Annotated in this window: 178 protein-coding genes, 2 tRNA genes and 3 pseudogenes (2 of these 183 running past the window's edge); 102 read left to right on the top strand and 81 right to left on the bottom strand. The window is 43.9% G+C overall.

The features are described 5' to 3' along the window. A protein-coding gene (locus tag KG118_RS01615) for a hybrid sensor histidine kinase/response regulator transcription factor (RefSeq protein WP_117711229.1) crosses the window boundary here: on the top strand, positions 1–1108 show its end. Its footprint begins 2984 nt before the window's first position; 1108 of the gene's 4092 nt are visible here — the last part of the coding sequence; the start codon falls outside the window, past its left edge; the stop codon is at positions 1106–1108. 78 nt (positions 1109–1186) lie between these two features. Here KG118_RS01615 and KG118_RS01620 read toward each other — a convergent pair whose 3' ends face one another. From KG118_RS01620 to KG118_RS01640, 5 genes are read right to left on the bottom strand one after another with little or no spacing between them, the layout of a single operon-like run. Next, the gene (locus KG118_RS01620; protein WP_117711228.1) at positions 1187–3766 is read right to left on the bottom strand and encodes a glycosyl hydrolase 115 family protein; all 2580 of its coding nucleotides are present in this window, start codon (positions 3764–3766) and stop codon (positions 1187–1189) included. A gap of 12 nt (positions 3767–3778) precedes the next feature. Further along, positions 3779–5368: a glycoside hydrolase family 43 protein gene (locus KG118_RS01625; RefSeq protein ID WP_118322921.1), complete on the bottom strand. Its 1590-nt coding sequence runs from the start codon at positions 5366–5368 to the stop codon at positions 3779–3781. A gap of 26 nt (positions 5369–5394) precedes the next feature. Next, on the bottom strand, positions 5395–8646 hold the full coding sequence (locus tag KG118_RS01630; RefSeq protein WP_187119987.1) for a glycosyl hydrolase family 95 catalytic domain-containing protein: 3252 nt from the start codon (positions 8644–8646) through the stop codon (positions 5395–5397). A gap of 24 nt (positions 8647–8670) precedes the next feature. Beyond that, positions 8671–11115, bottom strand: coding sequence for a glycosyl hydrolase family 8 (locus tag KG118_RS01635; protein WP_117711227.1), 2445 nt, complete (start codon positions 11113–11115; stop codon positions 8671–8673). Positions 11116–11157: 42 nt separating this feature from the next. Next, positions 11158–13107, bottom strand: coding sequence for a glycoside hydrolase family 97 protein (locus KG118_RS01640; protein WP_117711226.1), 1950 nt, complete (start codon positions 13105–13107; stop codon positions 11158–11160). 242 nt (positions 13108–13349) lie between these two features. Between KG118_RS01640 and KG118_RS01645 the strand changes: the two genes are divergently transcribed. The 3 genes from KG118_RS01645 to KG118_RS01655 all read left to right on the top strand — a co-directional run bounded on the left by KG118_RS01645 (position 13350) and on the right by KG118_RS01655 (position 20420). Beyond that, on the top strand, positions 13350–16460 hold the full coding sequence (locus KG118_RS01645) for a two-component regulator propeller domain-containing protein (RefSeq protein ID WP_117711225.1): 3111 nt from the start codon (positions 13350–13352) through the stop codon (positions 16458–16460). Between the two features lie 109 nt (positions 16461–16569). Beyond that, entirely contained in the window at positions 16570–17940 is a 1371-nt protein-coding gene (locus KG118_RS01650) for a glycoside hydrolase family 43 protein (RefSeq protein WP_117711224.1), read from the top strand. A gap of 26 nt (positions 17941–17966) precedes the next feature. Continuing rightward, positions 17967–20420: a glycoside hydrolase family 31 protein gene (locus KG118_RS01655; protein ID WP_187119988.1), complete on the top strand. Its 2454-nt coding sequence runs from the start codon at positions 17967–17969 to the stop codon at positions 20418–20420. A gap of 105 nt (positions 20421–20525) precedes the next feature. On the opposite strand, the gene KG118_RS01660 is transcribed toward KG118_RS01655, so the two are convergent. From KG118_RS01660 to KG118_RS01710, 11 genes are all read right to left on the bottom strand, one after another. Beyond that, complete coding sequence (locus KG118_RS01660) at positions 20526–23126, bottom strand: glycoside hydrolase family 2 protein (protein ID WP_117711250.1); 2601 nt, start codon at positions 23124–23126, stop codon at positions 20526–20528. A gap of 25 nt (positions 23127–23151) precedes the next feature. Beyond that, positions 23152–25542, bottom strand: coding sequence for a beta-xylosidase family glycoside hydrolase (locus tag KG118_RS01665; protein WP_117711223.1), 2391 nt, complete (start codon positions 25540–25542; stop codon positions 23152–23154). A 44-nt stretch (positions 25543–25586) separates the two neighbouring features. Beyond that, entirely contained in the window at positions 25587–26735 is a 1149-nt protein-coding gene (locus KG118_RS01670; protein WP_117711222.1) for an alpha/beta hydrolase-fold protein, read from the bottom strand. An 856-nt stretch (positions 26736–27591) separates the two neighbouring features. Continuing rightward, positions 27592–29235, bottom strand: coding sequence for a glycoside hydrolase (locus KG118_RS01675; RefSeq protein WP_117711221.1), 1644 nt, complete (start codon positions 29233–29235; stop codon positions 27592–27594). Positions 29236–29238: 3 nt separating this feature from the next. Continuing rightward, complete coding sequence (locus KG118_RS01680) at positions 29239–31455, bottom strand: endo-1,4-beta-xylanase (RefSeq protein WP_117711220.1); 2217 nt, start codon at positions 31453–31455, stop codon at positions 29239–29241. A gap of 30 nt (positions 31456–31485) precedes the next feature. Beyond that, positions 31486–32520 (bottom strand): DUF5627 domain-containing protein, encoded by a 1035-nt coding sequence (locus KG118_RS01685; protein WP_117711249.1) that lies wholly within the window; start codon positions 32518–32520, stop codon positions 31486–31488. A 38-nt stretch (positions 32521–32558) separates the two neighbouring features. Next, entirely contained in the window at positions 32559–34307 is a 1749-nt protein-coding gene (locus KG118_RS01690; protein ID WP_117711248.1) for a RagB/SusD family nutrient uptake outer membrane protein, read from the bottom strand. Between the two features lie 26 nt (positions 34308–34333). Then, on the bottom strand, positions 34334–37153 hold the full coding sequence (locus KG118_RS01695; RefSeq protein ID WP_117711219.1) for a SusC/RagA family TonB-linked outer membrane protein: 2820 nt from the start codon (positions 37151–37153) through the stop codon (positions 34334–34336). Positions 37154–37182: 29 nt separating this feature from the next. After that, positions 37183–39054, bottom strand: a complete 1872-nt coding sequence (locus KG118_RS01700; protein WP_117711247.1) for a RagB/SusD family nutrient uptake outer membrane protein — start codon at positions 39052–39054, stop codon at positions 37183–37185. Between the two features lie 11 nt (positions 39055–39065). Then, positions 39066–42215, bottom strand: a complete 3150-nt coding sequence (locus KG118_RS01705) for a SusC/RagA family TonB-linked outer membrane protein (RefSeq protein ID WP_117711218.1) — start codon at positions 42213–42215, stop codon at positions 39066–39068. A gap of 267 nt (positions 42216–42482) precedes the next feature. Beyond that, positions 42483–44216 carry a glycoside hydrolase family 43 protein gene (locus KG118_RS01710; protein ID WP_117711217.1) on the bottom strand — a complete coding sequence of 578 codons (1734 nt, stop codon included), beginning with the start codon at positions 44214–44216 and terminating at the stop codon, positions 42483–42485. A 529-nt stretch (positions 44217–44745) separates the two neighbouring features. On the opposite strand from KG118_RS01710, the gene miaA (KG118_RS01715) reads away from it, so the two are divergent. From miaA (KG118_RS01715) to KG118_RS01775, 13 genes and pseudogenes are all read left to right on the top strand, one after another. Then, a complete protein-coding gene (gene miaA, locus KG118_RS01715) occupies positions 44746–45666 on the top strand; it encodes a tRNA (adenosine(37)-N6)-dimethylallyltransferase MiaA (protein ID WP_117711216.1) in 921 nt (306 codons plus the stop codon). 118 nt (positions 45667–45784) lie between these two features. Next, positions 45785–46711, top strand: coding sequence for a diacylglycerol/lipid kinase family protein (locus KG118_RS01720; protein WP_117711215.1), 927 nt, complete (start codon positions 45785–45787; stop codon positions 46709–46711). A 29-nt stretch (positions 46712–46740) separates the two neighbouring features. Further along, positions 46741–47541 carry a 3-deoxy-8-phosphooctulonate synthase gene (kdsA, locus tag KG118_RS01725; protein ID WP_213388337.1) on the top strand — a complete coding sequence of 267 codons (801 nt, stop codon included), beginning with the start codon at positions 46741–46743 and terminating at the stop codon, positions 47539–47541. 76 nt (positions 47542–47617) lie between these two features. Then, positions 47618–50437 (top strand): M16 family metallopeptidase, encoded by a 2820-nt coding sequence (locus KG118_RS01730; protein ID WP_199598750.1) that lies wholly within the window; start codon positions 47618–47620, stop codon positions 50435–50437. Positions 50438–50636: 199 nt separating this feature from the next. Then, positions 50637–52124, top strand: a complete 1488-nt coding sequence (locus KG118_RS01735; RefSeq protein ID WP_117711212.1) for a DUF5687 family protein — start codon at positions 50637–50639, stop codon at positions 52122–52124. 31 nt (positions 52125–52155) lie between these two features. Further along, positions 52156–52917, top strand: a complete 762-nt coding sequence (locus KG118_RS01740) for an ABC transporter ATP-binding protein (RefSeq protein WP_117711246.1) — start codon at positions 52156–52158, stop codon at positions 52915–52917. Positions 52918–52919: 2 nt separating this feature from the next. Further along, positions 52920–53432, top strand: a complete 513-nt coding sequence (locus tag KG118_RS01745) for a C40 family peptidase (protein ID WP_117711211.1) — start codon at positions 52920–52922, stop codon at positions 53430–53432. Positions 53433–53520: 88 nt separating this feature from the next. Beyond that, positions 53521–54153 (top strand): annotated as a pseudogene (locus tag KG118_RS01750) (HAD family hydrolase); the annotation flags it as partial. A gap of 455 nt (positions 54154–54608) precedes the next feature. Continuing rightward, on the top strand, positions 54609–54926 hold the full coding sequence (rplU, locus tag KG118_RS01755) for a 50S ribosomal protein L21 (RefSeq protein WP_117711209.1): 318 nt from the start codon (positions 54609–54611) through the stop codon (positions 54924–54926). A gap of 22 nt (positions 54927–54948) precedes the next feature. Beyond that, positions 54949–55218 carry a 50S ribosomal protein L27 gene (rpmA, locus tag KG118_RS01760; RefSeq protein WP_117711208.1) on the top strand — a complete coding sequence of 90 codons (270 nt, stop codon included), beginning with the start codon at positions 54949–54951 and terminating at the stop codon, positions 55216–55218. Positions 55219–55376: 158 nt separating this feature from the next. Then, complete coding sequence (gene serS, locus KG118_RS01765; protein ID WP_117711207.1) at positions 55377–56651, top strand: serine--tRNA ligase; 1275 nt, start codon at positions 55377–55379, stop codon at positions 56649–56651. 348 nt (positions 56652–56999) lie between these two features. After that, on the top strand, positions 57000–57452 hold the full coding sequence (gene tnpA, locus KG118_RS01770; RefSeq protein WP_117711206.1) for an IS200/IS605 family transposase: 453 nt from the start codon (positions 57000–57002) through the stop codon (positions 57450–57452). Positions 57453–57687: 235 nt separating this feature from the next. Next, complete coding sequence (locus KG118_RS01775) at positions 57688–59994, top strand: bifunctional dihydroorotate dehydrogenase B NAD binding subunit/NADPH-dependent glutamate synthase (RefSeq protein WP_117711205.1); 2307 nt, start codon at positions 57688–57690, stop codon at positions 59992–59994. A gap of 76 nt (positions 59995–60070) precedes the next feature. Here the strand turns inward: KG118_RS01775 and panD are convergent, their stop codons facing one another. Continuing rightward, positions 60071–60424, bottom strand: a complete 354-nt coding sequence (gene panD, locus KG118_RS01780; RefSeq protein ID WP_004289575.1) for an aspartate 1-decarboxylase — start codon at positions 60422–60424, stop codon at positions 60071–60073. 22 nt (positions 60425–60446) lie between these two features. Further along, a complete protein-coding gene (gene panC, locus KG118_RS01785; protein WP_117711204.1) occupies positions 60447–61292 on the bottom strand; it encodes a pantoate--beta-alanine ligase in 846 nt (281 codons plus the stop codon). 245 nt (positions 61293–61537) lie between these two features. Between panC and KG118_RS01790 the strand changes: the two genes are divergently transcribed. Both KG118_RS01790 and KG118_RS01795 read left to right on the top strand, forming a co-directional pair. Continuing rightward, positions 61538–62362 (top strand): glycogen/starch synthase, encoded by an 825-nt coding sequence (locus KG118_RS01790; protein ID WP_117711203.1) that lies wholly within the window; start codon positions 61538–61540, stop codon positions 62360–62362. Positions 62363–62385: 23 nt separating this feature from the next. Beyond that, a complete protein-coding gene (locus tag KG118_RS01795) occupies positions 62386–63993 on the top strand; it encodes a DUF4270 domain-containing protein (RefSeq protein ID WP_117711202.1) in 1608 nt (535 codons plus the stop codon). 86 nt (positions 63994–64079) lie between these two features. Here the strand turns inward: KG118_RS01795 and KG118_RS01800 are convergent, their stop codons facing one another. From KG118_RS01800 to KG118_RS01810, 3 genes are read right to left on the bottom strand one after another with little or no spacing between them, the layout of a single operon-like run. Then, positions 64080–65483, bottom strand: a complete 1404-nt coding sequence (locus KG118_RS01800) for a glycoside hydrolase family 57 protein (protein WP_117711201.1) — start codon at positions 65481–65483, stop codon at positions 64080–64082. A gap of 17 nt (positions 65484–65500) precedes the next feature. Beyond that, positions 65501–66766: a glycosyltransferase family 4 protein gene (locus KG118_RS01805; protein ID WP_117711200.1), complete on the bottom strand. Its 1266-nt coding sequence runs from the start codon at positions 66764–66766 to the stop codon at positions 65501–65503. 14 nt (positions 66767–66780) lie between these two features. Continuing rightward, positions 66781–68721, bottom strand: a complete 1941-nt coding sequence (locus KG118_RS01810) for a glycogen debranching enzyme N-terminal domain-containing protein (RefSeq protein WP_117711199.1) — start codon at positions 68719–68721, stop codon at positions 66781–66783. A 172-nt stretch (positions 68722–68893) separates the two neighbouring features. On the opposite strand from KG118_RS01810, the gene KG118_RS01815 reads away from it, so the two are divergent. Continuing rightward, positions 68894–69505: a rhomboid family intramembrane serine protease gene (locus tag KG118_RS01815; protein ID WP_117711198.1), complete on the top strand. Its 612-nt coding sequence runs from the start codon at positions 68894–68896 to the stop codon at positions 69503–69505. Here the strand turns inward: KG118_RS01815 and KG118_RS01820 are convergent. Then, positions 69502–70098: a MarC family protein gene (locus KG118_RS01820; RefSeq protein ID WP_117711197.1), complete on the bottom strand. Its 597-nt coding sequence runs from the start codon at positions 70096–70098 to the stop codon at positions 69502–69504. The genes KG118_RS01815 and KG118_RS01820 overlap by 4 nt on opposite strands. A 178-nt stretch (positions 70099–70276) precedes the next feature. Between KG118_RS01820 and KG118_RS01825 the strand changes: the two genes are divergently transcribed. Next, positions 70277–70960: a Crp/Fnr family transcriptional regulator gene (locus KG118_RS01825; RefSeq protein ID WP_117711196.1), complete on the top strand. Its 684-nt coding sequence runs from the start codon at positions 70277–70279 to the stop codon at positions 70958–70960. Positions 70961–70995: 35 nt separating this feature from the next. Here the strand turns inward: KG118_RS01825 and guaA are convergent, their stop codons facing one another. After that, complete coding sequence (guaA, locus tag KG118_RS01830; RefSeq protein ID WP_117711195.1) at positions 70996–72549, bottom strand: glutamine-hydrolyzing GMP synthase; 1554 nt, start codon at positions 72547–72549, stop codon at positions 70996–70998. 193 nt (positions 72550–72742) lie between these two features. Here guaA and KG118_RS01835 point away from each other — a divergent pair, with 193 nt between their 5' ends. Then, complete coding sequence (locus tag KG118_RS01835; RefSeq protein WP_117711194.1) at positions 72743–73453, top strand: DUF5039 family protein; 711 nt, start codon at positions 72743–72745, stop codon at positions 73451–73453. A 109-nt stretch (positions 73454–73562) separates the two neighbouring features. Here the strand turns inward: KG118_RS01835 and KG118_RS01840 are convergent, their stop codons facing one another. The 13 genes and pseudogenes from KG118_RS01840 to KG118_RS01900 all read right to left on the bottom strand — a co-directional run bounded on the left by KG118_RS01840 (position 73563) and on the right by KG118_RS01900 (position 84736). Then, on the bottom strand, positions 73563–73802 hold the full coding sequence (locus KG118_RS01840) for a hypothetical protein (RefSeq protein WP_117711193.1): 240 nt from the start codon (positions 73800–73802) through the stop codon (positions 73563–73565). A gap of 13 nt (positions 73803–73815) precedes the next feature. Continuing rightward, positions 73816–74628, bottom strand: coding sequence for a glycosyltransferase (locus tag KG118_RS01845; protein WP_117711192.1), 813 nt, complete (start codon positions 74626–74628; stop codon positions 73816–73818). 38 nt (positions 74629–74666) lie between these two features. Beyond that, positions 74667–75608 carry a LicD family protein gene (locus KG118_RS01850; protein WP_117711191.1) on the bottom strand — a complete coding sequence of 314 codons (942 nt, stop codon included), beginning with the start codon at positions 75606–75608 and terminating at the stop codon, positions 74667–74669. 12 nt (positions 75609–75620) lie between these two features. Continuing rightward, positions 75621–77428, bottom strand: a pseudogene (locus KG118_RS01855) (aminotransferase class I/II-fold pyridoxal phosphate-dependent enzyme). Positions 77429–77475: 47 nt separating this feature from the next. Then, entirely contained in the window at positions 77476–78579 is a 1104-nt protein-coding gene (locus KG118_RS01860) for a glycosyltransferase family 4 protein (protein WP_117711190.1), read from the bottom strand. After that, positions 78576–79664: a glycosyltransferase gene (locus KG118_RS01865; RefSeq protein WP_117711189.1), complete on the bottom strand. Its 1089-nt coding sequence runs from the start codon at positions 79662–79664 to the stop codon at positions 78576–78578. Before KG118_RS01865 ends, KG118_RS01860 begins: the two co-directional genes overlap by 4 nt. A gap of 30 nt (positions 79665–79694) precedes the next feature. Continuing rightward, positions 79695–80849 carry an EpsG family protein gene (locus KG118_RS01870; protein WP_117711188.1) on the bottom strand — a complete coding sequence of 385 codons (1155 nt, stop codon included), beginning with the start codon at positions 80847–80849 and terminating at the stop codon, positions 79695–79697. 44 nt (positions 80850–80893) lie between these two features. After that, entirely contained in the window at positions 80894–81613 is a 720-nt protein-coding gene (locus KG118_RS17605; RefSeq protein ID WP_117711187.1) for an acyltransferase, read from the bottom strand. Positions 81614–81640: 27 nt separating this feature from the next. After that, complete coding sequence (locus KG118_RS01880) at positions 81641–82432, bottom strand: glycosyltransferase family 2 protein (RefSeq protein ID WP_117711186.1); 792 nt, start codon at positions 82430–82432, stop codon at positions 81641–81643. A gap of 107 nt (positions 82433–82539) precedes the next feature. After that, positions 82540–83136 carry a DUF4435 domain-containing protein gene (locus KG118_RS01885; RefSeq protein ID WP_158560993.1) on the bottom strand — a complete coding sequence of 199 codons (597 nt, stop codon included), beginning with the start codon at positions 83134–83136 and terminating at the stop codon, positions 82540–82542. After that, positions 83133–83420 carry a hypothetical protein gene (locus KG118_RS01890; protein WP_158560992.1) on the bottom strand — a complete coding sequence of 96 codons (288 nt, stop codon included), beginning with the start codon at positions 83418–83420 and terminating at the stop codon, positions 83133–83135. Before KG118_RS01890 ends, KG118_RS01885 begins: the two co-directional genes overlap by 4 nt. Positions 83421–83423: 3 nt before the next feature. Next, a complete protein-coding gene (locus tag KG118_RS01895; protein ID WP_117711184.1) occupies positions 83424–84206 on the bottom strand; it encodes an AAA family ATPase in 783 nt (260 codons plus the stop codon). Positions 84207–84550: 344 nt separating this feature from the next. After that, on the bottom strand, positions 84551–84736 hold the full coding sequence (locus tag KG118_RS01900; protein WP_117711183.1) for a hypothetical protein: 186 nt from the start codon (positions 84734–84736) through the stop codon (positions 84551–84553). A 182-nt stretch (positions 84737–84918) separates the two neighbouring features. On the opposite strand from KG118_RS01900, the gene KG118_RS01905 reads away from it, so the two are divergent. Beyond that, complete coding sequence (locus tag KG118_RS01905) at positions 84919–87024, top strand: BT4734/BF3469 family protein (protein ID WP_117711182.1); 2106 nt, start codon at positions 84919–84921, stop codon at positions 87022–87024. A 55-nt stretch (positions 87025–87079) separates the two neighbouring features. Here KG118_RS01905 and KG118_RS01910 read toward each other — a convergent pair whose 3' ends face one another. After that, on the bottom strand, positions 87080–87322 hold the full coding sequence (locus KG118_RS01910) for a DUF4248 domain-containing protein (protein WP_117711181.1): 243 nt from the start codon (positions 87320–87322) through the stop codon (positions 87080–87082). Between the two features lie 190 nt (positions 87323–87512). Here KG118_RS01910 and KG118_RS01915 point away from each other — a divergent pair, with 190 nt between their 5' ends. The 3 genes from KG118_RS01915 to KG118_RS01925 are packed head-to-tail and all read left to right on the top strand — an operon-like array spanning position 87513 to position 88542. After that, positions 87513–87989: an HU family DNA-binding protein gene (locus KG118_RS01915; RefSeq protein WP_117711180.1), complete on the top strand. Its 477-nt coding sequence runs from the start codon at positions 87513–87515 to the stop codon at positions 87987–87989. A gap of 35 nt (positions 87990–88024) precedes the next feature. Next, positions 88025–88132, top strand: coding sequence for a smalltalk protein (locus KG118_RS01920; protein WP_158560991.1), 108 nt, complete (start codon positions 88025–88027; stop codon positions 88130–88132). After that, positions 88129–88542, top strand: coding sequence for an N-acetylmuramoyl-L-alanine amidase (locus KG118_RS01925; protein WP_117711179.1), 414 nt, complete (start codon positions 88129–88131; stop codon positions 88540–88542). The genes KG118_RS01920 and KG118_RS01925 overlap by 4 nt, the downstream gene beginning before the upstream one ends. A 136-nt stretch (positions 88543–88678) precedes the next feature. On the opposite strand, the gene gmd is transcribed toward KG118_RS01925, so the two are convergent. The 5 genes from gmd to KG118_RS01950 are packed head-to-tail and all read right to left on the bottom strand — an operon-like array spanning position 88679 to position 92845. Next, positions 88679–89770, bottom strand: coding sequence for a GDP-mannose 4,6-dehydratase (gene gmd, locus KG118_RS01930; RefSeq protein WP_117711178.1), 1092 nt, complete (start codon positions 89768–89770; stop codon positions 88679–88681). A 7-nt stretch (positions 89771–89777) separates the two neighbouring features. After that, on the bottom strand, positions 89778–91103 hold the full coding sequence (locus KG118_RS01935) for a lipopolysaccharide biosynthesis protein (RefSeq protein WP_117711177.1): 1326 nt from the start codon (positions 91101–91103) through the stop codon (positions 89778–89780). A 36-nt stretch (positions 91104–91139) separates the two neighbouring features. Continuing rightward, entirely contained in the window at positions 91140–91775 is a 636-nt protein-coding gene (locus KG118_RS01940; RefSeq protein ID WP_117711176.1) for a sugar transferase, read from the bottom strand. A gap of 37 nt (positions 91776–91812) precedes the next feature. Continuing rightward, positions 91813–92295, bottom strand: coding sequence for a UpxZ family transcription anti-terminator antagonist (locus KG118_RS01945; RefSeq protein ID WP_117711175.1), 483 nt, complete (start codon positions 92293–92295; stop codon positions 91813–91815). A gap of 16 nt (positions 92296–92311) precedes the next feature. After that, positions 92312–92845 (bottom strand): UpxY family transcription antiterminator, encoded by a 534-nt coding sequence (locus KG118_RS01950; protein WP_117711174.1) that lies wholly within the window; start codon positions 92843–92845, stop codon positions 92312–92314. A gap of 661 nt (positions 92846–93506) precedes the next feature. On the opposite strand from KG118_RS01950, the gene KG118_RS01955 reads away from it, so the two are divergent. Beyond that, positions 93507–94682 carry a TlpA disulfide reductase family protein gene (locus KG118_RS01955; protein ID WP_117711173.1) on the top strand — a complete coding sequence of 392 codons (1176 nt, stop codon included), beginning with the start codon at positions 93507–93509 and terminating at the stop codon, positions 94680–94682. A 129-nt stretch (positions 94683–94811) separates the two neighbouring features. On the opposite strand, the gene mscL is transcribed toward KG118_RS01955, so the two are convergent. Next, positions 94812–95246, bottom strand: a complete 435-nt coding sequence (mscL, locus tag KG118_RS01960) for a large-conductance mechanosensitive channel protein MscL (RefSeq protein ID WP_117711172.1) — start codon at positions 95244–95246, stop codon at positions 94812–94814. A gap of 141 nt (positions 95247–95387) precedes the next feature. Between mscL and gap the strand changes: the two genes are divergently transcribed. The 6 genes from gap to KG118_RS01990 all read left to right on the top strand — a co-directional run bounded on the left by gap (position 95388) and on the right by KG118_RS01990 (position 101836). After that, positions 95388–96398, top strand: coding sequence for a type I glyceraldehyde-3-phosphate dehydrogenase (gap, locus tag KG118_RS01965; RefSeq protein WP_009122556.1), 1011 nt, complete (start codon positions 95388–95390; stop codon positions 96396–96398). Between the two features lie 140 nt (positions 96399–96538). Further along, on the top strand, positions 96539–98596 hold the full coding sequence (locus KG118_RS01970) for a M3 family metallopeptidase (protein WP_117711171.1): 2058 nt from the start codon (positions 96539–96541) through the stop codon (positions 98594–98596). Beyond that, positions 98593–99111, top strand: coding sequence for a DUF4847 family protein (locus tag KG118_RS01975; protein WP_117711170.1), 519 nt, complete (start codon positions 98593–98595; stop codon positions 99109–99111). Before KG118_RS01970 ends, KG118_RS01975 begins: the two co-directional genes overlap by 4 nt. Positions 99112–99125: 14 nt before the next feature. Further along, positions 99126–99563 carry a dCMP deaminase family protein gene (locus tag KG118_RS01980; protein WP_117711169.1) on the top strand — a complete coding sequence of 146 codons (438 nt, stop codon included), beginning with the start codon at positions 99126–99128 and terminating at the stop codon, positions 99561–99563. A gap of 76 nt (positions 99564–99639) precedes the next feature. Then, a complete protein-coding gene (locus KG118_RS01985) occupies positions 99640–101385 on the top strand; it encodes a S41 family peptidase (protein ID WP_117711168.1) in 1746 nt (581 codons plus the stop codon). Then, entirely contained in the window at positions 101327–101836 is a 510-nt protein-coding gene (locus tag KG118_RS01990) for a 5-formyltetrahydrofolate cyclo-ligase (protein WP_233514873.1), read from the top strand. Before KG118_RS01985 ends, KG118_RS01990 begins: the two co-directional genes overlap by 59 nt. A gap of 72 nt (positions 101837–101908) precedes the next feature. Here KG118_RS01990 and KG118_RS01995 read toward each other — a convergent pair whose 3' ends face one another. Continuing rightward, entirely contained in the window at positions 101909–102199 is a 291-nt protein-coding gene (locus KG118_RS01995; RefSeq protein WP_009122563.1) for a DciA family protein, read from the bottom strand. After that, positions 102196–103335 (bottom strand): DNA replication/repair protein RecF, encoded by a 1140-nt coding sequence (gene recF / locus KG118_RS02000; RefSeq protein WP_117711245.1) that lies wholly within the window; start codon positions 103333–103335, stop codon positions 102196–102198. Before recF ends, KG118_RS01995 begins: the two co-directional genes overlap by 4 nt. 176 nt (positions 103336–103511) lie before the next feature. Between recF and KG118_RS02005 the strand changes: the two genes are divergently transcribed. From KG118_RS02005 to KG118_RS02035, 7 genes are all read left to right on the top strand, one after another. Then, positions 103512–104195 carry a tetratricopeptide repeat protein gene (locus tag KG118_RS02005; protein WP_117711166.1) on the top strand — a complete coding sequence of 228 codons (684 nt, stop codon included), beginning with the start codon at positions 103512–103514 and terminating at the stop codon, positions 104193–104195. A gap of 148 nt (positions 104196–104343) precedes the next feature. Beyond that, positions 104344–104838 (top strand): 6,7-dimethyl-8-ribityllumazine synthase, encoded by a 495-nt coding sequence (gene ribH, locus KG118_RS02010; protein WP_009122566.1) that lies wholly within the window; start codon positions 104344–104346, stop codon positions 104836–104838. 72 nt (positions 104839–104910) lie between these two features. After that, a tRNA-Tyr gene (locus KG118_RS02015) sits at positions 104911–104993 on the top strand. Positions 104994–105001: 8 nt separating this feature from the next. Continuing rightward, a tRNA-Gly gene (locus KG118_RS02020) sits at positions 105002–105074 on the top strand. Positions 105075–105432: 358 nt separating this feature from the next. Then, a complete protein-coding gene (locus KG118_RS02025) occupies positions 105433–106656 on the top strand; it encodes an LruC domain-containing protein (RefSeq protein WP_117711165.1) in 1224 nt (407 codons plus the stop codon). Positions 106657–107024: 368 nt separating this feature from the next. After that, positions 107025–107195: a hypothetical protein gene (locus KG118_RS02030; protein WP_158560990.1), complete on the top strand. Its 171-nt coding sequence runs from the start codon at positions 107025–107027 to the stop codon at positions 107193–107195. Positions 107196–107454: 259 nt separating this feature from the next. Next, on the top strand, positions 107455–108339 hold the full coding sequence (locus KG118_RS02035; protein WP_117711164.1) for a YitT family protein: 885 nt from the start codon (positions 107455–107457) through the stop codon (positions 108337–108339). A 2-nt stretch (positions 108340–108341) separates the two neighbouring features. On the opposite strand, the gene KG118_RS02040 is transcribed toward KG118_RS02035, so the two are convergent. The 3 genes from KG118_RS02040 to truA all read right to left on the bottom strand — a co-directional run bounded on the left by KG118_RS02040 (position 108342) and on the right by truA (position 110815). After that, positions 108342–108992, bottom strand: coding sequence for a DUF3256 family protein (locus KG118_RS02040; protein WP_117711163.1), 651 nt, complete (start codon positions 108990–108992; stop codon positions 108342–108344). A 96-nt stretch (positions 108993–109088) separates the two neighbouring features. Next, complete coding sequence (locus KG118_RS02045; RefSeq protein WP_117711162.1) at positions 109089–109988, bottom strand: DMT family transporter; 900 nt, start codon at positions 109986–109988, stop codon at positions 109089–109091. A gap of 68 nt (positions 109989–110056) precedes the next feature. Next, positions 110057–110815, bottom strand: a complete 759-nt coding sequence (gene truA, locus KG118_RS02050) for a tRNA pseudouridine(38-40) synthase TruA (RefSeq protein WP_117711161.1) — start codon at positions 110813–110815, stop codon at positions 110057–110059. A 148-nt stretch (positions 110816–110963) separates the two neighbouring features. On the opposite strand from truA, the gene KG118_RS02055 reads away from it, so the two are divergent. Beyond that, on the top strand, positions 110964–111644 hold the full coding sequence (locus KG118_RS02055) for a DUF5715 family protein (RefSeq protein ID WP_117711160.1): 681 nt from the start codon (positions 110964–110966) through the stop codon (positions 111642–111644). Between the two features lie 598 nt (positions 111645–112242). Here the strand turns inward: KG118_RS02055 and KG118_RS02060 are convergent. Beyond that, positions 112243–113757: an NAD(P)H-hydrate dehydratase gene (locus KG118_RS02060; RefSeq protein WP_199598756.1), complete on the bottom strand. Its 1515-nt coding sequence runs from the start codon at positions 113755–113757 to the stop codon at positions 112243–112245. Between the two features lie 182 nt (positions 113758–113939). Here KG118_RS02060 and hpt point away from each other — a divergent pair, with 182 nt between their 5' ends. Together hpt and KG118_RS02070 are read left to right on the top strand one after the other, a co-directional pair. Further along, complete coding sequence (gene hpt / locus KG118_RS02065; protein ID WP_117711158.1) at positions 113940–114476, top strand: hypoxanthine phosphoribosyltransferase; 537 nt, start codon at positions 113940–113942, stop codon at positions 114474–114476. A 62-nt stretch (positions 114477–114538) separates the two neighbouring features. Further along, positions 114539–115111: an adenylate kinase gene (locus KG118_RS02070; protein ID WP_117711157.1), complete on the top strand. Its 573-nt coding sequence runs from the start codon at positions 114539–114541 to the stop codon at positions 115109–115111. A gap of 96 nt (positions 115112–115207) precedes the next feature. Here the strand turns inward: KG118_RS02070 and KG118_RS02075 are convergent, their stop codons facing one another. Beyond that, on the bottom strand, positions 115208–116050 hold the full coding sequence (locus KG118_RS02075) for a helix-turn-helix domain-containing protein (protein ID WP_117711156.1): 843 nt from the start codon (positions 116048–116050) through the stop codon (positions 115208–115210). 90 nt (positions 116051–116140) lie between these two features. On the opposite strand from KG118_RS02075, the gene KG118_RS02080 reads away from it, so the two are divergent. The 21 genes from KG118_RS02080 (at position 116141) to miaA (KG118_RS02180) (ending at position 137831) form a co-directional block, all read left to right on the top strand. Further along, a complete protein-coding gene (locus tag KG118_RS02080; RefSeq protein WP_117711155.1) occupies positions 116141–117475 on the top strand; it encodes a nucleoside hydrolase-like domain-containing protein in 1335 nt (444 codons plus the stop codon). 123 nt (positions 117476–117598) lie between these two features. Continuing rightward, positions 117599–118780 carry a GTPase ObgE gene (obgE, locus tag KG118_RS02085; protein ID WP_117711154.1) on the top strand — a complete coding sequence of 394 codons (1182 nt, stop codon included), beginning with the start codon at positions 117599–117601 and terminating at the stop codon, positions 118778–118780. Further along, entirely contained in the window at positions 118777–119589 is an 813-nt protein-coding gene (pgeF, locus tag KG118_RS02090) for a peptidoglycan editing factor PgeF (RefSeq protein WP_117711153.1), read from the top strand. The genes obgE and pgeF overlap by 4 nt, the downstream gene beginning before the upstream one ends. Positions 119590–119598: 9 nt before the next feature. Further along, the gene (locus KG118_RS02095) at positions 119599–120264 is read left to right on the top strand and encodes a B3/B4 domain-containing protein (RefSeq protein WP_117711152.1); all 666 of its coding nucleotides are present in this window, start codon (positions 119599–119601) and stop codon (positions 120262–120264) included. 138 nt (positions 120265–120402) lie between these two features. Continuing rightward, the gene (locus tag KG118_RS02100) at positions 120403–121398 is read left to right on the top strand and encodes a PhoH family protein (RefSeq protein ID WP_117711151.1); all 996 of its coding nucleotides are present in this window, start codon (positions 120403–120405) and stop codon (positions 121396–121398) included. Between the two features lie 33 nt (positions 121399–121431). Next, positions 121432–122376 (top strand): phosphoribosylaminoimidazolesuccinocarboxamide synthase, encoded by a 945-nt coding sequence (locus tag KG118_RS02105; protein WP_117711150.1) that lies wholly within the window; start codon positions 121432–121434, stop codon positions 122374–122376. Positions 122377–122379: 3 nt separating this feature from the next. Further along, positions 122380–123117 (top strand): bifunctional demethylmenaquinone methyltransferase/2-methoxy-6-polyprenyl-1,4-benzoquinol methylase UbiE, encoded by a 738-nt coding sequence (ubiE, locus tag KG118_RS02110; protein WP_117711149.1) that lies wholly within the window; start codon positions 122380–122382, stop codon positions 123115–123117. Between the two features lie 37 nt (positions 123118–123154). Continuing rightward, a complete protein-coding gene (locus KG118_RS02115) occupies positions 123155–123901 on the top strand; it encodes a shikimate dehydrogenase family protein (protein WP_117711148.1) in 747 nt (248 codons plus the stop codon). Between the two features lies 1 nt (position 123902). Next, a complete protein-coding gene (locus KG118_RS02120; RefSeq protein WP_117711147.1) occupies positions 123903–124853 on the top strand; it encodes an alpha/beta hydrolase in 951 nt (316 codons plus the stop codon). 39 nt (positions 124854–124892) lie between these two features. Next, positions 124893–125804: a TPM domain-containing protein gene (locus KG118_RS02125; protein ID WP_117711146.1), complete on the top strand. Its 912-nt coding sequence runs from the start codon at positions 124893–124895 to the stop codon at positions 125802–125804. 87 nt (positions 125805–125891) lie between these two features. Next, the gene (locus tag KG118_RS02130; protein WP_117711145.1) at positions 125892–126473 is read left to right on the top strand and encodes a LemA family protein; all 582 of its coding nucleotides are present in this window, start codon (positions 125892–125894) and stop codon (positions 126471–126473) included. Positions 126474–126725: 252 nt separating this feature from the next. Further along, on the top strand, positions 126726–127895 hold the full coding sequence (locus KG118_RS02135) for an AIR synthase-related protein (protein WP_117711144.1): 1170 nt from the start codon (positions 126726–126728) through the stop codon (positions 127893–127895). Between the two features lie 42 nt (positions 127896–127937). After that, complete coding sequence (prfA, locus tag KG118_RS02140) at positions 127938–129050, top strand: peptide chain release factor 1 (RefSeq protein WP_117711143.1); 1113 nt, start codon at positions 127938–127940, stop codon at positions 129048–129050. A gap of 2 nt (positions 129051–129052) precedes the next feature. Then, positions 129053–130825: a DUF4153 domain-containing protein gene (locus KG118_RS02145; RefSeq protein WP_117711142.1), complete on the top strand. Its 1773-nt coding sequence runs from the start codon at positions 129053–129055 to the stop codon at positions 130823–130825. A gap of 26 nt (positions 130826–130851) precedes the next feature. Beyond that, on the top strand, positions 130852–131682 hold the full coding sequence (gene pyrF, locus KG118_RS02150; RefSeq protein WP_117711141.1) for an orotidine-5'-phosphate decarboxylase: 831 nt from the start codon (positions 130852–130854) through the stop codon (positions 131680–131682). A 20-nt stretch (positions 131683–131702) separates the two neighbouring features. Then, positions 131703–132929, top strand: coding sequence for an HD domain-containing protein (locus KG118_RS02155; RefSeq protein WP_117711140.1), 1227 nt, complete (start codon positions 131703–131705; stop codon positions 132927–132929). An 84-nt stretch (positions 132930–133013) separates the two neighbouring features. Continuing rightward, a complete protein-coding gene (gene lpxD / locus KG118_RS02160) occupies positions 133014–134054 on the top strand; it encodes a UDP-3-O-(3-hydroxymyristoyl)glucosamine N-acyltransferase (protein ID WP_117711139.1) in 1041 nt (346 codons plus the stop codon). A 3-nt stretch (positions 134055–134057) separates the two neighbouring features. After that, on the top strand, positions 134058–135443 hold the full coding sequence (locus tag KG118_RS02165; RefSeq protein WP_213388340.1) for a bifunctional UDP-3-O-[3-hydroxymyristoyl] N-acetylglucosamine deacetylase/3-hydroxyacyl-ACP dehydratase: 1386 nt from the start codon (positions 134058–134060) through the stop codon (positions 135441–135443). 7 nt (positions 135444–135450) lie between these two features. Next, positions 135451–136227 (top strand): acyl-ACP--UDP-N-acetylglucosamine O-acyltransferase, encoded by a 777-nt coding sequence (lpxA, locus tag KG118_RS02170; RefSeq protein WP_117711137.1) that lies wholly within the window; start codon positions 135451–135453, stop codon positions 136225–136227. Positions 136228–136240: 13 nt separating this feature from the next. Continuing rightward, positions 136241–136801 carry an IS1096 element passenger TnpR family protein gene (locus tag KG118_RS02175; RefSeq protein WP_117711136.1) on the top strand — a complete coding sequence of 187 codons (561 nt, stop codon included), beginning with the start codon at positions 136241–136243 and terminating at the stop codon, positions 136799–136801. 115 nt (positions 136802–136916) lie between these two features. Then, positions 136917–137831, top strand: coding sequence for a tRNA (adenosine(37)-N6)-dimethylallyltransferase MiaA (miaA, locus tag KG118_RS02180; RefSeq protein ID WP_117711135.1), 915 nt, complete (start codon positions 136917–136919; stop codon positions 137829–137831). 40 nt (positions 137832–137871) lie between these two features. Here miaA (KG118_RS02180) and KG118_RS02185 read toward each other — a convergent pair whose 3' ends face one another. After that, positions 137872–139110: a carcinine hydrolase/isopenicillin-N N-acyltransferase family protein gene (locus KG118_RS02185; RefSeq protein WP_117711134.1), complete on the bottom strand. Its 1239-nt coding sequence runs from the start codon at positions 139108–139110 to the stop codon at positions 137872–137874. Between the two features lie 156 nt (positions 139111–139266). Here KG118_RS02185 and KG118_RS02190 point away from each other — a divergent pair, with 156 nt between their 5' ends. Both KG118_RS02190 and KG118_RS02195 read left to right on the top strand, forming a co-directional pair. Beyond that, positions 139267–139971, top strand: coding sequence for a hemerythrin domain-containing protein (locus KG118_RS02190; RefSeq protein WP_118322838.1), 705 nt, complete (start codon positions 139267–139269; stop codon positions 139969–139971). Continuing rightward, entirely contained in the window at positions 139961–140575 is a 615-nt protein-coding gene (locus KG118_RS02195; protein ID WP_117711132.1) for a response regulator transcription factor, read from the top strand. The genes KG118_RS02190 and KG118_RS02195 overlap by 11 nt, the downstream gene beginning before the upstream one ends. On the opposite strand, the gene KG118_RS02200 is transcribed toward KG118_RS02195, so the two are convergent. From KG118_RS02200 to KG118_RS02250, 11 genes are all read right to left on the bottom strand, one after another. Next, on the bottom strand, positions 140559–140873 hold the full coding sequence (locus tag KG118_RS02200) for a hypothetical protein (RefSeq protein WP_117711131.1): 315 nt from the start codon (positions 140871–140873) through the stop codon (positions 140559–140561). The genes KG118_RS02195 and KG118_RS02200 overlap by 17 nt on opposite strands. A gap of 212 nt (positions 140874–141085) precedes the next feature. Next, positions 141086–143149: a cytochrome c biogenesis protein CcsA gene (ccsA, locus tag KG118_RS02205; RefSeq protein ID WP_117711130.1), complete on the bottom strand. Its 2064-nt coding sequence runs from the start codon at positions 143147–143149 to the stop codon at positions 141086–141088. A gap of 11 nt (positions 143150–143160) precedes the next feature. Then, positions 143161–144309 (bottom strand): Rid family hydrolase, encoded by a 1149-nt coding sequence (locus KG118_RS02210; protein ID WP_117711129.1) that lies wholly within the window; start codon positions 144307–144309, stop codon positions 143161–143163. A gap of 33 nt (positions 144310–144342) precedes the next feature. Beyond that, entirely contained in the window at positions 144343–145047 is a 705-nt protein-coding gene (locus KG118_RS02215; protein WP_117711128.1) for a hypothetical protein, read from the bottom strand. Between the two features lie 23 nt (positions 145048–145070). After that, the gene (locus KG118_RS02220; RefSeq protein ID WP_117711127.1) at positions 145071–146282 is read right to left on the bottom strand and encodes a porin; all 1212 of its coding nucleotides are present in this window, start codon (positions 146280–146282) and stop codon (positions 145071–145073) included. 43 nt (positions 146283–146325) lie between these two features. Further along, a complete protein-coding gene (locus KG118_RS02225) occupies positions 146326–147759 on the bottom strand; it encodes a di-heme oxidoredictase family protein (protein ID WP_117711126.1) in 1434 nt (477 codons plus the stop codon). A gap of 19 nt (positions 147760–147778) precedes the next feature. Next, positions 147779–149014: an imelysin family protein gene (locus KG118_RS02230; RefSeq protein ID WP_117711125.1), complete on the bottom strand. Its 1236-nt coding sequence runs from the start codon at positions 149012–149014 to the stop codon at positions 147779–147781. Between the two features lie 23 nt (positions 149015–149037). Further along, positions 149038–150414 carry a hypothetical protein gene (locus KG118_RS02235; protein WP_117711124.1) on the bottom strand — a complete coding sequence of 459 codons (1377 nt, stop codon included), beginning with the start codon at positions 150412–150414 and terminating at the stop codon, positions 149038–149040. A 177-nt stretch (positions 150415–150591) separates the two neighbouring features. Then, complete coding sequence (locus tag KG118_RS02240) at positions 150592–151773, bottom strand: MalY/PatB family protein (RefSeq protein WP_117711123.1); 1182 nt, start codon at positions 151771–151773, stop codon at positions 150592–150594. A gap of 15 nt (positions 151774–151788) precedes the next feature. Continuing rightward, positions 151789–152406: a CPBP family intramembrane glutamic endopeptidase gene (locus KG118_RS02245; RefSeq protein WP_117711122.1), complete on the bottom strand. Its 618-nt coding sequence runs from the start codon at positions 152404–152406 to the stop codon at positions 151789–151791. Further along, positions 152403–153296, bottom strand: coding sequence for a prenyltransferase (locus KG118_RS02250; RefSeq protein ID WP_117711121.1), 894 nt, complete (start codon positions 153294–153296; stop codon positions 152403–152405). The genes KG118_RS02245 and KG118_RS02250 overlap by 4 nt, the downstream gene beginning before the upstream one ends. Positions 153297–153404: 108 nt before the next feature. Here KG118_RS02250 and KG118_RS02255 point away from each other — a divergent pair, with 108 nt between their 5' ends. The 3 genes from KG118_RS02255 to KG118_RS02265 all read left to right on the top strand — a co-directional run bounded on the left by KG118_RS02255 (position 153405) and on the right by KG118_RS02265 (position 156623). Continuing rightward, the gene (locus KG118_RS02255) at positions 153405–154199 is read left to right on the top strand and encodes a Cof-type HAD-IIB family hydrolase (protein WP_117711120.1); all 795 of its coding nucleotides are present in this window, start codon (positions 153405–153407) and stop codon (positions 154197–154199) included. Positions 154200–154202: 3 nt separating this feature from the next. After that, a complete protein-coding gene (locus KG118_RS02260; RefSeq protein ID WP_117711119.1) occupies positions 154203–155945 on the top strand; it encodes an ATP-dependent DNA helicase in 1743 nt (580 codons plus the stop codon). Positions 155946–156008: 63 nt separating this feature from the next. Further along, complete coding sequence (locus KG118_RS02265; RefSeq protein ID WP_117711118.1) at positions 156009–156623, top strand: L-threonylcarbamoyladenylate synthase; 615 nt, start codon at positions 156009–156011, stop codon at positions 156621–156623. Between the two features lie 187 nt (positions 156624–156810). On the opposite strand, the gene nagB is transcribed toward KG118_RS02265, so the two are convergent. The 3 genes from nagB to KG118_RS02280 form a co-directional block, all read right to left on the bottom strand. Beyond that, on the bottom strand, positions 156811–157623 hold the full coding sequence (gene nagB, locus KG118_RS02270) for a glucosamine-6-phosphate deaminase (protein WP_117711117.1): 813 nt from the start codon (positions 157621–157623) through the stop codon (positions 156811–156813). 40 nt (positions 157624–157663) lie between these two features. Then, the gene (locus KG118_RS02275) at positions 157664–158863 is read right to left on the bottom strand and encodes an FprA family A-type flavoprotein (RefSeq protein ID WP_117711116.1); all 1200 of its coding nucleotides are present in this window, start codon (positions 158861–158863) and stop codon (positions 157664–157666) included. 63 nt (positions 158864–158926) lie between these two features. Beyond that, complete coding sequence (locus tag KG118_RS02280; protein WP_117711244.1) at positions 158927–159853, bottom strand: TIGR01212 family radical SAM protein; 927 nt, start codon at positions 159851–159853, stop codon at positions 158927–158929. Positions 159854–160002: 149 nt separating this feature from the next. On the opposite strand from KG118_RS02280, the gene KG118_RS02285 reads away from it, so the two are divergent. From KG118_RS02285 to KG118_RS02300, 4 genes are all read left to right on the top strand, one after another. Next, complete coding sequence (locus KG118_RS02285) at positions 160003–161160, top strand: MFS transporter (protein ID WP_117711115.1); 1158 nt, start codon at positions 160003–160005, stop codon at positions 161158–161160. A 78-nt stretch (positions 161161–161238) separates the two neighbouring features. Beyond that, positions 161239–163458 carry a S9 family peptidase gene (locus KG118_RS02290; protein ID WP_117711114.1) on the top strand — a complete coding sequence of 740 codons (2220 nt, stop codon included), beginning with the start codon at positions 161239–161241 and terminating at the stop codon, positions 163456–163458. After that, positions 163455–164324, top strand: a complete 870-nt coding sequence (gene lipA, locus KG118_RS02295; protein ID WP_117711113.1) for a lipoyl synthase — start codon at positions 163455–163457, stop codon at positions 164322–164324. The genes KG118_RS02290 and lipA overlap by 4 nt, the downstream gene beginning before the upstream one ends. 54 nt (positions 164325–164378) lie before the next feature. Then, positions 164379–165497 carry a hypothetical protein gene (locus tag KG118_RS02300; RefSeq protein WP_117711112.1) on the top strand — a complete coding sequence of 373 codons (1119 nt, stop codon included), beginning with the start codon at positions 164379–164381 and terminating at the stop codon, positions 165495–165497. Here the strand turns inward: KG118_RS02300 and KG118_RS02305 are convergent. Beyond that, the gene (locus KG118_RS02305; RefSeq protein WP_117711111.1) at positions 165463–166167 is read right to left on the bottom strand and encodes an SAM-dependent methyltransferase; all 705 of its coding nucleotides are present in this window, start codon (positions 166165–166167) and stop codon (positions 165463–165465) included. The two genes, KG118_RS02300 and KG118_RS02305, sit on opposite strands and share 35 nt — an antisense overlap. Positions 166168–166281: 114 nt before the next feature. Beyond that, positions 166282–167139 (bottom strand): enoyl-ACP reductase FabI, encoded by an 858-nt coding sequence (locus tag KG118_RS02310; protein WP_022218190.1) that lies wholly within the window; start codon positions 167137–167139, stop codon positions 166282–166284. A 343-nt stretch (positions 167140–167482) separates the two neighbouring features. Here KG118_RS02310 and KG118_RS02315 point away from each other — a divergent pair, with 343 nt between their 5' ends. From KG118_RS02315 to KG118_RS02330, 4 genes are all read left to right on the top strand, one after another. Next, positions 167483–169084: a glycoside hydrolase family 28 protein gene (locus KG118_RS02315; RefSeq protein ID WP_213388341.1), complete on the top strand. Its 1602-nt coding sequence runs from the start codon at positions 167483–167485 to the stop codon at positions 169082–169084. Between the two features lie 106 nt (positions 169085–169190). Continuing rightward, positions 169191–170420: a DUF4861 domain-containing protein gene (locus KG118_RS02320; RefSeq protein WP_117711109.1), complete on the top strand. Its 1230-nt coding sequence runs from the start codon at positions 169191–169193 to the stop codon at positions 170418–170420. A 31-nt stretch (positions 170421–170451) separates the two neighbouring features. After that, positions 170452–172128 carry a glycoside hydrolase family 43 protein gene (locus tag KG118_RS02325; protein ID WP_117711108.1) on the top strand — a complete coding sequence of 559 codons (1677 nt, stop codon included), beginning with the start codon at positions 170452–170454 and terminating at the stop codon, positions 172126–172128. A gap of 54 nt (positions 172129–172182) precedes the next feature. Continuing rightward, positions 172183–172845: an HAD family hydrolase gene (locus KG118_RS02330; RefSeq protein ID WP_117711107.1), complete on the top strand. Its 663-nt coding sequence runs from the start codon at positions 172183–172185 to the stop codon at positions 172843–172845. On the opposite strand, the gene KG118_RS17400 is transcribed toward KG118_RS02330, so the two are convergent. Next, positions 172814–174484 carry a BACON domain-containing protein gene (locus KG118_RS17400; RefSeq protein WP_369834555.1) on the bottom strand — a complete coding sequence of 557 codons (1671 nt, stop codon included), beginning with the start codon at positions 174482–174484 and terminating at the stop codon, positions 172814–172816. The genes KG118_RS02330 and KG118_RS17400 overlap by 32 nt on opposite strands. A 99-nt stretch (positions 174485–174583) precedes the next feature. Beyond that, positions 174584–175201, bottom strand: a pseudogene (locus KG118_RS17405) (BACON domain-containing protein); the annotation flags it as partial. A gap of 298 nt (positions 175202–175499) precedes the next feature. On the opposite strand from KG118_RS17405, the gene KG118_RS02340 reads away from it, so the two are divergent. Genes KG118_RS02340 through KG118_RS02350 form a run of 3 tightly spaced genes read left to right on the top strand, consistent with a single transcriptional unit; the run spans position 175500 to position 182711 of the window. After that, positions 175500–178814, top strand: coding sequence for a SusC/RagA family TonB-linked outer membrane protein (locus KG118_RS02340; protein WP_117711105.1), 3315 nt, complete (start codon positions 175500–175502; stop codon positions 178812–178814). Between the two features lie 21 nt (positions 178815–178835). Further along, positions 178836–180905 (top strand): RagB/SusD family nutrient uptake outer membrane protein, encoded by a 2070-nt coding sequence (locus tag KG118_RS02345; RefSeq protein ID WP_117711104.1) that lies wholly within the window; start codon positions 178836–178838, stop codon positions 180903–180905. Positions 180906–180920: 15 nt separating this feature from the next. Beyond that, on the top strand, positions 180921–182711 hold the full coding sequence (locus KG118_RS02350; protein WP_117711103.1) for a hypothetical protein: 1791 nt from the start codon (positions 180921–180923) through the stop codon (positions 182709–182711). Between the two features lie 131 nt (positions 182712–182842). Here the strand turns inward: KG118_RS02350 and KG118_RS02355 are convergent, their stop codons facing one another. Further along, complete coding sequence (locus KG118_RS02355; protein ID WP_117711102.1) at positions 182843–183481, bottom strand: HU family DNA-binding protein; 639 nt, start codon at positions 183479–183481, stop codon at positions 182843–182845. A gap of 332 nt (positions 183482–183813) precedes the next feature. Between KG118_RS02355 and KG118_RS02360 the strand changes: the two genes are divergently transcribed. The 3 genes from KG118_RS02360 to KG118_RS02370 all read left to right on the top strand — a co-directional run bounded on the left by KG118_RS02360 (position 183814) and on the right by KG118_RS02370 (position 190308). Further along, complete coding sequence (locus tag KG118_RS02360; RefSeq protein ID WP_117711243.1) at positions 183814–185058, top strand: VapE domain-containing protein; 1245 nt, start codon at positions 183814–183816, stop codon at positions 185056–185058. A gap of 225 nt (positions 185059–185283) precedes the next feature. Continuing rightward, complete coding sequence (locus KG118_RS02365; RefSeq protein ID WP_117711101.1) at positions 185284–188511, top strand: SusC/RagA family TonB-linked outer membrane protein; 3228 nt, start codon at positions 185284–185286, stop codon at positions 188509–188511. A gap of 21 nt (positions 188512–188532) precedes the next feature. Further along, on the top strand, positions 188533–190308 hold the full coding sequence (locus tag KG118_RS02370; RefSeq protein ID WP_117711100.1) for a RagB/SusD family nutrient uptake outer membrane protein: 1776 nt from the start codon (positions 188533–188535) through the stop codon (positions 190306–190308). Between the two features lie 149 nt (positions 190309–190457). Here KG118_RS02370 and KG118_RS02375 read toward each other — a convergent pair whose 3' ends face one another. Continuing rightward, positions 190458–194930: a hybrid sensor histidine kinase/response regulator transcription factor gene (locus tag KG118_RS02375; RefSeq protein ID WP_117711099.1), complete on the bottom strand. Its 4473-nt coding sequence runs from the start codon at positions 194928–194930 to the stop codon at positions 190458–190460. Between the two features lie 78 nt (positions 194931–195008). Here KG118_RS02375 and KG118_RS02380 point away from each other — a divergent pair, with 78 nt between their 5' ends. Continuing rightward, complete coding sequence (locus KG118_RS02380) at positions 195009–196166, top strand: dienelactone hydrolase family protein (protein WP_117711098.1); 1158 nt, start codon at positions 195009–195011, stop codon at positions 196164–196166. A 16-nt stretch (positions 196167–196182) separates the two neighbouring features. Here KG118_RS02380 and KG118_RS02385 read toward each other — a convergent pair whose 3' ends face one another. Further along, positions 196183–197502 (bottom strand): acetylxylan esterase, encoded by a 1320-nt coding sequence (locus tag KG118_RS02385; RefSeq protein ID WP_117711097.1) that lies wholly within the window; start codon positions 197500–197502, stop codon positions 196183–196185. A 10-nt stretch (positions 197503–197512) separates the two neighbouring features. Beyond that, on the bottom strand, positions 197513–199279 hold the full coding sequence (locus KG118_RS02390) for a pectinesterase family protein (protein WP_117711096.1): 1767 nt from the start codon (positions 199277–199279) through the stop codon (positions 197513–197515). A gap of 61 nt (positions 199280–199340) precedes the next feature. Between KG118_RS02390 and KG118_RS02395 the strand changes: the two genes are divergently transcribed. Next, entirely contained in the window at positions 199341–199691 is a 351-nt protein-coding gene (locus KG118_RS02395; RefSeq protein WP_117711095.1) for a cupin domain-containing protein, read from the top strand. Positions 199692–199700: 9 nt separating this feature from the next. Here KG118_RS02395 and KG118_RS02400 read toward each other — a convergent pair whose 3' ends face one another. Together KG118_RS02400 and KG118_RS02405 are read right to left on the bottom strand one after the other, a co-directional pair. After that, positions 199701–200669 carry a pectinesterase family protein gene (locus tag KG118_RS02400; protein ID WP_117711094.1) on the bottom strand — a complete coding sequence of 323 codons (969 nt, stop codon included), beginning with the start codon at positions 200667–200669 and terminating at the stop codon, positions 199701–199703. Further along, positions 200669–201895 carry a glycoside hydrolase family 88/105 protein gene (locus KG118_RS02405; protein ID WP_117711093.1) on the bottom strand — a complete coding sequence of 409 codons (1227 nt, stop codon included), beginning with the start codon at positions 201893–201895 and terminating at the stop codon, positions 200669–200671. Before KG118_RS02405 ends, KG118_RS02400 begins: the two co-directional genes overlap by 1 nt. Before the next feature lie 291 nt (positions 201896–202186). Between KG118_RS02405 and KG118_RS02410 the strand changes: the two genes are divergently transcribed. The 3 genes from KG118_RS02410 (at position 202187) to KG118_RS02420 (ending at position 206149) form a co-directional block, all read left to right on the top strand. After that, positions 202187–203557, top strand: coding sequence for a PTS galactitol transporter subunit IIC (locus tag KG118_RS02410; protein WP_117711092.1), 1371 nt, complete (start codon positions 202187–202189; stop codon positions 203555–203557). A gap of 52 nt (positions 203558–203609) precedes the next feature. After that, complete coding sequence (kduI, locus tag KG118_RS02415; RefSeq protein WP_117711091.1) at positions 203610–204566, top strand: 5-dehydro-4-deoxy-D-glucuronate isomerase; 957 nt, start codon at positions 203610–203612, stop codon at positions 204564–204566. A 143-nt stretch (positions 204567–204709) separates the two neighbouring features. Next, positions 204710–206149 carry an MFS transporter gene (locus tag KG118_RS02420; RefSeq protein ID WP_117711090.1) on the top strand — a complete coding sequence of 480 codons (1440 nt, stop codon included), beginning with the start codon at positions 204710–204712 and terminating at the stop codon, positions 206147–206149. A gap of 308 nt (positions 206150–206457) precedes the next feature. Here the strand turns inward: KG118_RS02420 and KG118_RS02425 are convergent, their stop codons facing one another. The 5 genes from KG118_RS02425 to KG118_RS02445 form a co-directional block, all read right to left on the bottom strand. Further along, the gene (locus KG118_RS02425) at positions 206458–209901 is read right to left on the bottom strand and encodes an AAA domain-containing protein (protein ID WP_117711089.1); all 3444 of its coding nucleotides are present in this window, start codon (positions 209899–209901) and stop codon (positions 206458–206460) included. Beyond that, positions 209898–210722 carry a twin-arginine translocase subunit TatC gene (tatC, locus tag KG118_RS02430; RefSeq protein ID WP_117711088.1) on the bottom strand — a complete coding sequence of 275 codons (825 nt, stop codon included), beginning with the start codon at positions 210720–210722 and terminating at the stop codon, positions 209898–209900. Before tatC ends, KG118_RS02425 begins: the two co-directional genes overlap by 4 nt. Positions 210723–210755: 33 nt before the next feature. Further along, a complete protein-coding gene (locus tag KG118_RS02435) occupies positions 210756–210971 on the bottom strand; it encodes a Sec-independent protein translocase subunit TatA/TatB (protein ID WP_117711087.1) in 216 nt (71 codons plus the stop codon). 101 nt (positions 210972–211072) lie between these two features. Next, positions 211073–213559 (bottom strand): bifunctional UDP-N-acetylmuramoyl-tripeptide:D-alanyl-D-alanine ligase/alanine racemase, encoded by a 2487-nt coding sequence (locus tag KG118_RS02440; RefSeq protein ID WP_117711086.1) that lies wholly within the window; start codon positions 213557–213559, stop codon positions 211073–211075. Beyond that, entirely contained in the window at positions 213535–214524 is a 990-nt protein-coding gene (locus KG118_RS02445) for a GSCFA domain-containing protein (RefSeq protein ID WP_117711085.1), read from the bottom strand. Before KG118_RS02445 ends, KG118_RS02440 begins: the two co-directional genes overlap by 25 nt. Before the next feature lie 171 nt (positions 214525–214695). On the opposite strand from KG118_RS02445, the gene dxs reads away from it, so the two are divergent. The 14 genes from dxs (at position 214696) to KG118_RS02515 (ending at position 230038) form a co-directional block, all read left to right on the top strand. Continuing rightward, positions 214696–216603, top strand: coding sequence for a 1-deoxy-D-xylulose-5-phosphate synthase (gene dxs, locus KG118_RS02450; RefSeq protein ID WP_117711083.1), 1908 nt, complete (start codon positions 214696–214698; stop codon positions 216601–216603). An 87-nt stretch (positions 216604–216690) separates the two neighbouring features. Further along, entirely contained in the window at positions 216691–218031 is a 1341-nt protein-coding gene (gene trkA / locus KG118_RS02455; RefSeq protein ID WP_117711082.1) for a Trk system potassium transporter TrkA, read from the top strand. A 5-nt stretch (positions 218032–218036) separates the two neighbouring features. After that, positions 218037–219488 carry a TrkH family potassium uptake protein gene (locus tag KG118_RS02460; protein WP_117711081.1) on the top strand — a complete coding sequence of 484 codons (1452 nt, stop codon included), beginning with the start codon at positions 218037–218039 and terminating at the stop codon, positions 219486–219488. A gap of 101 nt (positions 219489–219589) precedes the next feature. Further along, the gene (locus KG118_RS02465; RefSeq protein WP_233514869.1) at positions 219590–219961 is read left to right on the top strand and encodes a hypothetical protein; all 372 of its coding nucleotides are present in this window, start codon (positions 219590–219592) and stop codon (positions 219959–219961) included. Positions 219962–220038: 77 nt separating this feature from the next. Continuing rightward, the gene (locus tag KG118_RS02470) at positions 220039–220389 is read left to right on the top strand and encodes an NADH-quinone oxidoreductase subunit A (protein WP_117711080.1); all 351 of its coding nucleotides are present in this window, start codon (positions 220039–220041) and stop codon (positions 220387–220389) included. Continuing rightward, positions 220380–220967 carry an NADH-quinone oxidoreductase subunit B gene (locus KG118_RS02475; RefSeq protein ID WP_022218227.1) on the top strand — a complete coding sequence of 196 codons (588 nt, stop codon included), beginning with the start codon at positions 220380–220382 and terminating at the stop codon, positions 220965–220967. Before KG118_RS02470 ends, KG118_RS02475 begins: the two co-directional genes overlap by 10 nt. Before the next feature lie 2 nt (positions 220968–220969). Beyond that, on the top strand, positions 220970–222565 hold the full coding sequence (locus KG118_RS02480) for an NADH-quinone oxidoreductase subunit D (RefSeq protein ID WP_117711241.1): 1596 nt from the start codon (positions 220970–220972) through the stop codon (positions 222563–222565). A gap of 64 nt (positions 222566–222629) precedes the next feature. Beyond that, positions 222630–223706 (top strand): NADH-quinone oxidoreductase subunit NuoH, encoded by a 1077-nt coding sequence (nuoH, locus tag KG118_RS02485; RefSeq protein ID WP_009123015.1) that lies wholly within the window; start codon positions 222630–222632, stop codon positions 223704–223706. Next, positions 223706–224209, top strand: a complete 504-nt coding sequence (locus KG118_RS02490) for a NuoI/complex I 23 kDa subunit family protein (RefSeq protein WP_117711079.1) — start codon at positions 223706–223708, stop codon at positions 224207–224209. Before nuoH ends, KG118_RS02490 begins: the two co-directional genes overlap by 1 nt. A 29-nt stretch (positions 224210–224238) precedes the next feature. Continuing rightward, the gene (locus KG118_RS02495) at positions 224239–224751 is read left to right on the top strand and encodes an NADH-quinone oxidoreductase subunit J family protein (RefSeq protein WP_117711078.1); all 513 of its coding nucleotides are present in this window, start codon (positions 224239–224241) and stop codon (positions 224749–224751) included. Positions 224752–224756: 5 nt separating this feature from the next. Then, complete coding sequence (gene nuoK, locus KG118_RS02500; RefSeq protein ID WP_004289123.1) at positions 224757–225065, top strand: NADH-quinone oxidoreductase subunit NuoK; 309 nt, start codon at positions 224757–224759, stop codon at positions 225063–225065. 5 nt (positions 225066–225070) lie between these two features. After that, positions 225071–226987, top strand: coding sequence for an NADH-quinone oxidoreductase subunit L (nuoL, locus tag KG118_RS02505; RefSeq protein ID WP_117711240.1), 1917 nt, complete (start codon positions 225071–225073; stop codon positions 226985–226987). A gap of 69 nt (positions 226988–227056) precedes the next feature. After that, entirely contained in the window at positions 227057–228544 is a 1488-nt protein-coding gene (locus KG118_RS02510) for a complex I subunit 4 family protein (protein ID WP_117711077.1), read from the top strand. A gap of 54 nt (positions 228545–228598) precedes the next feature. Next, positions 228599–230038, top strand: coding sequence for an NADH-quinone oxidoreductase subunit N (locus KG118_RS02515; RefSeq protein ID WP_117711076.1), 1440 nt, complete (start codon positions 228599–228601; stop codon positions 230036–230038). A 380-nt stretch (positions 230039–230418) separates the two neighbouring features. Here the strand turns inward: KG118_RS02515 and KG118_RS02520 are convergent, their stop codons facing one another. Continuing rightward, positions 230419–230686 carry the 3' portion of an AraC family transcriptional regulator gene (locus KG118_RS02520; RefSeq protein WP_117711075.1) on the bottom strand. 602 nt of this gene lie beyond the right edge of the window, so the window shows 268 of its 870 coding nt (coding positions 603–870); its start codon lies beyond the right edge, outside the window — the gene reads right to left on this strand; its stop codon occupies positions 230419–230421.

Below are 230686 nucleotides of genomic sequence, written 5' to 3' on the forward strand. Positions count from 1 at the left end.
AGGTATCAATGAAACTGAATTGGAGCGTATCTTCGATCGTTTTTATCAAATACGAAACAGCCAAAACAACTCAAACATCGGAACAGGAATCGGACTACACCTCACCCGCTCACTGGTAGAATTACATCATGGCAGTATTACTGTCGAAAACAATAAAGAGACCTCCGGATGCCGTTTCATTATCCGCCTGCCATTAGGAAAGGCGCATCTTACACCGGAAGAAATTGATAATTCAGTGCCCCAAAACAGCCCTGTACATATAACAACTGCCCTACCAGCGGCACCTATTACAGAAACATCTCAAAAAATACGTTCCAAATCCAAATATCGTGTCTTGGTAGTAGAAGATGATGAAGAAATTCGCCGTTATATCTGTCGAGAACTGGGCAGCAACTTCCATATGCAAGAATGCAATAATGGAAAAGAAGCCCTTACACAAATTCTCAAGAAAAGTCCGGATTTAGTTATAAGTGACATCATGATGCCTGAAATGGACGGTATAACTCTTTGCTCAAAAATAAAACAAAACATCAATATCAATCATATTCCCGTTATTCTGCTTACAGCAAAAAGCCGTGAAGAAGATAATCTGGAAGGTCTCAGCATAGGAGCAGACGCCTATATAACAAAACCTTTCAGCATTGAGATTCTCAGACAGAGTGCTTTTAATCTGATAAAGAGCCGGGAAAGGTTAAGAAATAATTTTCAAGGTAGTCAGGAACAAGAAGAACGGATGCAAAAATTAGAGATGGACTCACCGGATGATCGCCTGTTGAACCGTATTATGAAAGTCATCAATGACAATATAGCCAACCCTAAACTAAATGTTGAGTTGGTAGCTGACACTGTGGGAATTAGTCGTGTTCATCTTCACCGTAAATTAAAAGAACTAACCAATCAGTCCACCCGTGACCTGATACGCAATATCCGGCTGAAACAAGCTGCAAGCTTATTGGCAAGCAAACGTCAGAACATCAATGAGGTTGCAAGCCTGACAGGATTTACTAATGTAGCTTATTTCTCAACTGCATTTAAAGAGTTATACGGCATGACACCTACTGCCTATATGGAGCAACATTTAAACTCAACATCTTCTGATACGGAATGATACAAATAAAGCGGACTCCTACAGAAGGACATAAATAAATCTGTAAGAGTCCGCTTTATCTATCTATAAGAAAAATATCTATTTATTTCTTCTGCAAGGAGATTCATCCATAAATAAATAAGTATTCTGGTATCCGCCGCAATCTACTACTATCTTTTCAAACACGATTCCCGGATGCAATGGTTTCAGTATAAGAGTTTGAATATTATCCTGTGTCTCAGGAAGTTTCAGTTTCACTTGACTTTCAACTACCCTCCGGGCAACAGTCGGATAGAATACACTATATACATTCTCCGGCTCTTCGTTCAAGTTTGCATTGAAGTTAATTGTTTCCACATTACCACCATTAAACCCTACTTCATATTTATGTCCTTTTACATCATGAAAAGCCAACGTTGACTTCACTATGACGTGAACATTAACTTCCGTAACATCTTTAGGAATTTCCATCCTATATGCAAGAGAGGCCCCTGTAACATCCTTAGAATAAGGCATCAAAGCCACTCCACTCAACGTACGTCCCATATATGGGATAGTTGTCCATTGTGCCTCGGCAGCGTCCTTCTTCTCAAAATAGTGTTCGGCTTCCATTGCCACTACACCGTCTTGGGATTTAAAGACATATCCACCAGTCTCTTTAGGTTCTGCTATGCGATACACTTCCGGCTGCTTGTCTGCTGGGAAATTATCATTCCAAGAAGTATAACCGATATGCTTCTGTATCATCATGTTCTTCCACTTACCACCCGACATTACATTGTTATAATCGTAACACAAATCCTTGTCACGCTTAAAAGCCATTTCAACTTTATCTGCCCAATAATTAGCCTGCGGATTATTCTCTTTATAGAGTTTATGGTTCATGGCTTGTGCATAGTACATTTCATACAAATTGGCCATAGCCTGAACCGGAAAAAGAATCAATTGCTTATACGCATCTTTATATTCCGGTTTGAGTGCCATATATTGGCGCAATGCTTCCGCTTCAAGTTTTATAAACTCGTCTGACACTTGCTTCCACTCTCCGGTCTCTAAATTATAAGTTTCACAATCAAGCATCTCAGCTGTAACTCTGCCGGCATATTTACTATATAAATTCAAAATACGCATAGCTTCACCCGCTTGTTCTTCACCGAACTGTTGAGCGCAGAATTGACGTGGATGGTCTAACAAGTTATCAACAGTATAACGTTTAGGATTCCAAGCCATATCAAGAAATAAAGTAATAGGATATTCCATCGGCTTCAAATCGCCGACATTGAGTACCCATAATTTATCAACCCCGTAATCATACGTCAGTTGCAACTGTTCCCACATATTCTGAATCGGAGTCACATTAAGCCATTTAGTGTTACGAGGTGCCCCCACATAGTCTACATGATAATATATACCCCATCCTCCGGGATGTTTCCTTTCTTCAGCATTCGGTAAACGGCGTACATTTCCCCAATTATCATCACTCAGCAACATAATAACATCATCCGGCACTCTAAGCCCCATATCATAATAACGTTGCACTTCTTTATAAATAGCCCATACTTGCGGACGTTTTTCAGGAGCTTTTCCAGTCACCTCTTTGATAATACGTCTCTGGTTTTTGAAGATTTTTTCCATTAAACGCATATTCTCCTTATCACGCGGTACATATTTATCATCTTCTCCTTCCTTTCCACCCATTGGGGTATCACCATCACCTCTCATACCAATTGTTATCAAATCTTCCGTATTTAAAGCACGTTCAATACCTTCGCGAAAGAAACGGTCAATCACTTTCTGATTGGAAGTATAATCCCACACACCATACTCTTTACGTTTTCTCGCCCATTCTTGGTGATTACGTGCCATAGGTTCATGGTGAGAGGTTCCCATAATAACTCCCATCTCATTGGCTGTCCTGCTATTTTCGGGGTCATCTGCATAAAAGCTCCAACTCCACATGGCAGGCCACATAAAATTACCACGCAGGCGCAGAATTAATTCAAATACACGTGCATAGAAACGATGATCACCATAGTTTGTACCATATGTGTGTTTCACCCAACCGGTCAGACAAGGAGCTTCATCATTCAGAAAAATACCGCGATACTTCACAGCCGGTTCTCCTGCCGTATAATTTCCGCGAACGATAGATAAATTCTGCTGGGGAATAACCGGAACATCAGCCCAATCATACCAAGGAGAAACACCTATTTGTTCTGATAACTCATATATTCCGTAAATTGCTCCTCGTTTATCACTACCTACAATAACCAACGCCTCCTCCACATTCTTTAAAGGAGCGGTCACTACTGTCATCAGGTATTTTTCATTCTTACCATTCAGCGATGAAGCATCTATCTTCTTCGCTTTCACAAGTTCTTTTATAAAACGACTTTTAAGAGTACCTACTATAACCATACGCTTTGCACGTGGTTCAAATTCCAAATCAGCCGCCTTACCTGTTACTTTCTTAAAATCACTCTGAAGATTCTTCGCAGCTATCATTACACCGGCATCTTCCAACTCATCTATCAATATGGCATTAGGAGTACCGTTTTCTACAAGCGTAAATCTATCGGATGCCAACTGATTAAAGGTTATCCCCTTATTATCTATAGCCCCTGCATCCAAACACAAAGTTGAGAGTAACAATATTCCCAAACATTTTTTCATTTCCATAGTGCATTCCTTTTATTTATCATATTTAAAATAATCTATATCTACATAACCGCCTAAAGATTTCGTTGCATAATTAAAAATAGCGAACTTACTTCCCATAAAGAATCTGGTATAATCAAAAATCATCTTACAGGGCTCCCCGATTCGTATCCACTCCTTATTGTCATAGCTATAGTAAAAAGTAGCTTCATCTTTTTTATTTGCAAAGTCACCGTCAATGCGAAGGTAAACTAAATCTTTTTTACAAGCCACACGCTCCTTTTCCTCTACCTTTACATCCGTCACTCTTTTATCTTTTTTTGACAGACTAACAGACTGAGTAGACATTACCAAATGTTTTTCTCCATTTTCCTTTAAGACAGCAAGTACTCCGGATAAGCCGTTGAAAGCCGTAAAACCTGCGATGTCACCATCTTTCATCTTTGACACATCCATTGCTATTATTCCGCTACATTCGGGAGCGTTCATTCGTTGTGTCAAAGTATTAGGAGCCAAAAACAAATTGTCTACTACCCGTCCTGTTTTCAAACGCAAAAAACCCGGACGCTCAGTCAGCGACCAACAATCATCTAACGGATTATGATTCCACTGCCAGTTAAGGCTCAATTTTGTATCACTAAAATCATCACTCCCCATAATACTTCCCTTGCATTCATTCGGAAAAGTGTTCATTAGCATTGATTCAGGAACACGTCCTTCGGCGTCACCCAACATAGGCCAGCCATCTACCCAGCGACAAGGCATCAAAGTGGGCACACGTCCTATGCCTCCCCGATCCTGAAAAATAAATCCATACCAATTACCATCAGGTGAATCAACGATGCAACCTTGTCCCACGCCTCCGTATCCTTGGAACTCAGTTTCAAGGATAACTTTTTTCTCATACGGACCGGTGATTTTATCAGCCCGATAACATACTTCACGACGTAGTCTTCCCGGTATACTCCAGTCCATCGAAATCATCATCAGATAATATTTTCCATTGTATTTGAATGCCTGGCTTCCTTCCAACAGTCCCTGCTCATCTGCATCCCGTTCAAATATTTTCATGTCTATACCACCGGGTTCTACATCGCTAAGATCACTCTTTAGTTGACGCAATTGCCCTGTTCCATAAAAGAGATAAACCTTACCATCATCATCAAAAAGTAAAGACGCATCATGGTGATGAGGCGGACGAGAGACTAAAGTCCATTCACCTGCCGGGTCTTTTGTTGTATAGATATACCCCCGATGAGGTTCGTCATTAGGCGAGAACCACACATAGAACTGCCCGTTATGATAACGAATACTTGATGCCCATTGTCCGCGACCGTACACTGTACCCTCTTTCAAGTCATAACGAGGCAAATCAGTAAGTTTTTGAAATACATAACTAATAGTTTCCCAATGTACCAAATCTTTTGAACGCATTATCGGACAACCAGGCATCAAGTGCATAGTAGTACTTACCAAGTAGTAGTAATCACCCACTCTTATCATCGACGGGTCTGGTACATCAGCGTTAATTACCGGATTATTGAAAATCTCCTGCTGCTGTGCGATAATCCCCAATGAGAAAATAAGCAAAGCAATAGAAATAATTATTTTTTTTAAGTTCATATTGATACTACTTCTATAACATTTTATCAATTCAATCCAGCTCTCTCAAACAAATACTCTTTACCGGGTTCCGTCTCCACATCATATTCGTATACTTTATAAAGTATGGGTAACTGAAGTACATTCAAGTTCTTTGACTGTAAGGGTTCTGCAATCTCTGCCGGTGCGTACAACATATTCGGACAGTCACCTTTGGCAGGTTTTAGATTTTCTCCTTTTAAAGGTACATAACTACGAATGCGTAATATACCACCAATACGCGAATATACTTTAGCCTTAAGCAACTGTGCCCCATCCCATTGCATATCAACAACAAATCCACCACGGGCTACCAAACCACTGATGCTTCCTTCGTTCCATTCTTCAGGCAAAGCAGGAAGCAATTGTACTGCTCCATCATGACTTTGTAATAACATTTCGGCTACACCTGCCGTATATCCAAAATTACCATCTATTTGGAAAGGCGGATGAGCATCAAACAAATTGGGATAAGTACGACCTTCGGGAAATTCCTTTTGTTTGTCATCACCCGGAAGAATACGAAGCATATTCTTTATAATTTTATAAGCATGATTACCGTCAAGCATACGTGCCCAAAAGTTTATCTTCCAACCAATGCTCCATCCTGTCGCAGCATCACCTCTCTGTAAAAGCGTGTTTCTGGCAGCTTGAAAAAGTTCAGGATTAAGCCTCGGCGAAATTTGATTACTGGGATACAATCCGTAGAGATGCGAAATATGACGATGATTATCACGAGGATTATCAGCATCTATCAACCACTCTTGCAACTGATTGTAACGTCCTATCTGCATAGGTGGCAATTGCTTGAAAGCAGTAACTAATGAATCTTGATATGATTGAGGTTCATCCAATATACGAGCAGCAAGCATTGTGTTATAAAGTGCATCAAAAGCAATCTGGTTGTCCATCGTACATCCGGCAGTAATCGAGGAACCTGCATAACCATGTTCAGGTGATACAGAAGGAGCTGTTACTAACCAACCGTTTTTAGGATGTTTCACTAAATGGCTCAAATAGAAATCAGCTGCACCTTTCATTACAGGATAATATTGGCGTAAGAATTCTTTATCACCGGTAAATAAATAGTGTTGCCACAAATGTTGAGCCAACCAAGCTCCTCCATTAGGCCACATACCAAAATAAGCGGCATCTACCGGACCACAGGCACGCCATAAATCCGTATTATGGTGAGCCACCCAACCACGTGCTCCATAAAGAGTCTCAGCCGTCTTTTTGCCAGTTATACTCAACTCACTTATCATATCAAAAAGAGGTTGATGGTTTTCCGATAGATTTGTAACCTCAGCAGGCCAATAATTCATTTCTGTATTGATATTAATCGTATATTTACTGTCCCAAGGAGCATTTACACTACCACACCACAATCCTTGCAAATTAGCCGGCTGACCTCCCGGTTGTGAAGAAGAAATTAACAAATAGCGACCATACTGAAACATCAGTGTCATAAGATTCTGATCATCTCCATCAGCAAAAGCTGCAACCCGCTTGTCTGTTTCCTGCGCAGACATTTCGGTAGAAGGTATGGAGAACTTCACACGGTCAAACTGTTTTCTATAAGTATCTATATGATTGGCAAGAGCCTGTTCATAGGGAGTCTTTACAGCTTGTTTCAACTTAGAAGAAGCACGTTTTGAGGCATTACCGCTCACATTATGATAATTCACGAAATTTGTCGCTGCAGATATATAAAGAGTAGCTACGGTAGCCTGATTAATAATTACAGATTGATTCGATTTACCAGACTTTCCGTCATGCTTTACCAATACACGGCATTCGGCATCCAACGCGGCAGGGATTCCTTCCTGCTCAACACCCTTACATTTTACAATCAACTCATTTCCTTTCGCCGTTACCATATGTTCTAATGGCGAATTATAACTCAAATCAAAGTTCAACGCTTTCGGTTTATCAGCTTCCATACGCACAACAATTACATCATCCGTAAATGATGAAAATATGGTACGCGTATAAGTAACTCCGTCCACCACATAACGGGTTACGGCTATGGCATTTTCTATATCCAGTTCACGATAGTAACTTTCAGCTTTCTTATGTTCAGGTTGGTTAATGAATAGACTCCCCATTGTAAGAAAACGCATACCATGTTGCCCGGTAAAGAAACTCTCATCTATCTGCTTTTGTGCTTCTGTCAAGCGATTAGCAAATACAAGCTCACGCACTTTAGCCAAAGCGTCTTTTCCTTTCGGATTATCATTACTGTAAGGTCCACCGGCCCAAAAAGTTTCTTCATTAAGCTGAATTTCTTCCTTATCCGTACCACCATAGACCATAGCTCCCAGACGAGAGTTACCAACAGGCAGCGCTTCTACCCACCGATGTGCCGGTTTTGCATACCACAGTTTCATCCGGGTTGCTTCCTGCTTATTTATCAGTGCCTTGTAGCCCAATAGCTGTAACATAGCTTCAGCATAACGAGCACCAAGCATACGATACCCCCGAGCTGTAAAATGCAAATTATCACCAGCTGCCGGGCAGCCTGCAGACGGAATAACATGTGCGGTAGGAATCACCTGTGGTAGCGTATCTATAATTTCATTCATGCTCGCACAGATACCTTTCTGATTAGCATGTACCACTTCTCCTACTAACAAAGGCACTTCTGCTGCATTCAAGTTCAAATCTGCCAATAAGTTTTCATAAACGCCCTTCAGTTTTCGCGGCCACTCTTTATCACCGGTATTTGATTCTCCCTGATGTACTAAAATTCCTTTTATTACTCCATCTCTCTGTGCTTTTTTCGCGAGGTCTACCAACCAACCATAGGGATTATTATCGTATGACTTCACTATATTCTTCAGCCAATCAGGTTGAGAAGCAATATGTTCCGCATAATTTTCTTTATCAAACAACTCAATACGGCAACCACCAATAGCCACATTGATAACACCTACCTTTATATTCGACGGCAGATTATCCACCATAGTGCGTCCAAAATAGTCGCATGGGGTCAATCCTGTATGACAACGCGCTAACGGTGGTACAGCCTTATACCATTCCCCTTTTGTTCTCCCACGTTCGGGACAATCTACCGCAGACATCATCAGGAAACGTTCACTTATTCCTATGCTATCCTGTGACTCAACCCTTGCATTACCTTCCATATTCGATTGGCCGAAAGCCAAATAAATATGGAAATTCTTATCTTGCGCATACAATGCTGAGCAACCTCCTAAAAACAGGCATACCAGCAATAAATTAATCACTTTGTTTTTCATTCTCGTTTTTCAAGTTTATAGTAGTTAATATCCTTTCGGAAATATAATTTGATAATTCCCGCTCAGATGCATAAAAGCAAATAGACGAAGTAATCCATCATAATAAGCATCGAAATATCCATCATCATAAGGAATATGTTTGGCATTCCACAAACGATCGACAAATTCACGGCTCTTATCGTGCGTACACACTAACGATACCGCAGCCGTAGTAGCAACCAATCCCAATGAATGTCTCAACTTTTTATAACCTCCGGCTCCCAACAATTCTGTTACGGATGTACCATCCACGTTATATTGATCTACAAAAGTATCTATACCTTGAGTATAAAAAAAGTTTTGTACTTTATTTCCATATTCTTGTTGCCACTTTTTATCTGCACATGCCCACGAATAATCCAGTGCTATATTCATAGGTACACGCCATGAATCAAAACGAAAAGCATCTCCTATAACCCGTTTACTACCCAACAAAGTACCATCATAATTATTATAATCAGGATTAAGCCCTGTTACAGGATGAATGCTTTTATGTAGATATTCACGACTTTTCCGAGCACACTCTCGCCAAAACTCACTTCTGCCGTCTTTTGCCCACCGAGCCCATACCTCATAAAAAGCGGGGACATGGTAAGAAGGATCTGTAAACCGTCCTCCAAAACGATCCGGTGTGAATGTTATCAACTGATGTTCCAAATTAATAAAGGGTGCTACACGATCCATACCAACTTTCTGCATAGAGCAATCCAAAATATTTTGCGCCTCAGCAAGATAATTAATCCCCGTTTTATCTCCCCAACGATTAGAAGCAAAAATAAGTGATGTTACATAATAAAGTTCTCCGTCAGAAGCCGGCCCCTGAGCATTACGTGTACCATCCGTTTTGCAACTCCATGCAAAATATCCTTTCAGAGGACCTTCCTGATGCTGCATATATTTCTTCCCCCACCGCCATAAACGATCAAAAATATCTTTCCTGTCAAACTGGACTGCAATCATCAATCCATAAGACATTCCTTCTGTACGTACATCATGATTTTTTATGTCACTGATATAAGCCATCGAGTCTCCGACCTCAAAATAGACTTTATCCGGTCCATAAAAAACACTCTCAAATACAGAGTTTAGTTTCTTATCTATGTCTTTCTGCTTATAGCCTAACTCTGCAAAAAGATTACGATACTGCCTTGTTTCAAAAGCACCTCTATTATAAGGCTGCCCATTACCGCCTAATTGTTCCAAATCTGTTACAGCCCAAGGCATCCACTTTAAATAGTCTATATCTCCAAATGCCTCCGCTTTAGTAACAGATGTATCCACATTTGTTTTACCCAATAAAAATCTATCAATGAAAGATTCCACTTCCGAATACTGACTTTCAGGCAGCATACAATGCATATGCCCCCCCTGAATGGAAAATCCCATACGATCTTCTATTCCAAAAGCCTTCCATACCATTCGCGCAGCCTGACAAGACACATAATTCGATTCCTCTGCCAACCATTCATAATCAGTATTTCCAAGCACCAACAAAGCACGAGGAGCAATCAAAGCTGCCAGTTCATGATGATCAATAGGAAGACGATTTACATTATTACCGGCAAATCGCCGCATACTCTCCAAAAACCATGCATAACTCGTACGTCCCAGAGTCTCCACATTTCCCAAAGTTTCAGAGACACGCCAAGCATCAACACCTCCACCGCCAGGTTCCTGAGCGATAGTTAATGCAATCCGCTCATCAAAAGCTCCCGCAAACAAAGCCATTTTACCGGCAAATGAGCAACCGGATATAGCCAAATGAGAAAGATCAATACGAGATTTCTTTCCAAGCTTTTCCAGTCCGTCAATCAGTCGACTGACTCCCCATGACCATGCGCAATAGGCCCCCATATCTGTCTGATTAGGATATAAACGATTGATCGGTTCAGTACCACGTTTTTGCGTATGAGACATGACTTGTGCAAAATTAAACGTAATCTGCGCAATACTTTTCTTATCAAACAACTGATATGGGAGAGAACCTGTAGGTCTGCCTATTCCGATAATAGCAGGAAAAGGACCGTCACCTTTAGGATATTTAATAGGGGCAGTCAATAACAATGTTTCACCATTTTCGTGCACTACGACCCGCAATGTATCGTTATCTAAAGTTGCCTCTATACTATCTTTTGAAACAACAGGCTTCATACCTAATTCATAATGCTGCAACTGACAGGCTATTTCAAAACGGCGACGTTCCCAATCTTTAAAATCCATTGATCTCCCACTTCCGTCAGCCCATGCAAAAGGATCGGGAAGAGTGGCTATTTCGGGTAATTTGTCAATGGAAGGCATCTCAGGAATTTGGTAATTATCGTTCATACACTCTTTATCGTACACCAAAGGTATCACTGTTTGTCCAAAAGCTGTTGCCTGAGCCAATAATAAAGCTGCCAAAACTGTTTTCATTTTTTTTGTGTTTGCCATAAAATATAAGTTTTAAGATAACGTCCACATTCACGTTCTAAGTTACCGACTAACCATCACCATTCCGCCATTGCAAGGAATAGTAATTTGTATTTCCTGTTTTTTATTTAGTTTTACGATTTGCAACTCTCCTTCCAAGTTTTTATTATCACTATACATCATTAGTTCTTTTCCTGCATCAACCATAGAGAGTTTTACTTTCAGCTTCAATGGCTCTTTCTGCGCATTTACTCCGGCAATATACCAAGTTTCTGCATGACGGCGGGCAAGCACTACATACTTTCCCGGATAGCCATCAATAAACTTCACCTCATCCCAAAGCGCAGGAACTGTTTTCATAAAATCCATAGCCCAAACAGGAGCATCTGTCAAATTATTAGGAGCCAAAGCAAAATGCTGTACAGGACTCTGAAACAGAACAGCCGTAGCTAATGCAAATACATCAGAAGTTACACGACGGCTTCCTCCCGGTTCATTCTTTGCATTATAATATTTATTCAAAGCACTGCCACCAAAATCCATACTTCCTACCGTATTACGTATAAACGGATGCAAACAGGCATTGAATGCTTCTGCATTGCAACTACCTTGAGAAAAATGCAGATTCTCACTGGCAAGTACTGCTTCACACGCCACAAAATTAGGATACATCCGTTCCCATCCTCGAGGCAATGTACAACCATGGAAAATAACCATCAAGCCGTAATCATTGGCATCTGCAAGAATATCTTCATAAAGCTGCATAGTTACTTGCTTATCACTACCAATAAAATCAACTTTTATTCCACGTATACCGATACTTTGCATCCATTTCATCTCTTTCCGGCGCACAATCGTATTGTTCATAATTCCCTTGGGAGATTGAGGGGCATCATTCCAATAACCATTGGAATTATACCAAAGGTAAAGTGCTACTCCTTTAGATGCAGCATAGTTAGCCAATTCTGCAATTTTCTCCCGTCCTACCCGGACATCCCATAACGCATCAACCAATACAGAACCATACCCCATAGCTGCACTAAAATCAATATAGCGTTTTTGTTCATCATAATTCATGCTATTGTCGCCACCAATAATCCAACTCCATGTACCACAACCGTATTGAAATTCCCGAGAAGCCTCATATAATGGTTCCACTACATCAAAAGCAACGGTTGTTTCCACTATCGGTGCCAACGTGTTACCAACAGTAACAGTACGCCAAGGAGTTTCTCCCGGCAATGCTATACCCGGTGCCACAGTTCCATTTCCATTATATTCGCCTTCTTGCGGAAAACCGATTGTATATAATCCCCCCTCTTTCCCAAATAAACGGCTTCCACAATATGCACTGCTAACTCCGGTCTCAGAAATCAATATCCATCCCTTATCTTCATTCTTGAACAGGCAGGGGAATGTATAGCCATGTCCCCAGCCATTCTTCCCCAGCACATCATCTACAGTATAACCTGTTTCATAACTCGGAGATGTCCTTGCAAATCCTCCCATCGGTGCCGATTGCGGGCAAAGAAAAGTCGTACTACCTTTAGGAAGTACAAAGCCTGTAGCCTCCTGTTTTACTATACAACACAATATATTATCTTGTGGATAAACTTTATATTTAAAAGCAACATCATGATTACCAACATGAAAGACAACATCATATATAGTCTTCCCTTCTTTAGAAAATGTATAAGTCTGTACATTTGCCTGATATTGCGGACGGCTATTCTTGATTGTTAGAAGATGATATTTATCATTGACAGATGATAACGAACCAACCCTATTTAAGGTCATTTGCCGAGTATAATCACCAAGATTCGTATTAAGCCCTAATGGAGACTTCTGCAGAAACACTGTTCCATCATATACCACACTGTAAGAAGGCATCCCCCCTTCATCTGATACAGTAACACACAACTTGCCATCCGGACTATACAATTTATTTTCTCCGGCAAATACACTGGTAGTAGCCCAAACGAATACACAAAAAAATAAAATATGCTTTACCATTTCTTTTTAGATTATTTCTTTAGTTAACGATATATTGCAAAGGAAAGCATCCTTTGTCAATTTACATTCAAACCATGTTTCAGAAACTTTCGTCTATGTTACAAATTGGTTCCTTTTCCACATATCTCTCGTCTAAAATCATTAAAAGCCATCATAAAACCATATTTCGCCAAAAACTTTGTTGAAATCATCGAGTATAATAAAAGTTTCCATAATTTTGTCCTCGAAGAGAAACACGCAATATGAAATACATAATTAATTTACTATTTCTATTTCTTTCATTACCTGTCATCGCAGAAAAATACTGTGTCTTTACTCCGATTAACGGGACAGTCGGTCTGGCCGGAAACAGGGTACGTAATATAGCCCAATTAACGGATGGTCGCATAATGATAATAACTGAAGGCTTATTAAATCTGTACGATGGAACAGACTTCAGCTATTTACACTATAATGAGGAACATATTTGTCCATTATCTGCATACTCAGGCTTCCATCACGAATACATAGACTCTCATGGATATGTATGGATCAAAAACCAACATCAACTAATGGTTGTGGATATAAAGCGTGAATGTTTTGTGACACAACCGGACAGTTTACTCGCCACATTGGGTATTACTTCTCCTTTAAAAGATTTCTTTATGGATAAAACCAAGGATATATGGGTCATAAACGATAAAGATGAATTAATCCGTGTAAACAAGGAAAGAATGAAAGCTAAAACTTTTCTGCCCCATATATCCTCGACGGGTGATGGTATCGATCAACTTTATGACCTTGGTGTAGTGGAGAACCAACTATACCTTTTTTACCGTTCCGGTTTACTGGTGTGCTATAATCTTGAATCATGCACAGAAATATACAGGCAAAAATTACCTGACGAACTTCCCAAGGGAAAGTACGAAAACACTTCTTACGTAGTCCCCGGCAATAATACTTTCTTTCAGCTGCGTAATGGCAACAGGGGCGGAGTTATGCTAAATTATGATATAACAAGAAAGAAATGGGATATTGTACTTCAAACCGACTATTGGCTGAACAGTCTATCTATTGATAAAGATGGCAGCATATGGGTCAGTTGCCATATGGGATTATGGAACATTGATGCCGGATTAGTAAAGAAACAATATATACCTAACCTCAAATTGGTGGACGGGCGTACTATACATACAGAAGTAAGCACTATCTATAACGATTATCAAGGAGGAATGTGGTTAGGAACCCTGAATCAGGGAATACTCTACTATCACCCTAACCGTTTCCGTTTCCAAAACATCGGAAACAGCCTATTTCCCACCTCCACAGATGCAAACATATCCATAACCGCTTTTACTGCGGATGAGAAAGAAAATATATTAATAGGAACGAAGAAAGGTTTGTTTTACTACACACCTTCCGACGACAATGTAACCTTATACTCACAAGAGTTCTCCTCTGTTCATTGCAATACTCTATTTAAAGACAGCCAGCAACGCATCTGGTTGGGCACTAGCGGACAGGGATTATATTGCATAACACCGGAAGGAAGCACCAAACAGTATATATTGCCCGGACATTCCATCCGTTCCATCATGCAACTACCGGATAAAACATTATATATATGTATTGACAATCAAGGATTCGGAACATTTACTCCCGAAACCAAAAAATTTGAAAAAGTAACGAGAGTACCCGAAATAAGCAATTCTACCATTTACCAATTGGTTCCTTATGGAGAAGACTGCTTGGCAGGCATTGAACGGAAAGGGTGGTTCATCTATAACCATAAAAAGAAAGAATATCACTTTAACTCCACTTCTCATACATGCAATTCCATTATGGCAGACAGTCGAAAGCAATTATGGATTGGCTTGGAAGACGGATTATTACTATGGAACCCAAATACCGGACAGCAAAAGACATTCTATACAACCGACGGGCTAGTAAACAACTCCATACGCTCCATTATTCAGACCGACAACAATACAATCTGGGTATCTACTTCCAACGGAATAACGCGTATAACCTCCAGTGATTTGCAAAAGCCGGCACTTTACTCATTCGCCAATTTCAACCAATACGACGGTGTTATAACTGATGAATTTTGTGAACGTTCCACTTTTACAGCAACCGACAAAACAATTTATTGGGGTGGAATCAATGGATTCAACAAATTCATAATAGCTCCTATTACAACAAATAAAACATACTCAATTCCTTTATTTACAGGGCTGGAATTATTGGGAGAAAACATAGAAAATAATAAAAGTTACAATGGCAACCAAATACTATCTCAACCTATTACCCAAACTAAAGAAATCACACTGAACCACAATCAGAACTTTTTTTCTTTAGAATTTTCCGCTTTGAATTATATCAATCCCACACAGACATACTATCACTACCAACTGACAGGTATTGATCATTCCGAAAGAGAAATCCGTTCTTCCACCAGTAAAGGATACGCCACCTATACCAACATTCCTCCCGGAACCTACATTTTCCGAGTGCAATCTGCCGACAATAGCGAGGTATGGTCGGACCAATATGCAGAAATGAGGATTACTGTAAAAGCTCCATTTTGGAAAACAACATATGCCTATATATTCTATGTTCTACTGACAATAGGTAGCATCTTGCTCTTTACCATTATATATATACAACATAAACGCCGGAAAATGCAGCGTGACCAAAAAGAAAAGTTAGATGAGATGAAAACCACTTTTCTACAAAATGTCCATGAAGAGCTGAAAGAACCTATCAACCGAATAATTTCTCCTTTGGACAGTATACTGAAATACATGAACGAAGGAAAAGACAAGTTGCAACTTGAAAAAATCAGAACTAATGCTACTGAACTGAGAGAATTAATCAACCAGCTTTCAGAAGGTATATTATCCCCTTTGTCACCTGGTGAAAATGAATGGACACAAGAAGAGTTACTAATCAATATGCGCCAATTGCTGGAGCAGCAAGAAAAACGGAAAGAATTACTTAAAACGGCTCAAAAGCCTGCATCAGACAATTCTCTATTATCGGTTGCCGATGAAGCCTTTCTCCGAAAAGTGTTACAATTTGTAGAACAGAACCTCGACAATTCTGAGTATTCGGTAGAAGTATTGAGTCGTGATATGGGAATGGATCGAACCGGATTGTATCGCAGGCTTATTTCGGTAGTGGGAAAGACACCTACCAATTTTATTCGCTCCATACGCCTAAAACGAGCTGCCCAGCTTCTGAAAGAAGGCTACTCAGTAGCTGAAGTTGCCGACCTTGTCGGGTTCAGTACTTCCAGTTATCTCAGCAAGTGTTTTCAAGAAGAATTTGGCATGCGCCCTTCACAGTACGTAAACCAATGGAAAAATCGGTAAAGTCCCCCCCTTTTCAACGAGAGTGTTGGATTCTGCAACATTCGTAATCGATGTTCAAATGGTTTCAGGCTACTTTTGCAATATCATTCAAACATAAAAATAATATATCATGAAAAATGTAAAAGTAGGAATTGCCGGCATATCACTTCTAATATCCGGCTGGGTAACGGCACAAAACACAGAAAGCATGTTACCCAAATTGAACATGCCTGTTATCCAGACAAAGTACACAGCCGACCCGGCGCCGATAGTACACAATGACACCGTTTACCTTTATACAACCCATGACGAAGACGATGCGGAAGGTTTTAAAATGAGAGACTGGCTGTTGTACACTTCTACCGATATGGTGAATTGGCAAGACCGTGGAGCTGTGGCATCACTCAAAGATTTCGAGTGGTACAAAGGCGATAACGGAGCATGGGCCGAATGTGTAGTAGAACGTAATGGAAAGTGGTATATGTATTGTCCCATCCACGGGCATGGTATCGGCGTACTGGTTGCCGACTCCCCCTATGGTCCGTTCAAAGATCCGATAGGCAAGCCGCTTGTATGGCAAAAAGAACATTGGGATGACATCGACCCCAGCGTTTTTATTGATGATGACGGACAGGCATATATGTATTGGGGAAATCCGAATCTTTATTATGTCAAACTCAACAAAGACATGATCTCTTGCGCAAGTGACATTGTAAAGCTTCCCAAGATACAAGACTATCAGGAAGGTCCTTGGTTCTATAAACGTGGTAAGCACTACTATATGGCATTTGCCTCAACATGTTGCCCCGAAGGTATCGGTTATGCCATGAGCGACAGTCCCACCGGTCCCTGGAAATACAAAGGGCATATCATGGACCATACTCCCCGAACCCGTGGAAATCATCCCGGTATTATTGATTATAAAGGCAAGTCCTATTGCTTTGGATTGAACTATGACCTTTTCCGACTTGAGACCAGCCGTCATGCAGAGCGCCGTTCGGTTTCTGTAGCCGAAATGCAATACAATGCAGACGGAACAATCCGCGAACTCCCCTATTTCCAGGATTGTAAATTAGAGCAAATTGAAAGTTTTAATCCTTATCGCAAAGTGGAAGCTGAAACCATGGCATGGGGATATGGATTGAAGACCACACCCAAGAATATATGGAGTAGCGACCGATGCAACCAATTAGTAACCAGTATAGACGAAGGCGAATATTTGATGGTCAAAGGCGTAGACTTCCAAAAAGGAGCGAACCTATTCAAAGTAGCTGCCTCTTGTCATCTCTATGGCGGTTCCATCGAAATCCGTATAGACTCGGAAGAAGGGATGTGTATAGGAACAGTTCATATAACCAATACCAAAGACGCAATAAACGTATTTGAAACCAAGGTTAAAAATGTCAAAGGAGTACATGACCTCTATTTCGTCTTTAAAGGAAACCGATTACAGCAAAAGAATCTGTTCATGCTGGACTGGTGGGAATTCCATAAATTATAATTTTAAAAAACAGCATATAACCAATTATGAAAAGAAGTATTACAATCATGGCTTTATGCCTATTTGTGTCATGGACATGGGCACAAGAGTTTCAAAAGACTTTATCGGGCATCAAAACCACTATTTCCGGTAAACAAACCGATGTGGAAATTCAGTGGTTCGGTCCTAACAGTCTTCGCGTACTAAAAACTCCCCAAGGCAAAAATGTAGAAAAGAAAAGCCTTTCCGTCATTGCCCAACCTATCAATTCCGGTATTAAAGTTACCACTTCCGGAAATGACCATATTGTTATGAAGAGCCTATCGCTTACGGTAACCCTCAATATCCAAACAGGTATTATAACTTATAGCAAGCCTAACGGTGATACATTACTTAGCGAACAGGAAAACAACAAAGCTTTTACACCTTTCAATGATGCCGGACGCCCTACGTATACCGTTTATCAGGGCTTCACAACAGACAAAGAAGAAGGGCTTTATGGACTCGGGCAGTTACAAAACGGACAAATGATGCAACGTGGCATAACTAAACATCTTGTTCAAGGCAATGTGGAAGACGTTTCCCCTTTCTTCCAGTCCACTAAAGGTTATGGATTGTTTTGGGACAACTATTCAGGTACTACATATACAGACAATGAGAAAGAAACCTCTTTCCGTTCTGAAGTAGGAGATTGCATAGACTATTACTTCATGTACGGTGGTTCTGCCGACGGAGTTATAGCCGAAGTACGCACACTGACCGGTGATGTGCCGATGATGCCGTTATGGAGTTATGGATTCATGCAGAGCAAAGAACGATACAAAAGCCAAGAAGAGACAGTAGGAGTCGTGAAGAAATATCGTGAATTGGGGATTCCATTGGACTGTATCATCCAAGACTGGCAATATTGGGGACATAATTATCTTTGGAATGCTATGGATTTTCAGAATCCCGCCTTTAGCCGTCCCAAAGATATGATTGACGAGATACATGGCTTAAATGCCCGTATGATGATTTCCATTTGGTCATCATTCGGTCCTGCCACCAAGCCCTACAGAGCATTAGACAAAGAAGGATTACTCTTTGACATCGAAACATGGCCGCAATCCGGTGTGGACGGATGGCCACCTAACTTGGAATACCCTTCCGGAGTACGTGTATATGATGCTTACAGCCCTAAAGCCCGCGACATTTATTGGGAGCATCTCAATAAAGGAATCTTCCAACTTGGCATGGATGGATGGTGGATGGATTCTACAGAACCCGATCACTTTAACCACAAAGAAAGCGATTTCGATCGTCAAACCGGTCTTGGCTCTTACCGCAGTGTACGTAATGCCTATCCACTCGTTAGTGTAGGCGGTGTTTCCGATCATCAACGTGCATTGACGCAAGACAAACGTGTCATTATCCTGACCCGTTCCGGTTTCTTGGGACAGCAACGTTACGGTTCTAATGTTTGGTCCGGTGATGTTCAATCCTCTTGGGATATGTTTCGTAAACAGATAACGGCAGGACTCAATTTTTCACTGACCGGTATGCCACACTGGAATTCCGACCTCGGTGGTTTCTTTGCCGGTTCATACAATAAAAGTTGGGCAGACAACAGTGCCACCCGTAATCCAATGTATCAGGAACTTTATGTCCGTTGGTTACAATTTGGCGTATTCTGTCCAATGATGCGCAGTCATGGTGCCGATGTCCCCCGTGAATTCTATTGGTATGGCAAGGCGGGGGAACCTGTTTATGATGCTTTAGTTGATGCTGTTAAGCTACGTTACACTTTGCTTCCTTATATCTATTCCACTTCTTGGGATGTAACACACAATCGCTCTACTTTTATGCGTGCACTCTTCATGGACTTCTTAAATGATAAACAAACATGGAATGTAAACAACGCATATATGTTCGGTAAGGCATTTCTTGTTGCGCCGGTGCTTCATGCCCAATATACCCCGGAAGTACAACAAAAGAATCTCAAGGAAAACGAAGGTTGGAATCGTGACAATAAAAAAACAATTGAGACACCTCTGTTTGCAGACTTTACCCAGCCTAAGAGCATGAAGGTTTATCTGCCTGCCGATACCCGGTGGTATAACTTCTGGACAAATGAAGCCGTAGAAGGTGGACAGAATCTCACTGTTTCCACTACAATCAACCGTATTCCTCTCTTCGTACGTGCCGGAAGTATTGTTCCATTCGGACCGGAAGTACAGTATACAGGTGAAAAGAAGTGGGATAATCTGACTTTATGCATATACCCTGGCGATAACGGAAGTTTCACCCTTTATGAGGACGAAGGAGATAATTATAATTATGAAAACGGAGCTTATACCGAAATTCCGATGAACTGGAATAATGCCAACAAGACTCTTACAATCGGTGCACGAAAAGGAGAATACAACGGTATGTTGCAAAAGCGGCAATTCATTGTGAAAACGATAGACGGTAATAGTAAGACTGTAACTTATACAGGAAAGAAAATAAAGGTTAAGTTGTAAAACATCTTACACCCATAAATGTGCTGCCACATGATAGTTTGTATTTTACTATCATGTGGCAGTCATTTAATATCGTGCTTTGCCGGCATATTTTCCAAGAAAGTCCTATTCCGGCAGACTTCCTGTTATTCTAACTTCCGATAACTTTGGCGTTGCTGTTTTTTGCCGATCTGTAAACAAAAAACGTACAAAGCGCATTTTTATCAATTGCTCAGGAACAATCTCTACTCTCCGTACTCCATTAGAAGAACAATCATAGTTACCAATCGTTTGCCATACAATCTTATCTGCAGAAACCTCAACATTAAAACAGCAACCTACATTCTCCACAAACTCGGCCACTACGCTATAAAGCTGCAATCCGCGTTCTGTATCCAACATCCAATAAGGCGAGCTGTCATTATCCGAAGGTTGCCAATAACTGTCTTTATCTCCATCTGCAGCCAATCCTGCAGAATGTCCTTCCTGCGAACTGGAAGAGAATGTCGGATTATTAACGCCGTAAGTTTGCAAAGAATCCTTTTCAGATTTATTAACATATCGCACGTATGGACGAATTTCCACTTCACGACTTTCTCCTTTCTTATAAACAGCCGTACCGGTAAAACCCAACGTTATACAAACAGGCTGAAGCCCCGGTGAAGAAGCTTCAACCAATGTGCTACCTGCATAATACGAACGTAATGCTATAGCTGCCTTGCCATCTTGAATACGAATATCACTATCCGGAGCAAACGTTATAGACTTCCCTGTGGGAAACTCGCCCGGACCTGAGAGTATACGTAGTGTAACAATAGGACTATTACTCAACTCACGACCATCTGCATCAAGTACGAGTACCGTAAGTTGTACATCATCAGTACCATCTATTTTTATCTTATCATACTTTGAAGCTATCAGTTGCAAACGTACTGCATTTCCCGCCACCGGCCATTGGGGTGGTGCAACCTTTGCATACTCATTGCGATACCAGTACCATGAACGTTTAGGCAAACGGAAATAATCCACAATTCCCATTTTTGCCATATCATTACCAAAAATACTACCATGATCGAAACCACACCAAATAGCTTGTCCGCTCCTCCATTCACGACCTTTCCAACCTTCATCACGTGCAAGGTCGCCCCAGCCCGGTGCATATTTTCCCGGACGGTCGGCTGTTACACTTCCATACTCTGATACAACTGATGAGACACCCGGTTCCTGAAAATCATCAATATTAGCCCCGTCACCGTTATACCCGGCTACATCACCTATCAAGTCTATCCGTTCAGTACCCAACGGTCGTTGAGCTCCTCCAACAGCTGCCATACGAGTAGGGTCCAACCGATGTACCACATCCACCATGCGTCTCAACAATCGCCTTACACCGGGAAGAGACCTGCCATCTGTAAAAAAAGGCTCATTACACAAACTCCATACAAATACCGAAGGATGATTTCGATGAATACGTATCATCTCTTCCAGCTGTTGCAGTACATTAGCTTCGAATGCTGCCGTATCAGCTGCAATCACAGGGTATGCTCCTGCAGTCCATACGCCATCAACTTTTGGACCTGCCGTACCCCAAAAAGGGGTTTCTGACCACAACAACATACCTTCACGATCGCAAGCATCGGAGAAAGCAGGAGAATGAGGATAATGTGATCCGCGAATCATATCAAAGCCGGCTTCTTTCATCTGGCATACATCACGATATGCAGCGGCATCAGTTACAGCATCTCCCCATCCGGCCTGGTCCTGATGTACATTAGCTCCTCTAAAGTAGTAGTGCTGTCCGTTAAGAAAGAATCCTTCATCTGCAGTCCACTTGAACCAACGAAATCCGAATACAATTTCTTCTGCATCCAACAATCTTTTTCCGGCATAAAGCTTACTCTCCAAAGTATAAAGTGACGGACTATAGGGTGACCAAAGTTCGGGAAACTTGATTTCGGGCGTTTTCAAGTCGTAAATACAACATTTGCCCGCACTGATTTTTTCCGTTCCGGAACATTCCGCCACCACCCGACCAAGCCTATCTCTCACGACCAACATTAACGTGTAAGCACCTTGTTTACTACCCGTATTTCTCACACAAGCCTTTACCTGTACATCCGATGCTTTCCCTCCATTCATCTCCAACGAAGGAGTAGTGATTACTGTTCCGCACCAGTCCAAATGTACCGTATGCTTTTTCACCAAACGTACATTACGATAAATTCCGCCGCTGAAAACGTGTTCACCTCCTCGTGGAGCTACCGTAGGGCGCCATAAGTTGTTGACCCTTATTGCCACTACGTTATCTCCTTCCACTGCGTACGGTGTAAAATCAATACTGAAACCGGTATATCCTCCCACATGGCTTCCGGCCAAATGTCCATTGACATATATTTCTGCCTCCTGAAATACACCGTCGAACTCCAAGAACAATCTCTTATCCATATCGGCTCTATCCATCTTAAGATGCTTCCGATACCAACCATATCCCACATAAAAGTCTTTAGACAAAAAGTAAGGGATACTAAAAGAATGTGGCAAGCCTACCGGCTCCCATGACGTATCATCATATAACGGTTGTTTCGCATTCTCATAATCGCCAATCTTATACATCCATTCTCTATTCAGATTGACAGTTTCCCGTCCTGTAGCCACATCTAAAGAATTACCCTTTACGTTACATATCCCCAACGATAATATAGTAAAAAGAAATACAAACTTATTCATATTCATTTGAGTTACATATATTCCCCTACATTCCGGCTTCCTTCGCAAAGAAATCCGTCATTTTCTTAAAAGTGTTTTCATTGAAAGTGACAGGGCCATGCTGCCCGTCGGGAACAGAAATAAATTCGTCCAAGCGTCCCTGCCTCTTTAGAGCTTCGGAGAAAAACATACTCTGGCAATTGGGAACCACAGTGTCCGCTTCGCCATGAATAACAATAAACTTAGGATCATTTTTATCTATGTAGGTAACGGGATTGAGAAGAGCCAGCATATCCAAATTATCAGCAGGACTCCCCCCTATCAAAGCCGCTTCGGGAGAATCCCCACCTTTGGTAGTATTGCAGTTCTCCATACGTGTCATATCTATCGGACCAAACCAATCAACTACTGCGTCCACACTACTACTGAAAGAGGAATACGCCCCTACACTTCCTTCCAAATCCACAGTCTCAGTCCCTACCGTATAAGATTTCACACCATTCGTAGTCCCTGCCAAAGAAGCCAAATGCCCGCCTGATGAAAATCCGGTAATTCCTATAAAAGAAGTATCCAACTTATATTTGGCAGCATTGGCACGGATGAAACGGATAGCCGCTTTCACATCATTAATCTGTGCCGGAAACTTGGCATCCCCACTCGAACGGTGATTAATGGAAACCACCGCAAAGCCTTTGTCGAGCAATGGCTTACCGAGAGCTTGAAAAGCTGCCTGTTTCATATTATTGGCAAACCATGCACTACCGTAAATAAGTACTACCACTTTATAAGACGGCTTGCCCGTATCGGGTAGGTATATATCCAATTTGTGCCCCTCCAGCTTGTCGTCCGCATAACTGATATCTGCCCGGCGGCAATCGGAGATACGATCTTCTATCTTGAAATAATCAAAATCGGCATATCCGCCCGTCTCCTTAGTAGCATAGTTAAACAAAGCAAAACGATAGCCCATGAAATGCGGAAGCGTATATTCCATATTCAGAACATTACCGATTACTTTCCAATGATTTCCATCCAAACTATAATAGAAGTATCCCTTATCAACTCTATTCCTAAAATCGCATTCTGCCTTGAAGTAAACAACAGACTGGTCCAACGGCACTTTCTCCACCTCCATAGGTTTCTCATACCCTCCATTAACCATCACAATGTATTTTCTACCATCGGTAACTTTAACACCGACCTGCCCATATTTACGCTGGAAAAGGGAAAGCCCGGCAAAATCTCCTTCTTTCATACCAGAAACATCCAGACTGATTGAACCTGTACAAACCGGACCGATAGTACGCTGCGTCAGCATATTCTTGGCTTGTGTAAAAGAGGTTTCTATCCGCCCTGTTGTCAACCTCATATATCCCTTGCGGGCAGAAAGGGACCAAAGAGAGTTGTCCGGATTATGATTCCATTGCCACACCAGCGGTAAAGCGCGTTCCCCTTTCTTTCTGTTAAAATCATCAGAATTCACAATGCCCGGAATTAGTCCACGACTATCCGGCAAGTTCAATTTGGCAGGAGCACGTCCGTTTACGCCTAATACCGGCCATCCGTCTTTCCATTCCACCGGAACAAGATAAGGAATACGTCCTACCGCACCGCAATCCTCAAATAAATAAGCAAACCAGCGTCCGTCCGGCGTATCTACCAATCCTCCTTGTGCAATACCACGGTCCTGAAACACAACACGACCTTCATAAGGTCCTGTTATCTTATCGGCACGATGTACAATTACAGTACGTACTCCGCCACGTGGCCAAGTAATATTAAAAAGATAATACTTGCCATTTACTTTAAAAAGTTGTGACCCTTCAGCTCCCAGCATAATTTTATCTCCGGCCGGTGCACTGGCATTCTCTAACAACACCCGTTCAGTACCCGGTTTTACACCTGAAAGGTCCGATTCCAATTCTGTCAGAAATAGTTTTCCATTGCCATATATCATATAGATATGTCCGTCTTCATCAAAGAAGAAAGAATGATCGTGGTAGGCAGGAGAGAACTCCGTACACTTCCACGGTCCTTTTTCAAGATTTTTAGTGGTGTAAAAGTATGTTTTACCCGTAGTCTGAGCAAAAGTAGAGAGATAATACAATCCCTTGTGATAGCGAAGACAACTCGCCCACGACCCACGTCCATAGGTATTCTCACCGTTGTCCAAATTCATGGCAGGCATATCGGCAAGCGTATCGTAAGCATAATTCACCAACTCCCAATTTACCAAATCCTTAGATTTCATGATAGGAACTCCCGGAGACATATGCATTGTGGTGCTACTCATGTAATAGGTATCCCCTACACGCAACATAGACATATCCGGCGCATCAGCATAAATTACAGGGTTTGTTGCAGGCTTTTGCGCTGCCAGCGGCAATATGCAACAAAGTAAGCCGCATAAAAAGAAAAGAGTTTTTCGCATTTTCATATTCGTATTAAATTACTATTCTATTATCAGTCCCTACGATTATTTTATCGAAACAGCAGCTGTGCATACTGGTGCAAAGCCCTGCGCCAAGTCAGCCACTCATGTGCAGTTTCGGGAGATTCGTAATAAGTATACCGGATACCTTGTTTATCCAACATTTGCCTGAAAGCTTTCACCACTCCCGGAAAAGGGACGGGTTCGGAAGTGCCCAATCCCAAGAAGAAAGCTTTGAATTGCCTGTTCACCATTTTCCCGTCTTTAAATTTCCCGTCCAGAAAGGTATCTGCATCCAAAGGCTCCGTACTCGGATAATTGGAAGTACCACTGAAACCGCCATAATAAGCAAAAGACTCCGGATGATTCATGGCAATGCGCATCGTTTGGTTCGCTCCCATCGACAAACCTGCAATAGCGCGGCTCTCACGCTGAGGAAGTGTACGGAATTTAGTATCAATCATAGGTATAACCTCTTGCAACAGCACTTCTTCAAATACCGTTGTTTGAAAGAGAACCCGTTCATTCGGTCTGACCGCATAGCCGTTATCCATAACAATCAACATCGGAACTGCCTTCTTTGCGGCAATCAAGTTATCCAGTATCAAATTCGCCTTTCCCTGACTTCCCCAACCCGTTTCATCCTCAAAACTGCCGTGTTGAAGATAAAGCACCGGATAACGTTTCTCGGTATTGGTTTCATAGCCTGCCGGAGTGTAAACGAAACAACGCCTCCATTCCTGTGTGATTTTGGAATAGTAGTTCACCTCACTCAATAATCCATGAGGTACATCTTTCAGAGCATAAAAGTCAGCATCATGTGCCGGAATTTCAATACCACTGCCCAATCGTCCCGCACCATAAAAATATTTCGTGCCCGGATCGGGAACCGATGCTCCGTCCACATTTAACTGATAATAATGAAAACCTTCTTGCTGACAATCTGATTCTCCTGTCCAAAAGCCTTTCTCATTTTTTACCATATCATATTTTACACCGCCAATATCAAGCTGCACTCTTTTGGCCTCCGGTGCATAAATCCGGGCACGCACCCTTCCCTCTGAATTGACTTGGGGATATTCCTTCCCTAATTGATTTACACTCGAGGGTTTGAAATCCTCAATAACTTGTGCATAAGAGGACGAAGCAAGATTCGCCAATAACACAAAAACATTAAACCATGTGATAATCTTTTTCATGTTTGTATTATGAACTAATTTAATCGTACTGCAAAGAAAAGAATCTTTCATCAATTCTCCCTCAAAGCCTGTTGCAGATATTTTTGTCCATGTTACATCTTTGGAGAAAACTCAAGCCACAAAGGCTATCGGTTCTCGTTTTACAGTTTCATGCCACCCCCCTTCCACCCTTCTGAGACCTCCTGTTTATACGGGATAGCGGGTGGAACCCGCTTTTTACTTCCCCAATGACGCATCTCAGCTTCCCAAACCTCACACCTCAGCTCCTCAAATGCCTGTGGTTTGCAGGACAAATGCCCGTGGTTAAGAGAGTTGAGGTGTGAGGTTTGGGAAGCTGAGATGTGTCATTGGGATTACCGGGATGTGTAGTCTGTGATATGGGTTCCACCCGCTATCCCGTATAAACAGAAGGTCTCAGAAGGATGGAAGGGGTACAAATGCAAACTGAAATCCAAGAATATCCTCTATTTTATATACATGATAATTCATTTTGATATATATCAAAACGAATTATCATGTATATAAAAACAGAGTCTTTGCCGGCTGGATACTTCTTACGCTATATATAAATCTTTCTTTAAGCACCTATGCTGTATCTTTACAAAGGATATAATAAACGTAAGAGAAAAACAACGTTTTTGTTTTGTGCTCCTGCACTTTCTTCACAGAAAGCACAGGACTCTTATTATAAAATGCACAAAACAATCAGTCCCAAGATAACAAAAGGGACCGAATGTATCTTTAGTTTTTTAAACAATCAGAAGTTCTTTACTCAATTAAAACCCTTTTTACTGATAATGATAATCAAAGAAATATACTTAAAGCATTAAATATACAGCTTTATATCATCTATTTTTTACAATGCTAACTTAACGGATGCTATGCTATAACCAGATAACATAACATAACTACCATCAGTCTTTTCCAATGAATTCGCCTCAATCGCTTCCATATTCTTATACTCAGTTGTTTCAACAGCATGTATCTGCCTTATTCCCGCCAAAGGAATTTCAACTTTCTGAGTATTACCAGTCATATTCAACAATACTAATGTTATCTCATTACCTGCTTTATTAATATAAGCTGTAGCGCATAAATCCTGATTATCAGCTGTTACCTTAATGCGTATTGTATTAGTGGCATAACGTGCATAATGCGAGAGAATATAACCATTTTTAGTAATCTCCCCCTCTCCTACAGGACTCCTCTTATCATTATCACCTATCATTCCATAGAAACGTTTCAAATACCAGTATACATAAGCACTGCAATAACCTTCCATACACATATGTATTTCTTTTGCCAGATGAGAGAAACAATATTCCCATGTGCTAAATTCCCATTTTCCCGAATCTTCTTCTTTTTCTCCATCATTAAACAAATGTTCTGTCATCCACCATGTTTTTCCGCTTAAACGGGAATAAAGTCCGCAAATATAATCATGCCGATTCTTTTCATACCCCGGTTGTTCAATATTGATAAACCCTTGATAAAGATGCCCTACCAAAATATCTGTATTAAAAAACGCTTCAATATCATTCATAATCGGATCTGTATAATCGGGAGATGTTCCACAAGATTCAGGAGACATCAGTTTCACTCCTGTAGCACGTATCTTCGCTCCATACTGCTTAACAAAGGCTACAACTTCTTGAGGAGTCCAATATGTAAATTCCATATCAGGCTCATTCTGAACGGATATTGCATATAAATTAATCCCGTTCTGTCTCATAAAATTAATATACTTAATTAAATGATTAGCATAAGCCTCATAATTTTCAGTTTTCAAATGCTGAACCTCTTTTCCGGCTACTGTGACTTTATCAGAAAGAGCATCAGTACAGTCCCATGGGCACGCAAAGATTATGGCACCATTATCTTGAGCCATCTTTGCAGCTGCCACATCTGCACTCCAATCAGTTTCATCTGGATAAATCATTAAACGAAGTATAGAATAACCTAAACCGTTGGATCCATACATCTTATTCATCTGCTCCGGTGTAATAAGAAACCCTCCACACCAGATTTTAGGATTATACATACCACCAAATCCAACGACAGGCTGATACTTCTCTAAAGGATCTATTTGGAGAGTTAGTGTTTGATATGCCACGTCTTGTTTTATCAACAAATCAGACTTTTCACCCGTAGTTTTATTGATTATATAAATAAATTGGCTTCTCGATTTATGGGTATCATTACCTGTACAAGTAATCTTTAAACGGGTAGTTTGTTCAACTTGTTCTATGCTACCTCCAGACATAGGAGTAACATCTACCACAATATCACCTGTCCCCAAAGATATTTCCCATTCTGTTTGTGACCATTCAACAATAGCTATTGCTGTGCCACCAGTGTTAGATACCTCTATATTATTTTTAAGGAAGAGCGCATAAGCGCTCTTCCCTTCATTATCTGTAATTTTACCATTATCATCTGAACAACTCCATAATGATAGACCGATAAAAACGAAAAATAGGTTTAAAACAAATATTTTCATAAACTAATTTTTCAGGCCATCAACAATTCCTACATACATTCCTGTACGGTTATACTTAGCATCCCAAGGACAAATCAAAGCACTGTTTCCATTCTCTGTCAAACGGGAAATTGAGATGCCATACTGTTTGTCAGCAGGAATAAGTTCTAAATATTTTTTAATGATAAATGTATAGTACTCAGCAGCAATTGCCCTATCCTCAAGAGAAAGTTTAGAACAAGGAATTGCAGTACCCTCTTTATTTACCATTGTCATGCTGAAGTCGGATATACGTACCAATTTACCGGTAGCAGCCAATTTGGTGAATAAGCCTGTAATTGCCGTTTCATTATTCTTTTGTACTTCCACATCTTGGGAATAGCTGGCATGAAGCAAGATATTATAACCATCAATTTTAGTTATATTATCAGCTTCCCATGATTTAACCAATTCTACAAGTTGTCCGCATTTGCCTACAACATCATCAGATTGCTCAATTGTGTTACTTACAAATAGATCAAGATCTATTTTTGCCGTATCACGAGCTAATGCTACAGCCTTACGTGCATACCCTTCCTGACCTAAATATTTTGCCCAATCAAAAGTATTCTCATTAACTGTGTTATCAAGAGGTTCTCCCACAATATTCCAAGCTTTTACGGTTTCACCACCGGCATCTATCACACCACCAATCCATTTTTCCAATTCTTTAGTGAAAATTTTCGGTTTTTCTTCTTCTGGTACAGGAATAATAATGTCAGCGGCTTTCCAATGGAGTTTTATATTATCAATATAAGCATGCCATTCACCTGAGCCAGACCCTACAGCCAAATCTATTTCCGTTAAGTCTTTCATAGTATTTGGTATCACAATTTTTCCAGCTTCCGGAGTTGCACCTTCTTTCAAGAAAGTGATATGGATCAAATCTTTTCCCCATTTATCCGCCTCACAACCAAAATTGAACGGCCCTTTTCCACTATTAAATTCTTGTCCATTTATAATTACTCTCATACCGCTTCCCCAGCCACCTTTACCTCCAATCAAGTACATATCAAGAGAAATACCGGTATAATCTCCTAAAGTTCTGCCTTCTGGAAACTTAACAGTAAACTTTGGATAAGAATACGAACAAGGAGAAGCTGTAGTACCCACATGCAACACTTTACCCTCACCTTGGGGATTATTCTCTACCACAGATTGATTACCATTGGACATAGGATACTGTGTACCTACATTATCACCTTCAAAGTCAATTGTTGTAACACCACCTCCTTCTATTTCATAATTCATAACAATGTTATCAAGGTAATATTGTGCAGCACCAGACTGTGAACCTACAGCCAATGTGAACTCTGTAAGATCTTTCAAATTATCAGGCAAATTAAAACCGGGGGCTTTGCTATCATTCAACTTAATGATAGCCCCACGATTCCATTCATTAGGTTTACAACCAAAGTTGCTAGCATTCACACCCACAGCAAACTCCTGCTTGTTAATAAAAACCTTTATTCCTTGTCCCCAAATACCATCATTATTGACAATACGCATATCAAGGACTATATTTATATAATCACCTAATTTTCGACCTTCCGGTAACTTTACATTTAATACAGGAAATGAATTATTAGCTTTATTGCTTTCAGTACCTATATGTAACGTTTTACCTGTTTTCCCGTCAGGATCATTTTCTACTACAGCCTGGCTCCCATTAGTCATCTCATATGATGTACCAAGCTCGTCATTTTCAAAGTCACAAATGACGGTCTTACCTTTTTCCGGCACAATAGGAATAATTTCGGGCTGAAGCAGTTCGTCATAGTAAGCTGCACGTTGTCCTTGATCAGAACAAAGTGTCCCACCAAAAAGTATCACGCCTGCTTCTTTCGCTGCATCAGCTACTAATTGCATTCCTCCTAAATCGTAGGTATTATCATCCTTCGCAGAAGTAGCAGGCATGAATGAGCCTCCTATATCTAAGCCATCAAAGTTGTTAAGAATGGTACTATAGGCTGTTTCTTTTGCAACAAAATCTGTCGAAGCCATATTTGCTGTCAACTTAAACGGCGAGTCAGCTCCACGACTGATGTACGATTTTAACAAATCAAAACTAGCCAAATATTCATTGACAACCACATCTTCAGGCTTTTCTACCTGAAGATTGCAGTCATACTCATCGGTACATGCCATAACTGTCGCTCCAAGTATAGCAAATCCGATTAGTCTATTACTTAAATATTTCATATTCTCTTAATTTTAAGGTTCATAAAAAGGCTACTTGATTTCAATTTCAAAAGCCGCACCGCCCTGTACTCCACGAGTACTTAACACTAAGGTATCCTTAGTGGCATACTGCATATTTTTCCCCTTGAAATCAACTGTATAATCCAAATAGATAGCATCACGATCTTTACCACCAAGACTATTTTTTTCTCCATCTTTCACAAATTTACCAGTACCCGAAACTGTAAGTTCGTCAGAAACGCTACCTACTGTACAAGTACCGTCATCTGCAAAAGACAAGCTAACATCGTAATTAAAAAGAGCTCCCCCTGCGTCTTGAGTAGATAAGGAAAGAATATTGTCCTTCAAACTCTTTGTAGTTACATACACGCGTTCATCTTTCTCTACATACTGCTCGTGACGCACCAACTCTGAAGATGCACCATTTATCACTGCTTTATCCACTCCACGGCGCAAATACTCTCCATGTTGCGGATTTACATATTGCACTGCATAAAGAATAAAGTTCTTCGGTTGTACACTCCAATGTCCATTGTTTGTCAAGACCGGATCCCCAACTGCCGCCTTACCTTGCAAAATAGAGTCGGCTCCTTGTACATCCGTCATTCTCAATGGAATTACATAATTCTGCCCCAATGCTTTTTCATCAGCAAAGAATGCATCGGTAAGATGTACTTCTACTCCTCCCATAATACTTCCTGCAGGTATATTTATCTGATTAGAAGCTAATTTATAATGAGTTACCGGCATTACAGTTAAAGGAGTCTCAGTTCCTTTGAAGTAGAGATTTTCACAAAGTGATTCATCTACTACATAGTCAATAATTACATTGTTCCGGTTAGTGTATCCACCACCCCACGCTGCATTTATAGAAACTTTATGCTCATTATCCATCGAATTGTCAACAAATTCATCTTCTCCTAACTCAACAGTACGCAATGCGTACTGATTAGCAAAATATACAGTCTGATAATCAAAGTCAGGAAATTCATTGTATGAACTTTCACAAGCCGTGAAAGACAGAAGCAATGATGCCAATCCACAGTACACTAATTTATTTTTCATATTATTCCAGATTCTATTGAATGTATTTACAATCATTTTTATTTCCATCCTTTATTTTGAACAAGATTACTATATTTCAAAACCTCCGAGTTAGGAATGGGACAGTAGTACATATAATCCTCATAAGAACGTTCCTCTACCGTGATTCGTTGATAGCTGTTACCATTCCATTCCATCCCATATATCGGCTCATTCAAATCTAACTTCCAACGACGAACATCCCAAAAACGGAATCCTTCAAAACAGAGTTCAAGACGTCGTTCATTACGAATCAGTTCGCGCATTTTTTCCTGGCTAGCAGCACATTCTTCCAAATAAGGATCATTTGTGCCCCCCACTCCTGCACGCTTTCTAATAGCTTTAATGACATCATAAGCAGAATAGTTTCTTCCATTTTTCTCTTTTGGCCCCCAAGCTTCATTGGCAGCCTCGGCATAAGTTAGAAACATCTCAGTAAAACGGACGCGAGGGTTATAATGTGGCTGTTTAGAAGTTGCTGCCGGATCACAGTTCACATCCATACGTAACCGTTTCTTCATATAGTATCCTGTACGAGTAGAACTATTTTCTGTTACATTGATACCATCTTTACTTGATGAAACAATATTTATAGTTGTCTCTTTTTCACTAATTGTACTACCATTATAAAAAATATATTTACTCAAACGCGGATCACGCCCTTCGTAAGGAGCACCAACATTATATTTACTATTCCCATCATTAATAGGATATCCATTAGCCATAGGAAATGCATCCACTAAATTTTGAGACGGATTCATATAACCAGTCCCGTACAAACTCGGTGGAAAATTTTGAGACTCTTGTGTATTGTCACCACTCGTACGGCCTTCTCTCCACAGAATTTCATCCGGATTAATGCCATTTTCTACAGTATTGACTATAGCAGGAGAATAATATTCAATTCCATTATCAGCAAGTTTTCCACCTTTATAATCAAGTACATCAGCTGCAACATTAGCTGCATCAGCCCATGTAGCATTATTAGAAGCATCTTGATACAAAGGACTAGCTGCCAACAGAGCCGTACGTGCACGGAAAGCTTTAGCTATAAGTCCATTAAATAACTGACGTGCCTTAGCACCCATAACATTATTATATTTACTAGCATCCTCTGTCAGAGCTTGAAAATCAACTGGCACTGTAGAGACATCCTCATACTCCAAAGGTAATAAAGTTTCTGCCTGTGCCAAATCAGCATAAATCTGATCTATACAAGTCTGAAAGGAGGCACGTGGCAAGTTAAAATCAGATTGTGATGTCTGATATTCTGTAATAACCGGCACACCCAATAATTCACCATTCTCGCCATAACCAGCATGTGCACGCATTAAATAATAATAAAACATACCTCTAAGTCCGTAAGCCTCACCTTTCATACGGCGCGCAAATAGACTGTTCATTTCCTCATCATCTGACCAGTTCACTTCACCCACGTTCTCTAAAAACAGATTGATATACTGAATTGCATTATAAGAGTTGGTCCACTGACTCAATGGATTATATGAAGAGTTGGTCCAAGCTCCTGTAGCCATTTGCAAAAAAGTATTAGTCATCTGATTAGTCACAGCATCATCCGTTGCATATTCACTATTATCATAATATCCCGGAATCTGGCTATATACATTATGCAAGATTCCTCGTGCATATTCCGGATCATCATACATTTGTTCAGTTCCCTGTTGATTTTCAGGAGCTGGTTCAAACAAGTCGTCACAGCTAGAAAAGATCAAGGCACTCGCTATAAAAAGTAATATTTTCTTTTTCATAATCATCTATTTATTAGCCTATTAAATCAGAATGCAGCTTTGAAACCGGCGTAAAAATTACGACACTGCGGAAAGCCTGTACTCAACTCCATATGCTTACGTTCTTTTGAAATTGTAAGCAAGCTGTTACCACCACAATATACACTTAAGCCACGAACGAATGATCCCTTGAAGGTATTCTTCGGGAAATCATAGGTCAACTGCACTTGATTCAAATTGAAGTAATTACGTTTATACATCCAGAAAGTGGAGGTCTGATAATTGTTTGCACCATTAGTTGTCGTCAGACGCGGATAAGTAGCTGTTTCCTTTGTATCTTCTGTCCAACGTCCCCACACTACTTCTGAAAACTTACTTGTACCACGATTCCAATAATAAGAGCTTGTTTTGAAATCGATAGCCCCAGTTTGTCCCGATCCCATAGCAAAAAGTGAGAAATTTTTATACTTTACTGTGAGATTCAACCCAAAAGAGAAAGGAGGAGCCGACCAACCATTCTTTCCTAATTCTACTTGGTCCTTACTATCAATTACCTTGTCACCATTAATATCTTTATATTTCAAATCACCTGGCTTCACTGTACCAAAAGTCTGACGAGCATGCTCATCAATTTCAGTCTGATTCTGGAAAAAACCTTCACACACATAGCCATAAGAAACATCTAATGACCGACCTTGGCGTCTTTGATAATCCTCATTGTACATTTCGTCACGCACCAAAGCTTCAGAATTAAAGATCATACCACTGAAACCAAGTGTTACGTCAAAATCACCAATTTTTTTATTAGCTGTCAGTGAAAAATCAAAACCGCTACGTCTATCCTCATTGTAATTAATCCAAGGTAAGAAAGTATTATTTTCATTTATATGAAAATAAGAAGGATAAATTGTAGAAGAGCCTTGAGTAAGAAGTCCCTTTGTATTCTGTCTAAAATAATTAGCATTCAACCGAATTAAACGTTTGAACAGCGTTGCATCAATACCAGCACGAAATTCCTGACGGGTAACAAAGCTTAAATCATAATTGTCACCACGCTTAGAAGTCGGCGTCCAGCCACCTGCTGTTCCATCATGCCATTGAACCCAGTGCCCATCTGTTTTAGAGAAATACCCTTTATACATATAATAGTTTTCAATATCGAGATCTTGGTGCAAGTTTGCATAAGAAGCCGTCAACTTCAAATCATCCACCCAGGAAACATTCTCTTTAAAGAAATCTTCCCTACTAATTCTCCAACCCAAAGTTACTGATGGCGAGAAAGCATTACGATTGCCTTCAGGCAACTTAGCAGAATGCACAACAGCACCGCTAAAATCAGCATAATATTTATGATTATAATTATATGCAGCACGTAAACCCAAGTTTACATTACTTGTACGATGATAGTCACTACTTTCATGATTTTCATCTGCAGTACTCTGCATTTGATACCCCCATCCTAAAAGAGTGGCTGTAACATTATGGCGTTTAGCAAAAGTTCGATTATAATCGAATTGTGCACTAAACATCATAGTTTGATCGTACATAGACTTACCTACGTATTCATTAGCATCCTTTTTGTCATTATTATGCTTTTGCAAAGCAATAATCATATCCTGACCATTTACATTAGCCCATGTAGGCTCATAAACAGCATAAGTCTCATTAAAAGCTTCCGAATAATAAGAAGTATAGTCCACACTGTATGCCGTTTTAAAAGACAAACCTTTGAGAACGGAACTTAAATCAGCAGTCAAACTAACATCAAACATAAACATACGAGCTTTCTCTTTAACATAACCGGCTGCCAGTAAATCGGCAAACGGATTAGTTAAATCAGTCGATGTACCACCTAATAAATAGTTACCTCCAATTAAATGATTACTATTCGTAATATATTCTTGAATTGAAGAAGAATTAGGATCCATCATACTAATAGGTAATAATGGAGCAAACCAATTAGGACGCAAGGTTGATGCCGCCCCCCAAAAATCACCACGACCATCATATTGATTAGTATAAATAACGGCTGCATTGGTTGTAGCTTTTAACCATGAAGTAAGTTTCATATCTACATTACCACGTACATTGAAGCTCATATCATAGTTGTTCTTTGCTTCACCCCATTTCAACAAATCATTATTATAGTTCATCCCAAAGTTCAGGTAATAGTGAGTACGTTCATTACCTCCGGAAACCTCACCGGTAACATCAGCATTGTAGTACACTTTTTTCAAATACTCAGAACTATAAAAATCAATATTAGGATAGCGATAAGGATTTGTTCCCATAGCTGTATGATAAATAGTAGACGCATCATAACGCTCAGCCAATCCATCATTACGACAGGCCTCATTATAGAGAGTCATATAACAATCTGCATCCAAATATTTCGGATAAGATTTCGGTACATTAACACCAGCATTAGCTCTCACATTTATACTCATCGGTTCATTCTTACCACGCTTAGTAGTAATAAGTATAACCCCCTTAGCTGCGCGACTACCATAGAGTACAACAGCCGCCGCATCTTTCAGTACCGAAACACTTTCTACTTCAGAAGCACGTACATTACTCGCACTACGAGGTACACCATCTACTAGAACTAAAGCTCCTTGTCCCCAGATATTACCGGTATATCCACCGACCAAACTTTCTAGCCCCACCAAACTATTGGAACTATTTACTTTTTTCATCAATTCAGATGTGCTAACTGTAGATATGGCATTCGTTACATCTTCCTGCGCAATCGTACCGAAAGCTACATTTACCAAGCTGTCCTGATTCGCTTGTGCTTGTAGCCTCATCGTATTAAACAGCGACATGGCAAGCATTGTACAGCCAATATATAGATACTTTCTTTTCATTTTTAACGTCATTATTAGTTAATAAGTAATTACCAACCAGGATTCTGGTAGAATCCTTCATAAATGTTCACATCTTTTCGTGGAAGCGGATACCAATAGTGTCTGTCAGTATATTGACGTTCGAACAAAACAACCTCACGCAAGTTTTTTACAGGATTTTCTTCCGGAGCATCATAATTATAGTTATTGGGATCGGCACGGTCAAACTCTATTTTTGTCTTAAGTGTATACGGACTTTGGGTCAGTAACATCCAGCGACGAAGATCCATAAAACGGAAACCTTCAAATGCCAATTCTACTGCACGCTCACGACGAACCTCACCCAAAAAGTCAATTGTGTTATTCAAAAACTTATTTAGTACAGAAGCTACGCCCGCGCGCTGACGTACTTTATTTATTGCTTCTACCGCTGTCAATGAGTAAGTAACAGCCTTGCTTTGAGGGGTACCATAACCTACCGCTGTGGCTTCTGCATACATCAAATAAACATCAGCTAAACGCATTAAATTAAGTATCATTATATTATTTTCCTTATAGCCATCTATTGTATTCATCAATTGCGGGCAGAGTTTACTATTCATATAGCCTGTAAAGCATCCCTTATTAGGGTTCACTTCTTCACTTTCGCGACCACCAGTGAAAAGCTCTACAGACCCACCTGCACCACCAGTACTCTTAAATTTCACACCATCAAACATGATGACTTTGTAAAAACGCGGATCACGGTCTTTCCAAGGATAAGTGGGATCATAACCTGATTCCGCATCTGCCTGTGTCATGTTCTTAATGGGATAGCCATTCTTCATGCCAAAATAATTTACATAGTTAGCTGTAGGAAAGTTTTTGATACCAGAAGACTCAATAGACTGAGGGCGGAAATCATTTATCATATTCCACCTCCACCGGCTATCATAATTAAGCAGATTTTCCATGAATATGCTTTCTTTTACACCATTCAATTTTCCATTAGAATTATGTAGTAAAAAGATATCGTTATATTCTGAGAAATCCGCTAATTCATAGCGTTTGGTCTTCTCTGTCAACTGAAGTGCTTCACCTAATGCATCTGCTCCTCGTTTACATAACTCTGCATTATACTCTCTTGATCCTCCTGAAGCCCAATTCATCAACGGACTACCAGCCCAAAGAAGAGTCTTTCCTTTATAAGCCAATGCCATAATTTTATTAATGCGCATATTATTCTTTCCAAGAGTAACTTTACCAGCTGTTGTTTCATCCCAATCAACTGGCAATAAAGTTGCTGCATGTTCAAAATCGGATACACACTTTTCTGCACATTCCTGCCAAGAAAGACGAGGAAGCGTTGGATTAACATCCGGAGAAAGCACCTCATCAATATAAGGAATTCCACCCCACCATTCCATCAGCATAAAATGGAACCAAGCACGGAAGAAATAGAGTTGTCCCTCAATAAGATTACGTTCTTCTTCAGTAGCACTAACCAAATTCTCTAAATTAGCAATACCAAGATTAGCCTTACGGATGGCATACCAACCATTAGTCCATAAGTCTCCCTTATCTCTACGGTTTGAGGTACCTGCCGAGCCCCCACTTCTAGGATAGCCATAATAAGCTGTAGTCCATCCCCAAAAGTCACCATTATCTACATTACGAGTTTGTAAACGAACCTCTTGAGGTTCCCAATACACATCTTCACCATAATTAAAACAAGTATGATATTCGCTGTTTGAAACAACAGGTATACAATTATAAAGTTCCTCGGTAAATCCCTGAAAGTTCATAAAATTTTTATAGGGATCGTTTGCCTGATAATCACTTTCGGGCGACTTGTCCAAATAATCGGTACACGAAGTAGTACCCAACAAGCCTACTACAGCAAAAGCTGAAGTTACAAAGAATCTGTTGATATATTTATTCATAGTCATTACACTTATAAAGTTATGTCAATACCAATATTGAAACGACGCACAGTAGGATAAGCACCATCTGAAGAACTGAAGCCAGTATTAGACTCACGATCATCAGGCATATTGGTCCACATATAAAGATTATCACCATTCAAATACAGTCGTGCAGTGTTCACCCCTAATTTCTTTAACCAATTTCCTTTAAAAGTATAAGAAAGTTCTACGTTTTTCAAGCGAATATAAGAGCCATCATACCAATAACGTGTGCCAGAAGCGGCACCATCTACTGTTGTTCCCCAACGCGGAGTAGGTAAAGAAGCTGTACCACCAGGTGTCCAATAATCACCTTCTACGTAAGCTACATGGGCCGTACTTCGGAAAGTAGGGAAGTTTACTTCGCGTGTCACATTGTTCACACCATAAAATTGTGCAAAACAACTGAATCCTTTCCACTCAAAACCAATAGAAGCATTATATGTATTTTGCGGTGTAGTAGAATATTGATATGGCGCACTATCATCCTTATCTACTATACCATCACCATTAAAGTCAATAATATTATAGTCACCCGGCAACTTATAATTGTTTCCTGTTGTCCAAGCTGTACTACCAATTACATCATCCCAACTAGCCAAATTTCCATGATCAATATAAGAATTTACCTGATCAATGGCATGTCCGGCTCCTTTCTGATAAGCAGGTAACAAAGGAGCGTCATCTCTGAATTTAACTTCATTGACTGCATGGGTCATACTAGTATTCAGCCAAGTACGTAATCCATTATTAAAGACATAGTTCAAACGAAGTTCTAACTCATAACCATGACTATTTACCTTACCTAAATTAGCACGCGGAGGAGTAGTACCAAAATATGATGGAATAGCACGACTACCACCAGCCACTAAAATATCAGAACGAGTATCATTAAATATATCCACAGAACCAGCAATCAAACCATCTAAAAAAGCATAGTCCAAACCTATATTACGTTTTTCTACTGTTTCCCATGAAATATTAGGATTGCCTAACATTGAAGTATACCAGAAAGAATAAGGTGAATTATCTGGACTTACACTACCCATTACAGCATTACCGTTATTCTTCCATTGATCTTTGTATAAGAAACGACCAGAGGTAAATCTCTGCCAAGGTTGAACCACAGCATCATCACCCACTCTTCCCCAAGAAGCACGCAATTTCAACATATCAAGAAATTTCAATTTCTTCATAAATTTCTCTTCACTAATCATCCAACCTAAGGACAAGGAAGGGAAAAATGCAAAACGATAATCAGGACCAAACTTTTCAGAACCATTATAAGCGCCATTAGCTTCAAAGAAATAGCGCATAGCATAGTTATAAGTCACACGAAAAACCCAGTCTTCCCGATAAATAGGGAAGACACTTCCTTGTGCCTCTTTCAAACGACTAAAAAGGCCAAGTGCAGTCACTTCATGGTTTCCAAACTGACGAGCATAATCCAACTGAAATGAATAATAAAGTTTACGATAAGTACTACCAATATCAGCACTACCTGCTTGAGTAGACCAATAAATAGGATTCTCAACTTTATCAATACCAGTACCAGAATCAGGGTCAAACTTATAAGAGATTTCTCCTGTACTAGGATCTACCCACATACGCTGTGAGTCATTATATTGATCATTGATGCCACGGCTTTTTTCTACAAAATGGTAATCCATGGAGAAATTAGCCTTAAACTTCAGTCCCTTAGTCAGCATTGCCAAATCCTGTTCAAGAATAAAGTCTGTCGTTACTTTAGTAGTTGTGCGCTTTTCAGTACCTCCTGTCGCTAAAAAATAAGCAGAGTTTGGTACATCGGCATCACGAGGGGCATACCATCCCCACATTCCATTAGAATAAATTGGATGCATAGCATCAGGAGCTGATTTATAAGCTGCACTCCAATAAGTAGCATCATTGTCTGCCATGGCCCATGGTAAGGTACGCTGTGCATTCGATCCAAAAAGGTTAGTAGAAAATTTCGTAGTCTTAGTTAAACTGAAATCCAAGTTACTACGAACATTAATACGATTATAACCAAATCCTGAATTGTAGCCACGATTATTATCAAAAGTCTTAAACAAGTCACCTTCGCTCACAAAATCGGCAGCTGCAAAATACTTAACACTCTTTGTACCACCAGACACATTAACACTAGTATTATAAGACATGGCACTCTTCTTAAAAAGGAAATCTTCCCAATCTACATTAGGATAGCGATCCCATTCTTCTGCATTAGCTGGATTACGATACTTATCGATAATAGCTGCCGGCGTATAATTAGACCAACCAGCCGGATTGATACAAGCCTCACGTTCAATAGCGCGATTCATCAAATAGAAAGTATCATAAGCATCATACTTTTTAGGAAGTTTTGACACTACCTTTGCTGTCACATTAGCTTTAATCTGAACATTAGCTTTTCCTTCTTTACCACGTTTTGTAGTAATAAGAATAACTCCATTAGCTCCTTTCACACCATAAACAGCTGTTGCAGAAGCATCTTTCAATACAGAAATATTTTCTACAGAAGAAATATCTACAGAACTCATTTCACGTTCAACACCATCTACCAACACCAGTGGCTCACTATTATTCCAAGAACTTTTAGTACGGATAATAATTTGAGGGTCCTCCTCACCTGGCATTCCCGTAGAAGAAGAAGTAATGACACCCGGTAAATTGCCAGTCAACGCAGCACCAAGACTAGACACACCTCCGGCGCGTTCCAAGGTTTTTCCGCTCGTTTGTGTAATAGAACCCACAACCGATGCTTTTTTCTGCTGACCATAACCTACTACCACAACTTCTTCCAACTGCTGAGAATCGTCTTCCAAGGTCACTTTAACCAAGCCTTTAGAAGTCGCTTTCACTTCTTTAGATTTCATTCCCACAAACGACACAACAAGAGTAGAATTATCATTGGGCACAGTCAACATAAAATTACCATCTATATCTGAAATTGTACCTATTGAATTATTACCTTTTAATACCACTGAGGCACCAATGATTGTCTCTCCATTACTGTCAAAGACAGTTCCCCTTACCGTTATTCCTCTTTGCGCTGACACCGTCAAACAACTGAACAGCATAAGCAAAAACAGGTAAGGAATCTTTTGATTTTCTTTTTTTACATTTTTCATTACCATTAGTTTAAGATGTTAATTAACTACATTGTTCTCTAATCATCAGTCATTTCCCAATAGCCTTAGCTATCGTCATATATACATTTCATTTTTATTAGTATAAGATTAATAAATGCTAACAGTTATATTTATTACAAACTCAGCATTACAAATATATTTGATAATACACAAAAAATATTATAGGGATGTACCACATACCCTATATCAACGTTGCATACATTTGTTTAATGTAACATAAATTATCACTTATGTTACATTAAACAAAAATTATCATTTACAAGTAGCATACATCCCTATCATACTACCTGTAAAGCCACCTGCCGTAGCCGTAGACAAATAGTTTGCATCAACATCCTTGCATAGCAATATCCACTCTTCTTCCCCTTTTAAAGAATAATAAAAATCATAATTAGTACCTTTGGATACCACTTTCAAATAAATATCCTTTATGTTTTCAGGAATAACATCACTGGCTAAAACCCGTTCGGATTCACCTATTTGTTCCAAGAACACAGATTTCGTCTCCCCTTGTCTATTCACAGCAAGAAAATATTGATGCTTTTCATCTTTAAATAGCAACAGACCAGCTTTTTCTTTTTCATTAGAAGGATTAAACAACATACGAGTAGTTGCCTCAAATTTATGATGTTGCATACGTCGACAAACTAAAGCCGGAGTATCTTTTTCCACAGCACTGACATCTGCACACTTTAAGGTTAAAAAGCCCGGAGCACCAGATAAAGAATACAATTCGGTAGCAGGAGCACGTAATGTCATCCACTGCATTCCTAAAGAAGTACTATCAAAATCTTCAGTCTCCTCAAAATTACCAAAAGTAACATTGGCATCACGTTTTACACCTGCCCGTTTCAGAATCATAGGAACCGTTTCATCTCCTTGCGTTATATAAGGGAAGCCATCCTCACTCCATCTTACAGGCATCAAAAACGTCTCACGTCCCAAATTCTCAAACTTATTATTTATAGGACGACACGCTAAAAATACAGCCCACCAGTCCCCCTCTTTCGTTTGTACTAAGTCTGCATGACCGGCACAAGTAATCGGATTAGGACGCCCGGCATTAAGATGGCGTTGTGTCAATATGGGATTCTTGTCCCAAGGAACGAAAGTTCCCATGGGAGAATCACCACGGAAAATAACTTCAGAATGCCATGTACTCGTACCACCTTCCGCATCCATAAGGAAATACTTTCCATTAATCTTATACATATGAGGACCTTCTATCCAAATAGGTTTCTCCTCCGGATGCACACCTTTATTTACCAATATTTTACGAGGACCAATTGTTTTATCAGACTTTACGTCAAACTCTTGTATACGAATAGTACGGTGTCCGCTATATTCAGGTTTATAATTTGGAGCATCATCATTGTTCACAATATAGGCTTTCCCGTCTTCATCAAAGAAAAAAGACGGATCTATCCCACCTACTTCAGGCAACATAATAGGATCGGACCATTCACCAAATGGGTCTTGAGTTTTCACAAAGAAATTACCTGCACCTACATTGGTGGTTACCATATAATAAGTTTTATTATGAGGATTATACGAAATGGCCGGTGCAAAGATACCTCCACTCACGTGTTGTCCTTTCATATTAACCAGTTGTGAAGGACGACTGAGAACATACCCTACTTGCTTCCAGTTTACTAAATCTTTACTATGGAATATGGGCACACCCGGAAAATAAGTAAAAGTAGAAGTTACTAAAAAATAATCACCTTCCCCATTAGTACATATACTGGGGTCTGAATACCAGCCGGGTAAAATAGGATTATAAAAAGACTCATCATCAGGCAATGGATTTTCCTTATAAAAATCATCATCGCCTTTATAAGTAAAATAATCAAAAAGGGCTGTAGAATCCTTTACAACAGGTAATTTTTCATTTGCTTTAGACAAGCTGCAAGAACATAATCCCCCTAATGCGCCGGCAGAAAGCAGCAAAGCCGACAAAATTGCGAAAGAAGTTTTTTTATTCATTAAACTCGATTTTATAATTATTAAACATACTCGAGCCATATCAAAGAAATCTGTTCTTCATATCTGTGTATTCCATAATATGAGCAGTTCTTTATATCAAAACTGGCTTTTCCGCAACAAAATTACAAAACACACCTAAATGACATAAAAAATCATATTACATGTTTCTTCGATAATATTACATTTTTTCTTTCCAATGTTACATTCTTTGTCCTATATGTAACACACACCTGTATAACAGTTTAAAAATCAAACAATTAATCAAGATTAATATTTAATATCAACCAAATATCGCTATAAAGATATTAAACGGTTAAAGGAAACTGCAAAGCAAAAAAGGAGTTATGAAAAGCATCTTGTAAAAACATCTTTTATAATAGATTTTAAGATGCTATATATCATTTTTTCCAGATATACACTTCAAATGCGTAAAAGAAGTTGCACCTTTACACAATAAAATAAACCGCTTCTTTTTATTCTACACGCAAATTACACTATCTTTGTGTTCTAATTAACAAATACCCATCATATGCCTGACTATGATTTAATTGCCATATTAGGTCCCACAGCATCCGGAAAAACCCCATTTGCCGCTGCATTAGCCGCAGAACTCAATACAGAAATCATCAGCGCCGATTCCCGACAAATATACCGGAATATGGATCTTGGTACAGGTAAAGACCTTGCCGATTACATCGTAAATGGCAAACAAATACCTTACCACCTCATTGACATAGCCAATCCCGGATACAAATACAACGTCTTTGAATACCAACGCGACTTCCTGACTGCTTACGAAAGCATTAAGCAAAAAGAATGCCTACCTATTGTATGTGGCGGGACAGGGATGTACTTAGAATCAGTACTCAAAGGTTACAAATTGTTACCCGTACCCGAAAATCCCAAATTACGCGCGGATTTAGCTGATAAATCATTGGAAGAACTGACCGAAATACTAAAAGGCTATAAAAATCTGCATAATACAACAGATGTAGATACAGTGAAACGTGCTATTCGGGCTATTGAAATCGAAGAATATTATATCCATACCCCGGTAGACGAACGTTCGTTTCCACACTTAAACAGTCTCATCATAGGTATAGATATAGACAGGGAGCTGCGACGCGAAAAAATTACCCGTCGCCTGCACCAACGACTGGAAGAAGGGATGATAGACGAAGTTCGCCGATTGATAGCACAAGGTATCAATCCGGACGACTTAATCTACTATGGGTTAGAATACAAATACCTGACACTTCATATCACCGGGCAGCTGACCTATGATGAGATGTTCAGCCAATTGGAAATAGCTATTCATCAGTTTGCCAAGCGCCAGATGACTTGGTTCAGAGGAATGGAAAGACGAGGTTTTACCATTCACTGGATGGATGTCCGATGGCCTATGGAAGAAAAGATAGCCTTTGTAAAGTCAAAATTCAAAGAGATTTAGTACTTTTGAGAGATGATTGTGAAGTATCAAATAGTAAAATCATAAATAGTCAACGTACCTATGTGTTAAAGATGAAAGATATGTCATGACCGTAGGGAATAAATCGTAAAATAACCCGATGAGTGTAGAACCTGATAAGTGGGGGGTGATTTATAACCCCAAAGCCGGAACACGCAAGGTGCAGAAGCGGTGGAAAGAAATTAAGGCATATATGGATAGCAAAGGCGTGTCTTATGATTATGTGCAGTCCGAAGGGTTCGGCTCGGTAGAGCGTCTGGCAGGCATCCTTGCCAGCAACGGCTACCGTACTATTGTCGTCGTAGGCGGTGACGGTGCACTGAACGATGCCATCAACGGTATCATGCTTTCCAATGCCGAGGATAAAGAGAATATTGCGCTCGGAATTATCCCCAATGGCATAGGTAATGACTTTGCCAAATATTGGGAGATGAGCTCGGAATATAAGGAAGCGGTAGATTGCATCATCAATAATCGCCGCCGAAAAATAGACGTAGGCACATGCTACTACTATGACGGCGAAAAACATAAGACCCGCTATTTCCTGAATGCCATCAACATCGGTCTCGGAGCCAGCATCGTGAAAATCACCGACCAGTGCAAGCGCTTTTGGGGCGTGAAGTTCCTTTCTTATTTCATGGCATTCCTCTCATTGATATTCGAGAGGAAGCTATACCGTGTGCACCTTAAAATCAATGGAGAGCACATACGCGGACGTATTATGACAATATGTATAGGCAGTGCATGGGGATACGGACAAGCCCCCAGCGCAGTACCCTACAATGGCTGGCTGGACGTATCGGTCATCTATCGCCCCGAATTATTACAGCTTTTTTCGGGAATATGGATGCTGATGGAAGGGAGAATCCTAAACCACAAAGTAGTAAAGCCCTATCGTACCCAAAAGATAAAAGTATTACGTGCACAGAATGCTTCCGTAGATTTGGACGGACGCATCCTCGACCGCCATTTTCCATTGGACATCGGAGTGCTGCACGAAGCGATAACATTGATTATACCAAACTGAAAAACGAACTTTTTATAACTTATAAATATATGATTGAACTTAAAAATAATCCTGCCGGAAATTTCTTCCTATTGGCAGGTCCCTGTGTCATCGAAGGAGAAGATATGGCAATGCGTATTGCCGAGCGTGTAGTAACCATTACCGATAAATTACAAATCCCTTATGTATTTAAAGGTTCTTACCGCAAGGCAAACCGTTCACGCTTAGACTCATTTATGGGTATAGGCGACGAAAAAGCATTGAAAATCCTACAGAAAGTACACGACACGTTCGGAGTACCTACCGTAACAGATATACATGCTGCAGAGGAAGCCGTAATGGCAGCCGAATATGTGGACATCCTACAGATTCCCGCTTTTCTTTGCAGGCAAACCGACCTACTGGTAACCGCAGCCAAGACCGGCAAAATCATCAATATCAAAAAAGGCCAGTTCCTTTCTCCGCTTGCCATGCGTTTTGCGGCAGACAAGGTGGTGGAAGCCGGAAATAACAACGTCATGATAACCGAACGTGGAACGACTTTCGGCTATCAAGACCTCGTAGTAGACTATCGCGGGATACCGGAAATGCAGACTTTCGGTTTTCCCGTCATACTGGACGTAACCCATTCCCTGCAACAGCCCAACCAAACCAGCGGTGTCACAGGCGGTATGCCGCAACTGATTGAAACCGTAGCTAAAGCCGGTATAGCCGTCGGTGCAGACGGCCTGTTCATCGAAACACACGAGAATCCTGCGATAGCCAAGAGCGATGGTGCCAATATGTTGAAATTGGATTTATTGGAGGGACTTTTAACTAAATTAGTACGTATCCGGGAAGCGATTAAATAAAAAAACAAAAACGTTTTGTGATTTATTATTTACCGTTTCGACAGATAAGGCAAAAACATTTTAAAATCAAATAATGATGAAACATTTATTACGCAACTTATGGATTGTTGCATTAATCGTATGCTGTAACTTCCAGCAGGTATTTGCCCAACAAATGCCCCCTATTCCTATCGACAAGGATGTCCGCATCGGCAAACTGGATAACGGATTAACTTATTACATCCGCAAAAACAGTCTTCCCGCCAACCGGGCCGACTTCTATATTGCCCAAAAAGTAGGTTCCATACAAGAAGAAGACAACCAACGCGGTCTAGCCCATTTCCTTGAACATATGTGCTTCAATGGAACAACTCACTTTCCCGGTAACTCCCTGATACAGTATCTGGAACGTATCGGTGTGAAATTTGGTGAGAACCTCAACGCCTATACCTCTATAGACGAAACAGTCTACAACATTTCCAACGTACCGGTCGGCACTCCGGGCGCCATCGACTCCTGTCTGTTGATTCTGCACGACTGGAGTAACGATCTTATTCTGGATCCCAAAGAGATTGATAAAGAACGTGGCGTTATCAATGAAGAATGGCGTACCCGCATGAGCGCCATGCAACGTTTTCAGGAAAAAATGCTTCCAACGATGTTTGCCGGAACCAAATACGCCAACTGTTTCCCCATCGGAACAATGGATGTTGTGATGAATTTCAAGCCTCAAACACTAAGAGACTATTACGAAAAGTGGTATCGTCCCGATTTGCAAGGGATAGTAGTGGTAGGTGACATTGATGTAGATGCCATTGAAGCTCTAATCAAAAAAACATTTGCCGACATTCCCTCACAACCCAATGCCGCCAAACGTGAATATTATCCTGTAACCGACAATAAAGAACCTATCATATTGGTTGCCAAAGACAAAGAACAGCCATATGTACAAACCTTCATTTTCAACAAGCATGAAGCCACTCCCGATGAAGAAAAGAACAATGTAGGCTACCTGATGCAAAACTATGCAGCGACCCTCATCACCAATATGCTGAACGCACGTCTGAACGAGTTGCTCCAGGTTGCCAACCCACCTTACATCTACGCTACAACATACGATGATGATTTCTTCGTAGCCAAGACAAAGGATGCTCTCACCAGTGTCGTAGTTTGCAAAGAAGATGCCATTGAAAACGGTATCACAACCATTCTCCGCGAAATAGAACGCGCCCGCCAATTCGGATTCACAGAAACAGAATACAGTCGTGCCCGTGCAGAATATTTACGCCACTTGGAGTCCGCTTTCCAAGAACGCGACAAACGTAAGAACGAAAGTTATGTAAAAGAATATGTCCGCCACTTCCTCGACAACGAGCCTATTCCGGGAATTGCCGACGAATATGCCATCATCAACCAAATAGCTCCGGCTATTCCGGTAGCTGCCCTGAACCAAATGATGCAACAAATGGTGACAGACAGTAACCAAGTCGTTGCTCTGTTTGGTCCTGAAAAAGAAGGTCTGACACTTCCTACGGAAGAGGCTCTTAAGAATCTTCTGAAAGAAGTAAAATCAGAGAAACTGACTCCGTATGTAGACAAAGTTTCTAACGAGCCTTTGATGAAGGAAGCCCCGAAAGGCGGTAAAATCGTTTCTGAAAAGAAAGATGATATCTTTGGAACTACTATGCTGACACTGTCCAACGGTGTAAAAGTCATCATTAAAAAGACAGATTTCAAAGCTGACGAAATCCGCATGAAAGGTGTTAGTATGGGTGGCAGTTCACTCTTCCCCGATTCGGAAATCATCAACATCAACGGACTGGATGCGGTAGCATTAGGTGGTCTGGGTAATTTCAGCGCTATTGAACTTGAAAAGACTTTAGCCGGTAAAAAAGCTTCCGTAAACTATGGTATCGGTGATAAGACAGAGGCCGTAGTCGGCAATTGCTCTCCTAAAGACTTTGAGACAATGATGCAACTCACCTATCTTACTTTCACCGCTCCGAGACGTGACAATGACGCTTTTGCATCCTACAAGAACCGCAGCAAAGCCGAATTGCAGAATATGGACCTGAATCCCGGCTCTTCATTCAGCGATTCCATCACCTCCACTCTCTACATGAAGCATCCCAGAACCCTGCGTATGAAAGCCGACATGGTGGACAAGATGGATTATGACAAAATCCTGTCTATGTATCAAGACCGCTTCAAAGATGCCAGCGACTTCACCTTCATCTTTGTAGGAAATGTTGACGTAGAAGCCGTGAAACCCCTGATTGAATCTTACTTGGGTTCATTACCTTCCATCAACCGCAAGGAAACGTTCAAAGACAATCACATTGCAATGCGTAAGGGTGTCTACAAGAATGAATTTATCCGCCAACAGGAAACTCCGAAAGTAAACAATTTCATCTGTTATAGCGGCACTTGCCAATACAACCTTCGCAATGACATCCTTATGAGCATGACCGACCAGCTTCTGAACCTTATCTACACCGAAAAAGTACGTGAAGACGAAGGCGGTACTTACGGTGTATATCCGAGAGGACAACTCCTTAAATATCCGACGGAGAAAGCCGTCCTTCAAATCTTCTTCAATACAGCTCCCGAAAAACAAGACAAACTGATGAAGATTATCTATGCCGAGGCAGAAGCCTTTGCCAAGAACGGTCCTGACGAAGCCAGCCTGAACAAGGTGAAAGAATATATGCTGAAGAAGCATAATGAAGACCTGAAAGAAAACGGTTATTGGCTGAACAGCATAGACGAGTATCTGTATACCGGCGTAAACCCGGTGAAGGACTACGAAAAAATCATTAACAGTATCACCACCAAGGACGTTCAGCGCTTTGCCGACGAACTCTTGAAACAAAAGAATCAAATCACTGTTTCAATGATTAGTCCCGAAAAGAAATAAAGGCATTTACCTTTAGAGTTGTAAAGCTGACCTTTAGAGTTGCAGAGTAGACCTTTAGATTTGTAGAACAGAGCTTCACGAATCATATCATCAGCAAAGAGGCTTTCAGCTTTCCAACCTCAAAAACAGTTTTTAAAAAAGGCTGCGTTGTTCGTAAGGCAGCGCAGCCTTTTTCATATACACTAACCACCCATCCATTATGAGCCTCTTTATAGAATTACGTAAACAAGGAAAGTTGGCTGCCAAGCGAAACCCAATGTATGAAAAGAACAAATTCGGAAAGTTCTGGATGTACTTCATGGCTGTGTTCTGGGCCGGCTATCTGATTTTTCTCGGAACATTGTTTGCTATTGCTTTCAGTGACAGTTCAACCGAGGCATACCATGTATTGAACAGCGGACTGATATTTGTTCTTGCTTTGGACTTCCTGATGCGCTTCCCGTTTCAGAAGACGCCCACCCAAGAAGTAAAACCTTACCTCCTGCTACCGATAAGACGCAATCGCCTCATTGACTTCCTGCTGATACGTTCCGGACTAAACGGTTTCAACCTGATATGGCTCTTCTTCTTTGTTCCGTTCGCTATCATCAGCATCACTAAATTCTATGGTATAACAGGCGTGCTGACCTATAGTATCGGAATATGGTTATTGATGGTACTCAACAATTACTGGTTCCTGCTATGCCGCACATTAATGAACGAACGCATCTGGTGGATAGCCTTGCCGGTATTGGTGTACGGAGCCATAGCGGCCGGACTGTTCATACCGGAAAACAGCCTGCTATTTGATTGGTCTACCGACTTGGGAGAAGAATTTATCCTCGGGCATCTTATTGCTTTCATCGGGACATCCGCAGCTATCGCAGTGCTATGGTTCATCAACCGCAGACTAATGATTAAACTGATTTACAACGAAATAAACAAAGTAGAAGACACTAAGGTAAAGCATGTATCCGAATACAAGTTCTTGGACCGCTACGGTGAAATCGGAGAGTATATGCGACTGGAACTGAAGATGCTACTGCGCAACAAAGTCTGCAAGACGGCCCTGCGCACTGTATTCTTGGTTGTCATAGCCTTTACCTGCGCCCTGAGTTTTACCGAAGTATACGATGGCCAGGGGATGAAGAGTTTTATCATGGTCTACAACTTTGTGATTTTCGGTATTCTGTTCCTGTCGAGCCTGATGAGCTACGAAGGCAATTATATTGACGGGCTGATGAGTCGCAAAGAGTCTATCTATACATTGCTCCGCGCCAAGTATATCTTATACAGCATTGCCATACTCATACCCCTAATCCTGATGATACCCGCCATGGCAAGCGGCAAACTATCTGTACTGAGTTGCATTGCCTGGGCCATATTTGTAGCCGGTGGCGTTTACTTCTGCCTGTTCCAATTGGCAGTATACAACAACAAGACGGTGGATTTGAATGCCAAAATGACCAACCGCCAAAATATGGGAACCGGACTACAGAACCTGATTTCCGGAGCGGCATTCGGTGTGCCCCTTCTTATGAACTTTACACTGACAGCCTTTTTCGGTCCCACCGTTACAGCTTGGATATTGATTGCAATCGGTGCGGGATTTATACTGACTTCTCGTTTTTGGTTGAAGAACGTGTATCATCGTTTCATGAAACGACGCTACAAGAATATGGAAGGATTCAGAGACAGCAGACAATGAGGTTTATAATTTAGATTTATAATTTATGGCTATGATTCAGATAAATAATTTACAAAAACGCTTTGGCGAAAAGACCGCCGTAGATATCGACAACTACACCATCCATCAAGGTGATATGTTAGGTTTGGTAGGTAATAACGGAGCCGGAAAGACTACCCTTTTCCGACTGATACTGGATTTATTGCAAGCCGACCGCGGCAATGTCACCATCAATGACATAGATGTATGTAAAAACGAGGATTGGAAGAAATTTACCGGCGCCTTCATTGACGACGGTTTCCTGATAGACTATCTCACCCCGGAGGAATATTTCTATTTCATCGGCAGGATGTACGGTCTGAAAAAAGAAGAAGTAGATGAACGTATCGCTCCCTTTGAACGCTTCATGAACGGTGAAGTCATGGGACAGAAGAAGTTCATACGCAATTTCTCAGCCGGAAACAAACAAAAAATAGGTATCATCTCCGCCATGCTGCATCATCCGCAACTACTGATATTGGACGAACCCTTCAACTTCCTCGACCCCAGTTCGCAGTCCATCATCAAGCAACTGCTGAAAAAGTACAACGAAGAACACGGAGCCACCGTCATCATCTCCAGTCACAACCTTAACCACACGGTAGATGTATGCCCGCGCATCGCCTTGTTGGAACACGGAATTATCATTCGTGACATACAAAACGAGAACAATTCGGCAGAAAAGGAACTGGAAGCCTATTTCAATGTCAGCGTAGAAGAAGCCGATACAGGAGTTGCAGATAGTACAGACGAAGAAACACCCGCAGAAGAATAAGCATGAAACAATCCTTTTCTTATACAATTGCTCTCATAGGGTTAGTATTCTGTTTAAGTTCCTGCCATACTGCCGCTCCCCGCTTTGACTATAAGGCCCTGGCAAAAGCCTCTGTGCGTCTGGGTATGGATATTGAATTGACAGACAACCACAAACTCTATATCAATGCAGCCGGATGGATAGGTACTCCCTATCGGTCCGGCGGCGACAACAAGCATGGAACGGACTGTTCCGGTCTGGTATCCCAACTTTATAAGAAAACCTACCGCATACACTTATCGCGCAGCACGGACGGGCAACTAAAAGAAAGCCACAGAATAGCCCGCCGCAACCTGCGTGAAGGAGACTTGGTGTTTTTCACCAGCCGCTCATCGCGTAAAAAGGTAGCCCATGTAGGCATCTATTTGAAAGACGGCAAGTTCATTCATGCCAGCACCAGTCAGGGAGTCATCGTCAGCAGTCTCAAAGAGAAGTACTATACGCAATACTGGCTCTGCGGAGGTAGGATACAATAAAGCGCAAAGCAGCTAATATTAAGAAATCCAATAAACAAGTGTAACACAAAATTCCGATTTATTCATAACTTCGCCCACAAAAAAACTTATGAATTATACAACCTACCTCTTTGATTTCGACTATACGCTTGCCGATTCTTCGCGTGGCATTGTTACTTGCTTTCGCAACGTGCTGAACCGCCATGGCTACACTCGCCCCACAGACGACGACATTAAGCGTACCATCGGCAAGACATTGGAAGATTCTTTTTCCATTCTTTCCGGTGTAACCGATCCCCTGCAACTTGCCGAATTCAAAAAAGAATACGTAAGAGAGGCAGATACGCATATGACCGTCAACACGGTACTGTTCCTTGAAACCAAATCCGTACTGATAGCTTTAAAAGATTCCGGCGCCCGCATAGGAATCATCTCCACCAAGTTTCGCTATCGCATAAAAGAACTGCTGAGCCAGCACTTTCCTGAAGATTTTCTAGACATCATCATCGGCGGAGAAGACGTAAAAACACCCAAACCCTCCCCCGAAGGGCTCTTGCTTGCCATCAAACAGCTACACACCACTAAAGCCGAAACACTGTACATCGGCGACAGTACGGTAGATGCGGAAACAGCCCAAAAGGCAGGGGTGGACTTTGCAGGCATCACGCATGGCATGACCACCGCCGAAGAACTGCAACGCTACCCGCACAAAAAGATAATGAGCAGCTTGGAAGAGTTGTTAGAGCAAGAGCCGCTGCCCGTCGTTGCTCCGAAGAACACAAACATACGGCGCATCCTCTTGCTGCTGGCACTTTTCGCCGTATTCGTCGCACTTTTCTGTTTCCTTACTTACGCATAATTCCTGCAAGATTTAAATCGTTCCTTCATGGAGAACTTTTCGTTCCTCCACGGTGGAACGAAAAGTTCTCCATGAAGGAACGAAATGTTCCCCGTGGTGGAACGAATAGCAATTCACGCTTCTGTTGCCTGACACCGCTTCCGGAACACCGGCTTATCGCGGGAAAACCGTCTAAACATGAAAATATTAATTGTCTTAAAAAAGAGGAAGAAACATTTGCCCGTTCCAAATAAAAGAGGTACTTTTGTGCCCGATTATTCCGCACCGGGTTTAATTAAGTGCTTTCTAAGTGATTAGAGACCACCCGACGGAGCTAACTTATACATTATATATAAGAAATGTACGCAATTGTAGAAATCAACGGTCAGCAATTCAAAGCAGAAGCTGGCAAAAAGCTGTTTGTACACCATATGCAGAATGCAGAAGCCGGTGCGACAGTAGAATTCGAGAAAGTTCTTTTGGTAGACAAAGACGGTAACATCACTGTAGGTGCTCCTACTGTAGAAGGCGCAAAGGTAGTTTGCGAAGTTGTTTCCGGTTTGGTAAAAGGTGAAAAAGTTCTTGTTTTCCACAAGAAAAGAAGAAAAGGTCATCGCAAATTGAACGGTCACCGTCAACAATTCACAGAGTTAACAATTAAGGAAGTAGTAGCTTAATCAATTAAAAAAGTAAGAAGAAATGGCACATAAAAAAGGTGTCGGTAGTTCTAAGAACGGCCGCGAATCACAGAGTAAGAGATTAGGCGTTAAGATATTTGGTGGCGAAGCTTGCAAGGCAGGTAACATCATCGTTCGTCAAAGAGGTACTGAATTCCACCCGGGTGACAACATCGGTATGGGCAAAGACCACACTCTTTTCGCTTTGGTAGACGGAACTGTACAGTTCAAGGTAGGTAAGGCAGACAGAAGATCTGTTTCTATCATTCCCGCTGAAAACGCAGAAGCATAAGTTTCCGGACAAAAAATAAAGCAAAGGGATGCAATCAGTTAGACTGCATCCCTTTCTTTTTAAACGTAAAAATAAGCAAGTTTCTTTTTTGTATTACTTTTGATTTGCACTATCTTTGTCCTCGCAAATCCAGAGTATCATAAAAACAAGTATAAGATATGCTTACCATTAAACAAATTACAGACAACACCGACGCGGTAATCCGCGGACTGGAGAAAAAGCACTTCAAAAATGCCAAAGAAACCATTGAGCAAGTGCTGGAAACTAACAACAAACGACGCAATACCCAAACAATCTTAGATAAGAACCTGTCGGAAGTCAACTCCCTTTCCAAGTCTATCGGACTGTTAATGAAAGAGGGTAAGAAAGATGAAGCCGAAGCCGCGAAAAACCGCGTAGCCGAACTCAAGGAAGCCAACAAGGCATTGCAGGAAGAAATGGATCAGGCTGCAACCGAACTCCAGAACCTACTTTATACAATCCCCAATATCCCTTACGACAGTGTACCCGAAGGCGTAGGCTCCGATGACAACGTGGTGGAGAAAATGGGCGGCATGGAAACCGAACTTCCCAAAGACGCACTTCCCCACTGGGAACTGGCCAAGAAATACGACTTGATAGACTTCGACTTGGGTGTTAAGATTACAGGTGCAGGTTTTCCCGTATACAAAGGCAAAGGCGCACAACTTCAGCGTGCACTTATCAACTTCTTCTTGGACGAAGCGCGCAAATCCGGCTATACCGAGATAATGCCTCCCACGGTGGTTAACGCCGCCTCCGGCTATGGTACAGGCCAGCTGCCCGACAAAGAAGGGCAGATGTATCATTGCGAAGTAGACGACTTGTATTTGATTCCAACCGCCGAAGTTCCCGTAACGAACATCTACCGTGACGTAATCCTCGACGAAAAGCAGTTGCCCATCAAAAACTGCGCTTATACGCAATGCTTCCGTCGCGAGGCAGGCTCATACGGCAAAGACGTACGCGGCTTGAACCGCCTGCACGAATTCTCCAAAGTAGAATTGGTGCGCATCGACAAGCCGGAACATTCCAAAGAATCCCATCAGGAAATGTTGAACCACGTGGAAGGATTGCTCCAAAAACTTGAACTACCCTATCGCATCCTGCGCCTGTGTGGTGGCGACATGAGTTTCACCGCCGCCCTTTGCTTTGACTTCGAGGTATATTCTGAGGCACAGAAACGTTGGTTGGAAGTCAGTTCGGTATCCAACTTTGATACTTATCAGGCCAACCGCCTGAAATGCCGCTACCGTACAGCAGAAAAGAAGACAGAACTTTGCCACACATTGAACGGCTCTGCACTCGCCCTGCCACGTATCGTAGCAGCCTTACTGGAAAACAACCAGACTCCGGAGGGTATCCGTATTCCGAAAGCGCTGGTTCCGTATACAGGATTTGAGATGATTGACTAAGGGGTTTCATTCCTCATCCAAAATAACAAAAGGTGCGTCAGAATAATAGAAGTTTCATATTCTGACGCACTTTTCTTATTCAAAGACTGGCAGCCTAAGAAGAAAACAACGTGACTCCTTAAAACTACAAAAATAAGAGTAATGAAAGTCAGAACAAAAAGCTATGAAGTAAAAGGCTGAGGGACGGAGCTGAAGACCGAAACATAAAGCTGAAGACTGGAACATAAAACTGAAGACCGAAACATAGAATTGAAGGCTGAAAGCCTTATAGCTTACAGCCCGGGGTAACACCCCGGGTTAATTATCCCCTCATTCCTCTTACGCCCTGAAAGGGCAAAACCAAACATCATGTCACAATCCTTAAACAAAATCTACATACACATCATCTTCTCCACCAAAAATCGCGAAGACCTATTACCGGAAAAAAACCTGAATGAAATACACTCTTACATAGGTGGAATCATCAACCAAAACCTGTGCAAAAGCATCATCATAGGTGGCACCGCCAATCACATACACATTCTATGCGAATTGACAAGTACCGTTTCTACCGCCATTCTACTACAAGAAATCAAAAGAAGTTCCTCTAAATGGATAAAAGGCAAATATTCCCAATATTCCAATTTTGCATGGCAAAGCGGTTATGCCGCATTTTCAGTCAGTCAATCAAAAGTTGACGCCGTCACCAATTATATCCGAAACCAAAAAGAACATCACACAAAGAAAAATTTCAAAGAGGAATTGGTTGAATTCCTGAAAAGTTATCAGGTTGAGTATAAGGAGGAATACCTGTGGAGTTAATTCTTATGCCCTTACAGGGCGCAAAAGGAAAATACCGTTCTTACCCGGGGTGTTACCCCGGGCTATAAGATATGAGGCTTACAGCCTTCCTCCCCCTCCCTCAAAATCGTCTTATCCCTTCTTCCGCCTTCTTTTTTCCCCGCACATTCTTTGTTATTAACAAATAAGCCGTATCTTTGCAAAATCTATCATTCTGAAAGAAATTACGTAATTATACCAACAAAATTATAAGATAATGAATAAAATCATTAGCAAAGAACATTTCTCAGAAAAGGTCTTCAAGTTAGTAATCGAAGCACCGTTAATTGCTAAATCACGCAAGGCAGGACACTTTGTAATAGTACGCGTAGGCGAAAAAGGCGAGCGTATGCCGCTGACCATAGCCTCTGCCGACCCTGTAAAAGGAACTATCACTTTGGTTGTGCAAGAAGTAGGCCTCTCATCCACCCGTCTGTGCGAGCTGAATGAGGGCGATTACATAACCGATGTTGTTGGTCCGCTGGGGCAAGCCACCCATATTGAGAACTTCGGGACTGTTGTTTGCGCCGGCGGCGGTGTGGGCGTGGCTCCGATGCTTCCTATCGTGCAAGCGCTGAAAGCTGCCGGCAATCGTGTAATTACGGTATTGGCAGGTCGCACCAAAGAACTGATTATCCTTGAAAAAGAGATGCGGGAAAGTTCCGACGAAGTCATCATCATGACGGACGACGGCTCGTACGGCCGCAAAGGCTTGGTTACGGAAGGCGTGGAAAATGTTATCAAACGCGAGAAAGTAGACAAATGCTTCTGCATCGGTCCTGCCATTATGATGAAATTCGTTTGTTTGCTGACAAAGAAATACGAGATACCTACCGATGTATCCCTGAATACCATCATGGTGGACGGAACAGGAATGTGCGGTGCTTGCCGTATCACCATCGGTGGTAAAACCAAATTTGTATGCGTAGACGGGCCGGAATTTGACGGTCACCAAGTAGATTTCGACGAAATGCTGAAACGCATGGGCGCGTTCAAAAACATAGAACGTGAAGAAATGCACAAGTTGGAAGAACCGCAAACCTGCCAAGCTACCGGCGAGAATACTCGGGAAGCGGACGAAAAGAGCCGCAATGCCGCTTGGCGTCAAGAATTGCGTAAATCCATGAAAGCCAAAGAACGTACCGCCATCCCCCGCGTGGAAATGAACGAACTGGATGCGGAATACCGTTCGCACAGCCGTAAAGAAGAAGTAAACCGGGGATTGACCGAAGAACAGGCGTTGACAGAAGCAAAGCGCTGTTTGGACTGCGCCAATCCGGGCTGTATGGAGGGTTGCCCCGTAGGTATAGACATCCCCCGTTTCATCAAAAATATAGAACGCGGCGAGTTCTTGGAAGCCGCCAAGACGCTGAAAGAAACCAGCGCACTGCCCGCCGTTTGCGGTCGCGTCTGCCCGCAGGAGAAGCAGTGCGAGTCCAAATGTATCCACTTAAAAATGAACGAAAAGCCGGTTGCCATCGGCTATCTGGAACGCTTCGCTGCAGATTATGAACGCGAAAGCGGACAAATCTCCGTACCGGAAATCAAAGAAAAGAACGGTATCAAGATTGCCGTAATCGGTTCGGGTCCCGCCGGTCTGTCTTTCGCGGGAGACATGGCGAAATATGGCTACGACGTTACCGTATTCGAAGCGCTGCACGAAATCGGCGGCGTACTGAAATACGGTATTCCCGAATTCCGCTTGCCCAACAAAGTGGTGGATGTAGAAATCGAGAACCTTGCCCAAATGGGTGTAAAGTTCATTAAGGACTGCATCATCGGCAAGACATTAAGCGTGGAGCAACTGGAAGAAGAAGGCTTCAAAGGTGTATTCGTCGCTTCCGGTGCCGGATTGCCTAACTTCATGAATATCCCCGGCGAAAATTCCATCAACATCCTGTCGTCCAACGAATACCTGACGCGTGTCAACCTCATGGACGCCGCCAGTGAAGATTCCGATACGCCTGTGCCCTTCGGCAAATGCGTAGCCGTAATCGGAGGTGGCAATACGGCTATGGACTCCGTCCGCACAGCCCGTCGTCTGGGTGCCGAACGCGCCATGATTATCTATCGTCGTTCGGAAGAAGAGATGCCCGCACGTTTGGAGGAGGTGAAACACGCTAAAGAAGAAGGCGTGGAGTTCCTGACACTTCACAACCCGATAGAATACATTGCCGACGAACAAGGAAAAGTAAAGCAGGTGGTTCTTCAAAAGATGGAATTGGGTGAACCCGACGCGTCCGGACGCCGCAGCCCTGTACCCATTCCGGGAGCTACCGAAACAATTGATATAGACCTTGCTATCGTCAGCGTAGGTGTATCTCCCAACCCTATCGTTCCCAGCTCCATCAAAGGACTCGAATTAGGACGTAAAGGCACCATTGCCGTAAACGACAGTATGCAGTCGTCTATACCAACCATCTATGCCGGCGGCGACATTGTCCGTGGCGGCGCTACCGTAATCCTTGCCATGGGAGACGGACGAAAAGCGGCAGCGGCAATGAATGAGCAGTTGAAGAAATAAGAAACCTCACCATAAAAAGAAAGTTCCGTTTGCCATTCAGCAAACGGAACTTTCTTTTTATTATCTGATAAAGACCTTACTTCACCACCTTGTTTGTTGCCGGGTCGGGAAAAATCACGGTCGGCTTAAACGTCTTGGCTTCTTCAAAGTCCATCAATGCATACGACATGATAATAACAATGTCATCCGGTTGAACCTTACGGGCCGCCGCACCGTTCAAGCATATTTTACCCGAACCGCGCTCGCCTTTAATGATATAAGTTTCAAAACGTTCACCGTTATTGTTGTCGGCAATATAAACCTTTTCACCGGCAATCATGTTAGCGGCATCCATCAAATCCTCGTCAATCGTGATGCTTCCCATATAATTGAGGTTAGCTTCCGTAACACGGGCACAATGGATTTTCGACTTCAACACTTCAATCATCATAAGATTGTCTTTTTTATGTTTATTACTCCTTATACTTGATATTGTCAATCAGGCGGACTTCTCCACAGAATACCGTAATGCAACCTACGGCATATGAGGTATCTTCCCAATTGGCAATCTTCTGCAACGTATTACCGTCCACCAGCTCGAAGTACTCCAAACGCAAGCCGGGAGCGGCTGCAATGGCATCCTCCACAAATTTCTGTGTCTCGGCAACTGTATGTGAAGTTGCAAAGGTACGACTTTCAAATAAAGTCTGCGAAATTTTTAAAGCATTTTTGCGCTCTTCAACGGACAAACGGGCATTACGGCTGCTCAAGGCCAATCCGTCCTCCTCACGCACGATAGGGCAGCCCACAATCTCCAACGGATAATTCATATGGCGCACCATTTCACGAATAATGGCCAGTTGTTGAAAATCTTTCTCACCAAAATATGCGCGGTCCGGCTGTACCGCATCAAACAGCTTGCTCACAATCTGGCACACGCCGTTAAAGTGTCCCGGACGAAAAGCGCCTTCCATAACGGTATCCAAGGGTGCGTAGCTGAAGCATCGGGTATCCGGTTCCGGATACATCTCTTCCACAGCCGGAGCAAAGACAAACGCAGCCCCGCACTCTTCCAGCAGACGACAATCAGCTTCCGGCGTACGGGGATATTTGACTAAATCATTCTGGTCATTGAACTGGGTAGGATTTACAAAAACACTTACTACAGCGGCATCATTCTCTGCCACACAACGTTTTACCAATGAAGCATGACCGGCATGCAAGGCTCCCATCGTAGGCACTAAACCTACCTTTTTACCTTGGGCTCTCATAGCCGAAAGTCCGGCCTGCAAGTCCTTGATAGTATGTACTATTTCCATTTTTATTGGTTATATATAACTTAGTTGTTTGCAAAAACGGTGCAAAATAAGCTATTATTTACCACATAAAGAAGAAATATCGTAAATTAATGCAAAAGTTGTCCCAAAGCCGGAGGTGAGATTTCGCCTATTTTCTACTGATATACAAGCGGTTAACAATTCATAAGGAATTATAGACGAGCCCGGTTTGCTTTATTGCCCGATTTTTTTTATATCTTTGCAGAATAATTGAGAACATTGTTATTATGACAAAGGCGAACAAGGTTTTATTTATAACACAAGAAATTACCCCTTACGTTTCAGAATCCGAGATGTCCCTTGTAGGCAGAAACCTGCCGCAAGCAATCCAAGAAAAAGGCAGAGAAATCAGAACGTTTATGCCCAAATGGGGAAATATCAATGAGCGCAGAAATCAGTTGCACGAAGTGATACGTCTCTCCGGTATGAACCTTATTATTGACGATACCGACCATCCGCTTATCATTAAAGTAGCATCTATACAGTCTGCCCGTATGCAGGTTTATTTCATCGACAACGATGATTACTTCCAGAACCGCCTGCAAGTGATTGACGAAAACGGTGTTGAGTACGAAGACAACGACGCACGTGCTATCTTCTATGCCCGCGGCGTACTGGAGACTGTTAAGAAACTGCGCTGGTGTCCGGACATCATCCACTGTCATGGCTGGATGACTGCATTAGCACCGCTGTATATCAAGAAAGCATACAAAGACGAACCTTCATTCAGAGATGCAAAAGTAGTCTTTTCACTGTATGACGATGACTTCAAGCAGCCGTTTCACCCCGATTTCGCAAGCAAGCTCCTTCTGAAGGGTATCACCAAGAAAGATATTGCCGACTTGAAAGAGCCGATTGATTATACGGCTCTCTGCAAATTGGCGATAGACTATTCCGACGGTGTTATTCAGCAAAGCGAACACGTAAACGAAGAAGTCATGGAGTATGCCCGGCAAGCCGGTAAACCTATCTTAGGTTATCAATCTCCCGAAAACTTCGCAGATGCCTGCAACGACTTCTACGACCAAGTTTGGGGAGAAGAACAAGAATAAAGTTGATTTCAAGACGAACAATTATGAAAGTAAAATATTTAGGAATATTGCTTTTAGCACTCCTGGCTTTCTACGGATGTGATGACAACACCGGAACATTGGGCATGGATATGTTGCCCGATTCAGACGGTATCAAAGCCCAAACCGAAAAATTTAATGTTACTACCAAATCAATTCTTGCAAAGAAAGTTTATTCCAAAACCAGTACGGGATATATCGGTAAGTTTACAGATCCCGAATCCGAAGGGTTCGGAAGCTACGAAGCCAGCTTTTTAGCAGAATTGAACTGTACGGAGAATTTTACTTTCCCCGCTGTATATAAAGAAAGCGCTGACGGGAAAAGCGGTACCGGTACAATGGTTAAAGACGAGGTAGAAAAAATCCAGTTAGTGGTCTATTACTCCAGTTGGTTCGGCGACTCCCTAAATGCATGCAGAATGAGTGCATATGAGTTGGACGAAGATTGGCTGAAAGTACGTAAAAAGCCCGAAATGTATCGGTACACCAATATTGATGTCAAGGAATATTACAACAACGAAACACTCTTGGGCAGAAAAGCATATACAGCCTATGACACCTCAGTGCCCGATTCTGTAAGAAATGCAACTGACTCAAGCGGCAATTCCATTTATTATCCCAACATCACTTTCCCATTGAGCAAAGATTTGGGAAACAAGATTCTGAAGCTGAACCGTGAATATCAGGAAGGAAAGAATGATTATTTTGATAACTCGGAGAAGTTTATCGAAAACGTATTCAAGGGCGTCTATCTGCAAACTGATTACGGTGATGGGACTATCCTTTATGTAGACCGTGTAGACCTGCAGATGCAGTTCCAATTCCATTACGTAGACAGCCTGGGAGTGAAGCTTACCAAGAAAGTCACCGACAAAGACGGTGAAGCGGGTTCAGACTCTTTATACTACGCCACAGCCGTTGCTTTTGCTTCCACCAAAGAAGTAATCCAAGCCAATAAATTTGAAAACTCAGAAAAACTGGAGGAAAAAGTAAACAGCGACAGCGAAAAGGGTTGGAGTTATCTGAAATCACCGGCGGGCATCTTCACAGAAGCAACCCTGCCCTATGACGAAATAGCTGAAAAGTTGACCAATGATACGCTGAATGCAGTTAAATTGACTTTCACCAACTATAGCCAGGACAAACAATACAAATTCAGCATGAGTGCGCCGCAAACCGTTTTATTGGTACGCATGAAAGATATGGACTCTTTCTTTGTAAACAATGAATTGACAGACAATGTCACATCATTTGTGGCAACCCACAACAATGTAGAAACCAATCAATACACCTTTAAAAACATAGCCCGCTTAGTGTCAGCCTGCATCAACGAGAAAAAGGCCGCCAAGCAGAAAGCTAAAGAAACTGCCGGAAGTTCATGGGATGAAGCTTCCTGGGAAGAAAGCTGGAGTAAAACAGATGAAGGAAAAAACTGGGATAAGGTAGTATTAATCCCCGTAGTTGTGACCTACGACACGAACAGCCAGACTCCTTCCATGATTGGCATCCAGCATGACTTAAAGCCTACCTATGCCAAACTTAAAGGTGGAGATCCCGCCTTTGGCGGAAGTGATTTGGAAATAGAAGTAACCTATACTTCTTTTAATAAATAAAAGTTCCATCAATCAGATACATAAAAAGAACTCCCGTTCCGGATATTTCGGAACGGGAGTTTTTCATTACCTATCGGAAAGGTTGCTTATTCAGCTTTCTTCTTCGGTGCAGCTTTCTTTGTTGCAGGCTTTTTGGCAGCCAGTTTTGTAGCGGTTTTAGGAGCTGTCTTCGCTTCTTTTTTCTTCTCGGCAGCTTTCTCCTTCTCCAACTTATTCTGCGCTTTTTCCAGTTCTTTATGCAATTCTTCTATTTCATCTCCCTGATTCTTGATAGTAGTAAGCAAAGCATTCAACTCTTCGTTATCAATATCTATCGGGTAGAGAGAATCAACCCGTTTGATGAAATCTCCCAAAATGTTCATATAATTGGTGAATGCGTCATACGGAGACTCATAAATGCCACGATTCAAGCCCACACCGCTATCCTTAGTCGTCATGAAGCGGAAGTTATTGCTTGCCTGCAGATAATCCCAGTCTTGCTTGATACGGCGATCATCACAGATATGTACGCGTTCGGCAACACTATACAACTTATTGAAGGCTTCACGCTGCATCACGTTACCCAGCCAGCAACTCGTATCTCTTTCTTCGTCCACCCACGACATAGGATATGGAACATCCAACTGCGAAACAGACTTCAATTTAGTGACAATCTCCGTAGGAGTTGAGAAAGTAATGCCCTTTTCCTTAGCGCATGCAGGCAACGCTTTCAGGAATTCCAGAATATTGGAAGACAGCGGCTGCGACATACCCAGTGAACAAAGTTCCATAAATATATTGATGACTTGTTCTTCCTGCGGGAATGCGTCAATCCAACTGATGTACTTGTCGGCAAACAAAGGATATTCGCTCCATTCCGAATTAGAGAAGCGCAGGCTTATATCATCTGACAATTTGAAATCACGCAACAGCAACTTCAGATTCGGGTTCATGTTGCAATGATACACATAATGCGGACTCTTCCAACCGAGGACGTGCTTGGCACCTTCGGTCAACATACCCTTGAAGCCCATACTTGCCACTACAGCACCGATTTCATCATTATATATCAAACTGGAATTACGGAACACTTTCGGAGCTTTGCCAAACATTTGTTTCATCTTGGCACTCTGACGCATTACGTCTTCTTTGAAGCAATCCTCATTGGCCAGTGAAGACAGACCGTGCGAGTACGGTTCGGCAAGGAATTCACAGCATCCCGTATCATTAAGCTGATGCAACAGGTCGATTACTGCAGGCGCATGGATTTCCAATTGCTCCAATGCCACACCGGAGACAGACAAAGCCACTTTGAACGCACCTCCCGAATTCTTCACCATTTCAATGAGCGTATTCAAGGCAGGAATATACGAACGTTCGGCAACTTCATTGATGCTTGTTTCATTGGCATAGTCATCATAATAATAATGATTGGTGCCGATATCAAAGAAACGATAACGTTTCAGATGTATAATTTGATGTATCTCAAAATAAAGACAGATAGTTCTCATTTGTATTCAGTATTTTATTATTTACCATAGTTTCTTAACACATCCTCATAAAGAGCGCGGATTCTCAAGCCTACTTTTTCCCACGTAATTCCGTCCACTTCTTTCTTGCCTTCCTCCTGAAGATAGTGGAAAAGAGACGGGTTTATACAGATAGAATAGATGGCGTCGGCCATAGCGTGAATATCCCAATAATCGGTTTTAATTACCTTATCGAGAATTTCACCGCATCCGGACTGTTTGGAGATGATGGAGGGCGTTCCGCACTGCATGGCTTCCAACGGCGCAATACCGAAAGGCTCGGATACGGAAGGCATGACGAATACATCACTGTTCTTGTAGACCTCGTACACCTGTTTCCCTTTCATAAAGCCCGGGAAGTGGAACCGGTCGGCAATGCCCCTCTCGGCAGCCATATTAATCATGGCATTCAGCATATCGCCCGAACCCGCCATAACAAAGCGGATGTTGCGGGTACGCTGCAACACCAGCGCCGCAGCTTCCACAAAGTATTCCGGACCTTTCTGCATAGTGATGCGCCCAAGGAAAGTCACCACCTTCTCTTTGGAATGATCCGGACGCGGAATGTCCTGCAACTCCTGTGAGAGCGGATATACCGCATTGTGCATGGCAAACACCTTTCTCGGATCCTGATGATACTCATTGATAACCGTACGGCGGGTAAGTTCCGATACACACATTATGCAGTCCGCATAATCCATTCCATTCTTCTCCATAGAGTAAACGGTAGGATTAACCTTACCGCGCGAGCGGTCAAAGTCCGTTGCGTGCACATGGATGCAAAGCGGCTTTCCGCTTACCATTTTCGCATGTACACCTGCCGGATAAGTCAGCCAGTCGTGCGCATGGATAATGTCGAACTCCTGTTGGCGTGCAACCACTCCGGCTATAATTGAGAAATTATTGATTTCTTCGTGCAGATTTCCCGGATAACCGCCGGCAAAGTCCATACACCCCAAATCATTGACGTGCATATAGGAGAAATCCGAATAAATATGATCGCGCAATGCATAATACTGTTCCGGACTCATCGTCGACAAACGCGACTTCAAATAATCGTAATCAACGTCACGCCACACAACAGGCACTTGGTTCATGCCGATTATATTCAGGAATTTCTCTTCTTCGCCTGTGGGCTTCGGCATACAGAAAGTTGTTTCCACATCCCCCTGCAAACTCAGTCCCTTAGTTATTCCGTATGATGCAACTGCAAGACCGCCATATATTTTGGGAGGAAATTCCCAACCAAACATTAAAACTTTCATCTTCGTTCCTCCTCTTATAAATTATACTTAGACAACAATTTCAAAATACGCAGAATCTCTGCCACATTCATGGCAAACGACACTGCCCCCCTACCCTTAAATGGCGGATTTCCGTCAAACAGTTCAGGCAGCGAACCTATACAGTGGCTTGTCATTTCATCTTCAAAACCTATCAGATAACGCTCTACAAACGAAATGCCGCTCATCTTATAGATGCGTAAGTATGCCTCCATATAGAATCCCATGAGCCATGGCCACGCCGTACCCTGATGATATGCATAATCTCTTTGAATCTGAGGACCGACATAGTTCGGATTATATCCGCCGCTCTTAGGACTCAGCGTACGCAGGCCTTTCGGAGTCAGCAATTCTTTCGTCACAATATCGAGCACCTGTTTCTTCTGTGCACGGTCCAGTGGAGAGTAGTCGAAGGCAACAGCGAATATCATGTTGGGACGAACGCTCCAGTCCATCATATAACCGTCTACATAGTCGAAGAGATAGCCGTATTCGTTACGGAAAATATCCACAAAAGATTTTCCCGTAATTTCAGCCTGAGCATCCAATTCGCCTGCAAGTATATCGTTTCCGCCCTCACGCACTATATCCGCCACAAAACGCAACGCATTATACCACAAAGCGTTCACCTCAACAATATAGCCGGTGCGCGGAATTACGGGATGGCCGTTAGCCGTAGAGTTCATCCACGTTACAGCCTTCTCCGTACCATTGGCATAAAGCAAACCGTTTTCATGCAAGAAAAGGTTATCATGCTTCCTGCCACGGATATAGTTCATAATATCTTCCAGCAACTTGCCATACTTCTGACGGCACTGTTCGCGCGAGGTCTCTTTAGCATATTGCTGCAAAGTCCATACTGCCCACAGGAGTACGTCGGGATGCTCCATTTCATAAATTTTATAGCCTACCGGCTTATCTTCTATGAAATCGCGGATAGCTTTCTCCGCAGTCTTCATAACATCTTCAAATTCATCTTGTTCGTCCACCGCCAAAGTTAAACCGGGCAAAGAAATAAATAGATCGCGTGCACGACATTTGAACCAGGGATAACCGGCAAGTACATAATGCTCATCTCCTTGCTTGTTGTGGAACTGGTGAGCCGAATTTTTCAGACAGTGATAGAAACTGTCCCGCGGAGTGCGGTCCTCGGCTTCGGCCTCAAAGGTCTGTTTCAGCTTACGCGGTGAAATCTCCGAAATACCGGCAGAGAACACAACGCTTTCGCCTTTCTTTATATCTACTTCAAAATAGCCGGGTACATACAGGTCTTCGTTAAAGTCATATCCGCGTTCCTGTTCTTTCGGATATTCAATGCCACGATACCAATCCGGCTGATAATGGAATTCATTCTTTTTGTTCAGCTGCATATAAAGTTCCGGATAACCGGGATACATACAGGTTTTAATACCGTTTTCCACCAATTGGTAATCACGGTTTGCCTGGGCATTTTCGTGCGTATATTCGCGTACACTGCGGAATGCAAGGAAAGGACGGAACCGGAGTGTTGTTGCCGAGTGGGCATCGACCAAGGTATAACGAATCAGAATGCGGTTCTCGTGATGTACAAAAATTTTCTCTTTACGGAGGATTACACCTCCTACACGGTAAGTCGTTGCCGGGATATGCTCGCAGTCGAACTCACGGATATACTTATGCCCATTCGGACTAAAGTTATTCCCCTGATACTTATGCAGCCCCAGATTAAACTCAGCACCGTGTTGAATTACCGTTTCATCCAAAGAAGACAGCAGCACATGGTTTTCATCATCCAGGTTGGGGACGGGAATCACCAACAAGCCGTGATATTTGCGTGTGTTACAATCTACAATTGTTGTACAATGATAGGCCCCCGATTTGTTAGTCCGAAGTATCTCCCTTGGCAAAGATTCTTGCAGATTAACCATCAAGGTCTTGTCAAATCGTAAATAACTCATAGTTGTGCATTATTTAAAGGTTAATTATTCAGGTATATGCGCTACAAAGCTTGTAGCGATGCCCAAAAATACAAATTAAAGCCTATACGCAAAATAAAAAGTCAGTTTTTTTTCGTTTTTCAAGTAAATAATTCGTAGCATTGTACAAAAATAACCAATCCTTGTACAATATATGAAGCATGACGCCCGACGAATAGTTCTGGCAGCGGTTATACCGCTATTTTTACTGTTCATTTTATATACACTGAAATTTCTGGAGACAGGTATGGACTGGGACTTTACCCGTCTTGGGGTGTACCCGATGGAGAAGCGGGGAGTGTTCGGCATATTCGCGCATCCGCTGGTGCACAGCAGTTTCAAACATCTTTTAGCAAATACCATCCCGCTCTTTTTTCTGTCTTGGTGTCTGTTCTACTTCTATCGAGACATCGCACCGTATATATTTTTCGCGATTTGGACGGGTTGCGGACTTCTTACCTTTTTAATAGGCAAACCGGGATGGCATATCGGTGCAAGCGGCATCATCTACGGACTGGCTTTCTTTCTTTTTTTCAGCGGCCTGTTACGCAAGCACGTGCCGCTTATAGCAATCTCTTTATTAATAACTTTCCTTTACGGAGGGCTGGTATGGAATATGTTCCCGCAATTCGCCAAAGAAACGACCTCTTGGGAAGGACATCTCAGCGGAGCCATCACAGGCACACTCTGTTCGGTTGCTTTTATGAAATGCGGGCCTCAACGTCCGGACCCGTTTGCGGATGAAGATTCAGATTTTAAATCTTAATGATGAAAACTCTCCAACAGCAGTGATATGTTTGCCATGAACAGGCGTACGGAGATTGCCAACAGGATAATGCCGAAGAACTTACGAATGATATAGATTCCGCCTTTACCCAAGAAACGTTCTACTCGTCCCGTCATACTGACCACAAAATACACCCATATCATATTCAGTACCAGTGCTATGATAATATTTACACTGGCATACTCGGCACGCAAAGAGAGCAGTGTGGTAAAAGCGCCGGCCCCTGCCAGCAACGGAAATACCAACGGGACTAATGTAGCTTCTTTTATAGGCCCCTGGTTCTTAAATATCTCAACATCAAGAATCATCTCCAACGACATCAGGAAAATGACGAACGCACCGGCCACTGCAAATGATTCTATGTCTACATGAAACAGTTTCAGCATCATATCACCCGCATAAAAGAAACCTATCAACAGAGCAAACGATATTAGCGTAGCTTTTAGGGCGTTTACATCCTTTCCTTTCTCTTTCAGGTTAATGATGATAGGAATAGAGCCAATGATATCTATTACGGCAAACAGTACAATGAAAGCGCTGGTCATTTGCTGCCAATTAAACTCTGAAAACATACGTCCCTCCTTTTTTATTTGCAAAGATAATCTATTTTTATGCATTCCGCAAAAATTCTTAAAACTGAATGAGTAGCACGTTTAAGAAATAATAAAAAAAACAAAAAGAGAGGGTAAGTGTTTACGGCAGAGACCGATTATACCTACTTTTGTTCTGAAACAAGAAGATGAAAATGATATGGAAACAATGTTCGATACACTATTACAATTGCCCCTTTTCCAAGGACTTGCCCAAGAAGACTTCACCTGCATTTTGGAGAAGGTAAAATTGCATTTCACGAAACATAAGCCGGGAGAACTTCTTCTGCAAGAAGGCGCCCCTTGCCACGAGCTGGTGTTTGTACTAAAAGGAGAAATAGTCTCTTCCACATCATCCGCTGATGGCTCCTATAGCTTTACGGAATATATTCCGGCCCCCTGCCTCATCGAGCCTTACTCCATGTTCGGCATGAAGACGTCATATGCTTCGACCTACCGGGCAAAGACAGAAGTACATACCGTCAGCATTAGCAAAGCCTTCGTAATGAAAGAGCTGTTCAATTACGAGATATTCCGCCTGAACTACATGAATATAGTGAGCAACCGCGCCCAAATGCTGCACAGCCGTTTATGGAAAGTGGCGGATGATAATCTTGAGACACGCATCGCCCACTTCATCCTCAGCCACGTAGAGCGTCTGTCGGGAGAAAAAGTATTGAAAATAAAAATGGAGGACTTGGCTCTAATTGTCAATGACACCCGTGCAGGAGTATCAAAGGCACTCAACAGTATGCAAACGGAAGGATTGGTGGAGTTGCATCGCGGAGAAATCGCAATACCCGATGCAGAGAAGCTGATGTCTGTAAAAAGAATGTCAGAATGATAAATCCTTATCAATCTGACATTCCAAAATATAACTTATTCCCACTCTATTGTGGAAGGTGGTTTTGACGAAATATCATAGGTTACGCGGTTCACCCCTTTCACCTTATTGATAATATCATTGGAAATCTTGCCCAAGAACTCATAAGGCAGATGTGCCCAATCGGCGGTCATGGCATCGGTAGAAGTTACGGCACGCAAGGCAACGGCACGTTCATAAGTACGTTCATCACCCATCACACCTACAGACTGTACCGGAAGCAGAATAACCCCTGCCTGCCAAACCAGATGATAAAGCACCGTTTCATTGCCTTCGGCATCCTTCACTTTCCAGTCGCGCAAGCCTTGAATAAATATATCGTCCGCATCTTGCAGTATGCGCACCTTCTCCGGAGTTATATCACCCAAGATACGCACGGCCAGTCCCGGTCCGGGGAAAGGATGACGGGTAATCAAGTGATCCGGCATACCCAATTCGCGTCCTACACGGCGAACTTCATCCTTGAACAACAGGCGCAACGGTTCGCAGAGCTTCAAATTCATTTTTTCGGGCAGACCACCCACGTTGTGATGGCTCTTGATTACGGTTCCCGTGATAGAAAGCGACTCAATGCAGTCGGGGTAGATAGTACCCTGTGCCAGCCACTTCACATCTTTTATTTTATGGGCTTCTTCATCGAACACATCGATAAAGCCTTTTCCGATAATCTTACGTTTCTTTTCCGGCTCGGTCACGCCTGCCAGCTCTGCAAAGAACTTGGCGCTTGCATCCACACCCACCACGTTCAGCCCAAGGCATTCATAATCGTGCAACACATTCTTAAACTCATTCTTGCGCAGCATACCATGATCCACGAAAATGCAAGTCAGATTCTTGCCGATAGCACGATTCAGCAGTACGGCAGCAACGGAAGAGTCAACACCCCCGCTCAAGCCGAGCACCACTTTGTCATCGCCAAGCTGTTCCTTAAGCTGGGCCACTGTAGTTTCAATGAATGATGCGGCGCTCCAATCTTGCTTGCAACCGCACACTTCCACAACAAAATTCTTCAGCATCTGTGTGCCGTCTTCACTATGGAACACTTCCGGATGAAACTGAACACCCCACATCTTTTCACCTTCCACCTGATAAGCGGCAATCTTCACTTTGTCTGTCGAGGCTATTGTTTTAAAATTAGCAGGAATAGCGGTGATTGTGTCACCATGGCTCATCCAAACCTGAGTGTTTTCCTTCACTCCTTTGAAAAGTACATTTTCCTTGTCAAAAGAGGCCAGATGAGCACGTCCGTATTCACGGCTGCCTGCAGGTTCAACCTTTCCGCCGTTGGTGTAAGCGATGAACTGCGCACCGTAGCAAATTCCCAAAATAGGATATTTACCGCGAATCTCGTTTAAATCTATTTTAAACGCACTTCCATCATATACGGAAAACGGGCTGCCCGAAAGAATAACTCCCTTTACACTTGCATCTCCCTGAGGAAATTTGTTGTAAGGCACAATTTCGCAATATACATTCAACTCGCGAACCCGGCGCCCGATAAGCTGCGTGGTCTGTGAGCCAAAATCAAGAATAATAATCTTTTCTTGCATAGAAACAGAGGTGTTAATTATTTGGAGCACAAAGATACGAATTTGTTTAGAGTAGAAAGCAAATTATGGCAAAAATTGTTTAGGGCAGAAAACATCTCCTGCATTGATTTCTCAAAAAAGTAAAAGATTTATTGGATTTGTAAGGTAAAGAATTTATATTTGCCCGCTAACTAACCAAGAATATCTAAGTATCATGAAAAAAAGTATTTTATTATTGTCTTTTGCCTTTTGCAGCCTGTTACCGACAGTTGCACAACCCCTTTCTAAGGCAGATTCTTTACAAAATGCAATCACTCAATTGGAAAATGCACTGGCAAGCATACAGACCGATTTACAAGAGAAAACCTTACAATACAATTGGGAAATGACGGAAAAGTACATCGAATATTGCAAAAAACTCTCCAAAATTACAAACTTCAACCAAGAGCCCCGGTTGGTACAACTTGCCACCACCATAAAGCCACAGGAATTGGAACCTAAAAGGTTGGCCTACGAAGAAGCTAAAAAAGAATTCGAAGCACTGTTGAAGTCCTATCCTGAATACACCACCCTCGACTCTTTATATAAAAGAGCCGCCAATGGCGAGCAAAAGAAAGACCGTAAAGTAGCCTTAGACGGTTTCTACCAACGCATATATAATGAAGACGCAGCTTACCGTCCGCTACTCGAGAAAAGACGTAAAGCCCTCAAAGAGCATTACATCGCTTGTGCTTCCTATCTATTGAATGAATGTAAGAAGAACCGGGAGATTGTACCGGATATCTACGACTACAAGACAGGACGCATTCTTAAAGAAACCAATCCCCGGCTTCGCCAACTGTCCATAGAAATAAGCACACTTGAGAATCTTCAACGGGAAACTATTCGTAAGTACCAAAAGCTAAAATACAATTTGGAGGACTAAAAAATAATAATTGCAAATAAAAACAGCCGAAACCACTTCAAAAAAGCGATTTCGGCTGCGCCTAAAACAAAGTAACCGCTGTTACCCGTCATTTACCTGTTTTATTGTATTACATACGGTCACACTCCACTTGGAAAACATCCTTTCTCCTGCGCACTACCAACGGCGCTCCAAGTTCTTCACGCTCCACGACTTCAAGAAAGCCGCTTTGCTCCAGTTCGAAGAGGGCGGGATATACACGCAATTTGTCCGCACCGGAGTACCGAATGATGTCTTCAACCAAAATATCACCGAATTTAAGATTGATATAAGCTGTTATTTTCCGAGTGTCAGCTGCTTTGTAATCCATATCTTACTACATATTATTTAATATCAAGTTGCTTCAAACATTTTCTATTCGTTGCCGCCCTTTTCCCGTCAAATATCCATCCCCACTTATTGAAATACTTCACAACAGAACAAATATGATATTTCAGCAATTTCCTGTTTTTATAAGACCCTTTTTCATATTCATGATAAATTGACACTCCGGGATAAAACATTGTCTTTGACACTTCTCCTATCCTGCGACACAAATCCAAATCTTCAGCATACATAAAAAAACGTTCATCAAAACCACCTACTTTTTTCAGTGTCTCTACCCGCATAAACATAAAACATCCCGAAAGAGAAGGTATTTCCATCACTTTATCATATCCGGTACGGTGCAACTCAAACCAAGCATCGTGTCTTTCCTGATAAGCTTTGACGGGAATAAATCTTCTTCCAAATAAGTCCATTGGTGTAGGTAGTAGCTTGCATAGATACTGAATAGTACCATTGGGATAGAGTACCTTCGGCATTACCAAACCACAATCAAGAGTAGCATCCATGAATTCAGTCAGCTTCTCTACAACAGAACCATTCCAATAAATATCAGGATTTATCACTATATGATAGTGTGCCTTCATTTCTATTGACTTACGGATAGCAATATTATGCCCGCTGCCAAAGCCGAGGTTATCGCTATGAATATATACAATCCTGCCAGACAGAGCAGCAAACTCACGCAAGCTGTCATTCGATGAATTGTCTATAATGAAAAACACGTCAATAGGAGACTGCAAGACGCAGTCTGCCAGCCGTTTCACATCTATACATAAGGTATGAAACGTTACAACAGATGCTGTAATCATGATTTATGAATTAAAGGATGTATCTATAAATTAGTATATCACAATTTGTTGAGGATAGCTTCTAAATCATTATAAATAGCCGACATATCAACATTGTTATTCTTTGCCCAATCACCTAAAGGGGCTCGCCCTTCAGCAACTCCATGATGTTCTATACCAATATGTGGAAACTGCATATATGTTGGTCCGTACAAAGTACTCAGATAAGCATCTGTATTATGTGGAACTTTCAATTCAAAATTCTCAAAAAGCATTGATTTTATTGGAAAAACATCATTCACTGCAATCCCATAAAAGCACTTATCAAACTCCGGATTTAAACAGAAAAAAATATTTTCTCCCTGCATATAGACTGAGAAATATTTTTTGCGTAATTCCATTAGCTCATCATCTGAAAAGTCATATTTTTTTCTTTTACAGTATGAAAAATACCGATTGCATATTTTTTCGATTTCCGGTTTTATTTTATTTATGTCCTTATCGGTATATAACATATCAGCCGGAAAGACATCTATCCAAATGCCCGTTTTTTCATGTTGATAGCTTATCCCTATTCTTCCTTCCTTTTCTTCCACTTTTATACCATATTGTCTCAAACAATTCGCAGCTTTCGTTTTAAACCGATTATAATCAGTCCGCGGCATAGAAATATCCGTATCATCATCCCACGGAATAAATCCTTTATGACGCACTGCACCTAATAGAGTGCCATAATCAAGCCAATAAGTTAAACTGTATTTTTCACAAACCTTATCGAATATTTTCAGCAATAAAGCATCACACTTCTGTACATATCGCAATCCCTTATTTGTCGTAGAAGGTAAACGTTGAATATCTACATACTCATTTAAAAAATAGAATAGAGTATCAATCTCATCCCTATACGTTTTAGTTCCCAATAGTTTTTGTATACACAATTGAACAGTAGTCCACAATCCGTTTTTTCTCAATTTTATTTTTAGCAAACTTATTATTGTCATATTACTAGCTTCTTATAAATTCGACAGTATATTTAAAAGTCTATCATTATCTTCTTTAGAGCGTACGGCTATTCTTATCATACTTTTTCCGGTAAGCGCACTTTTTGTGCCACAATCTTTGATTAGGATATTGAAACGCCTTAATAATAATTCAGTCAATGAGCTCGAAGAATATTTATCAAATACTTCACACAAAAAATAATTTGCCTGGGAAGGTATTACACGTAGATATGATACTTGTTGCAAAAGCTGATAGAAGCGTTCTCGCTCTTGTCTGAATTTTTCACATGACATTTGGTATTCAGCTTCATATTTCCCGAAAATCTGCATATAAAACTCAGCAAACGAATTTATATTCCAAATGGAAACATCTTTCTTAATAGCATCAATAAAAGCCTTATCCCCACTTGCCAATACTCCCAAACGCAACCCGGGAACCCCATAAGATTTAGAAATACTTTTCATTACTACTAAATGGGGATATCGCTCAAGAATATTATCTGACAATAAAGAACAATGCAATCCACCTTCCGCAAAATCAACGAAAGATTCATCAACTACCAACCGAATAGAATGTTGTTCACTCCATTCAACCAACCGTAACAAATCTTGTTGAGAGATAAAGTTTCCGGAAGGGTTATCAGGATTGACAAGCAATAACAACTGAATATCTTTATTGGTATAATAAGACATCAAATCATCCGCTGTATATGAAAGATTTGCATTATCAGGCAAATATATCACCAGATTGTTTTTATTATATCTGTTAGGGTATTCCTCAAAAGTAGGATATACAACTCCCATTTTTCCCCTTTGGTTCTCCATCAGCGATTTTATTAGTTCCGCAGCGCCATTGCCTACTACGGAATAGTCCGCATTTATGTGAAAATATTTCGAAATCAGCAATGAGTTTACTCTCATCCCCGAAGGATACTCACTCAAGAGCACATCAAAGTTAGCTTTCAATTCATCCTTTAATTTTTGGGGTGGAAAATACGGATTACCAAATAGCAAAAGTCCAACAAATTAGGAAAACGCCAGTATCCACCGTAACGTCGGTGATATAATGGTAATTGCTTATCTTCCGGAGCAAAGAGTGTTTCAGCAATATCCAAATCTTGAATATCATCTATTTCATACCATTTCTGTCCTGTCAATGGTAATGCTTTTAACTCACAATTATCAAGCAAAGTTATTACACGAAGCACTTGCTCATAATATTCATTATTACCCAATGCTTTAGTATAAGCCTCCAAGAAAGGTACATAGTGTGTTCGAGAAAACTCTTTACTAAACTTATAGATATTGACAGTTTTATAATAACAATCTGCATCCCTGTATTTAAATGCTTTTTTAGAAACAAAGTTCACAATATTATTATCATCGTCTATCCGCACCATAGTACCATCCATCCACGGTTCATATTTTGCCACTAGAGCAAGATTAGGAGAAGAGTTTTCCACTATCATTGAAAATAGGGAATCATCGAATATTAAATCCGATTCTATCAATAAAGTGTCATCTTCTTGCAGCTCCTGCTTTGCCAATGACAGAGAATAGATATTATTAGTTTTATCATACACAGGATTGTCTATGTATTTTATTTCCAAATCATTACAACTCGTACCTAAATATTCTTGCATTTTTTTCCCTTGATAACCGGTGACAATTATCACCCGAGACAAGTCTATTGACGACAGTTGACGAAGCACCCTATCTATCAAAGGTACACCATTCACTTTTACCATACATTTGGTATTGTCTTTGGTCAATTCTCCAAGACGTTTACCCATTCCGGCAGCTAAAATTATTGCTTGCATAATAAAACAGAAGAAATATATACTGAAATTTTATCGAAATTATTATTCTACACAGTAATGTTGGAGACAGACAGTATATCCGATAATTGTTTGGCTGATTTCTCCCAACTAAAGTTCTCAGCGGTTTTCACTCCATTAACAGACAAATACTGTCTCAAAGACTCAACGCTCACCATTCTCTCAATAGCCATTATTAATTCATTCTCTGCTTTAGGTTCAAAAACTATACAGTTTTCATCAGGTTTTATAAATTCGTTTACACCACCTGAATCGCTGCATATAACAGCACACCCGCAAGCCATTGCCTCCAAAGGGGGCAAACCAAAACCTTCCCACCAAGAAGTAGAAACAAAAATATCAGAGGACTTATAAACAGCTGCTATGTCACTATCTGAAGTAGGGCTTATTATTTGCATTCCTGACGTATCATAATAACTCAAATCATCATGGCTTATCAAAGAAACTGAGCTTATCCTTGCTTTTATAGCAGGAGAAAGTCTGTGAAATGCATTGATAAATGTAATTAATCCTTTCATCGGATGTTTCCGTGCAACCAAACAAATAGAAACCCCATCCGACAATTTCACTCTATCAACAGAGTTAAAAAACGATTGATTAATCGCCGGATGTACTTTGAAAAAAGGTACATCATATCTTTTGGAGTCTACACAGAATTTATCATAAACATATTGTGAATTAAAGATATACGTAACCTGTTGCTTATATGACTTCAAACACCAAAATTTATACAACTTCAAGAGAGACCCTTTCCCCAAAAGAGCTCCATCATCATAAATCCGATAATCATCTGCTTGCACAAATCTATAAACTCTCCTTTTATTCCTAATAAAAGGTATTAAAAGACAAAAGATAGGGTCGGATATTATTAATAGAGCATCTTTTAGATGCTTATTCACATAATAAATACAATGACACAAATTCAACAATTTAGTAACTTTCGTGGAAGCCTTTTTCCCAATCACCATATATTGCCAATTGGAAACCTTAGAGAAAGTGTGGTGGTCGCCCGAATTGTAAGGATATAAAAGAGACACATCGTGTTTACTACATAATATATTTGCAAGTTCTATAAAAACTCTATTTCCTCCACCTGTTTTAATAGTTGGAGCAAGAAATACTATTTTACTCATAATACTATTTTTTTTAGACTATCAACCTGTGTATTCGTTTCATAATCAGATAGAAAGTATTCTCGAACACATGTATTATATGAGAACCCGGATAATGAGTTTATAGTCTCTACAAAGTCGCTATAAGTTTCACAAATATAGGAACAAGGTATTTTCTCATAGCCCTGAAAAGCTTCTGGCGTACCCACTATTTTCTTACCATACATCATAGCCTCTGCTATTTTTACTTTCATTCCACCTCCTGAAACAATAGGCGCAATAACAAAATCAGCATCTATATAAAAAGAAGCTATTGATTTCACCCCATCATATATCGTCACCTTGGAATTATCAATATTCAATTTCTTCATACCTTTACCTACCACTGTTAGTTGCATATCAGTATGTGGCAGTACATTATGAATAAACATCTTCAAGCCATCAACATTTCCAAAAAAATAACTTCCTACAAACAGTCCTTTCTTCGGAGAACCAATTTTTCTATTTTCTATTTTTTTATCCTTAACCGTATCTTTAAGGGATATCGGTAGTAGTAAATCCACTTTTCTTTTATAGTTTTTCTCTATAAGATTATTGTCCCGTTTATTTAATGCAATTATGTAGTCGGCATATTTACAGGTTTTTTTTTCATTTTTTATCACAGCCCACAATCTCAAAATAGATAAAGGACTCCCTGTTTTCCATTGTCCAATAACCATATTTTTTTCACAATTATGAAAAAAACAGATTACTTGCGTAGTCGTCTCAGTTTTAATTCTTTTCACTAACAAACCATTCAATGACGAATCTATAAAGACAAAATCAAAACCTTTTTCCTTTATTAATTGCACAATTTTCTTGTCCGTGTTCCATGTAGATCCATTAGAATACCCCATAAGCAGTTTAAACATAGCCTTCAGAAGGCTGAGAATTTTTACAAAGAACGATTTTCCCATAAAGGAAAAAGCATTCAATGCATATATTTCAACATTATCAAGACCTAATATTTTTTCACACAGTTCCAAGTTACGCATAGAACACACTCCCCCACCAGTCTGCGTAGAAGATATATTAGAAGAAACAAACAACATTGTCCTATTATACATCGCCCCAAGAAGTTATTTGAATTGATTAAATTACATTTGTATACGTCTTTCAGCCTCTTCAAACCTTTCGTAATGAAACAAAATATTTTTATACTGATGGTAGGGCTGTGATTTACCAGATATCATTTTTAAAGAAGAATATATTATAAGTAATACAAGCAGAAGTCTCTTATTATTAGCGATTTTCAATGTTGCATATAGTTCAGCGTAAATAATCCAATAAGAATACACAAAGAGACCTGCCATCCGTTGAGAAGCAACATCTATCTTCCAAAAAAAGTAAAATAAAATATAATATAAGACATAAGAATTCAGGAAAATAACATTACCAGGTTTTCCCGTGCACAATTTAGCATACATTACCATAACTACTATATACGTAAAACTCCGTTCTACATATCCTATTGATAAAAGATTTTTGGATGTTCCATTTTTTACATATGCCTCTGTTAATAATGTCATACGTTCATATGAAATATTATCAAAAATAAGAACCAGCACATCCGAAAAATCAATGCGTAACCAATATAGCAAATTTAAAATAACAAATACAGCTAACAGAAATACATTTGACAATTTCCTTCTTAAAAAAAAATAAGCCAACAAATAAAGAACTGACGAAATATGAAATAAACACCCAATGGCATTTATCAAGAAATATTTCTTACTATCACCTCTTTCAATATATTGTACTGAATATAAAAAAAGAGACATAGCTATGCACCCTCTCATTAAATTGGTAACAATTCCATATCCATCAAATATAAAAAACAACAAGAAACCAAAACTATAATATTTCAGATATCGTGAAAAAAGAAAATTTAATGTAATAAGAATTATTAATGTCCATACAAATATCCAAACAGAATAATTGGGTATAATTGATTTAAAGAAATACACCAATGTTATAAAGCCAGGCTCCCAATCATATTCAGAAACTATGGTTTCATAAGAAAAATTATCCCATACAGTTTTTAACCTTTCAAAAAAAGGATAATAACTTAGGCAATCCGTATTTACAAATCCCCTCAGACCAAAGAAAAAGAGAAAGCCAAACCATATCACTATTTTTATTCCCAGCAAATCTCTTCTACCTTTGCGTTTTAAAGAGAACTCCCAAAGAGTTATCACAAACAAATAAAATAAAAATAGTAAATAAGGAAAAGAATAGATGATATTATTCACTTACAAAATATATTCTATGATGAGATGATACAACCTGAATATTCCTAATAGAAAGGAAAAGGTTCATCTCCCAATTGATAAATAAGGTGTTTTGTTCTTTCACCTATTTTTTTAGCCGGAATGCCTGCCACAATACAATATGGAAGTACATCTTTTGTAACAACAGCGCCAGCTGCCACTACTGCTCCTTCCCCGATATGCACTCCATGTAAGATAATAGAATTTGGACCAATCCAAGCTCTATCATCTATCCTCACCCTAAAATCAGGTGAACTATTGCAATGGAATAATGGGTCTCTATGGTCATGCTGCTCTGTCCAAATACTTACATTTGATGACAAATTTACATTGTTTCCTATGATAATTATATTTCTTGCATCCAATATAGCCCTGTCTCCAATTATACTTCTTTTCCCTATATAGAGGTTGGCATGGGCACGGATTTCTGCTCCAAAGTAAATAATACTTTTATCTCCCATTTGTACCCCAAACACATTTTTGTATAAAAAGTTTCTAATAGAGTGAGATGGAATTAATCCTATTTGAAAATCCATATATCGCTTATAGCCATTTATATACCGCGCAATTGCACATATCAGCCAATTCTTTTTCAGAATTGGAGTAAAGGTTTTAATTGTATCTTTCATTCCTACTCTTTTCTTTGTTCGCATATTCTCATAATAAAACAGAGGAGCAAAAACAACAAAAAGTATCCATTTGAGAAATATACATATCAGAAGTAAAACAATAGCGTATTCTACCATAATAAAAAATATTTAAATGTCGATATATCAATTTTCTTTTACTAACCCTTGTCTCATTACACTTCTACATCTCAGCCAATTTACCAAACTTAATGGTATCATTTTTCTTAAAATAGCCTTGGTCTTATAAATTAAGACACGATATAGAAACATTATTTTCCATGATAATCGATTTGAAACCCCATGTATAATAGCATTTTCCTTTTGTACCAATATATAGTTATTAGCAGACATTCCAAATTCAGCCTCATAAGCTACAATCAGTATAGGAATGTATCTAAAAATAGATTTTTGTTTATACAAAACATAAAACAAATTGTAATCTGCAGATGAACGTAAATTTATGTCATAAGGATTTTTCTTATGTAATGCTGTTCTTATGAAAGCTGCCTGATGTCCAAAAGCCATATGTTTCTCTATTTCAGAAAGTGGAAAAGCTTTCTCTATGAACTTTCCAAAAGAAAAGGACTTTAAAGTATCACCATAAAGCACATCCTCATTTCCTATAGTTTGTTTTGTTACTTCACCTATAACATCCTCATTCATAAAATAATCTCCCGCATTCATAAAATTAATCCACTCCCCCGTCGCCACCTTTATCCCCTTATTCATCGCATCATAAATTCCCTTGTCCGGTTCGCTCGCCCAATACGCTATTTTATCAGCATATTTTCGGATAATATCAACAGTACCATCAGTACTGCCACCGTCAATAATAATATATTCTATGTCATGATACGTCTGATTAAGAACAGATAGCATAGTTCTTTCAATTGTGTCCGCTGCATTGTAGCAAACGGTTACTACTGATATTTTCATTATTTATTTTTGATTGGAATGTAAAAAAAGTGCATAAAAGACACACCGATTACCCAACGGCAACCGGGAACTGTATTTTCAATAAAATGCTATTATGAATATTTCGATTAAGACAACAGGCTCAAATTTTCTCCTGATTTTTTAATTTCCCAATAAGTATCAAATGCTAAATAATCCAGCAGAATATCATACTCAAAACTGACATTCGTACCACTACACAGATGCCTGCCTATGCTGCGCACCATATCATAAACATTGTGTCCCCTGAAATGCAAATACGCATTCTCCTCACTCAATCCCAATACTGCATAAAAACTCTTTTCCTGCTCTATATCAAAACCGGTTTGGATTTCAAGCGGATTCGTAAAGGATTCCAACGAAGCACGAAGCCTTTGAATTGCAGCTGCTCCATTATCCGCTAAATCTCCGGTTTGGTACTGCAACGCAGACAATCCGTTTAATGTCTTTTGAGTGAATCCCGGCAACCCTTTCCTATCCATAAACAAATACAGCAACAAGGACCTGTAGACAACCGAAGAATAAGACTTTAGAAAAATATTGAAATCAAAGAGTGAAGAACGTTCCGGTAACTTCCTGAGCAGGCTTTCTTGCAAACGTTCCGCCACACAATAATGATTCTCCCAAGAATATGTATAAGTCTGGCAAATATAATATCTGTAATCAATGCCGGATTCTTGTCTCAAATACCTATAATCGCTATCAATACATATAAAAACAAAGATGACAGATGTTCTCTGAATTGCAAGCATTGCGTGCAACCACTTGTTTGAGCTCCGGCTTCATGACGACTGTAATAAATATAATTATACGTGCCGGGACGATATTTTTGCAACATCCTGTCCCAGTACCATTCATCATCTCTGTTTTCCAAATGAATACTGGCACGGCATCTTCTCAACAGAGCCTGACCTGCATAGTCTGTCGCAAGTTGTTTGTAATAGGCCGCTATTTGAGATGCCGTACGCATATCTTAATACAAATCCTCCATATAGGTTATTTTATCTCCCCAACCTTTAGCAAAGATACTGGGAGAATGGGTCGAAAGAATTATCTGGCAATTTTCATTCAGCCGTCGAAGTGCATCAAGCAACTGTTGCTGCCAACTAATATGTAATGATACTTCCGGTTCGTCCATCAACAAAATAGCTGGCTTTTTCTCCTGAAGAAAAACTTTCAATAAAATAAGCAACAACTGTTTCTCTCCGGACGACAACTGTTCAAGACTGATGACATCACTATCCAACTGAAAAACGAGTGCACTGTTATTTCCTTTGGATATAGCAATTTTTTTTCCCGTATCGGCAAACATATCATCAATAATTTCAAACAGTTCGTCAATATTTCGCTGTATGTTTGGAGCTTCCTGCGGATAGTCCAACATTTTCATACGATAGTTGAAGAAAGAAAGCCCTTCTTTATTTTGTATAACCACATTATTCAATTCCTGCATCAACGGACTGTCCGACTTACGTTTATCCGACACCGGAACGTCATAAGAGCGAAGATAAAAAACGGGATACACCTCATCTGACAAAGGAATACCGGAAAAATCGCCTATGTATTTTTTCAGTTCCCTGACATCATTTCTATAATATGCATCAATCATATTCAGCAAAGTAGTTTTGCCACTTCCATTGATGCCTACAAGAATATTTATATCCGGGCGTATATTTTGCCACAGAACGTCTTTTCTGCCCCAAAGACCTTCTATTTTCACTTCTTTTATGTATGATTTCCCAATCTCGCTGCTCATAGTCACAAGTATCTACCACAAAGATACAGCTTATTTTGAAGCGTACAAATCTTTTTTATCATCTTTCGTTACTGTCCTTATCTCCTTCTTGTGACACCCTGTTACCACCCTTGCATAACTTTTCCTCGCGCGCGCAGGAGAGAGATTTTTTTCCGAGTCTCAAACTCTCATTCCTCATGCGCGCGCATAAGGAAAAGTTGCTCAAGGATGGTGCCAAGGTGTCAAGGCATCAAGGCGCTACCTGTTGCAGTAATCCAGTTTGAGACGTTCGTACAACTCTTTCAGTACAATATGCAGGGTATCGGCATCTTCCCGAACGATAAGTTCGTCCAGATAGAAACAGATTACCGTATAGTACGGCAAGAGGTTCGGTACGGAGCCCCCTTTAAACTCGTATAAGTTTTGCTACTCATGCCGGTGCATTGACAAATGACACGATCCGTAAGGTGCTTGCCGCACACCGGAACCATTTCCTGCAACAGAGTCAGGAAATCTCCCAATTCAGCATTGGGAGCGGGATTTTGCTTCATTGTTTATCGTTTTAGAAACATTATTGAATATTCGTGCGTAACAGCTCGAACCAGTGAAGTTAATTACAGTTAAATATAGGCCTCTTGTTTTCCCTATGTGGAAAACAAGCTATTATAAAGTTCCGGTTATTATACCCACCTTTGCAGCCATCATTTAAAAGTTATACAAACTACAACGAACAATGGAAAATACTTTAGTCAGCCTTTTTAAAGGCTACGCGGATACCTGTCCGATAGAGGTTCCCCTGAAAACAGTCATCAACCTTCTCCGCGATAATCAGACAGTGCTTGAGCATACTGAAAAACATCGCTACTACCTGAAGCAAGAACAAGTCACCGCCGCTGCCCGCGAAAAGGCATCCTGTCCTTGCTTCGCCGTAAGCGTGCGCTTTGAAGGCGGAAAACAGAAAGCAAACATCAGCGAATGGACAGGGCTCTGCCCCGTAGACATCGACCATGTACCGCCCGAACGTATGGAATGCTGTCTGAAATTACTCAGAACCGACAAACACACCCTACTCCAGCACATTACTATCAGCGGACAAGGCATCCGCCTGCTTTGCCGATACACCGGACTGACCGATGACTGCGAAAAAAATCTTCGTCTCCACACCCGTATCTTCGCTGCCATTAACGAGTACTACACACGCCTCACCGGGCTCGAATGCGACCTGAAATGCAAAAACGCCACTCGCCTGAGCGGACTTGCACATGATGAGAACCTGTTTTTCAATCCCGACGCTGCCCCCTTCAGCCTACCCGCAGAAACACACCTGCATCCCGGCCGCACAACAGCGGACAACACCAAAAACCGCCGACGCCTGCAAAGGGTGATAGACACCGCCACCCGCCTGCTGGCTGATGAAGGCGTGGAATATACAGAACATCACCACAACGAATACATCATGCGAATGGGCTATCTGCTCAATGCCTACGGAGTGGCGCAGACCACAGCCACCGAATGGGCAAAAGAGCGTTTTGCCGACTATGACGGTGACGTATCAAGTATCTTCGCCTCCTGCTATCTCAACATCAAGGAACACGGCAGCCGCCCACTCCCCTCACGCCACCAGGCACAGGCCGACAATGAGCGACAGGAATTTATGGCATCCGTGGCAGACATCGAACAGTTTCTCAGCAATCAGGGCTCTTTTCGCAAGAACACCGTAACCGGCAAGTGCGAAGTGCTGCCTGCCGAAGGCGGTGAAGACTATGAGGAGCTCACCGACCGCTATGTCAACACCTTATGGTGCCGGATGTGCAAGGAACTGAAACCGGGACAATCCGCCCACATACGGGCAGTACTTGAATCGGAATTTGTCGATACGTTCAATCCCTTTGAACAGTATTTCGAGAATCTGCCACCCTGGGACGGGAGTACCGACCATATTGCACGGCTTGCCTCCCACGTGCACGTCCGTAACAACACCATCCCCTTTGCCTTTTACTTCAAGAAGTGGCTGGTGGGTATGGTTGCCTCCCTTTTCGATAAGGAAACGGTGAACCATGAAATATTGGTGCTGATTGGCCGCCAAGGCATTTACAAAACCACTTGGCTCAACAACCTGCTCGCGCCCGAACTTCGCCGCTACTTCTACCTGAAATCCAACGCCCACCGCATTACTAAAGACGACCTCCTCACTCTTTCCGAATTTGCCCTTGTATGCTTGGAAGAGCTGGATGAAATGGAAACGCAGGAGGTAAACCAAATAAAAGCGCTCACCACCATGAAGGTAGTCAATGAGCGCGCTGCCTATGCACACTACAAGGAGCATCGCAATCACATCGCCAGTTTCTGCGGAACCAGCAACAACACCCACTTCCTTGTAGACCCCACCGGAAACCGTCGTTGGCTGCCCTTCGAGGTGGAAAACATTGACAGTCCCTACGACTTTCCCGTAGACTATGCCGGTATTTATTCACAAGCATACGCCCTGCTGAAAAATGATTTCCACTACTGGCTGGAGGACAAGGAGATTGAAGCCCTCAGCCTGCACAACAGGCATTTCGAAGTACCCTGCCTGGAACGAGAACTTATATTGACTCATTACCGCCGCCCCATGCCGGGCGAGAAATGTATGTTCATCACCAACTCACAGATACTTTGCCGCATCAACTCCGGTATCCGCCAAAAACTGAGTCCTGTAAAAATAGGCATGGTGCTCAAACAAGAAGGTTTCGAACCCATACGCACCGGTGGCAAGCGGGGATACCGCATGGTGGAACTTACGGGAGACGAAATTCAGGCTAACTCGTATGCTATGGGGCGATATACGGAGCATCTCTAAAGTGCCACTCTGCATCTCTAAAGTGCTATTCTATGAGTCTAAAGTGCCACTTTATTCAGCTTTCAACTCTCAACTCCCCTTCCGGTTCTCCCAACGCATCAACAATGAGCCGTACTTGTGCCGGTGTATATGTCCGCACCTTATCCGAAGGAACCAACGCATGAAGCTCGCTCCGCAGTGTGGGATGAAAATCTATCCATTGATTCAGTTTGCGGAAAGCGGCTTGCGGGCAAAGACCCGGGCAATAAATCTGGGCCAGTTCCGTCCGCCCGTATGTACGTATCTTAAAAATATCCATATCTCTTGAATTCGTTAGTTCTTATTGAACAAAGATACGGAAATATCTCCACATCAAAGCTACTCTTTCCGTATATAACGAACCCTAACGGACTGAAAGTGACAAGCCCGCTTGTACATGGTTGTATCTTCGCATCGTGATCACAAAGAGATAGTAAACCGAATTTTAAGAACTCAAAAAAACAAGAACAATGATTCGTTACAAAAAGTATCAGATGACGGGCGAAAAAAGCCCGCTGAAAGGGCTTTGGTATGCCCGCCCCGTAATCGAGGAAACCTTCAACGCCGAAGCGCTTGCCAAGCACATGGCAAACCATAACACACCCTATTCCGCCGGTGTCATCAAAGGGGTGCTTGCCGACATGATTTCCTGTATCAAGGAGCTCATTCTGGACGGCAAGAATGTCAAACTGGACGACCTCGCCATATTCTCCGTAGGCATCGTCAGCAAGAAAGGTGCAACTTCAGCCGCCGCCTTCACCCTTGCCGACAACGTAAAAGGACTGAAGCTCAGGGCACGTGCCACCGGAGAATTGAGCAACGCCCAAATCAACTTGGAGGGCCAACTGAAGGAGGCTTCCAAATATGCCGTGGAAAGCGGAAGCTCCAACGGTGGAAACGGAGATAATATCCCCGACGGTGGAGACGATAATAATCCGCTGGGATGAGAATAGCAACCATTAATCACCAATCACCAAATACAATGAGTACAAAATCAAAATCAGTATGGGGCATTATCCTCAAATCCATCGTAGCGATAGCCACTGCATTGGCGGGAGTATTCGGTCTTAGTTCCTGCATAGGCCGATGAGAATCATCACGCTTATCATCATTCACTGCTCGGCCACGCCTCAGGGCGTGAGCCTGAGTTTTGAAGACTGTCGTATGGATCATATCCGTCATCGCGGCTTTAGCGACATCGGTTATCACTTCTACGTGACGCGCGACGGAGAAATTCATCGCGGCCGTCCGCCGGAGAAAATCGGAGCACATTGCCGAGGGCACAATCGTCATTCCATAGGCATCTGCTACGAGGGCGGTTTGGATACCAACCGGAAGCCGGACGACACCCGCACACTACCGCAGAAAGCCTCACTGGTAGCTCTGCTGCGCGAACTGAAACGAATCTTCCCGAAAGCGTTGGTGGTGGGACATCATGATTTGAATCCCATGAAAGAGTGCCCCTGCTTTAAGGCAGTAGCGGAATATAGGGGGCTTTAAGGTAAAGGAGAAAAGGTGGAAAAAAGAACAGCCACCTTTTCCACTTCAGGAGCAAACACTACTTTCATCACTTAAATAGAGTTTGTATACGGCAAATATACAGCTATTCTTGCAATAATCTATTTGTGCCCTGCATTTATTTCACAATCCCCTTCTCCAAATACTCCGCAAGGTTCGTACGGATATGTCCTGCAACACGTTCTACAGCCACCTTTTCCATATCATGTTTCATCATGATACTTACCAGTTCTTCAAATGAAGTTTTCATCGGATTCCAACCCAGTTTCTTACGGGCTTTTGCGGGATCTCCCCAAAGGTTCACCACATCTGTAGGACGGTAAAAATCTTCCGAGACCTCTATCAGTACACGTCCCGTAGCTTTGTCGATGCCTTTTTCTTCAAGTCCTTCGCCCCGGAACTCCAACTCGATGCCTGCATAACGGAAAGCCAGTTGACAAAACTCACGGACGGAATGTTGTTCGCCTGTGGCTATCACGAAGTCCTCCGGAGTCTTGTTCTGCAGGATGAGCCACATACACTCCACATAATCCTTGGCATACCCCCAGTCTCGCAACGAGGACAAATTGCCTAAATACAACTTATCCTGCTTGCCTTGCGCAATACGTGCGGCAGCCAATGTTATCTTACGGGTAACGAAAGTTTCCCCTCTACGCTCGCTCTCATGATTGAAAAGAATACCCGAACAACAGAACATATTATAAGCCTCACGATACTCCTTCACAATCCAATAACCGTAAAGTTTTGCCACCGCGTACGGGCTATAAGGATGAAAAGGCGTATGCTCGTTTTGCGGAACTTCCTCCACCTTGCCGTAGAGTTCCGAAGTGGAAGCCTGATATACCTTACAAGTTTCCGCCAGTCCGCTCTGACGAACAGCTTCCAGTACACGCAATACACCTGTGGCATCCACATCCGCCGTAAATTCCGGTGCATCAAAGCTGACCTGCACATGACTTTGTGCCGCCAGATTATAGACTTCCGTTGGGCGTATCTTGCCGATAATCTGCATGATACTCATGGAGTCACCCAAATCGGCATAGTGCAAGTGAAAATCCGGAGTACCTTCAAGATGCGCGATGCGTTCACGGTAATCTACTGAAGAACGACGGATAGTTCCATGTACTTCATATCCTTTTTCAAGAAGAAATTCGGCAAGGAAAGAGCCGTCCTGACCGGTGATGCCGGTGATGAGTGCGATATGTTTCATTGGTTAATTATTTTAGCCAAATACCCTTAGCTGTATTTTTCAAAATTTTAGTTATCTGTATTTTTCCTATTAAGGCTTGCAATCCAAAAGTTATAGTAGGAACTATTAAAACTCCTTCCACCCCATACAACCGACAAGATAACTGCATTAGCGGAAGCGCAAATATGGCAATCAGCAAATACACAAGTAGCTGCAAACGCACCTTCCCGGTTCCATTTATCAGATACATATAAATATGACCTACCGTTTGAAATAAAATATACAAAGCCATGCAAACAGATAAAGATAGTGGAATTGAAACAGAACTACCAATCCAATATTTATACACAAAGCTCGAACCCAAAACCATTATTATCGATATCGGAATACACAATAACCACATTCGCTCCAATTTCCGAAGCATATTCTTCATCCAACAAAAATCCTTCTTGACATAAGCATCTGTAAAAGCTGACCAAAAAGGAGATAAAATTATAAGGGCAAACATGTTGAGTACATTAAAATATTTATAGACTATGTTATATTGAGTCACAGCATCAGGTCCCTCAATACGAGCTATTATAATATTAGTAAACTGAAAAATAAAAAGTATAGAAAGCATGATAAAAAAGAATTGCCCTCCAAGTCCTAATATATTTTTTATTAACGAAAAACGTATAAAACGAAAAGCAGGGGACACAGATTTATAATTCTCGCACTTGAACATAATAATCGAAACTATCACCAATAAAATACAAGGAACTCCGGAAAATGCAAAAGCTAAAAGAATAAGACTGCCCGAAAATATTTTTGTAAAAACATAGATACAAATAAAAGCTAACACCTGTCCTATTGTCTGTATCAATGAAGCCAATGCAGGCTTCTGATCCGCAGTCAACATCGTAGTAAATATGCTGGCGACAATATTAACACAAAAGAAAACGGTCAATATATTAAAAACGTCATGCAACTCGGAACGATATATAGCAGCAACATTCAAAATAGAACTCCAATCAAGGAAGTGATTAATAATAATCGCAATAAAAAAAACACCGAAAAACAGAACAGATAAAACTGCATAAGCAGTACTAACATATTCTCTTGCCAATAAAATATCTCCATTAGCTTTCGCTTCTGAAAAACGGTTGCGAAAACCATGAGCAAATCCCAAATCAAAATAAGACAACCAAGCTATGATAGAGCTTAAAGTTAGCCAAATGCCATATTTAGTAGGATTTATATAAGTAATAGTTAGAGGAACGACTTGTAAAGTTATCAATATACTAATACATTTCAAAAAAAAAGAAGTTATAATATTCTTTTTTACAACGATGCTACGGGAGTTCCCATTCATAAATATACGTATTCTAAACAAGAAAAAATATACACATCAAAATTTTTTCCCGAACGCAATATTCATAAACGTCATGAAAAGTATCTTGAAATCAAATCCCCAAGAACGATGCTCCAAATAGAACAAATCATAGCGAAGACGACGAAGCATTTTCTCCAACGTATCGGTATAGCCATTATAGAGCGTGGCATATGAAGTAACTCCCGGACGAATCTGGAATAAATAGCGATAACGGGAATCCTCCTTCATGATTTGGTCTATAAAATACTGGCGTTCGGGGCGAGGACCGATGAAGGCCATATCACCGCAAAACACATTCCAAAGCTGGGGAAGCTCATCCAGATGATGGTCACGAAGAAACTTACCGGTTTTGGTCATGCGAGAATCCCCTTCACCCGCATAAAGGGCAGGGCCATGCTTCTCCGCATCCAGCTTCATGCTACGAAACTTATAGATGTAAAAGGGACGGCCGAATCTGCCGATACGTTCCTGCTTGAATATTGCGGGACCGCCGTCCTCACGCTTCACAGCTATATAACAGATTAAAAATAAAGGAGAAAAAACAATGAGCGCGCCAAGTGCCAGAAGACAGTCACCGATACGCTTTACATTACGTTCAAAGGCGTTCATACCGTCGGGTATGAAATGATCGTCTTTTTCAATTGGATCCATAGAATTATAATAGTCTTAGTTTAGTTTCATGTTCACGCTACTCCATCACTTCGTAAGGATAAGGATTCTCCTCTATGTTCCGGAGTTCCTCGATTATCTCGGCTTGCTCCAAAGACAGGGAATTCCTATCCCAACCTGCTATTATCTTATGGGCCTCACGAAGCATAGCATCCTCATAGACCTCTCCGTAGCAATAAGTGAGCAAACGGACTTTCAGCAAGGAAGCGGGGAGTTGTTCGAGCACTTCACAGGAACGGTCTAACACCGACTGTTTTTTCTGTTCCTTATCCCCATAGTCGTAAATCGTTGCGTTGTAGCCCAACAGGAGCGCCAGACAAAGATTAGCTTCCTCCTCGGGAAGGGTACTGCGGAGAGGAAAAAGAGAATCGCACTGCACAAGGACGTCCTTATTCAGCCGGCAAAAGGTGTCTGAATAGAGCGGTTCACCGTCTACACCAAGATACATCAGCTCGTGAGCAACACGCTGAAGCTCAAGAGCACGAGAAATCAAATCATTCATGCGGGATTTATGATATTTATTGGATTATCTTCAGATAGGATTTGGGAACCTTGACGCTGGCGGTCAAGATGTCCTTGATACGGATTACGACATACGTTTTATTGGACTCGACGGCTACTTCGCCCTCAACACCGCTGAGGTCACCCTTGACAACACGCACCCGGTCACCTACCACAAGGGATGCGTTGTCGAAACTGACACCGGCCGGATTCAAGTCCATTACGAACATAAAGTCCGACATCTGCTTGTCGGGAACGATAAGCATGGAACGGGTGAAAAGGTCTTTCATATAAAAAAGGCGGACACCATAGACATTGGAAAGGTCGCAGGCTGTCTGCTTGGTAGTATGGATAAAGACCAAATTACGGATTACAGGAACTTCACTGCGCTTGCGACGGTACTTCAACTGGGAAACCACAATACGGGTGGGAAGGTAGTAATCCACATCCAAATGCTCCTCAGACTTCAATTTGGCAAGGGATTTACATACTGCAAATTCCTGTTTGTCACGCGTACGGGCAGCAAACCAATATTTCTGTGTGTCAACCACTTAAGAATAATGTAATAAAGAGAAATCCTTCGGGTTCGGGTACGCTTCGCGGTTTGAACGAGACATCTGTTCTCGGTCAAACCGTATATGTTAGTTTAGCGTCTATAAAGTATTGCAAACGAATGAATTAAAAGCAAAAAGTGTTTTTTAAACGTTCGTTTAAAAAACGTCAATATTTCAGAATAGAGAACTATTGAAATACAGAAAAACAGATAGAAACTTCAAATAATATATAAAAAAAATAATTAACTGAGGTACAAATACTTAAACCCTATATTTCAATAACAGAGATAATATTTTTATTAAACACTTTGTTCATTTCAAAAATACCTCTTATCTTTGCGAACATTAAACGAACGTTTAAAAAACACTTTCTACATCCTTCAAACTCTTCTAAAAACAAACTATTACACATTTATTTTCCAATTATACTTTAATATAATTATACATGGAATTCCAACAATCTTTAAGTTGGAAAATTCAGAAAAAATTTCAAAAACAGTCATTATCCTGATTGTTAATCAAATTTCCTACCATTTACTTGCAGATGACTAAAAAATTTACGAATATTGCATATGAGTTTGGGGTTATAGTATTTGTAAAAATCAACGTTTTAGCTTTATTATTTCGCCAACATAATGTGTAACTAAAAACCGACAAAATGAAAGGACGTATTATGACTATCTGTTTCCTGCTGACAGGAGGACTGTTGGCAGGTTGTTCCTCTACCCCCAAAGTGCCCAAAGGTGAATTTCTTATGCAAGGAGAGCTGGCGAATGTACCGGACAGTACGGTAATTCGGCTATTGAAAGAAAACGGAAATCTACTCACAACCATCCAACAAGATACAGTAATCAACGGAAAATTCTCTTTCCAAGATACTATCAGCGGTGTAACCCCTAAAAAATTACTCTTACTATCCAATGATAAAGGATTCCCCGGCATGTGGCTGAATGTATGGATACAATCCGGAAAATACGTCCACATAACAGGAAATGACCGTCTCCTTCCTTTATGGAACGTCAGCAGTGACATAGCCCAACAAAAAGCATCCAATGATTTTATGGCTTTATGCCCCTCAGAAAGAAAACGCATTATGCAATGGATGGCTCAGGAATATGACCTGTTTCGGCTTGAAAAAGAACAAGGTCTTGACTGGAAAAAGATAGATTCCTTGCGTACATTGCGCAATCCATTGGACAGCCTTGTCTACATGGCCGAACTGAACTACATGAAAACAGCTCCGGTTACGCCTGTATGGCTGGACAAATATCAACTCTTTTGCTCATTTTTGCAATACAATCAGAAATTTGGCAATCAAGACTTAATCCGTTCACTCTACACACGCATGTCCGAAGCCGACAAGCAGACCGAAACAGGACAGCTTATTACTGCTTATTTAAATCTGCCGGAAGAGGTGAACGTGGGTGATGAAATGGTAGATGGTGATTTATACGATTTGGATGGAAATGTCCGCCACTTGACCGAGTTCAAAGGCAAATATATTTTATTGGATTTCTGGAGTCAGGGATGCGGTCCATGTGTACAATCGCTTTCCGAAATGGAAGAAATCACCGAAATGTATAAAGGCAGGATGGAAGTGGTAAGCATCAGTCAAGATCCCAAAGACGCATGGAAAAAGTTTATAGCCGAAAAACAGTTGAAAGGTAACCAATGGAATGAACTCCGCAAAGGAAGCACCAAACTCGGAGCCAGCTATCAAGTAAAAGGCATCCCTCACTATGTAATGATTTCGCCTGAAGGAAAGGTGCAACAGATATGGGCAGGCTACGGTAAAGGTTCTCTGAAAGCAAAAATGAAAGAACTGATAAAGTGAGAACGCTTCAGGCTCCACCCATAAAATTATTACAAGGTCACAAATATAAATATCCTCGGAAGAAGTCTGAACATCTTCCAAGGATATTTACATTTACGAACCGCCTTTATACCAACAGGCAGTTGAGAGTTATTTCTCTTTCAAGATATCGCGAATCTCAGTCAGCAATACTTCTTCCTTGCTTGGTGCAGGGGGAGCGGGCGGAGTGGCAGGCGCTTCTGTTTTTTTCTTCTCCGTCAATTTGGTTATCAGTTTAATAAACATAAAGATAGAGAAAGCGATAATGAGGAAGTCGAAAGTAGCTTGCAGGAAATTACCGTAATTCAACGTTACGGCGGCAATTTCCTTACCGTCCACCACTTCGGCAGGCTTCATCACCCACTTTAAGTCGGTAAAATTTACGCCACCTATCAACAAGCCCAAAGGCGGCATAATCACATCGGCCACAACAGAAGATACAATCTTGCCAAACGCACCACCGATGATGACACCGACAGCCATATCTACCACGTTGCCTTTCATGGCAAAAGCCTTAAATTCCTGTAAAAATGAACTTTTTCCCATCTTTTCAATTATTTAATTATGAATTTAAGTACGAATATAAAAACATTTTCTTACTTTTGCACCGCAATTCATAAAAGAAATGCAGAAAAAGTTTGAAAGTTTAATTTTAAACATTATAAAACCCTTAAAAGTTTAAACAAAATGATTAAAGTAGGTATTAATGGATTCGGACGTATCGGACGTTTCGTATTCCGCGCTGCAATGAAGAGAAACGATATTCAAATCGTAGGTATCAACGACCTTTGCCCGGTAGATTACTTGGCTTATATGCTGAAGTATGACACAATGCACGGTCAATTCGACGGTACTATCGAAGCTGATGTTGAAAACAGCAAGCTGATTGTTAACGGTCAAGCTATCCGTATCACTGCTGAAAGAAACCCGGCTGACTTGAAATGGAACGAAGTTGGTGCTGAATACGTAGTTGAATCTACAGGTTTGTTCTTGAGCAAAGACAAAGCTCAGGCTCACATCGAAGCCGGTGCAAAATACGTTGTAATGTCTGCTCCTTCTAAGGATGACACTCCGATGTTCGTTTGCGGTGTTAACGAGAAGACTTACGTTAAGGGTACTCAATTCGTATCTAACGCTTCTTGTACCACTAACTGTTTGGCTCCTATCGCTAAAGTATTGAACGACAAATGGGGTATCACTGACGGTTTGATGACTACTGTTCACTCTACAACTGCTACTCAGAAAACAGTTGACGGTCCTTCTATGAAAGACTGGAGAGGTGGTCGTGCTGCTGCAGGTAACATCATCCCTTCTTCTACAGGTGCTGCTAAGGCCGTAGGTAAAGTTATCCCGGCTTTGAACGGTAAACTGACCGGTATGTCTATGCGTGTTCCGACTTTGGACGTTTCTGTAGTTGACTTGACTGTTAACTTGGCTAAACCGGCTACTTACGCTGAAATCTGCGCTGCCATGAAGGAAGCTGCTGAAGGCGAATTGAAGGGTGTTCTGGGTTACACTGAAGATGCAGTTGTTTCTTCTGACTTCTTGGGTGATACTCGTACTTCTATCTTCGATGCTAAGGCCGGTATCGCTTTGACTGACACTTTCGTAAAAGTTGTATCTTGGTACGACAACGAAATCGGTTATTCTAACAAGGTTCTTGACCTGATTGCTCACATGGCATCTGTTAACTGCTAATATACAGTTAGAAAATAATAAAAAATAGGCGGCTTCTTTTATGAAGTCGCCTATTTTTTTTGCACATTTGCAGTTCAATTATTTTTTCTAACAAATCAGTTATGACAAGATTCAAACTTACGCTAATATTACTTTGCTTTATGACTATGATACAAGCCTCAAACCCTTTCTTTGAAAAGTATGCCACGCCGCACGGAACTGTTCCTTTCAACCTGATAAAGACCGAACATTATGCGCCTGCCATCCACGAAGGCATCCGCCGACAAAATGCAGAGATAGACGCCATCATCAATAACCCCGATGCGCCTACATTTGAGAACACGATAGTACCCTACGAAAAATCCGGAGAGCTGCTGCATCGTGTCAACACGGTGTTCGGCAATCTGCTCAGTGCCGAAACCGGTGATGAACTGCAGGAACTGGCACGTGAAATCATGCCGCTGATGAGCGAACATGAGAACAATATCAGTCTCAACGAAAAACTATTTGCACGCATCAAAGCCGTATATGAGCTGACGGACAAATCCGGACTTACTCCCGAACAATCCAAATTGCTGGAAGATATTTATAACGGTTTTGTCCGTAACGGGGCAAATCTGCAAGGAGACTCCAAAGAGCAATATCGCAACTTAAGCAAGGAGCTAAGCCTGCTTACTTTGCAATTCAGTGAAAACGCCCTGAAAGAGACGAACGACTACCGACTGGTGCTGACAGACAAGTCGCAACTTTCCGGCCTGCCCGAAAGCGCCATTGACGCCGCCGCAGAAGCCGCACAGGAAAAAGGCGTAGAGGGCTGGGTATTTACCTTGCACGCACCAAGCTACAGCCCTTTTATGACGTATGCCGACAATCGTGACCTGCGCCGCGAACTCTACATGGCATATAATACAAAATGCACGCACGATAATGCCTGCAACAATCTGGAAATCGTAAAGAAAATCGCCAATACCCATATGGCAATAGCCCAACTGCTGGGCTACGACAACTTTGCCGAATACAACCTGAAGGAACGAATGGCGCAAAACAGCGATGCCGTGTACAAGCTGCTGAACCAACTGCTGGAAGCCTATACGCCCGCTGCACAAAAAGAGTATGCCGAAGTACAGGCATTGGCACGCAGTGAAAAAGGAAACGACTTTATCCTTATGCCATGGGACTGGAGTTATTATTCTCAAAAGCTGAAAGACCGGAAGTTCAGTATCAACGATGAGATGCTCCGCCCCTACTTTGAACTGAGCAAAGTGAAAGAAGGTGTTTTCGGACTGGCAAGCAAGCTGTATGGCATCACATTCAAAAGAAATACGGATATCCCCGTCTATCACAAAGACGTGGAAGCTTACGAGGTATTCGACAAAGACGGTACATACCTTGCCGTACTCTATACCGACTTCCACCCCAGAGCCGGAAAACGTTCGGGAGCATGGATGACGAGCTACAAAGGACAGTGGATAGACGAGAAAAGCGATGAGAACAGTCGCCCGCACGTGTCTATCGTAATGAACTTCACCAAGCCTACGCAAAACAAACCTGCCTTGCTGACTTTTGACGAATTGGAAACTTTTCTGCATGAGTTCGGCCACAGCCTGCACGGAATATTCGCCAACTCCGCCTACGAAAGTCTGAGCGGCACAAACGTTTATTGGGACTTCGTGGAACTGCCTTCCCAGTTCATGGAAAACTTCGCCATTGAGAAAGAGTTCCTGCATACCTTTGCCCGTCACTATCAGACCGGTGAGCTCATCCCCGACGAACTGGTGCAACGCATTGTGGACTCTTCGAACTTCAACGCCGCCTATGCCTGCCTGCGCCAAGTAAGTTTCGGGTTGCTGGATATGGCATGGTACACACGCAATACCCCGTTTGAAGGAGACGTCAAAGCCTATGAGAAACAGGCTTGGGAGAAAGCGCAGATTCTGCCTGTTGTGGAGGAGACTTGCATGAGTACCCAGTTCTCGCATATCTTTGCCGGCGGATATTCTGCCGGATATTACAGCTATAAATGGGCGGAAGTACTGGATGCGGATGCCTTCTCCCTGTTTAAACAACGCGGCATTTTCAACCCGGATGTAGCCGACTCTTTCCGCAAAAATATCCTGTCGAAAGGTGGTACGGAACATCCGATGACGCTCTATAAGCGTTTTCGCGGACAAGAGCCTACCATAGATGCACTATTAATCAGAAACGGAATCAAGAAATGAAAGAAAAAATAAATATAAAAGTAATCGGCTGCTGCCTGATGATAATGACCATGTTTCTTGGCTTCAGCGCTTGCAACAACGAAGACGACGTAATGGAAATCTTCAACAACAAGACCTGGAAATTAGCCCGCATAGCCACCGAAAAAGGGAAGGAACAATTTTATCAGGGCTTGTGGAACAACGAAACAGAAGAGAAAGCCAGCCGTGAACTGCTCAAAGTAGAGGGAAACTTCACCTTAAACTTCAACTGCGCCGACGTGAACGGAGAAATATCCGGTACAGTCAACGCACATGCCGTAAAATCGAACATCAGCGATGCCACGCTGAGAATAGACGGCAAAGAACATAGCATAAAGATTAGCGGGAAAGTTATCGGTACGGAAAGCGATAAACTGGCAAAGGTATTCAACAATGGTGTGCTGAACGTATTCAAGTACGAAGGGGATATACATAATCTGACCCTCTACTTTAAAGACGGAAATACAACGAAAGTAATGGGATTTACAGCCCGCTAAATACAACTAAAGATATGGACGAGACTACGAAAAACAAACAAGAAGCGCTGGACAAGCGTTATATACGTATGGCAAGTATATGGGCGGAAAACTCCTACTGCCAACGCAGACAGGTAGGTGCACTCATCGTTAAGGACAAAATGATTATTTCTGACGGATATAACGGTACGCCTTCCGGCTTTGAGAATGTATGCGAAGATGAAAACAACGTCACCAAGCCGTATGTACTCCATGCCGAAGCCAATGCCATTACCAAGATAGCACGTTCCAACAACAGTAGCAACGGCGCCACAATGTACGTCACAGCTTCTCCCTGCATAGAATGCGCCAAACTCATCATTCAGGCAGGTATCAAACGTGTTGTATACTCCGAGAAATATCGTCTGGAAGACGGCATCGAATTGCTGAAACGCGCAGGCATTGAGGTGGTATTTGTTTCAGTTGAAAGTTAAGAGTTAAAAGTTGAAAGTTGAAACTCCGTGCGCAGCCAAATAGTAAATAGTAAATTGTAAAATAGTACATATCATTATGGGTACAAAGAACTCCTCCCGATTTACACCGCTTATCATCGCAATCAGCGTAGTAGCGGGTATCCTTATCGGAACGTTTTATGCCAAACATTTCGCAGGAAACCGTTTGGGTATTATCAACGGCTCGTCCAACAAGCTGAATGCCTTGCTGCGAGTGGTAGACGACCAGTATGTGGACAGCGTCAACATGACTGATTTGGTAGAAAAAGCCATGCCGCAGATATTGGCAGAGCTCGACCCCCATTCCACCTACATTCCCGCCCAGAAACTGGAAGAAGTCAACTCCGAACTGGAAGGCAGCTTCAGCGGTATAGGTATCCAGTTTACCATACAGGAAGATACCATACACGTAAACAGCGTGATACAGGGCGGTCCTTCCGAAAAGGTAGGACTTATGGCAGGCGACCGCATCGTCATGGTGAACGACAGCCTGTTCGCAGGCAAAGGACTGACTAACGAAAAAGCCATGCGCAACCTGAAAGGGCCTAAAGGCACCCAAGTGAAGCTGGGAGTAAAGCGCGCCACCGAAAAAGAACTGCTGGACTTCACCATTACGCGTGGAGATATTCCCCAAAATACGATTGACGCCGCTTATATGCTGAACGATGATTTCGGCTACATACAAGTCAGCAAGTTCGGGCGTACTTCACACGTGGAGCTACTGAATGCCATCGCCCAGCTGAGCCACCAGAAATGCAAAGGTTTCATCATCGACCTGCGCGGCAATACCGGCGGTTACATGGAAGCCGCCACACGTATGGTAAACGAATTCCTCCCGGAAGGAAAACTCATTGTATATACACAGGGACGTAAATATCCGCGCATGGAAGAATATGCCAACGGCACGGGCAGCTGCCAAAAGATACCGCTCGTGGTATTGGTGGACGAAGGCTCCGCCTCTGCCAGCGAAATTTTTGCAGGCGCCATACAGGATAATGACCGGGGAACTATCGTAGGACGCCGCTCCTTTGGCAAGGGATTGGTACAACAACCCATTGATTTCAGTGACGGTTCCGCCATTCGTCTCACCATCGCCCGCTACTACACCCCATCAGGACGCTGCATCCAGCGCCCCTACGAAAGCGGCAAGGACTCCAAATACGAAATGGACTGGCTGACCCGCTACGAACACGGAGAGTTCTTCTCGAAAGACAGCATCAAACTCGACGAGAACCTGCGCTACTCCACCGGATTGGGACGTCCCGTTTATGGCGGAGGGGGCATCATGCCCGATGTTTTCGTACCGCAAGATACAACCGGAGTTTCCTCCTATCTGATAGAGGTCGGCAACAAGGGATTGATTATACAGTTCAGCTTCCAGTACACCGACCGTAACCGTGCCAAACTGAGCGCTTTCGACAACGAACAGGATTTACTGAAATACCTGCGCCGCCAGGGTATCGTAGAGCAATTCATACGTTTTGCCGACTCCAAAGGGGTGAAAAGACGCAATCTGCTGATACATCGCTCCTACAAGCTGATGGAGCGAAACCTTTATGGCAACATCATCTACAACACGTTAGGCAAAGAAGCCTATATCCGATACATCAATGAGAGTGACGCTACCGTAAAGAAAGCATTGGAAATACTGGAACGCGGAGAAGCCTTCCCGAAAGCCCCGCTACAAACGGACCAAGAAGAAGAAAAGAACAAGAATGGAAAAGAAAAAAGAACTGCGCAAGCGTATGGCTCTGCTGAAGACCCTTCACAAATCTACCACTACGCATCAGTCACAGTCTGCTGAGATACTTGCCGCCCTCGAAGCACACCCGGCTTTCAGGGCGGCAAACATTATATTGCTGTACCACTCATTACCGGACGAAGTAGATACGCACGAATTCATCAGGAAATGGAGTACTGAAAAACAAATACTTCTGCCCGTCGTCGCAGGTAACGATTTGGAGCTTCGTGCCTATACAGGACCTACAGACCTTGCCGTTGGCGCCTACGGCATTGAGGAACCTACCGGAGCATTGTTCACCGACTATGCCGCAATAGACTTCATCGCCGTTCCGGGTGTAGCCTTCGACCGTAGAGGAAACCGGCTGGGAAGAGGAAAAGGATATTACGACCGGCTGCTTCCCCGCATACCGTCTGCCTACAAAGCCGGCATTTGTTTTCCGTTTCAAATCGTAGAAGAAGTTCCTGCGGAGCCGTTCGACATCCGTATGGATGAAATCATAACACTACAATGAAAACTAACTACCACGCTCATACCACACGCGGATACGCTGAAGATGATGCGAGGAGAAAGCAACGGGAAAGTATCACCGAAATATAATGTTAGTAATCACCTGCGCCCCTACGTGCCGGTTCAGGTTACGCACCAGCAAATCCCGCCCCATCATCAGCTCCTGACGGAGAGCGGCGGAGGTAAGATGCACGTACAGCACTTGGTTCTTAATATAAAGTTCGCGCGTATAGGAGGCGATAGTCGGTCCCAAAACCTCAGCCCACGAACTGATAAGCCGCCGCTCGTTCAGCGGAGACTCCAAACTTTCCTGTCGCAGGAAACTTCGTATCAGCTTCCCTATCTGTTCGGCATCATTCCGTTTCATCTCTTAATTTCCTCCTCATCGGTCAATATGGTGTTTTCCTCCATTTCCGAAACTTCGCCCTGCTCCACACGAAACATCTTATAATCGCTGCCTACCTTATGCAGGATACGGTCTAAATGTTCGCGGTTAGTATCCGTAATAAAGATTTGTCCGAAACTATCTCCCGCCACAAGTTTGATAATCTGTTCTACACGCGAAGCATCCAGTTTGTCAAAAATATCATCAAGCAACAGCAAGGGAACCGTAGCCCCTGTCCGTTTCAGGAAGTCGAACTGCGCCAGCTTCAAAGCCACCAGATACGTTTTGTTCTGGCCTTGCGAACCTTCCCGCTTGATTGGGAAATCACCCAACAACATATTCAATTCGTCTTTATGCACTCCGCGGAGAGAGAAACCCATAATCCGGTCACGCATACGGCTCTCCTTCAACACTTCCAGCAAGGAAGCATCACGGGCGTGCGAATCATAAGTCAACCCTACTGCCTCCTTATCCTGCGAAATAAACGAATAAAAAGACTGAAAAATAGGAATGAACTCACTGATGAACTCTTCCCGTTTACGGAACACCACTTCACCGGCTTGCGCCATCATCTCTTCCCACACCAGAAAAAGTTCCTCTTCTACCGGCATTTCATTTTTCAGCAATGTGTTTCGCTGCGCCAATGCCTTGTTGTAGCGAATCAACGCATCCAAGTATTCCTTGTCGTACTGTGAAATCACTACATCCATAAAGCGGCGGCGCTCGTCACTGCCTCCGTTTATCAATGCCGAATCGGCGGGAGATACCATTACCAGCGGCAAGAAACCGATATGGTCGGACAAACGCGTGTATTCTTTTTTGTTCCGCTTGAACTGCTTTTTCTGCCGGCGCTTCATGCCACAGTAGATTTCTTCCGGCGTACCGTCGGCTGCCTCGTAGAAGCCCTGAATAACAAAGAAGTCCGCATCATGCCTTATATTCTGCGAGTCGATGGGATTGCCCGCACTCTTACAGAAAGACAGGAAATAAACAGCATCCAGCAAGTTTGTCTTTCCCATTCCGTTCTGTCCGAAAAATGCGTTCAGCTTCGGAGAGAAAGCAAGCTCCGCTTGCTCCAGATTCTTATAGTTGAGTATAGATATACGTTTCAGTATCATATGGCGGCACATCTTTGGCTTTTCTGCACAAAGATAATGCAAAGCAAAATAATTCTGCGGTTTTGGGATGTAAAATAAAAAAAGATGCCGCTAAATTTCGTTGATAGCTATAAAAAACTTACTTTTGCGGGTCGAATCAGCTATTAATGAATAATAACAAAAAGAATATATAAAAAATGGCAGAACAAAAGAAGACGAACGAAGCCTTAAACGTGGAAGACGCACTGACACAATCAGAGGCATTTCTCATCAAGAACAAAAAGACAATTATCGGTGCTATTTTGGCTATAATCATTATTATAGCGGGTATAGTAATGTACAAGAACCTCTATGCGGAACCTCGTGAGGAAAAAGCACAGGCAGCCCTTTTCAAAGGACAAGAATATTTTGAAGCCGACGCTTTTGCAGAAGCCTTGAACGGTGACAGCATCGGTTATGCAGGTTTCATCAAGATAGCCGACCAATATAGCGGCACAGATGCAGCCAACCTCGCCAAAGCCTATGCAGGTCTTTGCTATGCACACCTTGGCAAGTTTGAGGAGGCTGTAAAAGCATTGGACAGCTTCGACGGAGACGACCAAATGGTAGCTCCCGCCATGAAAGGCGCTATGGGTAACTGCTACGCCCAACTCGGCCAACTTGACAAGGCATCTTCCATGTTGCTGAAAGCTGCCGACGAAGCCGACAACAACACACTCAGCCCCATCTACTTGAAGCAAGCCGGAGAAATCTTGGTTAAACAAGGCAAGTACGACGATGCTATCAAAGCATACACCTCTATTAAGGAGAAATACTTCCGTTCATATCAAGCTATGGACATTGACAAATACATCGAGCAAGCCAAGCTGCTGAAGAAGTAATTTGCACCTTATTATATAAATAAGATATTTCGAGCACGGATTACACGGATATACACGGAAGTCAAAACCGTGAGTGCCGTGTAATCCGTGCTCTTCTTTTTCCCTTCCCCCTATTTTTTAATTTTAAATTCTTAAACTTTAATTCATCATGGCTACAGCTTATCACAACCTTTCGGATTATGATTTCAACTCAGTACCCAGTGCAGAGAATATGAAATTCGGCATCGTAGTGTCCGAATGGAACTACAATATCACCGGCGCTCTCCTAAAAGGAGCTGTCGACACCCTAAAGAAGCACGGAGCAAAGGACGAAAACATCATGATAAAAACCGTACCCGGTAGTTTTGAATTAACTTTCGGCGCCAATCAAATTATAGAATACAGCGAAGTTGATGCCGTAATTGCAATTGGTTGCGTAGTTCGTGGAGATACGCCGCATTTTGATTACGTCTGCATGGGTGCAACGCAAGGAATCACTCAATTAAACGCAAGTGGCGATGTTCCAGTGATTTACGGATTAATTACCACCAATACAATGGAACAAGCCGAGGATCGCGCAGGAGGAAAATTAGGAAATAAAGGTGATGAATGTGCAATTACTGCGATAAAAATGATAGATTTTGCTTGGAGTTTACAAAAATAGTCGTATCTTTGCACCGCAATTGAGAAACAAAGCTACTTAAAAAGAGATTTAAAGTAGTTCTCGATAGCAAAAGGGCAAATACCAGAGTGGCCAAATGGGGCAGACTGTAAATCTGCTGGCTTACGCCTTCGGTGGTTCGAATCCATCTTTGCCCACTAAAATTGCGGAAGTAGCTCAGTTGATAGAGCATTAGCCTTCCAAGCTGAGGGTCGCGGGTTTGAGCCCCGTCTTCCGCTCTTAATGAGAACCTTGATAGTTAAGCAATTAACTGTCGAGGTTTTCTGCTTTTAAGAGGTTACTACAAGCATAGATTTAGGCGGTTTCAGGGGGCATATGTAAACCAAGACGTAAACCGAAATCGAATGGTCTCTAAAAAGTATATTCAGAAAATCATTCCTGATAAACAAAGTTACAACAACAAATGTTAGAGTTCAACCCTGAACAAAACAAAATGTGACAACAGAGCCACCTATCAATGAGATACCTTTTCATAAGTCAGGACTATTTACTTGATATTTTGCACAATTTTGTTGCAAATTCTGTAACTTTATCGTACCTTTGTACCTTGTAATGCAACCATAACAAACATAGATTATGAGAACTTGGAATTTATTGTTATTAAGTATTTTATGTATGAGTGTCGTTAGTTGCAGCAATGACGTATATAATCCGGAAAATGACCATCTGCAGAGAACGACAGACTTGCAAGTGCCACAATCTTTTGATTGGAACAGTACACATATGGTAAAATGCGATTTTAGCGCACCTGTGGACTGTATAGTGGATATTTATGGGGATGAAGCCTGTAAAGAAGGTTTGGCGACATATTTAGTCGAGGCAGCCAAAGAGAACTTGATTACTTTAGAACTCCCTGTGAGTAGTGAAAGTTTCTATGTGCAATATGCAACAACAAGCGGATTGCAAGTTCAGAAAGTTGCGATACCCGTAACGCAGACAAGAGCCGAACAACAGATTGGAATACGTCTGCCAGAAGAAGTGGAAGAATATAGAGGTAGTTTTATTGGTGCAAATTCATATTCCTCTTCCCCTTCTGAACATGGATTTGGAACGTTGATGTTTGAGGATTTATATCCGGCATTGGGCGATTACGACTTTAATGACTTTGTCGTGCAATACAACACAACTGTAAAATATCCTTCAGGGGTTATTTCTGGAAATTTTATTGATGGCAGAATAATAATCAAACTGAAATTGCAGGCTATTGGCGGTACTTTGCCTTATCAATTAGCTTTGGAATTGAGCAAGGTACCAGCTAAGATGATAAGTGATAATATTGAAATTAACGCGGAGCAAGGTTTAGGTATGCAATTACTAAATAAAGGCTCTAACGCTCCCGCCGTATTGCTTCTTACCGGTACAGAAAATCTGAAAGACAAAGGCTATTTTAATGTCCTGCCTCAATCAGATGTACGGCCAATGCCCAGTTTGACTTGTACTATCAAATTAAAAGCTGGATTTATGGAAAGTGAGCAAGAAAAAATAATAAGAGAATGTTATAGCAACCATGCAGAGGCGTTTAATTTCTTCCTTCGTAATAGCGCTACCGGTGAAGAAATCCATTTAAAAGGATACCCAACCAGTAAGCTTTATACAGGCAGCGTAAAATGGGCTGATTATCACAATGATAAAAATTTTGTATGGGGGATTAAGATTCCTGCAAAAATTTCGCATCCTATTGAGAAAATAGATATTAAAGATGCTTATCCCCAATTTGCATCATGGGTAACCAGTGGTGGAAAAAATGCTAAAGAATGGTATAACAATAGCGTGGCAGATAAGGTTGTTCCCATAAAATAAATAGAGCGATTATAATATAGACATAAATTAAAAGACTATGGTACCAAAAGCCGCATGAGAAATGCGGCTTTTTTCGTGTAAAGCCTATAATGCCTATTAGTATGTAGCACATAACACGACTGATTTTTATACTGTCGGCAGATTTTTATCAACGGTAAAACGAACGGGGCAAACTACGAATGATATAGAAGTGAAACCTCCTGCATTCTTTTCTTGAAGCTGAACTATATATCAGCTTGATTATACCAAAAAATAATGAAAACTTTAAGATTAATCGGATAACCAAAGCATCTACCATATCAGAAGATGAACCCGATGTTAACTCCAATACAATATATATTACACTTCAGATGCAATAAAGCCCCCTTTTGAAAACAAACAAAGGATACCTGATACTTTTTGATGCAACACTCGGAATTGATATGGACGAAATGGATTTTGCATATTATGCAGATTTACCGGGAATAGCAACTAAGAATTTGCCAATTCTGAATACTTTTAAATCCGTCTTATCTGAAGATACGATAGATTTCTCATGAGAACAGACAGCATTTGAAGCAATTCATTTGCTGTCTGTTTTATAATGATAATGCAGCAAGGAACGTTTTAGTAAATCTCCGGCAAAGATTTACTAATTCTTTGCCGGAGATTTACTAAAACGCCGGAAAGGTTTCTGCAAACAGATAAAATATCTATAGCTTTATATTTTGAGATATAAGAAAGTATTATCTTTGTCCGATTTTTAGTTGTAAAACCACAATATCTATTGCAAGACAACAATTTAACTGCAAACGACAAATGAACGTGAACATTCCTTCCCGTCAGAACATATTTCGTGAGATGCGGGATTATCTAATGATTGCCTTAGGCATGATTATGTATGGCATCGGGTGGACGGTATTCCTGCTTCCCAACGACATCACCACAGGCGGTGTACCGGGTATCGCTTCACTGGTATATTTTGCAACGGGGCTACCGGTACAGTATGTTTATTTCGGCATCAACTTCCTGTTGCTACTGCTCGCCATCCGCATTTTGGGGTGGAAGTTCAGCATCAAGACAATCTTTGCCGTCTTTACCCTGACTTTCTTTCTGCCCGTCATTCAGCAACTGACAGCCGGCGTCCAACTGCTGCACGACCAGCCTTTCATGGCATGCGTCATCGGCGCGTCTTTCTGTGGCGGCGGCATCGGCATCGCTTTCTCCTCGAACGGAAGTACGGGCGGTACGGATATTATAGCCGCTATCATCAATAAATACAGAGACATCACGCTGGGACGGGTGATGCTGATTTGCGACCTTATCATTATTTCTTCCAGCTACTTTGTGCTGAAGGACTGGGAAAAAGTGGTATACGGTTATGTCACCCTCTACATTTGCAGCTTCGTACTGGACCAAGTGGTGAACAGCGCACGCCAGTCCGTACAATTCTTCATCATCAGCGAAAAATACGAAGAAATAGCCAAGCATATCAACGTATATCCGCACAGGGGCGCAACGGTAATCAATGCGTCCGGATTCTACACCGGCAAGGAGATAAAGATGCTGTTTGTCCTTGCCAAGAAGCGGGAATCGACCATTATCTTCCGGTTAATAAAAGATATAGACCCGAACGCCTTTGTATCGCAAAGTCAGGTAATCGGAGTGTACGGAGAGGGATTCGACAAGATTAAGGTGAAGTAATCTTAATCTTCACGCACGAACTTTCCTTCTTTCCACGTATAGCTTACGGGACGGCGGAGAAACGGTTTCAGTTTTTCCGCCGCTTCTTTTTCCATATAGTCGGGAGTAGTGAAAGTAAAGGTCAGTGTGGCATCCTTGCCCGAAAGGTCGGCTTTCATCAAGAGCATATCGGCTTGGAGGCGGGCATCCTGATACTGATACACATCTACTGTATCGGAAGCGGGTGTTATGAAATCGTCCATGCCGGGAAGCGACGCCAGATAGGGCGCGGACGGCAACTCTCGCCAGTCGGTTGTGTAAAATTTGACATGGCTGTCGCAAGCCGGAGCGCATACGGTGGAAACGGTGCAGATGAGACGGGTACTGTCGTTCACAGACAGAAGTTTCATCTGCCAGATGCTTTGGGGCGTTACCTGCACACGGATATAATCGGGGGTAAGCTCCGTCATTTCCGACTTGCCGCCAAAACGGTTGGTTACTTCGGCTTTCATCTTACTCTCCAGAAAGTCGATGAAGTCGGCGCGGTTCACGGCTGTAAGCAACGGACTCAAGGAATCGGGCATATTGGTGAAACAAGTCTTTGCCAGTTGCGCCGACAAAGAACCAACTCCCATACATAGTGCAAACAAAAAGACTACCAACTTCTTCACCATATCATTGCATTATTTTATCGATACTAAATTCTTCTTCTTAAATAAATCATATTGCAGATAAGAGCATAGCTCTTCCGCCATAATTCACCCGAAATCCTATTTGCTCCCCAAATATAGGAAGAACATTCCAATCAACACCAAAATGAGGTCTACCGCCTTGCTTTTTAAATTCTTTTCACGGAAGAAAAGAGCACCGAACAGGAAGGAGACAACCACACTGCCACGCCGCACCATAGATACGATGGAAATCATGGAATCTTCATAGCTCAAAGCGTAGAAGTACACGAAGTCCGCCGCACAGAGAAAGACGGATATGCCGATGATGGTCCAATCCCAGCGGAACGGCGTGCTCTCCTTTCTCTTGGGATACCACAGCAACAGGATAATGGGGCACATGATAAACACCTGATAGATATTGTACCATGACTGTACCACCATAGGCGGCAGTTGCTTCATCAGATACTTATCGTACAGTCCGCTGACGGCCCCCGTCACAGCTGCCAACACAATAAAGAGAATCCACTTGTTGTGCTTGAAGTCGATACCTTCTTTCTTGCCGGAACGGCTCAGCATGAAGAACGACAGCACCGCCAGCATCACACCTATCCATTGATAAAGATTGAGCCGCTCGCCGAATACAAGCATCGCTCCCACAAGTACCATTACCGGACGGGTGGCATTAATAGGGCCTACAATAGTAAGCGGCAGATGTTTCATTCCGAAATATCCGAATATCCACGAGGAGAGGACTATGAAAGACTTGATGATGATGAATTTATGCACATCCCACCCCACTACAGGAACATCGAACATCGTACCGCCCAATACCGCCGGAGCAAAAACCGACACCAAGATAAACGGAAGGAATATCAAACTGGAAAATACCGTATTCAGAAACAAGACCGGAAGCACGGCATTATCCTTGAGCGCCTGCTTCTTGAAGGCATCATAAAATCCCAGCAAGGCTGCTGAGAGGAAGGCTAATAATAACCACATTTTTAGTTGAAAGTTGATAATTGATAGTTAAAAATAACAGCTGACAGTTAATGAAAATTCTTCATTCTTCATTCTTCATTCAAAAAGATTTCTTCCGGATAGGCAACGTCTACCAAGAACAATGCGTTGCCGGGTACGGAGGTCCCTGCGCGGCAACGGTCTTTCTGTTCGATAACACGGCGGAAACCCTCAACGGTAAGTTTGCCCCTGCCCACCTCGAGTAACGTGCCTACCACGGCACGCACCATGTTCCGCAGAAAACGGTCGGCTTGAATGGTGAACACCCAAGTTACTTTATCCACTTGTGTCCAGGCGGCATACATTATCTTGCAATTATTGGTTTTGACATCGGTATGCAACTTGCTGAAACTGGTGAAGTCCGCATATTCAAACAAAGTCTGTGCGGCTTCGTTCATCCGTTCAAAATCAGGAGTTTGGAACAGGCGGCAACGGTATTGGCGGTCGAAAGGCATTTTGGCGGTAGTGACATAGTACTTGTATGTACGTGCCGTAGCGTCAAAACGCGCATGGGCATCGGGACGCACGGCACGTAGACGATATACGGAAATATCGGGAGGGAGCAAGCGATTCAGCTTGTCCGCCATAAACGTTACATCCAACGAAGTCTCGCTGTCAAAATGCGCCACCATCACAGAAGCATGCACACCGGCATCGGTACGCCCTGCGCCCACCACTTCCACTTCACGCCGCAACAAGGTGGAGAGCGCTTTCATTAAACACTCCTGTACACTCGCACCGTTGGGCTGAATTTGCCAGCCATGATAGGCTGTGCCGTCGTAAGCCAAATAGATAAAATATCGTTGCACGTTTCTTTTTACCTCCTTATTTTGGCTGCAAAGGTACAAAAAGACAGGAAAAAAGCCGCACACTCTTCCGATTGTTCTGACAGATTACATTATCTTTGCAGGGATTTTACCGCAAATTACACAGATTTACACAGATTCAGGATTAATTATGTATAGCAAAAGCCGTTTTATCTCCCTGTTTTTATTGGCAAGCATGGCGTTGACCTGCTGTCTGGCGGGATGCAAAAAGAAGGATATGTCACTTAAACTGAATGAACCGCGCAATATACGGGGTGTTATCAGCTACAAACGCTCTTTCGGCGATTTGAATGAAAGACATCTGAATGTGGCGCAAGCTATCGGTATCCGTCCGTTGGCATCGCGCAAGGAAGCGGAAGGAATGAAAGAGAAGCTGCAATATATCGCGACGAACGATTTATATGCGGTAGATTCATTGACGCACTCCATTCCGTATCTCATTCCGGGAGCGGCTACCCTGCTCGACACTATCGGTTACAACTTCCTTGATTCTCTGACCGCCAAAGGGCTGAACCCGAACAAGATTACAGTAACTTCCGTACTTCGCACCAAAGATGACGTGAAACGTCTGCGCCGACGCAACGGCAACGCATCCGAGAATTCCGCCCACTTCTACGGCACTACATTCGATGTCAGTTGGAAACGCTTTCAGAAGGTTGAGGATGAGGACGGACGTCCGTTACAGGATGTCAGCCCGGATACGCTGAAACTGGTGCTGTCCGAGGTTTTGCGTGATTTGAAGAAGGCAGAGAAGTGCTACGTGAAATATGAATTGAAACAAGGATGTTTCCATATTACGACGAGAATGTAAAAATACAAATCTGTTAGTATATGGCATGTTAAGACATCAGAACATCAATATTAATATGCAGTTTACAAAAAAACAATATACAAACAAGATCCTAACTTACCCCTAAGGCTGAAAGCCTTTTATCTTATAGAGGGATGCATCAAAACGAATTTAAGCTATCATTCTGTCATTCAGAGGAGCTTGCAATGAAGAATCTTTTCTATTATATGTCAGGAGAAGAGATTCTTCACTTCGTTCTGAATGACAGAATGATAGCTTAAATTCGTTTTGACACATCCGCAATATGCGAATAATAATATTACGCCCTGTAAGGGCAAAAGACCCATATACGTATCTTTTGCCCTTACAGGGCGCAAATCTTGAGACACCTGTGCCCGGGGTGTTACCCCGGGCTATAAGATAAAAGCCTTTCAGGCTTAGAAAAATCATCATAGATTGGCGCTATTGCGCTATCGGCACTATCGGCACGGCACTATTGGGACTATCAGCACCATTGGGACTATTGGGACTATCAGCACTATCGGCACTATCCACTATTGTATGCGAACAGGAAACTCCAGAATGCAAACTTTATAGAGACTATCTATAAATGAAACCATTATTTCTCCTCCAGCATCCGCCATGCCAACGGCAAGCAAGTTACAATATCGCCTGCCGTCATCCCCATAGCACCATGCTTTTTGCAGGCAATATCTCCCGCCAAGCCATGAACATAGACAGCCAGCTCTGCAGCCGTCTCCGCATCATACCCCTGCGCCAACAAAGCCAGTACAACACCGGTCAGCACATCGCCGCTGCCCCCCGTTGCCATACCGGGATTTCCGGTAGGATTAAACCGGCATTTGCCCGACGGGGCGATAACAGCGGAATAAGCCCCCTTCAATATAATATGTACTCCGGCGCTTCTTGCCAGTTCACGGGCTTTCGTCAGGCGTTCGTACGAGTTCTGGCATTTCCCGACCAATCGTTCCAGTTCTTTGGGGTGCGGAGTAAGAATACTGCCTTTGGGCAAACGGCCGATGTAACTGCGATGTTCTCCCAACAAGTTCAGTGCGTCGGCATCCACCACCATGGGCGTCTGACAAGATTCTATCTGCTCCAGCAAGGCGGCTTCGGTATCCCCCGCCTTGCCCAATCCGGGACCGATGCCCACCGCCTGATAATCGTCCGTATCGGTGGCGCATGAGAAGCGGACATCGTTTATATCTACTTCCGTCATAGCTTCCGGTACGGAAGTCTGCACGATAAAGTTATTGCAGAAAGGAACATGAACCGTCAGCAACCCCACGCCGGAACGCAGACAAGCACGTGCCGCAAGCACCGACGCCCCTGCCATACCTTGCGAACCGGCTATCAGCAAGGCGCGTCCGAAACTCCCTTTGTGGGCAAACTTACCGCGAGGCTTCAGCATCGACGGCATATCCTCATGTTCCGTCAATGCAAAGTCCGTCTCCTTTTCATCTATGGCTTTCTCGCTCAGACCGATATCCAGCAACTGCCATTCACCCACAAACGGTTCGTTCTCGGCAAAGAGAAATGCCAGCTTCGGCAGTTGCAGGCTCAGCGTCAGGTCTGCACGGATGATATTAGTTTGGATATTATAGGTATTATCCTCTCCCATCAAACCGGAAGGCACATCAATGGCAACTACCGTAGCCGAAGAGGAGTTGATGTACTTCACCACCGCAGCGAAGCCTCCGTTCAAAGATTTGTTCAGCCCGCTGCCGAACAGCCCGTCTACCACCACGTGCTCCGCAGTCAAGACCGGCGGAACGAATTGCGTGGTTATCTCATGGAAATCCACTCCGGCAACTCCTGCCAAGCGTTCCTTGTTCGTTTCACAATCCGGAGACAAAACGCCTTTTGTATTGAAAAGATACACCTCTACCCGATAGCCTTGTTCCGCCAACAAGCGTGAAACGGCCAGTGCATCTCCGCCATTGTTTCCGGGTCCGGCAAATACCGTAAAAGGTGTTTCCACACTCCAACGTTCGGCTATCGCCTGCGCCAATGCCTGAGAGGCGCGTTCCATTAGGTCTATGGACGAAACAGGCTCATTTTCTATCGTATAAGCATCCAGTTCTTTTATTTGGATGGTAGGAAATATTTTTATCATCGCAGCTTATTCATTTAAGTTACGAGCAAAGATACGAAAAATAATAACTACTTTGTTATCTGTTTCGCAGTAAAGGATATGTAGCTCATCCTCTTCCTGCTTTCAAAGAAATTGCAGAAGATGATGCATGGAGTGGAATAAAATCACTATTTTTGCGCCAACTTAAAAAACTCCCGTTTATGGATACCATACAAATAAAAGACAAAATGTTCACCGTTTCCATTAAGGAACAGGACATATTGAAAGAAGTAACCCGTGTAGCGAACGAAATCAACCGAGACCTTGCCGGTAAGAACCCGCTTTTCCTAAGCGTACTGAACGGCTCGTTCATGTTTACCGCCGACCTGATGAAACGCATCACCATTCCCTGCGAAATCTCTTTCGTGAAACTGGCTTCTTATCAGGGAGTATCTTCTACGGGAGTCATCAAAGAAGTTATCGGTATCAACGAAGATATTTCTGACCGCACGATTGTTATCGTGGAAGACATCGTAGATACAGGCCTCACCATGCAACGCCTGCTGGAAACTCTCGGCACACGTGCTCCAAAGGACATCCACATCGCCTCGCTGCTGGTGAAACCCGACAAGTTGAAAGTAGACCTGAACATCGAATACGTAGCCATGAACATCCCCAACGACTTCATCGTGGGCTACGGCCTGGACTATGACGGTTTCGGACGTAACTATCCCGACATCTATACAGTGGTAGACTGAAACGGGGAGAAGGTATTGGAAGAAAGTATTAAATTGTAAATCATAAAATAATAGCTAAACAAATGTTGAACATTGTAATTTTCGGTGCTCCCGGTTCAGGAAAGGGAACACAAAGCGAGAGAATTGTAGAGAAGTACGGCATCAACCACATTTCTACGGGAGACGTACTCCGTGCAGAAATCAAGAACGGCACAGAACTGGGCAAAACAGCCAAAGGCTACATCGACCAGGGACAACTGCTGCCGGACGAACTGATTATCGACATTCTGGCAAGTACGCTGGACAGCTTCAAGGACAGCAAAGGTGTTATCTTCGACGGTTTCCCCCGTACCATCGCACAGGCGGAAGCATTGAAAAAGATGCTGGCTGAACGCGGACAGAGCGTAAACATCATGCTGGACCTCGACGTGCCCGAAGATGAACTGATGAAACGCCTCATCAAACGTGGACAGGAATCAGGTCGTGCCGACGACAACGAGGAGACTATCAAGAAACGTCTTACCGTATATCATTCACAAACAGCTCCGCTGATTGACTGGTACAAAAACGAAAAGCTGTATGCGCACATCAAAGGCATCGGTGAACTGGAAACGATTACGGCAGATGTTTGCAAAGCGATTGACGCAGCAAAATAAAGTAATATAACCATAAAGCAAAAGCGCGGTAATACCATAAATGATATTTACCGCGCTTGTCATTTTCCCATCCACTCCTAAAAAAATAGCAATAGATTATTTCATAAGCTTCTTATATTCACGTGGAGTACATCGAATTTTCTTGAAAAACGTAGCATTGAACCTTGCTATAGTATTGAATCCACATTCATATGCAATATCTGTTATGCTCATGTCGGTAGTCAGTAGTTTACGTTGTGCATGTGCTATCCTTAGCTCAGCTATATAATCAGTTATCGTAGTGCCGAATGCTTTCTTGAATATATAATTAGCATAATCAGGATGCAAACCTACTGCTTCACCAATATCATTGGCTTTAATGTTATTACAATAATTTTTAGTGAGATATATGGTTATTTTTTCAATAAGTGTCGTTTGATATGATGCTAATGCTATGCCATCGTCTGACGACTCTAAATGATGAGCCATACGGATGATTCTGGCTTGCATCTCCAATAAGATTATAAGGCTTGATTGAATACCGGCATCGTTATCCTTCAACCAATTATTCAACAAAAACTCATCATACTGAGAGTAGTCATTTGTCTTCTCATATAGAATATCTCCCTTAAGCAAATTGTCTACAAACTGTACAGGAAGATTCCAAGACAAAAAGCGTGCTAAAGGAATGGTACATACATAATATCTGTCCACATTCTCATAACGAATAATTTGATGCGGAACGAGTCCCCAAAATATTGTAAACCGTTTATTAGGTATCGTTATCTTCTCATTATGACGCAAGTAAGTAATATTTCCCTGAGGCAAGTAATTTATTTCTATTTCATTATGCCTGTCACATCTGGGCATAATACTAGGTATCCATGTTTCGCAGGTAAGTCCATAAGGCTTAAATTCCTCACGAGATTTATCAAAGCTGTAGCATTTCTCGGAATTCATTATGTTTATATCTAAATATAGAGAGTGTTATTCATCTTTTGGCAGTAAATTTGCAAAAATAATCCTTAAATACCAAATATAATAACTACCATGAAAAAAGTACTTTTCTTCTTTTCCTTTCTAACAATATGGTGCCTCTACTCAAAAGCGCAGGTTGCCAACGAAGACAAACATCGACTGATTGTGACCACCGACTTAGGAGGCACTGACCCCGATGATGTTCAGTCAATGATACATTTATTATTATGCTCGAATATGATTGATATTGAAGGACTAATCAGTTCACAAGTCTGGATGGACGACCCGGATAAAACGGCTAAAATATCAGAAGTTGTAGAGCGATTCGGTGAAGTTCTGCCGCGGTTGAATAAACATGCGGAAGGTTATCCCGATTTAAATCAACTGCAGGCTGTCATAAAGCGGGGACAACCTGTTTCTAATATGACAGGAGTAGGCTCAGGCAAAGATTCACCGGGTTCAGAACTAATCATCTCGGTAGTTGATAAGAAAAAAGACCAACGGCCCGTATGGCTTGCGGCTTGGGGCGGAATGAATACGATAGCACAAGCTTTATGGAAAGTGAAAAATACACGGAACGAAAAAGCCTTCAAGAAGTTTATCGCAAAAATCCGTATATATGATGTCTTGGGACAAGATGACGCCGGAGCTTGGATAGCCAAGAACTTTCCTGAAATCGTGTATATCAGAAATAAGGAAGTTTATGGCTGGGGACCTTCCGACCAATGGATTAAAAAGAATATTCAAAGCTGCCTGCCATTTGGTAAGCACTACCCCAATCGAGTTTGGGCAGTGGAGGGAGACTCACCTTCTTTCTTCTATGTATATGCCAATGGTCTGAATGTGCCTGATTCACTTGAATATGGTGGTTGGGGAGGTCGCTTCTCCAAGCAAAAGACAAGCGGCATACGAGGTATGGACTTTATTGTACGTAGCGGAAAAGATGAAACGCAATACGATCCCTATTATATGTATGGAAGCTGCAAAGAGGGCAATGCCGCTATCAACAAATGGCGACAGCATATTTGGAATAATTTTGCAGCACGTATGTTGTGGACTACAACCGATGATTATAAAGCGGTCAATCATCATCCCCACGCAGCGCTCAATGGAGACCATTCTCTGAAATGTATCTTTAAAAAAGTAAAAGCCGGAAGCTCCATTGTCTTAGACGCCAACGGCTCCACAGACCCCGACGGCGATAATCTGATATATCAATGGAGCGTTTACACTGAACCCGGCAGTTATAAAGGTAACGTAAAGATAGAAGGAGGCAATGCCAAAAAATGCAAAGTACATATTCCTTCGGATGCTACCGGCAAGGACATACATATCATTTTAGAGTTAACGGACGAAGCGACTCCGGCACTTACCGTTTATAGACGAGTGGTACTAAAAATAAGTTAGAAACACCCCCTGCGATTGATTAATCAATAAAAAGGAATAAAAAGTTTGAGGTAGTCTTGGAGAATCGTTACTTTTGCATCAGAAAAAGGAATAAGTATTTTAAAATCAATCGTAAGGAAAAATATGGCTGAATCGAATTTTGTTGACTACGTAAAAATCTATTGCCGTTCCGGTAAGGGCGGTCGAGGCTCCACGCATATGCGACGTGAGAAATATATTCCCAATGGCGGCCCCGACGGAGGTGACGGAGGACGAGGCGGCCACGTGATTCTTCGCGGCAACCGCAACTACTGGACATTGCTGCACTTGCGCTACGACCGACATATCATGGCCGGGCACGGAGAATCGGGTTCAAAGAACCGTAGTTTCGGCAAGGACGGAGAAGATAAAGTTATCGAAGTGCCCTGCGGCACGGTAGTTTACAATGCCGAAACCGGTGAATACATTTGCGATGTAACCGAGCATGGACAGGAAGTCGTTCTGCTGAAAGGCGGACGCGGCGGATTGGGCAACTGGCACTTCAAGACCGCCACCCGTCAGGCTCCCCGCTTTGCACAACCGGGCGAACCGATGCAGGAAATGACGGTTATCATGGAGTTGAAGCTGCTGGCGGATGTAGGTTTGGTAGGTTTTCCCAATGCAGGGAAGTCGACACTGCTCTCGGCAGTATCTTCGGCAAAGCCGAAAATTGCCAATTATCCCTTTACTACACTGGAACCCAATCTGGGAATTGTGTCATATCGCGACGGCAAATCGTTCGTAATGGCAGATATCCCCGGTATTATCGAAGGCGCAAGCGCAGGCAAGGGTTTAGGACTTCGCTTCCTGCGCCACATCGAACGCAACTCATTGCTGCTGTTCATGGTTCCTGCCGACAGTGATGACATCCGTAAGGAATATGAAATTCTATTGAACGAACTGCGCACCTTCAATCCTGAAATGCTGGACAAGCAACGTGTGCTTGCCATTACCAAATGTGATATGCTGGATCAGGAACTGATGGACGAAATAGAACCTACGTTGCCCGAAAGCATTCCGCACGTATTCATTTCGGCTATATCCGGTCTAGGTATCTCTGTTCTGAAAGATATACTGTGGGAAGAGCTGAATAAGGAAAGCAACAAGATAGAAGGCAAGGTTGAAAGCATAGCCCATCGTGCCAAAGATATGAGTCACCTGAAAGAAGAACTGAAAGATGAAGGTGAAGACGAGGACCTCAGCTACGAATACATTGACAACGAGGACATTGAAGACCTTGAAGACTTTGAATACGAAGAAGAGGACTGGGAGGATGACAAAAAATGATTTCTCTTACAGAAGATAAAAAAATGTTGGGATATGAGGTATTTGCCCCGTATCCCGACATTTCTTGTTTTGTAACCACCCGGCATGGCGGATGCAGCACCGGCAACTATGCTTCTTTCAACTGCACCCCTTACACCGGAGACGATGTAAATTGTGTACGCCAAAATCAGGAAGCGTTATGTGCTGCATTGCCTTCATATCCGCAAGAACTCGTTATTCCTTTTCAAACTCACAGTACCAATTCTCTCATCATCGACGAAACTTATCTGAATGCAACATACAGTGAACGGCAGTCTATGCTGCAAGGTGTAGATGCGCTTATTACCGATATACCCGGTTGCTGTATTTGTATCTCTACCGCCGATTGCATTCCTATATCATTATATGACAAGCTACGCCGCGTCGTTGCCGTAGTCCATGCCGGCTGGCGGGGAACGGTAAACCGCATACTTGCATCAACGCTCCACCGGATGCAGGCAGCCTACGGCACAGAGGGCAAAGACATCATAGCCAGCATTGGTCCGGGTATCTCCCTCGCTTCTTTTGAAGTAGGCGATGAAGTATATGAAGCTTTCCGAACTGAGAATTTCCCAATGGAATACATATCCGTATGGAAACCAGAAACGCACAAATACCATATCGATTTGTGGGCAGCCAACCATCTGCAACTTTCCGACTTCGGAGTGCCGTCCCAACAGATAGAAAATGCAGGGATTTGCACTTATCAACAGTATGAGGATTTCTTTTCGGCACGCCGATTGGGTATCAAGTCAGGACGCATACTGTCGGGAATAATAATTAATGTTTAGTGATTAGCCATGTATAACATTACCGTATCAGAAGAAATTAAGAAAGCCTGCCCTATCTTCAAAGGTGCGGCCGTATATGCAGAAGTTGCCAATACCGCATTCTGCCAAGGTCTTTGGGACGAGATAAACGCCTTTACCCAAGAACTGAGAGCAACCGAAACCACAGACAGCATCAAGCTGCAACCCGCCATTGCCGCCACCCGCGAAGCCTACAAGCGTTGCGGAAAAGACCCGAGCCGCTACCGCCCCTCGGCCGAAGCATTGCGCCGCCGTCTTATGCGGGGACTGGAACTGTATCAGATTGACACGTTGGTAGACCTCATTAACCTCGTTTCCCTCCGCACCGGATACAGCATAGGCGGCTTTGATGCAGACAAGATACAGGGAAACAGCCTCGAACTCGGAGTAGGACGTGCGGAAGAACCTTTCGAGGGCATCGGGCGCGGAGTGCTGAATATTGAGGGACTTCCCGTCTACCGCGACCCGGCAGGCGGAATAGGCACCCCCACCAGCGACAACGAGCGCACCAAGATGGGAATGGAAACCCGCCACATCCTCGCCATTGTAAACGGCTACAGCGGATGTGACGGACTGGCGGAAGCTGCCGGAATGATACAGGAACTCCTGCGGAAGTATGCCGCTTCCGACGGTGGAACAGTGCTCTACTTTGAATAAACGACGACCGCGGACATAATGCCGCAGCTACACCCGATGCAAAAAAATAACAGACTGAACCGTCCAAGTATTCAAACGTTTCACTACCTTTGCAAAGCGTTTCACTCGAAAAAAAGAATTGAACTTTAAAACATATCAATGATAGAGAAACTGATTGTTCTTGAGGATATTGATCCGGTAATCTTTTACGGCGTAAACAACGCCAATATGCAATTGATAAAAGCATTGTATCCCAAACTCCGCATCGTTGCCCGCGGCAATGTCATCAAGGTTTTGGGAGACGAAGAGGAAATGTGTGCGTTTGAAGAAAACATCACCAAGCTTGAAAAGTATTGCGCCGAATATAATTCTCTGAAAGAGGAAGTCATCATCGATATAATCAAAGGGAACGTCCCGCAAGCGGAAAAGTCCGGCAACGTCATCGTGTTCAGCGTAACGGGAAAGCCCATCATACCGCGCAGCGAAAACCAGTTGAAGCTGGTTGAGGCTTTCTCCAAGAACGACATGGTGTTTGCCATCGGCCCCGCCGGTTCGGGCAAGACATACACGGCTATAGCCCTTGCCGTACGTGCGCTGAAAAACAAGGAAATCAAGAAAATAATCCTCAGCCGCCCCGCCGTAGAGGCCGGAGAGAAGCTCGGCTTCCTGCCCGGCGACATGAAGGACAAGATAGACCCCTACCTGCAACCGCTTTACGACGCATTGCAGGACATGATACCTGCCGCCAAACTGAAAGAATACATGGAACTGAACATCATTCAGATTGCCCCCCTCGCCTTCATGCGCGGGCGTACGCTGAACGATGCCGTAGTTATTCTGGATGAAGCGCAGAACACTACCACCCAACAGATTAAAATGTTCCTCACCCGCATGGGCATGAACACCAAGATGATTGTAACGGGAGACATGACACAGATAGACCTTCCCCAATCGCAAACCTCCGGACTGGTGCAAGCGCTCCGCATCCTGAAAGGCGTGAAAGGCATCAGCTTCATCGAACTGAATAAGAAAGACATTGTACGCCACAAACTGGTTACCCAGATTGTGGAAGCCTACGAGAAGTTCGACAAAGAGACGAAAGCGGAACGGGAGAAACGGAGAGAGGAAAAAGCCAGACTGCAACTCCCTGCATAAACAGTAAATATTCAACTCATAAATATCACAAAAATGAAAGCATTAACAGCAACAGAATTCAATTTTCCCGGTCAGCAAAGCGTATACCACGGAAAAGTGCGTGATGTGTACAACATCAACGGTGAAAAGTTAGTGATGGTCGCTACCGACCGTATTTCAGCCTTCGACGTAGTATTGCCCAAAGGTATTCCTTTCAAGGGTCAAATGCTGAACCAGATTGCAGCCAAGTTCCTCGATGCCACTACCGACATCTGCCCCAACTGGAAAATGGCCACCCCAGACCCTATGGTAACAGTGGGTGTAATGTGCGAAGGTTTTCCTGTTGAAATGATTGTACGCGGCTACCTCTGCGGCAGCGCATGGCGCGCCTACAAGAGCGGTGTCCGCGAAATCTGTGGCGTGAAGCTGCCCGAAGGCATGAAAGAGAACCAGAAGTTCCCCGAACCTATCATCACCCCGACTACCAAAGCCGAGATAGGCGAGCACGATGCCGACATTTCCAAAGAGGAAATCCTCGCCAAAGGTCTTGCCACTCCCGAAGAATATGCCGTTTTGGAGAAATACACCATGGCCCTCTTCAAACGCGGTACGGAAATCGCCGCAGAGCGCGGATTGATTCTCGTTGATACCAAATACGAATTCGGCAAGCACAACGGCACCATCTATCTGATGGACGAAATCCATACTCCGGACTCCAGCCGCTATTTCTACTCCGAAGGCTACGAAGAACGCTTCTCCAAAGGCGAACCGCAAAAGCAACTCTCAAAGGAATTCGTACGCGAATGGTTGATGGACAACGGCTTCCAAGGCAAAGAAGGACAACATGTTCCGGAAATGACGGACGAAATCGTAACTTCCATCAGCGAACGCTACATCGAGTTATACGAACACATCACCGGTGAGAAATTCGTGAAAGAAGATACAAGCAATATCGCCGAACGTATCGAGAAGAACGTAACGGAATACCTAAAGGAATGAAGAATGTATTACCCGCAAGAACACATCAAGCCTTACGGTAGCGACGGCAAGAAGAGCGAACAGGTCGAAGAAATGTTCGACAATATCGCACCCGCTTACGATAAGCTGAACCATACCCTGTCAATGGGTATAGACCGCAGCTGGCGTAAGAAAGCGATTAATGCGCTGCGCCCTTTCAAGCCCCGGCACATCATGGATGTAGCAACCGGAACCGGCGACTTTGCCATACTTGCCTGTCGCGAACTGCAGCCCGACACGCTGATAGGAACCGACATATCCGAAGGGATGATGAATGTGGGACGTGAAAAAGTAAAACAGGCGCACCTCTCGGACAAGATTTCCTTCGCCCGGGAGGATTGCACCTCTCTCTCATTTGCCGATGAAAGCTTTGATGCCGTGACCGTAGCGTTCGGCATCCGCAACTTCGACGGACTGGACAAAGGACTGTCTGAAATGTGCCGTGTACTCGTGCCCGGCGGACACCTCGTGATACTGGAACTTTCCACTCCGGACCGCTTCCCGATGAAGCAACTCTTTACCGTCTACTCCAAAGTCATCATTCCTCTACTCGGCAAATGTATCTCGAAAGACAACAGCGCTTACACCTATCTGCCCCAAAGCATCCGCGCCTTTCCGCAAGGTGAAATCATGCAAGGAGTAATCCGTAAGGCAGGATTCAGCGAGGTGCGCTTCAAGCGGTTGACTTTCGGAATATGTACCTTATACATCGCTAAGAAATAGTTGCTACTTATTATTACCCCCTTTAACACACTTGGATATGCAGAAATACGGTCTAATCGGTTACCCGCTGAAACATTCGTTCTCCATCGGCTACTTCAATGAGAAATTCACAGCCGAGAACATTGACGCAGAATATGTAAACTTCGAGATTCCCCGCATCGAAGACTTCATGGAAGTGATTGAGGAAAACCCCAATCTCTGTGGACTCAACGTAACCATTCCTTACAAAGAACAAGTCATCCCCTATCTGGATGAGCTGGATAAGGATACTGCCCAAATAGGCGCGGTCAACGTTATCAAGATTGTCCGTCTCCCCAAAGGCAAAGTCAAACTGATAGGCTGCAACTCGGACATTATCGGATTTACGCAATCCATCGAGCCGTTGCTGCAACCCCACCACAAGAAAGCGCTGATTCTGGGTACGGGCGGTGCGTCCAAAGCCGTATATCGCGGTCTGGAGAACTTAGGAATAGAAAGCACGTTCGTATCACGCACCAAAAAGGACGACAAATTCCTTACCTACGAGGAACTGACTCCGGAGATAATGGCCGAATATACGGTTATCGTCAACTGTACCCCCGTCGGCATGTTCCCCAAAGTAGATTTCTGCCCGAACATACCGTACGAACTACTTACACCCAACCATTTGCTCTACGATTTGTTATATAATCCAAACGAAACACTCTTCATGAAGAAAGGCAAAGCTCAAGGAGCCGTCACCAAGAACGGACTCGAAATGCTGTTGCTGCAAGCCTTTGCCGCATGGGAGATTTGGAATAGATGACATGAAAAGAAAAATTAAATACGGTCTGATAGGATTATTGGCGGTAGCATTCACCACCATCGTCAGTGGAAGCTATTATATGCTCGGTTACTCGCTGACACCTAAAGAGAACAAAGGCAAGGACATTCCTGGGTCATACAAGTATATGCACCGCACATATCCGTTTATCACGTCATGGCTGGATAGCCTGCAAACCTCAGGTGCCTTGCGCGATACCTTTATCATCAATCCGGAAGGGAGACAACTGCATGCAATTTTTGCCGCAGCCGCACAATCTACCGATAAAACGGCAGTCATCGTGCACGGCTATACCGACAATGCCATCCGTATGCTGATGATAGGCTATCTTTATAATAAAGGACTGAACTACAATATATTCCTTCCCGACTTGCAGGACAACGGTCTGAGCGGAGGTCCCGCCATACAAATGGGGTGGAAAGACAGGCTGGATGTACTGAATTGGATGAATATAGCCGACAGTATTTTCGGAAACAACACTCAAATGGTAGTACACGGCATCTCTATGGGAGCTGCCACTACCATGATGGTATCCGGAGAACCGCAACAACCTTTTGTGAAATGTTTTGTAGAAGATTGCGGCTACACAAGCGTATGGGACGAATTTTCCTTTCAATTGAAGGATATGTTCGGGTTGTCCGAATTTCCGCTAATGTACACAACCGGATGGTTATGCAACGCCAAGTACGGCTGGAACTTCCGAGAAGCTTCTTCGCTGGAGCAAGTCAAAAAATGCAGCCTTCCCATGTTATTCATACATGGAGATGCGGACACATACGTACCTACGTGGATGGTTTATCCCTTGTATGAAGCCAAGAGCGAACCGAAAGAGTTGTGGATTGTACCCGGTGCAACACACGCCATGTCCTACCGGGATTATCCGCAGGAATATACGGAGCGCGTAAGGAATTTCGTAGGGAAATACATCCATTAATGTGATTTTTCCTATCTTCGCCCCTACAAATACAATAGTATGAAACGATTTATCTCCATAGCACTCTTCTTGTGCGTGCTTGTTTCCTTGCAGGCACAAGAGATTTACACTACCAAAAACATTCCTAAAGTACATCTTCAGGACAAGACACGCTACGTCTGCAACCCCGCCGGCATCCTCTCTGCTTCGGTATGTGATGAAATGGACCGTATGCTTTATGCACTGGAACAGCAAACCGGCATTGAAACCGTAGTGGCCGTCGTACCTTCCATCGGCAACGAGGATTGCTTTGACTTCTCGCACCAATTACTCAACGAATGGGGTGTGGGCAAGAAAGGCAAGAACAACGGGCTGGTTATCCTGTTGGTAACCGACCAGCGCTGCATCCAGTTTTATACCGGATACGGATTGGAAGGAGACCTGCCCGATGCCATCTGCAAGCGTATTCAGACACGATACATGATTCCTTACCTGAAAGACGGCAATTGGGATGCGGGTATGGTGGCTGGTGTGCGTGCCGTATGCGCCCGCCTCGACGGCAGTATGGTAAACGACTCGGATGAGGATGGCGGCGCCTCCCCGATAGGATTGATTCTGGCTGTTGTCGGCTTCTTCGCCATCGCCATTGCAGCGGGAATATTGAAGACACGTGCCGCAAGCAAATGCCCGCAATGCGGACAGCACAAGCTGCAACGGAGCAACAGCGTACTTGTTTCACGCCACAACGGAGTACGGACGGAAGATGTCACTTACATATGCCGTAATTGCGGACACAAGGTAGTACGCCGTCAGCAATCCTACGATGAGAATTACCGGGGCGGCGGTGGCGGCGGTCCTGTCATTTTCGGCGGCGGCTTCGGAAGAGGCAGTTTCGGGGGCGGCGGCGGTTTTGGCGGCGGCAGCTTCGGCGGAGGTATGGGCGGTGGCGGCGGAGCCGGTTCACGGTTCTGATTGGAATAGTGTCAATCTGGAATTATTCAGTTAGGAGTCAGAGGAGTTACAAAATGTATTGTATCACTTAATAATAAAAGAAGAAGTATGAAAAAATCAACCATTATTATCATTGCTATTATAGCCCTTCTCGCCATTTGGGGTATTACCGGCTATAACGGACTTGTCACTATGGACGAAAATGTCAGCGGACAATGGTCTAACGTCGAAACACAATATCAACGTCGTGCCGACTTGATTCCGAACCTTGTAAATACAGTCAAAGGATATGCCTCTCACGAGAAAGAAACACTGGAAGGTGTGGTAGAGGCTCGCAGCAAAGCTACCCAAATGACCGTAGACTCCAACGACCTGACACCGGAGAAGCTGGCTGAATACCAAAAGGCTCAGGGTGCGGTTACTTCCGCTCTCGGCAAGCTGCTTGCCATTACCGAGAATTATCCCGACCTGAAAGCCAACCAGAACTTCCTGGAACTACAAGCCCAGCTGGAAGGTACGGAAAACCGCATCAACGTAGCACGTACCAACTTCAACAACGCAGCGAAAAGCTTTAATACAGCCATCCGCCGTTTCCCCAAAAACATCCTTGCCGGTTTTTTCGGCTTTGAGAAACGCGCTTATTTTGAAGCTGCCGAAGGCAGTGAACAAGCTCCCAAAGTAGAGTTCTAACAACAAGGAATTAAAAATCCGAACTGGGGTTGTTTTAAAATGTAAAAGTCCTATCATTCTATCATTCTGAACGCAGTGAAGAATCTCTTCTCTGCATACATAAGAGAGGAGATTCTTCGTCGCAAGCTCCTCTGAATGACAGAATGATAGGACTTTTACATTTTGAAACACTCTCATATTTTTTACGCAAAGCTAAGGCTATAAGCGAAATAATCACTACTTTTGTGCACAATTGAACAAACTTATTATCTCATGAGTAATCAACGATATATGATGAGAGGCGTCAGCGCATCCAAAGAAGATGTGCACAACGCTATCAAGAACATCGACAAAGGTATCTTCCCGCAGGCTTTCTGCAAAATTATCCCCGACATTCTGGGCGGTGATTCCGAGTACTGTAACATCATGCATGCCGACGGTGCAGGAACCAAATCCAGCCTGGCATACATGTACTGGAAAGAGACAGGCGACCTCTCCGTCTGGAAAGGCATTGCGCAGGATGCGCTGATTATGAACATCGACGACCTGCTTTGCGTAGGTGCAGTAGACAATATCCTGGTATCAAGCACTATCGGACGCAATAAGTTGCTCATTCCGGGAGAGGTGATTTCCGCTATCATCAACGGAACGGACGAACTGCTTGCCGAACTCCGCGAAATGGGTGTGGGTGTATACGCTACCGGCGGTGAGACTGCCGATGTCGGCGACTTGGTACGCACCATTATCGTAGACTCTACGGTAACTTGCCGCATGAAACGTTCGGATGTCATCGACAATGCCAATATCCGTCCGGGAGATGTGATTGTAGGTCTGTCCTCTTGTGGACAAGCCACTTATGAGAAAGAATATAACGGCGGTATGGGCAGCAACGGGCTAACCAGCGCCCGCCACGATGTATTCTCCAAATACCTGGCAGAGAAATATCCGGAAAGCTACGACAAAGCCGTACCCGACGAACTGGTATACAGCGGAAAACTGAAGCTGACAGACAACGTGGAAGGCAGTCCGTTGGATGCCGGCAAACTGGTACTCTCTCCTACCCGTACGTATGCACCGGTAGTTAAGAAATTACTCGATGCGCTCCGTCCCGAAATTCACGGTATGGTACACTGCTCCGGTGGCGCACAAACCAAAGTACTGCACTTTGCCGGTGACAATTGCCGCATTATCAAAGACAACCTTTTCCCCGTTCCACCATTGTTCAGAACCATCAAGGAGCAAAGCGATACGGACTGGAGCGAAATGTACAAGGTATTCAATATGGGACACCGCCTTGAGGTGTATCTTTCTCCCGAACACGCAGAAGAAGTGATTGCCATCAGCAAGAGCTTCAATATTGATGCACAGATTGTAGGACGTATCGAAGAGAGCGATAAGAAAGAGTTGATTATCAAGAGTGAATTCGGAGAGTTCAGATACTAATACCGACTTATCATCCCATCATAACATTACCACTTGAATTAAATGGCAGATAACAATACCATACTTGAGAAACTGGAAGGCCTCGTTGCCCGCTTCGAAGAAGTATCTACGTTGATAACCGACCCGGCAGTGATTGCCGACCAGAAGCGCTACGTCAAGCTTACCAAAGAATACAAAGAACTGGGTGACTTGATGAATGCCCGCAAAGAGTACATGCAGGTACTGAGCGGCATTGAGGAAGCGAAAGAAATCATCGCCAACGAAACCGATGCCGAAATGCGTGAAATGGCCCGTGAGGAACTTGATGCCTGCCAAATACGCCAGCCGGAGCTGGAAGAAGAAATAAAGCTGCTGCTTGTCCCTGCCGACCCGCAGGATAGCCGTAACGCAATTCTTGAAATCCGCGGCGGTGCAGGTGGAGACGAAGCCGCCATCTTTGCCGGCGACCTCTTCCGTATGTATACCAAGTATTGCGAAGCAAAAGGCTGGCGATTGGAAATATCCAGTGCCAACGAAGGCGCAGCCGGCGGTTTCAAGGAAATCATCTGCTCCGTAACGGGTGATAATGTATATGGTACACTGAAATATGAATCGGGCGTACATCGCGTACAGCGTGTGCCTGCCACCGAAACGCAAGGACGTGTGCACACATCCGCTGCATCCGTAGCCGTGCTGCCCGAGGCCGAAGAATTCGATGTAGTCATCAACGAGGGAGAAATCAAATGGGATACCTTCCGAAGCGGTGGTGCGGGCGGTCAGAACGTAAATAAGGTGGAATCCGGCGTACGCTTACGCTACAACTGGAAGAATCCGAATACCGGTGTCGTAGAGGAAATCCTCATCGAATGTACTGAAACGCGCGACCAGCCGAAGAATAAAGAACGCGCCTTGTCTCGCCTGCGTACCTTTATATACGACAAGGAGCACCAGAAATACATCGATGACATCGCTTCCAAACGAAAGACCATGGTTTCTACCGGTGACCGTTCGGCCAAGATACGCACCTACAACTATCCGCAAGGACGTATCACCGACCACCGCATCAACTATACCATCTATAACCTCGCCGCCTTTATGGACGGTGATATTCAGGACTGCATCGATCACCTGATTGTTGCGGAAAATGCGGAAAGACTGAAAGAAAGCGAATTGTAGTTATGAAAGGGCTATCAGTAGAGAAAGCGTTTCACACAGCTACCGAAGCGTTTCAGAATTGTTTGAAACGCTTTCCGGTTGCAGTAACCTTTATCTTTGCATTCACAGCCTATCTCATCTATCTGACATCGACAGGCTGGAAGGGCGAAGACCGGTTACTGTTCATCACCGGCTACTATCTGTCGGTGGGCATCCTGCTTTCGCTCACACTTCATCTATGGAGCGAGGAAGTAAAAAGCCGCCTGTGGAAGACAACCATACAACTTGCTGCGCATGCCTTACTTATAGCCGACACTTTCCTACTCTATCATTATCTCACCACGGAAAGTTCGTGGATTGAAATCGGTATCGCCCATGCGGCAGCCATTCTTGCCGTAGGGTTCTCCACTTTCTTCCTTTCGTTCCTGCGCGAGAAGAACGACATCGCCAGCTGGAACTTTGCGCTGAACACCGTTTCGGCATACATCGTTACACAGGTGATAGGCCTTATCCTATGTGCAGGCATCAGCCTACTGCTGTTCTCATTGCATCAACTGTTCGATATTCACATCAGCGGGAAGTGCTATGCCTATATCTACTATCTGTGCAATGTATTGCTCGGCTTGATGCTATTCCTCGGATTGTTGCCGCAGGGAGACGACAAGCACAACCGGAAGCCGCATTCATCGGAATTCCTGAACGGCATCCTGCACTATCTGTTCCTTCCCCTTACGGCCGGTTATCTGATAGTGCTTTATATCTACGCCACTCGCATCCTCATCAGTTGGGAATTGCCCATCGGCTGGGTGTCATGGCTTATCGTAGCATTGATGACGGTCTGTATCGCCATCCAATTCGGGCTATACCCTACACGTTTCAAAGAGAACAAGCGGTTTGACAACTGGATTGCACGCTGGATGCCTGTGCTGATATTGCCACTGTTACTGCTGATGACAATAGGCATTATACGCCGGTTCAACGATTACGGTGTTACTATCAACCGACTCTATCTCGCCACGCTCAATGGCTGGTTCTATATTGTCTGTATCGGGCTGTTCGTCATAAAAGCGCGACGTATCAACTGGATACCCATTTCGTTTGCCGTCATCTTTTTGCTGACATCCGCATTGCCCGTCAACTATGCCGGTATTACAAAGAATACTATTCTTAATGAGATAAAGGCCGAAATGCAACGCAGTTGCCAAGCGGAAGTTCCCCTCTCATTAGAGCAATATAAGGAATGGATTTACTCACTGCCGGAAAAGCAAGCTGTACAGATAAACAGTAAATTCAAATATTTGAGTAACTGGTTCGGCACGGAAAGCGTTACTCATTTGATAGAGAAGAATGTGACACACAACCTCTATTCTGTGGCAGCGGATATTGAAACAGATACGGTAGCCGTTGACACAGATAACGACAGGGTTTCCTACAGTGGCGAAATCGATATCCAAACTATCATCAATATACCCGAAGGCTATACCCGGTTTATCGCCATACCTGACGGCAGCATATCAAGCCACCGTTTCACCGTTTCCCGCCAAAGCCTCGAAAGCGGCATATTACCCGTTTCGCTCGATACCCGAACGGGCAAGCTGAACGATAGCGTGTACATCGAGCTCAACACATTGGAAATGCTGGAGAAGAACAGCAAGCACGGCCATATACCGCCTACCTCTTTCCGATGCAACTCCCCAAGAAATTTGTTCATCCTGACTGCATTCGACATTCATTATGAAAAGGACAGTGACGAAGATGCGAGAATGAGTATCAAGGGATATTTATTTAAAAAGTAAAATCATTAAACCAACAGAATTACGATATGAACAAACAACAGCTTTTTGAGAATATAAAACGTAAGAAATCATTTCTTTGCGTAGGTTTGGATACGGATATTAAGAAAATACCGGAACACCTGTTGAAAGAAGAAGATCCTATTTTCTCCTTCAATAAAGCAATTATCGATGCAACAGCCGATCTGTGTATCGCCTATAAACCTAACCTTGCTTTCTATGAGAGCATGGGAGTAAAAGGTTGGATTGCCTTTGAGAAGACCGTAAACTACATCAAACAGAATTATCCCGACCAGTTCATCATAGCTGATGCCAAGCGTGGTGACATAGGCAACACCTCTGCCATGTATGCACGCACTTTCTTTGAAGAGCTGGACATAGACTCGGTAACCGTAGCCCCCTATATGGGCGAAGACAGCGTTACCCCGTTCCTCACTTATGAAGGGAAATGGGTTATCTTGCTCGCATTGACCAGCAATAAAGGTTCTCACGACTTCCAGTTGACAGAAGACAAGGACGGTGAACGTCTTTTTGAGAAAGTCTTGCGCAAATCACAGGAATGGGCAAGTGACGAACAAATGATGTATGTAGTAGGCGCCACCCAAGGACGTGCTTTTGAAGATATCCGCAAGATTGTTCCCAATCACTTCCTCCTGGTGCCCGGCGTAGGCGCACAAGGCGGTTCATTGGAAGAAGTCTGCAAATACGGCATGAACGAAACTTGCGGGCTAATTGTTAATTCCAGCCGCGGAATCATTTACGTAGACAAGACAGAGAACTTTGCAGCCGCTTCACGCAAAGCTGCACAGGAAGTACAGGCGCAAATGGCGGAACAGCTGAAGAAAGTGATAAACGATTAGTGACTAACAACCCTCCAAAGGTGCAAGCAAGAAAAATCATCAACGACCCGGTATTCGGGTTCATCAATATACCAAAGGGGCTGCTGTACGACATTGTACGGCATCCCCTTTTGCAACGTCTCACCCGTATCAAGCAACTGGGCTTGTCTTCCGTAGTGTACCCCGGCGCGCAACATACCCGTTTCCAACATTCTCTGGGTGCGTTCTACCTCATGAGTGAGGCTATACAACAACTCACAGCCAAAGGCAATTTCATCTTCGACAGTGAAGCGGAAGCCGTACAAGCAGCCATTCTTATGCACGACATCGGGCATGGTCCGTTCTCTCATGTACTTGAAGACACTATTGTAAAAGGCGTTTCGCATGAAGATATTTCTCTGATGCTGATGGAGCGCATCAACAAGGAGATGAACGGGCAACTGACACTCGCCATCCAGATTTTCAAGGATGAGTATCCCAAACGTTTCCTTCATCAGTTGGTAAGCGGTCAACTGGATATGGACCGCCTTGATTACCTGCGTCGCGACAGCTTCTATACAGGCGTTACGGAAGGCAATATCGGTTCGGCACGAATCATCAAGATGCTCGATGTCAAAGACGACCATCTGGTGGTAGAGTCCAAAGGCATCTATTCCATTGAGAACTTCCTCACCGCACGTCGCCTGATGTACTGGCAGGTATATCTGCACAAGACATCGGTTGCTTATGAAAAGATGCTCATCAGCACATTACTGCGTGCCAAAGAGTTAGCCGGAAAGGGAATAGACCTGTTTGCTCCGCCTGCACTGAAATTTTTCCTGTATAACGACATCAATCGGGAAACATTCTATAATAACCCGGATTGCTTGGAAAACTATATCCAACTGGACGACAATGATATTTGGACTGCATTGAAAGTATGGAGCACCCATTCGGACAAAGTCCTTTCCACACTAAGTCTGGGCATGATTAACCGTAACATATTCAAAGTGGAAATCTCCGCCGAACCTTTCGGTGAGGAACGTAAAGAAGAAATAATCCGGCAAACCGGTGAGCAATTAGATATTTCCCTTTCCGAAGCCGGTTATTTTATCTCCACTCCCGGCATTGAGAAGAATATGTACGATCCGGCAGATGACAGTATTGATATCCTATACAACGACGGTTCCACTAAAAATATAGCTGAAGCATCGGATATGCTTAATATATCTCTACTGTCCAAGAAAGTAAAAAAATACTACTTATGTTATCAGCGTTTGCATAGATAAGTATAAAATATTCATCACAGAGCAAGGATATATAAAAAAAAAGTCCGTTATTTGTGTTTTGAAACCATCTAACAACAATAAGACATGGAGTTCTCTGCTAAACAAATTGCAACATTTATTCAAGGAGAAATCGTTGGAGACGAGAATGCAACCGTACACACCTTCGCAAAAATTGAAGAAGGAATTCCCGGAGCAATTTCTTTCCTATCCAACCCTAAATACATACCTTATCTGTACGAAACCCTATCGAGTATCGTTTTGGTAAACAAGGATTTCGTTCCTGAACAAGAAGTAAAGGCTACAATGATTAAGGTAGACAATGCTTACGAGAGTCTTGCTAAATTATTAAATCTTTATGAACAAAGCAAGCCAAAGCGTACCGGTATTGATTCACGAGCATACGTTGCCGAGACCGCGAAAATAGGCAAGGATGTTTACATCGCCCCCTTTGCTTGCATCGGAGAGTATGCAGAAGTGGGAGACAATACGGTGATTCATCCGCATGCCACCATTGGAAGCGGCGCTAAGGTAGGCAGTGACTGTATTATTTATGCAAATGTAACCATCTACCACGATTGCCGCGTAGGCAATCACTGCATTTTGCACGCCGGTTGCGTCATCGGTGCAGACGGATTCGGCTTCGCCCCTACTCCCGAAGGCTATGAAAAGATACCCCAAATCGGTATCACTATCTTGGAAGATAATGTGGAAATAGGAGCCAACACTTGCGTAGACCGTGCTACAATGGGAGCAACTATCGTGCACAGTGGTGTGAAACTGGATAATCTGGTACAGGTAGCCCATAATGATGAAATCGGTTCGCATACGGTAATGGCAGCTCAAGTAGGCATTGCCGGATCCACCAAAATAGGTGAATGGTGTATGTTTGGCGGTCAGGTCGGTATAGCCGGACACATCCATATCGGAAACAAAGTGAACCTTGGCGCACAGTCGGGTGTTCCGAGCAATATAAAGGAAGGCAGTGTTTTAATAGGCACCCCGCCTATGGAGGTAAAACCTTATTTCAAGTCACAATCCGTATTCCGCAAACTACCGGATATGTATTTTGAACTGAATGCGCTTCGTAAAGAACTTGATGAATTAAAAAAACAATTAAATAAGTAACCAATGTTGAAACAAAAGACTCTGAAAGACAGCTTTTCGCTCAGTGGAAAAGGTCTTCATACTGGACTTGATCTGACCGTTACTTTCAACCCGGCTGCGGACAATCACGGATATAAAATTCAGCGTATCGACCTGGAAGGTCAACCCGTCATTGACGCTGTTGCCGATAATGTGACTGAAACGACACGCGGTACTGTCCTCTCTAAAAACGGGGTTAAGATAAGTACCATAGAGCATGGTATGGCTGCACTTTATGCACTGGGCATAGACAACTGCCTGATTCAGGTGAACGGTCCGGAATTTCCGATTTTGGACGGAAGTGCTCAATATTACGTCAACGAAATAGAACGTGTAGGTACAGTAGAACAGAATGCTGTAAAAGATTTCTATATTATCAAGTCCAAGATTGAATTCCGCGATGAAACCACCGGTTCGTCCATTATCGTATTACCCGATGAGAATTTCAGTCTGAATGTGCTGGTATCTTATGACTCCACCATCATCCCCAACCAATTCGCCACATTGGAGGATATGACAAAGTTCAAGGATGAAGTAGCCGCCAGCCGTACTTTCGTATTTGTACGCGAGATAGAACCGCTGTTACAGGCCGGACTTATCAAAGGCGGTGATTTGGACAACGCCATCGTTATCTACGAACGCGAAATGCCTCAGGATGCTTACGACAAGCTTGCCGATGTAATGGGCGTACCGCATATGGATGCCAAACAGCTGGGTTACATCAATCACAAACCGCTGGTATGGCCCAACGAATGTGCCCGCCATAAATTATTGGACGTAATCGGCGATTTGGCTCTGATAGGAAAACCCATCAAAGGCCGCATCATTGCCACACGTTCGGGACATACCATCAACAATAAATTCGCCCGCCAGATGCGTAAGGAAATCCGTCTGCACGAAATACAGGCTCCCTCATACGACTGCAACCGCGAACCGATTATGGATGTAAACCGCATCCGTGAATTGCTACCGCACCGCTATCCGTTCCAACTGGTAGATAAAGTAATTGAAATTGGCGCCAACTACATTGTAGGTGTCAAGAATGTAACAGCCAACGAACCTTTCTTCCAAGGACACTTCCCGCAAGAGCCCGTAATGCCCGGTGTATTGCAAGTGGAAGCAATGGCACAGACCGGAGGTCTGCTTGTCCTGAACTCCGTAGACGAACCGGAACGTTATTCCACCTACTTTATGAAGATAGACGGTGTTAAGTTCCGCCAGAAAGTAGTGCCGGGAGATACTTTGATTTTCCGCGTTGAACTGCTGGCTCCTATCCGCCGAGGAATTTCTACTATGAAAGGCTATGTATTTGTAGGCGAAAAGGTAGTGTGCGAAGCTGAATTTATGGCTCAAATAGTAAAAAACAAGTAAGTTAATTATGATAAGTCCCTTAGCGTATATTCATCCCGAAGCAAAAATCGGGGAAAACGTAGAGATTGCTCCTTTTGTTTTCATTGACAAGAATGTGGTAATCGGCGATAACAATAAGATTATGGCGAATGTCAACATTCTGTACGGGTCACGTATCGGCAATGGAAATACAATCTTTCCCGGAGCCGTAATCGGTGCCATTCCGCAAGACCTGAAGTTCAGAGGAGAAGAGACCACCGCCGAAGTAGGCGATAACAATATTATCCGTGAAAACGTAACTATCAACCGAGGCACAGCTGCCAAAGGAAAGACCGTTGTAGGCAATAACAACCTGCTGATGGAATGTGTACATGTGGCACATGACGCCCTCATTGGAAGCGGTTGCATTATCGGCAACTCCACTAAAATGGCAGGTGAGATTGTAATAGACGACAACTCCATCATCAGTGCCAACGTACTGATGCACCAGTTCTGCCGCGTAGGCGGATTTGGTATGATACAAGGCGGATGCCGTTTCAGCAAAGACATACCGCCGTACATCATAGCCGGTCGCGAACCCATCTGTTATGCAGGTCTCAACATTGTGGGGCTGCGCCGCCGCGGTTTCTCCAACGAAACAATCGAAGCCATTCATGACGCCTACCGCATCATCTATCAAAGCGGACTGAACAATACGGAAGCTTTGAAGAAGATTGAAAATGAAATGGAAATGACACCCGAAATCAGCTATATTGTAAACTTTATACGTGAATCAACTCGCGGCATTATCCCTGCAAGTAAATAAAAAAGTTAACACTATGATATATAGATTTACTCTTATCTCCGATGAAGCGGATGACTTCGTAAGAGAAATACAGATTGACCCGGAAGCTACATTTTATGATTTTCACGAAGCTATCCTGAAATCAGCGGGTTATACCAGCGACCAGATGACCTCTTTCTTCATTTGCGATGATGATTGGGAGAAGGAAAAAGAAGTTACCCTCGAAGAGATGGATGATAATCCGGAAATAGACAGCTGGGTAATGAAAGATACCCAAATCAGCGAATTGGTAGAAGACGAAAAGCAAAAACTTCTATATGTATTCGACTACATGACGGAACGTTGTTTCTTCATCGAACTCTCCGAAATCATCACCGGCAAAAACATGACCGGAGCAAAGTGCACCAAGAAAGCCGGAGAAGCACCCAAACAAACCATTGACTTTGAAGAAATGGCGGCAGCCGGCGGTTCGCTCGACTTGGATGAAAGCTTCTATGGCGATCAAGACTTCGATATGGAAGACTTCGACAAAGAAGGTTTCGGCGGTTTAGACGAAGGCTCTGCCGATATACCCTACGAAGAAGACAAATTCTGATAGAACCGTTCGGGCGAATAACAATTTGCTCCAATGATAATGAAATATCCCATAAGGATACATTCATATCGGAGGATACAACTGTTTTTCGCCCGAACTATTTTTTTACGACCTCATGAAAACATTGATAGTACTTATAGGCCCTACGGGAGTAGGAAAGACGGAACTCAGTCTCCGATTGGCAGAGCATTTTCAAACGTGCATCGTTTCTGCCGATTCAAGACAACTTTATGCCGATTTAAAAATCGGTACGGCCGCTCCTACTCCGGAACAACTGCAACGAGTACGGCATTATTTTGTCGGTACACTGCAACTTACCGACTATTACAGCGCCGCCCAATATGAAACCGAAGTACTGCAACTCCTTGAGAAACTCTATACCCGGCATGAGGTTGTACTCCTTACCGGAGGTTCCATGATGTACGTAGATGCCGTATGTAAGGGGATTGACGACATTCCTACCGTAGATGCCGAAACTCGCCGGTTGATGTTGCACAAATACGAAACAGAAGGTCTGGAAAATCTCTGTGCCGAACTGAAACTGTTGGACTCAGAGTATTACAAAATCGTGGATTTAAAGAACCATAAACGAGTAATCCATGCCCTTGAAATCTGTTATATGACAGGAAAGACCTATACCTCTTTCCGCACGCAGAAAAAAAAGGAACGCCCCTTCCGTATCATTAAAATAGGGCTCACCCGCAATCGTGAAGAATTGTACGACCGCATAAACCAACGTGTAGAACAGATGATAACGGACGGACTGGTAGAAGAAGCCCGCAGCGTCTACCCTCACCGGGCACTCAATTCATTGAATACAGTAGGTTATAAAGAGATATTCAACTATCTCGACGGCGAATGGACACTCCCTTTTGCCATTGAGAAGATTCAACAGAACTCACGCATCTACTCCCGCAAACAAATGACGTGGTTTAAGCGGGACGAAGAGATACACTGGTTTCACCCCGAACAAGAAGCGGAAATACTGACACATATCGAGCGTTGCATAGCGGCGGACAGAGACGAATAATACCGATATACATAAAACCGATATACCTCTAACCGGATAATTACAATTCGAACAAGTCCGCGTATTGCATACTGATAAAAGTATCCAGTTCATTATAAAGCAACTGCATAGCTTTGGTGTCCGCACTTCCTTTCCTGCGCCACTCCTTCAAAAGCGGTTCTGTACGCCGAAACACCTCATTCTCCACCGGAGCCAGCAACTGCATATAGCCATTCTTATCAGCATTAAAAAGCCTTTCCCAGTTCATATAGCGGTTGCTGCCCATCCCTTGCTCATAAGAGAAAACATCACCTGCCAATGTTACCGACCAATTACCCAGAGGAGAGACCTTCTTTATTTCATCGCGAACAAGAAGTTTCGGCAAAGCCTTATCCGCCCCCTTCACCCAAACAGGCATTGCCACTCCGGTAGGCGGATACCCCAAGACGGTCCACATCGTGGTGAGTTCGGGATGCTCTCCCGCCTTCACTCCCTGCACAACAACCGAACTTGCCGTACTGCTACGCGCTATAAAGTCCTGATCTACAAACCACCCGGTTGTCTTAGGACGATTGAAATCACCGTTCTTCAAATCAATCCCCAAGAGCGGATTGGCAAAAGAACGAGAGAGTTCACTGAATATCCATTGCGGGGTAATCTGCCCCGTAGCCGAGGCCGGCATCAATAACTTATCTTCCTGCATAAAGCGAACATAGCCCGCTCCCTCATTCACCTTGCCGGAAAAGGAGAAGTTGGTACGTGCAATGTACCCGCAAGGTGCATCTTTGGGGTCATTGGCATCATACATCACATACTTATAATAATCCACCTCGAACATGGCCGCACCTCCTTCGGCATCAATCACGCCGAAGTTTGCTTCAATCAAACTGGGCTTAAAGAGTGTGTCAAGAAATTGACAAAAATCCTTTACCGTAGCACACACTTCCAATGCACGCCGCATGACCCGCCCGTTAGCCTCTCCACGCTCCTCACCGGGTTTCACCTCGACTAAATTATAGGATTGTGTGTTCATAATGGAAAAACCCGCGGCATTCGTACCTATCCATACATCCGTCGGATTATCTTCCACGCTGTTGACAACGGCTACAAACGGATAGCGCTCACCTGAGAAATATCTCACACTGTTTTGCGGAAAGTCCGTATCGCGGTTTTTCCACAGCAAGGGGCGGCCGTCGGGAGTTACCTTGCCGGAAATCACTGCAGAAGTACAGGCGGAAAGCGGTCCGGCGTTTCCCAAAGATATAATGACAGCAATCAAAGCGAGCAAAGTCCGTTTCATAGCAAAGAAGTTTTATCATTAGTTTCGACAAAGATAAAAAATCAATCCGGATTAGTACACCATACCACTCAAAATACCTACAAATAGCGATTGCAGTTCTCGAAGAAAAGCCGTTACTTTGCGCCCGAAACATAGAGTGGAAAGGAATAACTTACAATGAATGAACAACATAAATATCGGGCAACGGACAAGATGAGCGACCTCATCTGCGATAATTACTCCTTATTAATGGTGATGAGCCGCTTCGGTTTGTCGCTTGGATTTGGAGACAAGAGCGTAAAGGATGTCTGTGAAGCCCAGAATGTAGACTACCGCACTTTCCTCGCCGTGGCCAATTTCATCAGCGAAGAGCAATACTCTTACAGTGCGGATGATGACTCATTCTCTATTCCGGCGCTTATGGATTATCTGAAACGTGCGCACGCCTACTTCCTCGACTTCAACCTGCCTGCCATGCGCCGCAAGCTGATAGAGGCCATAGACTGCTCCAGAGATAATGATGTGGCCTACCTCATCCTCAAATTCTTTGATGAATACGCCAAAGAAGTGCGCCGCCATATGGAATACGAAAACGAGGCTGTCTTTACTTATGTGGAGCAATTGCTGCAAGGCAAGCTATCCGATAAATACAACATCGCCACATTTGCCAGCAAGCACAACCAGATAGATACCAAACTGAAAGAACTGAAAAATATCATCATCAAGTACTATCCGGAAAAAGAAAACAATAATCTCCTGAATGCCGTTCTGTTCGATATCTTCAACTGCGAACAAGACCTTGCATCGCATTGCCAGGTAGAAGACTATATGTTTGTTCCCGCCGTAGCACAAATAGAAAAAAGACTGAAAGATGAACAATAATATTTCTCTGAAAATAGTTGTTGCAGAAACTTCGGTCATTGTACGAAGTGGTCTTGCGGCAGTACTTAAACGCATTCCCAACCTGAACGTACACCCCATCGAGGTGTCGTCACCGGAAGCGCTGCAGAACTATATCTATCTGCACACTCCCGATATTGTAATCGTAAATCCGACTTTCGGCGGCTGGTTCAACCTGCCTTCTTTCAAGACAGACCACAACAGCAACAGCATCAAATACATCGCATTGGTATGTTCCGTCATCGACAATAACGCGCTGAAAGAGTACGATGAAAATATCGCCATCTGTGATGATATTGAAGTAATTACCTCAAAAATCAACCGCCTTCTCCATACCGAAGAGGAAGACGAGAAGGACAGCGAACAGGAAACGCTCAGCCAACGCGAAAAGGAAATCATCACTTGCGTTGTAAAAGGAATGACCAACAAGGCGATTGCCGACAAACTGTACCTGTCTATCCATACCGTCATTACCCACCGCCGCAACATTGCACGCAAACTGCAAATACACTCTCCCGCAGGCCTCACCATTTATGCCATTGTGAACAAGCTGGTAGAACTGAGCGACATTAAAGACTCCTTATAAACTCCCTGCCAAGCCTTCCTACGCACCCCCTATTAGAGAAGAGGGCTAAGTCCCTTTCCAAACCCGTCTCTCCATAGGAGAAAGACATCTTAACCTGCCGTTTGGGTTTCATCTCCAGCTTAAAGATACACATCTTTAGCGTAGAGATGTCCATCTTCAGCCTAAAGACGAACATCTTCAAGTTGGAGATAAAGATTACCCCGTACCTTAGCACCCTTTCCCAAGCAACTCTGACGGTTTCGATAAGCATCCCTGATAATCTTTTCCCTATACTCAGCCCGACAGCATCCTCCTTCATCCGCAACAAAATAAATCCCCGCTTCACGATGTCACATCGGAAAGCGGGGATCCTTTTATCTTCATAAAAGTGGTTACGTAATTATGACTAACTAATTCATTCTTTAAATCTGATGTTGCAAAGATACGGCATCCATCCCGATGCCGCAATCACCCGATATAGGTATAATAAAGAGCGGCAGTCATTATAAATAGGTAACATCATCTTTTTAATCAGGCATTTGCATAACTGTGCATTCCACCCAAGATGTAATTCACTCCGAAATAAGTCATCAATACCGTAAGAAAAGCCGCAATCATATAGATATGAAAGAACAACGGCCTGCGGAAAGCGGGCAGGCTCTTCAAGTGAAACGCCATTCCGTACACAAGGAACGTAATCAACGCCCAAACCTCCTTAGGGTCCCATGCCCAATACCGTCCCCACGACACATTTGCCCAGACAGCCCCCATAAAGATGCCCGCACCCAAGAAGAAGTTCGCCGGATAAAGCAGAAGACGACTGAGGAGCATCAGCATCTTCCCGTGCCTGCGAATGCACAAAGCAAGTATTCCGTTCAGCATCATAAAGGCGAACAGCGCATAGGACATCATTATCAGTGAAACGTGCATACTGAGCCAAGGAGACACAAGTACAGGCATCAAAGGGGTAATCTGCGGATTCATCTGCCCCAAATAGGCAACCAGCAACGAAAATCCCGAAAGCAGAAAGCCAAAAGGAACCGTAAACGGAAACCTGCAGCGAAACAAGCATGCCAACAGCAGTGTGCACAAGGCCATAAACTGCATCGTCTCATATCCATTGCTCAACGGAATACGCCCGCCCACATACCAGCGCAGACCATATCCGAGGAGCTGGAAAAGGAATGCCGCATAAAGGGCTACCACAAACAAACGGCTTATCCGGCGTGACAAAGCGCTCCGCTCCGAAGAACGGCGCAGACCGCAATATACCAAATGGAAGAATGCCAGCAAACCAACCGTCAGATTGAACATGAACAGGCATTTACTGAAAGGGATGCGGTTGTAGATTAGTTCTGCACGTACCTTCGACAATGACAACGGCTTTACACTGCCGTCCTTAGGCAGAGGGCGAATCAAGGTGCCCTTTTGAAGCATCAGAATCAATCCCACCTTTTCGTCCGTTTCTACGATTGCCTTTTCCAAAGGAGACATTTTCCGACCGGTTTCCCGCCCACCCTGCCAGAAGTCCTGCAAGCGATACCGCTGTCCGTCAAACAAGTCGGTCACAGAAGCATAAGACGTTTTCAAGTTCAACAAACGGCATAGTTCCCGGTTCTTAATGTAAATCATCGGTTCGTACCGCCACACTTCCGGACGCAGCAACCAGCCGCCGATAACCTGTTCGGGAGTTAAACCCGCATAAGACGCCCGTCCCGTCAACTTCATCACAAAATCACGGGCAAGGGTATTGAAAGGTACCACCCTGTCATGATAAATAACCTGCTCGGAAGCCAGACTGTCCGCCTGCCTGATGTTTAAGACCGGAAGCGTCCGCCCCTGTACCTGCATATTCCCCGCCAACAGCAAAAGACAGAGCACGCCCCCCTTTTTAAGTAGCGGATGATTCATCAACCTGCGAAATTCTCCCTTGCGGCTGAAAAGTATTCCAATCATAGAGATACCCAACAGGATGTATCCCACATAAGTAATTCCTATTCCCCAAGGGTCGTGATTCACTGTCAGCCAACTGCCCTGCTTGTCTTCATCAAAAGACGACTGATAGAAGCGGAAACCTTGCTCTGACAAAATGCGGTTCATGGAAACTGTGCGGCTGCAAGAGGAACTGTCCGCACCCTGCCCCGGCCGTAAAATGCGGATATGGCTGATATAGTCCGCGGGGGCTTCCGTACCGGGATAGTATTCCACCCGAAAGCTGTCCAAAAGCAATGTAAAGGGTAAATCTATCTCTCGGCGGCTCTCCTGTTCCACAAAACTGCTTACCTTGTTCCCTACAATAAGATGTACATACCCTTTCCTGCCGCCGGCAAACGTAATCATGGCTCCCGCCAAAATCACGAGGAAGGAGCCATGCAACAACAACGCAGGGAGAAACTTCCGCAGCCGCTTTCCAACTGATGCCATAATAGCCGCAACGGCCAGAATCCCCCAGACACAACAAAACCAAAAAGCATGATATATATACTTTTCTATAAAATCCGTCCCGTACGCCTGCTCCAAAAATGTAGCTATGGCAAGCAAGCATACGAGGCAGATATATATAGTTACAAACAATCGTTTCAAATTACGAAGCATCAGTCAGTTCTTTAGAAAGGGGCATACTCCTTATTCTCAAATCTCCTCACACCCATACACTCCATTTCTATCAGCCAGCCCGGACGGCATACAGGCGCATGGACAAACACTTTGGGAGTAGCGGGAAAACGTTTGTCGTACATTTCTTTCACCACAGTATAATCCGCCATATCACGCAGGTATACAATCATCTGTCCCAAGTCGGCGAATGTGCAACCGGCCTCTTTCAGAAGAGCCTCCACATTTCCCCACATACGTTCGGTCTGCTTACGGATGTTTCCCGGATGCACCACCTCGCCTTTATTATTGATACTTGCCGTACCGGAGATAAAGACCTGCCGGCGGTCGCCGTAATCCACATACGTGCCACGCTCAAAACTGACACCATACTCATAAGTAGGATTCAAATGTGCAGGCGCATACAGGAAATGAACTTGTCCGGGCTTTATCCCGTCGACGGCATACGCGTCCATCTGCACAGACACTCTCGAATCGGCATGGCGACCGCCGATACCGGTACTCGATATGTAATGCGTCTTCTCGGTCAGGTTTTGCGTAACAAACACTTCGTTGCGGGCTTTCACCACTCCAGCATAGTTCACGTCTACATTCTGCACAAAGAACCACGTACGAATACAGTTGTCCGCCAATTTGCATCCCTGTTCCATGAGCTGCATCACATAGTCATTCAGCAACAAACGGGTTTGATATTCGGAGTTGGCCGCACGATTAAAGGCATTGCCGCTCCAGAGATGACGGTAAGCGCCATGCTTCACCTCAAACAGCCCGTTGTGAAGCACTCTTGTCTGTACTCCGGACTGCAGGTATGCCCACAAGGCTATTTTAGAGCCGTCCAACGGTGGCTGTTCCACAATGGAAAGCGCGCAATCCGAACTCTCGGTAGTAAGCGCCAACAGCATATCCGATTGATTGGCGGCATCGCTCAGAAAATAACGTTTGAAAACGGCAACAGCACCATGAAGCTCCCCTTCGAGCAAAGTGAAATAGGCATTCACCACTGCATTCAATTGCTGCTCGTATGTATCTTCCGGACAACGCGCATGAATCATCACATGATATTCCGAAACGCCATTTTCCACATTATATTCAAAGATTTCAGCGGAGGTCTTTTCTGTTGGCTTTTGTTGTTTATTGTTCATAACAATATCTTTTTTCGTTGTTGTTGATAGAAGTTATTCTTTGGCGCCGGAGTCTATCCAGTCTTTAAGCATATCAAGCGTTATAGACGATTCTATATCCCGCGAATGATCGTGTCCCCACTCTTTGCTTATAGGGGAGGAAAGTATTTGATACAACATACTTTCATCGGAATTACCCGGATTAACACGCATCCATTCGGGCATTATGACAGACGGACTGTTCACAAGGTTCTTATAACTGACACCCTCTTTCAAATCCAGGTTGGCAGCGGCAGTCGTACTGGTTCCATGACAACCTACACACGACTTACCGAGAAAAATACCCTGCTGAATGGCATTGAACATACCCGCATTGATTGTTCCGGCATCCACCCGGGTGGTATCGGCATTCACTGTCGAGAAGTCCTGTGTGTAAAATGAATAGACACGTTCACGAATACGGTTCGTCACGCAAAGTTCGATGGAAGTGACGTCTTCACCTATACCCGCCATTACCATGTCCACATCACCGTTGTTCGGGATGGATTTTGCTATCAGCGAATACTCCTTACCGGCATTGAAACCCGCAAGAACCACCGTGTAGCCGTCCGGCCATGTATCCACTCCGCTCATATTCACATGCAGCTTCACCACACGCCCTTCTTCCGGCACGATAAGCCTGTCCTGATAAAGCCTGCCCTCATCGCAAGAAGCGAAAACGAACATGAACAGCGATAAGAAAAGAATATAGTTCTTCATAGATAAATCCTTTCTTCAATCTGTTAGAATGTATATTGCAGCAAAACGGTAGCGGAATGCGTAGCCAGCCCCAAGTTATCATTATCGCGGTCAAGCTGTGTGTCATGTCCCCAACGGGCTATATACTGATACATAGCCTGCAACTTCAAGTTGCAACCTTTGAAGAAATAATTCATACCCACAGCCGGCATATTCAGGAAGCCGTCGTCACCGGTACCGTTACGGTTGAAGAAGTCGTAGCGTGCGGCCGCCTGAACACGGGGAGCCACAAAATAACCTCCCTGCACGTAACCGCCCAAATAATGGTACGTCTCATCAATCTTCTGCCGCTTGGTGAACCCTACATTCATATAGTACGCCTCGGCAGCCAGATAAAGCTTGTTCTTCAACATGGCAAACTCCAAACCGACACGCGTATCGTTTGTACTCTCATTTTCACTCTCTACATTGATAGAACCGGACAAGCCGAAAAGCATCTTGTCTTCATTCAGGCGGTTCGGATTACCTTGCGTGGAAGGCATCACTCCCTTAGGCATATAAGTCAGACGGCCCGCATAAAGCAAAGAAGGTATATGCCAGTCGTCACTGATAGTTTTTGACGCTGTATTCACGGAAATTCCCGTACCATTGAACAGGCCTACCTCATAGCCAAACTTCTCGCCTACCAGTCCGTGCAGTTCCACGCCCAAGTCAAAGCCGGTAGCCATATTCGGAGTAACAGCGTTCAGCGAATAAGGCATGATGACGGAAGATGTCAGCGAGACAGGCAACTGCGGCAACAATGTTTCGCCCAACGTAGTCAGGTAGGAATGCGAGAAAGGTGTCTTGAACTTACCTACGCGCAATGCCAGCTGCTTCCTGAACTGCACATCAAACCAAGCCTGCTGCAACAAAGCGCCACCGCCGGCCGCCGCATTGATGGAAAGGTTGAAAGACACTTTTCCGAAAGCCTTACCCGTAAAACCCAGTACCGCATAAGGCACTGAGAAACCGGAGTTGGCGAAGTTATCCTGATTATAAGCCTTGTCCAAGCCTTCATCATCATACCAATTCAGATTGGCACTTGTCTGTACCAGCAAATAGGGTTTGAAAACAAAGTCGCCTCTCTTGCTGGAAATAGTAAAGCCCTCCCTTCCGGCCAATGACACCACGCCATTCTCCGTATCTTCTTCGTGCTGCGCCATTGCTATCAACGGCATAGCAGCAAGCGAAGCCAATAATATTAATTTCTTCATACGATTATATCGTTTCTCATTTTAAATACTATGTAACTTGTTGTTACAGTGAATTGATAAATGCAATCAGTGCATCACGGTCTTCTTTACTCATATTCTTAAACAGATTCTTGGAAGCCTCCGCCTCACCGCCATGCCACATAATGGCCTCAACCAGGTTGCGGGCACGCCCGTCGTGCAAGAAATAGGTATGTCCGTTCACAATCTCCTGCAAGCCGATGCCCCACAACGGAGTGGTACGCCATTCATTGCCGCGTGCCAGACCGCTGACATAATTGTCGTTCAATCCCACACCCATAATTTCCGAACCCATATCATGAAGCAAAAAATCCGAATACGGATGAATGGTTTGGCTACCCAGCCACGGGAGCTGCGTCCCCATCAACAAAGAACTGCCACGCGGTTTGGTATGCAATGTAGTGATATGGCAAAGGTGGCATTTGGCTTCATAGAACTTCCGCTCACCTTTGCTAACCTGTTCGTCATCCACATTGCGACGGGCCGGTACACCCAAGCATTGCAAATAGAGGTCTACGTCCTCCATATCCTCCGCTGATACATCCAGCTTATCATAGGACAGTCCCATCATGCTGCCCTGATCCATTTGCAATTGCCCTTCACAAATTTCCTCCGGATAACGGCTGTTGGTAACTCCCAAGTCGCTGGAAAAGCCCAATTCCACGGTCAAATCCGCATGCTGGGCCTTGTTGCCCGACAATCCCAAACTTTTCACGCCTTTCTCCGTAATGTAATTACAGCGCCCGCTAATGCCATATTCGGGATAATTGCTTTTAGCGGCAAGCGCCTCAATCTCTTTCGGGTCAAGCGCCATCATCTGTCCCATTCCCACATGCCGCAAGGGAATACGAACCGTACAGAACAAATCTTCCGGTTTTATTTCTTCCGCATACCAGTCCGTTATCGTATAAACGGGCTTGGCAAGCTGATAAGGAGTACCGTCAGGAAACTTAAAATCCTGATAAATATATTCCACTTTCAGCTTTCCTTCCGCCTTTACGCCATAAATGGACTGGTCGTGAAGTACACGCCCGTAGTTGGGAAAGAAAGCGCCGTTCTTGCGGGTAATGTATATCAGCATAGAAGAGAAACCGCTACTGCCCGACCCTCCCTCACTCCACAATGTAGGACGTGTACGACCTGCGTTATGATGGCAACTGCCGCAGGAATATCCGGCATAGACAGGGCCTAAACCGCCTCCCGTTCCGTTAGTGCTGGTACGGACATCGTCGTAAAGTCCGTCTCCGTTATTGAAACGTGAGTTATAGACTCCCGTCACCCAGTTGGCCGGAGTGTCATAAGCCTTGGAAGAACGCATAAATACAGTGGCGGTACCGGCAGATAACTCATAACCGCTCGGCACTTCTATATCCAATATATCATAAGTATCGCCCTCACAAGCACAGCAAAGCAGCGAGCCAAGCAACAACGGGAACAAACGCTTTTCTAAATATCTCATAAGCAACAGAGTTTATTTTTTACTCGGCAGGTGCTGTACGAGGATTACCATCCTTGAAAAGAAGGAATTCCAATGTATGGAAACCGCGGACATTCTGAGCGGATGCAATACTCTCTACGGGGTCGCCGTTCTCATCGGTAATGAATTCACCGTTCCATTGTAACTTGGTGAAATCTCCCGAATTCAAGATATTGACAATCGCATCCGCATCCAACGGCCAACTATCCATATTGGGGTCCAAGCCATTATCGGCAACAGGGCCAAACAGGAACGCTTCACTTGTTTCCCAAGGTTTACGGGCTATAATCCATTGGGCTGCAGCTGCCTTAAAATTCGTATCCGTCGGATTTTTCTGTAAAGCACTTACTTTTTCCAATAAGACAGCAACTTCGTCTTTCAAATCCTTGTAAGTAGGGAGTACAACATCATCCACATAAGTATTTACCACCTCATTCAGTGCCGCATCATTATATATATCCTGCTTTTGAGTAATCTCCGGAAGTAATTTATTATTCAAAAGAATAGCCAAATCCGCACAAGCATCTTGGGCTGCCAATGCTTCCGCACTGTTAATATGACTGCGGAAAGGAGCAGGAATAGCCAAAATTGCATCATAGGCTTTCTTAATAGCCTCGCGAGTAGCGTCTGCCAATCCTTCGTTATTGTTAGCTTTGACTACATTATAAATAGAGTTTGCAGCAATTTCCGAGCTTGCCAAATCCATTACATCATTGCTCACTTTCACATTTCTTGTACCGCAAATGGCACTATAAATAGAAATGATGTTATTTGAATAATCTTCACGAGAATGCCAGCTGAACCAAGACTCCACAGCATAAAGGGCATCTTGTGTTTTTCCACTTGCATACAAATCATAAGGGTCTCCGATTTTGGCGTCACCTACCTCATTGGCTATATCCCAACAACCTTCAATTATTTGCCGAACGCAGTTGTTGGCAGTACCGAAGTAAGCGGAATTATTATGACTTTTAAAAATTGAAGCATAAGAAGCTCCCCCTTTATATCCGGTATTCCAATCATCGTAAAGCGTAGTGGCATCTTCTTTCAACAGATTTGCGACATTAATCATGTAGCTATACCAATTTGCCGCATTATCCTTGGTAATGTTGATTTCTTCTACAGCACCATTACCATTTCCCTTGGTGAGGTCATCATCGTCACTACATGCGGACATCATTCCGCCCAAAGACAGCATAAAAGCTGCAACATACAAAAAATACTTTTTCATTTTCATCGTTATTATTTGAGATTAATATGCTATTTCTTAATAAACCAACCGACGTAAGCGATGCCGATAGAGAATTCATTTTCACTGTTGTATTTACCTTTACCGAATACCTTGCCCGTACCTATTTGCCGGGTCATATAATCAGCCTTCACTACCAGATTAGGCAATGCATACCAGTTCAGACCGGCAGTCCACATACTCACCTGATTTCTCTTATCCATAGGAAGCTGTCCTTTTTCTCCCTCTTCCTGAGGATTGTAATATTCGTAACGGACAAACGGATAGATTACGGGGACTTTCCTGTTATCATTGCAAATAGAACGGAGATTAATGCCGACCTCTCCGGCATAACTCACCGCTTTCTTCGCTACCTGTACCACACGGGTATAAGGAGAGGAATTGGATAAACCTTTATTCTTATTGCTAATTGCGGTAGAACCTGTCAGATTTCCAAATACAAAATTCGTACGCGCCGTGACATACTTGTTCTTATACTGACCATCGACTGTATAAATACGCAACGGCGCTTTTACTCCGGCATAAGTGGCTATTTTATCAGAATTGGATGCCGTATTGGCACAATAATAAAAAGATCCGCCTATACGCAGACCCGGTACTCCTCTATAGTCCAAACGAGCAACATAAGCGGGAGAAGTAAAATTATCGACTTCAAAGAATCCCTGTTTTCCACCTGCAACCCAATTATTACGGTCGAATCCATTAGCATTCAAACCTGCCACAATCAAAGCCTGATAATCAAACGTGGCATACCCCTTTCCGAAAGTACCGAAGAACTCAATACCAGTTTCATGCCATGTAGAGGGAAGAATACTCGTCTCACCTTCGGGACGATAAGTTCCGAAGAAGTTGACGGGCTCATGGTGCGTATTGGTAAGTCCCACAGGAACAATCATATGTCCGGCACGTACATTGAATGCCGGGTGTATCAAACGTGTTATGTGAAATTGTTCCAAAGCAACTTCACCACCTTTTTCTATTTCCGTCTCGTACTCTCCATTTTCTGAATTCTCCAACTCCACAGCCGTACCCGTACCACCGGACTCAAACTCTATCTCAGCTCCCAACACCCATTTGGAGTTAAACTTATAATCGAATGCCAACACAAAACGCGGAATGGCGATTGTGTTGCGATGATCGTCCGAATTACCCCGATTACCACCAAAGAAGCGATTGATGCCATAGTCCTTAAAACTGGCTACCATTTCTCCATATCCGCCGAAACGGAATTTCTTGTAGCTGCTATCATCCGAAGCGCTTGTCTTTTCTTTTTTCAACGTACTCCCGGTACTCTCTGTCCCGGCGCTTGCCTTATCGGGTTCACCCGCCCACAGAGCACCTGCCGACAACAAAAAACATAGTGTAAATAAGCTCGTTAATTTTCCCATCTTTTATCTTAATTTTTGTTGGGACAAAGGTAGAGGTTGTTAAAAATGGTAACAATACCTAAAACAGAGTATAAATTGAAGATAAGATAATCACAAGTAGGTATGCCTCATCAAGGCAAAAAAAATCCCCATTGCGTTTTGCAATAGGGATCAACTGTGAGGATAAGTATTTAAGCTTTATATCTTTGCCTTTCCTTCATTAACCGCTGCGGATAACTGTTGCAAAGCCTTTTGCAGAACCGAACGGGGGCAGCCGACATTCAGCCGCATGAAGCCTTCCCCCGGTTTGCCGAACATCGTCCCGTCATTCAGCGCCAAGCGGGCTTTTTCCACAAAGAGCCGTACCAACTCTTCTTGCGGCAACCCCAATCCGCGACAATCCAGAAAAATAAGGTAAGAAGCCTGCGGGCGTATCATGCCGATGCCCGGAATATGCTCTCTCAGATAATTTTCCGTAAAGTCTATATTGCCTTGTATATATTCGAGCAGTTGTTCCAACCACTCTTCTCCATGCGTATAGGCAGCCGCAGCACCGATATAAGCCAGCAAATGTCCTTCGCTGAACTCGCCCGCCTCCATAAATTCCCGGAAACGATGGCGAATATCCTCGTTCACCGCTATGGCATAAGAACTGCCCAATCCCGGCATATTAAAAGCCTTACTGGGAGCCATAAAGGTAAGAGAAATCTCCGCAGCAGTCTCGGAAACTGTGGCAAAAGGATGATGCTTGTAGGGCGGTAAAGTCAAATCCGCATGTATCTCATCGGATATGACCATGGTTCCGCTATCCTTGCAGACAGCGGCTATACGACGTAATTCCTCAACCGTCCAGACACGCCCGCCGGGATTATGAGGATTACAAAGAATGAGCGCCCTGCATCCTTGAATATCCTTAGCGAAACGGTCGAAGTCAATATGATAATGCCCGTCGTACAAATCAAGCGGCGAGTAGACGGCTTCACGCCCCAAACGTTCGGTCACCAAAAAGAAAGGATGATATACCGGAGTCATTACCATCACCTTATCTCCCGGCTTGGTAAAGCATTGCAAGGCAAAGGCTTGTCCGCGCACAATTCCGGGAACAAACGTCAGCATATCACGCGTAATATCCCATTGATGACGTCGGTGCAACCAACTGCAAACAGAGGTATACCACTCCTCACAGGCGAAAGTATATCCCAAAACCGCATGGTCTAGACGACGGCGCAAAGCATCCATTACAAAAGGCGGTGTACGGAAATCCATATCCGCCACCCACATGGGAAGCAAATCATTACGCCCCCACACACTCTCCACGCCATCCCACTTTACGGAATCCGTACCGCGGCGTTCAATCACTTCATCAAAATTATACTTCATAAGGTTCAAGTAATTTTAAATAGGGAAAAAGATAAACACAGCCACATCCCACAAAGAATGCGACAGGATAATAGCGGCAAACCTATTCGGAAAGAAACGGTAAAGCGCTCCCCACACTATGCCTGCCACCAATGCTGCCATGATAAGCATGAAATTGCAAGAGCCGGCATGCACCAACGCATACAAAGCCGTAGCCACCGCAAAGCCTGTATCGGGATTCTTCCAACGTTCGGAAAGCGTGCGTTGTACGTATCCCCGCCAAAAGATTTCTTCTGCAGGGCCTATCAACACCAGCATCAAGGCAGCCAGCAACCAGGGAGACTCGCCTTCTTTCATACCGTAAATGGAATCTACCTGCGGGCGGGCAAAGTCGAACATCCAAGCGGAAACCTTATCTCCTACCCAGAAAACCATCCATAAAGCAACGGCAATGCCAACGCCCAGCAAAACATTGGGAATACTCCATTTCACCCCCCGCCACCAGCCGGGGTTAAACAAAGTGGCAAAAACAGATAAGGTCAGTGCGGAACCGGTCATCATCCACCAAAAGTTAACGGTAGGCGCCGTCCACGGTGAAAACATGACAGTCCACAATATAGCTGCCAACACAATAGTAAAAACTAATTTCTTCATACGAATAAACCGGCTATAACAAATGATAAAGCAAATACCAAACTAAACAATAACTGGAGTTTTGCCGTCATTTCATCCAAATTGGCGATAGCGGCAACACCCTTCCCGGAAAACCGGGACATGACACGAACATTGCCGACGGCAGGAACCAATACAAGCAAAACCAACAAAGTCCATAAAGGAAAAGTTCCGGTAGCTACGCAACCGGCAACCCAACCGAAAGGAAACAATATCTCCGCGCAATAAAGAATCACAGAAGTCTTTCCTCCCAATTCCATTGCCAATGTCTTGATGCTTGCCCGGGCGTCGGTCTGCATATCGCGGGTATTATTGGCATGCAGGATTGCCACCGTAATCAATCCTACGGGAAGTGCTATCCACAGAACGTCCCACAGAAAGACTCCGGTAGAGACATAGGCAGTCCCCAAAGTAGGCAAGAAAGCGTAAGCCATGAAGATAACGACATCTCCCAACGCATTATACTTCAGCGGCGGATAGAGAAGCGCACACGCCGCACCGCCCAAGCCGATATACAACAAGGGAAAACCGGTGCGCCACAATAATCCGAGGCCTCCGGCAAGGGCCACCAAAAGCAGGGTTAACGACAAACGGTATATTTCCTTAGGAGTAAACATATTGTCCGTCAGCGTCTTTGCGCCAAACGTGTCTTTCATATCAACTCCTTGCTTATAGTCGAAATAATCACTCCAAGTATTTCCGGCGGCATGAAAGACAATGATATTCAACAAAGCCCATATACCGTTCGCCCAGTTTATATCTTCCTTCATCCAAAACAAATAGGCCAGCGTCACCACCACCGGCATGGCCGAAGCCGGGAACGACCACGGACGTACAGCTATCATCCAGTCTTTAAAAGAATGTTTCTTCATTATATATTTGAGTTTTTGATTTTAAATGCGCTGAACAAAATTGTATGCAAAAGTACGAAATATCTTCGCTTTTGAGTACATTTGCCAACCAATTTAAAAGAGACCTATATGATTAAAGCTCTGTTTTTTGACATTGACGGTACACTGGTGAGCTTCAAAACCCACCAAATTCCCGTTTCCACCATTGAAGCGCTGGAAGCCGCTAAAGCCAAAGGCATACAGATATTCATTTCTACCGGACGTCCACGCGTCATCATCAATAACCTCGCCGCCCTGCAGGAGCGAGGACTGATAGACGGCTACATCACCATGAATGGCGCCTATTGTTTTGTGGATAATACCGTTATTTACAAAAGCCCCGTTCCGACAGCCGAAGTAGATGCGCTGACAAGTTTCTGCCACGAACGCAATATCCCCTGCATACTGGTAGGCGAACAAGATATTTACGTAAACCAGCCCGGCGAAATCGTAACAGAGATATTCAATAATCAGCTCAAGACAGACCCTATTGCATCAGAACCCTATACAAGCAACCATTCAAACAAGGAGTATTACCAGCTTACACCTTTTATCACTATTGAAGAAGAGCAAACCATACTGCCTTCCATTCCCAACTGCGAGATGGGGCGCTGGCATCCCGCATTTGTCGACGTTACCGCCAAAGGAAATACCAAACAGCGGGGCATTGACGAAATAATCCGGCATTTCGGCATTCGTAAGGAAGAGACAATGGCGTTCGGTGATGGCGGAAACGACATCAGCATGTTGCGCCATGCCGGCATCGGAGTAGCCATGGGGAATGCCAAAGACGATGTAAAAGCCGTAGCCGATTATGTCACCACAAGTGTTGATGACCACGGCATAGCCAATGCGCTAAAGCGATACGGGATAATTGAAAGTTGAATCATGTCTTTCGTACCCGATACCCAAAACAAGGAGTTTCAAGACGCTTTGAACCTCATACAGTACACCCGCCAGTCTGTTTTCCTGACGGGGAAAGCGGGTACGGGCAAATCAACCTTTCTCCGGTATATCTGCGCACATACCAAGAAGAAGCACGTAGTGCTGGCGCCTACGGGAATCGCCGCCATCAATGCGGGAGGAAGCACATTGCACAGTTTCTTCAAACTGCCGTTCTATCCACTTCTGCCCGATGACCCTAATTTCAGTCTGCAGCGGGGACGCATCCACGAATTCTTTAAATATACCAAGCCGCACCGCAAGTTACTTGAAGAACTGGAATTGGTTATCATCGATGAAATTTCGATGGTGCGGGCAGACATTATCGATGCCGTCGACCGCATTTTACGTGTCTACTCACGCAATCTGCGGGAACCTTTCGGCGGAAAACAAATCTTACTGGTAGGTGACGTCTTTCAGCTGGAACCGGTGGTGAAAGGAGATGAACGGGAAATACTGAACCGTTTCTACCCCACCCCCTATTTTTTCTCTGCAAGAGTCTTCAACCAAATAGACCTTGTATCCATCGAACTGCAGACTGTCTATCGCCAGACCGATAAAGCATTTGTCAGCGTACTGGACCACATACGAAACAATACGGTGGGGGCTGCCGACTTGCAACTGCTCAACACCCGCTATGGCACACAGATAGAACAGTCCGAAGCCGATATGTACATCACTCTCGCCACCCGCCGCGACAACGTGGACTATATCAACGACAAGAAACTTACCGAACTGCCCGGAGAGCCCGTAACATTCCATGGTGAAATCATGGGCGACTTCCCCGAAAGCAGTCTCCCCACCTCGCAGGAATTGATACTCAAACCGGGTGCACAAATCATTTTTATAAAGAATGATTTCGACCGCCGGTGGGTAAACGGCACAATCGGCATCGTCAGCGGCTTCGACCCCATTGAAGAGACGCTCTATGTCATTACGGACGATGGCAAGGAATGTGACGTGAAACGGGAATCATGGCGAAACATCCGCTATAAATACAATGAGAGCAAAAAGCAGATTGAAGAAGAAGAATTAGGAACTTTCACCCAATATCCCGTACGGCTGGCATGGGCCATCACTGTCCACAAAAGTCAGGGACTGACGTTCAGCCGGGTAGTTGTCGACTTCACAGGTGGAGTGTTTGCAGGCGGACAAGCATACGTAGCGCTTAGCCGATGTACCTCTCTGGAAGGAATACAACTGAAGAAACCCGTCAGCCGCGCCGATGTATTTGTACGCCCCGAAATCATAGGATTTGCCGAACGTTTCAACAATCGCCAAGCTATTGACCGCGCCTTGAAACAGGCACAGGCAGACGTACAATACGCAGCAGCGACCAAAGCATTCGACAAAGGAGATTTTGATACTTTCCTCGGTGAGTTTTTTAAAGCCATCCATTCCCGTTACGACATTGAAAAACCTGTTGTGCAACGTCTTATCCGTAAAAAACTGAATATTATCAATCAATTGCGCGAAGAAAACCGCGCCCTGAAACAGGCAGCCGTAGAGAAAGAAAAGACACTGGTGAAATACGCCCGCGAATACATCATTATGGGTGACGAGTGCCTTAAACTGGAGATGAAAGAAGCCGCCATGAAGAATTACGAAAAGGCTGTTGCTCTCTGCCCCAAATTCAAAGAGGCATGGAAGAAGATTAAAAAATTAGAGAAAGAGATGCTAAAAAGATGATTCTCTTGCTTTTGAGAATATTAACAAGTATTTTTACACCCAACTTATTAATCCCATAGTATCATGCTTCTGAAACTTTATGAAAAGAATAACAATCCGGCAGATTTACAGCAAGTAATCGACATCCTGAATGACGGCGGCATCATCATCTACCCTACCGATACTATGTATGCCATTGGTTGCCACGGATTGAAAGAACGTGCAATAGAACGCATCTGCCAACTCAAGGACATTGACCCGAAAAAGAATAATCTTTCTATCATCTGCTACAACCTGAGCAGCATCAGCGAATATGCCAAATTCGACAACAATACGTTCAAACTGATGAAACGCAACCTGCCGGGTGCGTTCACCTTCATCCTGAACGGCACTGTCCGTCTGCCGAAGATTTTTCGCAACCGCAAGGAGGTGGGAATCCGTATGCCCGACAGTCCGATTATTCAAGAACTGGCACGCCTGTTGGATGCCCCTATCATGACTACCACCCTCCCTTACGAAGAAAGCGAAGACATTGAATATTGTACCGACCCCGAACTGATTAATGAGAAATTCGGTAACATCGTAGACTTGGTAATAGACGGCGGCATAGGCGGTATCGAAGGCTCTACAATAGTAGACTGCACCAGTGGCGAAGCAGAAATCGTACGTCAAGGAAAAGGCCGGTTGGACGAAGGATAACAATTTACTAAAACGTGACCAACAATTTAGTAAAACGTGCTCGGAGATTTAGTAAATCGCCGGTCACGTTTTACTAAACAAAATAAAAGTAGCCAAACGGCAGAAGTGTAGAGCAATAAAAATAGAGCTGCCCGTTCCTCTCACAACGAGAAAACGGGCAGCTCTTTATCTATCTACTATTTCCTTATTATTTCAGCAAAGAAGCCGGGTCAAGATGATCTGCCTCAATGTCCTTGAAATAACGGTATGTACCGACTTTCAGTTCTGCGGTAGCGGCATCGTCACAAACGATGATTCCTTTTTCATGCATTTGCAGAGCGCTGATAGTCCACATCTGCATCACAGGACCTTCCACTGCATGATAAAGAGCGCGGGCTTTGTTATGACCGTTTACAATAATCATGACTTCTCTTGCGCTGAGCACAGTACCTACACCCACTGTCAGAGATGTTTTGGGCACTTTATTCACATCATTGTCAAAGAAACGAGAGTTGGCAATGATAGTGTCGGTAGTCAGAGTCTTTTGGCGAGTACGCGATGACAAAGAAGACCCCGGTTCGTTGAAAGCAATGTGCCCGTCAGGACCAATGCCGCCCATGAAGAGGTCAATTCCGCCATAAGATTTTATTTTTTCTTCATAACGTGCACACTCCGCATCGAGGTCGGCAGCGTTGCCGTTCAGTATATTGGTATTTTCCGGCCTGATGTCGATGTGGCTGAAAAAATTGTTCCACATAAAAGAATAGTAGCTTTCGGGATGTTCCTTCGGCAAGCCTACATATTCGTCCATGTTGAAAGTCACTACATTCTGGAAAGATACAATACCCTTCTTGTTCAGGTCGATTAAGGCTTTGTACATACCCAGAGGTGAAGAACCTGTAGGGCATCCCAGTACGAACGGTTTCTCAGGTGTCGGATTAGCGGCTTTAATCTTAGCGGCTACATAATGTGCCGCCCACTGTGATACGGATTGATAATCCGGTTGAATGATTAGTCTCATTACGATTATTTTATTAGGTTAATAAATTGGAGGTTTATTGTCATTTTCTGTCTTTCTTCAAACGCTCTGCCATGGCGCGTGCCAAATTCTCGCATTGCTCATAGGTAATGTCCTTCATGGCTTGTTTCATTTCCACCGGATCGCCTACGATTTCAAACTTACTCTTTTCAGCAAATTCACCCATACGCTTCACAGCCGCACCTGCCCAGCAGAAGGAACCGAAATAACCCAGATAGCGACCTTTCACTTCGCGCACCAATATCTTGGAAAGCAGCGATTCTATTTCCGGATAAATCTGGTTGCTGTAAGTGGGGCTTCCGATTATCAGACCCCGGTACTTGAATATATCGGCTATGATGTAAGAAGGATTGCTTTTGCTGACATTGTGCATCACGATGTTCTTGATGCCTTGTACTGAAAGTTCCGCAGCGATTGCCTCTGCCATTTGTTCGGTATTGCCGTACATGGAACCGTAAGCGATGACAACACCCTCCTCGGCTGCATAGCGGCTCAGGCGGTCGTAGATGCCGATTACTTTGGCAATGTTATCCGTCCACACCGGTCCGTGAGTGGAACAGATGGTGGAGATGGGCAGCCCGCCCAGTTTTGCCAGCGCCTTCTGCACAGGAGAGCCGTACTTGCCTACGATATTGGAATAATAACGAACCATCTCGTCCCAATACTTGTCCAGATTCATGCGTGTATCAAGGAAGCCGCCGTCAAGCGTGCCGAAACAGCCGAATCCGTCACCGGAAAAGAGCACGCCGTCCGTTTCGTCAAACGTCATCATCGTTTCGGGCCAGTGCACCATGGGAGTCATGTAGAAACGAAGTTTATGGTGTCCTAAAGCAAGAAAATCTTCGTCTTTCACCATATATTGCTCACCCGTCACGCCATAAAATCCCTCTATCATTCCGAAAGTCTGTTTGTTGCCAACAATAATAATGTCGGGATAATGCTGTTTGATTAAGCGGATAGAGCCGGAATGGTCCGGTTCCATATGGTTGATGATGAGATACTGGATAGGGCGATCACCGATTATGCTCTTTATTTTCCGAAGATATACCTCAAAGTAACAAATATCTACCGTATCAACCAATGCAACTGTTTCATCGTCTATCAGGTAGGAGTTGTAAGATACTCCGTAAGGCAACGGCCACATACCTTCAAACAAATGCTTATTGCGGTCATTCACTCCCACGTAGTGGATTTTTCCTTTTATCACTGTTTTTGGGTTCATTGTTATTATCTTCTAATTTAGATTGATTCCATATTTAACTGCGGCAAAAATAAGGCTTTTTTCTCACATTTCATACTTCTTCCCCTGATATGCATCAAGTTCTTTCATTCTTTTTTGAACCCGATGGTTAAATTCATAATTTTTCAGTCCCCAGTCGGGTGCGATAAGCAAATCTTTAGGAGATTGCGAGACAAAACGCTCCAAGACAATATCCGGACGAAGATGTTCCACATAATCTACCACAAGTTCAATATATTCCTCTACGCCGAAGAGATGGAAATCTTCAGGACTCCGTTCATATTCCAAAGCCATACGGGTGCCGCGTATCAATTGTAACTGATGCATTTTCAGCGTAGTAATCGGCAAACCTGACAAATCTTGCGCCTGCGCCACGATGCTTTGGTGAGTCTCACCCGGTAGCCCCAAAATTATATGTCCGCCGGTCAATATGCCGCAAGCCGCCGTCCTTTCCACTGCATCAACAGTGGTTTGAAAAGTATGTCCGCGGTTAATGCGGCGAAGCGTTTCGTCACAAGTGCTTTCGATGCCGTATTCCACCAAAAGAAAAGTATGCTTATTGATACTTTCCAAATACCGGAGCAGGTCATCGGGCATACAATCCGGACGGGTACCGATTACCAGTCCCACTACCCCATCTACCGACAACGCTTCTTCATACTTTCGCTTCAAAGATTCCAATTCGCCATAGGTATTGGTATAGGCTTGAAAATAGGCAAGATACTTCATTTCCGGATACTTATGGGCAAAGAAATGCTTCCCCTCTTCCAATTGCCGGGTGATGGATTTTTCGGTACGGCAATAATCCGGGTTAAAAGTCTGGTTATTGCAATAGGTACAGCCGCCATACCCTTTGTTCCCGTCACGATTGGGACAGGTAAAACCGGCATTCAACGAAATTTTCTGTACCTTATATGGAAAATAACGTTTCAAAAACAGAGGAAATTCATTATAAAGGGGTGTCACATTCATCGGTTTTTTCATTTAGAAGCAAAAATAAGTTTTTTTCTTCGTAATAAGAAATATTCATTTCATTCCCTTCGAAGTAAAGGGTTCTTATTGGAAAACTAAAATAAATTCATAGCTTTGCATACAACCTTTATCAATTAACCTCTAAGAGTATGAGTAACAGTTATCACAAAAACCTTGTATTTACTGCTGCATGCATCGGGATGTGTTTCTTCGGCGTTTCAATGATTACATTAGGTTCGGTCTTACCCGCCCTCGTATCCAAATTGGGGTTGAGCGGATTGCAAGCAACATCGTTAGTAACTTTCCTGCCTTTGGGCATGCTGATAGGCTCTGTAATTTTCGGTCCCATTGTCGACCGCTTCGGACATAAAGCCTTGCTTGTGCCCGGATGCATCATTGTGCTGCTGGGCGTGGAGGGTTTGATATTCTTCAGGAGTGTTCCGCTCCTTCAGGTCTCCATAGTGGGCATAGGTTTGGGAGGCGGCATCCTCAACGGAGAAACCAATGCGCTGGTGTCCGACATCTCAGGTGAATCGGAAAAAGGTTCGCGACTCAGCTTTTTGGGAATGTTCTACGGTTTGGGAGCATTAGGCATACCAAGCCTTTTGGGTATTTTATCAGAATATTACTCTTTTGAAACTATCCTGCAAGGCATAGGCCTTATCATGCTGGCAGGAATACTGTTCTGCATCCCGGTACGCTTTCCCACTCCCAAGCAGGCGCAAGGTTTTCCGGTAAAAGAGGGATTGGGACTGTTAAAAGAAAGCGCCTTACTGCTACTCAGCCTTGTCCTTTTCTTCCAAAGCGGAATTGAAGGAGTGTGCAATAACTGGTCTACAAGCTATTTGGGGAGGATGACTGACATTCCCGCCAACAGAGCACTGATTGTATTGACCTGCATGGTTGCGGGACTTACCATAGCACGTATGCTGCAAATCGTGATTTTCAAGAAAGTACAACCTGCAAAAGTATTGCCTTACAGCCTTATACTCACGGCAATAGGCTTCGGACTGTTGACCGCATCCCCGGGATTCCTGCGGGCTGCAACAGGCATGGTTTTGATAGGAATGGGGCTGTCACCCACTTACCCCGTCATACTCAGCATACTGGGCACACGCTATCCGGCACTGTCCGGCACGGCTTTCAGCATAGCGCTTGCCATAGCACTTGTAGGGCAGACTTGCATGAACGGACTGATGGGCATGATTTCCGTATACGACAATGGCATAGCACTTTATCCTTATATGATGATAGGCTCGCTCGTAGTCATGCTTATCATCTTCCTGCGTGTTCCCCGCAAACGATAAAAGGGAAATTATCATTTATTAATTAGATTAGATTTCCGCTTTATCGTATATTTGTACCCAATAACCGAATTAAGAGATATGAAAAAGATAAGTTTTGCACTTCTTTTCTGCCTTTATACGCTGGCAAGTTTTGCCCAAAGCGGCAAACCACTCGATTTAAAAGAAATTGTATCCGGAGAGTTTACCCCTCAAAGTATTTCAGGCGTAATCCCTATTCCGGGAGATGGAGAGCACTATTCGCAAATGAATGCGGACAAGACGCAAATCATCAAATACTCTTTCAAAACAGGCAAACCGGTGGAAGTATTGTTCGATGCCGCCACCGCCCGCGAATGCCCGTTTAAGAAGTTCGACAGCTACAGCTTTGCTCCGGACGGCAGCAAGCTGCTTATCGCAACGGAAACGACTCCTATCTACCGTCATTCTTATACGGCAGTACATTATATATATAGCCTGAAACGAAATCTGGACGGTAAGATAAACAATGTAGTAGAGAAACTGTCCGACGGCGGACCGCAACAGGTGCCGGTCTTTTCGCCCGACGGATTCCAAGTGGCTTTTGTGCGCGACAATAACATCTTCCTTGTAAAACTCCTCTACGGCAACAGCGAAAGCCAAGTGACCGAAGACGGCAAACGCAATGAAGTGCTGAACGGCATCCCCGATTGGGTGTACGAAGAAGAATTCTCTTTTAACCGTGCATTGGAATTCAGCCCCGACAGCAAGATGTTGGCATTCATCCGTTTTGACGAACGGGAAGTTCCGTCTTATACTTTCCCGGTATTTGCGGGAGAAGCGCCCCATATCGCTCCTTATGAAAAATATCCGGGTGAGTATACCTATAAATATCCCAAGACGGGTGAAAAGAACTCAAAAGTATCTGTACATACGTTTGACATCAAGTCTAAAGTAACCCGTAAAATCAATCTTCCGTTGGAAGAAGGAGGATATATTCCCCGCATCCGTTTTACGCAAGACCCGAACAAGCTTGCCATCATGACGCTGAACCGCCACCAAAACAGGTTCGACCTGTACTTTGCCGATCCTCGCAGCACTGTCTGCAAGCTGGCGGTGCGTGACGAAAGCGATACGTATATCCGCGAGAATGTATTCGACAACATCATCTTTTATCCGGAAAACTTCAGCTTTGTAAGCGAAAAAAGCGGATATAACCACTTGTACTGGTACAGCATAGCCGGGAACCTCATCAAGCAAGTCACCTCCGGTTCCTATGAGATACAGGACTTCTTGGGCTATGCCCCCGAAGACGGCAGCTTCTATTACAGCAGCAATGAAGAAAGCCCGCTACGTAGCGCTATCTACAAAATAGACCGTAAGGGAAAAAAGACTAAATTATCATCACAGACCGGCACAAACAGTGCGCAGTTCAGTACAGATATGAAGTATTTCATGAACCGTTACTCCAATCTGGACACTCCGACTGTCATTACCCTGAATGACAATACCGGCAAGACACTTACCACGCTCGTAGACAATGCCGCCTTAAAACAAAAGCTAAGAGGATATGATATGCCGAAAAAAGAATTTTTCTCTTTCCAAACCTCCGACGGCGCTACCCTGAATGGCTGGATGATGAAACCGACAAACTTCTCCTCCGGCAAGAAGTATCCGGTTCTGATGTATCAATACAGCGGTCCGGGTTCACAACAGGTCCTTGACAAGTTCGGCATAAGCTGGGAAACCTATATGGCATCACAAGGTTATGTCGTGGTGTGTGTAGACGGACGCGGAACAGGCGGACGCGGTGCGGAGTTCGCCAAAGGCACTTATCTGAATCTCGGCATCAAAGAAGCCAAAGACCAAGTGGAAACCGCCCTGTATTTAGGACGCCAGCCCTACGTGGACAAAGAGCGTATCGGCATCTGGGGCTGGAGCTATGGCGGATATATGACTATTATGAGCATGAGCGAAGGAACTCCTGTGTTCAAGGCAGGTGTTGCCGTTGCCCCTGTCACCGACTGGAACTATTACGATACCGTATACGGTGAACGCTTCATGCGTACCCCGAAAGAGAATGCCGAAGGTTATAAAGCCTCATCCGCCTTTACCCGTGCCAACAATTTGCATGGCAATCTGTTATTGGTACATGGCATGGCCGATGATAATGTCCATTTCCAGAATTGTGCGGAATATGCCGAACATCTCGTACAGCTTGGCAAGCAGTTTGATATGCAGGTTTACACCAACCGCAACCATAGTATATTCGGTGGTAATACCCGCTTGCACCTGTATACCAAATTGACGAATTTCTTTAATCGGGAGTTGAAAAATAAATGAGCGAAAGAATACGCAAGCCGGAATGGCTCAAAATAAGTATCGGCGCCAACGAACGTTACACCGAGACAAAACGTATTGTAGAATCCCACTGCCTGCACACTATCTGCAGTAGCGGGCGTTGTCCTAATATGGGAGAATGTTGGGGAAGGGGTACAGCCACCTTCATGATAGGCGGAGACATCTGTACCCGTTGCTGCAAATTCTGTAATACGCAAACAGGCAAGCCTATGCCTCTCGATCCGCAAGAGCCGGTACACGTAGCCGAGTCCATCGCCTTAATGAAACTCTCGCACGCCGTGGTCACCTCTGTGGACAGGGATGATTTGCCTGACCTCGGCGCTGCCCATTGGGCGCAAACCATCCTTGAAATCAAACGCCTCAATCCGGAGACAACCGTCGAAGTATTGATACCCGACTTTCAAGGCAGAAAGGAACTGGTGAACATGGTTATTGCAGCCCGACCGGACATTATCTCCCACAATATGGAGACAGTGAAACGCATCAGCCCGTTGGTACGAAGTGCAGCCCGCTACGAAACCAGTCTCGAAGTACTGCGACAAATATCCGCAAGCGGTACTACCACCAAATCCGGTATCATGGTCGGTCTTGGAGAAACTCCGGACGAAGTGGAGGAATTAATGGACGACCTGCGCAATGCGGGCTGCCATATTCTCACTATCGGACAATACCTGCAACCTACACATAAACATTATGCGGTAGCCGAATACGTTACCCCCGCCCAATTCGCCGCTTACAAAGAACTCGGATTAAAGAAAGGATTCACTCAAGTAGAAAGTGCACCATTAGTACGCTCCTCCTATCATGCAGAAAAATCAACCCAATATTTACAAAAAAGGATGAAATAAAGAACATTTTATACAAGCCGTTTGTTAAAAAGGAAACGGCAAAATAGCGTAGTAATGGGCAAGCAAAGAGTTCTATCATCCAAGTTTAATATGTCTCTGGGATATATCCCCGTCATTATATCCATTATATTATGTGAGTTCATAATGCAAGACATAGCCATCTATATCGGTACAGGTGTAGGGGTGCTATCCAGTATCTATATGTCACAACGCAAAGGCTCGCATATCCCTCAAATCATACTATACTGCACGACAGGAATGTTACTGTTACTGACAATAACATCACTTTTCGCCACCGACTATTGTCCGAAAGCGATGTTTCCGTTCACCTTGGAAATTAGCGCCATCATTCCACCGCTTATCATCTTCTTGAACAGGAGGCGTTTCCTGAATTACCACGAAGCACAGACCCATAAGTGCTGTAAACAGTTCTTTGCACAAGGAGCCGAAGCCGCAATAGTATCCGCCCGCGTGCTGCTGCTAATCGGGTTCTTTCATTTTCTAATCATATCACTTGCCATATTGTTCGGTCACCCGCTAAGTGACACGTTGCGCCATTTTTTATTCCGCATCCTCCCACCCTGCGTATTTATACTGAGCATCTTGTTCAACCAGTTCGGCATCTACTATTTCAATAAGGTGATGAAACACACCGTATTCGTCCCCATAGTGACTAAAAAAGGAGATGTCATAGGAAAAGCAATAGCATCGGAGGCCATCAACCGAAAAAATGATTATATCAATCCTGTTATCCGCATCACCGTAGCATCACATGGCATGCTATTCTTATTACCACGTCCTCAATGCAGTATACTCGACAAAGGAAAAACGGATATATTAATGGAAAGCTACTTATTATATGGTGAGACCTTAGAGCAAGGCGTAAAACGTGTATTGCTGAAAACACTACCGACAGCTCCTCTGCAAAACCTGCATTTCAACTTTACATATCACTTTGAGAATGAAGTAACCAACCGTCTGATTTATCTATTCACTCTTGATTTGGATGATGATTCCATCTTATGCAATAAAAAGTTTAAAGGCGGAAAGCTTTGGACATTCCAACAAATAGAACATAATCTTCATCGAAACTTCTTCAGCAGTTGCTTCGAGTCTGAATACGAACATATAAAAGAGATTATTTATACAAGAGAAAAATACAAGGAATCTTAGATAAATCGGGAACTTTTCCCTGCCATTCCTTCACTGTTTTAGTTTTGATATATTCCCTTTCACACGTAATATCGGCAGCGATACAGAGTTTGGTTTGGGGACGGCAGTTATGCAAAATATCCTCTATCATCTTATTGTTGCGGTAAGGAGTTTCTATGAAAAGCTGAGTTTGATGTTCGTTGTACACACGTTGTTCCAATGCCTTCAGCTTCTTAGCACGTTCTCCGGGTTCAATCGGCAGATAGCCGTGAAAGGCAAAGCTTTGTCCGTTGAAACCTGAGCCCATGACCGACAATATAATTGAAGAAGGACCTACCAAAGGAATAACCCGCAGATTCTTACGTTGTGCCATCGCCACTACATCCGCTCCCGGGTCGGCAACAGCCGGACATCCGGCCTCAGAAATCACCCCCATCGAATTGCCGGCTTCAAGAGGCTTCAAATATCCGGAAATATCTTCCGGTGATGTATGCTTATTAAGCGTATAGAATGTAAGCGAATCGATATCTATTTCCCTATCTACCTTTTTCAGAAAACGACGTGCCGAACGTACATCCTCCACTATAAAATGCCGGATAGTCAAAATCACTTCTTTGTTATAAGAAGGTAGTACTGTTTCAACCGGAGTATCGCCCAAAGTAACAGGTAATAAATAAAGAGCTGTTTCCATGTAAAAAAAGTGATAGAATGGAAGAGTGAGAAAGTAATAGAGTGATAGGGTGTAAAATGTTGGAAATATCCTGCCATCACTTACCACCTTATCACCCTAACACCTTTGTTTCTCTTATCCGTAGATTATATTTCCGTTTTCGTCCTTATATTCATCCAGACCTTTCTCATAAGTGGCCATAGCACGCAAACTCATACCTACGCTGGAGAAACCTCCGTCGTGGAACAGATTCTGCATGGTGACTTTACGGGTCAGGTCGGAGAACATTACGATACAGTAATCTGCACATTCATCAGCCGAAGCATTGCCCAAAGGAGACATACGGTTGGCAAAATCGAACAACTTGTCCATACCCTTTACACCTGAACCGGCAGTAGTCATGGTAGGAGACTGTGAAATGGTGTTGACACGCACATTGTGTTCGCGTCCGTAGATATAACCGAAGCTGCGGGCGATAGATTCCAACAGTGCTTTTGCATCTGCCATATCGTTGTAACCGTAGAACGTACGTTGCGCAGCTACATAACTCAATGCCAAGATAGAACCATATTCGGCAATAGCATTCATCTTCTTGGCAGCCTGTATCATCTTGTGGAAAGAAACAGCTGAAATATCCAACGTCTTACCCAACATATCATAATCCAGGTCATCATATGTACGTTTTTTGCGTACATTGGGAGACATACCGATAGAATGGAGGACAAAGTCAACCTGACCGCCCAACACCTCCATGGAACGTTTGAATACATTCTCCAAATCTTCTACACTGGTAGCATCTGCAGCGATAACTTCGCAATTCAGCTTCTCAGCCAATGCAGAAACTTCACCCATACGCACTGCGACAGGTGTATTGGACAAGGTGATAGTTGCACCTTCTTCTACTGCTTTTTCTGCTACTTTCCAGGCAATGGACTGCTCATTCAGAGCACCAAAAATAATGCCTCTTTTTCCTTTCAACAAATTGTAACTCATACCTTTTTTAATAAGTTTTGAGCTGCAAAGATAGTGCAAAAACCCCGAAAGCACACAAAGAAAAGCCTAAAACCACAAAAAATACACCAAAACCAACAATTAGTACACATCTTTTCAGCTAAAGCCCGATATTTTTGCAACGTAGTAATTAAGAGGTTTTTTCATAATATTTATTTAAGGTTAGAATTAGGTTAACATGAATCATTTATTATTTCTTTCGTAGGCCACTCGCGAGGGCAGCTTACGAGAGGATAATAAAAAAGGGATGAAAGTCTTTCTGAAAATGCCGCTTAATTCATTAATCACAAATTACAATTCATAATTCATTAATATAGTATCACGAATGAACACATTATTAAAAAAACTATTTACGCTTAGCACATTTTCTCTTGCTTTACTGCCTGTACAGAATGATGTTTATGCCCAATACAAAAGTCCTATAGACGAAAGTATCTATAAAGAGCTTCCTTTTAGTATGCCAAAAGTCGAGTTGCCCTCGTTTCCGAATTATACAGTCAATATCCTGCAGTTCGGAGCGAAAAGTGACGGAACTACCCTAAACACAGAAGCGATTAATGACGCAATCAAAGCTGTCAACGCAAAAGGCGGAGGTAAAGTAGTGATTCCGGAAGGATTGTGGCTGACAGGGCCTATCGAGTTATTGAGTAATGTCAATCTGTATACGGAAAAGAATGCATTAGTTGTCTTTACAGATGACTTTAACGCTTATCCCATTCTTGAAACATCGTTTGAAGGTTTGAATACCCGCCGTTGCCAATCTCCTATTTCAGCACGCAATGCTGAAAACATAGCAATTACAGGTTATGGTGTATTCGACGGTTCGGGTGACAGCTGGCGTCCGGTAAAGAAAGGCAAACTCACAGCCGGTCAATGGGATGCCCTCGTCAAGTCGGGCGGTGTAGTGGACAAATCCATATGGTATCCCACCGCCGGTTCATTGAAGGGAGCGTTAGCCTGCAAAGAATTCAACACTCCTGAAGGTATTGAAACAGATGAAGAATGGAATGAAATACGTCCATGGCTACGCCCGGTATTACTAAATATAGTCAAGAGCAAAAAAGTTTTATTGGAAGGGGTAACATTCAAAAACTCACCGAGCTGGTGTCTTCACCCGCTGTCATGCGAGCACATCACTATCAACCAAGTAAAGGTATTCAATCCCTGGTATTCGCAGAACGGTGATGCTTTAGATTTGGAATCCTGCAAAAACGCACTGATAATCAACAACATATTTGACGCCGGTGATGATGCTATTTGCATCAAATCCGGAAAAGATGAAGACGGGCGCAAACGCGGCGAACCTTGCCAAAATGTTATTGTAAAGAACAACACCGTACTGCACGGACATGGCGGCTTCGTAGTAGGCAGCGAAATGTCCGGCGGTGTGAAGAACATCTATGTAACAGACTGTACGTTCCTCGGTACAGACGTAGGTTTGCGTTTTAAAAGCACCAGAGGACGCGGCGGTGTCGTAGAAAGCATCTACATCCACAACATTCACATGATTGACATCCCTCACGAACCCTTGTTGTTCGATTTATTCTATGGTGGTAAAGCTGCCGGTGAAGAAACAGAAGAAGATTTGAAAGGCCGTATGAAAACAGCTGTTCCCGAAGTAACTGTCGAAACGCCTTCTTTCCGCAATATTCACATCTCCAACATTATCTGTAAAGGATCGGGACGTGCTATGTTCTTCAACGGATTGCCGGAAATGCCCATCAAGAATGTAACTGTAAAAGATGTAATCATCAACGACGCCCAAGAAGGCATTGTCATCAGCCAAGCAGAAGGGGTCGCACTGGAAAACATACGTATCGATACTAAAGGGCACACATTGGACGTGAAAAACGCCAAGAATCTGAAAGTTGACGGAAAGATGTATTCCGCCATTGGTGCAGAAGGAAAAATATTGGATTTCAAATAATCCCAATAAGCAATAAGCGCAAAGCAGACAGTTTTTTTGCCAAAAGAAAAAGAACTGTCTGCTCTTTTTAGTTTAATTTTGCCACAGTTAATTAAACACATTCCTTATGAAAACGCCCTTTTTAACCGGTTTTCTATTCTTGTGCGCAAGTACTCTCGCCGCACAAGTACAGACAAGCACCAAAACTATCTCGGTAGAAGTAAGTAACTCATGGAGCAAAGATAAAATCGATGCTCCGATAGTATTAAAAATCCAAGACCTACAACCCGGTTTCCGTGTTCGCTCAGCTATTGTAATGAACGGTAATGAAGAGATACCCTCACAGCTGGATGATTTGGACGGTGATTTGAAAGTTGATGAGTTGGCATTTGTCATGAATATTCCTGCCAAAAGCAAAGAGACGCTGACAGTAACCTTATCTTCCGCCAAAACAGATAAGACCTATCCGGCACGTGTCTTTGCCGAAATGCTGATACGAGATGCCAAGAAGCAGAAGCATGCTCCTACACAGGCAGTCACCGTACCGGGTACGACCAATTTTTATAATATGCTGCATGGGCATGGGCCTATGTTTGAGTCGGAGCTGGTTGCATACCGCGTTTATTTCAATCAAAAGCAAACAATAGACCCCTATGGCAAATTCAACAAAGGGTTGGAAATACAAGAAAGCGGTTTTTATCCTAATGATGAACAGCTTGCACGTGGTTTTGGCGATGATGTGCTACTGGTGGGAAACAGTTGCGGCATCGGCGCTCTGAAAGGATGGAACGGAACAAAAGCGACTCATATAGAACCGATAGCCTTCCGCACGGAAAGTATTCTCGCTTACGGCCCTATACGCACAATTGTTGATGTTGCGGTAAAAGGCTGGGAGTATCAAGGAAAAGAACTGAATATGACTAACCGTTACATTCTTTATGCAGGCCACCGCGATCTGCTTGTAGAAACCTTTTTTGATGAGCCGCTGAAAGATGAAGTTTTTTGTACCGGTGTACAAAATATTATGGGTAACGAAACACTCTCTGAATCCGATCACAAAGGTTTAGTAGGCAGTTGGGGAAGGCACTGGCCCGTAAACGACACTGTAAAATATGCAAAAGAAACGATAGGAATCGCCACTTACATCCCGCAGAAATACGTCCGCAAAGAAGTAAAAGACAAAGATAATTTCCTTTATACGCTTTCAGCCCCCGGCAGCAAAGGCTTCCGCCACTACACCATGTTCACGTCATGCAAGGAAACTTTCGGTTATCCTACTCCCGAAACATGGTTTGCCCATATGCACGAGTGGAAAGAAGAACTGCAACATCCGGTTCTGATAAAAATTGAACATTAAAAATTTAAACATTAAAGAATCAAATCGTAACATGAAAACCAGAAGCGCACTTTTAGGACTCAGCCTGCTGCTCACATTACCCTTGACAGCACAAGAGAAGAATTATGTTTCCGAGGTATGGGTGGCCGACCAAGGTAACGGTAAATATAAGAATCCGATACTCTATGCAGACTATTCCGATCCGGACGCCTGCCGTGTGGGAGAGGATTTCTACATGACTTCCTCCAGTTTCAACTGTCTGCCGGGTTTGCAAATCCTGCACTCCAAAGACCTCGTTAACTGGAATATTATCGGCGCTGCCGTCCCCTACTCCCTCGCTCCTGTTGAAACACCGGAACGTCCGGAACATGGTAACCGTGTATGGGCGCCTGCCATTCGTCACCACAACGGTGAGTTCTACATATTTTGGGGCGATCCCGACCAAGGCGCTTTCATGGTGAAAGCGAAAGATCCCAAAGGACCGTGGACAGACCCCGTACTCGTAAAGCCGGGTAAGGGTATTATAGATACATGCCCTTTCTGGGATGAAGACGGAAAAGTATATATGGTACATGCCTACGCCGGAAGCCGTGCCGGATTGAAAAGTATCATATCCATATGCGAACTGAATGCGGATGCCACCAAAGCCATTACGCAATCACGCGTCATTTTCGACGGACATGAAGCACACCAGACTTGTGAAGGTCCCAAACTTTACAAAAGAGGAGATTATTATTACATCTTCCACCCGGCAGGAGGGGTACCCACCGGTTGGCAGGTCGTACTCCGTTCCAAGAATATATACGGTCCTTACGAATGGAAAAAGGTACTGGCTCAGGGTAATAGCCCAGTCAATGGTCCTCATCAAGGAGCATGGGTGGATACTCCTACCGGTGAGGACTGGTTCCTGCACTTTCAGGATGTCGGCGCTTATGGGCGCTTGGTACATTTGCAACCCATGAAATGGGTAAACGACTGGCCTGTTATCGGTATTGACAAAGACGGTGACGGCTGTGGCGACCCGGTACTGGTTTATAAAAAGCCGGATGTAGGTAAAACATACCCCATCCGTACTCCGCAGGAGAGTGACGAGTTTGACGGCTACACCCTTTCCCCACAGTGGCAATGGCATGCCAACATCAATGAAAAATGGGCTTACTATGCAGGAGATCAAGGCATAGTCCGCCTCTACTCCTATCCTGTTATCAAAGAGTACAAAAATCTATGGGACGTAGCCAACTTATTGTTACAGAAAACTCCTGCCAACAATTTCACCGCTACCATGAAGCTGACCTTCAAGCCTACGGAGAAGTACAAAGGAGAGCGTACCGGACTGGTCGTTATGGGCCTTGACTACGCCGGACTGATTTTAGAGAATACAGACAAAGGTTTGGTATTATCCCAAGTATCTTGTCCCAAGGCAGACAAAGGTACTCCCGAATCTGTGAACGGAACCGTCGATTTAAAAGACAACACGATTTACTTGCGTGCCAAGTTCACCTCCGATGGAAAAAAGATTTCCAAGAGCGAAGGCGGGCACGACCTTTTGGTACTATGTAATTTCAGCTACAGCCTCGACGGTAAGAAGTATCAACCGTTAGGTAAGCCGTTCCAAGTAAAAGAAGGTAAATGGATTGGCGCCAAGGTAGGAATGTTCTGTACTCGTCCGGCTATTGTCACCAACGACGGCGGTTGGACAGATGTAGACTGGTTCAGAATTACGAAATAACAGTTTTTCGATGAATTATCGTATCTTTGCGCCTGAAACAATAAGATAAGAATAATGAAGAAACTTGTTATATTCGATTTGGACGGTACTTTACTTAATACAATTGCCGATTTGGCACAAAGCACCAATCATGCCTTGAGCATGATTGGTTATCCTACCCACGAAGAGTCTGCCTATAACTTTATGGTAGGCAATGGGATTAATAAACTTTTTGAGCGTGCTCTTCCCGAAGGGGAAAAGAGTGAAGAGAACGTACTCCGTATACGCAAGGAATTCATTCCATATTATGACGTGCACAACGCAGACAAAAGCCGTCCGTATCCCGGCATTCCCGAACTACTGGAGCAACTACAGTTGCAGGGACTACAGATAGCTGTTGCATCCAACAAGTATCAGTCGGCAACACAAAAACTGATAGCCCACTATTTCCCCGGAATACGTTTCATCGCTGTTTTCGGACAACGGGAAGGAGTCAATGTAAAGCCTGACCCTACCATTGTAGAAGACATTCTGACCATTGCCAAAGTAAATAAAGAAGAAGTACTCTACGTAGGCGACTCCGGAGTGGATATGCAGACAGCTATCAATGCCGGCGTCACTTCCTGCGGAGTAACTTGGGGATTCCGCCCACGGACGGAATTGGAGGAATTCCGTCCCGATTATATTGTGGATAAGGCGGAAGATATTATAGACCTCCTTCTACCTGCTTTTTCATAATATCTTTCACAAGATAGTGCAAATACATCTCTAAGTTCGTATAATTCATGTCCGGATCAAGTGTCTTGCTGTTGCCGTCGTTCGCATCATTAGGATTCAAACCAAATTCTATTTCAAAATCATCAGGCATACCGTCACCGTCCGTATCCGTCACATCAATGGAAGTATCCGTCTTCAAAGCCGGATAGGGATTTCCGTTCAGTTCCGGTAAGGCAGAAAGTATATCTTTAGGAGTATTTATATAGCCGAGCCCGGCACTGTTATCGGTAGCCGTACAAGTAGCCAGCCCATTCTTCACATCCCCCAAAATCAGTTTATCTATGGCGTCACGGTAATTGCAGGCGCCGACATACTCCATTACCTTGACATAGGCATCCGTTGCGGAATGAGTTGTTACGCCTCCTGTCTCCACAACCAACGTTTCTTTTCTGATATCTTTCTTAACGTCGTCCGTCCAAAGATAATCGACCTTTTCATTATTGTCTTGTTGCTCATAAACACCCTTTTCCCAATTATCCGCCGTAACATCCGCATATCCTTCCACCGTGTTGCCATCAATATAGAATGTACCCCACTTGTGCAACGAAGGCTGCCAAGAGTTCCAATTACCATCTTTATCCTGACAGTACGCAGTCGTACGCACTCCAATCTTGGCAATGCGATAGCGTGTGCGTTTGCTGGTGCCGGCAGAGTTAGTGGCAGGCCCCGGCTTATAATAGTTGTTCACTATATTCATATGCTGGTTCTCACCGCCATAGCAGCCTTCACCCGACCAGTTATAATAAACATTATTGCGAATATCAACATACTCACTCTCCTGAGTTGTAGAACGAGGACCAAGACGCGGAACACGACTTTTGCAATGAGCAATCATATTATGATGATAAGAAGCACGATTACCTCCCCAGTTCCCGCCATAACCGTGCGAACCCTTACCATGAGTTGAGTTGTGCAGAGCCTGCGCTGCAAGGCACCATTGCACGGTAGAGTTCTCCATGCCATATACCGACAGGCATTCGTCCACGCTCCAACTCATAGAACAATGGTCCACTATGATATTTTTCTTGTCCATTCCCCCCAAACCATCAGGTTCGGCTCCACCGGTATCTCCCGGACGGAAACGAAGAAAACGGATTATAACATCATTAGAATTAATCCAGAACTGATAATCAGCGATACAGATACCGCCGGGGGACGTCTGTCCGGCAATCGTCAGATAATCTTTCTGAGTTTTAATATCCGATTTCAAATGAATTGTACCTGCTACGTCAAACACAATTGTCTTAGGCCCGTCTTGTCCTAACGCCCAACGTAACGTACCTTCTGTACCGTCATCCTCCAAACTGGTGACGTGATAGACCTTGCCCTCACGACCGCCTACGGTATTCTTTCCATGACCTTCAGCACCGGGGAAAGCGGCGAACTCCACCGGCTCCATTGACGGATGAGAACTGTATTGCACGATTCGTACACTATCAGAAACTCCCTTTTTACTCGTAAAGACTATTTCCGCCCTGCGGGAAGTATCTTCATCATTTGCATCAACCGTAAAGTGATGGGTATAAGTAGACATACCTTTAGTTGCCGGCTTTTCCCTAATCCAATCAACACCGGCAGGTAACTGAATGGTATATTCCACATTACTTTGCAATTCTATTGTTATATCCTGCCCCTCAGCAGGTATCTTATAGTTGGTTTCATTCAGTACAATAGTTGGGATACTTCCTGCCTGATAAACGGTTACCGTCTCCAACAAATCACCGCTCTTGAAAGTGATAGCGCCTTCACGCTTTTCATCGGACATATTCTCCGATGCTGCGAATTTTAAGACAGAAGTAGAGAGGGCACGTGTTTGGGTAACAAGACGTAACCAATCCCTGTCTTCTTCACTGACTTCACTTGTAAAACTCACATTTGCTTTTACCTTCACAGTAAACTCTTCCCCTTCTCTTTTTACCTCCACCTTGCCGGAAGTCAACAGAATTGCATCTTTCTGTTTTTGTGTGACAGTTACGTATTCTACAGCATCGCCACAAGTGATGGTCACCTTAGAGTTACGCTCATCATAGCTGCCATTCTCTCCGGCTGTAATGGTAAGAATAATGTCTCCTCCCGTTTCCCCGGAAGCAGGCGTTACTGTACACCAAGTTTTTTCAGCTTTAGCAGTCCAAGCTTTATTGGCTGTAAAGGTTACAGACACCGCCTCTTTGCCGTCAGCAGAAATTGAAGTAACCGGTTCAATAAGTTTTTCTATTTTCCCTGTTGTCACATCTGTTGAGTCTTTCCCTTCCGAATCGGAGCTACATCCCCATGTAAAGAGAAAGCACAGTAATAGTATCCACTTGCTTTTATCCATATCGCATAGTATTAAATTATTAGTATTATAATTATAGTTCGCAAATGTATATAGTCCTACCCATCCTTATGTGTACTTTTTGATTTTCAACTTGTCCTTTTCTTTGTTTCCTGCTATACAACATATTTACAAGAGGATTTAAGTGACAAAATATTACAGAGAACAAAAATTACATACCTAAAAACAAATATTCCACAAGTCATTTTTCACGTTAATCTACATTTGCATCGATGAATTAACAGTGTGCACGAACACACACAATGAAAAATCACTTTTTTAATAAACAAATATGCAAAGAATGTCTAAAATGAAAAACATGCGCACGGCGTTACTATTCCTCTTAGTAACCATGATATCGCTTAGTATATCAGCGCAAAATGTAACCGTAAAAGGTACTGTGAAAGACAAGACAGGAGAAACCGTTATCGGTGCTTCTGTAGTCCAAAAAGGGAATACCGGTAATGGTACAATCACTGACATTGACGGTAACTTTACCCTAAGTGTTCCGGGCAATGCAACTTTAGTCATCTCTTATGTGGGAATGACAACACAGGAAGTTGCCTTGAAAGGAAAAACTCAAATCAATGTTGTTTTGGAAGATGACGCACAAGCCTTGGAAGAAGTGGTAGTCATCGGTTACGGTACAGCTAAAAAGAAAGACTTAACAGGTGCGGTCAGCACAGTAAAAGGAGCCGACTTGGCTAAAGTTCCCGTAACCAATGCAGCCGAAGCATTAACCGGTAAACTGGCCGGTGTGCAAATCACAACGACTGACGGCTCTCCTGATGCAGAAATGATTATCAAAGTGCGTGGAGGCGGCTCTATTACCGGAGACAGTTCTCCTCTTTATATAGTAGACGGCTTTCCGGTATCAAGTATCAGCGACATTGCTCCAACCGATATTGAAGACATCACCGTGTTGAAAGATGCAGCTTCTACCGCCATCTACGGTTCACAAGGTGCTAACGGTGTAATATTAATCACCACTAAAGGGGCTAAAGGCGGAAAGACAACCGTCAGCTATAACGGATATGTACAAGGAAAAACAATCCGCAAGACTTTGGATGTAATGAACCCCTATCAGTTTGTCATGTACAATTACGAGCGTCAAGCTCTTAGAGGCGCTTCCGCCATCAGAGGTTTTGAAGAACGTTATGGTGCGTATGGCGACTTAGATTTATACAAATACCAACAAGGTCACAACTGGCAGGAAGAAATGTTCGACAACAGCGACCTGTCTCAGTCACATAACATCAGCATTACCGGTGGTAGCGAAAAAACCAAATTCACATTAAGCGGAACTTATGCCAACGACAACAGCTTAATGGAGAACAATGGATACAGACGTTACAATATGAATTTCAAACTGAAGCATGAACTATACAAGAATCTAAGTCTGGACTTTGGCGCACGCTTGGCCGATACCGAAACCAAAGGTGTGGGTACAGGTGGTGGCTCATACAAAATCCGTTCTTATGATGCTTTAATGAAAGCTCCTGTAAACGGTCTGTATGACCAAATTGATATTGATCCGAGCACGCTTCCGGAAGAAGAATATGAAGAATATGTTAACGCAACACGCAGCTTGAAAGATCAGGTTAACGACTACTGGAGAAGAAAGAACGAGCGTCGTTACAACTTCAATGCAGCCATCAACTGGAATATCACAAAGAACTTCACCTATCGTGCAGAAGGCGGTTACGACTATACCTTCTTCCAACAAAAAGACTGGTATGGCCCAAGAAGCAGCAAAGCTGTCCAAGACGGTCAAGGATTGCCAATGGGCGAATGGGAAAAGAAAGACTCATGGAAACTTCGTGCAGCACACACTCTGACTTGGAAACAAAAATTCAACAAGATTCATGATGTGAACATCATGGTAGGACAAGAATATGTGGCATCCAACAGCGAAAGCAATGAAATTATCGGCAAATTCTTCCAAGAAGATATCACTCCGGAAAAGATGTTCGCAAGTATGGCAGCCAATTCCGGTGCTACAGGTTCACGCACTATTTCTTCTCAATTAGGACAAGAAGACAGGACAATATCTTTCTTCGGACGTGCCAATTACAGTCTGTTAGACAAATACCTATTGACCTTCACCATCCGTGCGGACGGTTCTTCCAAATTTACCAAAGGCAACCGTTGGGGATATTTCCCTGCCGCAGCTCTCGCATGGCGTGTAATAGAAGAACCATTTATGGAACCTGCCAAAGAGTTCATGTCCAACTTGAAGCTCCGTTTATCTTATGGTACTGCCGGTAATAACCGTATCGGTAATTCTCTGTACGAAACCAGCTATAAGGCATACTCCGGCGGTAAATACTATGGAGCCGGTGAAGAGCAGAATCCTCACTATACATTGAACAACGACCAGCTTGCCAACCCCGACTTGAAATGGGAAACAACAATTACCCGTAACGTCGGTTTGGACTTCGGCTTCTTTAACGAAAGACTTACCGGTAGCATTGATTATTACTGGAACACAGTTAAAGACCTGCTCATAGAACAAAGCATCACAGCCATCGGCTACAAGACCATGCAACAGAATATCGGCCAAACCTCAAACCGAGGTGTTGAATTGAGCTTGAACGCAGCTATTCTTCAAAAGAAAGATTACTCTTTGAACTTTAATTTCAACATCGGTTTCAACAAAAACAAAGTTGACAAATTAGCAAACGGCATATCATCCATGTCGTACAACTCCGGAGCATTCTCCTCGGATATGCGTGGACGCGACGACTACCGCGTAATCGTAGGTGAGCCTTTAGGCATTGTATGGGGATTTGTGTATGACGGCATATATGGCGTAGATGACTTTGTCACTTATACAGATGACAACGGCAAGACCCAATTTCAGTTTGACAAATCCGGGAATTATATCCTGAAAGAAGGCGTTACAGACAACACCTACACAACTGCAAGCTCTTACGGAGGTCTCCGTCCGGGAGCTATGAAACTGAAAGACCAAGACGGCGACGGTAAAATTACAGAAAAAGGCGACCGTGTAATCATCGGACGTACCCAACCCAAGTTTACCGGTGGTTTCGGTTTAAGCGGTAACTACAAATGGTTCGACATATCCGCCAACTTCAACTTTGTGGTAGGCAATGATGTTTATAATATGGACAAGATGGTATCTTCTCAATCCTACCGTAACTCTTACGCCAACCTCCGTGCAGAAATGGCTCCTGTAACATTAGGCGGTAGGGCATGGACCTATCTGGATCAGTCAAACGGTACTATCATTACCGATTATGAGACTCTGAAAGCCATGAATGCCAATGCCTCTTACTGGTCTGCCACTACCATGTCCGACAATAACCCTGTACCTACCTCATGGGCAGTAGAAGACGGTTCATTCCTGCGTCTGCAGAACCTGACCGTAGGTTTTACCTTACCTAAAGACTGGACAAGAAAGTTCGCTTGCAATCAACTTCGTCTGTACTGCACGCTCAACAATCTGTTCTGCATCACCGGTTATGACGGTTACGACCCTGAGGTGAACTCAGCTATCCGTAACAGCAAGACAAGCGGTGTCACTCCGGGTGCCGATTACTCTGCATATCCCAAATCATTCTCTTGGACAGCAGGTGTCAACATTACATTCTAATTAATAAATAATTGAAGAAACATGAAGAAGAAATTTATATATATAGCAACTTTAATCTGCGGCCTGTTCCTCACATCCTCTTGTGATGATATGCTCGACACAGAGTCCTTGTCCACAGATGACTTATCGTACGTATGTTCCAATCCTACGGACGCACGCAAGATGGTCTCTCACGTTTACTCATACTTTTGCGAAGATACCTACACCTCACGTATGGGTACCAACTGGATGCAAAATACAGATATTGAAGTAGGTTTCATCAACAAAGCTCAAAGAGAAAATACCGACCGTCGTGGAGTATGGGGATTGAATATGAAATATTTCAGTGATATTCTGAACTGCTGGGACAACACCTACAAAGCTATCGACTTTGCCAATCAGTGTATCAAAGGCATAGAAGCAAGCGAACGTTATACCGAAGGGGATAAGGACATGAAGCAACTCCTCGGAGAGGCTTACTGCCTGCGCGCCTATTGGTACTGGATATTGTGCAACTTTTGGGGAGACGTACCTTTTGCCACAACACCGTCAACTAAAGATGAAATGCATAACGATCCGCGCACTGACAAGAACATTATTTATACACATTGTATCCAAGACCTTATCAACATCGAAGAAGATATGCAATGGAGCAATGAAATCGGTGTGGAATATATGAACCGTGAATTTGCATTAGGTTTTATTGCCAAGCTGGCTATGTTCCGTGCAGGCTACTCTATGCAAGCAGACGGAACAATGGCACGCTGCACAGAAAGCGGTGAAGAATATACCGTTACCTACACTGATGAAAACGGAAATGAAGCGACAGCTTCTTCAGCCGATGATTATTATAAAGTAGCAAAAGCTTATGCACTTAAACTCATCAAACTGAAAGACCGTGCTCTGAATCCAGACTTCAAAGAAATATTCGACAACCAAATCAATGGCTGCAACCCCGCTAACGGAGATGTATTGTTCGAACTCGGATACGTTACCAACTCTGGCGGTGATATAGGCTGGTGTCATGGTTTAAGTGTAGTAAACAGTTCCAAAGGTTCAGGTACTACTTATACCAACTTAACTCCGAGTTATGCTTGTTCTTTTGCCCCTACAGACCAACGCCTGTCTGCCACATGTGCCAACTATCGCTGGCTGTACGACAATAAGCAGAATGCAGTAGACGGATTCAGCGTACAACCCGCAAAATGGTGCCGTCTGGATTTGGTGACAGCCACAGAGAGCAAAGGTACAGGTATCAACTGGCCTATCTTGCGCTATGCAGACGTCCTGCTGTTGCTGGCAGAAGCTGAAAATGAGATTAATAATGCCCCTACACAAACAGCCAAAGATATGCTGAAACGAGTACGCGAGCGCGCATTTGCCAATGCTTCCGACAAAACTGCCCAAGTAGACAATTACATCAATGCTTTGACAGATCATGACGCATTTAAGCAAGCCATCATCAATGAAAGAGCTTGGGAATTCGGTGGTGAGAATATCCGCAAATTCGACCTTATCCGTTGGAACTACTACAGTGACGCTATCGTAAATACAATAGAATGGATGCGCGACATTGCCATCAACTATCAACAGTTGAAACTGGAAGGGGGCGAACTGATTTACGACAAAAACCAACCGGTAGAAGCCAAGAACATTGCATCACGTCTCTACTTCAAATATCAGGAAGGTAAAGTCGTATTCGAAGCCGGTAACAGCAACTTGTACACTACATATTACGACCGTTCCGAGAGTCCTTACAAAGAAGCAGAAAGCCTGAAAGACGATGATATCAAAGACGCAGGTGCTACATACGAAGGTCTGAAATATGTAAGTTTCGTAGACGGGTTTATCAGTGTCAGCGAGAAAGACCCTGAAACCAATCAAGCTTACGGAAAGGATGAAGCCGGAGATCCCATAAAGAAAGGTGTGGTAAACGAAAAAATCACTTCTTCTTGGTATGGTTTGACCGCAGGTGTATTGGTGACAGGAACAGAAGACATCTCAAGCTTGAGAACCAAAGTGACTCCTTATGTATTCCCTATCCCGTCAGACCGTATCATGTCATCGGGTGGTGTATTATCTAACGATGGTTATGCAATCCGTAACAAATAAAAAAACAGCAGTATTATGAAAATCAAGAAATATATATCAATCATGTTTCTTGCGTTGACAGCAAGTTACACCTTTACCGCATGTAGCGATGATGACTCCCTCGGTGAAGCTCCTCGTCTGTTTCGTCCGGTAACATCACTGGAAGTGAAAAACAATAATCTGGTAGCTACTTGGGAAAACATCAAAGGAGCTACAGACTATGTGTTGGAACTGTATCGGGTAACCGGTACAGACGACCAAGACAACAATACCTACGAACTCCTGTCGGAAGTTTCTTGTCAAACTTCCCCCTACACTTTCGAAGGGCTGAACTGGGACGAGAAATACATGGTGAAGATTAAATGTAAAGGCATAGGCAAAGAGTCCGAACAATACCAGACTCTGGATGCAAACATTGCTTACATCTCTCGCTTGTCAGGAACTAAAGCCATTGACAATGCAGTACGTATCAGTTGGAAAGAGGCCAGCGGCTCCAATGCCGATATCATCAAGGCCATTAAAGTTGTAACTGAAACTACCGCTCCCGATGCAGCAACAAGAGCCGAGGGAGAAGATGGTAGCGAAACTACCGCACGTATAGAATTGGTATCTGAAGCAGAACTTAATGCCGGATATAAAGATATCTTTAATCTGAGTCCCGAAACGAAGTACACTTTTTATGCTTACAAAGATGACGAGATACTGGATAACTCAACGTATGCAGGTAAGCTGAGCACAACAACAACAACTACACCGGATTTTGGAGAGCTGTTCCCTAATGGATATGTGGACTTACGCAATCAACCGGACGTAGATCCTGAAGTCTTATTCCAAGACAAAGAGTTCTGGGCTACTATCACAGAAGGTATGGGAGTTATACTTGCAGGTGGAACTGATTATAAAATTGAAAAAGAGTTTGAATTCTCCAATTCTATTTCATTCATGACAGGACCAACTTTAGGCAAAAATGCGCGTATTGTCTTAAGTGCAGGAATGAAAGGTAGTGGTACAATAGAAAAAATACAATTTTCCAATATTGACTTTTGCGGAAAGAAAGTTATTACCGAAGGTGAAGATTTAGGCATAGATTATATTGTTACTTATAATAACACTCCCAAAAATCTATCAGGTAACCAAATTTTTAACCCTAATGGCTCAAACTCAACAATTAAAGAACTCATTTTTAAAGGATGTAATATAAAAGGTTTTCGTGGTGTTGTACGCGGGCAAACATCAAACGACAACTTTACAAAAATAGTATTTGAGGAGTGCATGATTAATGGCGTTGGTGAACAAGGAGTTGTTACAAATGCAGATAAGGGTGCAGACTGGCAAGAAATCACATTTAAAGACTGCACAATCTATAATATTTGTATGCTCATAGATGTGCGTAAAACAAAAAATCCCCCTACCATTAATATCACTAATTGTACATTCTGCTACGCACCAGTAGAAAATGAGCAAGACCAAAAACTCCCATTGTTCCGTACTGATAAAAATGAAGTCAATATAAATATAAGCAACACATTATTCGGTCCTTCTATGTGGACTGATAATCATAAAGCAGGAAATATCAGAACTTTTACACCTGGTATTAAAGGTTCTGTCTTTGTTGACAAAGCATCCAATACAACATTTTCAGTGAAGAGTAGCTATAAAACAAACTTTACATGGACTGATTTTGCTGGAAAGACATATCCTCTTGATGGTCTTCTTCCCTTAGATTTTGATGAGAAATCTTTGTGGCAAGACCCCGAAAACGGAGACTTCAAAGTTATTGGTGTCATTGGTGAAGACGGTATCGGCGCTTCCAAATGGTTACAATAACTAAACACCTAAAACTATAAAAAGTAAGGGTTGGCTTTGAAGCCAACCCTTACTTTTTATACATCAGTCCCCCCTTCCACCTTCCACACCCCCCTATCCGTCGGGCTTTGCGGGTGGAACCCACATCAGCATCACTGCCTCACAATCCTGTCCCTGCTCACCCCGTAATATCCCGCCACAGGCACATACACAGGCTGTGTAGGTATTCCGATGTTCCGTATTTTGCCTTCCGTCCTCAGCCTTCGGATATGTTCCATCGCCTTCGACTTCATAAATCCGCATATCTGCTGGAAGTCGGCTCGCGTCATCAGCTGGTAGTCGGCGAAATACGTCCGCAAGCGCATATCTATTTCCACGTCCGACAGCTTACGGGAGTGTCCGTTATGCTTGATATTCTTAAGCTTCACAACCCCTATCTCGTTCTTCAATGCTTGGTCGGCACGAAACTTGATACCTTTCAGACGAACTTTCGTGTTTTTACGTTTCGTATCTGCCGTCACCTCCTCTACACATTTCAGCGTAGGATGGAAATAGCCTATCCCGTCCAAATGCACTTGGCGTCCGTCGCCCAACTCTTCGCCCAGTATATGCGACAAGGCATCGAGCACAGACGTTACATCCGTTTCCGTCAGTGAGCAACGTTCTTGAATCCTGCGCCTCACATAGTCCGTTCCTATCTTTCCATTGAGCGTAATGCGCGCATGGAGCTTTTTCTCGTCCGGTCGGTTCGGCGGTACCGGATTCTCGTACCATTCAAAATGAATTGCCATAGTGCAGTATTTATTTATACTGTGTAAAGTTAGTGTTTTCCCATGAGATAATCTATTATTCCTATAAGAATAAATGAATGCTGACTACTGCCAACAGACCTGTTGACAAATGTAAACAGATACGTTGACAGATATAAATAGACCTGTTTACTACTGTCAACATCCTATTTTACTACGAGGAAAAACAGGCTATCCTACGTTGAAAATAGAATAAAACAAGGGTTTGAGTTGTTCGGCGCTACAAGCGAAAATAGTACGGAAAAGGCTTGCAAAAGGAGGTTTGCCGATAGTAACTTCGTGACACAAAACAATTAATAAAAACAATTTATATGATGGAAAACAGCATTATGAAATTTATCTCTTTCTTAATAAGAGATTGGAGAAACGGACATCAAAGAAAATTCCTCGAACAAAAATCACCCGCCAAGCATCATCCGGTCAGCCTGACAGAGCAAGTGAACCGCTTTCTGCAAGTCACCTACGACTTTCGCTACAATATGCTGACAGAAGAAACCGAATACCGTCTCAGTGACAGCACACATGAAATATTCACACCGATAGGTAAGCGCGAACTGAACTCCCTGTGCCTTGAAGCCCATGCACAGGGTATCCTTTGTTGGGATAAAGACATCAGCCGCTATCTATTCTCTAAAAACGTACAAGAATATCACCCCTTCTTACTTTACTTCGACCGGCTCCCCGTTTGGGACGGCATTGACCGGATTGGCAAACTGGCACGCCGCATCTCTTCCGAGCCATTCTGGATAAACGGCTTCCACATATGGATGCTCGGACTGGCCGCACAATGGACCGGAAAAACCGGAAAGCATGCCAACAGTGTAGCTCCCCTTCTCGTCAGCACCCGGCAGGGCTGCCTGAAATCCACCTTCTGCAAAAGCCTGATGCCCGACAGCCTGTCCCGTTACTATTCGGATGAGGTAGAGCTCACCTCACGAAGCAATGTCACCCGCAAAATGTCGGAAATGGGACTGCTAAACCTCGACGAGTTCGACAAATACTCTATCGGAAAAATGCCCCTGCTCAAGAACCTGATGCAAATGGCAGACTTGAACCTATGCAAGGCATACCAAAGGAATTTTCGCAATCTGCCCCGCATCGCTTCTTTCATCGGCACAAGCAACCGCTTCGACCTGCTTTCCGATTCGACAGGCAGCCGCCGTTTTCTGTGCGTAGAGGTAAAGGAAAAAATAAATTGCAGCCACATCGAACATAAACAAATCTATGCACAGCTCAAACAGGAACTCTCGAATGGAGCCCGCTATTGGTTTACCGCCGAAGAAGAACAGGAACTGCAAGAACACAACCGTACGTTCCAACGTCGTAATATGACGGATGAAGTACTCTTTTCATGCTTTCGCCCTGCCACCGAAAAAGACACTAAGGAGATGGTTCATAATCTTTCTGCCGCCGATATATTCAAAGCATTGAAAAAACAGAATCCCGCTGCCATGCGAGGAGTAAATCCTAACAGTTTCGCGCAACTGCTATCTCCGGCTGGATTCGTACGCAAGCGCGGACGTTACGGTAACGTTTATCCGGTAGTGCAACTCGTCTGAACAATGGTTCCACCCGTAAAGTCCGATAAATAAAGGGATGCAGAAGTGTGTAAGGGGTGTCTTGCAAATCTGAGTTTCTCGTTAAAAATCAATTTTTCCACAAAGAATACCAAAAAATAATCTTCTATTTATTAACAATCTATTACGTTTGTGTTCGATAACAGAGGGAAACACCTCACAATAGATGTTAACCTTTTATATTTAATAACTATAAAAAACAAACTTATGGATTTAAAAAGACTTGCCAAAAGGGCATTAGCTACTCTGTCACTGAGTATGTTGTGTTTAGTCGCTTTTGCACAAGGTCGCCAGATTTCGGGTACTGTCATAGATGGTACGGGCGAACCTGTAATAGGTGCAAATGTATTGGAAGTAGGAACTACCAATGGTGTGATTACCGACATCGACGGTAAATTCAAACTTCAAGGCGTACAGCCCAACGCCAAAATTCAGGTATCATTTATCGGTTATATCTCGCAAACTGTTACTGTCGGCAACCAGAGTAACATCAAAGTCACGCTGAAAGAAGATGCGCAAGCATTGGACGAGGTAGTGGTTGTAGGTTACGGTACTATGAAGAAAACAGACGTAACGGGTTCTTTAGCCTCTGTTTCCTCTGATAAGTTGGCCGCTCGCGGTGCACTTCGTGTAGAAGACGCTTTGCAGGGTTCAGTTCCGGGTGTCAATATCACAGCAACCAACAGCCGTGCCAATGGTAAATTCAGTATGCAAATCCGCGGACAATCATCCATCAATAATTCAAGCGGACCTCTCTATGTAGTAGATGGCATGGTGGTTTCATCCATCGACTTCTTGAACTCCGAAGATATCGAACGTATCGACGTACTGAAAGATGCTTCTTCTACTGCTATCTACGGTTCCCGCGCTTCCGAAGGTGTAATTCTTATTACCACAAAGGGCGCAGGTGCAGGACAGAACAAGGCACAACCGGTAGAAATCACATACGATGGTTATTATGGCATCCGCAAGGTAGCCCGTATGCCGGAGTTTATGGAATCTACAGAATGGATGAACTACCGGTTCGCACGTTATACTACTACCAGTGGTCCTAACGCAGACGGTACTATCGACTATACCATTACGGACGGTGACCTGCAATCCGTATTCCAAAACGGAACAGACTGGAAAAACTCTCCCCTTCACGACAGATGGATGAGCAATGAAAGTTATGATTGGGCCGGTCAGGTTCTGCGCACTGCTTCCCAACAAAACCACTTCATTAGTGCCAGCGGCGCTTCTGAAAAAACGAACTATCGCTTAGGCGTAGGTTATCAAGGTGAAGAAAATGTATTCAAGAAAAACGACTACAACCGTTTCAACATCAAAGGTGCGTTCGACAGTAAACTGAACAAGGTGGTAGAAGCCGGTATGTCTGTCAATTTGGTTTATGACGTACAGAACGACTGGTTTACCGACGGTTCAAATACCTACTCCCCCTACAACAACGCATTCTGGTTTGCTCCCGTAGTTTCTCCTTGGGATGAAGACGGAAATTTACTCGCCATTCCGGCAAAAGTAGGAAAGATGTCTTTGACTTCCACGCCTTCGCCCCTCGTTGACTTTGAGATAGACGCATACGAAAACACGACTCGCAAATTCCATGTATTCGGTAATGCTTACTTGCGCTTCAACCTCATGGAAGGGCTGAAATTCACAACCACGTTCTCACCCAACTTCTACCACGGCCGTCAAGGTGTCTTCATGGGTACAGGTGTCTCTGAGAAATATCCACTGGGTACTGCTTGGTATCAGAAGAAGAAATACAACGAAGCCACTGTTACCAACACAGACCGTTTGGACTGGACTTGGGATAACCAGATTGACTTTACAAAAACGTTCGGAGACCACCGTATCGGCGCTATGGGATTATTCTCTCTGTATAAATCAGACAAAGAGCAATATACACAAGGCGTAACGGACATCTCGGATGACAAGCTCTCATTTTATGCTATGGGTAAAGGTTCCGGAACAAAAGATATCGCTTCTTCGTATACGGAATCATCATTGGTTTCTGTCGCTGCCCGTGTAAACTACGCCTATAAAGAACGCTATATGGCTACCGTAACCGTACGTACTGACGGTTCTTCACGCTTTGCCAAAAACAACCGTTGGGGCTGGTTCCCCTCCGCAGCTGTGGCATGGCGCGCTTCGGAAGAAGACTTCCTGAAAGACGTAGAATGGCTGGATAACTTGAAGCTACGCCTTTCTTACGGTATTACAGGTAACAACAATGTAGGTGATTATGTGACCAGCTCTTCAGCTGCCGGTCCGTCTTACGTAACCATCAACGGTAAAGAGTTACAAGGCTACTACCCCAACGGATTGGTAGACAAAAACCTTATTTGGGAGAAGATTAAAGAATTCAACTTCGGTTTGGACTTTGCCGTATTACAAAACCGCATCAACGTAACTGCTGACGCTTATCGCCGCTTATCCGACGGGCAGATTATGAAAGCCACCGTCCCCATCGAAACCGGTGAAAGCTCCATCACTACCAATATCGGTTCTGTACAAAACACCGGTATCGAATTAGGGTTGAATTTTGGCGTTATTCGCAACCAGAACTTCACTTGGGATGTAAACGTATCATTTGCACGCAACTGGAGCAAAATCAAAGAATTGCCAAACGGCGATGACATTTCCAAGAACTGGTTCATCGGCGAGCGGTTAAATGTATTGCGTGACTACACGCCTGCAGGCGTCATTACAGACCAGGGTGTAACAATGCATACCATCAATGGTGACCGCCATTACACTCTGCAAGAGGTTTACGACACATTCGGTCCCAAGAGCAAGAACAAATTGAAATGGTATGAAGGTCAAATGGCTGTAAACGATTGGAACGATGACGGAGTAATCAATGACGATGACAAACAAATCTTTGGCTGTACGGATCCCACTTGGACCGGAAGCTTAAGTTCGAGCATGGCATATAAAGGTTTTGATTTCTCTTTCATGCTTTACACCAAACAGGGACAATGGTCACGCAGCTACTTCCACGAACAATATATGGACTACAGCGACCGTGGCCGTCAAAAGATGAGTTTTGACTATTATATTCCTGCCGGTACTCCGGTACTTGATCCCGTGACCGGTGACGTGACTACACAAGCCACAACTCACTATGGCAGCTGTCCCTACCCCAATAATACAGACAAAACGGGCGGAAACTACTTCACTAAAAGCAGCACAGCCGTCAGATACCATAAGACCTCTTTCGTCAAGGTGAAAAACATTACATTGGGCTACACCTTCCCGAAACAATGGACCAGCAAACTTGCCATCAAGCACCTGCGTCTCTATGTCAATGTACTCAACCCCTTCTGCTTCACCGACTATGAAGGCTTCGACCCGGAATGGGCCAGCGCTTCATTGGTTGACGGCGGTCCGGCTTCCGTAACCTACCAAATCGGTGCAAATATCAAATTCTAAATCTATAAACATTCTAAAGATATGAAACCATATAAAAGATTACTATATGCAATGTGTATGGCAACTTCCATCACATTGACAGGATGCGACGACTTCCTGACTCCTGACAATAAAAGTTCTGTGACCGACATAGAGTACTTTGCCACAGCCGACGGTTTCCAGTCATTGGTTAATGACGCATACGGACAACTTGATGCCATATTCAACAGCAGCGATGTGACAACCTACTTCAACTCCGGCACAGATATGTATCAAGACGGACGTAAAGACAACGATGCAGCCTTGCACCGCTGGTCCAACTTCACCCCTGAAAACGGTATTGTGGAAGACTTCTATACTACTTGTTATGACGGTTTACGCTCTTGCCTTGCCATACAGTACTATGCCCCCAACGCCACAGTGAGTGACGAGATAAAGCAGAAAGCGATAGATGAAGGACGCTTTGTGGAATCATTGTTCTACTATCTGTTAGTGAACAACTATGGCGGTGTACCCCTGATTACCGAATATGCCAGTACAGCCGTCAAAGGCTATCCGAGAGCCACTGCCGAGGCTGTGTACAACCACATCATCAACACCTTGAAGGACATCATCAGTAACAACAAGTTAGTAGCCTCTTCAGCAACCAAAGGAGGCGGTGAAGCCAGTATAGAGGCAGCCAAAGCATTGCTTGCCAAGACCTATCTTTCCGCTGCATGGGATTTGAACAACAACTCTTACTTTACAGAAGCTGCCAAACTTGCCGATGAAGTGATTAACGGACGTTCATTGACAACAGAATTCGCCAAACTATGGGCGGCAGACCGTTCAGGGGACGATGACGCGGAATTCATCTTCGACGTGGAATATGACTACGAAACTGCACACGACCAGAATGTAGGTAACCGCTGGCAATCCCTCTACTCCGGCTACTACGGTGGTTCGGAAGAAGGCATGAAAAATGGAGATTCCCGATACATCCCCTATATGCACACACTGAGATACTTTGAAAAAGGTGACAAACGTTATGATGCCACGTTCATGAAGACGTTGCTCGTAAAGAAATACTGGGGCGACAATGCCACCGGATTCAAAGAAGACGGAAAGCCCATCGGCGATTACTTTGCCTTCTATAGTAACGGAAACACTGCTCAAGGTAAAATGGTAGGCGTTTACTACCCCGCTTATTGGGAATGTGATGAAGCTTCCGTAGCCGCGTGGCGTAATGAAGATCCGACAAACCGCGCCCATGCTTTCATAATCCCGCAAAATGAGCTAACAGCTGGTATGGAGCCGATGAGTAATTATACGGAAGACTTAAAAGAATACCCCAACGGAATCATCACAAAGTATGACTTTGCCACAGCACAGCAATGGAGTTGGGCCGTAATGCCTTGCCGTAAATTCGATGACTCTGCCATAGCATCCTACGATGCCGGAAAGAGTTTTCGCGACCTGCACATAATCACACTTCCTGAAATGTTTTTTGTAGCTGCCGAGGCTTACTACAAACTAAACGACCCGAAAGCCCTTGCCCGCTTGAACAGTGTCCGCAAACGTGCCGGTTTGCCTGATGCTCCCTCTGTTGATTTGGATGTTATTCTCAAAGAATCAGCTTGTGAAATGTATGGTAACGGTTATCGCAGAATGGACCTCCGCCGTATGGGCAAACTCATAGAGTACAATAATCTGTATAACCCGCATTTGAAAGGTTCTGCAGCTATCGCCATAGGTGAAAAATTATTATGGCCTATCCCGCAGGCTGCCATTGATGCCAATGAGCAGCTGACTATGGAGGACCAAAATCCCGGATATTAATTGCGATTTTCGACTCTCATAGATAATCTTGATAAAGAAAGAACACGGTCTGTAAGTAAGATCGGGAGATTTTAAAACAGACATTCTTTGCAAGAAAGAGGGACACCACGAATATGGTGTCCCTCTATTTTTAGTTACGAAACAGCAGCTTATTTCAGCACCTTATCCCGATACTCGGTCGGTGTCATTCCCATTTTCTGTTTAAAGCATTTACTGAAATAACGCGGATCGTTGATACCCACCATATAGGAGATTTGCGTCATGGAGTACTCCCCTGTTTCTATCAGCTGGACAGCACGGTTGATACGCATTTCCTTGATGAACTCGATAGGTGCCAAACCGGTCAGGGTTTTCAGCTTCTTGAAGAAGACAGAACGGCTGACAGCCAGTTCCCGCACAAAATCATCTACTATCAAATCGCCATTATCCATGTTCTTCTCCATTAAATCAACGAGTTTGTCCATAAACTTACGGTCGTTGGGAGACATTGACGGAGATTTGTCTGTCTCAGAACCAGCCGTTACATTTTCTTCCGTTTGCTCGCCGGGAACGGGCACAGCCACTCCCGCGGACATCAAATCCTGACGGTACAGCGTTTGTAACTTCTGCCGCTGGGCAAGCAAGTTCTTGACACGCGCCTTCAGGTAAGTAGCGCTGAATGGTTTCGTTATATAATCATCGGCCCCGTATTCCAACCCTTCCAGTTTGCTTTCAATGGAGGATTTCGCTGTAAGCAACACAATAGGAATATGGCTGGTAGTCATATCGGCACGCAACTCACGGGTCATGGCTATACCGTCTTTCTCCGGCATCATCACGTCACTGATGATTATATCAGGCAGGAACTTCAAGGCTTTGCTCCAACCTTCCATACCATCGGCAGCCTCTACGATGCGGTACTTGGAGGAGAATATGCTCCGCAGGAATATACGTAACTCCGAATTGTCTTCTACCAAAAGCATCAGTCCTTTGGGCGTTTCCACTTCTCCGTTGCCTTGTACTGTTTCTTCTGTTACCGATTGTGAGAAAACCGCTTCGTCCGTATCCTCCACTTGTTGCCGGTGAACTTCCAGACCGACCGTTACATCATCCTGCATAAATTCCACCGAATCATCATAATGTTCTTTACCCTTCTGAAAGTCTACCTTGAAACAACTGCCTTCGCCCAGTTTGCTGTCCACCGAAATCAGGGCCTTATGCATTTCCACTAATTCCTTCACCAATGACAAGCCGATACCCGTACTCGGATTAAACAGATTACGGTCTACCAGATTCTCAAAACGGACAAAGATGGACTTTTTCTTGTTCTCGGCAATGCCGATACCCTGATCCTGCACGCCAATGGAAACAGTATCCTCGTCTTCATGGATGAACATCTTAATCATCTTTCCATTGGGAGTATACTTGAAAGCATTGGAAAGCAGGTTGAAGATTATCTTTTCGTACTTATCGACATCCACCCACAGATAGAGTTCGGATTTCTCCGTCTCAAACAAGAAATCAATGTGATGCTCCTCGGCTACGGAATCAAAGTTTTCCATAATCTTACGAGTAAATGCCACCACCTCGATGCGTTGTACCTGCATTTTCATCTTCTTGTTCTGAATCTTCCGGAAATCCAATATCTGATTAATCAGGCGCAACATACGGTTTGTATTTCGCTCTACAACCTGCAGCTGTTCACGGGCATCCTCCGGCAACTGCGCATTGTTCAGCACATACTCCACCGGGCCGGATATCAAGGTCAAAGGAGTACGCAATTCATGCGAAATGTCCGTAAAGAAGCGCAGTTTCATGTTTGTCATTTGCTGTTCCACGGACACCTCATGCTTCAGACGATAGATTGTGAACAGAATATAGACAGCCGTCACAATAATCAGCACCACAAACAACACATACAAGAAATAGGCAAAAGGAGTTTCCCAAAAAGAAGGAAGTACCTCTATATCAAGCAGACGAGTATTTTCCGTCCACACACCCTCGGCATTGGTAGAACGAACCTTAAACACATAATGTCCTTTGGGCAGGTTGGTATAGGTAGCCATCCGTTGCTTGCCGACGTTATTCCATGACTTCTCAAAGCCTTCCAGAATATAGGCATACTGGATTTCAGCGGGCTCGGTATAGTCGAGCGCCGCAAACTGAATGGTGAAAATATTCTCTTCATGGGAGAGCTTCAACTCGCGGGTGTCATCCAGACTTTGTTGAAGCACAGAGTTTGCACCCGGAAGCACTTCTTCGTTCGATACCAATAATTTAGAAAGTACCAACGGCGGAATATAGGTACTCTTCCGGGTAATATCCGGATTGAAAAAGAAAATACCCTCACTCGTTCCATACATAAGATTCCCCCACGAAGTATAAACCGAAGCTGCTTCACTAAAGCGTATACGGAACGAACTATGCTCATCGGCGTAGTTCTCAAATCTTTCCTCTCCGGGAATGAACTTGCTGATACCGTTCTCCGTACTCATCCAAAGGTTGCCCTTATTATCCTCACAGATAGAAAGGAGGATGTCCGAGGGCAAGCCGTCATTGACACAATATGATTTGAACATCGCATTGCCGTCCGCATCTACAGACTGCAACTTGTTTAATCCGCCTCCAAAGGTGGCCAAATAGAGTTCTTTGTTACGGGTAGGCAGTATCCAATGTACATCATTGTTGCTCAAACTGTGTATATTATCCTGCACACGAAGATAATGATGGAATACGGCATCTTCGGGATTCTTGAAATCACCGTTTACCATCAGAGCCCCTATGGTGGTGGCAATCCATATATATCCCCGATGATCGCCTGTTATGAAACGCACCTTATGGCATTTGTCAATAGGGAAACCTTTCAGGTTGTTGCGATGACTGATAAATATCTCCTCACCTTCCCGATTGCGTGTCAGGTAATTGACACCGCCTCCGAAAGTAGCAACCCAGATACGCCCCTTGCTGTCCTCGTATACACAATATACATTATCGTCACTCAAACTATATATATCATCCTTCCGGTATTGATAGCGCGTCAGCTTATAGCGCATCTCGCCTTGGGGTTCCGCTTTTACAAGCCCCTCTCCCTTGGTGGCAATCCAAAGGTTGGCTTTGCTGTCTTGATATACAAAATAGACATTCCCTTTCAAAGGTGTGCCCACACGGGATATGGTTCCCGCATCGGTCAAGTATCCGCGTTCGGAATGGTTCTTGTCATAGACACGTAGTTTCCCGTTCTTCAGCCCCACCCAAAGATTGTGTCCGGTGTCTTCACAAAGTGCACGTACCTCATTGCTCAAAGATTCATAGCGGTGAGGTTCCGGAGTTATCATACGGAACTGTGACGCCCGAAAAGTAATTTTCTCCAATCCCTTGGAATGCGTACACATCCACAGGTTGCCTTGCTTGTCGGAGAAAGCCGAATGAATCTTATTGGAGAACCGCCAGTTAGAGTCATGCAATCCGTTGTAGAAAGGCAGCAAGCGATTGCTCTCTCTGTCAAAACGCGAAAAGCCCCCTCCATAAGGATGCACCCATACGGTTCCATAAATATCTTCGTGCACATGAAAAGCCGGACGTGAACGGTCTGTACTGGTTGGCTCCACCGGTACCACTTCCGTTTTCAGCACTTTTGTTTTCGTGTTGAAGTGGGCAACAGTACCCGGTACTTCCTGTTCGAACCATATTTCCGAATGCCGGTCTATATGGACAGAACGGACTGCCGCCTTTGGAAGACGTGAGGCTTTATAATGCTCCCACCCCTGTGAAGGTACGTTATAAACAAAGAAACCGTCTGTTTCCGTTACGATTAAAATATCTTGTTCATCTATCTTTTTTATCTCCACAATCCGTGAAGATGCGGGCAACTGCAACAACACGAACTGTCCGTCCTTCTTTTGATAACGCCATACCCGCCCATGGTCTGAGCCAAAGAATATCTCATTTCCAAACTCTTGAGCCGCATAAAAATACTGTCCTTTCGTTTCTTCCTTCTGCGCTGTCTCCACAAAATAAGAAACAAGCTTGGAACTTCCTGCCGAAAGCATTCCCAACCCATTATCAGTCAGTATCCACTCGTTACCGGCATGGTCCTCATAAATATCATACACGCACATTGCCGGAAACAAACCCGATGTTTCGGAGTACCACTCCGAAGAAATACGGTAAGTAGACGGATCCGTCTTTACACGAACAGCTCCTTCATTTTCCGAAAGCAGCCACACAGAGCCGCATGGCAATACTTTTATTGAAGTTATGGCAATTCTACCCCCTTTTTCTTCCGTAGCAGGAACATGTTCAAAGACTTCGGAACGAGTATCAAAGCGATAGACTTGGTTATCGTACGTCTGCAACCAAAGAAAACCATACTTATCCTCGTACATATGGTCCACACGGTTATTCGTCAAGTTTATCCGGTTATCAAATTTGGCTTTATAGGTTCTGAAAACATATCCGTTGAATTTATTGATACCGTCCCATGTAGCAAACCACATATTTCCTTTTCTGTCTTGCAGAATACTCATAACCGTATTCTGAGAAAGGCCTTCTTCGGACGAATAATGGGTAAACAGGCAGTCCGTTTGTGACTGAACCGACAATGCACACAGCAAACTTACAATCAGATATAAGATTCTCCTCATAATATATTCATTCTGTGGTGTAAAGATACATATTTTGTTGAAAAATCTTGTATCTTTGTTCTTATTTTAAATATTGGCATGAGACTATTTGTTATACTTTTTTTTACTTTTATTACTGTAAATCAGAGCATAAAAGCACAAACAGATACTATAAGTTACGAGGTAATAAAGAATATGCCCGTTTTTTACGAGTACCTGAAGCAACAACTCACTTATCCCGAAGCATGGGGTAATTCGGGTACAAAAGATTTCGAGGCATGGAGGAGCCAAGCGCGCAATATAGTCATGGAGTGTATGCAAAATATGCCTCCCGCCCCCAAAGAGTACAATATGTCTGTTGCCGAAACGGAGCAACGTGCAGGATACGAAGCACGCAAAATATGGTTCAATATTTCGGAATGGTCCCGCATACCGGCTTATTTATTGGTTCCTGAAGGAAAGGGACCCTTTCCGGCTATCGTAATGCTGCATGATCATGGAGCCCACTTTTCCATTGGTAAAGAGAAAATGGTCCGTCCCTTTGGAGTATCACCTAAAATATCGGCTGATGCCGAGGATTGGGTAACACGTTGCTATGACGGACAGTATACAGGTGATTATTTCGCACAGAATGGCTATGTGGTATTATCTATTGATGCCTTATTTTGGGGAGAACGCGGACGCAAGGAAGGTGTAAGTTATGACGGACAACAGGCATTAGCCTCCAATTTTATGCAAATGGGAGCCTCTTGGGGGGCTTTCATCAACATAGACGATGTACGAAGCGCTGAGTTTTTAGCTTCCCTCCCAATGGTGGATAAGGAAAAGGTTGGCTGCTTGGGATTCTCCATGGGAGCTTACCGTTCGTGGATGTTGTCCGCTTTGACCGACTGCATAAAGGCATCCGCTTCCATCTGCTGGATGAATACAACAGAACATTTAATGACACTGACCAACAACCAGAATAAAGGAGGGTCAGCCTACTCCATGCTCATTCCCAACCTAAGACGCTATCTGGATTACCCACATACGGCAAGCATCGCTTGTCCGAAACCGGCCCTTTTCTTTAATGGAACCAAAGACAAGTTATTCCCGATAGAGGGAGTAAAAGACGCATATCGGACTATGCGCTCGGCATGGGAAAGTCAATATGCCGGTAGCAGGCTCGTAACCAAAATTTGGGAAGAAAAGCATTTCTTTAATAAAGAGATGCAAAGGGAGACACTGGATTTTTTTAATAAAGAAATGAGAAGATAGCGGTTAATACTAACCGCTATTTCAAATGCTTCTTTATCCAAACCAAATGCCCGTACTCCGTATCTTCGGATGTCCAATGCTCGTTAACAGGAGTAATTAGAGCTTCCTTAGGACAAGTCAGCACATTATATACAATATAACTGGTGGTAGGCGGACAGGTATCATCGTTGTACCCCCAAGTCAGGTAAGTGGGAGCTTTTATCCGGCGTGCAAAGTTGACTACATCATAATACGCCATTGTACTCAGTTTATCAGTTGTATCCATCCCCGCTACTCGGAAGAAGTGCGGATAACCGCCAGCTCTACCTGCCTTATATCCTGCCATATCACTTAGAGCCGGGTGATTGGCGACGCAAGCTGTCACCCGCTCATCCAACCCGGCAGTAATTAATGCCAAAGCTCCGCCTTGACTGCCGCCTTGTACAATAACATTTTTGCCGTCCCACTGCGGCAAAGAGGTCAGAAAATCAATACTGCGAACGCATGCCAGATAAACACGCTTCATGTAATAATTATCCTTATTGTCCAATCCGTTCGACAAATAGCCGTTTTCCCTGCCGTTGAAGGCATTGCTGATTTCCTTAAAATCCGATTCGGACATCTCCGGATTGAGCCCGTGTATTTCTATCTCGAAACGGATGCAACCCTGCTCTGCATAATATTTATGGCGGAGAGGAGCTTTGATTGTTTTGATACCTGCACCCGGAGGGCAAAGCACCACCGGGCAAGCACCCTTCTGCATATTTTTGGGACAGGTCAGATAGCCATAAATACATTGCCCGCGGCTGTTAAGCTGCAATTTAACCAAATAACAGTCTATCTTATCTGTAGAATATTTTTCAACCCGCTCTTTTGTATACGCCAAAGGAAAAGATGAAGCCTCCGATTTATTCTTCTCCCAGAAATCTTCAAAATCAGCCGGCATCTTCGTATAAGGTTGAAGCTTTTCGGGTGAGAAACCCACTTTTATATGATGCTTATAAATTTTGCCGCCAATAGTGGCTTGCAAACGGCAATCACGGAACCCGGGTTGCTTCATCGTACCGATAGCCACAACAGCTTTACCATTCTTCAACGTAACAGAACCTTTCGCATCCGAAGGCATCATATCGTTGCCAAGTTCATAGTCTACCTTTACACCGTCTTGCGGAATGCCGTATTGATAGAATTGCACTTCTACGGTAGCCTTTTCTCCCGTTTGATAAAGCCAATCGGCATGATTAGGCACAGTCACCCAAAGCACATCACTTCGATAAGGATAATTCTCCGCTACAACCGGCAATACAAGTCCAAAAAGCAGGATGATAATCCCCGATATTATTTTATTCTTTACCATTTTTTATCAATCAACGTTTTATGTTAACCAATGCATTACCGTTTGCAACCGGATTCCAACCATCGTTACCGGAAAGGACAGACTCTATTTCATATCCTTTTATATCTTTCAATTGACGTGAGAAGGTTGCGCGAGCTTTAGGATTAGCTCCCGGACCATAACTGTCATACTCAGCATAGAAAACTGTTTTCTCAACATCTTTCTTGTTCCAATTATGCCAACCGGCAGGAAGAATATGCTTCCCTAAATCACAATGAATAAACACGGCTTGAGCAAAAGGACGCCACGGACGGGATAAATAAACATTTTTCACCTCTGCATCCGCAGTCAGCTTACAGTCGTAGAATACATAACCGTATTTCTGACCTTCATCCGTAGAAGGAGCTGTCACATACCCATCGCGCTTACTGTGGATATGGCAACGGTTGAATACCGCCGTAGACCATCCGAAAATAAAATCGACCGTACCTTCTATATAACAATCCTCATAGTATTGCCGCACTCCCTTTCCATAGGTGTAGAGTGTATCTTGGAAACCAAGAAAACGACAGTTCTTGAAATAAACACGATCGGCACTGATAAAACAAGCAACCGCCTGACCTACCGGACCTGATGTATTCTCAAATGTGATATTTTCGGTATAAAAGTCGGGTGCATAGATATAACAGGAAGATGAACCGGAAGTGCCTTTATTCTCACCAAAGATATTAGGTTTGTTAGCATAATCATCATATGATATGACAGCTCCCTCCTGACCTACCAGAGAGATATTAATCTTACTTTCAGGCACAATCAGTTTCTCCTTATATACACCCTTGCGCACCAATATCGTGGTACGTACATTTTTACGGAAATCGGGTACGGCATTAATGGCCTCCTGCACGGTAAAGAAATCACCGCTACCGTCTTGAGCTACCACAAAATCGTAATGACGGACATATTTTGCCAGTTCCGGTACAGCCTGTGCTATGGCATCTACTGTAATTCCGGCTATGACACGCGCACCATAGATATTCAGATGTGTATTGTCTTCGCGCCCTTTAGGCATAGCGGAAATCGTATTGGCAGGCACCCACATAAAAAGTTTTTTCGATTCTTCCGGTCCCAGCCCTTCCACCAAATCATGGGTAAGCTTGTTCATATCGATAAAAGGTACATCCAACTCTTTCGCCACATTACGCGGAGAATCCAGATAGGCTCCATGTGTATCAATCAGCTTGTCTCCTTCCTTCACATCGTTTTTCTGCGAGGCATCCCTCTTGGCATCAGGATTAACACCTTTGCGAATGTCATCTTGAAGCACTGCTTCCGCCACAGCTTTATTATCGGCTGTGCCGAAGTTGCGGCGCACAATAGAATTGAACAAAACGGGAATACCGCCCTTAGCACGAGTTTCACTGACAAACTTACGCAAGTTGGCATCGAAAGTTGTTCCCGGATCGGTATGACGGTCTGCTTTCGGTTTCTCATCGTTGTGTCCGAACTGGATAAAAACATAATCTCCTTCCTTTATTAGCGAAAGTACTTTATCCCAACGTCCTTCATCAATAAAGCTCTTGGAACTGCGCCCGTTCATAGCGTGATTATCCACTCGTATATCCTCAGAAAAGAAACCGGGTAATACGTGCCCCCACCCTCTTTCCGGATTACCGCCTACCAACGACTTATTGGCCATTGTAGAATCACCAATCATAAATATGGTGATTAGCGGCTTATCTGCCTTAAAAGCCGAACACAGAAAAAACGCCGCTAAAAGCAAAATCAATTTATTTTTCATGGTTTTTAAACTTATTATTTTAATGTCGTATATTTGCCAAAGTAAAATAATCCTTCACACAATGAAAAAGACAAGAAGCAATACATTTATCTTCGAAAATGAGAAAACATGGGAACCCGCCGGTGAAGGCGTCGTTCGGCAGATTTTGGGATATGACGGTCAGGTTATGCTCGTTAAAGTTAAATTTGAGCAAGGCGCAGTAGGTACACCGCACACTCATTATCACACCCAAACAACCTATGTGGCAAGCGGTAAATTCGAATTCACCGTCAATGGCGAAAAACAAATTGTTTCAGCTGGCGACGGCGTTTATATCGAACCGGATGCCGAACATGGCTGTACTTGTCTGGAAGCCGGTATACTTATCGACTGCTTTAGTCCTATGAGAACTGATTTCCTGAAAGAGATGTAAAATTCATAATCACATCTCTTTCCAATCACTGCACATCTGGAAAAGATAGCCCGAATCTTCATATCTCCCAACTTCCTTTTTTGTCAGTTGTTTGGCCCATTTTACCCGATTCGTATTGCCAGCGCCTTCTCCCGTGCTACCAAATTCAGCGTAACGGGCTGTCTTTTCATTTTCAGGATTGCGCCAGTTATCCCAGCCGGCTGGACAGATATGTTTTCCCAATTCACAATTGATGAATACAGTAGCCGCATACGGACGCCACGGACGCCCCAAATAGACCTTATCCACCCCCGGTGCAGCAGTCAACTTGCAATTCTTAAAAACATATCCCACTTCAATGTCCTTCGGAGTGGATGCAGCCGTTATATATGAGTTGGATTTACTATGAATAGTGCAGTTGCGGAACAATGCCGTAGAAGGACCAAAGATAAAATCGGTAGTGCCTTCGATATAGCAGTTCAGAAAATAAAGCCGAGTACCCTTTGCACCGGTATAGATAGTATCCTGATTTCCCAGAAAACGGCAATTGATAAAAGTCAGACGGTCACCTTCCGTATGGAGTGCAACAGCCTGCCCCAAACGTGCCGCATTATTCTCGATAGTCAAGTTCTTAAAAGTAATGGAACTCCCTTCTACCTTGAAAGTATATGTTCGGAAAGTTCCCATTTTATTTATATTGGCATGGTCGTCATAAGTGATAATCGTATTTTCTGCGTTTTCACCGATAAAATCGACGTTTTCCAACCAAGAAGGAAGAATGACCTTCTCTTTATATATGCCATTTTTAATCAGCACCGTCACTTTATAATCCATAAAAGCACGAACACCCTCCATTGCTTCGTTCAGCGTGCGATAGTCACCTGTACCGTCACGTGCAACAACAATCGTATCTTTCCACTGTTGCGCTGCCGACAAAGAACCGGTCCCACAAAGCAAAGCCATCAAAAAGCTGCATAATATTTTCATATCCGTCTTCATCACCACTTCTGATTAACGATTGCTTTTACATCTTGAAGACGCTCCCACTCCAACGATGCAAGAATAAAGGGACCTACGGCTTTAGGGTCGTTATTGCGGATGGTTTCATTGATATAATAATCATAATCTCCCGAACGATAGACCTTTCCCCCAAGTCCGGCTACGGCACAAGCCTTTGTTATACTGATTACTCCATCTTTATCCACTTCAATGAAGTTATCAATAATCCCTTTATACCCTTTGACAGCCACTTCCAAATAGGATTTATCAATATATCCCTTACGCACCCCTTTGAACAAAGAGTACACAAACATAGTGGAACAAGAAGACTCCAGATAATTGCCGGGTGCACCGCTCTTATCTAATACCTGATACCACAAACCTGTTTTAGTATCTTGCAAGCGTTTTACTTGAGAAGCTATTTTTTTGAAGATTATCAACATGGAGTCACGACCCGCCTCATGTTCCGGAATGAACTCAAGAGCATCTACAAAAGCCATAGCGTACCAGCCCATAGCACGTCCCCAACTGTGTTTGGATTGTCCCGTAACCGGATCGGCCCAACGTTCTTTACGACTTACATCGCAGGCATGGCGATATACATCATTTTTTGGATCGTAAGTATGACGAGCTGCCATTAGAAATTGATTGATGACATCCGCGTAATCGTTCACTTGATTATTGCGAAAAGCATATTCTGCATAGAAAGGAGCTCCCATATAAACGCCGTCCAGCCACACTTGGTTCGGATAAATCTTCTTATGCCAGAAACCTCCATCCGCATTTCGGGGATGTTCGTCGAGCTGGCTTCTCATCAAAGCAAGCGCTTTCTTATATTTTTCATCTTTTGTCTGTTCGTAAATTCGAAACATGAATTTCCCGGAATTTATACGGTCAAGACTGTATTCTTCACGTTTATACATTTTGATAGTTCCATCCGCATTTACCATAGTATCGGCATAAGCCAGTGCGTAGTCATAAATTTTCCGGTCACCGTAACGGTCATATACATCCAGCATAGATTGCAGTTCCAGTCCGTGGCAATAGTCCCACTTCAATCTCGGCTGAAAATCCAATTGCCAGGATTCCGGGCAACGAATCATCTCGGACTCCACCATACGCACCGACCAAGGCAAATCAGCGCTTACGCGTTGCGCAAACATACTCAGAGGAGAAAACAACAATAAACCGGATACAATAAAATTACAAATTAAACTCTTTTTCATGAAGTTGTTCTTTTTTGGTATTAGACCTTATTATTTTTCACGAAACAAAAGTAGAGGTTTCTTTCCAAACCTCTGTGCATTTTTTGGCGCAGAGGGTGCATTTTTTGATTTTCGTGTACGAAAACGAACAAATTTGTGCACGATAACGACAAATTTGTCCAAAATCGTCCTTATTTACTATTTATTATGCCTTTACAGTTTGATTAATAAGGAAAAGGTCTTATTTTTGACCCCGGTTTTTAATTCATACTATCGTAAAACATAATCATTTATCAATTAAATCACAAAAGAATGGAACAAGTTTTCGGTTACATCATCGCTTTGGGAGCGTCTGTAATGATGCCTATTATTTTTACAATTATAGGTATGTGCATCGGAATGAAATTTGGCAAGGCTCTGAAATCAGGTCTCTTCGTCGGAGTCGGATTCGTAGGTTTAGGTGTAGTCACCGCCCTACTGACAACAAATTTTGATACTCCCTTGAAAGCCATATCCGATTTGTATCACCTGCAACTGAATGTATTCGACATGGGTTGGCCCGCTGCTGCTGCCGTAGCTTATAATACTGCCGTCGGTGCCCTCATTATTCCTATTTGCTTAGGCGTTAACTTCTTGATGCTTATCACCAAAACCACACGTACTGTGAACATAGATTTGTGGAACTACTGGCACTTTGCTTTCATTGGCGCCGTGGCTTACTTTGTCACCGGTCAAAATTTGGCATGGGGCTACTTCGCCGCTATCATATGTTATGTCATCACATTAGTTTGCGCAGACCTCACTGCAGAGAAATTCCAAAAGTTCTATGATTTGGACGGAATTTCCATTCCCCAACCTTTCTGCCAAAGTTTCACACCGTTTGCCATAGTTATCAACAAAGCATTAGACAAAATCCCCGGTTTCTCCAAATTGGAAATTGATGCGGAAGGCATGAAGAAAAAGTTCGGCGTAATAGGCGAACCGTTAGTATTAGGAGTTATAGTGGGTATGCTGATAGGTTGGGCTGCACAACTTGACATTAAGAAAGTACTCTTCCTGGGTATCACAATGGGAGCCGTAATGGAACTTATTCCCCGTATTACCTCCTTGTTTATTGAAGGACTGAAGCCCATCTCCGAAAAGACTTCTGAATTGGTAAAAGCCAAGTTTAATGGCAAAAAAGTACATATCGGCATGAGCCCTGCATTGGTTATCGGTCATCCCGCCACATTGGTAGCATCGGTTATCCTGATTCCCGTTATTTTGGCGCTTGCCGTATTCCTGCCGGGTAACCAGTTTCTGCCATTAGCTTCACTTGCCGGTATGTTCTACCTCTTCCCTATGATCCTGCCCTTTACCAAAGGTAATGTATTGAAGACACTCATCATTGGTCTTATCACCCTGATATTAGGTCTGTATTTCGTGACCGATATGGCGCCGGACTTTACATTGGCAGCCAATCAGGTATATGCAGAAACACACGATCCTACGGCACACATTCCCGAAGGTTTCGATGGTGGAGCTATTGACTTTGCAGCATCTTTCTTTGGATGGACTATATATAGAGGTATAAAACTCTCGTATGTAGGCGCTGCAATACTGGTTGTAATAGCAATCTCCATGATGCTTATTAACCGCCGCATCATCATCCGCAGCGAGAAAGCAGCTAAAGAGAACGCTTAAGTAAAAGAAATATCAATCACAGTATATTAATATTTAAAAGTTTATATCAGACATGAAAAAATTAGCAATTGCCCTGATGTTGGGTGTCGCCGCAATCTCGGCTTCCGCCCAAGTAAATTACACTGTGCAGACTGCATGTCATCCGTTAGACGTAAAGCACTATGACACCGAGCGTCTCCGTAGCGCCTTTATGATGAGTAAAGTAATGGCTCCGGATGAAATCAACGTTACTTACACTCTTTATGACCGTTTAATTTACGGAGGTGCAATGCCTGTAAATAAAGTATTGAAACTGGAAACTTTCCGCGAACTGGGTCCGGAAATCACATATTTCCTCGAACGTCGCGAATTGGGCGTTATCAACACCGGTGGTGACGGAGTAGTTACCGTAGACGGCAAAGAATACCCCATGAAATATAAAGAAGCACTCTACGTAGGTTGCGGCAACAAAGAAGTGACTTTCAAGAGCAACGATGCTACCAAACCCGCTAAATTCTATATCAATTCAGCTCCGGCTTACAAACCTTACGTTACTCAGTTGATTACAACCGATGCCAAACTCCAAAAGGCTAATCCCAAGAAATATGCTTTGGGTATCTCCGACCACTACGGAAAAATGGAAGACAGCAACGACCGTATTGTCAACCAACTGATTGTAAAAGACGTTTTGGAAAGAGTAAAAGACGGTGGTACAAACCAATTGCAAATGGGACTTACCGAACTCGCTCCCGGCTCTGTATGGAATACCATGCCTGCACATACTCACACACGCCGTATGGAAGCATATTATTACTTCAATCTGGCTCCGGGAAATGCAATCTGCCACTTAATGGGCGAACCGCAAGAAGAACGTCTCGTTTGGTTGCACAACGAACAAGCCATCACTTCTCCCGAATGGAGTATCCACGCAGCTGCAGGTACCAGTAACTATACCTTTATCTGGGGTATGGGAGGTGAAAACCTGAAATATAGCGATAAGGATGAAATCAAATATACAGATATGAAATAATATCTATAGATAAAGAAATTAGGCATGGCTGCGAGCAGCCATGCCTAATTTTGTCATTTTCTCCATGATTTCTACCAAATATTACACATACACATAGCCTTAGAACGCGTATTTTTGCAACATTAAATAATAAATCTATTATCATGAGTACAATTCAGAACACACTGGGCAAGATGACCAATTACCGTTGGACCATTTGCGCCATGTTATTCTTCGCGACAACAGTTAATTATCTCGACCGCCAGGTTTTATCACTTACCTGGGATGAATTTATTAAACCGGAATTTCATTGGGACGAATCACACTACGGTACAATTACAGCCGTTTTTTCATTTGTTTATGCAGCCTGTATGTTGTTTGCAGGCCGTTTTGTAGACTGGCTTGGATCTAAAAAAGGATATTTATGGGCCATTGGCGTATGGTCTTTGGGAGCTTGCCTCCATGCTTTCTGCGGTATTATTACAGAACATTTTGTAGGTCTGCACAGCGCCGCCGAGTTAATGGGTGCCACAGGTGACGTGGTTGTTACCATTGCCACAATCAGTATGTACTGTTTCCTTGCAGCACGATGCGTACTTGCATTAGGAGAAGCCGGAAACTTCCCTGCAGCTATCAAAGTTACAGCTGAATACTTCCCCAAAAAAGACCGCGCATACGCAACTTCCATCTTTAATGCGGGCGCTTCTATCGGAGCTTTAATTGCACCTCTATCCATTCCTCTGCTTGCAAAGGCTTGGGGTTGGGAAATGGCATTCATCGTAATCGGTGTGCTTGGTTTCATCTGGATGGGATTTTGGGTATTTATGTATACCGCACCGGCCAAGAGCAAGCACGTAAACAAAGCTGAATTGGAGTATATTGAACAAGACAACCATGAGGAAGGACAAGTAGAATCGCAAACGGAAGGAAAGAAAATGGGCTTCCTGCAATGCTTCGGCTACAAACAGACTTGGGCATTCGCTATCGGTAAATTCATGACTGACGGTGTATGGTGGTTCTTCTTGTTCTGGACTCCTTCCTATCTGAATACACAATTCGGTATCAAAACCTCCGACGGATTGGGTATAGCTTTGATTTTTACATTATATGCTATTACAATGCTTTCAATTTATGGTGGAAAGCTACCCAGTATCATTATTAAGAAAACAGGTTTAAATCCTTATGCAGCACGTATGCGTGCCATGTTGATTTTTGCATTCTTCCCACTATTGGTATTATTGGCTCAACCTTTGGGTACTATTTCTCCATGGTTTCCGGTTATATTGATTGGTATCGGCGGTGCAGCTCACCAATCATGGTCGGCTAACATATTCTCTACAGTAGGTGATATGTTTCCTAAGACTGCAATTGCAACGGTTACCGGTATTGGCGGTATGGCAGGCGGTATAGGCTGTATGGTACTGCAATACGTTGCCGGTGAACTTTTCGTTTATGCCGGAGAGACCAATATGGCATTTATAGGCTTTGAAGGAAAACCTGCCGGATACTTTGTTATTTTCTGTGTATGCGCTGTAGCATACCTGATTGGTTGGTGTATAATGAAAGCATTGGTTCCGAAGTACAAACCTATCGTACTGAACTGATATAAATTAAAGATATAAATACAAAAAGCTCTTTCTCGCGAAAGAGCTTTTTTGTTCTCTTAGCAATCTATAATTTGTTATCAGATTAATAAGAGAGCAACTTTCAAGGCGAAAAAAAGGGAAGTCTCACGACTTCCACAATTCTTCTAACCTTAAATCTAAATCTCTATGAAAAAAACGTGTTGCAAATATAAGGCTTTATCAAACATGTTGTTATTAATAAAGTATATAAAGAGAAAGAAAATATTTAAGATTTATTAAACGAAGTAAAGACAGCAGTCTACAGAAAGCAAAAGCTATTTTAATCGTTATGATTCACAACTTTTCAATAAACGGGAATAGATAGGATTCTGTTCCAGCAAATGAGGAACTCCCGTAATGAACATCTGTTTACGGGCTCTGGTCAAAGCCACATTAAGTTTACGATCTATTTGAATCCCGTTTTCTTCTGTCAGGTTAGCAAGAAACTTCAACTGGTATGCCCTGTTTACACAAAAAGAGTAAATAATGACATCACGCTCACTTCCCTGAAAACGCTCCACCGTATCTATCAGAATATCATTCAAAACAGAAATTCCCAAAGCGGAAATTTCCTTTTTGATTAAGGCTATTTGGCTTCGGTAAGGAGTGATTATACCTAAAGTGGAAATAGCATTGAATCCCTCCTCTGACAAGGTATACTGTCTATATATAGCAACGGCCAGTGCGGCTACAATCTTTGCTTCCGAATGATTTATCTTTGCCGACTGCATGAGCGGTTCGGGAATAGACGGAAGAAAAGCGACACGACGTGTCAGCAAAGGAGCAAATTCATTCGCAGAAAGTTCGGGAGACAATTCAAGATTCCCCGTTTGATGTTTCAATCCTATCGGTTGTAATAATCCGCCGTAGAAGGCGCGATTCGGAAAGTCCGCAACCTCTACATTCATACGTCCCTGACGGCACAAAATGTCAAGGGAGTTAAAAGTAGAGGTTTGCAAGCCTAAAATAGAGGTTTGTGAATGTAGCATAGAGGTTTGCTTCCTGCAAACCAACGGTTGCTTAGTGATATTCCGATAGAGACGTTCAAAAAGAGAATCTTTCAAATTACATAAACCGATAGCACGCAAACCTTCATCCTGAACTTCCGACTGTTCCGATGACTGAAGCACTACTGCCGGAAGCTGTTTATGGTCACCTATTAAGATAAACTTACCAATGGCATTTCCTCCGGCAATGCTACGCATACAAAGTAATCCCAACAGTTGCGGTTCCAATATTTGGGTAGCCTCATCTATCAGAGCGACATCAAAAGTCTTTAGACGAAACAGCTCTGTCTTGGCGGAGAGCGTAGCCACCGTTCCCACAAAAATACGGCAACGTGCCATACGTTCCTGCACTTCGCGACGAGTAGAACAAGTCTCCAGCATATTTTCTATCAAGTATGGACGATAGGCTTCGTCACAGGAGAGTTCACTACCGATACGTATAAAATCGACTTCGGGTGTAATAGCCGTCAGCATCTTGCATATCTCATCCACTGCCCGATTGGTATACGAAAGCAGCAGAATTTCTTTTCCCTCCCGATAAAAAGTCTCCACCATATTCCGCAAGGCACGGGAAGTCTTGCCAGTCCCCGGAGGACCTATCAACAAGAAATAATCTTTGGCAGCCTGTGCTTTCAAAGTAATACGTGCAAAGTCACTGTCGGCAACTGCTATAGCACTGCTAAAAGCACTGTCAAATTCCGGTTCGCGCTGACTTAGCAGCAAATCCCGGCGGTCTTTCGTAGCAGACAAGAAGGCAGACAGCCCCCAATACATACTACGAAAAGAAGTATCCATGTAATCATGCTCTATCGCATAACGACTATCCATTGGCAGAACTCTGATATTCTGTTGTGCTGCACGAAGTCTGACACGAATATCGGAATCGGAAATTTCTTCGATATTTCCCTTAAATACCATTTTATTGGTTACATTATCTTCACCGACATTCCGTTCATACAGAACAATCGCATCCCCTTGCCTAAAATTAGGCAAAGCATCCGCATCCGTATGCGTACGCTCCAGCACCAGATAAGGTTTATGGAGATTTGCCGCACAATTCTGCCGTATCACCAAATCATATAAAATCTCCCCGCTCTCACTTTTCTCCTCCAAAGTGGCAAGCCATAAAGCAGCCGCACCGGCACGCCCTTCATACTCCACATCACCGGATTTTGAAGTATAGAGCTCTTTGGTTATAAAGTTGTATAATGCGTAAAAATACGACTGTTCCAACGGTGACAGCGCATGAATCTTTTGCGTCACAGCATCGATGGAAGGATACAGATAACGTTTCCACAATATATTATCAAGTTGCCGTTCATTCAGAGTTTCGGGATTAAGGTCACGCAAGCGCTCTGCCGTATATTGCGGGCTATTACGCAACTGAATACCATATTCGTTTGCTACGATACGGTTTCGGATATTCATTACACGGCGCAGCATCGCCCACGAAGGACGTGCCGGATAAAGCAACGGATAGCGTGTATAGAGCAAATACGACTTCACCTGACGATGATCCTTTCCCATGGCATACTCCAATACCGCCTGATACAGCAGCATCTGTACCTTATTGTTCTCTTTGGGTTCTATTTTCCCCCGAATGGCGTACTCATCCGCTTTGCCCGATTTCATCTCAATGAAAGACGACATATCGCGCTGCATATAGTCCAAGCGTCCTTGCAGACCTAATGCCTCACAGATGTAAGACGGCTCCAATACGGCATCCGCCTTATCCAGTTCGTAACCTGAAGCCCGGAAAGTTTCCGTTACTGTCTGCCGGATATTATCAAAATGCCGCCTGCAATCGGCAAAGAATTCACGCTCTTTTTCGCGATCACGCAAATCAGCACAGGCAGCCAATTCAATGGGATACGAGCGGAATGCTTTTTTCATGCACGCCAGATAGTCGGGTTCATTTTCCGCGTGAATCCATTCATCCAGAAAGAGATTGGCTATATTACCCAACAGAAGCGGGCGGGTATTATCAGGTGTTTGCAGTCTTGCCAACATATAGTTTGCCGGGTGATGCCCGTACTCCCTGAAACATTCTGCCAACGAACTGATGTCGAGCAGGTAATCGGGTTCCAGAATAATGAAAGAAGGTGTAAGTACGCCCGAATCATCTATTGCCACATCCAGTAAATTAATCCGAGCGTGCCGCCACAGCAAATCGCAGGTTTCAGCAAATTCATCATTGACCTGAGGCACATTATAACGTACCCGTAGCGGTTCATCCGCTACTGCATCTACCGGACATACGTACAGATACTTCTCATCGGCATATTGGAAGCAGACACGCATACGTTGTACGTGCTCCCTTGCAAGAGGTTTTACGATATAGGTGGCATCAGCATACGGAAGCAGGCGATACAGTTCAGCCGGGATATCTTCACCGGTCAAGCGCTTTACAAAAAACGACAGAGTCTTGGCATCGCGCAACAAATGTTCTTTCGATGGATTTATTTTACGATTCAGAACCGCATTAGAAGTAAGCCGGAAAGTATGCAGACGATTTTGTTCCGCAACAGTCAACCCAAGTTTGGAAGATACAAAATTGATACGGGCAGAGAGGTCAGTCATTTGTAAACAACTATCCACCATTTGTGTACGGCACAAATGCTCAAGCAATTCCCGTAATTGACGGTAAGCACTTCCCAAAGCAGCATCTTCCGCACGACAAACTGCCTGCAGCAAATGAAAATATTCCTTTATGTCAGCACTCATTCCTCTTCCGTATCTATTACCTCATCAGTCTCATCGGTTTTCTTATCCTTAATCATCAGGATACTCATTTCATAAAGAAGATAAAGCGGAACGGCAACTACGGTCAACGTAAACGGATCGCCTGTGGGCGTTATGATGGCAGCGACGATAACGATAATCACCACAGCATGACGGCGATACTTGCGCAAGAATGTCTTATGTACCAACCCAAGCAACGAAAGCAGCCACGTCACCAGCGGGAGTTCAAAGGCAAGTCCCATACAGAGTACCAACATCATAAAATTATCGATATACGAATTAAGAGATATCTGATTCTCTATCGCCGCACTAAGCTGATAGGTGGAAAGGAAACGTAACGTCAGCGGATAGACCATGAAATAGCCCAGCAACACTCCGACAAAAAACATCACCGTCCCCAAACCGAGCGCTTTCTGCACTCCCCGGCGTTCACCGGGATAAAGCGCAGGACTAATGAATCGCCATATCTCAAAGAACAAGTATGGTGCAGCTGTCACCACCGACATCCAAAAAGCCGTAGATATATGAATGAAAAATGGTGCAGCCAGATTAATATTTATCAGTTTTATCTGAAACTCCTGCGTAAAGAACTCATCGTGCAAATCGAATCTCTCACCGATATAACGCAGCAAGTCATAAAAAATGAAATCATTATGGCAAGGAGCCAGCACTACATTGTCAAACAAATAAGGCATTGCAATGAAATAACCCACAGCCAATACAAACCATACGCCGAGAATGCGAAACAACACCCGGCGCAATTCATCTAAATGGTCCCAGAAAGTTAATTCTTTATCAGACATATTATAAACAGTGATAGAGTTATCTTTATCACCTTATTGCTTATCTGCAGGTTTATCTACCTCTTCCTTTGCCTTATTGATTTCGTCTTTAGCTTCGTTCACACCGTCTTTGAAGCTCTTCACGCCTTTACCCAATCCTTTCATCAGTTCGGGAATTTTCTTACCGCCAAACAACAATAGGATAACCAATGCTATGATAATCCATTCGGTACCACTGGGCAAGACGCCTAATAAGAGTAAGTTTGTCATAGTTATATTGAATTAAATTTGATTGCAAAGATAAGAAGATTTATGAAATACGAAGTACGAAAAATGAAGTATACTTTATCTTTCGTACTTCGTATTTTTTCTCAGTCCTGATAATACACCCTCTTCACACGTGTCGAAACACTTGTCAGCACTTCATACGGAATGGTATCAAGCACATCGGAAAGAACGGTTATGGGAAGACGGTCTCCGAAGATTTCAACGCTGTCACCTTCTTTACAATCAACATCCGTTACATCAATCATGCAGACATCCATACAAATATTACCCACATAAGGAGCACGCTGTCCGTTTACCAGACAATAGGCGTGACCGTTACCCAAATGCCTGTTCAAACCGTCAGCATAACCGATAGGAATGGCAGCAATACGTGAAGGACGCACCAAATGTCCCTTACGGCTATATCCCACCGTATCTTCTTCGGGCACATCACGTATCTGCAGAATGGTAGTTTTCAGCGTACTGACATTATTTATTATGGAATTGTCTATCGGACTGATACCATACAGCCCGATTCCCAACCGAACCATATCAAACTGTGCTCCCGGAAAACGTTCTATACCGGCTGAATTGCAGATATGACGAAGTATTTTATGCGGAAACGCCTCCTGCAACTGCATGGATGCCTCCTCAAAAGTTTCTATCTGTCTGCGCGTAAAAGCATCGAATTGAGGAGCGTCGCTTCCCACAAAATGAGAAAACACTGAACGGGGAATGACTGCATTCTGCCCTTTCAGACGCTCTATAAGCCGAGGCATATCACCCGGAGCAAACCCCAACCGGTGCATACCGGTATCCAGCTTTACATGGATGGGGAAATTGGTGATGCCTTCCTTCTCGGCTTCCTTTATCAATGCCTCCAGCAGGTGGAAGCTGTAAACTTCAGGTTCCAGTTTGTAGTCGAACATGGTCTTGAATGCCGTCATTTCCGGATTCATGATGATGATACTTGCCGTAATGCCCGCCTTGCGCAAGTCCGAACCTTCATCGGCAACGGCAACAGCCAGATAATCCACATGATGTTCCTGCAAAGTTTTGGCAATCTCATACGACCCCGCACCATAAGCGGAGGCTTTCACCATACATACCATTTTGGTCTCGGGCTTCAGTTTGCCGCGATAATAATTCAGATTGGCAATCATCGCACCGAGATTTACCTCCAGTATCGTTTCGTGTACCTTCTTCTCCAACACTTCCGTCAGTTCATCGAAACCGAACTTGCGTGCACCTTTAATCAGGATTATTTCATTCTCCAAGCGGAGTTCACCTTTCCCAATGGCCTCAATCAGCGCAACCGTATCCGGATAGAAAGCCTTCTCGATATTAAACCGTGCGGCACATGAAGATATTTCATTCCCCACACCGATAATACGTTCTATTCCCCGGCTGTTTACCAATTGTGCTACCTGCCGATAGAGAGTCGGCGTATTCTGTCCTGTCTCCAATATATCCGACAGAATCAGTGTCCGCTTCAGACCTTTGCTCTGCGAGCGGCGATACAGGAAATCGAGCGCTATATCCAGCGAGCCGAGGTCTGAATTATAGCTGTCGTTTATCAGCAAGCATCCGTTTTTACCTTCTTTCACCTCCAGACGCATTGCTATCGGCTCCAGTTTTGCCATACGCTCCGTAATCTGTTCGGCAGGAAGCATCAGATACAGGCAGGCTGCCAGGCAGTTCAACGAATTCTCGATAGAAGCATCATCTATGAACGGCAACGTAAATGTATTGTCCATATCCAGATAACGGTAAGAAACAACAGTGGAGTCCTCTTGCTTTTCCACTTTACTTATATATAGCGGACGCTCCATATCTTTCCTACTCCATGCTATCTCACGGGCGGAAAGCATGGATTTACCCACGCAGTTATTGATAAACTCGTCGTCACCGTTATAAATCACCACATCGCAATTCTTAAAGAGCGCCAGTTTCTCCATACACTTCTCCTGCAAAGAGAAGAAATTCTCCTGATGCGCACCTCCTATATTTGTCAGGATACCAATTGTAGGCTTGATAATATTCTGCAGGGCACGCATTTCTCCCGGTTCCGAGATGCCTGCCTCCAATATGGCAAGTTCCGTTTGCTCATTCATCTGCCATACGGACAAAGGCACGCCTATCTGCGAATTGTAGCTGCGGGGCGAACGGGTGATGACGCGTTCCGGACTCAACAGCTGATGCAGCCATTCCTTCACAATAGTTTTTCCGTTACTGCCCGTTATGCCGATAACAGGAATCTGAAAGCGGTCGCGGTGTTGTTCCGCCAACTTCTGCAAAGCTTTCAGCGGACTTGGGACGACTAATAAGTTGAAAGTTGAAAGTTGAAAGTTGAAAGTTTCAATTTCCTTCAGCCCTTCTTCGCTGACAACAAAATTACGAACACCACGCGTGTATAATTCCCGGATATAACGGGTACCGTCATTCCGCTTGGTAGTCAAGGCAAAAAACAATGTTTCTTCCGGGAAACTCAGGGAACGGCTATCTGTAAGCAGCCAGTCAATGGTAGCCGGCATATCGCCTATCCGCCGCGCACCAATGATTCGGGCTATATCTTCAATCGTATATGACATAATTCTCTCTCCTTTTGGAAGTCTAAGTACGGGTATTTTCCGTTAAGTCGGTCTATTTTTAACACAATTTGTCCTAAAAAACGCTTATACTCTTCAGAATCCGGGTGAAAGGGCTTATGAGCTAATCCTCTACGGATATTTTCACTTTCCTCTATTATCTGTAACGTCTCTTCCGAAAAACAGGCAGACGAGAAACGTTCCCACACATATTGCACAGCCATATCGGAGGGATGTACCATATCTTCAGCATAGAAACGGTAATCGCGTAATTCGTCCAAAACCAATTCATAGGCGGGAAAATAGAACACGCTTTCCGGAAAGGCGGCTTGCAACCTGTCCACGGCCAACAATAAGGTAGATTTACTGAGCTGGTTAGCGTGTATGCCATCCCTTATATGGCGAATAGGGCTGACTGTAAACATCACTTTCAGCCCGGAATTTCGTGCCAGCAGTCCGGACAGCAATGAGGTATAGTCCGATACGATTTCATCGACCGTCAATCGTCTACGGGTAAATTCTTTCTCCGGCAACTTATGGCAGTTACCTACAATACACCCCGTATTTTTTTGTTCGTACACCCAAGATGTACCGAAAGTAAGCAACAAACAATTTGTATGAAAAATCCGTCCGTGTGCATTAGCAATCCGCCCATTAATCTTCTTCAAGGTTTCATCGGCCGACGGTGATGAAAAATCCCCATGATGCATGGAGCTATGCCAACAGTCACGAAAGAAAAAGAGTTCTTCCTTTCCGTATACTTTTCCAAGTATGATTTCACGCAAAGCGACAGATATGGACAAAGGATTATAAAGCACACCGTAAGGGTTGACATCGCACGAGAATTTAGCACCTATAAGCCTTGTACCCATATTAGCTGCAAAGCAGGAACCGAGTAGCAACAAACGGTCTGTATGCCGCAAACGGGGCAGATTGGCAGGGAGTTCAACAGGAGTAATGAAGTTCATACACAAACTTTATTCAATTGGACTTGCAAAGATACAAAGAAATACAGCAAACGGAGAAACTGCAACTTTAAAATTCCTGTAAAAGGCTTCTCCAAAACAAAAAACAGACAAAATGATACAGCCATCCGTTTTCTTTTGCTATTTTTGCATTTTGTAATCTTCAGTACAGTGATGAAAACAGAACCAACAACATACAACTTGCTGGATTCCATTTCCTACCCGGAAGATCTGCGTAAATTAAGCGTAGAGCAGCTTCCGGAGGTTTGTGAAGAATTAAGGCAAGACATCATTCAAGAACTTTCGTGCAATCCGGGACACTTTGCAGCAAGTTTGGGTACAGTGGAACTTACCGTCGCACTGCATTACGTCTACAATACCCCATACGACCGTATCGTGTGGGACGTAGGGCATCAGGCCTACGGCCACAAGATGCTGACCGGACGTCGCGAATCTTTCTGCACCAACCGGAAGTTTAAGGGGATACGTCCCTTCCCCACTCCCGTGGAAAGCGATTACGACACCTTTACTTGCGGGCATGCCTCAAATTCCATTTCGGCAGCCTTGGGTATGGCTGTTGCAGCAGCAAAAAAAGGTGAGAAAGACCGCCATGTAGTAGCCATCATCGGTGACGGAAGCATGAGTGGCGGACTGGCTTTTGAGGGTTTGAACAATGCCTCATCCACCGCCAACAACCTATTGATTATCCTCAACGACAATGATATGGCGATAGACCGCAGCGTAGGCGGTATGAAGCAATATTTGTTCAATCTGACAACCTCTAACCGCTATAACCAATTGCGTTTCAAAGCCTCCAAGATGCTGTTTAAAATGGGTGTGCTGAATGAAGACCGACGCAAAGCTTTAATCCGCTTTTCTAACAGTCTAAAATCAATGGCTGCCCAGCAACAGAACATCTTCGAAGGGATGAACATACGATACTTCGGTCCGATAAACGGGCACGACGTAAAGAACCTGGCCCGTGTTCTGCGGGATATAAAAGATATGCAAGGACCTAAAATCCTTCATCTGCACACTATAAAGGGTAAAGGCTTCGAGCCCGCCGAAAAGGAGCCGGGCATCTGGCACGCGCCTGGTAAGTTCGACCCCGAAACCGGAGAACGTATTACTGCCGACACCAGCAATCTTCCCCCTCTATACCAAACCGTATTCGGCGAAACACTAGTGGAATTAGCAGAGAAGAATCCGAAAATCGTCGGAGTCACACCCGCCATGCCCACAGGATGCTCCATGAACATATTGATGAAGGCAATGCCCGACCGCGCTTTCGATGTAGGCATTGCCGAAGGGCACGCCGCCACATTCTCCGGTGGCATGGCAAAGGAAGGACTGCAACCCTTCTGCAACATTTATTCGTCTTTCATGCAGCGGGCTTATGACAATGTGATACATGACATTGCCATCCTGCGGTTACCTGTTGTGCTCTGTCTGGACCGCGCCGGATTGGTAGGTGAAGACGGACCGACACATCATGGCGTATACGACCTTGCCTATTTCCGTCCTATCCCGAATCTGACCATTTCCTCGCCTATGGACGAGCACGAACTGCGTCGTCTGATGTACACTGCACAACTGCCGGGCAAAGGTCCGTTCGTAATCCGCTATCCACGCGGACGTGGCGTATTGGCAAACTGGCGATGCTCGTTGGAGGAAATCCCTGTAGGCAAAGGACGGAAACTGAAGGACGGGAAAGACCTTGCTGTCATCACCATCGGTCCGATAGGAAACATTGCCGCACACGCCATTAAACGGGCGGAAACCGAGAAAGGACTTTCCATAGCCCACTACGACCTACGTTTTCTTAAACCGCTGGACGAAGCATTATTACATGAAGCGGGACACAACTTCAAACGCATCATTACCATAGAAGACGGTACACGAAAAGGCGGCATGGGAAGTGCCGTTTTGGAGTTTATGGCGGACAACAACTACACCCCGCACATAGAGCGCATCGGCGTACCCGACACATTTATAGAGCACGGTACGGTACAGGAGTTGTATCAATTGTGCGGAATGGATGAAGAAGGAATCTATAATATATTAATTAAGAATGAAAAATAAAGAATGAAGAATCGGGCTGCGCTATGCAAGCCGTCCGCAAGGAAATTCTTCATTCTTCACTCTTCATTCTTCATTTCTTAAAGTATTGTGAAAATAATCATTGCAGGTGCCGGCGCAGTAGGCACACATTTGGCCAAACTATTGTCTCGCGAAAAACAGGACATTATATTAATGGACGACAACGAAGAGAGGATGAGTACACTCAGCTCCAACTTCGACTTGATGACTGTCACCGCCTCTCCCACTTCCATTAAGGGATTGAAAGAAGTAGGGGTGGGAGAAGCCGACCTTTTCATTGCCGTTACTCCCGATGAAAGCCGCAACATCACTGCCTGTATGCTCGCTACCAATCTTGGTGCGGTAAAGACCGTAGGCCGCATTGACAACTACGAGTACCTGTTGCCCAAAAACAAGGAATTCTTCCAAAAATTGGGGGTAGACTCGCTTATCTATCCGGAAATGCTTGCAGCAAAAGAGATTGTATCTTCCATCCGTATGAGTTGGGTGCGCCAATGGTGGGAATTCTGTGGCGGTGCACTGATTCTGATAGGGGCTAAGATGCGTGAGAAGGCGGAAATTTTGGATATTCCCCTGCATCAACTGGGCGGACCGGAATTACCCTACCACGTGGTAGCCATCAAGCGCGGCAATGAAACACTGATTCCTCGCGGCGACGATGTCATAAAACTGCATGATATTGTTTATTTTACGACCACCCGCAAATTCGTTCCGTATATCCGTAAGATAGCCGGCAAGGAAGATTACGCCGATGTGCGCAATGTCATGATTATGGGAGGAAGCCGCATTGCAGTACGCACCGCACAATACGTTCCCGACTATATGCAGGTGAAGATTGTAGAAAACGACCTGAACCGATGCAACCGCCTTACCGAACTACTGGATGATAAGATTATGATTATCAACGGAGACGGACGGGACATGGATTTGCTTGTAGAAGAAGGATTAAAGAACACCGAAGCTTTTGTTGCACTAACCGAGAACTCGGAAACAAACATCCTCGCCTGCCTGGCTGCAAAGCGTATGGGAGTAAGCAAGACTGTTGCGGAAGTAGAAAATATAGATTATATAGGCATGGCGGAAAGTCTTGACATCGGCACTGTTATCAACAAAAAGATGATTGCAGCCAGCCACATCTACCAGATGATGTTGGATGCAGACGTCAGCAATGTAAAATGCCTGACTTTTGCCAATGCCGATGTGGCGGAATTTACCGTCAAACCCGGCTCTAAGATAACCAAGCACCAGGTAAAAGACCTCGGTCTACCCAAGGGAACAACTATTGGCGGGCTGATACGCAACGGTGAAGGTGTTGTGGTTATGGGTAACACACAAATACTGCCCGGCGACCATGTGGTAGTATTCTGCCTGAACATGATGATTAAGAAAATCGAAAAATATTTTAACTAGCGAACGTGATTAACTTTAAGACAATTATACGGATTATCGGTATTCTGCTGTTACTGGAAACAGTCATGCTACTGGCATGTTCGGCAATATCATATTACTATAATGACGAAGCCCTGCTTGATTTCTGGAAATCGGCAGGTATCACTGCCGGAGCCGGCCTACTCATGGCCATCGCCGGAAGAGGCGGCGAAAAACAACTGACCCGCCGTGACGGTTACGTATTGGTCAGCTTTGCATGGGTAGCCTTTTCTCTTTTCGGTATGCTGCCTTTCTACATCAGCGGATACGTTCCCGACATCACAAATGCTTTCTTTGAAACCATGTCCGGTTTTACAAGTACGGGAGCTACCGTATTGGACAACATAGAATCGCTTCCCCATGGGCTGCTATTTTGGCGTGGCATGACACAATGGATAGGCGGTTTGGGAATTATCATGTTTACGATTGCTGTATTGCCTATTTTCGGAGTCAGCGGTCTGCAGGTATTCGCTGCTGAAGCCAGCGGTCCCACGCACGACAAAGTGCATCCGCGTATCGGCATCACGGCCAAATGGATATGGAGTATCTATACCGGGCTTACCCTGATTCTTGTAGTCCTGCTCATGCTGGGAGGTATGGATTGGTTCGACAGCGTATGCCACGCCTTTGCCACCACAGGCACAGGAGGATTCTCCACCAAACAAGCAAGTATAGCCTATTACAACTCTCCTTATATAGAATATGTCATCTCCTTCTTTATGTTTATCTCCGGTATCAACTTTACGTTGTTGTTATTTTTTGCCAGCCGGAAATTCAAGAAGGTCATTGACAATGCCGAACTGAAATGGTATTTCTGGTCGGTAGTTAGTTTTACTACCGTCATTGCAGTTGTTCTCTACTATACCAGCTCAATGGGGGTGGAAGAGGCTTTCCGCAAATCATTGTTCCAAGTTATATCTTTGCATACCTCAACCGGCTTTGCCACAGACGACTATATACTATGGACACCCATACTTTGGGGATTGCTAACCATTGTTATGGTCATGGGAGCTTGTGCGGGCAGTACAACGGGCGGATTGAAATGTATCCGAATGGTAATCCTTGCCAAAGTGTCACGTAATGAATTTAAACACATCCTCCATCCTAATGCCGTACTGCCGGTACGTGTAAACAAACAGGTAATATCGCCTTCCATCGTTTCTACAGTTCTGGCATTCTTCTTTTTATACTTCATTATTATCATTATCGGCATACTGATAATGATGGGAATGGGGATAGGAGCCGAAGAATCCATTGGCTGCGTCATATCCAGTATTGGCAATATGGGGCCCGGATTAGGTGATACAGGTCCCGCCTATTCATGGAATGCCCTGCCTGATGCAGCCAAATGGCTGTTGTCATTCCTCATGTTATTAGGACGCCTGGAATTGTTTACTGTCTTACTTTTGTTCACCCCGGAATTTTGGAAGCGGAATTGACTTAGGATAAAAAGTGTAAAAATAGTCATTTTTTGTTATGCAGAGATAGCAAAATGAAAGATACTTATTATATCTTTGCGCCCTGAAAGAGATATGGAGGTATGAAACAGTGCATAAAATATTGTATGATAGCCATACTCGCAGTTTTATTACACAACGGTGCGATAGATACTGCGGATTTTTTGTGTACTCCGGTTAACAATAGCACTGACAGTTGCATATTAACTCAAGCGCCTACCGCCCGGCAAACAATTCAGCACTATTATAACCATTTATCGTCTACCTCCTCCTGCCTGGAGTATGTAGACCACACACAAGTGCCCGGTAACAAAGCTTCCCTGCTGCGTGCCGATATTATCCGTATGCAACAATCGCTGCGTGCGCAAAGCTACGACCGTATACCGGATTTGTACTATTCTCCCGTACCCGATTCGCATTACTACGTATTCGGGCTAAGAAAGATTATCAGATAAAAGGGTAGCACTCTGCCACCTTATCATCTTTTATTCAGTATATCTATATTTTATATATCTAAAATCTTATCAGATTTATGAACTTTACTTTGTTAGTAGTCGTCTTGCTGACGGCAATTGCTTTCGTGGGTATTGTCATCGCGCTGTCCAATGCGATAGCTCCCCGTTCGTACAATGTACAGAAAATGGAGCCGTACGAGTGCGGTATTCCCACCCGCGGTAAATCATGGATGCAGTTCCGAGTAGGTTACTATCTGTTTGCTATCTTGTTTCTGATGTTTGAAGTGGAGACGGTATTCCTGTTCCCGTGGGCAGTCATTGCACGCGAGCTTGGAGTAGCCGGGCTTTTCAGTATTTTGTTTTTCCTTATTATATTAGTTCTGGGTCTTGCTTATGCCTGGAGGAAAGGAGCTTTGGAATGGAAGTAACGAAGAAACCCAACATAAAATCCATCCCTTATGAGGAGTTTACAGACAACGAAACGTTGGAGAAACTGGTTCGGGAGCTCAACGCAGGAGGCGCCAATGTGGCTCTCGGCGTACTGGACGATTTCGTCAACTGGGGACGCAGCAATTCGCTGTGGCCGCTTACGTTTGCAACAAGCTGTTGCGGTATCGAATTCATGGCCCTCGGTGCAGCCCGCTATGATATGGCGCGCTTCGGGTTTGAAGTAGCCCGTGCCAGTCCGCGCCAAGCAGATATGATTATGGTGTGCGGAACAATCACGAACAAAATGGCGCCGGTACTGAAACGTTTGTACGACCAAATGGCCGACCCGAAGTATGTGATAGCCGTAGGCGGTTGTGCAGTCAGCGGCGGCCCGTTCAAGAAGTCCTATCACGTTGTCAACGGAGTGGATAAGATCCTGCCGGTAGACGTATATATTCCGGGATGTCCTCCCCGCCCCGAAGCATTCTACTACGGAATGATGCAGTTGCAACGTAAGGTAAAAATAGAGAAGTACTTTGGTGGTGTAAATCAAAAAGAAGAAAAACCGGAAGAATGAATATGAATGCAACAAGATATATAGAGCCCGCAGCCTTGCACGATGAGATGCTGCGCCTGCGGCAAGAAGAACAGATGGACTTTCTGGAATGCCTCACCGGTATGGACTGGGGCGAACCTGATACAGCCAAAGATGCTCCCGATACTCCGCGCGGACTTGGTGTAGTGTATCAGTTGGAGTCCACCGTTACCGGCAAACAGATTGCGGTTCGCACCGCCACCCTCGACCGGGAACATCCCGAACTTCCTTCCGTTTGCGACATTTGGAAAGCCGCAGACTTCTTGGAACGTGAAGTGTTCGACTTCTACGGCGTAGTGTTCATCGGGCATCCCGACATGAGACGCCTCTATCTGCGCAATGACTGGGTAGGCTATCCGATGCGTAAAGACGACGACCCGGAAGCACAGAACCCTCTGCGCATGGACAACGAAGAGACAATCGATACTACCACCGAACTGGAACTTAACCCGGACGGAACTGTAAAGAACAAAGAGTCGCAACTCTTCGGCGACGACGAATATGTAGTAAACATCGGTCCCCAGCACCCTGCCACCCATGGCGTAATGCGTTTCCGCGTATCACTGGAAGGTGAAATCATCGAAAAGATTGATGCCAACTGCGGATATATCCACCGGGGCATCGAGAAGATGTGCGAAAGCCTTACATATCCGCAAACACTGGCCCTGACTGACCGTCTGGACTACCTGGGCGCCCACCAGAACCGTCATGCCCTGTGTATGTGTATCGAAAAGGCCATGGGCATAGAGGTAAGCGAGCGCGTACAATACATCCGCACCATCATGGATGAGCTGCAACGCATCGATTCGCACTTGCTTTTCTACTCCTGTCTGGCAATGGACCTCGGTGCGCTGACCGCCTTCTTCTACGGCTTCCGTGACCGTGAAAAAATCTTGGACATCTTTGAAGGCACTTGCGGCGGACGCCTCATCATGAACTACAACACGATTGGCGGCGTGCAAGCCGACATCGCTCCCGACTTCCAAAAGAAAGTGAAAGAATTCATCCCTTACCTGCGCGGTATCCTGCACGAATATCACGACGTGTTTACGGGAAATATCATTGCACAGCAACGTCTGAAAGGCGTAGGCGTGCTGTCTCGCGAAGACGCCATAGCTTTCGGCGCTACCGGCGGCACAGGACGTGCCAGCGGTTGGGCGTGCGACGTGCGTAAACGTATGCCTTACAGTGTATATGATAAGGTGGACTTCAAAGAGATTGTCCGCACCGAAGGAGACTCTTGGGCGCGCTACCTCATCCGTATGGATGAAATCATGGAAAGCTTGAAAATCATCGAACAGTTGATAGACAATATCCCCGAAGGTGCATACCAGGAGAAGATGAAACCGATTATCCGCGTGCCGGAAGGTACTTACTATGCCGCCGTAGAAGGCAGCCGCGGTGAGTTCGGCGTGTTCCTCGAGAGCCATGGAGACAAGACTCCCTACCGTTTGCACTTCCGCAGTACAGGTCTTCCGCTGGTATCTACCGTGGATACAATCTGCCGCGGCGCAAAGATTGCCGACCTTATTGCCATCGGTGGAACACTGGACTATGTAGTACCGGACATCGACAGATAAAAGAGTAGATAGCAAACATACACCAAACTATCAAATAGTAAATCGTAAAATCGTAAATAAACAGATGTTTGACTTTAGTATAGTAACCAATTGGATTCACCAGATGCTGACCTCCTTCATGCCGGAAGGTCTGGCGGTGTTTCTCGAATGCGTAGTGATAGGCGTATGCATCATCCTGATGTATGCAGTGCTTGCCATTATCCTGATTTATATGGAGCGCAAGATATGCGCCTTTTTCCAATGCCGCCTCGGTCCGATGCGTGTAGGGAAATGGGGATTGCTCCAAGTGCCCTGCGACGTCATCAAGATGTTGACTAAAGAAATCATTGACCTGAAGTTCTCCGACAGGTTCCTCTACAACCTGGCGCCGTTCATGGTCATCATAGCCTCGTTCCTCACGTTCGCCTGCCTGCCCATCAGCAAAGGGCTGGAAGTGCTGGACTTCAACGTGGGCGTGTTCTTCCTGCTTGCCGCTTCGAGTATCGGTGTGGTAGGCATCCTGCTTGCCGGATGGAGTTCCAACAACAAGTTCTCGCTTATCGGAGCCATGCGAAGCGGTGCGCAAATCATCAGCTACGAACTCTCCTGCGGACTGAGCATCCTGACAATGGTAGTTCTGATGGGCACGATGCAGTTCTCCGAAATCGTAGCCGGACAAGCCGACGGCTGGTTCATCTTCAAAGGACACATCCCGGCAGTGATAGCATTCGTTATCTATCTTATTGCAGGTAATGCGGAAACCAACCGCGGCCCGTTCGACCTGCCCGAAGCCGAAAGCGAGCTGACCGCCGGTTATCATACGGAATACTCAGGTATGGGTTTCGGCTTCTTCTATCTGGCAGAATATCTGAACCTGTTCATCGTAGCCGGTATAGCCGCCACGATTTTCCTGGGTGGCTGGATGCCGTTGCACATCGTCGGTCTGGACGGTTTCAATGCGGTCATGGATTACATTCCGGGCTTTGTATGGTTCTTCGGCAAGGCATTCTTCGTGGTGTTCCTGCTGATGTGGATTAAATGGACATTCCCGCGCCTGCGCATCGACCAGATTCTGAACCTCGAATGGAAATATCTGGTTCCTATCAGCATGGTGAACCTGATTCTAATGGTATTAATCGTAGTATTTAAATTACATTTCTGATGAAAGATAATAACTCCTACATAGGCAGCCTCATCAATGGTATCACTTCCCTGCTCACGGGTATGAAAACCACGATGACCGTTTTCTGCCGCAAGAAGACTACCGAACAATATCCGGAAAACCGGAAGACGCTGAAACTCTCCGAACGCTTCCGGGGTACACTGACAATGCCCCACAATGAACAGAACGAGCACCATTGCATTGCCTGCGGCCTGTGCCAGATGGCTTGTCCCAACGACACCATCAAGGTGACGAGCGAAACCGTAGAAACGGAAGACGGCAAGAAAAAGAAGATACTGGCGAAATACGAATACGACCTCGGCTCCTGTATATTCTGCCAGCTTTGCGTCAACGCCTGTCCGCACGATGCCATCACATTCGACCAGAATTTTGAGCATGCCGTATTCGACCGCAGCAAACTGGTACTGACGCTGAATCATCCGGGCAGTCACGTAGAAGAGAAAAAGAAACCCGCCGCTCCCCAACCCGAAGTAGCGAAGTAATTAGTAATTCATAATTAGTAATCAATAACATGGAATTTAATCTTGAAACAATAGTATTTTACTTCCTTGCGGCTTTCATTACCGTATTCTCCATACTGACGGTAACCACCAAACGTATGGTACGTTCGGCCACATACCTGCTGTTTGTGCTGTTCGGCACAGCCGGCATCTACTTCCTGCTGGGATACACATTCCTCGGTTCGGTACAGATTATGGTATACGCGGGCGGTATCGTCGTGCTTTACGTCTTCTCCATCCTGCTCACCAGCGGTGAAGGCGACATGGCGGGAAAGCTGAAGCGCAGCAAGTTCTTCGCCGGACTGGGCACTACCGTAGCCGGAGCTGTCATTGTACTGTTCATAACCCTGAAACATAAATTCATCGCCACCACCGATGTAGCGCCTCTTGAAGTCAACATCAAGACTATCGGGCACCATATGCTGAGCGGTGACAAGTACGGTTACCTGTTGCCTTTCGAGGCCGTCAGCATTCTGCTGCTGGCATGTATCGTAGGCGGATTATTAATAGCACGTAAAAGATAAGAATTATGATACACATGGAATATTACCTGATAGTCTCGGCTATCATGTTTTTCGCCGGCATCTACGGGTTCTTCACCCGCCGCAATACCTTGGCGATATTGATTTCAATCGAGTTGATACTGAACGCTACGGACATCAACTTCGCGGTATTCAACCGTTTTCTGTTTCCCGGCGGACTGGAAGGCTATTTCTTCTCCCTGTTCTCCATTGCCATCTCGGCAGCCGAAACAGCTGTGGCTATTGCTATCATGATTAACATCTATCGTAACATACGTTCTATCCAGGTGAACAAGCTGGACGAACTCAAATGGTAATAAATATGGAATATACGATTCTAATCCTTCTTCTTCCCTTGCTCTCATTCCTTGTGTTGGGATTGGGCGGCAAATGGATGTCACACCGCACCGCCGGCATCATCGGCACGGCGGTACTGGGTGCAGTGGCGGTACTCTCCTACCTCACCGCAATACAATATTTCACCGCCCCCCGGCTGGCAGACGGCACATACGCCACGCTGATGCCTTACAACTGTACATGGCTGCCGTTCACACCGTCGCTCAGCATTGACCTGGGCATCTTGCTCGACCCTATATCGGTGATGATGCTGATTGTCATAAGCACCGTATCATTCATGGTACACCTCTACTCTTTCGGCTATATGAAAGGGGAACGCGGTTTCCAACGCTATTATGCTTTCCTCTCGCTTTTCACCATGTCCATGCTGGGGCTGGTGGTAGCGACCAATATTTTTCAGATGTATCTGTTCTGGGAGTTGGTGGGTGTATCTTCCTACCTGCTGATCGGCTTCTACTATACGAAGCCCGCAGCAATCGCCGCCAGCAAGAAAGCGTTTATCGTGACCCGTTTTGCCGACCTGGGCTTCCTTATCGGTATTCTGGTTTACGGCTACTATGCCGGAACCTATACTTTCCAGCCCAATGAAATGGCACTGCTGAAAGGCGGCGCAACAATGATTCCGCTGGCGCTGGGACTGATGTTCATCGGTGGAGCCGGCAAGAGCGCCATGTTCCCGCTGCACATCTGGCTGCCCGATGCTATGGAAGGCCCTACTCCGGTCAGCGCATTGATTCATGCCGCTACCATGGTCGTCGCAGGTGTCTATCTGGTGGCACGTATGTTCCCGTTATTCATCGACTATGCGCCCCATGTGCTGCACCTCGTTGCCTATGTAGGCGCATTCACAGCGTTCTACGCTGCCGGCGTAGCCTGTGTGCAAAGCGACATCAAGCGTGTGCTCGCCTTCTCCACTATATCGCAGATAGGCTTTATGATGGTGGCGCTCGGCGTATGTACTTCCATGAACCCGCATGAAGGCGGGCTGGGCTATATGGCAGGTATGTTCCATCTGTTTACGCACGCCATGTTCAAGGCATTGCTGTTCCTCGGTGCAGGCAGCATCATCCATGCGGTGCACAGCAACGAGATGTCCGCTATGGGCGGGCTGCGCAAATATATGCCGATTACGCATATCACTTTCCTGATAGCCTGCCTTGCCATCGCCGGTATTCCCCCGTTCTCCGGATTCTTCTCCAAGGACGAGATTTTGACGGCCTGCTTCCAATTCAGCCCCGCCATGGGTTGGATAATGACGGTGATTGCCGCAATGACCGCATTCTATATGTTCCGTCTCTACTACGGCATTTTCTGGAGCGACAAGCGGTCGGCGGTTAGCGGCGAGCACGCGCAAGACACCGACCACGCACACCACACTCCCCACGAAAGCCCGTTGGCGATGACCGTCCCCTTGATGTTTCTCGCTGCCGTTACAGTGGTTGCCGGATTCATACCTTTCGGGCACTTCGTCAGCTCGAACGGTGAAGCCTATACCATTCATCTGGACTGGGGCGTGGCAGGTACAAGCATAGCCATCGCCGTTGTTTCCATAGCCTTGGCAACCTATATGTATAAAAGCGGAAAACAACCCGTTGCCAATGCGCTTGCCCGCCGCTTCAACGGCTTGTGGACGGCAGCCTACCACCGCTTCTATATCGATGAAGTTTACCAGTTCATCACCCACCGCATCATCTTCGGTTGCATCAGCCGTCCCATTGCATGGTGGGACCGCCATGTGATAGACGGCTTCTTCAATTTTCTCGCCTGGGGCGCCAATGCCACCAGCGACGAGATACGCGGCCTGCAAAGCGGACGCATCCAGCAGTACACGTTCGTATTCCTGCTGGGTACGCTCATACTGATATTGCTGCTGTTGCTGTAAACGAGAAACGGACACTGATATTGATATATCAATCCATAGAACAATAACAATTAATACAATACTATAAAGATGAATTTCTTATCCATATTCGTACTCATCCCTTTGCTGATGCTGCTGGGTCTTTGGCTCAGCCGTAACATAGCACAGATACGTGCGGTGATGATAACCGGCGCTTCGGCACTGCTCATCGCCGCCGTCGGACTGACTGTCGTCTATCTGCAAGCCCGTCATGGCGGCGCTACGGATGAAATGCTGTTCCGTGCCGACGTAGCTTGGTATCCCGCCCTCAACATTCACTATTCCGTGGGTGTAGACGGTATTTCGGTAGCCATGCTGCTACTCTCGGCCATCATTGTCTTTACGGGAACATTCGCTTCCTGGCGTCTGCAACCGCTGACTAAAGAATATTTCCTGTGGTTCACCCTGCTGTCCATGGGCGTGTTCGGCTTCTTTATCTCCACCGACCTGTTCACCATGTTCATGTTCTACGAGGTAGCGCTTATCCCGATGTACCTGCTGATTGGCGTATGGGGTTCGGGACGCAAGGAATATGCCGCCATGAAACTGACGCTGATGCTTATGGGCGGTTCCGCTTTCCTGTTAATCGGTATCTTAGGTATCTACTTCGGCAGCGGCGCCACCACCATGAACCTGCTGGAAATAGCCCAACTGCACAATATTCCTATCGAGCAACAACGCATCTGGTTCCCGCTTACTTTCCTCGGTTTCGGCGTGCTGGGCGCACTGTTCCCGTTCCACACATGGAGCCCCGACGGTCACGCATCCGCACCGACTGCCGTTTCCATGCTGCATGCGGGCGTACTGATGAAACTGGGCGGCTACGGATGTTTCCGCATCGCCATGTACCTGATGCCCGAAGCCGCACAGGAACTCGGCTGGATATTCCTCGTACTGACAGGTATCTCCGTTGTGTACGGTGCATTCTCCGCCTGCGTGCAAACCGATTTGAAGTATATCAATGCCTACTCTTCCGTATCGCACTGCGGTCTGGTGCTTTTCGCCATTCTGATGATGAACCGGACGGCTTGTACGGGCGCCGTGCTGCAAATGCTTTCCCACGGATTGATGACCGCCCTGTTCTTCGCCCTCATCGGTATGATTTACGGACGTACGCACACACGCGACGTACGCGAGCTTAGCGGACTGATGAAGATTATGCCTTTCCTCGCAGTATCCTACGTCATCGCCGGTCTTGCCAACCTCGGTTTGCCGGGGCTCAGCGGTTTCATTGCCGAAATGACAATCTTCAACGGCGCTTTCCAGCATCCCGATACATTCCACCGCGTATGGACCGTCATTGCCTGCACAAGCATTGTAATTACCGCGGTCTACATTCTGCGCCTTGTCGGTAAAATCCTTTATGGAACCTGCACCAACAAGCACCACCTGACATTGACCGATGCCACCTGGGACGAACGTACCGCCGTAATCATCCTTATCGCTTGCGTAGCCGGCCTCGGTCTTGCCCCGCTGTGGATAAGCAACATGATTGGAGACAGCGTGCTGCCGGTAGTCAATCTATTAGCCGCCCGCTAATCACGCCAATCAGGAGTTAATTATTAATCACTAAACAGTTAATCACCAAATAATATGGATTACTCCCAATTTCTCCTAATGAAAGAAGAGCTGTCGCTGATAGCGGTTATCGTTATCCTCTTTATAGCCGACCTCTTCATGAGTCCGGATGCGCACAAACATGACGGCAAGCCGATGTTGAACACCATGCTGCCCGTTGTTCTGCTCATCATCCATACACTTATAACCATCGTGCCCGGTCCTGTAGCCGACGCTTTTGGCGGGATGTATCACAACCAGCCGATACAGAGCATCGTCAAATCCATCCTCAGCGTAGGTACGCTTATCGTCTTCCTTATGGCGCACGAGTGGATGCGCCGCCCCGATACGGCAATCAAGCAAGGCGAGTTTTACGTACTGACACTCTCCACGCTGCTGGGTATGTACTTTATGATTTCCGCCGGCCACTTCCTGATGTTCTTCATCGGGTTGGAAACCGCCAGCATCCCGATGGCTGCACTGGTTGCTTTCGACAAATACCGCCACCACTCCGCCGAGGCAGGCGCCAAGTACATTCTTACGGCACTCTTCTCCAGCGGATTGCTGCTTTACGGCATTTCGCTGATATACGGTTCTGTAGGTACACTCTACTTTGCAGATATTCCGGCACATCTGGACGGAAACCCGTTACAGATTATGGCGTTCGTATTCTTCTTCTCCGGCATGGGATTCAAGATTTCATTGGTGCCTTTCCACCTGTGGACGGCAGACGTGTACGAAGGCGCTCCGAGTACGGTGACCGCTTACCTGAGCGTTATCTCCAAAGGTGCGGCGGCATTCGTGCTGATGACCATACTCTATAAGGTGTTTGCCCCGATGGTGGCGCAATGGCAGGAAGTGCTCTACTGGGTCATCATCGCCTCCATCACGCTTGCCAACCTCTTCGCGCTGCGTCAGGAAAACCTGAAACGACTGATGGCATTCTCCAGTATCTCCCAAGCCGGTTACATCATGCTGGGCGTCATCAGCGGAACGTCATTGGGTATGGCGTCACTGGTGTACTACGTATTGATTTACCTGTTTGCCAATCTCGCCGTCTTCACCGTTATCACGATTGTGGCATTGCGTGCCCATAAGTTTACGCTGGAAGATTACAACGGATTGTACGCCACCAATCCCAAACTGGCTTTCCTCATGACATTGGCGCTGTTCTCGCTGGCAGGTATTCCACCGTTTGCGGGCTTCTTCTCGAAGTTCTTCATCTTTGCGGCAGCCTTCCGGAGCGGTTTCCATTTGCTGGTGTTCATTGCGCTGGTCAATACCATTCTGTCACTCTACTACTATCTGAAGATAGTAAAAGCAATGTACATCAACAAGAGCGACGAACCTATTGCCGCTTTCCGCAGCGATAACTACACGCGCGCCAGCCTTGTCATCTGTACGCTGGGCATCGTGGTGCTGAGCATTGCAAGCGTGGTATATCAGTCCATCGATAAGTTCTCGTTCGGAATGTAGAAAAGCGGACAATCCTTTTTTATCTTCACGAGGTGTCAAAACAAAAAACATTTGCTATTTGTTCCTTTGTTTTGACACACTCTCGTGACGAAAAGCCTGATAGTTTCCCATTTTTTCAAGGTGCCAATAAAAAGCCAGCCCAAGTGCCAATTTTTCAGCTCATTATCAGACAGTTGACTTGCTTTACAGCCAATGCAACTGCCAGTTTAGTGACACAACATAATTAATAAAGAAAAGATATACTAAAGTATATCTCTGTTGGAGAAAACGGATGATGCGTTTGAGCAAAATCCATCATGTATCCGAGTGCAACAGATGATGTATACGGATGTAACAGATGATGCAATTTTAGGATTTGTAAGGGGATATTTATTCCCGCTTTATTTCATTATTTGGTTTCTGTACTGCGTAGGCGTCAGTTTGGTAAGTTGTTTAAAAGTGCGGTTAAAGTGCGAGATAGACTCGAACCCGCACTCCACAGCTATCTGTGAAATCTCCATATCACCGATAGTCAACAGCTTGCACGCATAACCGATACGCATATCCGCCACATACTGCAGGAAAGTTTTTTCCGTAACCTCTTTGAAGAAGCGGCAAAAGGCGCTGCTATTCATATTCGCCATTTCGGCAATCTCATCGAGCTTAAGG

The sequence above is a fragment of the Bacteroides propionicigenes genome (assembly GCF_018390535.1).
GTDB classification, from domain to species: domain Bacteria; phylum Bacteroidota; class Bacteroidia; order Bacteroidales; family Bacteroidaceae; genus Bacteroides; species Bacteroides propionicigenes.

What these genes read in the sequence shown, in the direction of transcription:
- KG118_RS01620 (WP_117711228.1), bottom strand. Translation starts at nt 3,766, where the DNA reads ATGGAAATGAAAAAATGTTTGGGAATATTGTTACTCTCAACTTTGTGT.
- KG118_RS01625 (WP_118322921.1), bottom strand. Translation starts at nt 5,368, where the DNA reads ATGAACTTAAAAAAAATAATTATTTCTATTGCTTTGCTTATTTTCTCA.
- KG118_RS01630 (WP_187119987.1), bottom strand. Translation starts at nt 8,646, where the DNA reads ATGAAAAACAAAGTGATTAATTTATTGCTGGTATGCCTGTTTTTAGGA.
- KG118_RS01635 (WP_117711227.1), bottom strand. Translation starts at nt 11,115, where the DNA reads ATGGCAAACACAAAAAAAATGAAAACAGTTTTGGCAGCTTTATTATTG.
- KG118_RS01640 (WP_117711226.1), bottom strand. Translation starts at nt 13,107, where the DNA reads ATGGTAAAGCATATTTTATTTTTTTGTGTATTCGTTTGGGCTACTACC.
- KG118_RS01645 (WP_117711225.1), top strand. Translation starts at nt 13,350, where the DNA reads ATGAAATACATAATTAATTTACTATTTCTATTTCTTTCATTACCTGTC.
- KG118_RS01650 (WP_117711224.1), top strand. Translation starts at nt 16,570, where the DNA reads ATGAAAAATGTAAAAGTAGGAATTGCCGGCATATCACTTCTAATATCC.
- KG118_RS01655 (WP_187119988.1), top strand. Translation starts at nt 17,967, where the DNA reads ATGAAAAGAAGTATTACAATCATGGCTTTATGCCTATTTGTGTCATGG.
- KG118_RS01660 (WP_117711250.1), bottom strand. Translation starts at nt 23,126, where the DNA reads ATGAATAAGTTTGTATTTCTTTTTACTATATTATCGTTGGGGATATGT.
- KG118_RS01665 (WP_117711223.1), bottom strand. Translation starts at nt 25,542, where the DNA reads ATGAAAATGCGAAAAACTCTTTTCTTTTTATGCGGCTTACTTTGTTGC.
- KG118_RS01670 (WP_117711222.1), bottom strand. Translation starts at nt 26,735, where the DNA reads ATGAAAAAGATTATCACATGGTTTAATGTTTTTGTGTTATTGGCGAAT.
- KG118_RS01675 (WP_117711221.1), bottom strand. Translation starts at nt 29,235, where the DNA reads ATGAAAATATTTGTTTTAAACCTATTTTTCGTTTTTATCGGTCTATCA.
- KG118_RS01680 (WP_117711220.1), bottom strand. Translation starts at nt 31,455, where the DNA reads ATGAAATATTTAAGTAATAGACTAATCGGATTTGCTATACTTGGAGCG.
- KG118_RS01685 (WP_117711249.1), bottom strand. Translation starts at nt 32,520, where the DNA reads ATGAAAAATAAATTAGTGTACTGTGGATTGGCATCATTGCTTCTGTCT.
- KG118_RS01690 (WP_117711248.1), bottom strand. Translation starts at nt 34,307, where the DNA reads ATGAAAAAGAAAATATTACTTTTTATAGCGAGTGCCTTGATCTTTTCT.
- KG118_RS01695 (WP_117711219.1), bottom strand. Translation starts at nt 37,153, where the DNA reads ATGAAAAGAAAGTATCTATATATTGGCTGTACAATGCTTGCCATGTCG.
- KG118_RS01700 (WP_117711247.1), bottom strand. Translation starts at nt 39,054, where the DNA reads ATGAATAAATATATCAACAGATTCTTTGTAACTTCAGCTTTTGCTGTA.
- KG118_RS01705 (WP_117711218.1), bottom strand. Translation starts at nt 42,215, where the DNA reads ATGGTAATGAAAAATGTAAAAAAAGAAAATCAAAAGATTCCTTACCTG.
- KG118_RS01710 (WP_117711217.1), bottom strand. Translation starts at nt 44,216, where the DNA reads ATGAATAAAAAAACTTCTTTCGCAATTTTGTCGGCTTTGCTGCTTTCT.
- miaA (WP_117711216.1), top strand. Translation starts at nt 44,746, where the DNA reads ATGCCTGACTATGATTTAATTGCCATATTAGGTCCCACAGCATCCGGA.
- KG118_RS01720 (WP_117711215.1), top strand. Translation starts at nt 45,785, where the DNA reads ATGAGTGTAGAACCTGATAAGTGGGGGGTGATTTATAACCCCAAAGCC.
- kdsA (WP_213388337.1), top strand. Translation starts at nt 46,741, where the DNA reads ATGATTGAACTTAAAAATAATCCTGCCGGAAATTTCTTCCTATTGGCA.
- KG118_RS01730 (WP_199598750.1), top strand. Translation starts at nt 47,618, where the DNA reads ATGAAACATTTATTACGCAACTTATGGATTGTTGCATTAATCGTATGC.
- KG118_RS01735 (WP_117711212.1), top strand. Translation starts at nt 50,637, where the DNA reads ATGAGCCTCTTTATAGAATTACGTAAACAAGGAAAGTTGGCTGCCAAG.
- KG118_RS01740 (WP_117711246.1), top strand. Translation starts at nt 52,156, where the DNA reads ATGATTCAGATAAATAATTTACAAAAACGCTTTGGCGAAAAGACCGCC.
- KG118_RS01745 (WP_117711211.1), top strand. Translation starts at nt 52,920, where the DNA reads ATGAAACAATCCTTTTCTTATACAATTGCTCTCATAGGGTTAGTATTC.
- rplU (WP_117711209.1), top strand. Translation starts at nt 54,609, where the DNA reads ATGTACGCAATTGTAGAAATCAACGGTCAGCAATTCAAAGCAGAAGCT.
- rpmA (WP_117711208.1), top strand. Translation starts at nt 54,949, where the DNA reads ATGGCACATAAAAAAGGTGTCGGTAGTTCTAAGAACGGCCGCGAATCA.
- serS (WP_117711207.1), top strand. Translation starts at nt 55,377, where the DNA reads ATGCTTACCATTAAACAAATTACAGACAACACCGACGCGGTAATCCGC.
- tnpA (WP_117711206.1), top strand. Translation starts at nt 57,000, where the DNA reads ATGTCACAATCCTTAAACAAAATCTACATACACATCATCTTCTCCACC.
- KG118_RS01775 (WP_117711205.1), top strand. Translation starts at nt 57,688, where the DNA reads ATGAATAAAATCATTAGCAAAGAACATTTCTCAGAAAAGGTCTTCAAG.
- panD (WP_004289575.1), bottom strand. Translation starts at nt 60,424, where the DNA reads ATGATGATTGAAGTGTTGAAGTCGAAAATCCATTGTGCCCGTGTTACG.
- panC (WP_117711204.1), bottom strand. Translation starts at nt 61,292, where the DNA reads ATGGAAATAGTACATACTATCAAGGACTTGCAGGCCGGACTTTCGGCT.
- KG118_RS01790 (WP_117711203.1), top strand. Translation starts at nt 61,538, where the DNA reads ATGACAAAGGCGAACAAGGTTTTATTTATAACACAAGAAATTACCCCT.
- KG118_RS01795 (WP_117711202.1), top strand. Translation starts at nt 62,386, where the DNA reads ATGAAAGTAAAATATTTAGGAATATTGCTTTTAGCACTCCTGGCTTTC.
- KG118_RS01800 (WP_117711201.1), bottom strand. Translation starts at nt 65,483, where the DNA reads ATGAGAACTATCTGTCTTTATTTTGAGATACATCAAATTATACATCTG.
- KG118_RS01805 (WP_117711200.1), bottom strand. Translation starts at nt 66,766, where the DNA reads ATGAAAGTTTTAATGTTTGGTTGGGAATTTCCTCCCAAAATATATGGC.
- KG118_RS01810 (WP_117711199.1), bottom strand. Translation starts at nt 68,721, where the DNA reads ATGAGTTATTTACGATTTGACAAGACCTTGATGGTTAATCTGCAAGAA.
- KG118_RS01815 (WP_117711198.1), top strand. Translation starts at nt 68,894, where the DNA reads ATGAAGCATGACGCCCGACGAATAGTTCTGGCAGCGGTTATACCGCTA.
- KG118_RS01820 (WP_117711197.1), bottom strand. Translation starts at nt 70,098, where the DNA reads ATGTTTTCAGAGTTTAATTGGCAGCAAATGACCAGCGCTTTCATTGTA.
- KG118_RS01825 (WP_117711196.1), top strand. Translation starts at nt 70,277, where the DNA reads ATGGAAACAATGTTCGATACACTATTACAATTGCCCCTTTTCCAAGGA.
- guaA (WP_117711195.1), bottom strand. Translation starts at nt 72,549, where the DNA reads ATGCAAGAAAAGATTATTATTCTTGATTTTGGCTCACAGACCACGCAG.
- KG118_RS01835 (WP_117711194.1), top strand. Translation starts at nt 72,743, where the DNA reads ATGAAAAAAAGTATTTTATTATTGTCTTTTGCCTTTTGCAGCCTGTTA.
- KG118_RS01840 (WP_117711193.1), bottom strand. Translation starts at nt 73,802, where the DNA reads ATGGATTACAAAGCAGCTGACACTCGGAAAATAACAGCTTATATCAAT.
- KG118_RS01845 (WP_117711192.1), bottom strand. Translation starts at nt 74,628, where the DNA reads ATGATTACAGCATCTGTTGTAACGTTTCATACCTTATGTATAGATGTG.
- KG118_RS01850 (WP_117711191.1), bottom strand. Translation starts at nt 75,608, where the DNA reads ATGACAATAATAAGTTTGCTAAAAATAAAATTGAGAAAAAACGGATTG.
- KG118_RS01860 (WP_117711190.1), bottom strand. Translation starts at nt 78,579, where the DNA reads ATGAGTAAAATAGTATTTCTTGCTCCAACTATTAAAACAGGTGGAGGA.
- KG118_RS01865 (WP_117711189.1), bottom strand. Translation starts at nt 79,664, where the DNA reads ATGTATAATAGGACAATGTTGTTTGTTTCTTCTAATATATCTTCTACG.
- KG118_RS17605 (WP_117711187.1), bottom strand. Translation starts at nt 81,613, where the DNA reads ATGGTAGAATACGCTATTGTTTTACTTCTGATATGTATATTTCTCAAA.
- KG118_RS01880 (WP_117711186.1), bottom strand. Translation starts at nt 82,432, where the DNA reads ATGAAAATATCAGTAGTAACCGTTTGCTACAATGCAGCGGACACAATT.
- KG118_RS01890 (WP_158560992.1), bottom strand. Translation starts at nt 83,420, where the DNA reads ATGCGTACGGCATCTCAAATAGCGGCCTATTACAAACAACTTGCGACA.
- KG118_RS01895 (WP_117711184.1), bottom strand. Translation starts at nt 84,206, where the DNA reads ATGAGCAGCGAGATTGGGAAATCATACATAAAAGAAGTGAAAATAGAA.
- KG118_RS01900 (WP_117711183.1), bottom strand. Translation starts at nt 84,736, where the DNA reads ATGAAGCAAAATCCCGCTCCCAATGCTGAATTGGGAGATTTCCTGACT.
- KG118_RS01905 (WP_117711182.1), top strand. Translation starts at nt 84,919, where the DNA reads ATGGAAAATACTTTAGTCAGCCTTTTTAAAGGCTACGCGGATACCTGT.
- KG118_RS01910 (WP_117711181.1), bottom strand. Translation starts at nt 87,322, where the DNA reads ATGGATATTTTTAAGATACGTACATACGGGCGGACGGAACTGGCCCAG.
- KG118_RS01915 (WP_117711180.1), top strand. Translation starts at nt 87,513, where the DNA reads ATGATTCGTTACAAAAAGTATCAGATGACGGGCGAAAAAAGCCCGCTG.
- KG118_RS01920 (WP_158560991.1), top strand. Translation starts at nt 88,025, where the DNA reads ATGAGTACAAAATCAAAATCAGTATGGGGCATTATCCTCAAATCCATC.
- KG118_RS01925 (WP_117711179.1), top strand. Translation starts at nt 88,129, where the DNA reads ATGAGAATCATCACGCTTATCATCATTCACTGCTCGGCCACGCCTCAG.
- gmd (WP_117711178.1), bottom strand. Translation starts at nt 89,770, where the DNA reads ATGAAACATATCGCACTCATCACCGGCATCACCGGTCAGGACGGCTCT.
- KG118_RS01935 (WP_117711177.1), bottom strand. Translation starts at nt 91,103, where the DNA reads ATGAATGGGAACTCCCGTAGCATCGTTGTAAAAAAGAATATTATAACT.
- KG118_RS01940 (WP_117711176.1), bottom strand. Translation starts at nt 91,775, where the DNA reads ATGGATCCAATTGAAAAAGACGATCATTTCATACCCGACGGTATGAAC.
- KG118_RS01945 (WP_117711175.1), bottom strand. Translation starts at nt 92,295, where the DNA reads ATGAATGATTTGATTTCTCGTGCTCTTGAGCTTCAGCGTGTTGCTCAC.
- KG118_RS01955 (WP_117711173.1), top strand. Translation starts at nt 93,507, where the DNA reads ATGAAAGGACGTATTATGACTATCTGTTTCCTGCTGACAGGAGGACTG.
- mscL (WP_117711172.1), bottom strand. Translation starts at nt 95,246, where the DNA reads ATGGGAAAAAGTTCATTTTTACAGGAATTTAAGGCTTTTGCCATGAAA.
- gap (WP_009122556.1), top strand. Translation starts at nt 95,388, where the DNA reads ATGATTAAAGTAGGTATTAATGGATTCGGACGTATCGGACGTTTCGTA.
- KG118_RS01970 (WP_117711171.1), top strand. Translation starts at nt 96,539, where the DNA reads ATGACTATGATACAAGCCTCAAACCCTTTCTTTGAAAAGTATGCCACG.
- KG118_RS01975 (WP_117711170.1), top strand. Translation starts at nt 98,593, where the DNA reads ATGAAAGAAAAAATAAATATAAAAGTAATCGGCTGCTGCCTGATGATA.
- KG118_RS01980 (WP_117711169.1), top strand. Translation starts at nt 99,126, where the DNA reads ATGGACGAGACTACGAAAAACAAACAAGAAGCGCTGGACAAGCGTTAT.
- KG118_RS01985 (WP_117711168.1), top strand. Translation starts at nt 99,640, where the DNA reads ATGGGTACAAAGAACTCCTCCCGATTTACACCGCTTATCATCGCAATC.
- KG118_RS01990 (WP_233514873.1), top strand. Translation starts at nt 101,327, where the DNA reads ATGGCTCTGCTGAAGACCCTTCACAAATCTACCACTACGCATCAGTCA.
- KG118_RS01995 (WP_009122563.1), bottom strand. Translation starts at nt 102,199, where the DNA reads ATGAAACGGAATGATGCCGAACAGATAGGGAAGCTGATACGAAGTTTC.
- recF (WP_117711245.1), bottom strand. Translation starts at nt 103,335, where the DNA reads ATGATACTGAAACGTATATCTATACTCAACTATAAGAATCTGGAGCAA.
- KG118_RS02005 (WP_117711166.1), top strand. Translation starts at nt 103,512, where the DNA reads ATGGCAGAACAAAAGAAGACGAACGAAGCCTTAAACGTGGAAGACGCA.
- ribH (WP_009122566.1), top strand. Translation starts at nt 104,344, where the DNA reads ATGGCTACAGCTTATCACAACCTTTCGGATTATGATTTCAACTCAGTA.
- KG118_RS02025 (WP_117711165.1), top strand. Translation starts at nt 105,433, where the DNA reads ATGAGAACTTGGAATTTATTGTTATTAAGTATTTTATGTATGAGTGTC.
- KG118_RS02035 (WP_117711164.1), top strand. Translation starts at nt 107,455, where the DNA reads ATGAACGTGAACATTCCTTCCCGTCAGAACATATTTCGTGAGATGCGG.
- KG118_RS02040 (WP_117711163.1), bottom strand. Translation starts at nt 108,992, where the DNA reads ATGGTGAAGAAGTTGGTAGTCTTTTTGTTTGCACTATGTATGGGAGTT.
- KG118_RS02045 (WP_117711162.1), bottom strand. Translation starts at nt 109,988, where the DNA reads ATGTGGTTATTATTAGCCTTCCTCTCAGCAGCCTTGCTGGGATTTTAT.
- KG118_RS02055 (WP_117711160.1), top strand. Translation starts at nt 110,964, where the DNA reads ATGTATAGCAAAAGCCGTTTTATCTCCCTGTTTTTATTGGCAAGCATG.
- hpt (WP_117711158.1), top strand. Translation starts at nt 113,940, where the DNA reads ATGGATACCATACAAATAAAAGACAAAATGTTCACCGTTTCCATTAAG.
- KG118_RS02070 (WP_117711157.1), top strand. Translation starts at nt 114,539, where the DNA reads ATGTTGAACATTGTAATTTTCGGTGCTCCCGGTTCAGGAAAGGGAACA.
- KG118_RS02075 (WP_117711156.1), bottom strand. Translation starts at nt 116,050, where the DNA reads ATGAATTCCGAGAAATGCTACAGCTTTGATAAATCTCGTGAGGAATTT.
- KG118_RS02080 (WP_117711155.1), top strand. Translation starts at nt 116,141, where the DNA reads ATGAAAAAAGTACTTTTCTTCTTTTCCTTTCTAACAATATGGTGCCTC.
- obgE (WP_117711154.1), top strand. Translation starts at nt 117,599, where the DNA reads ATGGCTGAATCGAATTTTGTTGACTACGTAAAAATCTATTGCCGTTCC.
- pgeF (WP_117711153.1), top strand. Translation starts at nt 118,777, where the DNA reads ATGATTTCTCTTACAGAAGATAAAAAAATGTTGGGATATGAGGTATTT.
- KG118_RS02095 (WP_117711152.1), top strand. Translation starts at nt 119,599, where the DNA reads ATGTATAACATTACCGTATCAGAAGAAATTAAGAAAGCCTGCCCTATC.
- KG118_RS02100 (WP_117711151.1), top strand. Translation starts at nt 120,403, where the DNA reads ATGATAGAGAAACTGATTGTTCTTGAGGATATTGATCCGGTAATCTTT.
- KG118_RS02105 (WP_117711150.1), top strand. Translation starts at nt 121,432, where the DNA reads ATGAAAGCATTAACAGCAACAGAATTCAATTTTCCCGGTCAGCAAAGC.
- ubiE (WP_117711149.1), top strand. Translation starts at nt 122,380, where the DNA reads ATGTATTACCCGCAAGAACACATCAAGCCTTACGGTAGCGACGGCAAG.
- KG118_RS02115 (WP_117711148.1), top strand. Translation starts at nt 123,155, where the DNA reads ATGCAGAAATACGGTCTAATCGGTTACCCGCTGAAACATTCGTTCTCC.
- KG118_RS02120 (WP_117711147.1), top strand. Translation starts at nt 123,903, where the DNA reads ATGAAAAGAAAAATTAAATACGGTCTGATAGGATTATTGGCGGTAGCA.
- KG118_RS02125 (WP_117711146.1), top strand. Translation starts at nt 124,893, where the DNA reads ATGAAACGATTTATCTCCATAGCACTCTTCTTGTGCGTGCTTGTTTCC.
- KG118_RS02130 (WP_117711145.1), top strand. Translation starts at nt 125,892, where the DNA reads ATGAAAAAATCAACCATTATTATCATTGCTATTATAGCCCTTCTCGCC.
- KG118_RS02135 (WP_117711144.1), top strand. Translation starts at nt 126,726, where the DNA reads ATGAGTAATCAACGATATATGATGAGAGGCGTCAGCGCATCCAAAGAA.
- prfA (WP_117711143.1), top strand. Translation starts at nt 127,938, where the DNA reads ATGGCAGATAACAATACCATACTTGAGAAACTGGAAGGCCTCGTTGCC.
- KG118_RS02145 (WP_117711142.1), top strand. Translation starts at nt 129,053, where the DNA reads ATGAAAGGGCTATCAGTAGAGAAAGCGTTTCACACAGCTACCGAAGCG.
- pyrF (WP_117711141.1), top strand. Translation starts at nt 130,852, where the DNA reads ATGAACAAACAACAGCTTTTTGAGAATATAAAACGTAAGAAATCATTT.
- lpxD (WP_117711139.1), top strand. Translation starts at nt 133,014, where the DNA reads ATGGAGTTCTCTGCTAAACAAATTGCAACATTTATTCAAGGAGAAATC.
- KG118_RS02165 (WP_213388340.1), top strand. Translation starts at nt 134,058, where the DNA reads ATGTTGAAACAAAAGACTCTGAAAGACAGCTTTTCGCTCAGTGGAAAA.
- lpxA (WP_117711137.1), top strand. Translation starts at nt 135,451, where the DNA reads ATGATAAGTCCCTTAGCGTATATTCATCCCGAAGCAAAAATCGGGGAA.
- KG118_RS02175 (WP_117711136.1), top strand. Translation starts at nt 136,241, where the DNA reads ATGATATATAGATTTACTCTTATCTCCGATGAAGCGGATGACTTCGTA.
- miaA (WP_117711135.1), top strand. Translation starts at nt 136,917, where the DNA reads ATGAAAACATTGATAGTACTTATAGGCCCTACGGGAGTAGGAAAGACG.
- KG118_RS02185 (WP_117711134.1), bottom strand. Translation starts at nt 139,110, where the DNA reads ATGAAACGGACTTTGCTCGCTTTGATTGCTGTCATTATATCTTTGGGA.
- KG118_RS02190 (WP_118322838.1), top strand. Translation starts at nt 139,267, where the DNA reads ATGAATGAACAACATAAATATCGGGCAACGGACAAGATGAGCGACCTC.
- KG118_RS02195 (WP_117711132.1), top strand. Translation starts at nt 139,961, where the DNA reads ATGAACAATAATATTTCTCTGAAAATAGTTGTTGCAGAAACTTCGGTC.
- KG118_RS02200 (WP_117711131.1), bottom strand. Translation starts at nt 140,873, where the DNA reads ATGAAGGAGGATGCTGTCGGGCTGAGTATAGGGAAAAGATTATCAGGG.
- ccsA (WP_117711130.1), bottom strand. Translation starts at nt 143,149, where the DNA reads ATGCTTCGTAATTTGAAACGATTGTTTGTAACTATATATATCTGCCTC.
- KG118_RS02210 (WP_117711129.1), bottom strand. Translation starts at nt 144,309, where the DNA reads ATGAACAATAAACAACAAAAGCCAACAGAAAAGACCTCCGCTGAAATC.
- KG118_RS02215 (WP_117711128.1), bottom strand. Translation starts at nt 145,047, where the DNA reads ATGAAGAACTATATTCTTTTCTTATCGCTGTTCATGTTCGTTTTCGCT.
- KG118_RS02220 (WP_117711127.1), bottom strand. Translation starts at nt 146,282, where the DNA reads ATGAAGAAATTAATATTATTGGCTTCGCTTGCTGCTATGCCGTTGATA.
- KG118_RS02225 (WP_117711126.1), bottom strand. Translation starts at nt 147,759, where the DNA reads ATGAGATATTTAGAAAAGCGTTTGTTCCCGTTGTTGCTTGGCTCGCTG.
- KG118_RS02230 (WP_117711125.1), bottom strand. Translation starts at nt 149,014, where the DNA reads ATGAAAATGAAAAAGTATTTTTTGTATGTTGCAGCTTTTATGCTGTCT.
- KG118_RS02235 (WP_117711124.1), bottom strand. Translation starts at nt 150,414, where the DNA reads ATGGGAAAATTAACGAGCTTATTTACACTATGTTTTTTGTTGTCGGCA.
- KG118_RS02240 (WP_117711123.1), bottom strand. Translation starts at nt 151,773, where the DNA reads ATGAAGTATAATTTTGATGAAGTGATTGAACGCCGCGGTACGGATTCC.
- KG118_RS02245 (WP_117711122.1), bottom strand. Translation starts at nt 152,406, where the DNA reads ATGAAGAAATTAGTTTTTACTATTGTGTTGGCAGCTATATTGTGGACT.
- KG118_RS02250 (WP_117711121.1), bottom strand. Translation starts at nt 153,296, where the DNA reads ATGAAGAAACATTCTTTTAAAGACTGGATGATAGCTGTACGTCCGTGG.
- KG118_RS02255 (WP_117711120.1), top strand. Translation starts at nt 153,405, where the DNA reads ATGATTAAAGCTCTGTTTTTTGACATTGACGGTACACTGGTGAGCTTC.
- KG118_RS02260 (WP_117711119.1), top strand. Translation starts at nt 154,203, where the DNA reads ATGTCTTTCGTACCCGATACCCAAAACAAGGAGTTTCAAGACGCTTTG.
- KG118_RS02265 (WP_117711118.1), top strand. Translation starts at nt 156,009, where the DNA reads ATGCTTCTGAAACTTTATGAAAAGAATAACAATCCGGCAGATTTACAG.
- nagB (WP_117711117.1), bottom strand. Translation starts at nt 157,623, where the DNA reads ATGAGACTAATCATTCAACCGGATTATCAATCCGTATCACAGTGGGCG.
- KG118_RS02275 (WP_117711116.1), bottom strand. Translation starts at nt 158,863, where the DNA reads ATGAACCCAAAAACAGTGATAAAAGGAAAAATCCACTACGTGGGAGTG.
- KG118_RS02280 (WP_117711244.1), bottom strand. Translation starts at nt 159,853, where the DNA reads ATGAATGTGACACCCCTTTATAATGAATTTCCTCTGTTTTTGAAACGT.
- KG118_RS02285 (WP_117711115.1), top strand. Translation starts at nt 160,003, where the DNA reads ATGAGTAACAGTTATCACAAAAACCTTGTATTTACTGCTGCATGCATC.
- KG118_RS02290 (WP_117711114.1), top strand. Translation starts at nt 161,239, where the DNA reads ATGAAAAAGATAAGTTTTGCACTTCTTTTCTGCCTTTATACGCTGGCA.
- lipA (WP_117711113.1), top strand. Translation starts at nt 163,455, where the DNA reads ATGAGCGAAAGAATACGCAAGCCGGAATGGCTCAAAATAAGTATCGGC.
- KG118_RS02300 (WP_117711112.1), top strand. Translation starts at nt 164,379, where the DNA reads ATGGGCAAGCAAAGAGTTCTATCATCCAAGTTTAATATGTCTCTGGGA.
- KG118_RS02305 (WP_117711111.1), bottom strand. Translation starts at nt 166,167, where the DNA reads ATGGAAACAGCTCTTTATTTATTACCTGTTACTTTGGGCGATACTCCG.
- KG118_RS02310 (WP_022218190.1), bottom strand. Translation starts at nt 167,139, where the DNA reads ATGAGTTACAATTTGTTGAAAGGAAAAAGAGGCATTATTTTTGGTGCT.
- KG118_RS02315 (WP_213388341.1), top strand. Translation starts at nt 167,483, where the DNA reads ATGAACACATTATTAAAAAAACTATTTACGCTTAGCACATTTTCTCTT.
- KG118_RS02320 (WP_117711109.1), top strand. Translation starts at nt 169,191, where the DNA reads ATGAAAACGCCCTTTTTAACCGGTTTTCTATTCTTGTGCGCAAGTACT.
- KG118_RS02325 (WP_117711108.1), top strand. Translation starts at nt 170,452, where the DNA reads ATGAAAACCAGAAGCGCACTTTTAGGACTCAGCCTGCTGCTCACATTA.
- KG118_RS02330 (WP_117711107.1), top strand. Translation starts at nt 172,183, where the DNA reads ATGAAGAAACTTGTTATATTCGATTTGGACGGTACTTTACTTAATACA.
- KG118_RS02340 (WP_117711105.1), top strand. Translation starts at nt 175,500, where the DNA reads ATGTCTAAAATGAAAAACATGCGCACGGCGTTACTATTCCTCTTAGTA.
- KG118_RS02345 (WP_117711104.1), top strand. Translation starts at nt 178,836, where the DNA reads ATGAAGAAGAAATTTATATATATAGCAACTTTAATCTGCGGCCTGTTC.
- KG118_RS02350 (WP_117711103.1), top strand. Translation starts at nt 180,921, where the DNA reads ATGAAAATCAAGAAATATATATCAATCATGTTTCTTGCGTTGACAGCA.
- KG118_RS02355 (WP_117711102.1), bottom strand. Translation starts at nt 183,481, where the DNA reads ATGGCAATTCATTTTGAATGGTACGAGAATCCGGTACCGCCGAACCGA.
- KG118_RS02360 (WP_117711243.1), top strand. Translation starts at nt 183,814, where the DNA reads ATGGAAAACAGCATTATGAAATTTATCTCTTTCTTAATAAGAGATTGG.
- KG118_RS02365 (WP_117711101.1), top strand. Translation starts at nt 185,284, where the DNA reads ATGGATTTAAAAAGACTTGCCAAAAGGGCATTAGCTACTCTGTCACTG.
- KG118_RS02370 (WP_117711100.1), top strand. Translation starts at nt 188,533, where the DNA reads ATGAAACCATATAAAAGATTACTATATGCAATGTGTATGGCAACTTCC.
- KG118_RS02375 (WP_117711099.1), bottom strand. Translation starts at nt 194,930, where the DNA reads ATGAGGAGAATCTTATATCTGATTGTAAGTTTGCTGTGTGCATTGTCG.
- KG118_RS02380 (WP_117711098.1), top strand. Translation starts at nt 195,009, where the DNA reads ATGAGACTATTTGTTATACTTTTTTTTACTTTTATTACTGTAAATCAG.
- KG118_RS02385 (WP_117711097.1), bottom strand. Translation starts at nt 197,502, where the DNA reads ATGGTAAAGAATAAAATAATATCGGGGATTATCATCCTGCTTTTTGGA.
- KG118_RS02390 (WP_117711096.1), bottom strand. Translation starts at nt 199,279, where the DNA reads ATGAAAAATAAATTGATTTTGCTTTTAGCGGCGTTTTTTCTGTGTTCG.
- KG118_RS02395 (WP_117711095.1), top strand. Translation starts at nt 199,341, where the DNA reads ATGAAAAAGACAAGAAGCAATACATTTATCTTCGAAAATGAGAAAACA.
- KG118_RS02400 (WP_117711094.1), bottom strand. Translation starts at nt 200,669, where the DNA reads ATGAAGACGGATATGAAAATATTATGCAGCTTTTTGATGGCTTTGCTT.
- KG118_RS02405 (WP_117711093.1), bottom strand. Translation starts at nt 201,895, where the DNA reads ATGAAAAAGAGTTTAATTTGTAATTTTATTGTATCCGGTTTATTGTTG.
- KG118_RS02410 (WP_117711092.1), top strand. Translation starts at nt 202,187, where the DNA reads ATGGAACAAGTTTTCGGTTACATCATCGCTTTGGGAGCGTCTGTAATG.
- kduI (WP_117711091.1), top strand. Translation starts at nt 203,610, where the DNA reads ATGAAAAAATTAGCAATTGCCCTGATGTTGGGTGTCGCCGCAATCTCG.
- KG118_RS02420 (WP_117711090.1), top strand. Translation starts at nt 204,710, where the DNA reads ATGAGTACAATTCAGAACACACTGGGCAAGATGACCAATTACCGTTGG.
- KG118_RS02425 (WP_117711089.1), bottom strand. Translation starts at nt 209,901, where the DNA reads ATGAGTGCTGACATAAAGGAATATTTTCATTTGCTGCAGGCAGTTTGT.
- tatC (WP_117711088.1), bottom strand. Translation starts at nt 210,722, where the DNA reads ATGTCTGATAAAGAATTAACTTTCTGGGACCATTTAGATGAATTGCGC.
- KG118_RS02435 (WP_117711087.1), bottom strand. Translation starts at nt 210,971, where the DNA reads ATGACAAACTTACTCTTATTAGGCGTCTTGCCCAGTGGTACCGAATGG.
- KG118_RS02440 (WP_117711086.1), bottom strand. Translation starts at nt 213,559, where the DNA reads ATGTCATATACGATTGAAGATATAGCCCGAATCATTGGTGCGCGGCGG.
- KG118_RS02445 (WP_117711085.1), bottom strand. Translation starts at nt 214,524, where the DNA reads ATGAACTTCATTACTCCTGTTGAACTCCCTGCCAATCTGCCCCGTTTG.
- dxs (WP_117711083.1), top strand. Translation starts at nt 214,696, where the DNA reads ATGAAAACAGAACCAACAACATACAACTTGCTGGATTCCATTTCCTAC.
- KG118_RS02465 (WP_233514869.1), top strand. Translation starts at nt 219,590, where the DNA reads ATGAAACAGTGCATAAAATATTGTATGATAGCCATACTCGCAGTTTTA.
- KG118_RS02470 (WP_117711080.1), top strand. Translation starts at nt 220,039, where the DNA reads ATGAACTTTACTTTGTTAGTAGTCGTCTTGCTGACGGCAATTGCTTTC.
- KG118_RS02475 (WP_022218227.1), top strand. Translation starts at nt 220,380, where the DNA reads ATGGAAGTAACGAAGAAACCCAACATAAAATCCATCCCTTATGAGGAG.
- KG118_RS02480 (WP_117711241.1), top strand. Translation starts at nt 220,970, where the DNA reads ATGAATGCAACAAGATATATAGAGCCCGCAGCCTTGCACGATGAGATG.
- nuoH (WP_009123015.1), top strand. Translation starts at nt 222,630, where the DNA reads ATGTTTGACTTTAGTATAGTAACCAATTGGATTCACCAGATGCTGACC.
- KG118_RS02490 (WP_117711079.1), top strand. Translation starts at nt 223,706, where the DNA reads ATGAAAGATAATAACTCCTACATAGGCAGCCTCATCAATGGTATCACT.
- KG118_RS02495 (WP_117711078.1), top strand. Translation starts at nt 224,239, where the DNA reads ATGGAATTTAATCTTGAAACAATAGTATTTTACTTCCTTGCGGCTTTC.
- nuoK (WP_004289123.1), top strand. Translation starts at nt 224,757, where the DNA reads ATGATACACATGGAATATTACCTGATAGTCTCGGCTATCATGTTTTTC.
- nuoL (WP_117711240.1), top strand. Translation starts at nt 225,071, where the DNA reads ATGGAATATACGATTCTAATCCTTCTTCTTCCCTTGCTCTCATTCCTT.
- KG118_RS02510 (WP_117711077.1), top strand. Translation starts at nt 227,057, where the DNA reads ATGAATTTCTTATCCATATTCGTACTCATCCCTTTGCTGATGCTGCTG.
- KG118_RS02515 (WP_117711076.1), top strand. Translation starts at nt 228,599, where the DNA reads ATGGATTACTCCCAATTTCTCCTAATGAAAGAAGAGCTGTCGCTGATA.